The following is a 230686-nucleotide window of genomic DNA, read 5'->3' on the forward strand; positions in this document are numbered from 1 at the left end:
CAATAATGACTTCATATCCGTCCTTAATGAGTGTTTCTGCGACAGCTGCACCGTCATCCAGCCCCACTACCGTTGTGAACAGAGTTTCGGTTTCATGATTTATATTTTGTCTGACAATGCGTGAGATTTCCTCTGAATGGGAAACAAGGGCAAACCGGTATCTTTTGTGCGAATGGGGCATGGTCTCCTCGGCTTTGCTGATAATTGATCCTGCCTTGAATTAAAGACTTCTTGAACCCAAGACTCAGTAATCACTTGTCCACAAGTGATATAATATCTCAAATATATAATATTTTCTATATTTGAGGTTAATTCATTCCATATATGGAATGATTCAAAATATATAATTCTTGATATAAAATGTAAATATCGTTTGTTTTCAATGTATTATTTCTTATGCAGGAGTTACGGCATCATTCTTGCCCGTGCATATATATAGGTGCCTGGATAGAGGTTGAAATTGGCACTACAAATTTAAAAGTGAAAAGGGGAGCATGATGACATTAGGACATTTGATAGTGAATTCGGTTTTTCTAACGCTCATCCTTCGACTTTTGCATTGGTATGCCGTTCACAGAGCAAAATACCTGGTAAACTTAGAGTTGAGTTCAGTCACTCCATATTTGTCTGCCAAACCTGATTCTGTCAAACAAATTCATACCATTATCTGCCAGCCTTCTATAATGGGCCATGGCATTGGGACCACCCAAAAAGAAGCGGTGAAATCATATGGGAATCCAATTCGCCTGAGCCTTGAATCGCTTACCTCCGATTTCCTTGGACATCGCCGGTTGCCATGGGACCAGGGCATCGCATCTGCTATTGGCAAGTTTATGGGTCATACCGGAAGACCGCAGAATAGAAAAAATCCCGGAGAGAAAGGGGAACATTGACCAAAAAGCGCTACGGGCTGATATTAGATCCGCCAGAATTCAGAGGCCATTTCTGTCTGGGGCGATTCCCGTGGAAAATTGACGAGAAAACTGTCAGAGATCACCATGATAAGAATTGGAGGATAAACAGTAATGGCATCAAATTTTTATATGACTCTGGTATATTCAAGACCAAATAATAACCAGCCATTCTAAAGAACATGTGGGGAGATTCTCCCTAACACTTCAGTGAATTTCCTCTGGTTATGGCACTGCTATATTTGCAGCACCGTTTTTCGTATTGTTTCTCAAAGCCAGTGAAACACAATTGTTGATAGAGTTTAAACATAAACGGTGGTTGGACAAAGTAGTATCCCCTATCCATATAGTCGGGAAAAATATTGACCCTTGAAATCTGGGATCGTTTTTTCTTTTGATTCATTTCAACGGCTGCAACGCAGGAAAATTCTTTTTTCAAATCTACATCGCGAATCCATTTCTTTCCTGATTTGTCATGAACGTTTGAGTTCCCAACAAATTCATAGATTGAATTTGGCCAGTCCGGTAACGGGTAAAAACGGGGGTGAGCAATCGGCAACTTTACGCGGCCACATTGATTTACATAGACTGCGGGTACTTCTAGAGCAGTTGCATATCTGTGTGGGACCACTTCTGAAGCCAGATATGATTGACGCCTGAGAATTCTACTAAAACACATGGAATCCGGGTGCTTTAGCATCGGGACAACGGTACCCCACAAAGCAACGATAATCACTATTTCTACGCCACTTTGCCGAAATCCCTCAAAGGTCTCTCTTGAAAAAGAATCGAAGCAGATCGCACCTCCTACGCGCCCGAAGGGTGTCTCAAAGATACCGGGGCCTGGTTGTTTGCATCGTTTCCAGACAAGTCGCTCCTGACAGGTCGGGTTGCGTTTACGGTATATCTGCACACTTTTGTCAAACCCAACCATGACCATTGTGTTGAAAAAATACCCATCAATTTTTTCATAAATGCTTGTAATAATGTAAACCTGATGCTTCTCGGCCTGATCTTTGAGCCACGTCACCGTGTACCCATCAAGATTTTCGCCAAGATTCATAAGCTTTTCATTACAAGAAAAACCAACGTTAAACATTTCCGGGAGGACAACGATCTCTGCGCCATCCTGGGCTGTTTTTGAGATATGACGACCGGCCTTCGATAGGTTCGCTTGGAGATTGAGGGGTTCCGCAGCCATTTGTATAAGACCGATCTTAACCATTTCTTGCGCCTCCATTGTTATATTTTTATATCTATTCTTTTAATGTTTTAAAAGCAGAAGTTTTTATCATACAAGAGCATCGCCGCAAATAACCGGACGCAAAAAGCGCGCAGCGGTTATTGCGGTCCATGTTAATTTGCCTCGTTGTTCAGATTGAGGCTCGCTGCGCTCACACAATCTGATGTGGTCAAGTAAAAATGGACACTTTTTCTATGCGGCTTTTTCCTGCTGGGTGGACTTCCGGCGGCAGGCATGGCGGCTTGCACAGGATTATTTTTCCTTTACGCAGGATCGTCGGTCATCCACGCCTCTGGGGTGCGGGCGTCACCGCCTTTAATTGTCCACATCAATGATTCCAGGGCTGTCGGATTTTTTAAAGGGTCTTCCCGGACAACGATCATGTCCCCGTACTTTCCCCTCTCAATGGTACCGATTCTGTCTGATAGCCCCATCATTTCGGCAGGAATTTTTGTGGCCGATGAAATCACGTCCATGGGTGGGATACCGATTTTGCAAAGCAGTTCCATTTCCCTGATCATACTGGTGCCGTGGAAGAAATTTGGGAATACGGGCCAGCTTGAAGCATCTGTGCCGGCCACAATGGGGATGCCGGCCTTATACAGGGTGAGGATTGCCCGGGATGCGTTTTGCATGCAGGATCTGATTGATTTTTCAATGTTCACAACCTTTGGCAGGGCCCGAATGACAAAGCCGGGAAGCCATCGGGGAGATGACAGCGTAAAAAATCTGTCATAGTAATCTTCCCAGGCCCGGTCATCTCTTGCTGTTTCAAGCAGTTTTCCGGGGACCCTCAATTTTAAATACGGATTGTCCAGCCGTTCCCGCTCAAACTGCACCAGCATCTGGTCAAAGGTACATGACAAGGTGGTGGTCATGTATGTCCCAAGCTTTTTCATCCGGCTGATAAACCTGTCCGTGGGCTGCTTGAAGATAAACCCGGAATGGACAAAGCAGTGGACACCCATATCAAGCCCGATTTCCTGTTCTTTTTTTTTATATGCATGGACGTACAATGGCAGGTTTCTTTTCCCGGCCTCATCAACGATAAAATTACGGATTTCAGAAGAGAGCAACGGCCAGATATTTGCTTTGCCAAATCCACTTTCAATCATGGCTTTTACCCCGATAATATTGTCCATCCCCTCATATTCCCGGAACAGTGCTGCCACATCCGTCCGGGTCTTTGCAGGCTGCCAGTGAGGCCCCCAGAAAGGGGTGAGCATGTCATTGTCCAGGTATCCGTTGGGCGGATAAAACCCAGGGGCCAGTGCAAATATCCTGGGGCCCGTACCGCCTGACGTTAGGTGTTGGCTGAATTCGCCCAGCATCTGGGAGGAGATGGCATTGTCCAAAACAGTGGTAACCCCGCAGGCCAGGTATGACTTCAGCTGATGGTACCGGTATGTTTTAAGCTGTGCCTCATCGTCATTGCGGAACACTGATCCGGGAACACTTTGCAGATGGACATGGGCATCTATCAGGCCGGGCATAACGGTTGCGCCCTTTACATCCAGCATCGGCACATGGTCCGGACATGTACAGTTTCCAATCTCCAGGATCTGCCCCCCATGGATGTATATGGACTGAAGGTTCTCGAACACATTGCCCAGGCCGTCGATCAACCGGGCATTTTTAACCAGAAGTGTGTGCGTCTTTTTTTTCAATTTCCTGCCTCCGTATAAAAAGCGGTTAAAAATATTAAATACCGCGATTATAACTTTGGTGGATAAACCGGGAATAAATTGAAATTGATTTCACTGAATTTGAACATAAAATTTTATTTTGGGATAGAAACTAATCAGCAGCCATGCAGCTATGAAACAGGCGAACCGTTTCAGGGTCCGGGGAGCAGTCCAGGGCATCAAACACGTTCTTTTGGCATGCTTCATAGGTTTTTTTCACCAAAGACCGGTTCCCGGCCACAGCATAAAGCTGCATGAGTTTTTGATAGACGGGTTCAACGCTGTTGTCTGTTTCAAGGTATTTTTGCGCAAAAGATATCCCCTTTTCAGGCTGTGACCTGTCAAGAAAATGGCAAATCAGTTTCCACAGAACCGACAAATAGATGTCCTGTAATCTTTGCCTTTTCTCGATACACCACTGGGTATAAGCATCTTCAGCCAGGAACGGTCCCTTATAGACGGCCAGAGCGGCTTCATAATGGGGCAGGGCAGCTTCCATTTCAAAAGCCGTGTTCCCTTTTTGGACCGCGTCCCAAAATGTCAGCACATCAACTGTGCCGGCGTGTCCCAGAAAGAGCCTGAACGAAGTTCCCTGCTTTTTCAAATAACGGGATGGTGCCCCGCGCCGGATGTGGGGCTCAAAAAATTTTCGGACGGCGGTGACCACTACGTTGAACCGCTTGCGCGTTTTATTAAAATCCTGTTCCGGCCAGAGCAGCTCAATGAGTTCATCCCGGTGCTTAAATCCTTTGCGCTGGTTGAGCGCCAAATATTTGATCATCATTAACGCATTGGTATTGTTAAATGTTTCGGGCATCATATCCTGTTCGCCCAGAATCATGCGGAACCTGCCTAAAAGTGATATCCGTAAGGGCAAAACCGGTTCTTTTATGCCTTGTACCGGCAGGAGATGTACCCGGTTCATCTTCTGAAAAACTTCCCGGATAAACCCTTGTTTGATACCATTTGAATACAAGGCCGATAAAAGTGATTCTATGTGTGGCCCGGCATCTGCCACCTGGTGCCCATAGCCGTACTTTGCCGCAATCTCAATTGCCTGGTTCAGTTCCGCAAGTGCCGTGGTCCTGTCATTTAAATGCACCCGGCACCGGGCCGATATCATCAGGGTTTTAAAGGTATAAAAAGCAGACGACCTGACTTTTTCCAGAACCTGGGCCGTTTTTTCCAGCACAGCACCAACCCGCCCGGTTTCAAGCCACACACCCAGCATGCTCGTTTCAAGAATGCCCTGGGTCATACCAAGACCTGTCCGAAGCAGCAAAGTCAGCCCCTGTTCCAGGGCTTTTTCCGCACCCCGGGGATCGCCCTGCTTTAACCGGATAAAATGAATGAGATCATGAACATGGGCCTGGCCCCAATAATTAGCCTGGTGGGTAAACCGGGCCATGGCTTTTTGGGTCCGGTCAAGGGCCTGATCCAGGCGTTTCAAACCGCACAGGTGAAGTGCCGCCGCATAATTGAGCCATCCCTCCTGGTTGTCGCGAATGCCCATTTCACGGATAAGATCCAGCCCTTTTTCAGCCAGGCGGTGACCGATATTGAATTCGTTTAAAAAATAGGCCGGCAGTGCGGCATGCAGGTATGAAAAGGGCATGATGATGTCCACACCCATTTTTGAATACCAGTCTATACTCCTGCAGGCACTGGCATAAGCCGCCTTAAAATCCCCGGCAACAAAGTCCCGGTAGCAAAGTATAAACCCGATCCAGTTTTTCATCTTCAACCGCTGGGAATAAGGTAGCCGGCCAATATCTTTTTGTGTGGCCCAGGCCAACTGATCTGCCTGGCGGATATTTCCCAGGATGACGTAAATCAGTATCAGCAGGCCGGATATTTCCTGGCGTTTGCCCGGGTCTTTACATGTCAGGCATGTTTCCAGTAAATTCTTTGCTTCCGGGAGATGACCGGTATAATAGTAGTTAAGGCCCAGTTGTATCCGGCAGTCCAGGAGAAACGCCCCGGAGACTTGCGGGTCTGATTTGCCCAAAATGGTTTCATATAATGATACTGACCGGTGGGGATTTCCTGAAAAGGATTCCAACCTGGCCTGGATGTACAATAATGAAAGGCTTGAACGGATGAATTGCTTTGGAAAGGCATTTAGAACGCCCTGGACCCGAAGGAGCTGTCCGGATTCAAAAAGTATTTTTTCATGTTTCATCAGCCGGTGTGCGGCAGTATCAAAAAAACCACCGGAAATATAAGACCGGACAGCCCCAAGATCATTTCCGGATGCCTTATGAAGGTTGGCAATGTCCAGGTATAGCCTGGCAATGGTTTCCCGGGGCAGGGTTTGTTTTATCCGGGTGCGTAAAAAGGATCTGAGCAGGTGATGATAGGTATAAACCCAATTACCGATTTTCCCGGATTGCGTCCGGTATGTCAGCAAATGGCCGTTGACCAGTTGATTTAAGATCTTTTCCGACGCCGTAATCTGGAGAAGCGCGTTGCAAAATTCCGGTTCAAGGGTGTCCAGCAGCGATGTTTTCAACATGAATTCCCGGGTTTGGGGGTCCAGGGACTGGAAAACCGTTTCTTCAAAATAGTTAAAAATCAGTTTGTTTGAACCAGCCGGATCCGTGGGCAGCTTTTTCATCCGTCCTCCGGGCAGATCTTTCAGGCACAGGTATAATAAAACCAGACCTGCGACCCAGCCGTTTGATATCCGGTACACCTGGTCTGCAAGCTTTAAGGGCAAAGCCGGTTTAAAGTGCCTGGTTAAAAGATGGCGGGTCTCATCCAATGTAAACAGAAGATCGGATTCTGTTATTTCCATGGCTTGGCCGGTGAGATGCAGCCTGGACAGACCCATTTTAGGAGTGGATCTGGTCAAAAGGATGATATGAAACCATGGGGGCAGGTTCTCAACCAGAAACTTAACCGATTCCAAGATGGCCTTTTCTTTTTGCACAGTATGGAAATCATCCAGGACCAGGCAAGTTCGGGAGCCGGGAGATGTTTCCAGGGTATGGACAATCTCCGCCAGGGCCCGCCCCCTGTGAATCGCCCCAAAGGGGGCTGCGGCAATGCGTTGTTCCATCATGGGACACGGGGTTCTGGTACAGGATTTTAAACCCGCTGCAGCATACCGGATAAACCGGGAAAAATCTCGGTCCTGTTCATCGAGATGGTACCATACCGGCGTGATCTCCTTTTGCTGTAAGGCCCAGGCCGTCAATGCAGTTTTTCCATGCCCGGCACCAGCGGTTACCACTGTCAGGCGTTTATTCGTCAACTCTTTCAGGATAACGGACAACCGGGTGGGAATAAACAAATCCGGATGGATGGGGATAGACAGTTTGGAAGCCAGTATGTGTTCTTTGGTCATCACAGTTATACATCCCCGGATTCAAGCTGTTTGAGGGTATGTTTTCAGTTTATTTTTTTCCTGCAGACGGATATCATAACCATATTTTACCGAAAATAAAAATGCGGAGGAAATAAATGACTGGAATTTTTCATATCACAAGCGGGGACATTGCAGGCCAAAGCCTTTCAAAAGCAGGCCTTCCCGGGGAAGTTTTTGTCTGGCATGATATTCTTTATGACGGCCCCAGGCAGCCGGGGTGGCCGGATGAAAATGGTCTCAATGCCCGGGCATTGTTCCTGGAAGAATACACGGCAGGAGGACTGGCCAAAGACCTTATTCTGGAAACATTCCATGATCAATACCACAGACTTGCACAGGCCGCGTCTTATGACCGCATTGTTCTGTGGTTTGATGCGTGCCTGTTTGATCAGTCCATGCTTGCCCATATTCTGATGTGCTTATCCCGGAAAAAAATCCGGAACGTGGAACTTCTTTGTGTGGATTCTTTTCCCGGGATTGAACCCTTTCACGGGCTCGGGCAGTTGCAGCCTGAGCAGCTTGCCTCGCTCTATGATTGCCGGCGGTCTGTTTCAAACGAACAATTTGAGTTTGCAGCCCTGGTGGACAAGGCATTTGCAGCCCGGGACATTGCCTTGTTGTCTGAACTGTCAAAGATGGACGCACCCTCTTTGCCCTGGATTCCGGCAGCGGTGGCAAGGTGGATAGAGGAACAGCCCGATGCCATAACAGGTTTAGGCCGTCTGGAACACCTGGCCCTTGAAGCGATCCGCAGTGGTTGCCGGACACCGGACAACATATTCAGATCTGTTGCTCTGGCAGATACTCCTCCGCAATACTGGGGAGATACAACATTGTGGGCTAAAATCAATGACCTCGCAGACCGTGTTCCCCCACTGGTAAAAATTGAAGGACCTGGAGACAGGTTGCCCCAATGGGAGAGTTCGGTGCCTTTAGCAAACTTCAGCATCAGGGCCTTAGGCCCGTGGTCAGTATCTAATTCAAAAGAGACTGGACTGAACAATCGACTCCCATGTTAAGGGTATCCAACATTCAATACGAGATTGACGGTCGCCTCTAAGGCGTTGCTCATGGCGGCATCGGTCTATAATATTCTTTCCGGTGGTACTTGCCTTCAGAATATTGACCTGCCCAGAAACAATGACGCATGGCTCAATGCCCTTTACGCAAAAATCATCCCTGATTCAACAACAGATTGGTTTCTTTCAACTGTTGGTATGTTCGATTCTATGTTGAATAACCAAATTGGCCGAGGGCTGTTTATAGCAAAAGAAATAAAGGATATCCGTTCAATCCAGCTGGGTAAATCAGCGCTGATCACAGGCATTGAATGCCTTCTAAAAAAGGCTGACTTTGATAAGCCCGAAAAATAATAATTGCAGGTGCGTTTGGGTCCTATCTCGATAAACAGGACATGATAAGATTGGGAATGACACCCGGAATAGATCCTGAAAATATCGAAAAGGTTGGAAATTCAGCTGGTTCAGGTGCGGTGATGACCCTTTGTGATGAATCATATGTTAACAGAGCAATTCATATTGCCTCAAAGATCGAAGTTGTGGAACTTGCCTGTGACAGGGTATTCCAGAATAATTTTATTAAAAATTTAAATTTCCCAGTTACTTCATAATGATCGGCCGCAACAGACGGCCTGGTTATTGATTGGGGGATTGGGGATTGAAAGGAATTGGAACAATTGGGGGACGGGATTTTTGGGGAATTGGGGGACAAATACATTATTCCTTGAATAGCAACTCCAGCCGATTTTGATTATATTGACTAACAAAGTCGAACGGGTTTTGGACTCCCGTTCGGCTTTTTTAAGCTTTATTCGTAACAGAAAAATGTTATAAAAAGCGTTTTACATGACTGCCCCTCCCCCAAGAAAATACACTTCGAGTTGAGCTTCTTCTCAAAGCGACAATGAATTTGGGAAAGCGAGCCATTTGCCTATTATATCAGGGAGAGGAAAGCGAATTTTTTGTTCCAAGATTTCTTTTTCCGGTGGTCGTTTTTAGGCTGGCCTAAAGTTAAAGTTTCTTTAATTCTCTTGGGCTCAAGATTTATCAGGGATTCGTTTTGGTCACTTTAATATATGCCGACTGAAGACTATCTTAAAAATGAAATTTTCCAAATGCAGGTTATAGAAACCCACACTATTATTAACTCAACTTTCGGTGGAGTAAAATTACACCCCCAAGAATTCCTTAGGTCTATTAGAAAATCCGAAATATTTTAGAGCCTGACCCATCACCTGATCAAGCATCTCCTGTACCATACGCTCGGTAAAATCAAATAGTCGCCGAATTTTTACCAAAGCTAAGCGCATGATCCGCTCCAAAGAAACCATAAAAGACAAATTGGTCATCTCATCGTTACAGGCTCTGAAGAGATCTCCAAACGACCTCTGATCCATACATTGCCGCTGATAAAGGCTGAGAAGATTATATCTGGCAAATACAAGTGATGTGTGTGCGATCAGACCATCGTAATTCCTGATTTGTACCTCTTTTACCAGTTTCAGGTGTTCTTTGCACATCTTGAAAAAAACTTCGATATCCCACCGTTTGCCGTACAGCCGTATGATTTCTTCATTAGGGAGTGCCCAGTCTGTCGACAGTAGTGCAAGCCAGCCTCGGTTTGTATTACAGGGAACAAAAACTATTTTTGCCCGTTTACCGTTTGGAAGAGATACTACGGCATGGGCTTTGACCTTTGCTCTTCCCCTTTTTTTCTTCAATTTCCTGTAAAGGTCGGACAGCCTGAGTTTTTTGCCTTGATATTCATAATACCATTTTGGGTGATCTCTCAGCATACATATGACCTGTATGTGCTCCCGCAAACTTGCTATTGCTGAGGGCATCGAAAACCAATTGTCCATCACGACATATCTGGCCTGGACACCCATAGCAAGGGCTCTTTTTACCATCGGTACGAGGTGAGCCGTAGATTTTGTGACTGCTTCTTGACGGCGATGGTACCCGCAGGTCCTTTTATCAATCTCAGAATTGATTTCATTGTACCGATTCTTTTTTTCTGCGGATGATAAAAGGGCAAAATCAAGTCCAAGGAAGCTATTGCCGTCAGACCATCCAAGGGTCAGCATCCGAAACCCTTTAATAAACTTCATATTTGTGTGATCGAACACCCGGGATAACAGTTCCACTTTTTTTGATCGATTTCTGCTATAGGTAGAATCGTCAAAAATAAGAACCTCTTCGGAAGAATCATCAAGAAGACCTCTGATGATAAAATAAATCCGGCGGCTAAGATGAAAGGTAAACCGCCGCCAGTTGAATGTTGGTGTGTTCAGAAAATTGTAGACAGCGTCCTTATCAACCGCTATTTCTTTGTTTCTCACAATGCCCTGGTACAAATTTTTATTGCAAAAGGCCAGGTTGAAAAGGGCTGTGAAAATAGCAAGCGGAGATGCCCCCTTTGTTTTAGTGATTCCTGATTGGTTCAATAGCGTGCCTATTTTGAATTTTGCAAAGTATTCATTGAGGACGCCAAGCTGCTCCGAATTTGTGATTTGATTTAGTGGATCGTTAAAGGTAGTATTCATTTTGACGAATTCCCTTTGTTTCGATTGTTTGTTTAGTGGTAAACAAAGCATATCATGCGGAGTGGAATTCGTCAATTTTTATAATGATTTCAGTTTGTTGTATTTTCTATACGACTGGTTTTAATCACCGAAAGTTGAGTTATTAACATTCAACACTCCGATATTACTTGTTTTCACGGAATTTTGATTTGGGTACTGGGCGACACATGTGTCTATGATTGTTGAGTAGAAAAGTTAATTTTTTGCCATACGACTTCTTCTGCCAGTCATCGTTTTTTAGTTCGCCAAAGCTCAAAGTTACTTGTAAAATCATGAACTCGAATAAAACCAATTTTAACAATCAGGGATCAATCTACCGGTATGGTGCGGAGGTTGTTGGGGGCTGTGGTGGAGTCATTCGGGGGATTTCTTACAGGTTCTTATGAAGCGGAAGGGCAAAAGGATGAACTGTTTGAGCCTTGGCGAGTTTTCATCCTTTCCTGGAGTGGAATTAGAACCTGTTGAAATTCTTCCCGCTGCGGAACCGCAGTCCTCAGCAGCCGGACTCCCAAATTGCGAATACCTTCCGGTATAAATAAACAAAAAGCAGAGAAAAATATTTTACAGCCGGTTCACCGGCACATTGGCCAGCTGTTCCTCCAGAAATTCATCCATGAGGTCTTTGTATTTGTCTTGGGGATAATTTTTGCCGCAGGACCTGCAGCGCAGATAGACCTGGGTTCAGCTTCGTCTGATGGTCAGGCTTCCCCCGCAGGAGAGGCATCTTCCTTGAATTTCTTCCACTTTGCATCCTTTTTTTGGCCGGATTTTCATTCAGGCCCTTTTATTTTAACTCCAGATAAATTAAAACAACCTGAACAAAAGTCAAAATAAAAACAGAGCGAATGCATATGGATAAAAAAGAAGATAGGTATACGAGAAGTTATCCCATTTCCTGGGAGCAGCTCCACAGGGATTCCAAGGCACTATCCTGGCGGCTCCACGACCTGGACCGGAAGTGGAAGGGGATCGTGGCCGTGACCCGGGGCGGGCTGGTTCCGGCGGCCGTAATCGCCCGGGAACTGGGCATCCATCATATCGATACGGTATGCATCACCAGCTATGACTGGCAGAGCCAGGGGGAGACCACCATCCTGAAGGAAATCCGGGGAACCGGGGAGGATTTTCTGATCATTGACGATCTGGTGGATACGGGGGGGACTGCCCGGGTGGTCAGGGATATGCTGCCCAAGGCTTATTTTGCCACGGTCTATGCCAAACCGGCCGGCAAACCCCTGGTGGATGCCTATGTCACCGAGGTGAGCCAGGATACCTGGATCCTTTTTCCCTGGGATTCGGAATCCCGGTTTGTGGAGCCCATAGCCGGGAAGTAAAAGCAATTGATAATTAAGAATTGAGGATGCTTCGCGCCATTTGTGGATGCCGATGAAATGTAGCCGAACGCTTACAAATTGTGGAAATTTAGATTTATAACCGTTCAATTAAAAAAGATCAGGGCCGTCATTCCGGGGAAATGCTTCCCGAAACCACGGCCCTGATTATTTGAAAACCCCTTTAGACGTTTGCCTTTGGGGTTCTTGATCCTTATTTCCCGTTGACGATTTTCTTGTGGGCCATGAGCCGTATGGCGTTGACCTTGATAAAACCTTCTGCGTCTTCCTGGTTGTAACCCCCTTCAATATCCATGGAGGACAGGTCCTGGTTGTACAGGGAAGAAGGACTCTTCCGGGCCACAGGATAGGCATTGCCCTTGTAAAGCTTCAGGGTGACTTCCCCGTCGATGACCTCCTGGCTCTTGTCCATGGCCGCCATGAGGAATTCCATTTCCGGGCTGAACCAGAATCCGTTGTAAACCAGTTCCGCGAACTTGGCCGCCAGCATATCCCGCAGGCGCATGACCTCCCGGTCCATGGCGATTCCTTCGATATCCTTGTGGGCCTGGTGAAGGATGGTTCCCCCCGGGGTTTCATAGACTCCCCTGGATTTGATGCCCACGAACCGGTTCTCCACCATGTCCAGGCGGCCGATGCCGTTTTCCCGGCCCAGCTGGTTCAAATACTCGAAAAGCTCCAGGGGATCGGTTTTCTGGGTTCCGTCTTCCAGGTTGGCCACCTTTACGGGAAGTCCGTCCTTGAACTCCAGGGTGATCCGGGTGGCCTTGTCCGGGGCCTGTTCCGGGGCAACCGTGTGGGAGTAGATGCTCTCCTCGCACTCATAGCCCGGATCCTCAAGGACCCCGGCCTCATGGGAGATATGGAGGAGGTTGTCATCCTCGCTGTAGGGTTTGGAAGCGGTCTGCTTTGTGGGGATGCCGTGTTTTTCCGCATAGGCCAGAAGGTCGCTCCTGCCCTTGAAAGCATCCAGGAAAGCCTTGTTCTTCCAGGGAGCGATGACCTTGATGCCCGGGTTCAGGGCATAGTATGAAAGCTCGAACCTCACCTGGTCGTTGCCCTTGCCCGTGGCCCCGTGGGAAACATATTGAGCCCCGACCTTCTGGGCGATTTCAATCTGTTTTTTGGCGATCAGGGGCCTGGCAATGGCCGTGCCCAGAAGATACCGGCCCTCGTAGATGGTGTTGGCCTTGTACACGGGAAAGATATAATCCGTGACAAATTCTTTTTTCATGTCTTCGATAAACACATCGGACGCGCCGATTTTCAGGGCCTTTTCCCTGGCTGCCTGAAAATCCTCTTGCTGGCCGATGTTGGCCATGTATGCATATACTTCATAGTCCTGTTCCAGCAGCCATTTGAGGATGACAGAGGTATCCAGTCCCCCTGAATAGGCCAGAACCACTTTATTCTTTGACATTGAGTCTCCTTGTTTCTTTTATCGATAAAACATTCATTATATTCTGAATTGTCAAAAAAATGAAGAAAAAACTTGAAATAGTCAAGACTTAGAATATTGGATTCTAACAGATTTTTTCAGGCCCTGAAAAATCGGGGCTTGCGGTCATGATCTTTTGGGGTTGCCGGAAGGCGCCGTTTCTGGGCAGGCGTTTGATGGCTCGGCATTCCGGGCGTAAAAATATTGATAATTGGTAAATTTTTATCGAATTTCGATAAAAACTTATTGACAAAGACATAAGAATTTGGGAAGCTTCGCACGAAATGAACAAATAAATTGGAGGTTCCATGGAAAATACAGCAAGAATTCAGCGTATCAGCGGCAGACTCTATACCGCTTTTTTTGTGTTTGCGGTTCTTCTCCCGATCCTTACGGTGGGGTATTGGGTGTTTTTAAACCATCTGCCGGAAAGCCTGGTCACCGTATCCATGAAAATGCAGGCCGGGCTTCCCAGGCCTTCCGAGACGACCCTGGCACAGAGGATGCTGGGACTTGCGGTTTCCCTTGTCCCGTTGGCCATAAAAATGGCAGCCATGTTGACGCTTATGCGCCTGTTAAAGCTGTACCGGGCCGGCAATGTCTTTTCAGGGGCCCATGTGGCTTGCTTCAAACGGCTGGGCCGGATCCTGGTCTATTACACCTTTGCCGGAGTGGCTGAATCCACCGGGGTCGTTCTGGTCATGACCATGAACAATCCGCCCGGGCAGAAGATGCTGAGCATCGGTTTCAGCTCCAATGAGATTACCCTTCTGGTGGTGGCCTCCATTGTATTGATGATTTCCTGGATCATGGACGAAGGGCGAAAATTGGCTGAAGAGCATTCCCTGACCATTTAATCCATGACCTTAGGATCGAAAAAGGAGAGTTTATGCCCATTGTCATCAACCTGGATGTGATGCTGGCCAAACGGAAAATGAAATCCAACCAACTGGCAGAGGCCGTGGGCATTACCCAGCAGAATCTGTCCATCCTGAAAACAGGCAAGGCCAAAGCCATACGTCTGACCACCCTCGATGCCATCTGCCGGTCCCTGGACTGCCAGCCCGGGGATATCCTGGCCTATGTTTCCCCTGGACAGGGTGGGTCATGATGCCGGGGAAGGGATGAATCGGAAAAAGGAGCGACTGTGATAATCATCTGGGCGTAGACCGTGAAATCCTGGCCTCTTCAAAGGAGGCCATCTGGGTCATGATCTTGCAGGCCGCTTCGGCCGCATCCATGGCCAGGGCCGCTCCCGTGCCCTCGCCCAGCCTCATGTCGAAATCGATCACCGGCGTGAGATCCATGTGGGCCAGGGCCGCTTCCTGGGCTTTTTCCACGGATTTATGGCCGGAGATCAGATATCCCTGGATATCCGGGTGGATGAGAAGGGCGGCAAGACCGGCGGCCGTGGAGATCACTCCGTCCAGGACCACGGCGCATCCCTTTGAGGCTGCGGCCAGGGCTGCCCCTGCGATCCCGGCAATCTCAAATCCCCCGATCTTCTGCAGGATCTGGAATCCGTCCCCGGGATCGGGACAGTGGAAGTTGAGCACCTTTTCAATAACCTCGATCTTATGTTCCAGGCCCTTGTTGTCCACGCCGGTTCCCCTGCCCGCGGCCCGGGCCGGGGAGATCCCGGTGATGACCGAGATCATTGCCGAGGCCGAGGTGGTGTTTCCGATGCCCATCTCCCCCAGGCCAACGATATCGACGGGTTTGGCTGCATGGGCCTCCAGAAAGATCTTCATCCCGCTCTCCAGGGCAAGGATCAGTTCCTCCCGGGTCATGGCATCCTGGAGGGCGAAATTCCGGGTCCCTTTGGCCACCTTGGCCCTGATCAGATCCGGATGGGGGGAGAATTCCTTGATCACCCCCATGTCCACCACCTTCATGTCGATGTTATGATGGCGGCAGAGCACGTTGATGGCGGCCCCGCCGTTGAGGAAATTCTCCACCATCTGCCCGGTGACTTCCGCCGGGTAGGCCGATACCCCCTCTTCGGTGATCCCGTGGTCTCCGGCAAATACGAATATGTTTTTCTGCCGGATCTCAGGGGTCAGTCGGTTCTGGATCAGGCTCATGCGGATACCCAGATCTTCCAGTCTTCCCAGGGCGCCCAGGGGCTTGGTCTTGTTGTCCATCTTGGCAACGGCCCGGGAAACCAGGTCCCGGGACAGGGGATGGATTCCGGCCAGGGTCCGGGCCAGCAGACCGGTTTGAGGCAGCTGCTTCCTTATCCGGCCCGGCAGACTTCCTTTTCCAGTATCCTGAGCCTTTGGAGCCGGGACAGCAGGGGATGACGGCTCTGCCGACAGGGGTCGGGAAGAGCCCGTTAATTCCCCTGAAAAATCAAGGACATATTTCAGATATTTTCCGGACAGCACTTTGGGCATGAGACCGGGAGCGGATTCCGGGGGCAGAATCTCTTCCACCAGGAGGCGAAGCTCTTTTTCATGATTCCGGATAAAGGGCAGGGCCTTTTCCATGTCGCTTTTTTTCATGCCGTAGGCCCCGGAGACGACGGCCTCCTTGTAATGGACCAGGTTCAGAAGATTGGTTTCAATTTCTTCATTTTTGGAAATGCCGGAAAAAAAGGAAATATGGGATGCCTTGTCCACCTTGGTAATGGCCTGGCAGAAGGCAATGAAATCCGGGCAGGCATTGATGACAATCTGAAACCGGCTCTCATGGGTCTCTTTGACCAGGGGAATTTCCCATGCAGAGACAAAGGAAGAGACCCGGCTGATCTTGTCTTCGTGTTTTTCAATGATCAGGGGATTCAGCCCCAGGGATTTTGCATACAGGGCCGTGATCAGCCCCATGGTTCCGCCTCCGAAGATCAGGACCCTTGCCCCGGGTTCAGCCGGCAGTTTCTCAAAGGCATTGACCACACATCCCACCGGTTCGGCAAAACAGGCAGTAACGGGATCCATATTCCGGGGGAGGGGGATCAGACTTTTTTCCGGAACAAGAATTCTATGGGCAAAGGCGCCGTCATTGTGAAACCCGGTTATTTTCATGTCCTCACAGAGATTCTCACGGCCCATGAGACAGTACCGGCATTCCCCGCAGCTTTTTCCGGGCCAGACCGTACATAGACGACCCTCCCTGTCCCGGACCACCATTTCATGGCCCAATACTCTGGGAAACAGAAGGTCCCTGTGGCCCTGTTCCCACATCTTGGCATCGGTCCGGCAGACGGCGCAGGCCAGGACATCGACCCCGACCTCATCCGGCCCGGGAATCAGCTCCGACTCTTCCATATCCCGGATTTCAAGCTGCTCCAGACCTGTCAGCACCATCCGTATCATTTTAGAATGTCCTTTTTTCTCAATGGTTAATCCACATCCTTTTCCGAAAGAACCAGCTTTTTCAGCCGGACCCCGGGGAACCCCTGCTGTTTCAATTCTGTTTCATGGGCCCTGACCTGGTCCATTTTGTCCATGGGAAACACGCTGGCCTTGTCCAGGCCCACGCAATGGAATCCGTCGGGTTTCACCCGGATATACTCTTTACCGGTTTTTAAAATGAGAAGTTCCATATGAAAGCTTCAAGTCTAAAGTCAAAAGTCTTTTAAGGGTCAAATCAGCCGGTGAAGGGTGGCAAGCCCCTTTTCAGGTTCCGTGTTCTGGGCAGACACCCAGTTTTCCAGGGTTTCAAAGGCCTTTCCCTTTTCCAGGGCCCGGGCAGCCTGCTCAATCCCCTCTTCCACCCCGGATGCCTTTCCGGCGGCATAGTAGATCAGCCCGGCATTGAGAAGGGCCGCGTCTTTTCTGGCTCCCGGGTCCCGGTTGGCCATGAGGGCGGCGAACCGCCTGGCCTCAGGCCCGATCTCCGGTTCCGGCACCAGGTCTTTGCACTCCCTGACCTCAAGTCCCAGGGCTTTGGGATCCAGGGTAAACTCTTCTATTTCCTTGTTGCCGTCTATCCTGGCGCAGAAGGTGGGGCCGCAGACCGAAGCCTCGTCCATGCCCCTGTCAGAGCCGTTGATGGCTCCGTAAAGGACCAGGCCGTTCTTATATCCAATGGTTTTCATGACCTGGGCCACGGGCCGGATCATCTCCCTGGCATATACCCCTCTGACCCCGATGGAGGGCAGGGCCGGGTTGGCCAGGGAAGCGGCGATGTTCAGGGTGGATCCGAAATGGATCTGGGAGAGAATCCTTCCCAGGGCATTGGGATGAACATGGGGGCTCATGCCGTTGAACAGACCGATCCCGGCGCTTTCAATACTTTTGGCCACCAGATCAGCCGTGCATTCCACATCCACGCCTAAAGCTTCGGCCATGTCCACGGTTCCGCAGACCGAGGTGATGGCCCGGGCCCCGTGGCGGGCCATGGGAATCCCCCCGGCCGCGGCAATGAGGGAGGCGGCCGTACTGATATTATAGGTCTTAAAGGTGTCCATGCCCGTACCGCTGTTTTCAACCAGGTCCAAATCGGCCTTGATATTGACCTTGGCCGTGTCCAGGTCATAGATGGCCTCCCAGGCCCCGGCCACTTCCTCCGGGGTCTCCCCCTTGGCGGTCAGGGCCGATAAAAAAGCCCCCTGCTGCATTTCAGTGGTCTGGTTGTCTAATACGGTGATAAAGGTCTGCCGGGTCTCTTCCCGGGTCATATTTTCTTTATTGATGAGGCGGGTGATGATGGCGCCGAATGCTTTATTCCCTTGAACGGACATTTGCTCCTCCTGAATATGAGTATTCAAAAGGATTTTTGTCCCAGCAATAAATCCTCCGGCTTTTTACAAAGGCAGGCTTTCCGGCTGGCGGATCATCCTCGGCCTGCGCCTTCCCCCTTCTCCGTTAGATTCCGGATGAAAGAGTGGCGTTGTGCAGGCCTTGTCCCCGGTCACGGCAACGGCTGGCATGCAACGGAATTTCACCGTTTTTCCTATTATCCCGCCCTTTTATCCGTGGTCCCAGATTAAAAAGGCGGGCACCTCTGCAGCGTCAAAAGAGTATAAGGTGAGAAAAGGGGAAATGTCAACTCCTCGCTAAAATAGACGGTGGGTCTGGATTTAATCCGACAGGAGAACTTCGTCGGTTTCAAATTCCTGCTTTTTGATATCGCTGAACATCTGGATGAGTTTTTCCTTTGTCAGCTCTTTTTTTTCATCTCCCTGCACATCAATGATGATCCGGCCTCCGTCCATCATGATCAGGCGGTTGCCGAATTCAATGGCATGGCCCATGTTGTGGGTGACCATGAGGGTGGTCAGTTTCTGCCGGGTTACAAACCGGGTGGTCTGGTCCATGACCATGGCCGCGTTCCTCGGGTCCAGGGCTGCGGTGTGTTCATCCAGGAGGAGGATGTCCGGGTTGGAGGAGACGGTCATGAGAAGGGTCAGGGCCTGGCGCTGTCCTCCGGAAAGGGAGGAGACATTCTCCTTCATCCGGTTTTCCAGGCCCATGTTCAGGCCTTGGACCTGGTCCCTGAACCTTTTTTTCATGGATCTGTTCAGGCTGATGACCGGCCATTTGAATCCCTTTTTGGAGGTGATCATCATATTGTCCTCCAGGGTCATGTTGGAGGCGGTTCCGGCCAGGGGATCCTGGAAGATACGCCCCATATGGGCGGCCCGCCGGTACTCCGGCTCAAAGGTCACGGGTCTGCCCTTGATGAGGATCTCTCCTGAACTGGGGGCCAGGGAACCGGAAATGAGGTTGAACAGGGTGGTCTTGCCGGCCCCGTTGCTCCCGATGATGGTGAGAAAATCCCCGGGTTCCACCCTCAGGTTCAGGTTTTCTATGACAATTTTTTCCCCCGGGGTTCCCGGGTTGAAGATCTTGGAAATATTTCTTAACTCGATCAAGCTCCCCCCTTGGCCCGGAGTTTTTTGAAGTTGGCGATCCCTAGGGAGAGGATGATCAAAAGACCGGTGATGAGTTTGAGGTCATTGGGGGTCATATGGATGTAATAGCCGTAATACCGCCCCAGGTACATGATGGCCTTGAACAGGAGAGCCCCCAGGATCACCCTCAGGGTCAGGACCCATATCCTATTGGACCTGAGAAGAAATTCCCCGAGCATGACCGAGGCCAGGCCGGAGACCACGATGCCCTGGCCCAGGTTGACGTCGGCAAACCCCTGGTACTGGGCGGCAAAGGCTCCGGAAAGGGCCACAAGCCCGTTGGAGATCCCGACGCCGATGAGTTTAAGTGTGGCCGGATTAACTCCCTGGACCCGGACCATCTGCTCATTGTTCCCCAGGGCGCCGAAGACCAGGCCCATGTCGGTGAGGAAAAACAGATTCAGCAGAAGTGTAATGGCCAGAACCACCAGGATGAAAAAGATCAGGGAGGCGTACTCCGGGGTCATGATGCCCTCCGTGAGGGAGTGAACCTGGGTCAGGAGGGTCTCCTTTCTGAGCAGGGGCAGGTTGGCCCGGTTGGAGAGGATCCGGATATTGACGGAATAGAGCATGGTCATGGTCAGGATTCCGGCCAGGAGATGGGGGACCTTGAGTTTGTTGTGGATGGCCGCCGTGATAAAGCCCGCTCCCAGTCCGCCGCAAAAAGCCAGGAACAGACCGGTCAAAGGGTTTATCCCGGCGTGGAGGCCGGCGGCCATGATCACGGCTCCCATGGGAAAGGAGCCGTCAACGGTCAGATCCGGGAAATCAAGGACCCTGAAGGTGAAGAACACCCCCAGGGCCATGATCGAGTAGATCAGTCCTTCTACGAAAATACCTTCAATCATTTATCTGGATGTCATTTTGCCGTTTTGGATGACTTTATTGGCGGTTTTTACAATATCCCCGGGAAAGGTCAGTCCCAGCTTTGCCGCCACATCCAGGTTGATGAGCAGGTCCACGTCCCCGGGGTCGGTCATGTAGACCGTGGGGATCTCTTCGGGTTTTGCCCCTTTCAGGATATCGGCGGCCAAACGGCCGGTGACCCGGCCCATCTTGTAATAGTCGAATCCCCAGGCGGCCAGGACATCGTGGGTTTCGGCGGAGCTGGGATCGGCGGACATGACCGGGATCTTATGTTTCATGGCCACCTGGGTCACTGCGGCCAGGGCCGAGAAAATGGTGTTGTCGTTGGAAAGATAAATCCCGTCCACCCGGGGGGCAATGGTCTGGACGGCCTGCTTGACCTCCGAGGAGTTGGTCACCGTGGTTTCCACGAACTTGATGTTCAGTTCCTTGCAGACCTGCTTGGCAATACCGGCAAGGGTAACGGCATTGGCCTCTCCGGAGCAGTAGACATGGCCCAGGGTCTTGATGGGCTTGATCCGGTTCAGAAGCATGATCTGTTCCCGTACCGGGGTCATGTCCGAGGTGCCGGTCACCCCTTTTTCCCCCTTTTGTACCGAGGCGACCAGGCCGGCTCCCTGGGGATCGGTCACGGCGCAGAACAGGACGGGCCGGTTTTTGATGGCATTGACCAGGGCCTGGGCCGTGGGGGTGGCGATGCCCACGGCAATATCCACATCTTCGGCCTTGAACTTCTGGGCAATGGAGGCGGCCGTGGACATTTCCCCATTGGCATTCTGGAGATCGAACCGGGCCTGGGGAAAGCTCTCCCTGACTCCGTCCTGAACCCCCTGTTCCAGGGCGTCAAGGGCAGGGTGGGCCACGATTTTTGAAATACCGATGAGAAAATGGTCACCGGCATGGGCCTGGCACAGGGTCATGCCGATCATCAGGAAGACAGCTGCGGAAAGTCTAAATATTTTTTTCATGGGTGAATATGCCTCCATTGGTCTTGAAAAACAATCTTAATTTTATTGTAAATACGGTCTGTTCTGTCCTTGCAGTGTGGTTTTTGGAACCGGCAGTATTGTATACAGACGGGTGAAAATTGCAAGGTTAAATTAAATCCTCTGCATTTCAAATGGGTTATGCGGGTCTGCCCCGGCTTTTACCGGCAGACGTTTTCAATCCCGGATGCGATGATCCGGAGCTGTTTTTTCCGGGGCGGTTCCGGGCGGGCTTCCAGGGGAAAGGAATGGCCATCCTTTGGAAGATTATCCGGCCCGGGTGCTTTTCATCCTCGGATCCAGGTGGTATGGTAAGTGCCGGTAATCATAGGCTTGGAAAAGGAGTTTTTCTATGAAAGAATCAGATAAGAATCAGAAGGACCCGGGGCCCTCCAAAGAGAAAATGGAAGAGATCAAAGCCTGCCTCGCCCCCTGCGGGCTGAGCTGTGAGGCATGTTTTGCCCATGTGGACGGGGCCATCCGTGACCACAGTATAAAACTGAAGGAAAAGCTGGGCAATTTTGATATCTATGCCCGGCGGTTTGAAACCCTGGTGGGGGACCCGGTTTTTAAAAAATATCCCCAGTTCAAGGAGATGCTGGACTATTTTTCCTCGGCAAATTGTACCGGGTGCCGCAGTGAGCAGTGCAAGCTGTTTAAAGACTGCGGGGTCAGGCCCTGTCACCAGGAAAAGGGGGTGGATTTCTGTTTTCAATGCGATGCCTTTCCCTGTGACCAGACCCATTTTGACGAACATCTCCATGAAAGATGGGTGAGACTCAACGAAATTATCCGGAAGTCCGGCATTGAAGCCTTTTATGAAAAAAGCCGGACCCGGCCCCGGTATGTCTGACGGCCCGGTTCAAAAAATGACAGGGAAGAATTTCAGAGCTGTCAGCCGGAAACTGGGTTCCCTGAATGATCTGAAATTGCTTCAGATATCCTGGGTCTTTGATTTAAACTTTTCTGAAAGCATTGGGATGATCCGGGAAAAAAACACCTGGATGCCCCCTTGGACACTATGCCCCGGATTTCACCGGTGACTGAACTCAGGGAATTTATCCGGGGATACATGGCCTAAAGAGTATCCGGTGGATCTGTCCGGGAGACCATTGGATCAGCCTAAAATCGTCAGGCAGGCCCCGGTCATGGCCAGTCCGATGGCCAGGGCCCGGTTCAGGGTGATTTTTTCCTTGAGGAAGAGGGCTGCCAGGATGAAGATGAAGATGGTGGACATCTGGTTGAGGATGGCGGCCCGGGAGGCCGTGGTATATTTCATGCCGGCCACCCAGAAGACCAGGGCGATGTAATTGCCGGCGACAGAGGCCGGCAGGGCCGTGAGCCAGGCCCTGGAGAATTTCAGCTCGGCCAGGTAGCGGCCCCGCCCGGGATGGCAGAGGACAATGATCCCCAGGGACAGGACCCCGGCCCAGACCCGGACCAGGGTGGCCCAGAATACATCGGTCTGCTCCAGGACCTCTTTGACAATCACAATGCCCAGAGCCAGAAAGAGGATGGAGAGAATTCCGGCGATCAGGCCCCAGAGGGTCTCCTTTGAAAGGGAAGAGGTTTCTTCTGCGACTTTCCGCTTGGTAAGGGATCCCATGATCACGGCGGAAAACACCAGGAGACTGCCGGCAATTCCCCAGGGGCTTAAGGATTCGCCCAGGAATATAAAGGAAAATAAGAGGACGCTGGGAAGGTAAAGGCATTCCACAATGGCAAGCAGGCCTGCACCCAGACGGTCCAGGGCGATGAAGAAAAAAATATCGGCCAGGGTGATGCCCAAAAAACCGGACAGGGAAAGCATCATCCAGTATTTCAAGGGTTTGTCCGGAAAAAACGGGATATTGAACAGGAGCATGGTCACGGAAATCAGGACCAGGGCCACTATACTCTTGTAGATGTTCAGGGTGATGGGGGAGAAACTGCCCTGGCTCTTTTTGTAAAGAATGATGGCAACGGCCCAGAAAAGGGCCGCGTTGATGGCAAAAAAGGATCCCAGCATGGTTCTATACCGGCCCGACCGGTAGAATCAGGCGGCCCTTGAGGTGAGGAAGCCCCCTGTCCGCGTCCCTGAGTTCAAAATCGACATGGCTGCCGGGATCATTGCTGTTTTCCAGGGGGATCCCGGAGGCGTTTGTTCCAGTCCCGGGGCTCTCCTCTGTTTCCCCCCTGGCAGGGCCGCATTCATGGCCCAGGGAAATCCGGGCCGGCAGGAATACGGGCCGCTTGAACGCGGCCTCTATCCTGAAGGCCCCTCCCGGATGAAAGGTCTTTTCCAATTCCGCCGTGACCCGGGCCAGGCTCCACATTCCGTGGGCAATGGGGCTGGAGAATCCAAAGAGTCTGGCCGTGATTCCGTATAGGTGATGGGGGTTGTAATCTCCTGAAACAGAGGCATATCTTCGTCCCGTATCCCGGGGAACCGGGATGATTTCCCTAATTTTCAGGGGAACCTCTTCTTTCCTCTCCTTTTTTGTCCCTGTCTTTTCTCCGCTCCGGGTCAGGAATTCTGAAATGCCTTTCCATACGAGATCTTCCCGGGATCTGACCTGGAGCAAAAATTGGGTTTTTATGCCTTTGGGGGTTTGTTCCATCTCCCGGAGGCTGCAGCAAAGGTCCAGGACCTCTCCCAAAAGAACGGGGCGAAACTGCTCCATGGACTGGTGGGTATGGATCAGGCCCAGGGGAGTAAGCGGGAAAAATTTTGATGTGATATACCGGCCCAGAAGCCCCACAAACAAGGTCTGGAGGAAGGGAGCCGGAAGAATCTCCTCGGCCTCTCCTGATTCTCCACAGGAGGCAAATCCGCATACGGTCCTGTACCGGCGGATCCGTTCTTTTGAAGGAACCTGCCCTTTCAGGATGATCCCTGTCTTTTCCACCTGTCCGGGATCTGCCAGGGTCCGGGGCCTGAACATCCCCTTTGCCAGGGCTTTTATGAAGATGAATCCCATATGGGGCTGTCTTTTCAGGAAGACTTTTTTCCCCGGGTCCGGCAGATCCGGGGAATTGAGGCTGTATGGATCTTTTAAGGGTTTCATTTCCAGATGTAACAATCCCATGGGTTAAAGAGCCTGAACCTAACTTTGATTCTGAATGAAGTCAATATCAAAAGAGAATATCCCCGGGGCCGGAAGGGTTCCGTTACCAGCAAATTCTGTTTTTTTTACCTAAAATCCAGATTCCTATTGACCCTGAAATTTATAAGGTATAATAGCAGGATCTATCACCGGATAACGGGGACATTGAAGCCTGTCTGTTCAATGGAGATCAGGGGGGGATCAAAAAAGAGGATTTGTCTCTTTATCCTGAAGAGAAAGAACTCAAAAGAGGAATCAGTCCGGCAGCAGGACGACTTCAATTCAAAGGCGAATTTTAAAGAGGAGATCCCATGGACATCCAGTCTGATACCGATCTTTCATCAGGTGCTCAGATCGTAAACAAGGCCCAGAGCGTTAAATTGAACCCCAGTCTTTTGTATGAGGCGGTCATTGATATTTCTTCAGAGGGTCTGATCACTGCCAAGTGCATCAATCGGGCTGCGGGTATCCTTCTCAACGACCTGGGGCTGCCCGATTATTTTTTTGAAACCATTACCAAGGAATCCCTGAAAAATATCCTGGCCTCCATTGCCAAGGGAATCAATTTAAAAGGGGATAAGGTAGAGCTCTACTCCTGGGTGGCCGACATCGACTTTGACCTGTTCCAGGGCCGCCAGGTCCAGCGGGTCAGGATCGCCACCAAAGAAACCCGGGACAGCATGGAAAAAGTCCTGGGGGATCAGCTGGCCGGGCACAGGCGGGAGTATTACTACAATCCGGATTCGGAGTACTACACCCACGTGTTCCGGCCGGAAACAGTGAAGGATTTCCCGGATACCCGGTTCAGAACATCCCGGTTTCTCTTCAGCCTGGACCAGGATTATGCGTCCACTCCCCGGCTGACCCGGGACCGGTATGAACGCTTCCTGGAAAAAATATCCTCATCCGTGACCCCCTTGATCGAGGTGTTCAATCTTTCCGATATCGGGGAGATCCGGTTCATGTTCAACTCGGATTTCAAACGTCCCCAGCTGGCCGTGTTCCGGCGGCTTTTCGCAGACCACGGACTGACCATCACCCGGGCCTATTGGGAACCCTACCATACGAAAACCTCAGTGGTTTCGTCCGTCTGCTCCCTCTACGTGCGGGGGGAATTGTCCCGGGACCGGGAAAAGGAGCTGGTGGATGATCTGAGATCGTTTTTGAGTTTTTCCGTTTCCGACATCACCCGGCTCTATGTGGATGGTCTTCTCTCCTTCCGGGAGATGCTCTTTGCCGGTAATGCCATTGATTTCACCCACATGTTCATCTATAAGGAAAGGGGCACCCGGACGGACAGGGACATCATGGAGAACCTTGTCAAGGCGGATCACAGGGAATCCTTTTCAGAAAGGATCCATGAGTCCAACAAGTTCACCTATGTATCCAGGATGATCATGGAGACGGTGGAAAAGAATCCAGACCTGGTTCAATTCCTCTTTCAAATGTTTGAGTCCAAATTCAATCCCAAAGGTCCGGGAGCCTTGAATCCCGAAGCGATGGAAAAGAAGGAGGCGGAATTCGATAAGATCCTCTCCGTCCGTTTCATGGACTATCCCATTGGCCGGGATATCTTCACGTTCATGTTCAAATTTATCCCGGCTGTCCTGAAGACCAATTTTTACAAGGCTGAAAAAAGATCCTTTGCCTTTCGTATGGATGACCGGATCCTGGATCCCCTGGTCTTCAATCAGGCGGTTTTCGGGATTTTCTTTGTCAGCGGCCATTATGCCTGCGGCACCCATCTGCGGGCCGACGACATTGCCAGGGGTGGCCTGAGGCTGATCCGGGTGACCGAGTCCAATTATGCCATGGAACTGGACAATGCCGTGCTGCTCAACTATGCCCTGGGTCCCAAGGCCCAGCGGCTCAAGCACAAGGATATCTGCGAAAGCGGCTCCAAGGGGGTGGTGGTTCCCCACGCTCTCTATGCCCCCTGCAGCATGGATGCACTATATGACTACACCGAAGGGATCATGGATCTCATGCTGCCGGGCAGGGAGATTATTGATCACTACGGCCGGCCGGAGATGATTTTTTTCGGGCCGGACGAGGGTACGGCTCCCCTCATGGATGCCGTGGCCTTCCGGGCAAAACAGAGGGGATACCCCTATTGGCGGACCATTACAACGGGCAAAAGCTTCGGCATTCCCCACGACACCTACGGGATCCTTGAAAACGGGGATCTTTTCGGCCTGATTCCCGCCGGGGAAAAGGGAACGGAACTCCAGATCAACGGAGAAACCAAAGCCCTTACCACGGATATGGAGGAGATCTACAGCCATATCGGAGGCCGGGTGGAAACCTCCGGCATGACCACCACCAGTGTCATGGGATCTTTCCGGACCCTCATTGACCACTACGGGCAAAGGGAAGAAGACCTGAACCTGATGATGACCGGCGGGCCCGACGGGGATCTGGGAAGCAACGAGATCCAGTGTTATAAAGGGAAGATCTGTCTGATCATCGACGGGGGTTCCATTCTCTTTGACCCGGAAGGCCTGGACAAAAAAGAGCTGATGAAGATCGCCTTCATGCGCCATACCTCCCCCCGGGCCAACTCCCTTGCCTTTGACGGGACAAAACTGAGCAAAGCCGGGTTCCAGGTGCCTCTGCGGGAAAAAAACATCCAGCTTCCCGACGGGACCCTGGTGGAAGACGGTGCCGTATTCCACAGGAAATTCATCACGGATCCCGGAAACCGGAAATACATCGAACAGGCAAATATCCGTGCCTTTATCCCCTGCGGAGGTTTTAAGGACACCGTCAACCACGGGAATGTCAGGGAGTTCATTGGGCTGTTCAAGGAACTTGAGTTCATCGTGGAAGGGGCCAATGTTTTCTTTGACGACGCCTCCAGGAGGTATATTGCCGGCTCTACGGCGATCAAACAGATCAAGGACAGTACCGCCAACAAGGGCGGGGTCTTTTCTTCTGCCGTGGCCGAGGTCCTGACGGCCTTCTTGTTCGAGGATGAATACGAAAAACGGCTCCTGGAAGATGTGCCCACCCGCTGGGCCCTGATCCGGGACGTCCTGGACCTGGTCACTACCTTCGCGGGAATGGAAGCCCGGATGCTGATCCATATCCATGAAAAAAATCCGGACATCCCTTTGTTTGTCCTCTCGGAAAAGACCAGTGAGGAGATCTTTGCCTTCCAGGGAAAGGTGGCAGAGAACATGGACACGATTCTTTCGGATCCGGATCTGCTCTGGCATGTCCTGGAGGCCTATATCCCCAAGGTATTGGTGGAAAAGCTGGGCCGGGAGGCCATCCTGACCATCATGAATTCGGAAAAGATGACGGCTTACCGGAATGCGATCATCACCAAGAAACTTGCCGCCCTGGCATTTTACCATAACGGACTGGACTGGGAGGCATATCTGGAAAAAGCCGGATCGGATTTCTCCGGGACCCTGCATGCCCTGTTTGAATAGAGGGGGAAATCAGGGGTGACCGGTGCTGGCGCAGGTCTGTCTTGAACGGATAATCGCCAATCTTATGGCGAACGGACTCATTGTTTTCAGCGGCTCTGGAGAAAGAGGCGGCAAAGGTCACGATCCGGCTTGAGTGGTTTGGGTGAGCCGGTTTATCCTTATTGGCCCTTGCCCTCTATTATGGATATAAGGAGGGCGGCAGTCTGTTCCCCCGGGACTTCAAACAAACCGCAGAAACGGGACCGCCTCTTTATATTCCTCTCCATAGTCGATAATATCTTCTGAGTCTTCAGATTCACGGGTCCACTGGTAGGCCTTTATTTTGACCGTATCCGAGGTGGGCAGGGAACAGCTTTTTGATTTGGGAAAAGGGCCTTCAGATGACTGAAACCTTGTGATGACGGCCTCTTCCGGGATGTCTGATATTTCTACGATATCTTCAACGTAGATATACCCTATGTTTTGAAAGAGCGGTGCTTTCATTTCATCCTTGATAAAGAGGATCCTTTTCCGGAATTTCTGGAGGGCCAGTTCCGGAGTGCCGGCATTTACGATACATGCAAAATATCCATGGCGCTCATTATCGTTCTCCCCTGTTTCATCAAATGAAAAATGTCCTGCATACAACATATGATAACCCCTCCTTCAACTATGGTTGATTCCTGATATTGACCTGTTTGAATTCAAAATTAGGGTTTTTGTTGAAAACCCTTTTTTGGGAATTCTCAATCAAGCCGTTTCCGGCCCCTTTGCCTAAGTTTCTCTTTTCTCCGGGGCTCTTTGCGGCGGCGGGTATCCATATCTTCTATGATTTTTAACAATTCTTTTTTGCTCAGGCCGTTCCGGGTTCTTTGCTTGTCTGACATGATTTTTTTCTCCTTTCCCATGAAACCTGGATCTTGGTCCATATCTCAGGTTCATGATGGGTTTTTATGTTTCAATATTTATCGGGTCCCGGGTCGGTTGATGGGGAAAACCGTTGATTGAGCCCATATTGTTTTTATCCCGTTTAAAAGTGGGATCACTTTGAATATATTTTAAAATTAAATGTTCCGTATTTTTCAGAGTGGACAGATGAGTCCGCTCATACCCATGGGAGCCGTCAACGCCAAATCCCACCAGAGCGGTCCGGATGTCACTTCCCGCTTCAATGGCCGAGGCTGCGTCTGAACGATAAAATTCAAATAGATCTTTCTTGAAGGAGATCCCGTTTTCATGGCATATTTTTGCCAGTTTATTATTCAAATGGTAATCAAAGGGTCCTGACTGATCCATCATCACAAGGGTGGTTGAATATTCATCGGTATTTTGTCTGGGTGCGGCCATGGCGCTGTCAATGACAATCATTTCCGTTATATCGCTGTACAGCACTTCAGTTGCACCGATTCCGATTTCTTCATTGATGGTAAAAAGCAGATGACAATCCAGGGGCAGGGTGATTTTGTTCTGCATGATTGTCCTGGCAACGGATAAGAGTACGGCTGCCCCGGCTTTATCATCAAGATGGCGTGAGTTGATGAAACCGCTGTCATCCATTTCAGGACACGGATCCACGGCGATATAATTCCCCGGCTCAAATCCGCAGTTTTCCAGATCTTTTTTCCCGGAACATCTTGCCTCCACTCTGACTTCTACCTGGTCCCAGGAGACGGGCTGAGTGTCTATGCCGGGGCCGTATACATGGCCGGATGCTTTTAGGGGAAGGATGGTCCCACGGTATTTCTCTTGCTTGGTGAAAATGGTTACCCTTGCACCTTCTGCAAACCGGCTCGACCATGTTCCGATGGGCCGGACCGCAAGTCTCCCATTGGACTTGAGCCGGCTTACCATGGCCCCCAGGGTATCCAGATGAACGCAGACCGCCCGGTCAAGGGTTCCTGATTTCCCGGAAAGTGTGGCTCTTATGGCTCCCCTCCGGGTTACATTATAGGGGATTCCAAGACTCTCAAGCTCCTGGCATACATGGTGAACGATTTGATCCGTATATCCGGAGGGACTGGGGATCTGGAGCATGGAAATCAATTGATTTTTCAGATAGGATTCATCATTTTTCATAGCAGAGTTCTCTTACACGGTTTCAGGAAAAAGGAGGTCAACAAAACGTTCGGCCGTCGGTTGCGGTTCATGGTTCGCAAGACCGGGACGTTCATTGGCCTCAATAAAGGCATAGGTGTCTCCGTAGATGTCAGGCACCATAAAATCAAGACCGGTCACCGGAATATCAACCGCCTTGCTCACCTTCACAGCCGCATCTTTTAAAACATCGGAAAGGTCCTCTGTAACATCATGGATGGTGCCTCCTGTATGCAGATTGGCAGTCTTTCTCACAACAAGAGTTTTGTCTTTTTCCAGAATGGACTCATATTCATACCCTTCTTTTTTCAGGCATCTCAGGGTTTCCCGGTCATCTGGTATTCTGCTTTCACCGCCTGTGGCTGCCATTCGCCTGCGATTGTGTTTTTGGATCAGGTCTGAAATCGAGTGATTCCCGGTGCCGGTTATGGCAGGGGGCTTCCGGATGGCGGCAGCCACAATTTCATAATCAATGACGATAATTCTCAGGTCTTCCCCTTTGATGTACTCTTCCAGAAGAACATCGGAACAGATGCTTTCGGCCTTTTTTATTGCCCCTTTGAGTTCATCCGCATCGGAAATGTCCACACTGATGCCCTCCCCCTGTTCTCCCCTTGCCGGTTTCACGACCACCCGCCCCACCTTATTCATGAATTCAAGAGCGTTTTCAGGGTCGGTGTGCAAAATCTGCCGGGGAGCTTTGATTCCTGCCTTCATGACCAGTCTCCGTGTTAAGCGTTTGTCATCGCACTTTGTCATGGCAACGGCGGAGGTCATTTCAGAGAGGGCTTCTCTGCAGGTTATGGAACGGCTCCCAAGGCTCAGATTGAACAATCCGTATTCCGCATCAAGAACCTCGACGAGGATCCCCCTTTTCCGTGCTTCATCCACAATGATCTTTGCATAGGGGTTCAGCTTCTTCAAGGGTTGATCCACGGGCACATATAATTGCTCGTTGATCGGATTTTTCCGCTTTATACAGAATGCGGGAATTCTCTGAAATCCCAGCTTTTCATATAGCTTGATGGCCTGTTTGTTATCGTGCATCACGCTGACATCAATGAAGGTACGTCCCTTGGTGAAATAATGGGCGGTAAGATGCCGGACGAGATTGATCCCGATACCGGGCAGGCCTGCCTGGGGATCCACGGCCAGGGACCAGAGACTCGATCCTTTTTCCGGATCATTGAAGGCTTTGATATGATCAACACCGGTTATGGTACCGACAACCTGGTTGTCAGATCGTTTTTTTGCAATAAAATAGGTTCTTAACCGGTCCGCATGTTTATCCAGCAAAAATTCAGGGTCAGCCCCCTTCATCCGGCATTTTGAATAAATGGCGTTCACCTGATGGGCCTCCTCTTCATTTGACAGCCGGTTGATGGAAAAAACGTCATTGGCTTTTTGATTGTCGTACCGGTAATCATAGTTCCACAACCGGTAGGTGTGCGACGGATCCAGAAACAATTTATCAGGCGCCATGGAGATAATGACATGGGGGTCAATGACATAAATAGCGATATCTCTATTGTCATACCCCTGGGCACACATGGCATCAACGATTTGATCGTTTGATTCAAATGTGTGCCCAAATACCAGCCGGCCCCAGCCCATTTCAGAAAAGGAGTTGGGGCGCATCTTCCTGGTTACCGGGCTATTGATTTTTTCCCAATTTCTCAGGGACTGGCCATGGTTTTTCTCGATTCGATGCTTTAACTTGTCCATGGATATTCTCCTTATATTCCATTCTGCTGCATCCAGAATTCCAATAGCGCCGCCTGCCACAACTTTGATCCCTTGAGCGGGGTGATATGCGCCTCTGGAGATTCAAGCAGTACATCCATATACTCGTTTTGGATGACCCCCCTGGATCTGCAGGCCTCGCTTTTTAGAATTTTCTTTACAAAATCAAGGTATTTACCCTCTATGTATTTTAAGGCAGGCACAGGAAAGTAGCCCTTGGGCCGGTCGATTACTTCATTGGGAATTACGTTTCTTGCGGCTTCCTTTAATATGTGTTTCCCGCCGTTTCCAACTTTATGTTCCGGCGGGATCTTGGCCGCCAGTTCAACCAGTTCATGATCCAAAAAAGGGACCCTTGCTTCCAGACTCCAGGCCATGGTCATATTATCCACTCTTTTTACAGGATCATCGACCAGCATGATGGTTGAGTCAATCCTCAATGCCTTTTCAACCGGACTTTGGGCCCCGGGCAGTGAAAATTGTCTTTGAATGAATTCTTTTGTAAAATCCGCCCCCCGATATTTTTCATGGACAATTTCCTGGAATTCCTCATTGCTCCTGTCACAGAAAACATTGCAGTAATCCTGAACCGGATCATTGCTTTTCACCATGGGCGGGTACCAGTGATATCCGCCAAAAATCTCATCTGCACCCTGGCCGCTCTGGACCACTTTGACATGTTTTGCCACTTCTTGGCTCAATAGATAAAATCCGATGCAGTCATGGGAGACCATGGGTTCGTTCATCGCATTTACACAGGCAGTCATTGACGGCAATACCTGATCCGAATTCACTCTGATTTTATGGTGATCTGTTGCATAATGACGGGCGATGATATCCGAGTACATAAATTCGTCACCCTTTTCACCACCCACGCTCTCAAACCCGATGGAGAAGGTTTTTAAGTCTTTTTGGCCGGCCTCGGCAAGCAGCCCGACGATCAAGCTGGAATCCAGTCCGCCGGACAGAAGCACGCCAACGGGAACGTCGGCAACCAGCCTTCGCTTTACAGCGGCCATAAGTGCATGGGAAAGGTACCTTTTCCAGTCTTCAAAAGAGTATTGCTCCTCTTCCCTGTCCCGCTCAAAACTCAGGTTCCAATAGGGCCTCTGGACCATGGTCCCGTCTTTTTGAACGGTCATTGCCGTGGCCTGGGGAAGTTTTCTAATTCCCTGGATCAGTGTATGGGGCGCCGGAACCACGGCATGGAGGGACATGTAATGATGAAGGGCTTCCTTTGAGATCTTCTTTTTGATTCTACCGGTTTTCAAGATTGCCGGAAGGGAGGATGCAAAGATCAAAGAGGTTTCTGTTTTATAGAAATAGAGCGGTTTGATGCCCAATCGGTCCCTGGCCATAAAGACAATGTCTTTTTTCTGATCATAGACAACAAATGCAAACATGCCGTTGAATTTGTCGACGCAGTTTTCACCCCAGGCATGATAGGATTTAAGGATAACTTCCGTGTCCCCTTTTGAATAAAAGGTGTATCCCATTTGCTCAAGCTCGGTTCGAAGTTCCTTGTAATTGTAAATCGCACCATTAAAAATCAGTATTAGGCCCAAGACAGGATCAATGAAAGGCTGGTTTGATTCATCGCTCAGGTCTATGATTTTCAGACGGCGATGGCCCAGAACTGCCCAGAGGCCGTGATACAGGCCTTCATGATCCGGGCCCCGGTCTGCCATGGCTTTGCTCATGATGGTTACGGAATCTTCGGTTACAGGGTGATTATTAAAAAAAAGCTCACCGCAAATGCCACACATAGGTTCACCTATAAATAAAGGTTTGAGGGTTTTTGACAATTCATATTCGGTTTGATTTTTAACAGGCCGCGCTCTCTGTGGGAGCAGGAAAAATCAAAGTTGTAAAAAGAGCATCCCGGGTCGCGTCCGGCCCGTTTGATTTGAAATAAATATATAGAGCTCTATGTATTTTGTCAACCTTTCAGGCATCTTGTTATTAAAACATATTGATAATACTAATAATATTTTAATATTACGGTATGGATAAAAGTTAGATGGCTATGTTTTTAAGAGAGGGGTACCCTTGAAATGAAATTGAAAATGGCCTGGAGGCAGGCAAAGAGGAAAAGGGCTCCCAGGCCTATGGGGAAAGGATAGGGATAGGGGGGAGAGCAACACCCCCGGGTGAAGAATAGACCTGAAAGAAGCAAAAGGGGGTATCCTTTCCCTGGCAGGGGACCGGTATCTGCTAAAAATTCAAAGCACTGTCTTTTAAAACACAGGGGATTCCATATTGTTTCTAGACAAGGGCCCATTTTTCTGCAATGTGCTGAAAAGTCCTGTCTTCTTTGATTCGGCGGGCAGCCTCCCTCCATTTTTCCACAATTTCCCAGGGGGTTTGGATGGACACCATTTTATATAGACTTCCGAACATCGCCCCGCACGACACCGATTCTTTCCAGCTTTTTGGCATCCTCCAGATCCCTTATCAGGAAACCAGGGCCTTTTTTGCATACATCACCCAGGGTTTGCGTAAAAGAAGCATGACCCAATGAAATTGTTGTTCTCGTTCCGGTGTTCTGGAAAAACTGAACAAAACAATATTGGGATGTCTTGAGCCGATCTTCAGAGCACGTATCCCAGGAAAAATAGTTATGGGATCCCGGTTGTTTGTCCGCTTCTGGATTTCCCGGACAATATCGACCGAGAATTCCTCCACCTCCCCCGGTTCATTCATGGGGCTGCTTGGCGGTTCTTCAGCGGTTAAAAGGGTCAGTTCCTGTGCTGAAACCAAGGGAAATATTGTGAAATATAAATAGGATAAATTCAAATCATATGAATTTTTTCATTGCATGGTTCCTTAATATCTTTGTCCCGGGGTTTTCCCCCCGGAGTTGCGAAAGAGATTGATGGATTCGTCCCGGCCTTAAAGCCTGGGGCAGATAGCGATATGGTATCAGAAACCCAGGGGGCCGGTTGATATCCATCGTGGAAACTTGTACTTCATTATGGACTTTGTATTGTTTTCCCTGACCCTGACGGTTCATTCCTTTCCATCATAACTGCCGGAAAGCCTGAAATCAATGTGAATATGATTTTACCCGGCCTTTGGACCACACGCTCGGTTCTTATCGTCCACCGAACTTTGAGAGGCCGGCCCGGCCTCCAAGACAAATCTCGACTTTGCCGGGAAAAATGGTATATTACCGGATAAAAATAATACAGGTCCGGATGCGGAAGACAGCAACCGGCAACATCCGTCAGCAATCCTGAACAGGAGAGACTTCAATGGGTTTGAACTACGAGGAATTGGATTACCGGAAAACCCCCCTGGGGGATTTGATGTTACGGCGCAGGCGGTCTGTACAGCTTCAGGGCTCTGACATCTACGAAGTAAAACTCGGGGATCATTTTCTCATGTCGAGTCTGTTCCATGAATCGGAAGTTCAATTGTCCAGGCTGGGCCTGGGCATGTTGGAAGAACAGGATCTTGATGTTGTGGTCGGCGGTCTTGGCCTAGGATATACGGCCGTTACGGCTCTGGAGGACAAGCGCGTAACCTCCCTGGTGGTGGTGGAGTTCATGGAGGGGGTAATCCAATGGCACCAAACCGGTCTGGTCCCCCTGGGGAAAACCATAGCCACGGATCCCCGCTCCCGCCTGGTCCAGGGAGACTTTTTTGCCCTGTCCCGGGATCTGTCCAAGGGGTTTGATCCGGATCATCCGGGAAAAAAGCAGGATGCCATCCTCCTGGATATTGATCATACCCCTACCCATGTTCTGCACCAGACAAACAAGCGCTTCTATACCCAAAAAGGGCTGGGAGAAGTGGCAGAACATTTGAAACCCGGGGGCATCTTTGCCCTGTGGTCGGACAGTGAACCGGACCCGGCCTTCACCCGACACCTGGGAAAGGTGTTTGCAAGCGCAGAGGCCCGGATGGTCCGGTTTAAAAATCCCCTGACCGGCAAATCATGCGGAAATACCGTTTACCTGGCCCGGGTTGCATGAAGCCTTCGGATTTTCTTGCATCCATCAAAATCGTTCAAGGGTTAAAAAACAAAAATTGTTATTCCAAAGGCAAGGAAGAATCTTGGGCAAATATTTCCCTGGCGCTGAATCTATGGTAGAATGCCTTCTACATCCGGGTTATTCGATGGATATCCGATATCCCCCGGCGGGAAAAATTCAAATTGACAAGGGAAGGAAGCCCGGAAAAGATAAATCCAATCAATCTAACAAGAACAGGAGACGAAAAATGGGCACAATCATGGATATTGTTACGGCCAGAGATCCTTATGAAAAAGAGTTTCACCAGGCGGTCACAGAGGTTGTGGAATCTGTTAAACCGGTTCTGGACAGAAACCCCGAATATCGTCATGCCGGGATTATCGAGAGGATCGTGGAGCCCGAGCGGGTCATCCAGTTCCGGGTCCCCTGGGTGGACGACCAGGGAAAGGTCCAGGTCAACCGGGGGTTCAGGATTCAGATGAATTCGGCCATCGGCCCTTATAAGGGGGGGCTTAGGTTTCATCCTTCGGTCAACCTGTCCATCCTGAAATTCCTGGCCTTTGAACAGGTCTTTAAAAATGCCCTGACCACCCTTCCCATGGGGGGAGGCAAAGGCGGCTCCGATTTTGATCCCAAGGGGAAATCCGATAATGAAGTCATGCGGTTCTGCCAGAGTTTCATGACCGAGCTCTACCGCCACATCGGGCCGGATACGGATGTTCCGGCCGGGGATATCGGTGTGGGGGCCAGGGAGATCGGCTTTTTGTTCGGGATGTATAAGAGATTGAAAAATGAGTTTTCAGGGATTCTGACCGGGAAAAGCCTGAACTGGGGCGGAAGCCTGATCCGGCCGGAAGCCACGGGCTACGGTTCTGTGTTTTTTGCCAATGAGATGCTGGGAACAAAGAACCAGAGCCTGGCCGGCAAGATCTGCCTGGTGTCCGGATCCGGGAACGTTGCCCAGTACACCACGGAGAAGATCAATCAGCTCGGGGGCAAGGTGATGACCCTTTCCGATTCTTCCGGATACGTGTTGGATGAAAAGGGAATCGACGGGGAAAAGCTCCAATACGTCATGTACCTTAAAAATGTAAAGCGGGCCCGGATCAAAGAGTATGCCGATAAGTATCCCGAGGCCGTGTATACGGCCCTGGATCCGGCAGCAGATTCCAATCCCCTGTGGAACCACAAGGCCGACTGCGCCTTTCCCTCGGCCACCCAGAATGAGATCAATGAAAATGATGCCGCGAACCTGGTGAGAAACGGTATCTCCCTGGTCTGCGAGGGGGCCAATATGCCCACCACGCCGGATGGCATAGATATCTTTCTGGATGCCGGGATTTTCTATGCCCCGGGCAAGGCGGCCAATGCCGGAGGGGTTGCGGTCTCAGGCCTTGAAATGTCCCAGAACTCCATGCGGATCAAATGGCCCAGAGAAGAGGTGGAAGCCAAGCTCAAGGGGATCATGCAGTCCATCCACAGTGCCTGCCTGGATGCTTCGGAAGAGTACGGCACCCCGGGCAATTACATGAACGGCGCCAATATCGCCGGGTTTGTCAAGGTGGCCGATTCCATGATGGACCAGGGAGTGGTTTAGAATAATTAAGAATTAATAATGGATAATTGAGGATGGCCCCCAGGGCCGCCGTTTTTATAAATTGGCGCCCGAAGGGCCTCTCCAATTGTTAATTCTTAATTGTTCATTCTATAGGTCTTTAATATAGTCTTCGATCATGGTCATTTCAGCGGGCCGGACCGGCCGCCAGGAAACAGTGTAAAAGGTCTCATCGGTCAGTTTCCGGTCTGCATGGAATTGGGCGGCCGTGATCTTTTCGTCCAGTTCGATCCACAGGGTTTTTTCGATTTCAAGGCCGTACTCTTTGGATATGGCCTTGGCAAAATTCTCAATGCAGTTTGTCAATGAGGTGTTCATGGTGCCGGCTTTCCGGATGGGTTTGCAGACGGCGGCCACGGGGGTCAGGTAGCTGATATTCCCGGTGTCCGAACCCAGGCGGATGATCCTGACCCTGTAAGCCCCGGGCCACCAGGAGATGGGCTTTTCCCCTGTCATGGTTTTCCCGCTCCACTCGTAGGTGATATCGTGAAGGATCATGGATTCTCCTTTTGGGTGTCTAATGTTCTGCGGCAGGCATGGGCGAAATCCTCCGGATAACAGCCGCTGATCCAGCGGAGTTGGGCTTCGGAAAAGGTCCCGGGGGCGTAGGGAAGCCTGGGGATAAAAGAGTACATCAGGTGCTGGCCGGAACCCATCCTGTCCAACCGGCCCGAGAGTTCAATGGAGGTGACCATCTGGGCTCCCAGAGCCTCCAATACCTGGACGGCCGTTAAAATCCCCAGATCCAGGGATCGCCTTGTTCCGGTATCGGCCTGAAGGATGCTGTCGCACTCTTTCTGGGTGATGATCTGGAGCTCCCATTCACTGACCTGGGCCTTGGGCACGAATAAAATGATATTCTCGTCCTCAAATACGATGAGGGAGGACTCCCCGAACCGTCCGTCCGTCCTTTCATTGGTGCGGATTGCCTCAAGAAAGGCATTGAAGAAACTGATGCCGTGGGTCTTTTTAAAAGTATGGATAAAATCGGTGACCAGATCTCCAAAGGAAAAGCAGTCATAGGGGCGGCCGGAACGGTCCTCTACCTGTCCCGGGATCATGGCGTTCTGCTGGTGGATCATCTGGTGGGAGGCGTGGAGCCGGTGTCCGGACTGGGCCGATCCGAATCCGAAATTCCATCCCCACAGGGCCGCATTGAAATCCAGGGGGGTGTCCGGGGCCGATTCCAGGGCATCCAGGATCGATTTCCTCAGTTCTTCCAGCTCTTCCGGGGTCAGGTTCTTCCGAAAAGATTCCGGCCGGAGATTGAGTTGTTCGGCCGTGCGGACAAAGATCCTCTGGTAATAGAGATGGCGGATCCCTTCCATATCTTCGGAACTCAGATCCTTTGCCCTGTAGCGGACGGCGTCATTGGCCATGTTGGATGCAAAATGGCCCCAGGGGATATAGGAGTTGCGTCTCAGATATTCAAATACATGGGTCTGGCCGTTCTCGGAGACCACCTCTCCGATAATTTCGCTTTTTCCCTGGACCCCGGGCCTGAGAACCAGGACCTCTTTGTATTCATCGGGCAAAAACCGGTTGTTGACCAGGACTTCAAAGACCTCGTGATCCTTGATATCCGGGATTGTGGTTCCGTCCTTCTTTTTTTTATACCCCAGCCCCCAGGGGATCTTGGATTCAGGCTTGAACAGGATCTTACAGCAGGTCCGGGCCAGGGCCGCCAATTCCCCGGGATCGGTTGAAGACTGGGCCAGTCCCAGTCGGACAGGCCGGGGCAGGGCCTCCAGGAACCGGATTTTTTCCGGTTCGGAAAGGGGCTCATCTTCTCCCCGGTCTTTGATGAACCGGTCCATGGCCTGGACCAGGGAACAGGGGGGAGGGGGCTGAATGCCGATGATTTCCGTCCGTCCGACTTTAGGATCGGCCCAGGCAGAGTTGATGAAAGTGGCCCCCCGGAAGGGAAAGGGATTTGCAATCTCATAGATCAGATCTGCTTTAGGTTCGTGGATGTCTGTTTTTGGAAAGTTGACCCGGTTGTCCACGGGGGAGCCGTCTTCCGATTGCCCCAGGATTTCCAGGGTTTCGTTTTCCCTTAGGTTTTTTACATCAAACCGGGGTCTGTGGACTCCCACAATAAACTTGCCCCGGGGATGGACGCAGGTACGAGGGTTCATCATAACATTCATGGATTTGTTCTATGCCCTACCGTTTTAAACATCAGAAAGGTTTATATTTCAGGTGAGTTGGGAGGAACGAGGCAGATAAAGGTCAGGGGGCTGTCCCCTGTGTTTTTGATCTGGTGTTCCACGTTGGGGGGAATAAAAACTGCGGTTCCCCCGGTCATCCCATGCCATTGGCCTTCAATGAAAACCTCTCCTGAACCCTCGTGGACAAAGATCTCATGCTCCCAGTCATGGGAGTGTCTGGGGGTATGTCCCTCTCTGTCGATTTCAAACATTCTCATGCAGAAGTTGTCAGCTCCGTCGGCCTTTCCGATCAGGACCCTTCCCGCCACATTTTTTACCATGTCGTTGTTCATCACCACGGGGATGACGTCTTTTGCGTTGATTACTTTCATTTTTGAATCTCCCGGATATTTTTGTTAACAGCGAGAACAGCTTGAACAGCGAGAGCAGCTAGAACAGCCTGCCCGGGAACTATTCTCTTTTTCACTATCAGTCGGGGGCCTATGCCATGACCGCTGAATAGACAAATGTTTTTCCTGTCTGAAAAAGAATAAGGATTGTCCATGGGTTTTTAAAGGTATCTTTTATATTTTTCATGGGAGGCCCTGAACCGTTCCAGCTCCTCCGGGGTATCGGCCAGGAATGAAAAATCCTTGAAATCAAAGCCCGGGGCCACGGTACATCCCACCAGTCCGTATTCTCCCATTGGCTCGGCCGCCTGCCATGTACCCGCCGGGACAACACATACATGGGCCCCGGGTCCGATGATCTCTTCCCGGATTCCCTTTTTGTCGCAGAGGATGATTTTTATGGGGTCTCCCTGGTAAAAATTCCAGATCTCATCGTGGATCACCCGGTGAAACCGGCTGATCTCTTTTCCTTCCAGAAGAAAATAAATATGGGTCACAGCGCTTCGGTCCGATCCGGCAGGGCCGGATTCGACCGTTTGGCCGGATCTGTAGACCTCCCTGTAATATCCCCCCTCGGGATGGGGAGACAATTCATATTTTTCGATTAAGGCAAGCATGTTCCCAATAATTATCCATTCTCAATTTTCAATTGGTATTGATCCTACCACCCGGTTCCGGGGAGTACAATACAATAGTTCCGGATTTCTCCGCCGGTGCCTGTCCTGTCGCCCTCTTTGATCCGTCTTTTTGAGTGAATTTATGTCTTGACATATAGATGTCTTTATGGCTTTATGGAAATGTGGCAGGAGATTGGATGATGTTAATCCGAAAAAATATGCATGAGGGTTTCATGGGTGAAAAATCAAAGGTAAAGCAGTTGACGCTTAGAATGTCTGAAAACTTACATCGCGAGCTCAAGATCACAGCGGTTAAAGAGGGCAGAACCATGGGAGAGGTGACCATTGAACTGATAAAGGAGTATTTGAAGAAAACATCCGGTCCCCTGTGATTTTTTATAATTCATCATAGGGCCCGGGGAAAAATTATTTTCCCGGATGCCCAAAGGAGGATGTCATGGGTTTTTCAGATCTTTTCGTTCCCAAGTATCTGCACTCCAATCCCAAAGTCAGGATCAAATTTGTCAGCAAGACCACGGATCTAAAGCTTTTGGAGCAGATGGTAGAACAGGATGAGGATGACGATGTCGTCCATGCCGCCCGGGAGAGAATTCAGGCCCTGACGGTCACCCATACGGTCTGATGGAGGTCTTCATTTTGGCTGTTTGGTAAAGGGCATGAAGCCTTTATTTCACCCTGGCAGATCGTTTGAGCATCTTCCTTTTCTTTTTTGATTCAGGTCGATGCTTGAAACAACAGGGGCTGTTTTTCTTCATGCCCTTTTTATGGATTCAATCCCGGCACCCCCTAAAGGGATGCTCTCTTTATTATCCCGCCTTTTTAACCGATCCTTTCAAATATCGTATCAGATCCTCAATGGTCAGGACCGGAAAATCATTTTTCCGGGCAAAGGCCGCCACCTGGGCAAGTCTTGCCATGGTTCCGTCGGGATTGGTCAGTTCACAGAGAACCCCGCAGGGAGCCAGTCCGGCCAGCGTCATCAGGTCAATGGTGGCTTCTGTATGGCCATCCCGCTCCAGAACCCCTCCGGGTCTGGCCACCAGAGGAAAAACATGCCCCGGGCTGTTCAGATCTCCGGGCACGGCGTTTTCAGCAGCAGCGGCCCGGATGGTCCTGACCCTGTCTGCGGCGGATACCCCGGTTGTGACCCCTTTTGCCGCTTCAATGGATACGGTGAATGCCGTTCCGAACCGGCTTGAATTTCTCTCCACCATCATGGGCAGATTCAAAGTATTTGCCTTTTCCCGGGTCAGGCAGAGACAGACGATTCCGCTGCACTCCCGGATCAGCATGGCCATCTGGCTGTCCGTGAGGAACTCGGCGGCAAAGATCAGATCCCCTTCATTTTCCCGGTTTTCATCATCGGTGACCAATACCCCGCGCCCTTGCCGGAGTGCGGTCACTGCATTTTCCACCCGTTCAACACCATTTCCAAATTGAGATAACAGACTCTGATTCATGATGAATCTCCTTGTAATAAATATGGTTCATGAATCAGGGATGAAGGAATAAAAAACGGCCGGGCCCAGCCATGTCCCCGGGCACGGGAAAGTGCGCGCAGACATGGTCCTGCCCGTAAGTATTCTCTTCCATCCGGACTGTAACCGTCGGCCCTGGCCTCTCACCAGGTCTGCTTGACCTCCGCAAAGGTTGCGGAGCGCTCGCGGGCTCCCCGGAATTCCGGGATACCGCCGGTGGGGAATTTCACCCCGCCCTGAGAATAAAACTGCAAACTTGGAGGAAAATAATCCAAGTGCCGGTCTGTGTCAACAATAATCAAGGGAAAAGGTCGGGTAACCGCAAGTAAAATATTAGACCTTACCACCCCTTCAATTTATCCTTCTGTAGATTCAGCGCCGGCCATGGGCCTGCTTCACCGGCATATCCCGCTCCGGACCCAACCCATGGCCTCATGTCCTGGCGGATTTGAATGTTTTACATGTTCCAGTCTTGAGGATGATGCAAGCAAAAGTATGGTCCGCTCAATCTAAAAAAGGGTATTCGAAAGTTGGTTTTTATGTGATAATTTTACACTTGCATTTCAGGACTGAGAATGATTATCTCCAACAAAATTGTCAGTGTCCCAAAAAAACAGCAAACAAACCATTGCCCCTTCCGGTGCATAGGGGAATCGGCTGATTATTACTGGAGAAAGAAGGATAAAGTATGGATCGAATAATCAAATTTATAGCAATTGCCCTTGCAATGGCGTTTTCCTTTGGATTTATTTCTTGTTCACAGAACAACAACGACCCAATCCGTATAAATGGTTCAACCACCATTGAACCATTTATGAAAAAAGCCGCTGCATTGTTTAGGGAAAAAAACAATACGGCAATTCTAATCACAGCCCGGGGGTCAGTGAGTGGAATTGATTCCCTGATCTCAGGTTCCTGCGACATGGTCATGTCTTCGTCCGAGATTTTAGAGAGCCAGAATCTTCTTGCCGGGCAGAAAGGGCTGAACCTCAAATCCTTTTTGCTGGGATATGACATCATTGTCCCCATTGTTCATCCGGACAATCCCGTTTCAAACCTTTCATTGGTACAGTTAAAAGGGATTTTTAACGGTAAAATTAAAAACTGGTCCGCATTGGGTGGAAAAAACCTTCCCATTGACCTAATCAACCGAAACAGCACATCCGGAACCTTCAGGGTTTGGGACCGCATCATGGCTGACGGAGCCCGTGCAAAGGGTAGGGAGGTGGGTTCAAGCAGTTCGGTGCTGGCCCATATTGCAGAAAACGAAAATGCCATAGGCTATATCAGCCATAGCTTTGTCAATCCGGAGATTAAAATACTGCAGGTGGACGGTATAGACATTGAACATAGGGAAAATTGGATAAACAATCACCCTATCAAAAGGCCCCTGTTTCTCTATGTGAATGAGAATAAATTTAACGATACGATCAAAGAAATGATCATCTTTATTATCATGAATCAAGAGGTCGAAGAATTATTTAAAAAGAGCGGATTTTTCTCAACCTAAATAAAAATGCAACAAAAGAGTTTTACAAACACAAAAGGGAAGGTCATCGAACTTTTGGATATTATCAATAAGGGTCAAGGGCAGACTTGACCCTATCACTCAGCTTATCCACCTGCAGATTTAGCGCCGGCCATGGGCATGGGTCTTCCGCTGCATTCTCGCCGGCCTGTCCTGGCCGCCTTCCGACGATGCCGGCGGCAGGCTCCGTCCATGGGGCCTGCTTCACCGGCATATACCGCTCCAGACCCAACCCCATGGCCTCATGCCCTGACGGATTTGAATGTTTTCCATGTGTTAGTCTTGAGGGTGATGCAAAAAACCTTGACTGCTATATCAACCTAACAGCGACCATTGCCGAAAGAAGCCAACGCGACGAAAGAAATTCAAGAACTGAGCACAAATACCATTAGTGTGCACCTGGGAAGATGAGTATATTTCAAGAGTCTCTATAGATCGTATCTGCTCAGTCAATTTTCATGTTTTTGGTTGCATTTTTTTGTCCGGAGTGATTATTTCAGTCTAAGTGATAATACGCTCTCAATAAAGGCTCTTCATTTTCAATCGTTTATCACCTATATATTCATGATATGCGGTTATTATCTTGGAATGATATACGCCACCCGTATATCAGGCAGCTAAACGAAATCGTTCAATTACTTGTATGTTTAAAAAAGGACTAACGCTGAAGCAATCGTTAACAATAGATTCGAAGGTTATGTAAATGGATGAATTCAAGTTTGATATCAGCAAGTCTGTCCAGGAAAATATCGATTTGTTCAAAGTACTTATGGGGCTTGTAGATGAAGAGATGACAAAGCTTTTAATTGGTAACCTCGATAAGGTGACACCTTTTCCAGACCAAGGACCACAAAGAACAGCCGCAAGAGTGGCCTTCAATAAAGAAATAATGGAAGGGTTGGAAAACCTCAACAAACCAAAAGGATCTGAAGGATGAGTCGATATTTTCTTTCAAATATAAAGGTTGAGGGATTCCGTGGGATAAATAATGCCAACAGACCTCTTGAGCTTAAATTCAAGACAGATTCCGTGAATTCGGTCTTCGCAGCAAATGCCCTTGGCAAAAGCTCAATATTTGAAGCACTGACATATGCAATCAAAGGGGGCATTCCGAAACTTGATAATTTACCTGCTGCAGAGCGAGGGGCCGATTACTACTGCAATCTTTTTCACTGTAATCAAAAATCCAGTATCGAATTGACCTTCAGGCCGGATGACTCATCTGGAGATGTAGTTATCAGCGTTGAAAGAAATCCTGGCGGCTCCAAAAATGTCACCAGTCCAAGTGGGCACGCTGACCCTGATGGATTCCTAAGAGAGATCAGCAGCGAACTGGTTTTTCTCGACCACAAAACATTTCAAAAGTTTATTGAAGATTCACCTTTAGATCGAGGGCGTTCTTTCGCCACATTGCTTGGTAGCTCTCAGCTTTCCGAGTACCGTCAAATACTTAACACGTTGTCGAACTCTGGCAATATTAATACCGATTTTAAATTGAATGTTCTCGAAACCCAGCTTGATAGCCTCGCCGGAAGTAAGAAGGCAATACAAACAAGGATCTTCCAGAATTATGAACGTATAACAGGCAATCCCCCTGCAGACGCATCAGATCACCAAGCTATCATACAGGAAGTCACCAAAGTATTGTATAATGTCGAGCTGTTAAAGCCATTTCTCAAAGAGAAAGATATTACGAACTCAGATTATGTTGAAATTCGAAAAGCAATAAAAAAGGCAGAAGGAAGTGAACAACGGGAGGAATTAGGCAGGACGATAAAATCAATCGCCATACTCGATAGATTGCAGGCAACTTCCGATGAAGTGACAGAGCAGACACAACTGAAAACAGAACTTAATAAACGAGCCGACGCCTTGAGAAAGACAAAAGGGGCTCTGTTTAAGAAGATGTATGACGCAGTTCAAGAAATTCTTGAAACTGATGATTGGAGCGATCCATGCGTTTGCCCTGCATGCAATTCTAGTCTCCAATTCACGCTATCAGAGGCAATAGAGGAAAACTTAAGACAGTATGAAAATGTGAAGCAAGCTGAAAAAGATATTGAAGAAATTTGGAATGCTGCAACATGGACTACAAGGCTTCAAGGTCTGGAAAATTCACAGATATTGAAAGATAAGGATTTTGAAAAACAGTATTCAGAATTTTTTGAAAAATACAATAGCAAGAAAATAACAGTAGATGATGTTGATATTGGCGCCGCACAACTAATAAAACTCGAAGGAATAAGAACCTCCACTATAAAAGAGCTTACCACACAAAAGACAAAGATAGAAAAGAGTCTGCCAGCCTCTTTGGTCACTTTAACGCAACAAGTGGAATATGCGGACCAACTAAAAGGGGCAATAAAAGAATATGGTGATCTTCCATCGGCAACAAAACTTTCCGAGAAAATCGATATCATTAAAAGATGGAAGGGATTTATTGAGACCGCCTGCACCTTGTTTTCCAAAGCTGAATCCGAGTATGTAAAAGAAAAAACCGCATCCATTGAAAATTTTTATAGAGAATTATATTCAAAGATTACACAAAACCCTGAAATTGTCCCGAAACTGGTAAAAGCTGAAGGCACAGAGCATCTACATTTAAAACTTGAAAACTTTTACGGTTTAGACGGTTTGGCGGCAACAACGCTTTTATCTGAAAGTTATCGAAATGCGTTCGCAATATCGCTCTACCTTTGCGCTGCATTGAATGACAAGCCCAAAGCCCAGTTCATGGTGCTTGATGACATTACATCAAGCTTTGATGCCGGCCACCAGTATGCTCTGATGGAAATGCTGCGAACTGATATTGCACGCCCGTCCAATCCAGATGGTCCTCAGCTTATTATCCTTAGCCATGATGGTTTGTTAGAAAAATATTTCGATACATTATCGGGTACTCCTTCTTGGAATCATCAAAGGCTTCGTGGACTTCCACCAAAGGGTCACGTTCTAACTCAAACACAGCAATCTGACCATTTACGTGTTGAGGCCGAAGATTTCTTGAATAATGGGGACACGCAACATGCAGAGCCACTAATACGCCAATACCTTGAATTCAAAATCCTTGAAATTATCAGAAAAGTAAATATTCCAGTATCACTTGATTTCTCAATCCGTGATGACAGGAAAATGGTTAAGAACGGTTTGGATGCAATAAGAGCAGCGATAGATCTTCATAGTGCGGCCAATAGCCTTATTCTCGAACAGAACCAGGTTAATGATTTTGATGGTGTCCATGTCCCTGCCATTGTTGGGAATTGGGTTAGCCACTATGCTACTGGGGCTACATCCAGCCTATCACCTTATACATTGTTGGGTGTTCTTAATACCATTGACAAAGTATCTGATTGTTTTAGGTACGATTGCAGCTGTTCCGGTACAGTGAGACGCCGATTTTATAAGAATTTATCAAAAAAAAGTTGCAAGTGTTAATGATCAGGGAAAGAATCACATAACAAACCCCTTTCACTCGGATGGGAAACCCGCAGGGCTCCATTCCCACCGGTGAAGGGCACGTTCACGGCGGCTTCGCCGCCGTGAATGCGGTGCTGACTATGTCTATGATTGGAGACCGCCACTATCACCGAAAAAGTCATGAATAACAAAAGCAATGCTGGGCTTTGCTTGAGTTGTGAAGAATTATTCTAACCTGGATTATAGAATATATCCGAATCATCCGTACTCTCCTGGAGGCCTGGGTGGGGTGCAGGCGGAGACATCGGGTTCGATTGTGTACAGACTCTCCATGGCGTGGAGCTGAAAAGGGAATTTGTCTGAGCGGATGCGAGTTTTTCCCTTTTGCGGAGCGGCATGGTAGAGGCTGTAGGAATCGTTAACCCTGCGGAGCTGCATCCCACCCGGGCCGGATTCCCGATCTATCAGTAAATTTGAAAGACATTCCTTTACTGAAATCAAGAATTATCCTATCTTTAAAATATTGCTAAGCGACTTTATAAAACCCCTCATGTTGAAACATTTCGGGAGGCAGAGTCTTGGCTGTTGACTTACAACTTTGATTTTTAACCGATTAAATTGTGATTCTAATTTTTCAAAGGGACCCATGAACATTTCAATAGAGACAAAGGCATTGAAATCCTTTCTGTACGGGATACTGAGCTGCAAATGCCCGGTGACAGAAAAGACGGAAAAGAAGTTGTTTAATCATTTTTATGCTGTCTCAGATCAGCAAATTTCGGATTTTAATCCGGTTCTTTCCATTGCAGATGAAAATCCGGAACGGACCCCCATTCATAATCTGTTTGATCTTTGTGCCGGTTCCAGGGACAATCCCAATGAGTTTACCATTACCCTGAACGATGTACTCCGGTATCTTGGCTCTGTAACCCATTACAACATGGTGGTATCCGGTCATCCGGGGATCGAATTTTCCAACCCCGGGCTTCTGGTGAGCCACCTTCTTCTTCCGGTCATCCCGGATCAAAGGAAAGAGGGTGTTTCTGTAAAATATGAAAGGGAAGATATCCGGATCCGGTTTGACTCTGTTTTCTGGCCGGAGGGATCCGGGGCCGGGGGGGAAGATTATGCCATGCACATGGGGGTGGTTGTGTGCCGCCTGACAAAGGAACAGGCAAAGATGCTCCATATGCACCAGGCAATGATCCGGGGATTTGCCGAGGCGGCAGGCCGGATAAGCATGGTTGATTTCAGGGATCTGCCGCCCTATGGGGACCACGTTTCCCAGGTGATTGAAAGATTTCAAAGAAATATGCCGGCCGGGCCGGCCAGCCTGAGCAAATAAAGGAGGAAAGTTCCGATGAATCCAATCAAGGAAAAATTCTTTGCATTCAAGGACCGGCTGGTGAGGACCGGCGGCCAGGAGCCCTTGAGCAAGCTCTCCCTGGCGGTTATCCTGATCCTGGATATCTTTGTCCTGGTGATGATTTTTGAGGGACTTGGAGAGCATACCCGGCAGTTGACCTCCCCGGATGAGCAGGTCCCCTTTGAATGCCGGCAGGCCTTCATCGATAAAGACTGGACCCGGGCCGATTTTCTGGACAGGCTGCAGCGGCTGGTGCTCTCGGATTACAACAACAAATCCTTTCGGAGGGACAGCCTCCTGGAAAGGCGGGATACCGGGGTCATGCATGAAACCTGCCGGCAGTTTTACTCCCTGATCAAACAGGTGGCCCGGGATGAAAGGCTTGCCGCTCTGTTTGTCGACCGGCAGGATCTTCTCAAGGAGAGAAACCGCCTGGCCGCCCGGCTGAAAAAGTCAAAAGCTGCCTATGATACGGCGCTCCTGGAAGAGATTGCCCGAAAAAACGGGGAAGAGAAAAGCCTTTCAGGCCTGAAGGCCTCCATTCACTCTTCCACCCGGGGGATGGAAGAGATCTCCGGGAAACTGATCCTGACGGAACAGCAGCTTGAGGCCTCCCCCCTGATCATCCAATTAAAGGAAATGGTGGGTCCCTCCAGGGAATACCGGCAGGAGCTGAAAGATGCGTTCAAAAGATTCCAGTTCCTTTACCCTTTCAAGGAACTGGGGTGGCAGCTTGTCTTTATGCTGCCCATTTTCCTGGTCTTTTACTTCTGGAGCAGCCGCAGCGTAAAAAAGGACAACGGGATCCAGACATTGATTTCAAGCCATCTGCTGGTGGTTGCGGCCCTTCCCATTGTCCTGAAAGCCGGGGAGGTCGTCATTGACCTGATTCCCCGCCATTTTTTCAAAGATCTTTTCAAGATTCTAAAGTCCCTGCATATCATTGCCCTCTGGCATTATATCGTTATAGCCTTTTGTGTGGGAGCCGGCCTCCTGGCCGTATACATCATCCAGAAAAAGTTATTTAATAGGAAAAGGATCCAGCAGAAACGGCTCATGAAGGGAGCATGCTATTTCTGCGGAAAGACTCTGCCGGACCGGGCAGGGAGATGCCCTTTTTGCGGAACAAACCAGCTGAAGAACTGCAGCCAATGCCAGGAAGAAACCTATGTCTGCGGTGATTATTGTAAGCATTGCGGCTATAAAACCTGAGATAGAAACGAATATCCAGGTTCATTCCCATGACCCGAGCCGGGAATCCATGTCGGCAAGGGCATCTTCACATGCCTCTTTCAGATCCGGATGGTCCAGGGTGTTCAGGGTGGCTGCGAGCCATTCCAGGGTTTCTTTATCCCCGGCCTGACCCAGGGCGTAAAGGATATCCCCCTGGACCGGGATCTCCCTGCCGGGAAATTCCCGAATAAGCCGGGGGCAGATCTTTTTTGCCAGTCCGGGATGCTCTTCTCCCAGGCTCTCCACAATCACCATGGCCCCCAGCCGGACCGACCAGGTCCCATGGAGGAGAAGCTCGATAAAACCGGGAAACAGGGTGCGGGTTTCTATCATTTTATCCGTAATCCACTGGGCATTCCCCTCCTCGATGATGTTTTTCAGGGATTCTGGGCTCAGCTTTGCCGGATCTTTTTCGATCATCATGGTGATGATCTCTTCGGCGGTTACGGCTCCGGTCCACCGGAACTCATCCTCCAGGATCAGGCAGGGGGCCGACATGACCCGGTCCTTCTGGGCGGCTTCGGGAAAGAGGCTGCCGTCGATGATGGTCAGGCGGATTTTTTCACAGAAAACTGCCAGGGGAAGGAGGGTATTCACCATCCCGGGGCAGTGGGGGCATTGCAGGGCGATATAGAGGGTGAGATCACAGGGGGCCTGGATCTGTTCCAGAGCCTTGAGAATATGGCTTTCAGGTTCGGGCTTTTGGGAATGGATCAGGTCGAGCCCCTTAAGAAAGGGTTCCAACTCCTTTTCCAGGGGAAGGGCGGAATAGGTGATGTTCTTCCTTACTATCAATCCGGGCAGATCCCGCTCTTCTGAAGATGGATTCCCCTGTTCCCCGGGTTTGATCCGGAGGGAAGGGGCAAGAAAAGCAAGATCCTCACAAAATGTCTCAAAGTTTTTCAGAGCTTCGTGATCCGGGGAGGTCAGTCGGATGGTCTGGCGGCCGTCCCGGTTTTTTTCCCATTTCCGGATCCTCTGCCGGGCAGGGCCGTCAATCATGGAATCCGCTTTCAAGGGTTCTCCATTCTCAATTGTTTAATGGTGTTGTCTCCCCGGTGCCCGGCCTGCTCCAGTGCCTCCAGGGCCAGTTTGATCATGGCGGCTTTCAGGGTATCCCCGGACTCTCCCTTTTTTGAGGCGGATTCCCCGGAAGAGGCGGCGATGCCCATGTTCAGGATCAATCGGAAAGAAGGACTGTCCCCGGATTTGAATGTCTGGCCGGAGAGATGATCAAGAAGCCTTCCGGCCATGATCCCGGCTCCCTCGGGTCCCGTGCCCGGGAGAATGATCCCGAATTCATCATCGCCGAAGCGGCAGACCTGGTCGACATCCCTGACCATGGACTGGATAATGCCTGCGCAGGTGGTAAGAACCATGTCCCGGGTATCCGGGGCCTCTGCCGGGCTCTTTATGTTTTTAAACCCGATGAGGAGGACGGCCAGATCCTGGCCGTACCGGAGAGCCTTGGATGTCTCCCTGCCAAGGGCCTCATCAAAACAGCGCCGGTTGTACAGCCGGGTCAAACGGTCCCGCCGGGAGATCACCACGATTCTGTCCCGGGCATGGGTCATCTCCCTGATCATCCTGGATTGATCCAGGGCCTGGAAGATGATGGATCTGATATTTTTACTGGAGATTTCCTCTTTGATATAAAACCCCAGGGCGCCCCTGGCCAGGGATTCCGTCCCTGCATGGGCGTTGGCTTTGTCTGTGGTGTAGATCACGGGGGTGTCTATCCCCAGCCGGGTCAGGCGGGACAGGAGCTCCAGCCCGGTTCCGTCTGAAAGCAGGTGGTCCAGGAAGATGATGTCCAGATGATCTGAGGCGACCACTTCCATGGCCTCCTCCATGCCGGAGACCGGAAAGATCCGGTGATTTACCATGCGATCCAGATAATGCTGGAAGATATTGAACTCTTCTTTGGAGTTGATGGCATAGAGGATCCGGCAGGGTCTTTCCATGCCGTTGCCGTCCCGGATATCCGGAAAATCTTTTTCAATTTTCCCGGGAAATTCATTTATCTTCCGGCAGATTTTTTCAAGCTGCTTGGCGGCATGGCGGATCCGGGTGGCCCCGGATTTTACTGCCGGAGAGAGATCCTGGTTTCTCAACAGGGTGTATATGCCCGCCCGGATTTTTTTCAGGGGATGTCCCATCTGGGTGGCCGCCGCAGAGGAGAGGTTCAGTGCATTTTTCCTCAGGTTTTCCTCCTTGAGCGCCGTCCTGTGCTGGGCCATGATCCTTTCATAGATCGTATTGAGTTCATCTATGCCCTGGGACACGGCGGTCCGGTTCTGGTGGAGGGCAAGGAAAATCCTGATTTTTGCCTCCAGGGATTCAGGACCGGCATCTCTGGGGAGAAAGTCAAGGAGGAGTTCCGGGAACTGATCCAGGAGGCCGGGATCCGGTCCGCCGGCATCGGAGAGGATGAGCAGGGGGGTAGGTTGTTCCGGTTTGGAAAGGGCCTTTGCGACCTCGGGAACCTCAATGCCGGCCATGGGGGTTTCAAGGATGATAAGGGCGACTTCCCGGGTATGAATCCGGGGGCGCAGGGATTCCCAGTCTCCGGCCGGGATCACGTCCATCCCCGGAAAAGCGGAAAGGGCCTTAGTGATCCGGTTGTTTGTATCTTCTGACGCGATGACAAGCAGTTTGTCCCTTGTGATGTCCATTGCAGCTCCCCTTTCCTGTCAATTTTGTGGAATGGGTCTTTGGAGATACCCGTATTCCCTGTTTACCAGAAACCCGCTTTTAAATTAAGGGGAAATCATGTAAATAAATCAAATAAAAATAAATTCAATCAGGGCGCTGAGCAGATGAAATTCATTGCAGACCTTCATATCCATTCAAAATATTCCCGGGCCACGGCCAAGAACCTGGATTTTGAAAATCTTTATTATTCCGCCAGGATCAAGGGCCTGAGTGTCGTTGGAACCGGGGATTTTACCTTCCCGGCCTGGGTGGAGGAGATCGAAACCAAGCTGGAGCCGGCGGAACCGGGATTGTTTGCCCTGAAACCCGAAATTGCCCGGGAGATCGACCGGACCCTCCCGGAAAAGTGCAAGGGAGAAGTCAGGTTTATCCTCCAGACCGAGATCAGCAATATCTATAAAAAAGAGGGACGGGTCAGGAAAAATCACAATCTGGTATATTTCCCCGATCTTGAGTCTGTGAAGCGGTTTAATCTCCGTCTGGACAGCATCGGCAATATCAAGTCCGACGGCCGACCCATCCTGGGTCTGGACGCTGCCGATCTTCTGGAAATCATGCTGGAGATCAATGACCAGGGTTTTTTTGTGCCGGCCCATATCTGGACCCCCTGGTTTTCCATGTTCGGATCCAAGTCGGGATTTGACAGTATGGAAGAGTGCTTCGGGCCTCTGAAGAAGCATATCTTTGCCGTGGAAACCGGGCTCTCTTCGGATCCCCCCATGAACTGGCGGGTGGCCGACCTGGACCCGGTAAGGCTGATCTCCAATTCCGACGCCCACTCCCCGGGGTATCTGGGCCGGAACGCCACCCTGTTCGATACGGACCTGGATTATTTTTCCATGAAAAAGGCCCTGGAGACAAATGATCCGGAAAGGTTCCTGGGCACCTATGACATGCATCCCCACCAGGGGAAATACCATTATGACGGGCACCGCAAATGCAATATCAGCCTGAACCCGGCCCGCACCGCCGAGCTGGACAATATCTGTCCCCAATGCGGCCGGCCCCTGACCCTGGGGGTTCTTTACCGGGTCCAGGAACTGGCCAACCGGCCGGAAGGGTATGCGCCGGAAAACCGGCACGGGTATACGAGTATTATTCCCCTGAAGGATATCCTGTCCGAGGTGTTTGGGGTGGGGCCCAATACCAAAAAGGTGGCCGGGGCCTATGACAAGGCCATTGAGGCCCTGGGACCGGAGCTTGGGATTCTTACGGACCGGTCGGAAGAGGAGATTGAAAAGGCCGGGGTTCCCCTGCTGGCCGGGGCCGTCATGAAGATGCGCCGGGGGGATGTCCTCATTGACCCGGGATATGACGGTGAATACGGCCGAGTCAGGCTTTTTTCCCGGGAGGAGAGGCAGAGTCTCAAGGGGGAGAAAGACCTCTCCCTGGTTCTTCCGCCTTCCAAAAAGAGCCGGGCCGTGGCCAGGAAAGCCCGGGCTGAAAAACCGGAGAAGAAAAAAAGGTCTAAACCGGTATCGGGGAAATCCGGCTTGAACAAGGCTCAGGATCCGGGACTGATCCGGGGTCTCAATCCCGAACAGAAAAAGGCGGTGGAGTCGGAAGCCCGGGCCGTGCTCATCCAGGCCGGACCGGGAACGGGCAAGACCCGGACCCTGACGGCCAGGATCGCCTGGCTGGTTTCCGAAAAAAAGAAGGATCCGTCCTCCATCCTGGCCCTGACCTTTACCAACAAGGCCGCCGGGGAACTGGCCCGGCGCATTGAAAAGTATATGCCCGGGGGAAAGGGTGGGGTGATGTCCGCCACCTTCCATGGTTTCTGCCTGAAGTTTTTAAAGGAGCAGACCGGGTTCACGGCCGGTCTGGCAGATGACGACCTGAAAAAGGAACTGGTTAGAAAGGCAATTGAAAAGCTCGGACAGACCCTGGAAAATCCATCGGGAAAACCCCCGGGGAAAAGGGCCTTGGGAAGACTGGCCCTCCGGGCAGGTGATTTTATCGCCCGATGCAAACAGCAGCTTTTGAACCCTGACCTGGATTTTTCCCAGATCCCTGTGACCCAAGACCTGGCCGGGGAAATATCGGATGAGCCCGGCGGCTTTGAAATACTGCCCCGGATTTACAGGGTTTACCAGGCGCTTTGCCGGGAAATGAACCTGGTGGATTACGAGGAATTGATCTTTCAAAGCCATAATCGCCTGAAGGATGATCCTGAACTGCTGGGCAGAATCCGTGACCGGTTTGAATATATTTTTATCGATGAGTACCAGGACCTGAATCTGGGCCAGTATGAGCTGGTCAAACTTCTGGCCGGAAAGGGGAATCTCCTGGTCATCGGGGATCCGGATCAGTCCATTTACGGGTTCAGGGGCTCGGACCACCGGTACTTTAACCGGTTCGAGGAGGATTTTCCCGGGTGCGAAAAGTTCCGTCTGAAACAGAATTACAGGTCCACCCAGACCATTCTGGACGCCTCATGCCAGATGATCTCCAGACCCGACCCGGAGGGACAGGACCGGAAGATCTTCTCCAATCTGGACACGGGACAGAGGCTGATCATCCGGGAGGCGGCCACGGAAACGGCCGAGGCCGTGGCTGCCGGTAAAGTCATAGAATCCCTCATGGGCGGGCTTTCCTTTTTTTCCATGGATGCGAGAATCAAGGAGGGGGCAGGATCAGACCCGGGAGACGGGAAAGAGTACTCTTTTTCGGATTTCGCCGTTCTCTGCCGGACCAAGAGGCAGTTGAAAACCTTTGTCCAGGTTTTTCAAAAAGAGGGCATCCCTTTCCAGGCGGCGGATAAAGGGGAAGAATTCGGCATGGAAGGCATTCGGGAGATGATCGGTTTTTTAAAATACCTGGGGGGCCGGGCAGGGGAAAGGGAGAGGGAAGACCTTGGGGCCTGGCTGCAAAAGAATCCCGGCCTGGTTCCGGCTTCCGGGAGCAAAGGGATTGGACCGGCCCTGGAGGAAATCAAAGGCAGACTGGCCGGTCTGACCAGCTCTGCCTGCCTGGAAAATCTCAAGGAATGGATGGATCTTGGCCGGTTGCTGGGAGAAAAAGATGAGGTCAGAACCGCCTATGCCAGGCTGTCTAACCTGGCGGACATCCATGCCGATCCCGGGGATCTCCTGGACAGCCTGGCCCTGGATCAGGATCCGGACCATCTCGCAGACTCGGCGGAAAAGGTATCCCTCATGACCATCCATGCGGCCAAGGGGCTTGAATTTCCCGTGGTGTTTGTGGCAGGATGTGAACAGGGCCTGATTCCCTTTGCCAGGGACGGGAAGACCTGTGATGACCCGGAGGAGGAAAGGAGGCTGTTCTACGTGGCCATGACCCGGGCAATGGACATTCTCTATTTGACTTATGCCCGAAAAAGACGCATATATGGCACCGTTCAAAAAAGAGAGAGATCCTTGTTCCTGGACGATATTGAGCGCCGGCTGACCCGGACGGAGCAGAGCCGGATCCAGGAAAAGGCAAAACCGAAACAGATCCAGCTGGAGCTTTTTTAAGACAGGGTTCCGGCGGTTGAGAAGGGATCAGGATACAGCAGAATGAAAGAAAACATCGTTAAGACCATTGCACTTGAAAACAACCATGATCTGGTGATTCACGACCTGTCCAGAAAGATCGGGGAAGATGCCTGGGTGGTCATCATGGCGGCCAGGATGGAGATCCCCGTAAACCGGGATCTTTTTAAAACCCAGAGCCTGACACCCCGGGAAGCCGATGATATCGTGGAAACCCTGGGGGATCATATCGTTTATGAGTACAGGATTGAACGGAACATGATCATGGACAGGGACAAGGAGGAGGTCCTTGAAAATCTGGTGGAGACCTTTTTTGCCAATACCGGCCAGTATGTGGCCAAACCCCAGTTTCCCGAAAAACTGGTCTTAAAAGAGTACAGGGAAAGGATTGAGAAGAAGAGAAAAGAGCAGAGGTCCTGACCGCATAAGATTTTCAGGTCAGGGAGGATTCCGGGACAAGGTGAAAGCCCTGGTGGTCGGGGTCTGCCTTTTGCTCCTGCCTGCCGGGCCTGTCAGCGCCCATATCTATCATTACGTTGACCGGGACGGGGTTCATCATTTTACCAATACCCCCACGGATCCCAACTATATTCTCTATATGAAGGAAGAATCCCGGAAATCAGGGGCCGGGGAGAACACTATTTATGACAGCGGGACCTATGACCCCATCATCCGGAAGGCCGGGGCCAGGCACGGGCTGGAGTTTTCCCTGATCAAGGCGGTGATCCGGGTGGAATCCGGATTTAATCCCCGGGCGATCTCCAAAAAAGGGGCCAGGGGGCTGATGCAGATCATGCCTGAAAATTGTCAGGATCTGTCCGTGGCAGATCCCTTTGATCCTTCCCAGAACATCATGGCCGGTACCCTATATCTCAAGCGCCTGCTCAAAAGGTATAAGAACAAACTTTCCCTGGCCCTGGCCGCCTACAATGCCGGGCCGACAGCAGTGGATAAATATAAGCGGATTCCGCCCTATAAAGAAACCAAGGCCTATGTCCGGAAGGTCATGGCCTTTTACAGCCAATATAAAAAAGTCTAAAGCTTCCCTAAAAATCTTTTTGAATCTCTTTGATAAAGCCGATCAACCGGTCCCTGATTTCAGGCCGTTCAAGGGCAAAGGCCAGGTTGGCCATCTGAAAACCGGCCTTGTCGCCGCAGTCAAAGCGTTTCCCGGAAAATTTATATCCGAAAATGGGCTGTTCTTCCAAAAGGCTTTTCATGGCGTCGGTGAGCTGGATTTCTCCGCCGGCACCGGACTGCTTTTGGCCCAGGTATTCGAAGATCTTGGGCATGAGGATATACCGGCCGATGATGGCCAGGTTGGAGGGGGCCTCCTTTGGAGACGGTTTTTCGATCATGTCCTTGATACGGACGATATCATTTTCCACTTCTACGGCATCCAGGATTCCGTATTTGTCGGTCTGGTCATCGGGAACTTCCATTACCGCGGCCATGGATGCCCGGATCCGGTCGAATTTTTTGACCATTTCAGATAGAACGGGTTTGGGGCTCTGGATCAGATCGTCCGCCAGGAGTACGGCAAAGGGCTCATCCCCTATGATATCCCGGGCGCACCAGATGGCGTGGCCCAGCCCCAGGGGTTCGTGCTGACGGGTATAGACAATGGTCCCTGTCCGGGGCACCAGCTGCTGGATCTGCCTGAGCATATCGGTCTTGCCCTTTTTTTCCAGGGCGTGCTCAATTTCAAAGGACCGGTCAAAGTGGTCTTCCAGGGCTTTTTTCCCCCGGCCGGTAACAAAGACGATCTGTTCGATTCCGGCGTTGAACGCCTCTTCCACGGCATACTGGATAATGGGTTTGTCCACCACGGGAAGCATTTCCTTGGCCATGGCCTTGGTGGCCGGGATAAACCGGGTGCCGAGACCGGCCACCGGGAATACGGCTTTTTTTACCTTCATTATCACTCCTTTGGTTTATTCTACAGACAATATCTCTCTGTTTTTTTCTCTGAATCGGGCTTGCCCCTTCTCATAGTCGGGAATTTTTGTCCTGTCAAATAAAATCTGTTTGCCGGACATAACAGCTAAGGGGGATTTTAGATCCTATCCGCTTGACATTATTATATTTTCCCCGTATAGTCCATAGCCTTAAACCCTTTTGTTATAAAATAATGAGGATAACCAATGAGTGATGAAAATAAAAGAGCCGCTGAGATTCCCCCTGAGCAGCTCAGTCTGAAAAGCAAGTTCAAATTCAGTTGTCATAAGGGCGTCAAGTGCTTTACCGACTGCTGCAGGGGAATCGATATCATGCTCACCCCCTATGATATCCTGACCATGCGCAAAAAACTGGACCTGACCTCGGAAGAGTTTCTCTCCGTTTTTACCACGCCCCAGATGCTTGAAAAGGCCGATATGCCCGTGGTCACCCTGAAACTGCTGGACGATGAACGAAAGTCCTGTCCCTTTGTTGAAGACAAGGAAGGATGCGCCATATACCAGGATCGTCCCACCACCTGCCGCTACTATCCCCTTGGGGTGGGCTCCCTAAGTTATTCCGGGGAGCAGGGGGAAAAGGATGAGTTCTTTTTTACGGTCAAGGAGGCCCATTGCCGGGGCTTTGAAGAGGACAAGGAATGGAGCGTGGCCGAATGGCGGGAAGACCAGGGCGTGGATCTCAGGGATGAGGTCAACGAGGGCTGGCTCGATCTCATGGTCCGGAAAAAATCCCTTCCCCCTAGCATGAAGCTTTCCGAGGAAAGCAAAAAGATGTTTTTCATGGTCTGTTACAATATAGACAAATTCAAAGACTTTGTTTTTAAGAGTTCGTTTCTGGACCGGTACGAACTCCCCGAAGAAAAGATCCAAGAGATCAGAAATGATGACGTCAAACTGCTCCAGTTCGGGTTTCAATGGCTGAAGGCCATGTTTTTTCAGGCCGGACAGGAGAAGTTTACGGTCAAGGAGAGTAAGGAAAGCTAGATCAGCGAGAACAGCGAGAACAGCAGATTCCGAAAAATTAAGGGGCCATGGACGCAATTTCGTTCATGGCTCTTTTTTTTTCGTTTATTCAATCAGTTGAAATGAAATCTTGATTTTGAGAATTCTCGATTATCAGGTTTGCAATATATTAACTTTACAGTTGATTTTTCCGGACGGGGATTCTTAATCTCCAATACTCTTGATTTTTCGCCAGGCAATCAAAAGACACTGGTCCATACCACATATTGTGGTTGGGGAATTTTTTAAAAGCGTTCAAGTATAGACATAAGTAACACTTTTCAAATGTTTGGTTTCACTTGATATCTGACTGAAAATATTGACCGGGGGTTTTACCAAGCGCTTTTTTAAACATAGAGATAAAAGCACTCGGACTGTCATAACCAAGATCAATAGCAATTGTAGTAACAGGGTCATTTAGTGCTAACCGTTTTAAGGATTCTAAAATTCTGATTTGCTGCCGCCATTGCCCAAAGCCAGTGCCTAATTCTGATTGAAAAAGTCGAGTCAATGTTCGCCTTGTCGCACCGACAAGTTTCCCCCAATCTTCCAGTGTTCGATTATCACCAGGGTTTTCTGACAACTTTACAAAAATCTCTTTAAGCCGAGAATCCTTTGGAATTGTCAGGCTCAGTGGTGTTACAGCCATGTTTTGGATTTGATCTAAAATCACTGTGATGATGTGTTCTTCTGGACTATCAGGTTGATAGAGATTTGGCATTTTTATGGCATGTAAAATAAGTTCTCTCAATAAAGGAGAGACCGATATTACGCAGCAATGTTCAGGTGCTTCAGGGAAAAAGTTGGGCTCAATATATAGGGTTCTCATTGATAAATTCCCTGACACTTTAATTTGGTGTTGTGTTTGAGCCGGTATCCATACTGCACGAAATGGTGGAACAACCCAAATACCTTCTCCTGTTGTGACGGTCATCACGCCTCTTGATGCATATAAGAGTTGGGATCGAATATGCAGGTGAGACTCTATTAGGTGCCCCGAAGGGAATTCTTTTGCCATCCATGCAACAGGGCGCGGTTTTTTTATAATATTTTGTGGGTCAGAAAATCCGGGGTTTGTCTCATTGTCGCTATTTTTTGTCCTCATATCGCAAGATATATATTAATTTTCATGCTATCGTCAATAAACCAGAGAGAAAACACCGCCTGGAGTTTGTTATGAAAAGACAATCAATTTGGACATTATCCTTGGGGCATTTAATAACTGATGTTAATCAGGGGGCCTTGCCAGCAATTTTGCCATTCTTTATATCGACTTATGATCTGACCTATACAGCCGCAGCCAGCATTGTTTTTGCCGCTAATTTAGCATCAAGTGTTATTCAGCCAATTTTCGGGTATGCCGCTGATAGATTTTCAAAACCATGGCTTTTGTCAATTGGGTTGCTCCTTGCCGGATTTGGTCTTGGTTTGACAGGGCTATGTAAAAGTTATCAACTAATCATGGTCTTGACGATCATAAGTGGAATTGGAATCGCCGCTTATCATCCCGAGGCTGCACGCTTGGTTAATTTTGAAGCTGGGAATCATAAAAATACTGCCATGAGTATTTTTGGTGTTGGAGGGACAATCGGTTTTGCCATTGGACCTTTCCTGATAACAACCGCGCTCCTTCAATGGGGTTTGAAAGGTACTATCATCCTTGTTCTTCCCGTTACATTCATGGCTATATTCATGGCAACACAATTTTCTAAGTTTAAATCGATCGTTCGAGAAAACAATAAAAAGAATGACTCTACCTCGGAGCCTGAAGAGAAAGAAGATTGGTGGGCATTTCTTCGGTTGACGATGTTTATTATCGGACGATCCGTAATATTTTATGGTTTAAATACGTTTATTCCCATTTATTGGATCAACCATCTGCATCAGTCAAAAATGATGGGGTCATTTGCTCTAACAGTATTTGCAGGTTCTGGTATTGTGGGCAATCTCATTGGGGGAAAGCTGGCAGATAAATTCGGAAAGAAAAAAGTAATCATAATAGGTTTCTTGGGACTAACCTTACTTCTTCCGATTTTCATTTCAATCAATAATGTATTAATTGCTATAAGCTTAATGATCCCCATTGGGTCGATATTATATGCGACGTACGGTCCATCTATTGTAATGGGACAAAATTATTTGCCAAACAGAGTTGGGTTGTCGTCTGGCATTACCTTAGGCGTCGCTATTTCTATTGGGGGGGCCGCAACACCATTGATAGGTAAAATCGCCGACATTTACAGTGTCTGGTATGGAATAGCTACAATAGCCTGCTTACCTATATTGGTTACTGCGGTTGCCACGAGTTTACCTGAAAAATCTAAAAAGGTAGTTCAAAGCAAAGAGTAAGTTTTAGGATGATCCTCCCCACGGATTGAACACCTGAGGTTAAGCTTCATTTGCTGAAATCTTGGTCTGAGAAGGTGTTGAATAATGGTATCAGCCTTGGGTCTCAGCCAAGACGGCCAACGAGTTCAATGATAGACACATGCCTCGCTCTAATACATTATGAGTTTTTACTGTTTTTTATACGAAAATTAACGCGAATAAAATCAGACATGATCAATGATAAAACTGGCCAACCATTTCTTAAAAGTTAAACGATTTTAAAAATGAAGACAGGTAAAAACATTATGGTCAATCGTGGTTCAGAATTTAGGCGAACTCCCCTATAAAGGGGTAATCCCTCAGATTAAGGAAAAAGTTGAATGCCAATAAACCACTTGAAATCAGTTGACATAAGCCAATTGGTTGTGTACACAATCAATTATGGCATTTGATTATGATCACAATAAATCTTTGGGTTATTTAACCGGATTGGCCAACAGGATGCTAAGTAATACGCTTACAGCAAAATTCCAAGCGGATAATATCGACATGACTGCTGAACAATGGGGGGCCATTCTTGTTTTGTTGAACGATGGTGTCATCACCCAAAGGCAGCTTGGAGAAAAATTATATCTCGAAAAATCTAGCGTCAGCCGGCTGCTTGATGGACTTGAGAAACGCAATTGGATTGCACGGACCAAGGATCCAAAAGACAGCAGGCAAAAGCTGGTAAAGCCGACTTCAAAGGTCCTGGATACGGCAGAACGCTGCTCGAATATTGCCAGAACCATTTTAAAGGAAGCGCAGTGTGGCATGACTGAAGAGGAGCAATTGGCCTGCCAATCAGCCCTGCGGCACATCATATCAAACCTGGATAAAAGGAATAATTAGACAAGCCTAAAAAAACGATTTAATAGTTGTATACACAACATAAAGGAGGCGCAATGAATTTTAAATCAATCCTTGAAGAAACAAACGTATTTCTTGAGCACCTAGGGTTGGACCAAGAACCCTTTGGCGTTTATTACGATGACACCAAACCGGAAGAAGCCTATGGTCCTAAACCAGGGATTCCTATCTCACGTGAGATGGAAGACCAGGGCCAGGTGGACATGCAGGAAGTTATGAAAACGTTTTCCTGCGTGATCGGTAATATCTGGCTGGCCAGGAAAAAAAATAGTGCTGCATATATTTCAACAGAAGAGTATGGGTGCCTAGGGGGCGTGTTCTATTGTTCAATGATGAAGCCCAACCTCAGATTTATCGAACACTATGTTACTACAGGATTTGAGGGGACGCCCGTCCATGGAGAGCGATACCTGCCGTCCCCAGAAGCCATGAGAAAATTTCTTAGCAAAGTTGATCCCCGCAAACCACCAGCAAAATATTGTATTTTTAAACCACTATCTCATTTTTCAGAGGATCAAAAGCCTGAATTCGTTATCTTTTTTGCTCGGCCTGAGGTGTTGAGTGGCCTCTTCACCCAAACAACATTTACTACAGGCGATGTGGACAGTATAGCTTCTCCGTTTGGAGCCGGGTGCACGAATATCCTCGCCTGGCCGCTTTACTACAAAGAACAGGGAATGGAAAAAGCCGTACTCGGTGGTTTTGACCCTTCAGCCAGAAAATTTATGAAAACGGATGAGTTGACCTTTACGGTTCCTCTGTCTCTGTATGAGAAAATGCTGAACGCACTGCCGGAATCCATGTTCAACGTTGGAGACGCCTGGTCGATCGTGCGCAAAAAGGTCAACCGTAGCGCAAAGACATGGGGAGAGAAAAATTAGCTTACTATGATGTGGCTGCCTCTCGCAGACGATTAATGTCCCGTAAAGGCGGAGCGCCGAACAACCGGCTGTATTCACGGCTGAATTGAGAGGCGCTTTCATATCCAACTTCAAATGTTTCGCTCAGGGCATCTATGTTTTTTGTAAGCATCAGACGTCTGGCCTCGTTCAAGCGCAATCGTTTTTGAAACTGTAGCGGCGGCCTGGGATGTCAACCAAATCTTTTAAAACGCTTGGTAATAAAGAGTTTTACTCATTTTTAAATTATCGTTTAAAATAGGATAGTTTTTGACTGAAAATGAGACAAAAAATGAACGAATGAAAAGTGTACAATCATGGTATAAGCGCCATGGGCGCACTCTGATCCACATACGTGATCAATTATACCATAAGTGTTCAGAAAAAATCGTATTCTACATTTGACAGATAAACCAATAGTGAAAGGGGAAAGCATCTGCTTAATTTTGCCCCCGACAGAGTAAGGTATGTGACTGGTAATACCATCAGGCTATACAATTTTAATTTTTGCTACTGATTTTATCATACCGTAATATTAATTGATGATTGTTCTATAATCGTCGTTTGAACTGGCAGAGATAAAAGAGTATTTAAAAGATGTTCCCGATCAACCTTATTTTCGGCATCCAATTCAGGTGAACCTGTTGCGTATTTAGGCGTAGCCTGAATTTCAGCCAGCAAGTTAAAAGTCCCATTTTTATTGCGGGGAGTTGTCCAAGTTTTTGTAACATACGCGTCTGGGTGGTCCTCAAGGGCAGCACGAGCGCTAAAAACTGTCAAACTTAAAAAATCTTGAGTATTTCCTTCTTCATAAAACGATTTAGCCAAACCAAGCATATCCCCAGAAGTCATATTGGTTAAATCATACCCTGAGGTAATTTTCACTGATTTTGTTTCTACAATGACTTCAGTTTGTTGTGCATCTCCAATACTGTTTGCTCGCTGAGTTGAAACCTGGTCTTGTAACGTGAAGATAGAGTTGCGATATGTTTGTCCTGAAAAAATCGAGGTTTGCATACAATCACCTTTCAATTAGGATGGTTAATTATTTTGTTTTACTAAATTTATCGGCTATGTAACTGAAATTCCTTAAGAGCCAATGGTTGTATTAAATTGAACCATCCCTAACTTTCTCGAAACAGATAATTAAACGGGCCTGAGAGCACAGGTTTTTCTTGAGATTTATGAAGCGAGTCTCCGGGGATATTTTTATCCTACCTGAAAGACTGAATTTTGAAAAACAAGAGCGGTCTGGCCTAGTGCATATTGAAGCACATACTCCCCTGACGAGGAACTTCCGATATTGTATTGGGCCACAGCTGACTTGGGGTCCTGCGCATAGGCTTGGGCAAATTCCATATGTTTTTCTGCCGCATTTACCAGAGATTGGTTGGAACTTGCTTTAGTAAAAGCCTGCTGAAAATCGGGATGCTTATTTAATGCGGCCTCCAATCTATCGTTGTCGCTTGTTGAGAGATCGGAATTAACCCGGATCAACCCCTCTTTGTCAGTATGTATTGAAATTTTGGAATCCGACGAAATATTAAGTTGTTCAAGTGTATTCGTCAGGATATTTTCAGCTATTTGTAAATTTTTTTGACCAAAGGCCTGAATTTCATCCAGAGTGATCACTCCATCCTTTCCAGCACCATCCATGAAGTTTTCCAAGGTGCCAATTAATGATGAGTTGTTCTCTGAGACCTGGGCTTGCATCATTTTCCCTTCTTCCGAGAGGGTGACTACATCAATTTTTCCGGGTGATGAGGAAATTTTTTCCGGCTGACAAGGATAATTCAAAAATGCAGCTTGGGCTGAAATGGGGTTTATTCTCATGACTGCTCCTTGCTTTGAATAGTATTTAACATTTAAAACATTTGTGTAAAGCAATAAGCATACCTATTCCTATTTTTTATACCGAATTCGTTCTTGACATAAGTTGGAGAAAAAGCTTCAAGATACTGAAATGTAGAGCGATTAATCAGATCACAGTTGTGGCAATCGAACCGAGCCCTATGTCTATCAGTCAACCCTTTTATAAAAGTGAGCACTTCTGGCTATAGTTCTCATATTTCAAATTTCACCTCAACCACAATATCTTGAGGTTGTACTTTTTTGCTGAAGGATCAAGAAAATACATTGTTGACCGCCTTTTACCAGATCATAGCAGCAACTCACCAAAATCAGGTTTATAGAATACAAAATTGATTTCACTTGGAGGAAAATACATCAGAAACGTGGAATTTTAAGTCTTTCCGGTAGGAAAATTACTGACAATTCCAATGAAAAAGGGGAAAGGACGCCAGTCCTTCCCCCTGCTTTTCTCGCTGATCCAGCGGATCTAGCTGTTCTCGCTTTTAATAATCATACCACAGCCCAACATGATATTCCGGATTATTGATCCTCTCGTCAATATCCACATTAAAGGCCTTTTGAATGGGTTCAAAGAGTTCCGGGGTCCGGGACTGGACTTTTTTCATGGCAGCCAAGACAATATCGAGTCCTTTCCGGGTCATCCGGCCCAGGGGTTTCCGGCAGGGTCCCGATGGCATGCCCAGGATCTGCATCATGGTTTTCAGGGGCAGGGGATTTCTTGCCCGGCAGCTTACCGGGCCGAATTTGCTTTCCTCCTGGGTGGTGACCCCCACAAGATCGAGCAGAGGGGTAAGTTTTTCCTGCAGGAGTCTGGCTTCTTCGGGCTTTCCTTTATTGATCAGGGAGACCATTTCGGTCATGAAACCGGGGACGATGTTTGACATGACGGAGAAAGATCCGCAGGCCTTGACGGCAGGGTCGGTCATGATGTCATAGACCAGGCCGTCGTCCCCGGACAGGATCTTGAAGTCTTTTCCGCAGAATTCCCGGGTCAGTTTCATATTTTCCAGGCTGCCCGTGGCTTCTTTTACCGAAGTCACATTGGGGCAGGATTCAGCCAGGAGGGCCAGATCCTGGGGAAGCATCTGGGCTCCGGTCCGGCCGGGGATGATATAGGGGATGACCTCCACCCCGGGATATTCCCTGGCCACGGTTTCATAGTACTCTTTCCGGATTTCAAGGGAGCTGGGGCCGTTGTAGTAGGGGTCTGCCAGGAGAACAGCGTCCACCCCCTCTTTGACGGCGTGTCCGGTACCAGTCAGGGCTTCGGCGGTGTTGTTGGATCCGGTTCCCGCGATGCAGAGGCATTTCCCCTTGGCCTGCCTGGCAGCCAGGGCGATAACAAGGTCATGTTCTTTCCATTTGAATGTGGGGCTTTCCCCTGTGGTGCCGGTGGCCAGAATCCCGGTTATGCCGTTTTCGATCTGGAAGTCGATGAGCTGCTCAAAACCCTCCCGGTCCAGGTCGCCGGACTCGTTAAAAGGGGTGACTAATGCGGTAAAACATCCTTGATCCATAATTTAATGCTCCTGAAATTGTGTAATCTTTATAAAATGCCTTGCTACCATATGTCAGGCGCAGGTTCAATCTTTATTATTCCCCTCGGGCAGAAGGTGATTTTCTTCAAATACCTTGACACCTGGGTTGAGGGCTTTATTATAGTAGATTTCAACCAGAAAACAAGATGTTAATCGATCTTAAGGAGTTATATATGTCTGATGCTCAAACCCCGGCCGGCAAAAACCCGGTCAATCTGCCCCAGAATGCAGATGAGCAGATCGCCAAACTGAGGGATCAATTGTCCCGGAACACCGATTGCGGAACCACCCATTACAACCTTGCCGTGGCGCTCATGGGAAAGCAGGAGTACGCCGAAGCGGAAAGAGTCCTCCATGATGCCATTGACTGCAGTCCCACCCTTGCCGAGGCCTATGTGCTTCTGGGAGGACTCTGTCTGAAGAGAAACGATCTGGAGGGCTGTTACCGGTTCAATCAACGGGCGACCAAGGCCCGGGCCGGATTTGCAGAGGGCTACGGCAACATGGCCTTTGTCCTGCTGCAGCTGGTGGATGGGAAAGATCCCAAAGAGGATGAGGAAAAGCTGGACAAGGCCATTAAGCATTTGAAAAAAGCGATTATCCACAACAAGAATTTTATCCAGGCCTATACCACCCTGGGCACGGCCTATTTCATGAAGGGTCTGGTGGAGGAAAGCATCAAGGCCAATCTTGAGGCCGTAAATATCGAGTCTGAATTTCCCATTGCCCATAATAACCTGGCCGTGGGATACCTGGAATTAAAGGATTATAAAAAGGCCATCGAACATTGTGATGAAGCGGTCCGCCTCGGATTCGAAGTCAATCCCGAACTGCTGAATGAGCTTGCTCCCCATAGGGCGGCATGATTCAATCTCCTGAATGTTCTTTTTATATTTCAGGTAACAATCAAGAGATCCTTCCCGGCAGCCCCCTCTGGGCTCTTCCCCTGTCAGGGAGGATCTCCCAATATGACCCCTCCGTTCAATCCCAAAATTCGGATATCCCCGGAGATCTGACAATCGGGGATTATTTCTCAGCCTGCCGGACTTTTCTCTCGGCAGACAAGGGCCGGATTCTGTATTCTGCCCTGTCTCAGACGTCGCAAGGCAAGAAAGGGATAAAAAAGATCTCTCTCTTTCTTATCAAGCACGGGGCCTTTTATCACCCGGTAAAGATCGATGTGGATGCTGATGACGGGGGGACCGTTTCATTTGTTCTGAACGGGGCGGTTTCGGATCCAGGTCTTGCCCTTCTGAAAAGGGAGTACGGTCTTCTGGCCATGCTGGGGGAAAAAAACGCCGGAGACCTTATCCCCCGTGTATTTGGCATGGGAAGGTTCATGGAAAAAGGCCATGAATTCGGTTTTTTCCTGGGAGAGTGGTTTCAAGGATTTCGGGAATTCCATATCACCGGTTCTAAAGAGCCCCGCCGGATAGCGGTCTGGGAGGATTCCGGCAACAGCTCCTTTCTCTCCCTTGAACAGGCTTTGCCCATCTATGAGCAGGTGGCCTTTATCCTCACCTCATTCTACGACCTTGATACCTTTGAACAGATTTTCCCCTGGCACCATGCGGCCGGGGATTTTGTGGCGGACATTGAAAAACCGGATCTTCCGGTGAAGTTGATCAGTGTGAGGGGGTACGGCCCCCTGGTGGAGTTCCCTTCCGATCCCACAGGACAATATGTCCTGCCTTCCCTGCTCTTTTTCTTCTTAAATCTCTCTTTGAGAATCCGGCTGGACCGCCTGGACGGAACCGGTGAAGCGGTTTTCCTGGATGAACCGGTTTTAAGGGCCTGTGTAAAAGGATTTTTTAAGGGGCTTCAGGATCATGAAAATCAGCACCCAGATGCCCCTTCCGGGCTTGATGATCCGTCGGGAAAAAGGTCTCCCCTTGCGGAGGGTTTTGTTCAGTTTATCCGGGGGTTTGACGCCGGGACCCTGGAGGAGATCATTGGAAAGATGATGGACCAATGGCGTCCGGGGGCTTCGGAATCGGATCTGATAAACAATTGTCTTGAATCCCATTGTGCCGCTATCCATGGGATTTTTAAAAACAGCCGGGCACAGGATTTTTATTGACATGTGGAAATAGAAATTTTATATCTGCAATGTTATTTTGCTAAAGTTATTTCTTATGAAATAAATAAGCGTTTCTAAGTTTTTGTAATAACAGGCATTTAGACTATGAATGAAAAGTTTGGAAAACCTTTTCATTAATGTAATGTAATTTAACTTTTAACGGAGGTAAGTAAATGGCTAAGCATGAAACTCCTTTACTGGACCAGCTTGAAACCGGTCCATGGCCTAGCTTTGTCTCTGACCTGAAACAGCAGGCTGAAGTCAGAGCAAAGAATGAAAAGGGTGTTGAATTCCAGATTCCCCAGGATTGTGTGGACGATCTTCTGGGTGTTTTGGAGCTTTCTTTCAAGCATGGTAGAACACATTGGAAACATGGCGGTATCGTAGGCGTTTTCGGCTACGGCGGTGGCGTTATCGGCAGGTACTGCGATCAGCCCCAGGCCTTCCCCGGTGTTGAGCACTTCCATACCATGCGTGTGAATCAGCCCGCAGGGAAGTTCTACAAAACCGATTACCTGAAGAGCCTGACCGAACTGTGGGACTTCAGGGGCTCCGGTGTAACCAATATGCACGGCGCAACCGGTGACATCATCCTTCTGGGTACCACTACTCCCCAGCTGGAAGAAGTCTTCTGGACACTGACCCATGACATGAACCAGGATCTCGGCGGCTCCGGCTCCAACCTAAGAACCCCTGCCGACTGCCTTGGCCAGTCCAGATGTGAATATGCCTGTTACGACACCAATGCACTGGTTTACTTCCTGACCAATGAGTACCAGGATGAACTCCATCGTCCGGCATTCCCCTACAAGTTTAAATTCAAACTTGACGGCTGCCCCAACTGCTGCGTGGCCTCCATCGCCCGTTCCGACATGTCCTTCATCGGTACATGGAAAGACGATATCCGCATTGATCAGGATGCAGTGAATAAATATGTGGAAAACGATCCTGCATATCCGGCCAATGCCGGTGCCCATAAGGGTAAAGACTGGGGCCCCTTTGACATTGAAAAAGAAGTTACCGGTCTCTGTCCCACAAAATGCATGAAGTTTGAAAACAAAAAACTCTTCATTGACAATGCCAACTGCACCCGCTGCATGCATTGCATCAATGTAATGCCCAGAGCCCTGAAAGTCGGTAAAGAAACCGGTTGCTCCATCCTGGTCGGTGCAAAAGCCCCCATCCTTGACGGTGCCCAGATGGGTTCTCTCCTTGTTCCCTTCGTAGAGGTGAATCCTGACAATGATTACGAAGCCATCACTGAAGTAATCGAAAATGTCTGGGACTGGTGGATGGAAGAAGGTAAAAACCGTGAGCGTCTTGGTGAGCTGATCATGCGTCAGGGTTTCCAGAAACTTCTTGAAGTCACTGGTATTGATCCCATGCCTCAGCACGTTGCCTACCCGAGAACCAACCCCTACATCTTCTGGAAAGAAGATGAAGTGACAGGCGGCTGGGAACGCGACGTTGAAGAATACAGAAAACATCATCAGAGATAGGAAGGGAGATTTATAATGGCATTTATTTCTACTGGTTATAATCCAGACAAGCCGATGGAAAACAGAATCACTGACATCGGTCCGAAAGATCATAACGAATTTTATCCTCCTGTTATCGCAAAAAATAAAGGCAAATGGTCTCATCATGAAATTCTTGAGCCCGGCGTCCTTGTTCATGTTGCTGATTCAGGGGACGAAGTCTATACCGTAAGATGCGGTGGTGCCCGCTTGATGTCCACCACCCACGTCAACGAGATCTGTGAAATTGCAGACAAACATTGCGACGGGTATGTTCGTTTTACCACCCGGAACAACATCGAGTTCATGGTTGATTCCAAGGACAAGGTGGAGCCTTTGAAAAATGATCTGGCTTCCAGAAAATTTGAAGGCGGTTCCTTTAAGTTCCCCATCGGCGGTACCGGTGCCGGCGTGACCAATATCGTTCACACCCAGGGCTGGATTCATTGTCATACGCCTGCCACCGATGCCTCCGGTACGGTAAAGGCCACCATGGATGAGCTGTTCTCAGACTTCCAGCAGATGAGACTTCCGGCCCAGCTGAGAGTTTCCATGGCCTGCTGTCTGAACATGTGCGGCGCGGTTCATTGCTCTGATATCGCTATTCTCGGATATCACAGAAAACCGCCCATGCTGGATCATGAGTACCTGGACAAGGTCTGTGAAATTCCCCTGGCCGTATCTGCCTGCCCCACGGCAGCCATCAAGCCGGCCAAACAGACACTGGCCAATGGAACCGAAGTTAAATCCGTAGCCGTTAAAAATGAGAGATGCATGTACTGCGGGAACTGCTACACCATGTGTCCTTCCATGCCTCTGGCAGATGCCGAAGGTGACGGTATCGTTCTCATGGCCGGTGGTAAGGTCTCCAACCGGATCTCCGATCCCAAGTTCTCCAAGGTTGTTGTTGCCTTCCTGCCCAATGAAATGCCGAGATGGCCTTCCATGACAGATGCCATTAATAAGATGGTGAATGCCTATTCAAACGGTGCCAACAAATACGAGCGTCTGGGTGACTGGGCCGAGAGAATCGGATGGGAAAAATTCTTTGAAGTTTGTGAACTTCCGTTTACCCATCACCTGATTGACGATTTCCGTCAGCAGGCTTACATGAGTTGGCGTCAGTCCACTCAGTTCAAATTCTAATTTATTGGTTATTTGAACACTCGTTGTAAATAATGAGGGTGAACCGGAGGGCATTCGTGTTCTCCGGTTCATCCGTTTTAACGCAAAGGAGCGAAACATGAGCGAACTTCTTGAGAATACAGAGGCTGCAAAAAAAGCGGTTGTTGATTGGCTGACCAAAAAGTCCAAATCCAAAACCAAGTTTTATATCAAGGACTTTTATAAGATCTTTCCCGATGACAAACCCCGGGCCATTAAAAAAGTCGTTAATAAAATGGTTGAAACCGGAGAGCTGGAATTCTGGTCTTCCGGATCCACTACCATGTACGGTCTCAAAGGTGCGGGTATTCAGCACTCTTCTGAAGGCGAAGAATAAGATATTAGAATTAAATCCATGCAGGCCAGTAGGGAAAATGTCCCGGGAGTTATTGTTGCAGGACTCAGGGGTGGTTCGGGCAAAACAATTATATCCTTAGGGATAACTGCAGCATGGAAAGAGTCAAATCTCAGGGTATCCCCCTTTAAAAAGGGGCCTGATTATATCGACGCCGGCTGGCTCTCCAGGGCAGCCGGCCGCCCCTGTTACAATCTGGACACCTTTCTTTGTACACCGGAAACGGTGATCTCCTCTTATTTTATCAATTCCCAAGATTCAGACCTTGCCCTTATCGAGGGCAACCGGGGTCTTTATGACGGCATAGACACCGAGGGCTCCACGTCAACCAGTGAACTTGCCAAGCTTCTGAACCTGCCGGTTCTTCTGGTCCTGGACTGTACCAAAAGCACGCGGACCATGGCTGCCCTCCTCATGGGCTGCATGAATTTTGATCCCGGCATCCGCATCTGCGGAGTGGTACTCAACCGGGTGGCGGGAAAACGCCATGAGGGAAAAGTCAGGGCCAATATAGAGCGGTTCTGCAATATCCCGGTACTGGGCGCCGTTCCCAAATTAAGTCAGGGGGATTTCCCTGAACGCCACATGGGGCTGGTCACCTCCGAGGAGCACTCCTATACGGATCAGGCCATTGAATCCGCCATTAAAATCGCCCGGGAAAACATCGATCTGGACAGGCTCTATGAACTGGTGACGGCATCGGACGGCCAGACCAGGCCAGGGCTTTGCCCGCCTGCCCGGGATACCGGGAAAAAGGGCGGCCCGGATTCGGTGACCATCGGAATCATCCGGGACTCGGCCTTTCAGTTCTACTATCCGGACAATTTAAGGGCCCTTGAGGATCTCGGGGCCAGGATCGTCTTTATCAGTCCTTTGAAACAGGAGACCATCCCCCCGGTCCATGCCATCTATATGGGCGGCGGATTTCCGGAAACCCATGCCCCCCAGCTGGCCAAAAATCATTCCTTCAGGGAGAATCTGAAACGCCTTTCTCTGGAGGGACTGCCCATTTACGCCGAATGCGGGGGCCTGATTTTTCTGGGGGAGAGTATTCGCCTGGATGATGTGGAATATCCCATGTCCGGAATATTTCCCATTAAGTTCGGCCTGTCCAAAAAACCCCAGGGACACGGGTATACCAAGGTAGAAGTGGTCCATTCCAATCCCTTTTACAAAAAGGGGGAAACCCTTAGGGGACACGAGTTCAGGTACTCCAAGATCCGGTCCATAGAGTACAAGGATACTCAGATGGCCTTTCGCATGGAAAGGGGAAAGGGAATCCTGGATAAAAAAGACGGGTTCCATAGGAACAATACCTTTGGAACCTATACCCATATCCATGCCCTGGGAACCCCCTCATGGGCCCCTTCGCTTGTGGCCAAGGCCATGGATTATAAACTTCATCAACCGAGGTGAAATCGTGAAAATCATCAGCTCCATCAAAGAGATGACCGCCCATTCAGAGGAACTGCGCCGGAAGGGCCGGACTCTTGTATTTGTTCCCACCATGGGGTTCCTTCACAAGGGGCATCTGACCCTGATGGAGGAGGGTAAAAAACAGGCCGACGACCTTATTGTCAGCATATTTGTCAATCCGGCCCAGTTCGGGCCCAATGAGGATCTCGACACCTATCCCCGGGCCCTGGAACGGGACCTGGAACTCTGTGAAAAAATCGGGGCTGCAGCCGTGTTCACCCCGGATGCAGGGGAAATGTATCCGGAGGGTTTCCAGACTTACGTGGAACTCACCCGTCTGCCCCTGCACCTCTGCGGGCTGTCCAGACCGGTCTTTTTCCGGGGGGTTGCCACGGTGGTGACCAAATTGTTCAATATCGTCCGGCCCCATAAGGCGGTCTTCGGACAAAAGGATTTTCAGCAGCTGACCCTTATCCGGCAGATGGTCAGGGATCTCAGCCTCAATATAGAGATCATCGGGGTGCCCATCGTCCGGGAAGCAGACGGGCTGGCCATGAGTTCCCGGAACAAGTATCTGAACGAATCTGAAAGGTCCGATGCCCTGCTTCTGCACCAATCCCTGTTAAAGGCAAAGGAGATGGTTGCATCCGGAGAAAAAAATCCGGCCCGGATCCTTGAACAGGCCCGGCAGATTCTAAATTCCTGCCCTGGAATCAAGATTGATTATGTCTCCATCTGTGACATTGCCACCCTGGACAATCTGGGGGAGGGGGAGAGGATTGACCGGCCCGTGCTCATGGCCCTTGCCGTGATGCTGGGGAAGACCCGGCTCATCGACAATATGATTTTGTAAGCCGAAAGTCTAAAGGGGGAAACCCCAAAGCATGAGGCTTTAGACTTTTAGCGGTTTTAGCGGAATAAAAAAGGGTGTTTCCCCGGAAACGGGGAAACACCCTTAAAAATGTATATGCGTTTTTTTACCGCTTATGCCTTTTCATGGCATTTGCCGCAGGAGGTGGGAGCAGGGCCCTTCCGGCCTTTGGGGTCGCCGGCTTTGATATTGGCTTCCTTGTGGCATTCCACGCAGTTCCCATGCATGGCATTTTCATGGACCATGATGTCTTTTTTATTTTTCTTGTCTTTTTTGAATTTGTTGTGGCATTCGCCGCATTTTTTGACCTCGTCGCCCATTTTGAGATCCGCCAGGGGTTTGCCGTCTTTGTCGTGATGGCACTCGCCGCAGTTGAGTTTGTACTCTTCAATGTGTTTTTTGTGAGTAAACTCCACCAGTTTGAATTTTGGGGCCCCTTTTTTGCGTTTTTTGTAGCCGTCGGTTTCCATTTTTAAGGTATCTTCGACACTAGTACCTGCCTGGAGTCCGCCGGCGGCAAAAATCACAGCAATTCCTGCAGCCAGAAGAAGTGTGACCAGTCTTTTGTTCATAACTCGCTTTGCTCCTTTTTACAATTAACTATTTGTTTTGCCTTTATCCGATACCTGTCCATAAAAGGCATCGGGAGTTTCTTTTGCATGACCTATTTTTTACATATCTGCAGGGCCGAAGTCAATGATAAAAACAAGGGGGCAGGAGGTCCGATCACTCCTTATCGTCTTCAGGAACAACCTCTTCATCTTCTTGGGAAGAATTTTGGTCTTCCTCTTCCGGGCCATGGGTTTCCGGGTCCGGATCCTCATCAGTGTCCTCAATATCCAGGGGTTTTTTCCCGAAAACCCGGGCTCCGACGATACTGATTTCGTAAAGGATCATCAGGGGAAGGGCCATCATGATCTGGGTGATCACATCCGGGGGGGTGATCAGGGCGGCGCCGACGAAAAAGAGGAGAAGGGCGTACTTCCGGTTCTTCTTTAAAAAATCAACATTGACCAGACCCATTCTGGCCATAAAGGTAAGGACCAGGGGAAGTTCAAAGACAAACCCAAAGGCCAGGAGCATCTTGGATGCAAAGGAGAGGTACTCCTTCATGGAAGGCATGGCATGGATGGTATCCGTGGCAAATCCGAGGAAAAAAGCAAATCCGTAAGGGAAGACGATAAAGTAGCCGAATGAAGATCCCAGAATAAAGAAAAACAGGGACAGAACCACAATGGGAATCAGATATTTTTTCTCAGTTCTGTAAAGACCCGGTGAGACAAACATCCAGAATTCGTAGAACAACACCGGGGTGGCCGCGATAATACCGACCAGGAAAGAGACTTTTAAATAGGTGAAAAAGGCTTCGGGCAGGCCTGTGAAGATCATCTGGGCGTTGCCGTTTTCTCCCATGGCCTTTACCAGGGGAAAAGTCAGGATTTCAAAGAGTTTTTCCTTGAAAAAATAGGCCCCGACAAATCCGACGCCGACGGCTATGAATGATCGGACCAGCCGGTCCCGCAGCTCACCCAGATGCTCTGTAAAAGGGCTTTTGTTTTCATTGTCCATGGTTTACTCGTTCAGGTTCCCCTTGGAGTCCGGTTTCTCAGAATCTGAGGTCTCTCCCTCTTCGGAAAAATCAGAGTCTGGTTGGGCCGTTTTATCTTTGTCTTCGGCGGGCTCTTCTTCAACCTCTGTTTTGGGATCTTCTTTGGCTTCCTTGATGACCGTCTTAAGATCCTCGGACGGGGCAGGGACGTCCTGGACAGTGGATTCAAGGTCAATGCTCCGTTTGAGATCCTGGGCAGAGCGTTTGAATTCCCCCATGGCCCGGCCAAGGGTTTTGGCCAACTCCGGCAGTCTCTTCGGTCCGATGACGATGAGGGCGATTGCCAGGATCAGCAGAATTTCAGGCATTCCAAGACCAAACATCTTCTCTCCTTCTGTTAACTCGGTCAATTTTAAGTGTAAGGTTTTACACTGAGTATGGGTCGGTGTCAACCTCAAGGCCATTGGCAAATAATGTCATTCGGCTCAATCCCCGGTGTGCGGAAAAATGGTAACCCTTGAAATATTCTATATATTAACCTTCAGGTAAATAATTTCCGGATCTTGAACTTAAAACCAAATCCTAATTTTAAAAGCCCCTGGGGGACCTGTCCGGGTTCAGGTTCCTTTTTTGGGGGAGTACGGTTTTTTATAGGGTTTTTTCCCGGGAGCCCTTCTTTTCCGATACGGTTTCTTTCCGGAGCCCGGTTTGCTCTTGGGCCGGGGACTGGGCTTGGGCAGGTCCTGTTCAAGGGCATCGGAGGGGTATTCGCAGTCAATTTTATGGCCCAGAACCTCTTCGATCTGGGGGAGCTGGAAGGAACTCATCTCATCGGCAAAGGAGACGGAAGTTCCTTTGGCTCCTGCCCGGCCGGTTCTGCCGATCCTGTGGATGTAGTGTTCGGGCTCAATGGGCAGGTCATAGTTGATCACATGGCTGATCCCTTCAATGTGAAGCCCCCGGGCTGCAACGTCCGTGGCAACAAGGATGCTGATCTTTCCGTTTTTGAAGTTGTTGAGCACCTTGAAGCGTTTATCCTGGGAGACATCCCCGGAAAGAACGCTTGATTTGAGGCCGTACCGGGAAAATTTTGAGGAAAGATAGGTGGTGGTATCTTTCCGGTTCACAAAGATGATGACCCGGGTAAGCTTTTCCGAGGTGATGAGATTGTAGACATGTTTGAATTTGTCGTCCTCGGTGGTCAGGTAGACGATCTGGCGGATGGAGTCCGCAGCAGCCTGTTCCGGATCGATTTCTATCCGGACCCTGTCCTGGGTGGTCCAGGAATCGGCCAGGCGCAGAACCTCATCGGTGAGGGTGGCGGAAAAGAAAAGGGTCTGGCGTTTGTCCTTGTGGGGGGTCATATAGACCAGCCGCCGGACATCGGGGATAAATCCCATGTCCAGCATGCGGTCGGCCTCATCCAGGACGATAATTTCAACCTTTGACAGGTTGATGAGTTTTTTGCTGATGAAATCAAGGAGCCGGCCCGGTGTTGCCGCAATGACGTCCACCTTTTTTTCCGTGAGCTGGTTCTGTTGTTTCTGATATCCTGTTCCCCCGAAAACGGACACGATGTTCAGCCGTGAATATTTGGCAAGGGCGTTAAAATCTTTTTCAATCTGGTGAACCAGTTCCCGGGTGGGGGCCAGGATCAGGGCCCTGGGAAACCCTGTTTTGTTCTTGGAGGGGATTTCCTGGAACCGTTTGATCATGGTCATGATAAATGTGGCGCTTTTGCCGGTTCCGGTCTGGGCTTTTGCCGTGGCATCCAGCCCTTTCAAGGTGTGGGGGAGAAGCTGGGCCTGGATGTCGGTGCAGTACTCAAATTTGAGATCAGCAACGGCGTGCATGAGGTTCAACGGCAGATCCAGGTCGTGGAACCTTGTCTTGCCTTCCTGGGGCGCTACATCAAATTTGTCCAGGGTCCACGGCTTTTTCTTGGGGCGCGGGGGCCTTTTGGGCGAATTCGGTTTGGGGTCCGGCCCGGGGGATGGGGCCGGTCTGTTATTGGTTTTTTTCTTAAGAGGGGCTGGATTAGATGATTTTTTTTCGTCCTTCCCCTGGACCATGTTTTTCAAAAATGAGAATATTTTTTTCAATGGTGAGCTCTTTAGCGGTTAATAAAAAAGTTAATAGCCTGTTTGCATCCATGATGTAGCAGACAGGCAGGTGTTTGTGAAGTTAAAAATGGAATTGGAGGTTATCCGCCTGCCACCAAAGGCAGCAGGCGGATGGTTGAATTGTCTGGGATCGGGGTCTCCCTGAACCTGGGGCTGGAGACCAGTTTCCCGTTCAAGCGGACCACTGAACAGAAATCCGTATTTTCCAGGCTCTTTAAGAGGGATTCAACGGTCATTCCCTCTGACCAATGAATTTTTTTTCCGTCGACTTCTATGGTCCCTTTTTGAAAGATTTTATTCCACCCCGTTCTTTTTGAGGACTTCCACTACTTCGGGAAAGTCAATGCCCAGGCGGCGGACGGTTTCAAGGGTGGGGATACCGTCCCTGTTCCAGCCCCGTCTTTCATATACCGCATCCTTGAGCAGTTCATATTGTTCCTCCCGTTTCCGGCGCAGGGCTACCAATTTGGCCGGGGGGTCCAGGTCGGAGATATCCATGCCGTATTTTTCGGTCAGCTGGCTGTCGTACCTCTCTTTTCGGGAGTCATACTCTTCCAGGGTCACCGGGCCCATGGCCCGGTAGGGAAGGGTGTCGTGTTCCCGGGTGCCGTATCCCATCTTGAGGTTGAAAATGCGCTGAAAGTTATAGACTGCTTCGCTCATGGAGATGAGATCTTCGGGCCGGGTCTTTTTGCCGGTAACCGATGAAAAGAACTCGGCATACCATCCCATATGCTTGACCACCTTGGCCGGTTCGGGATTGGTGTTATTGTCTTCGGGAACGATATCGTTCCAGGGAAGTTTGCACAGGCCGCAGAGTCCGAACCATGTCCTGAACATGGGAAACCAGTGAAGGGCTTCTGCCTTGTCCTCAAAGGTGGGCATGAAATTGTGAACCATGTCCAAGAAGATCAGCCAGGCTTCGTCATGCTGGGGACCTTTCAGGGCCAGGCCGTAACCGCCCTGCTGGGCAAGGGACTCCTTGGTGATGTATTCGGAAAATTCCAGACCTTTGGACTCCATACCGATGTCCTGCAGGAAGTTTGGATCAGATCCGAAATCCCTGGCAAAGATCTCTTTCATCTGCCGGATGCCCTTTCCCACGATGGCGCCGAACCCTTCCCCCCGGGCCATCTGGTGAATCAGCTCCAGGGCGTTGAAGCGGTTGCCAAAGCTAAGGTCCATTCCCCCGGTGTGATCCAGGGTGATCTGGCCGTTTTCAAAGCATTCCATGACGAATCCGATGGAGGTGCCCACGGAAATGGTGTCCAGGCCGTAGGCATCGCAGTAGAAATTGATTTCCAGAATGGTCTGGGCGTCAAATATTCCCAGGTTGGAGCCGCAGCCGGCCACGGTTTCGTACTCAGGTCCGTCCACAAAAACCTTGGCACCTCTATAGGGTCCGGTAAAGGGGGAAAAGTCCTTTACCCCGTGGGCGCAGGCCACAGCACAGCCCCTCCAGCATCCGTCAAACCCCTTGTCAAAGATATGTTCATAGACCTCTTCACCGATGACTTTGGATTCCGGGTGGGAACCGAATTTGAAGTTATGGACCGGCAGGCAGTCATGATCGTTCATGATGGGGACCAGATGGGTGGTGCCCACCAGGGCCATGCGGTTCTGCTTGGGATCCAGTTCGTGGATCTCCCTGGCATGACTCTTGGTGACCTTTTTAAGTCCGTCCAGGTCAAAGGGATTGTTGGTCTTCATGGAGACGGCACCGAATCTGGCCACAATTGCCTTGACCCGCTTGTCTGCCAGCACCGTGCCGATGCCCCCCCGTCCGGCCTGTTTATACCGGACCCTTTTCCGTCCGGCATCCCACCAGGAGAAGTTGAGGCATCCGAAAAAGGTGTTTTCAGCGCCGGGCCCGGCCGTAACCACGGATACGTTGACCGGTTTTTCCGGATCAAAATATTGGGTCAGTTCCCGGGACATTTCATAGGAATCCGAGGGAAGACCCGAGGCCTCGAATATTTTGATCTTATTTTCAATCCCGTCGATGAGGACAATGGTCTCCCTGTCGGCTTTTCCGTCAATCTGAATCACGTCAAACCCGGAAAATTTTTTATAGGGACCGAAGTATCCCCCCACATTGGAGTCAATGGGAGCTCCGGTCAGGGGAGAAATGGCCGTGACAATGCTTTTCCCTCCCCCGGGATATCCGGGCGTCCCCCCCAGGGGGCCGGAAGAGATGCAGACTGCATTTTCAGGATCGTTCCATTGGGTATTTCCTGATACGGCATTCCACATGAACCAGAGGTCGTACCCCTTGCCGCCGATGAATTTATCCTTGATCTCTTTTTCAATTGGGCGGATGATGATGTCCGTGGTTTGAAGGTTGATCCGAAGGGACTGATTCGTATACCCCATGTCGATTTCAGCCCGTTCATAGGAGACGGATTTGGTCTCCGAAAGATTGATGTGACCCATTGTAAAACTCCTTAAAATTTATCCTTATTGTTTGATACAGGTTTGTTTTTTCTTCAGATCTGGCAAAATCCGAAGCGCGTTTGCGATTCCCCTATAAATTTGAGATGTTTCCCCTGATGCAAATATACCACAAACAAAGATTCAAGTATACACAACCCGATTTCGGGCGTGGAGGCTTGAATGGTTAAACCATTGATATGGTAAGAAAGGGGCCTTGTCAATCGGTTCTTTAATGTGATAAAGGCCTAAATAGGCAAAAAAACTTGACTTTTCGGCCGGTTTTGGGGTAAAAAAGCCAGATTGAACAGTATAATTTAAAAATGAAGGTAGATTGAATGCTTATTCTGGCAAATTTTCTTGAAGCGATTGCTGTGGTTCTTTACTATGCTTTAAACATCTATAAGTGGATCATTATTGCAGGTGCGGTCCTCTCCTGGGTCAGCCCTGATCCTTACAATCCCATTGTCCGATTCATTAACCGGGCAACCGAACCCGTGTTCTATCAGATCAGAAAGAGGCTTCCGGTCAGTTTCGGCGGAATTGACGTATCTCCGGTGATTGCCATTCTGGCCATTCTTTTTCTTGAGGTCTTTGTTGTCAAAAGCCTGCACGGGCTTGCAGGATCAATTGTTTAATATCGAAAGGGGAAAAAAATGAGCGTTACACCTTTGGTTGTCAGGCAGAAGGAGTTTTCCACCCGATTCAGGGGGTTTGATGTTCAGGAAGTGGATGTTTTCCTTGAGGATGTGGCCAAGGAGATGGATGCCCTTGGCAAGACCATTGAACAGCTCGCCGAGGAGAAACATCGCCTGGACTTGGAAAATCAGGGGTATCGAAAAAGAGAAAACTCCATGAAAAACGCCATGATCCAGTCCCAGAAGGTGATTGATCAGATGAAGGAGAACGCCAAAAAATCCTCCCAGGCCGTAATTGCCAATGCCGAGGTAGAGGCGGAAAAGATTCTAAGCCGGGCACACAACCGGCTTTCCCAGCTTCATAGTGATATTATCGAACTGAAGCGTCAGAGGATTCAGCTTGAAATGCAGATCAGCGCCGTACTGGAATCTCATTCCAAGATGCTTGAGATGACCAAGGAAGAAAATAAGGCCGCAGACGAGACCGATACCACATTAAAATTTATCAAACACGGATGATCATCCTTTGCATAAGAGGTTTTAATGGCTGAGATTGATGCTTTTTTTAAACTCATGAACGACCAGGGGGCATCCGACCTCCACCTGGCATCGGGACAGCTTCCCGCCCTGAGGCTGAACGGTGAGATCGAACGGATCAAATATGACCGGCTGACCAGTGACAAACTCAGGGGCATCCTGTACGAAATTACCCCCCAGGAAAAGATCAAGACCTTTGAAGAGACCGGGGATGTGGATTTCGGGTATGAGATCCCCGGTTTGGCCCGCTACCGGGCCAATTACTTTATGCAGAAAAACGGAATTTCCGCCGTATTCCGTGAAATCCCATCCAATATCCTCACCGCAGAGCAGCTGGGACTGCCCCCGGTGATCTCCAAGCTGGCCAATCTTCCCAGGGGACTGGTTCTGGTTACCGGACCTACGGGATCGGGCAAGTCCACCACCCTGGCCGCCATTGTGGACCAGGCCAACCGGACCCGGAAAGACCATATCATCACCGTGGAAGACCCCATTGAATTCGTACATAAGAGTCAGTCCTGCATCGTCAACCACCGGGAGGTGGGGCTTCATACCGATACCTTCTCATCGGCCCTGAGGGGGGCCCTGCGTGAGGATCCGGATATTATTCTTGTGGGGGAGCTCAGGGATCTTGAGACCATTTCCCTTGCCATAGAGGCGGCGTCCACAGGTCATCTGGTGTTCGGAACCCTCCATACCTCCAGCGCGGCCAAAACCGTGGACAGGATCATCGAGGTGTTTCCCTCGACGGAACAGGCCCAGATCCGGTCGACCTTGTCCGACGGTCTTCGGGCCGTGGTGGCCCAGGTTTTGTTTAAACGGGTGGATACAAAGGGCAGGTGTGCGGCCCTGGAGATCCTGGTGGCCACGCCTGCGGTGCGCAACCTGATCCGGGAGGCAAAAACCCACCAGATCCCCTCCATGATCCAGACCGGAAAACAATACGGCATGCAGCTTCTGGACGATGCCATCATGCAATTGTATAAAAAGGGCTGGATCAGTCCGGATGAGGCCTATACCAAGGCCAACAACAAATCAGCCTTCAGATCCTATCTTAAGAATCCGCCGGTTGATTTTACAGAAGCCTGATGACTCACCCGGGGGCTCAATGGATCATCGGGAATGAATGATTTTAGGTGCACCTGTAAAAAAACGGATTGCAGCACCTTGATATTTCTTAAATCGAACGGGTAAAGGCCTATGAAAAAACAGCAGATCGACCATATCCTGACAAAAATGCTGGACTCCCATGACAATGTGTCAGACTTGAATTTGACCCCGGGCAAACCCCTTCAGGTGGAAAGTTCGGGGCAGCTGGTTACCGTAAAGATCACACCTGATTTTCAGGTGTTGACCCCGTTCCAGACGGAAGTTTTTGCCCTGAACCTGATCAACAACGACAGAAAACTGACGGAAACCCTTTTGCGGGAGGGATCCTGCGACATGTCCTATCAATTGGGGACCAAGGCAAGGTTCAGGGTCAATATCTTTTCAAGGTCAGGCAAATACTCCATTGTCTTGAGAAAGCTGGAAACCCGGATCCCCACCATTGAAGACCTGAACCTGCCAAAGGCTTTTTTCTCCATGGCAGAGGAAAAAAACGGGATCATCTTTGTCACCGGCGCCACAGGGTCTGGTAAGTCCACCTCCCTTGCCGCCCTTCTGGATACCATCAATGAAAGCAAATCCGTCCATGTGATTACCCTGGAGGATCCCATCGAATACCAGCACACCCAGAAGAAATCCACCTTTAACCAGCGGGAACTGGGCATGGATTTCGACACCTTTGCCAGCGGACTGAGGGCTGCTCTGCGCCAGGCCCCCAAGGTCATCCTGGTGGGTGAGATGAGGGACAGGGAAACTGTTGAGATCGGATTGTCCGCAGCGGAAACCGGCCATCTGGTTCTTTCCACCCTTCACACAGTGGATGCCGGACAGACCATTAACCGTGTTCTGGGCATGTTCTCCACGGAAGAGGAAAAACAGATTCGGATCCGTCTGGCCGACACGATCCGGTGGGTGGTGGCCCAGAGACTGCTGCCCAAGACAGGCGGGGGCAGAGTGGCTGCTTTTGAAATTATGGCCTCAAACCTAAGGGTCAAAGACTCCATCCTTAACGGGGAGTCCGAAGGCAAGACATTCAACGATATTATCACGGCTGGCAAAGCCCAGCAGATGGTCTCCTTTGACGAGTTCATCATCTCCCTCTACGAAGAGGGTAAAATCGATGAAGCCACAGCCATGGCCTATGCCTCCAGAAGAGATATTGTGGGAAGGGGGCTGGACGCCATCAAAAGCGCCCGGGGAGAGGCCACCACAAATATCGATTCCCTTGAAATAGACCATGGGTATAAAGGGTGAAGACCCTTTGGATGAAGAATGAGAGGATTTAGTTAAATGAATATTACCTGCCCCCATTGTCAGACAAAATTGAATGTCCCGGATGAGAAGATCCCAAAAGACAGGGACTCTTCCTTTAAATGTCCCAAATGCAGTGAAAAGATAACTGTCCCGGCATCCAGGCCCCAGGCAGTTCCCCCGCCGGTTGACTCGGCTGGAAAACAGTCCGCGGCTTCTGCCCGGTTTTCCTCCCAGGGCCGCAGCCGGGCCATGGTCTGCCTGGGAGAGGGAACCCCAGCCGGTGCCGCCATGGCAGTCCTGGGGCAAATGTGGTTTGAGGTGGAGACCCCGACCAACGTCACCCAGGCCCTTAAGAAACTGGGGTACCACATCTATCCCTTGGTTATCATTGACGAGTCCTTTGATCAGGGGCGGGGATTGTCAGACCTGATCGCCCATGTGAACAACCTGGATATGTCCTTGAGGCGGAGGATCTGCCTGATTCTGATCAGCCGGCAGAGTCCCACTGGAGATCGAATGGCTGCCCTGCATGCCAGTGTCAATCATATTATCGGGTTCCACGACATGGCCCTCCTGCCCCAAATTCTTTCCGAAGCCCTGATCGAGCATGAGAATTTTTACATTGTCTATAATGAATCCATGAAGGCCGCAGGCAAGGCATAGTCATCCATGATCCACAACTGGTACGATCCGCCCGGGTTCTCCGAAGGGCTTAAACGGGCCTTTTCATTTTTCAATCTGGGGATTCTGATCTTCAGCTTCTTATTTGTTTTTTCCGAATTCCGGTTTGACTGGTGCGAAAAACTCCTGGGGGCCTATCTTCTCTCCAACAACGATTCAAGGCCTGAAAAAGGGGCGGTCTGGGAAGCCGGACATGATACCCTGGATGCCTTTCAATCCCTCACCGATATTATCAGCCGCCAGGAAACCGCCCGGCAGAGTGTCCGGGATGCAGAGTCCTTTGCCGGGCTTGCCTCAAGCCTGGGATCCGGGGAGTGGGTGATCATTGAAAGGGAGGAATTTCAAAGGTTCTATCGATCCCTGCCCCCGTCTGCGGCCCGGAAGATCATTGACCCGGCAAGGCTGGTCTGGCTTTTGAAAGGGGCCACAGTGGATAGGATCTTCTGTGAAGGCGGATCCAGAGGGATTCAGATTTATTTTATCGACGCCCAGAATCGAGTGGTCCAGCAGCTTGACCTGGACCGGGAGAGTCTGTCCGCTCTCCAGCAGGGCCCGGTGCCGGAAAAAGGGTATCTGGAGGATCTGGAATCCTTTTCAGGACGGATCTATCCGGCAGATGAGTTTTTCAGGGCCGCCTTTAAACTGCCTCCGGACATGATTTCGGATCTGATCCAGGAGCCTGAACTGCTTCTGGATCAGAAGGGGGTTATCCAAAGGGTGGGAATCTGGAACCAGGCTGAAAACGGAAATATCCGCCTGGGATTTGAATTTGAGGATCAGGGGGAAACCCGGGTGCTGTTTGTCCAGGCCAGGGAGTGGGCGGTATGGCAGCTGGGCCTGATCCTCAAGGGGGAGATTCAATGAGATCCGCATTGTTCTCCATGGTCCGGCTTCTCTTTTTCATTTTCCTGGGCATGGGAACCCTGGGAGCCTTGGCTGCCGCATTTCTGATTTTTCATGTATCCTCGGATCTGCCCAAACTACCCCAGGACCTGAGGCGGATCATTGAGATGCCCCAAACCCGGATATATTCATCTTCCGGCCAGGTTCTCATGAACCTGGGAGAACAGAAGTCCATTCCCATTTCCATGGTATCCAAGGATTTTATCAACGCCATCCTGGCCACTGAGGATCATCTTTTTTTCGACCACCACGGGGTGAACAAGCTTCGGACCCTTAAGGGACTTTACGTCACCCTGTTTAAACCCGGCCGGGTGGAGGGGGCCTCCACCATCACCCAGCAATTGGCCAAGAACCTTTTTTTCAGTTTTGAGCAGTCGTTTAAACGGAAATTTCAGGAAATGCTCATTGCCTTTCAGATTGAGGCGGCCCATTCCAAGGAAGAGATCCTGGAGGCCTATATCAACCAGATCCATTTCGGTGCAGGGGCCCAAGGGATAGAAAAGGCGGCCAATACCTTTTTCAATAAACCGGCCCAGGATCTGACCCTTGCCCAGGCCGCTCTTTTGGCGGGTTTGCCGAAATCACCCACGGCCTACAACCCCTTTCTCTATTATGACCGGGCGCTCAAACGGAGGAAAATTGTGCTGGACCGCATGGTCGCAGTGGGGTTTATCGACCGGGAAGAGGCTCTCAGGGCCGCAGAGGAAAAGCCTGTTCTCCATTCAGGAAAAAAGGATTCCAGATCCGGCAGTTATTTTCTGGATGCCCTGATCCAGCATTTGATCGAAATTTACGGTGAAAACCTTGTGTTCCACGGGGGGCTGAGGGTCTTTTCCACATTGGATACCCGGCTCCAGGCCTCTGCCGGGCAAGCCCTAAAACAGGGTCTTGAACGACTGGACAGCCTCATGGGTATCGGAGAGAATGAAAAAGACCGTCCCCAGGGGGCCCTGGTGGCCGTTGAAAACGGTACCGGAGCGGTCCGGGCCCTGGCCGGGGGGCGGGACTATTTTACCAGCGAGTTTAACCGGGCCGTGAACAGCCATCGCCAGCCCGGCTCAGGATTTAAGCCCTTTGTCTACTATACGGCATTCAAGAAACTGGGGCTTCATCCGGGCAGCCCCATGACGGACCGGCCCGTCCGTATCCCTGTTCCCGGAAGGCCGGACTGGGAACCCCGGAATTTTGAAAAGGTTTGTTCCGGGGATATGGTATTGAAAACAGCCCTGACCCGGTCGGTCAACACCATTGCCGCACAATTGGTTCAGATGACCGGACCCGATGCCGTAATAGAGACGGCAAGACTGTGCGGGGTGAAGAGTGAACTGCAAAAGGTCTATTCCATCGCCCTGGGGACCTCCGGGGTGACCCCCCTTGAAATGGCATCGGCTTTTTCCGTGTTTGCCAACCTGGGAACCCGGCATGATCCTTTCCTTGTCCAGCGGGTGGAAGATCCCCTGGGACGGGTGCTGTTTGAACATATTGTCCAGGACAGGCTGGTCCTTGAGCCGGCCGTTGCATACCAGGTTGTGGATATGATGAAGGCGGTTGTGGATACGGGCTCGGGCCGGTCCATCCGCCGGTCCGGATTTTTGCGGCCTGCGGCGGGGAAGACCGGCACCTCGGATAATTACAAGGACGCCTGGTTTACGGGGTTTACCCCCGGTCTCACCACTTCTGTCTGGACCGGGTTTGATAAAAAGAAGACCCTAAGGGATGCCGGCGGCAGGGGCATCACCGGAGGCCGGGGAGCGGCACCCATCTGGTCCGACTTCATGTCCCGGGCATTAAAGGGAGAACCGGAAAGGGATTTTCCCATTCCGGACCATATCCGCTTTGAGAAAATCGATGTTGCAACCGGGTGTGCCCCGGCCCCTGAAACAGACCCGGAAAATCCTGTTTCGGTATTGACCATTCCCCTGAAAACCAACCAGAACCTCTGCGGGGAGCCATGATCCGGTATCTGAGAAATATCAGTGTCTGTCTCTGGGTGTCGAGCCTGTTTTCCATTCCCTTCAGCTTCCTGGCTCTTCCCTGGATCAGACAGGTTCTCACCGGTGTCACTCCGGGGGCTGGGCTGATCGGGGTGGCAATTTTTTTCTACGGCCTGACCACAACGGGTTTTCATTTTCTGGGCCGGAAGATGATCCTGAATTTTATCCGGGAGGGAACCATCTGGGAACAGGCCGGTATAATTGAAAAGGCCCGGAAAAGGTATGGCGCGGCTGTCAGGGTTTACGACAGTTTCTTATTGTTTCCCTTGTCAGGGGAAGCAACAGGGAAGAAACTCATCCATGCATTGGCGAAATTTAGCCTGGGACCGGGAGCCGGCAACTTTGCCCATGGACGCCGGGCATCCTGTCTTTACCTGAGGGCAAACCCGGAGGACTCGGTCCTGGCAGAACTCTGGCTTCGGAGGTTTCTGGACAATCTCGGAGATAGAGGGGAGCCGGAAGACTCTGAACTTGAGCTTTTAACCTCCCTTGCTGAACTCCACCGGGCCGATGAGACTTTTCTGTCTCTTCTGGCCGGGGCTTTTCTCGCTCTGGGCAGGACAGATACCTCTGCCCGGCTGTTGTATTCAAGGGTTCTGGGCCGGCCCCGGCTCAGGAAGACCTTTGAAGATAAAATTGACCTTCTGCTGGGCCCATCCCCGCAAGGAACGCCGGATGGGGAAAGAGGCCTGGGGGATTTCATACCGATTACCGCGGACCAGGCCTATGATGAGATACCTATAAGATCCGGACCCGCAAAAAAGGAACCCGGTATTTTATTCATCAGAAAGGCTTTGATTAGGTCCTGGAATCTCTTCACTCGTGCCGGAGCCCGGGGAGTGAAATTTTTGAAAGCATCCGGCCGGGTTCTGGTATCCATTTTAAGGTCTTTTACAGCCTTTGCGCTGGCCGCTGTGGATCAGACACGGCAGAGGGAAAAGTCGGGGCCCTATATCCGGGCCGGGATACTGGGAGGAATGGCGGTTTTTCTTCTGATTTTTGTTATCAATACCATTTCCCATATGCAGCATCCGTCCGGCATGGAAAAGGGGGCCCAGGTCATTGAAGCCCAGATCCCCAAGCCATTTACCATACAGGTTGCGGCCTACCTGAAGCCCTCCCATGCCGACCGGTATTTGACCGTTTTGAACAAGAAGGATCTGGATGCCTTTGTGGAGAAGGTAAAGGGAGGCGGGAAAACCTGGTATGTCATCAGGATTTCCCGGTTCCCGGATAAGAAATCGGCGGAAGCCTATGGCAATCAACTGAAAAAACAGAAGATCATCGAAGATTTTTTTGTCTGCAACCGGTAAGAGGTCTAAAGGCTGATTGCCTTTTCGGCCAGTTGCATGGACGTTACAATGTCCAGCATATTGGTGGTGGTTCCCACCTTTTTGACTTCCATGAGTCCAAAATGGGTCAGGCAGGTGCCGCAGACCAGGATATCCACACCGGAATCCCCAAGCTCATTAAGGTCATCCATTGCAGGGGATCCTTCCACCGCCAGCTTAACACCGCTGTTGACAAAGACCAGACGCCAGAGTTCTTCTCCCATTTCCTTCAGGGTTTTGATGTAGTTGATCATGAGCTTTGTTCCCAACTCATCATCTCCGCTTCCCATCCGGTTGGAGGAGATCATGACCATGATCTTTTGAAGGGCGGGCCGGTCCTTCGGAGCCCCGGGTTCTGATCCCGGTCCCGACTCTGTTGCTCCATTTTCCTGTGCAGGGTCCCGGAATCCTTCAACGGCCGAGGTAGCGCCGTCTGAATCCACGGAAACCTGGAAATTCTGGAAACTCAGAAACCGGCTGACATTTTCCACAGCGGCCTCATTGTCAACCAGAATCCGTATCCTTGTGAGGGGGGTGTTTTCTATGGCTTCCTTGGTTTTCAATACCGGAGCCGGGCATTCCAAAGAGCGGCAGTCTATTTCTTTGATGGTCATGGTATTTTTCTCTGCTGGTAAAAGGTCCAAAGTCCAAAGTGCGGGGATAACCTCAATAACAAAGCCTTTCCAAGGGAATCGGCCTTATTTTGAATCCTATCTTAAGAAGACTCCTTCGGGAAGTCAAATAGGGATCATCAATGGAAAGTAAAATCAATATTCAAATTATGCATATAACCCGGATTGAGTATTGACACAGAAGAGGATGTGTGGCCATTATCCAGGGAGCACTCAACCCTGGAAAGGAGAAGGATTATGATCATTATTTCAAATGTTACCTATCCCCCGGAAAGCACCCGGGAGATCGCCAATCGATACCTTAAAGCCCCGGCCCTGCCGGATTATATCAAGAAAAAAGGACCTTATATCTCGGCCGGCCAGGAGTCGGGCATGCATTCCATCACCTATTATGAACTGGAAAACCACAGACTGGCAGAGGGCCTCCAGGCGATCGCCGACAGCCTGGCCGTCTACTTCGGGGTGCCCGGATACCGGTATGACATCAAACCTTATTTTGAACTGGAAGAGGGCCTGTCCATACTGGGATTGTAGTCGGCCCGGGACCGGTTCTTTGCCCAGCCGCATATTTTTTCAAATTCCGAGAACTTCCATTTAAGGGGAAAATCCCGGCATTGACCCGGTTTGACTTCATGGATGCGGCAGCCGTCATTCCCTAGAAAAATGCACTCCTTGTTTTCCTTTTCAACCAGGGACAGGGTCTGACGGTCCCGGGTCAGACGGGTATACTTCCGGGTGAAGGAGAGCAGATCCATTTCCAGGAACCGTGCAATGCGGTCGGCTTCTCCGGGCCTCAGCCTGACATATCCTTCCTGGCGGCAGCAGGCATGGCAGCGGATGCATCTGAAGTCTGTCATATCTTTCTGGTTTATTTCAGCCATTTTTATCAAAAAGATTTTTGTTGATTGTTAAGGGTTTCCAGCAGAACATGGGAGCTTTCAAAATCAGAGGAACAGGTTCATGTTCGGCCGGGCCAGGGTCTCGGGAGGGCATTGCAGCAGGCCGTCAATATTGTCCTGAATCTGATCCATGGTCTCGGCCCGGATGAGCTGTTTTAAGATGGAGTGGGCAAATTTGAAATTGGCGCAGAAATAGGGGGCGAATTTTTTGAACATCTTGACGGCAAAGCGGTCGTTGTAGTGCTCCCTGAGCAGTTCGGCCATGGATGTGGCCGTAAAGTGATACACATCCTCACCCGGTTTAAAGCCCCGGGTCCATTGGGCAAATATCCAGGGCCTTGCCACGGCCATCCTGCCGATGGATAGGCCCTGGCAGCCGGTCCGGTTTACCATTTGCATTCCGTCTTTCTCGGTAAACAGGTTGCCGTTCCCAAAAACCGGAATGGAAACGGCTTTTTCCACCTGCCCGATGATCTCCCATCTGGGGGGGCGGTTCCGCCGGTCAGGGGCCACCCTCGGGTGAAAAACCAGGGCGTCGGCCCCGGCGTCCTCAAATCGTCTGGCCATGTCTTCAGGAAAGCCGGGGTGGTTGTCCCACCCGGTCCTGAATTTTACAAATACAGGGCAGGCAACGGCCTTTTTCACCGATGCCACGATCCGGCCGGCCAGCTCCGGTTCTTTCAAGAGGGCGGCTCCGCATCCTTTTTTACAGATGGCGGCAACGGAACAGCCGAAATTAAGGTCCACACCGAAAAAGCCTTCCGACTCAATGCGCCGCGCCGCCCCGGCCATATCCTCTTCACCTGCCCCGAAGATCTGGCAGACCGTATGGGGCAGTTCCTCTTTTCTCCAGGTAAAGACATGTGAGACGGAGGGATTTTCGTGGGGAACGGCCCGGGCGCTGCACATGCCGGTAAAGAGAAGACCGAAACCACCGAACCGGGAAACCAGTTGCCTGAAGGCAATGTGTCCCAATCCTGCCATGGGGGCCAGGAAAAGGCGGTTGGATATGTTTTTTCCGCCGATGACAAGACCGGTGTTTAAAAACCGGGCAAGAGCGGCTGGGTCCGTATGTTTCATGGGCAGGGCTTTGGGTAACAAAATTAAAGTCTGACCTTATACTCGATATTCATAAATATGTCAATGATATCCAATTTTTCCAAGATCATATGAGACGGGCTCCCCGGGTGGCAACCTCCGTTCCAGTGGCTATCATCTGCCTGTGGTTAGGGAGGAAAAACTCCGAATCAAAGAACCCATTTTTCAGGGTCGGTCTTTCTTGACATCGGCCCTTACCTATAATATTCTGAGTGCTTATGTTAAACAGGGGTAAATTGAAGAATGCACACCAGGCATGAACAGGAAAAAAGACAGTTTGTCAGGCTTTTCAAAGAGCAGGGACTGGACCGGTTCGATCAGCGGTTTCAGGTGCTTGAGGCCTTTTTAAAGCTTGAGGACCACGTTACCCTCCAGGAGATCTCCCGGCAGTTGAAAGCCGACGGGATAAAGCTGGATGATGAGTTCATCTTTTCCAGCATGGAACATCTTTGCCGGTTCGGATTTGCCCTGAAGGCTGAATTTGATCAGGATAGGGATACCCTTTATGAACACCGCCATCTGGGGGTCCACCATGATCACATGATCTGCACAAAGTGCGGATCGATCCTGGAGTTCAAGGATGAAGCCCTGGAGAAACAGCAGAAAAAGGTGACCGCCGCCTACGGATTTTACATGCTCCAGCATAAGATGGAGATTTACGGCCTCTGTTCGGGATGCATGGCTTCGAGAAAAGAACTGGTGCCTTTGAACCGGGCCAGGCAGGGCGAAAAGATGATCATAAAGGAAGTGGATGCCGGTACAAAGATGCAGCTTCGCATCTCCTCCATGGGCCTGAGGATCGGAGATCCCGTTGAAATTCTGTCCAGCGGATTCGGGGGGCAGATCGTGGTGGCCTCGGGTCAGAACCGGCTGGTCATTGGAACGGGCATGGCCCAGAAGATATGGGTCAGGCATTTTGGAAAGGATGATTTGCCCGAACCGGACAAGATCCGGGACAGGGAGGGGAAAGGGAAGACCATGCCCCTGAGCCGGATGAAATCCGGTCAGGAGGCGGTGATCGTCCGGGTTTCCGGTGAAAGGCTTTTGCGCAGGCGGCTTCTGGAGATGGGGATTAACCGGGGAACAAAAATCTATGTGGAAAAATATGCGCCCTTGAAAGATCCCCTTGAACTGGTGGTCAAGGGCTACCATGTTTCCCTGCGGGTGGAAGAGGCAGCCAATATTCTGGTTGAACAGGTACACGACAGACAGATATGAGGCAGACATATACCATTGCCCTGGCCGGCAACCCCAATTGCGGCAAGACAAGTATTTTTAATCACCTTACCGGGGCCCGGCAGAAGGTGGGAAACTGGCCCGGGGTCACAGTTGAAAAAAAAGAAGGTCTTTTACGGCACCGGGATGCGGATCTCAGGATCGTAGACCTGCCCGGGACCTACAGTCTGACTCCTTTTTCCATGGAGGAAATCGCAGCCAGGGATTTTGTTATCAATGAAGCCCCGGATCTGGTGATCAATATCATCGATGCATCCAATCTTGAGCGGAGTCTTTTTCTGGCCCTTCAGATTCTGGAACTGGGCCGGCCGGCCGTTTTCGCCCTGAATATGGCAGACACGGCCCAGGCCAAGGGGATCCGTATAGACGAAAAAAAGCTGTCGGACCTTCTGGGACTGCCCGTTGTCTTTACCGTGGGCAACAGGAACAAGGGGATAGGGGACCTGGTTGACAGGGCCATTGAAGAGATCAGGGCCTTTGAAAAGGGGAAAAAAACAAGACCCATCCGCTACGGCAAAGAGGTTGAAGATTCCATCTCAAGGGTTTTAACAATCCTGGATTCAGACCCGGACCCGGAGAATATCGAAGCTCTTTCCCGGTGGAATGCCATTAAGCTTCTTGAGGATGACAGGATCGTCAAGGAAAGAATTTTAGTCCGGATGAGCGGAGCCGGGGAAGAGGCAGTTGCCGAAGCCAAGGCCTGCCGGAAGAGGATTTTTGATCAGTTCCAGGACGATTTCGAGATTGTGCTCACCGAGGATCGGTACGGGGTGATTGCCGGAATTGTAAAAGAGACTGTCACCAATCTTGCCTCCAGGCGGATCGACATGTCCAGGAATATTGACCTGGTACTTACGGACCGTTTTCTAGGCATCCCGGTATTTATCTTCTTCATCTGGGCCATGTTTCAACTGACGTTCAGCCTGGGGGCCTATCCCATGGGGTGGATCGAGTCAGGGGTGGGATTTTTGTCTGCCCGGCTGGACCTGATGCTGGAACCCTCTTTGTTCAAGTCTCTACTCCTGGACGGGATCATTGCCGGTATCGGCAGTGTGATCATCTTTCTTCCCAATATTCTGATTCTCTTTTTCTGCATTGCCCTGTTTGAGGATACCGGATACATGGCCAGGGCGGCTTTTCTGATGGATCGGGTCATGCATACTTCAGGGCTCCACGGCAAATCCTTTATCCCCATGCTCATGGGGTTCGGATGCAGTGTTCCGGCCATCATGGCCACCCGGACCCTTGAGCATGAAAAGGACAGGATTCTGACCATCCTCATGACCCCCTTTATGTCGTGTTCGGCCCGGCTGCCGGTCTATATTGTACTGGCAGGCAGTTTTTTTGCCCACAGGGCCGGCACTATTATCTTCTGCCTCTATACCGCCGGCATCCTCATCGCCATCCTGTCCGGCCGCCTGCTCCGTTCAATGTTTTTCAAGGGAGAGGATGCCCCTTTTGTCATGGAGCTTCCCCCCTATCGTACCCCCATGTTGAAAAGCCTGCTCATCCACATGTGGGACAGGAGCAAGATGTTTCTACGAAAAATGGGCGGGGTAATTCTCATCGGTTCCATCATCATCTGGGGGCTGTCAAATTTCCCCAGGAATATTTCATACTCAGTTGATTACCAGGGGCAGATCAAGCAGGTCATGGAGGCGGCTGAAACTCAAATGGCAGCGGCCGAAGAAAAAGAGCAAAAGATCCTCAAGGATCAGGTATCCCATAAAATTATGGAGATCGAGAATAAAAGGGAGCAGGAACGGGTGGCAAAATCTTATATCGGAAGGTTGGGCCATGCCCTGGAGCCTTTGTTTCAGCCCATCGGTATCGGGTGGCGGGCCGGTGTGGCTCTGGTTACCGGGTTTGTGGCCAAGGAGGTGGTGGTCAGCACCATGGGGGTGCTCTACGGGGTGGGGGAGGAAAATGGAAAGGCTCTGGAATCGGCCTTGAGAAAATCCGGCATGACCCCCTTGTCAGCCCTGTCCATGATGGTTTTTGTCCTGCTTTATGTGCCCTGTTTTGCCACGGTCATGACCATTTACAGGGAAGCATCTGCCCGGTGGGCATTGTTTAACGTGATCTACACAACTATGGTTGCATGGGCCATGTCTTTTCTGGTATATCAGACAGGATGTTTTTTACAGGGATGATATAAGGACACGGGGAGCCTGAAGTGAAAAGCGGGAAATCCGGCCTTTCTGCTGTTGTATGGCCGTTATATGGAGGAGCCGTCATGGAAAATTCTATGTTGAAATATAGGTTAAAATATTACGCTTTCCTGATTTTTTTGGGTTTGGTTCTCCCGGGAATGCTGGTCTGCCAGGCAGGCGCTGCCGAACGGGTTACGGTCAAAGCCGGAATCGCCAATTTAAGGTCCGGCCCCGGCACAAAATATGAAGTGCTTTGGCAGGTGGAGCAGTACCATCCTTTTCTGGTGGTTGAAAAAAAGGGCAATTGGTACAAGATAAAAGATTTTGAAGGGGATATGGCCTGGATTCACAAATCCCTTCTGAGCAAGATGACCGGAGTGATCACCAAAAAGACCAAATCCAATGTCCGGTCCGAGCCCAATACAAAGAGTAGGATCCTGTTTACCGTTGAGCGGGGTGTCCCCTTCAAAGTCCTCAAGAGAAAGGGGAACTGGATCAGGATAGAGCATGCAGACGGCGAAAAAGGATGGATTTATAAAACATTGGTATGGTGATCCGGCCCATGGCAGGATGGAAAAAAATCAGGACTTGAACACGGGGAAGACATCCTCTTCCCGTAGGGGACGAGTTCATTAACCTAAATCAAGGTGGAGCATGGCTGAACAGAAAATTTCGAACGAGAGAAAAAAAGAGCTGGAGCAGATGGACCCATTCCAGGTAAACCTCCTAAAGGCAATGACCTATGCAAAGGCACACAAAAATCAGCTCATGGCGGCTTTGGGCGCAGTGGTTGCCGTCATTGTCATCTTTTCGGGCATCATGGCCAGTTTTAAGCATTCGGAAGACAGGGCCTCTGAACTGACGGCCAGGGCGATTGCCAAGTATGCAAAGGCCCGGGATCCCCAAAAGGGATTTGAAGCGGTCAAGGATGATTTCGGGGCTGTTTTCCAGGACTATTCAAATACAAATGCCGGAAAAATGGCCAGGATGAAGTTTGCTAAAATATGCTTTGATGCCGGAGAGTATGACATGGCCTTTGACATGTACAGCCAGGCCTATGAAGTCTTTAAAAAGGACCCCGGTCTGAAAAATTTTCTACTGGCCGCCCTGGGGAACGTCTGCCAGGCCAAAAAAGATTTTGACCAGGCCCGTTCCTATTTTTCCCGGATAGAGAGCTCAGACTCAGCCCTGTCAAAGGACCAGGCTCTTTTTGCCCTGGCCGGCCTGCACGAGGCGCAAAATGAGTCCGATGCCAGCCGCAAATTGTACGAAAAACTGGCCAGTGATTATAAAGATTCAATTTATCACGACATTGCCGAGGCCAAATCCGCAAACTGATTATCCCCCCTTCATCCAGAACTGAAAAAGGCTGCTGACCTCTCGGTCGCAGCCTTTTTCAGAAAAGGAAAAAAAGATGAAAAAACTAACCCTTGGTTAGTGAGAATATAAAAATGCAAAGATCTTGCCAAACCGCCATGTTTTGCATATTTTTTTTCTCTTTTTTTTCTAAGCTCCTGAAACAAGGTTATTTTTCGTTAAAATATGACATTTTTTTCCCAATTGTCCCGGATGGGACAATTCTGTTTTTTAGGGGAAAGGTTCAAAATTTTGAACCCACTGAAAGTCAGATCCGAGCGTATCGAAGATAACATAATGAAATTATAGGGTTTTTATCGTAAGTTCAAGATTTTGAACCGATCACGGAGTGTATTGAATTCTCTTGTATTCCAATTGGTTATCAGACATCCAGGCCAAACTTTTTCAATTTCTGGTGTAAGCCGCTTTTTCCGATCCCGAGGATTTTGGCCGCCTTTGTCTGGACGTTTCCCGACATCTTCATGGCCCTTTGTATCATCCTTTTTTCCACGGCGGCAAGGGTTTCTGACAGGCCGGCCCCCTCGGGAATTCCATCCAGGGCAAGGGTGGGGCCGGAATTCTGCCGGACCTGGGGCGGCAGGTCCGGCAGTGAAATAATATCGCTGTCGGAAAGAATGACAGATCTTTCAATGACATTTTCGAGTTCCCTGACATTGCCGTTCCAATTGTATTCACACAGAATCTGTGTTGCTTCCCTGGAGATGCCGCTGATCACTTTGCCCGCAGATTCCGGACCACTGGTATATTTTTTGATGAAATGGTCAATGAGCAGAGGGATGTCTTCCTGCCGATCCCTTAGGGGGGGGAGAACAGCTTTTACCACATTGAGCCGGTAGTAGAGATCTTCCCTGAATCTGCCCTTTTTTACTTCATCCTCAAGGGTTTTATTGGTGGCTGCGATGAGTCGGAAATCAACGGGGATGGGCAGGGTCCCTCCCACTCTTTCCACTGTTTTTTCCTGAAGAACCCGCAGAAGTTTAACCTGCAAAGGCATGGGAAGTTCTCCGATTTCATCCAGAAACAGGGTGCCGCGGTCGGCCAGCTCAAACCGGCCTTTTTTCATGTTGGCCGCGCCGGTGAAGGCTCCTTTTTCATGACCGAACAATTCACTTTCCAGCAGAGACTCGGCAAAGGCGGAACAGTTCACGGCCACAAGAGTGTTTCTTTTTCTCATGCTGTTGCAGTGAATGGACTTGGCCACCAGTTCTTTTCCGGTTCCGCTTTCACCTTCCAGGAGGACCGACGCATTTGTCGGCGCCACCTTCTTGATGATTTCATACAATTCCTGCATGGGCTTGCTCTTACCGATGATATTGTCAAACTGATACCGGCTGTGCATGGCATCCCTGAGTATGCTGTTCTCCTGGACGATTCTATACATGGACAGGGCTTTGGCAATATGGGCGATGAGGGCTTCGTTTTCAAAGGGCTTGAGGATAAAGGTATAGGCTCCCTTGTGCATGGCCTCCACAGCCTTTTCCACACTGCCGAAGGCCGTCATGATAATAACCGGCAGGTCGGGTTTGAGGTCCTTTATCTTTTCAAGCAGGTCAATACCGGTCATCCCGGACATTTTTACATCGGTGAGGACCAGGTCAATGAGCTGGGTGTTCAGAATATCGAGGGCCTCCATGCCGCTTGAGGCCGTTAAAGAAGCATATCCCTCTTCCTCCAGGACCTCGCTTAAGATCATGGGGTAGTGTTTTTCATCATCAACGATTAATATGGTTTCCATTGTCCACTCCTAAACCGGCAGAAAAATTTCAAAAACCGCCCCTGAACCCGTAGAATTTGAAACCCTTATACTTCCTTTATGGGCTTCCATAATGTTTTTTACGATGCCCAGCCCCAATCCCGTGCCGGTGTCTTTTGTCGTATAAAAAGGGGTCCAGATCTTTTTTAGCACATCCGGATCTATCCCGTCACCATTATCGGTAAAGCAGACATGGATATGGCCCTTTTCCACGGCAATTGAAATGGCGATGACGCCTTCTTCCTTAACCGCCTGGAAAGAGTTGAGCAGGATGTTTAAAAACGCCTGGTAGAGCATGGAGGGATCCGCCATGATCTCGGGCAGGTTCGGGGTGAATGATTTTATGATTTCAATCTTTCGCTCTTTAATCTGGGGTTCCAGAAAGGTCAGATTCTTTTCAATGACCTCTTCCACGCGGCAGGGCCTCAGGTCCGGCAGTCTGGGCTTGGCAAAGTCCAGGAAGTCGGTGATGATATTGTCAAGCCGGCTGGACTCTTCCACAATAATATCGGGGATATTGCTCTTGACGGAAAGCCGTGCCATCTTTTTTTTCATGAGTTGGGCGCTGCTTTTAATTATCCCCAAAGGGTTTCTGATTTCGTGGGAGACACCGGCGGTCATCTCCCCGATGGCAGACAGGTGTTCCGCCTGGCGGAGTTTTTCTTCCAGCCGGAGTCTTTCTTCGGCCCTGCGTTCAATGATGTTTTCTCCATGCTTGACAATATACCTCAGTACAAGAAAGAGAATTCCCATTACACTGGCACAGGAGGCGACGATCAGTCCCTGGAGTCTGAATACCTGCTGGTAGTCATCGGACACGTCCCGGATGATCTCAATCACGCCGATAACCACCCGTTCCCCCTGCCTGGACAACCGGACCTCCTGCATCAACGGAGCAAAGGTAACGATTTTGGTTTCCTGGGGAAACCAGAACAGAAGTTCCAGAAAACTTCCCTTCTGGATGAGCTTGGAGGTGGATTCCTTTTGCATGGCCCTTTCATAATGGACTCCGCCGGCGTTTTTCTTTCCGATCCGGGTTTTATCAAAACTATAGCCGATGATATTGTCCGTTCCGTAGATATTGACCATTTCAACATGAAAACTGTGGAGGGTCGATTTTATAACGGCGTCCAAAAGGCGGTGCTGTTCTTTTTCCCTGAGTTTTATCTCTCCGTGCTGTAGGGCCACCGGGGCGACGAATCTGAGAAAAATTTGGTGATTGAGGTTTTCTATTAATAGGGTGTTGTACTCTTTGCTTTTTTCAAGGAGTAAATTTCTGACCCAGTGGGCATTGAGTGCGGCGATTATAATGGTTGCCGTCAGCATGACAATCAGGCTTGAAAATGTAAAGGCTTTTACCAGGATAAAGGGCCTTGCGCCCTGGGGGGGGAGTTGTTTCTGCGGGATTTTTTTCACATTTCTCCTTTATTTGGGTATTTTTGTTCATATTTTATCCGGGTTTGGTTTGCAATTGCCTTTTTTTTTTGCTATTCATGTAGCTAAACAGCGATAATGCTTGACTTTACAGCCGCATAGTATCAGAATTGCAGGAATATTGATATGATTTATTCATAGAAAAGTAAAGATATTATGTTCTACAGAAACGGCCCGAATACCAGTAATGGGGATGAAAGAATATGATATTGGGTGGAAAAAAGCATCTGATCGGTCTCGACATCGGTTCTTCCTTTGTCAAGGCGGCTGAGGTAAAGATCTCTTCAAAGGGGAACGTTCTTAAAAAGTTCGGCATGGCAAAAATCCCCTATGGCGCGATAGCGGAAGATCGTATCGTCGATATGGATGGGGTTGCCGAAGTGATCCGGACCCTCTTAAAGACCCATAAGATCAGAGAGAAAAACGTGGCCATCTCCACCGGCGGCCACTCCGTGGTGATCAAGACGATCAACACATCCAAACAGCCGGAGAACGAACTGCATAAAACCATTTACTCCGAAGCGGAGCAGTATATCCCCTACGACATTGACGACGTCAATATCGATTATCAAATCCTGGGGGGGAGTGAGTTCTCGCCGGAGCAGATGAATGTTCTTCTGGTGGCGGTGAAAAAGGATCTGGTTGCAGAATACATAGAACTCATTCAGACCGCGGGGCTCAACCCCAAAATAATAGACGTGGATACCTTTGCCCTCCAGAACATATATGAAGCCCTGCCCCACCGGGAACCCGAGGAAATCGCCATGTTGGTGGACGTGGGGGCTTCCAAAACCTCTTTGAATATCCTCAAGGGAACCAATTCCATCATGATGCGGGATAACGTATCTGGAACCAATCAGATCGTTGAGGGTCTGTCATCCAGGCTTGAGATCAGCGTTCAGGACGCCGAAAATATGCTCGCCCAGGGAAATGGTGAAGAGGGAGATCTTATCCGTGAAATCAGTGCAGATATATCAAATACCTGGTGTTCGGAGATCTGCGAGGTGATCAATGCCTTTCAGAACAACACCAATGAGGAAAAATTGGGGAAGATACTGCTCAGCGGAGGGGGAAGCCTTGTCAAGGGATTTGCCGAGAACCTTCAATCCGAAGTGGATGCAAGGGTGGCGGTCCTGGACCCCTTTGGCGGACTGGTTCTGGATTCAAAAAAATTTCCGGACTCTTTCATAACCAAGGTGGGACCCCAGGCACCGATTGCCTTGGGACTTGCTCTAAGACGGGTGGATGACAAATGATACGAGTCAATCTTTTACCTTTCAGACTGGAAAGGAAAAAGGAAAATATTCGCCGGCAGGTTTCGATATTTTTCCTTTTAATTTTATTTTCCGCCCTGGTGCTGGTCTGGTACACCCTGAGCGTGGACAGGACCATCCGAGAGACCCGGCAGCAAACCGAGGTGGTGAAAGGCCAGATTACCAAGTATAAGAAAAAGGCGGACCGGGTTACCCTGATCAAGAAACAACTTAAAATCCTGGAGAACAAACTTCAGATCGTGGAATCCCTTAAAACCCGGCGGAAGGACCAGCTGGACCTGCTTGAAATTCTGCCCGGTCAGATTGTGCCGGGAAGGATGTGGATCGAGAGCCTGAAATCCGATGCCGCCAGCGTGGTGATCACGGGAATTTCTTTTGACAACCCGACCATCGCCGATTTCATGAAGAACCTTGAAGCCTCAAGCCGGTTTTCCCAGATTAATCTGAAAAGATCCAAAATCAAGAAAATGGGCAATGATGTCATGCTCAAGTCCTTTGAACTGGTCTGCATGAAAAAGGTATCCCAGCCCCAGGGGAACGATACCAAAAAGAAAAAGGGAAAGTAATGGCAGAAGACGCAGCAGAAAACAAAAAAGACAAACTCAAGGAACAACTTGCCGGTTTGTTCACAAAAATCGGCAAATTGACCCGGCTCCAGAGGCTGTTGATCTGCGTGGGCACATTTGTATTGATCGGAGGGGCGTACTTTTATTTTATTTATCTTCCCAGGAGCGAAGAATTAGACCGGGTAAAGCAGGAGTATAAGGCCCAGTCCGAAAAATTGAAGACCTATCAGATCAAGGCCAAGGCCCTGGCAAAATGGGAAAAGAAGATGGAAGAGGTGCAAGGGGAATTCAATATCGCCACCAAAGCCCTGCCCGACAAAAGGGAACTGCCGGCCATGCTGACCGGTGTTTCCAAAGCCGGATCCAATGCAGGTCTGGAGTTTTTGCTTTTCCAGCCCGATGCCGAGCAGAACAAGGAATTTTATAAGGAAATCCCCCTGTCCATGAAGGTGGAAGGCTCTTACCACCAGATTGCGAATTTCTTTTTCCAGATGGCCCACATGAACCGGATCATCAATATCACAAACATGTCCATGAAGCAGAAGACCCAGGGGCCGGATCTCATTGAGATGAGCTGCACGGCAGTCACCTATATGTTTGTGGATTCGTCGGGAAAAGAGCAGGGTAAAAAAACAGGCAAGAAAAAGAAAAGAGGATAATCCTGACATGAGATTGAGTAAAATACTGGCTGTGACGGTTTGGGTTTTCTGTTGTGCCTTTTTGTTCTCATGTGAGAAAGGAACCCCACAGAAAAAAGCTCAGGCGCCGGCTCAGGTATCCGGGGCCATCTCAAAGACCGTGAGCAAAGCAGAACCGCCCAAGACCGGGCAAAAGGTTCCTGTAAAGAAGGCCGAGACCCAATCAATTGAAAAGATTTCCAAATCCCTTGAGGATAAGAATCAGGCCACAATCATGGAACTGGTCATGGGTCAGGACATGAAGTACAGCTCCAAGGGGAAAATAGACCCCTTCACTCCCCTGGTCCGGGAAAAAGAGGCAAGTCCTCCCCAGGCGAACGGAGCTTTACCGGAAGAAGAGCCCAAGAGGGTTTTGACCCCCCTGGAAAAAATGGAGCTCAGCCAGCTCAAGCTTGTGGCGGTGATCCTCATGGAAAATAAAAAAATTGCCATGGTGGAAGAGGCAACGGGCAAGGGGTATGAGGTCGGGATCGGAACCTATATGGGAAAGGATTCGGGTCAGGTGACCCAGATCAATCAAAGCAGCATCATTATCAAGGAAATCGTTAAAGATTATAAGGGGAACCGCAAGGAGCGTTTCCAGGAAATGAAACTTCATAAAAGAGATAGCGGGGAATAATATGCCTTTTTTTCAGTTTAATACAAGCATTTATCGGGTGATGATCGGCTGTTTGTTTCTGGCTCTATCCCTGGCTCCGGGGTGTGTTTCCCAGGAAACTGAAAATGTCGAAACCATGGAAAAACAGAGCGCTTCCATGGAAAAAGAAACTCTGGACATTGCGGACTCCCAGATCAGCGAAAACCCGCTTATCCAGTCGGTTCGCATTCAACGGACAGGCCAGGGGGTTGAGGCACTGATCCTTGGCAACCGGGAGCTTAAGGGCTACACCTCCATTAAACAGGCCTTTCCCTTTGGAATTGCCGTTTATCTGTCCGGAACCGGAATTGACAAGGACATGGGTCTTGATTTCAAAGAGGATGATCTGGTTCAGGACGTGAAGGTCGGATATGCTGACCAGGACCAGACCACCGCCAAAGTGGAAATTCTTTTAAAACAGGATATTTCCTATGAAGTCAAGGAGGAGGATGCCGCCCTGAGACTGGTTTTTTCCAAAAAACAGGGTGACAGCATAAGCCTGGCGGGCGGGAACCAGGAGCCGGCCGGGAGCATGGAAGAAGATTTCCCGTCAGCCGCCAGCCAAACCGGCTCAGAGGTTGTGGTTCCAGACACCAGGGCCCGGCTCACGGATATCCGTTTTGATACGGCCAGGAGCGGCCGGTCAGACATCCTCGTGGAAACCAGCCATCCTGTGAAGTATGAGCTTGTTCCCAAAAGCCCCGAAATCATAGACCTTAATCTCTATAATACCCTTATCCCGGATTATCACCAAAGATCCCTGAAAACCCAGTATTTTGATTCAGCTGTTGAAGAGATCATTCCCACGGCCGGGAAGGGCACGGACTCTAAAATTCAGATCCATGTCCGGGATCAGGTTCCCTACAGGGTGTTTCAGAACAAGAATTTAATATCTGTCTTATTTGAACCCTCTGATACCCAGCCACCGGTATTTGATAAAGCCGTAAAAACGGCCGGTGCGGGCCAGACCGCTCCCATACCTCCAGGCAACGCTGGGACGGCCCCGGCTCCGGCGGCAGACAACCAAGATTCCATGGGGGGCATGCTGGACGCTAGGCCAGTCTACACCGGCGAGAAAATCAAACTCGATTTCTATGAAACCGATGTAAAGAACGTTTTCCGAATTCTGAGGAGCGTCAGCGGTTTGAATTTTGCCATTGATAAGGATGTCCAGGGCAAGGTGACCATGACCCTTGAGGAGCCGGTTCCCTGGGATCAGGTCCTGGACCTGGTCCTTAAAATGAACAGCCTGGGGAAAAAAATGGAAGGGAATGTGATCCGGATTGCCACCCTGGAGACCCTGAAAACCGAAGAACTGGCCAGGCAGGATGCCATTGCCGCCATCAAGAAATCCCAGGAACAAAAAGAGAGTCTTGAGCCCCTGATTACCGAGTATATCCCCATCAACTATTCAGATGCAGCCAAAGATATCGAGCCCCATATCAAACCCATCCTGACCAAGGAACGGGGAAATCTGTCCGTTGACCAGCGGACCAATATGATCATCGTCACGGATACCCAGGCCAAGGTCGATCATATCCTGGAGATGATTTACAGGCTGGATACGGTGACTCCCCAGATCATCATTGAGGCAAAAATCGTGGAGGTGACCAAGAAATTTTCCAGGAAGCTGGGAATCGGATGGAACCTTTCCAATGCTTCGGGGGCTACCTCGGGTTTTATCGACGATTTTGACTTATCGCTCAATAGTTCCGGAATCGCCGGGGATTTTTCATTTTTCAGGCTGTTCGGCTCATCCGTCACTGCACTGAACGCTCAGCTGGAGGCATCAGAGGAACAGGGAGACGTGAAGATCGTCTCTTCTCCCCGGATTCTGACCCTGGACAATAAAAAGGCCAGGATCAAGCAAGGGGTGGAGTATGCCTATCTGGAGAGGGATGATTCCGGCGGATCCTCCGTCAAATTCAAGGACATTGACCTGCTCCTGGAGGTGACCCCCCATGTTACCCCGGATAAGAGGATCTCAATGACGGTCAAGCTGACCAAAAATGATCTCGCCGGCGAAACCACAACCGGGGTTCCGACCCTTAACACCAATGAGGCGGAAACCGAACTGCTGGTCAACAACCAGGACACCGTGGTCATCGGTGGGATTGTCAAAACAACCAAAACAGATAATAATAAAGGTCTTCCCTTTCTCACCGGAATCCCGGTTCTGGGCCACTTGTTCGGAAGCACCTCAAAGGAAGATGACAGAAACGAACTGCTCATCTTCATGACCCCGTCCATTGTCCAGCTTGAACAAAAACGGAATGTCAGGGCAACCTCGGATTAATTACGGCTCTGCCTGAGAGAATGAACCCTGATGTTGTAACCATTGGAAAGGTTTCAGTTCCAAAACAATCGGAACTGAAACCTTTCCGGTTTTTGGAGGCCGGGGTTATTTCAGTTCGGATATCTTTTCATCGGCTTTTCTGGCCAGCCCGGAATTTTTCGGCGAAAGATGTCTGACCTTTTTCCATGATCGCAGGGCCTTTGTGCGATCTCCTTTTTTTTCGTAGGCCTGGGCAAGGTCGGCGAGGAAAATGGCTGTTTTCGGAGACCGGTTAAGACAGGTGTGAAGGTAATCAAGGGCCCTGTCCGTCTGACCGGTCTGAAGATAGACCTGAGCCAGTCCGTGGGAGGCGGTGACAAATCCGGGAAAAAGATCAAGGGATTTTTTAAAATAGGTTTCCGCCCTGGAAAATTCTTTTTTTTCCAGATATGCCCAGCCGATATTTGAAAGGGGAAAATGGGGGGTGGGATATAGAAGGTTGCCCAAAAGACTTTTAAATGTCTCTATGGCCAGGTCCCATTTGTTTTGCCTCAGGTAGGCAGCCCCTAAATTGTTTACGGCATCCATGTAATCCGGTTTCAGATTCAAGGCCTTTTTAAAAGAGGCGGCTGCCAAATCATTTCTTTTTTTGCCCATATATGCCAGCCCCAGGCTGTTGTGAAGATAGGGGTCGTCGGGGATGCTCTTTTCAGCTTCGAGCAGCTTGGTCAGGGCGACGGTATAATTCCCCTGCCTGAGAAAGATCTCCCCTTCCGTTTTAATGGCCTGGCCGATATTGGTTTGGTTGGGGCGATGGGCAGACCCGGCACAGGAAATCAGAAAAAATCCTGCAAGAATTAAAAATAGAAAATTCTTCATTGCGATAATTCCCCGTATGGTTTTAATTTAATTGAATCAGGTCAATGTTTTCAGAGGTCAAAAAATCCTGGGCAGAGGAGTCAAGGGGAGTCCAGGAAATGAAAAGCTTTTTATCATTTCCCAGGGCATAGATTCCTGAAATGGTTTCCACCATTCCCTGCCGGGTAAAAGGGGGATCTTCCCAGGTGGTATAGCCCAGGTGGGCCAGCAGGGTGACGCAGATCTCCCTTGCCGTGAGGTCGGGTGAAACAAACAGGACATCATATCCCCGCTTCGTCAGAGCATCGATTGCAAGTCCAAATACTTTTCCCGCATTAATGAGAAGATCGGCCCGGTCTTTGAAAATTATCCTCCCCAACAGGGCTGACATCTCGATATTTTCCACGGAAAAGAGGACTTTTTCTTCCGGATGATAGGTAAGCCCCATGGCGGGCAGAAGACCTCCGAGCACATCATCCAGAGAGGCGGGTACACGGACACCCTGTTCCCTGGCCAGGGTTTCGGCTTCGTGAATAACCTGATTTATTCCCATGGTTTTCAACTGAGCCCAGTAAGATTTAACGCTTTGGAGCAATAAATCGTCAAAGGAGTTCTCCCGGGGCAGAATTAATATTCTGCCCTGGTCCCCGGTTTCAATGACCGGAGTTCTGGAAAGATCCAACTCCACATCGGGGAGGGGAGGTTTTCCCGGGAAATGCATGGTTCCCTGGTTGATGATGGTACCCTGAATCAGCGAGGCATAGCGTTTCAACTGCTGTATCTTATGCTCCTGGACTACGGGCAGGGCTTTTATCTGCTTTTCAAGGGCGGGGGAATTTTGTCCTGTCATGAAGGTGGTCCCCTGCTCAAGAAAGGATTCAAACCAGGACTGGGACAGAATGGCCGGATCCGGTATTTTGACCCGGGATCCCCGGTAAACGATGTCGATATCTTTTACATCGGGATTGAGGCGGGAGAAAACCTCTTTTCCCTGGGCAGATACTCCGCCCCCTTTTTTCAGGAAGGCAGAGTCCAAAAGTTCGGAAACGGTGTCTCCGGGCTGGACGGTGTGTTCGGTAATAAAGGAGGATAGAGAATTCCGGGGTTCCGGAGCCGAGGAGAATTCAACCACTGGAACCTCCACAATGCCTTGGCTGTCCTGTTCATAGGATTTTTTATTTATCCGTTTCAGGGGGATGAGGATATTGATTCCCGGCAATATGGCGTCAATATTGTTGATGTCGGGGTTGATGCTTTTAAATATCTTTAAAAAGAAGGGGAAATCCTTTTCCGAAATTTCCCCTTTCTGCCTGAAGATCTTATAGAGCCAGTCATCTTTTTTAACGATATAGGGCTCGCAAAGGAAATCCTTACCTTCAAAGGCAAAGATGGAATACTGTTTATAGGAGGTTTTTACCGTTTTGGCATCCAGGGATCCGGTTCTGCCCGGGAGGATACAAAGCAGGCTTAGGACCAAAAAGGCAAGCATGGTTCCGGACGATTTTTTAGGGTAAAATACTTTCATCATTTACTTGGGTGAAGCGCCAGTTTTTTTGCGATTTTTCCGGCAATATCCTTTACAAAGACTTTAAAGTCCCGATCGTTCAATCTTTTTTCCTGGGACGGCACCATTTGGGGATCGTCCGGTGAAATCAATTCCGGCAGATTGATAAACCCCGGATCCGGCTGGATCTGATATGCCTCCGGGATTTGCTTTTTAAAGTAGAGGTCCTGGAACTCGGAAAATTTAATGGCATGGGCCGTGGCGTCCAGAATAGCGGTCTCCTTTTGAGAGACCAGGTTCAGTTCATGGGCCCGGACCAGTCCGGCAAGACATTCTCCTCCCTGGGTGCAGGTGATATGGCCGTTTTTGTTGGCCGTCAGCTGCCAGTCCATTATAGATTGTTCCCTGACCTGGACGAAAAAAACATTCTGGCCGCCCGAAGCCCGGTTGTACTTCCTGGTGATTCCAATGACCCGGGGCATGGAAACCGGGTTGCCGATCATGGCGGCCTGGGCCACGCTGGGCCGGGTGTCAACAGGCCTGAACTTTCTTTTGTCCTCGTCGGGTTCAAGGTAGTATTGAAAAACCGGATCTGCATGTTCCGACTGAACCCCGATGATTTTCGGAAGCCGGTCTATGATCCCGGCATCCAGGAATTTCAAAAATCCGTTCATGACGGCGGAGATATTGCCGGCATTGCCGATGGGAACCACCACGACCTTGTTCTCCATGTCCCAGTCGAAATCCTGGGCGATTTCGTAAGAAAAGGATTCCTGTCCCAGGATTCGCCAGGCGTTTTTGGAATTGAGGAGCACTACGGCATACCGGGAGGAAAGGTATTCGACGATTTTCATGCAGTCATCAAACACTCCAGGAATCTCAAAGACGTTGGCCCCGCTTCCCAGGGGCTGGGAAAGCTGCTGGGTGGTGACCTTTTTATGGGGCAGAAGAACCGCAGACTTGATCAATCCTCCCAGGTAGGATGAATAAAGGGCTGCAGCCGCTGAAGTGTCGCCGGTGGAGGCGCATACGGCAATGACATCGGATACCAGGTTTTGGTCAAGAAGATACTTGATGCTGGACAGGGCGCTGGCCATGCCCCTGTCCTTAAAAGATGCACTGGGATTCTGACCGTCATTTTTATAGAAAAAATTGAGTCCGGTTTTCTCCCGGAGAAAAGGGCTGGCCTCAACCACCGGTGTATGACCTTCTCCCAGGTAGATGATGGAACTGAGGGGAATCTCAGGACCGATAAATTCATGGTATCGATAGATGCCTTTGAGGGCGGGGATCTTGAGCATTTTTCGATAATCCAGAATTCTCTGCCAGGTTTTTCCGGGGATTTTTTTCAGGTCCTTGGCATTTCTGTCATGGATAAGAAGCACCTGGCTGCATTCGCTGCAGACATAGAGAAGCCGGGTAACGGGAAACTCGGCGCCGCAGCCCAGACATTTATAGTAGAGTTCCCCCCGGGGCTCGGGGATGATATGGGGCCGGATATCCTCCGGAAAGAGATCAAGATTCATTTTGGATAACCGTCTGGCCCCCCATGTACGGAATCAGAGCTTCGGGCACCTTAACGGTTCCGTCTGCCTGTTGATAATTTTCAAGAATGGCGGCAAATGTCCTTCCCACTGCCAGGCCTGATCCGTTCAGGGTATGGCAGAACTCCGTCTTCTTGGCATTTTTTCTCTTAAACCGGATATTGGCCCTCCGGGCCTGAAAATCGAGGCAGTTGCTGCAGGATGATATTTCCCTGTACTTGTCCTGCCCCGGCATCCAGACCTCAATGTCATAGGTTTTTGTGGCTGAAAACCCCAGATCGCCGGTGCACAGGGTCACCACCCGGTAGGGCAGTTCCAGACGCTGGAGAATGGTTTCCGCATTGGATAAGAGGGATTCCAGCTCATCAAAGGAGGATTCAGGAGTGCAGACTTTGACCATCTCCACTTTATTGAACTGGTGCTGGCGGATCAATCCCTTGGTATCCCGTCCGTAGGAACCGGCCTCGGATCTGAAGCAGGGGGTATAGGCGGTAAATTTCAAAGGAAGCTGGTCCTCGGTAAGGATCTCCCGGGCATAGATATTGGTGATGGGAACCTCGGAGGTGGGAATCAGGTAGTAATCCCACCCTTCCAGCTTGAACAGATCCTCTTCAAACTTGGGTAGCTGACCGGTTCCGGTCATGGTGGTCCGGTTGACGATAAAAGGGGGGAGAGCCTCTTTGTATCCGTGTTCCAGGGTATGGATGTCCAGCATAAAGTTGATCAGGGCCCGTTCCATCCTGGCCCCGGAACCCAGGTAGAGGGGAAACCTGGATCCGGCCAATTTGGTTGCCCTTCCAAGATCCAGAATTCCTAGGTCTTCCCCTATATCTCCATGATCCTTAACGGGAAAATCAAATTCCGGGAGAATGCCCTGGGTTTTTTCCAGGCGGTTTTCGGTATCGTCCTTTCCCTTGGGCACGTCATCATGGGGCAGGTTGGGAAGTGTGATTAAAAAATTGTTAATGGTTTCCTCAACCCCGGACAGGTCTTTGTCAAGATCTTTGATCCTCTCGGAAACTTTGCGCATTTTTTCTATACTGGACTGGGCATCCTGACCCGATTTTTTCATTTGAGCGATTTCATCGGAAGCCGTATTCCTCTCGTGTCGAAGCTCTTCGATTTCCATGAGTAGGGCTTTTCTTTTTGCTTCATTTTCAAGGAATTCTGAGAAATCAATGTCTGCTCCCCTTTTTTCCATTCCTTTTTGTACAATGTTCAAGTCATTTGTTATCTGTTTTATATCTAACATTTCGATCCTTGCGTTTACCGGTTTGCGGGTTGCCAATATCATATCTGATAAGATTCTTCACAATTTTACTCTGATAGCACGGGGCCTGTAAACAGTCAATGATTATTGCAGGTTGACAAGCGGGGTCATGTGTATAATATTTCTTAAAAACTTTTTAGCCCAAGGAAAAATGAATTATGGAAGAAATGAAAAACACAAAAAACAGCGTGCTGGCTCAGGTCGATGAAAGGTTCGGCGCTCTAACGGAAGAAGAACTGGGAAAAAAGTCTGAAGCCATTGAAGAAAAGCTGTTTGAATTTGCTAACTTTATGGAATCCCAGCTGTCACTTTTATATACTCCCTTAAATAGTAAAATTATCCAGACCGAGTCCATCATTGAAAGAACTCTCCAGATTGAAAAGGGAGTTATCCTGCCCGTATTCACCGAGGCAAAAAATTCCTTTCTTCTTTATAAAATCAGTGATTTTGCCAAGGACCTTGTCATCAACTCAGATGGTATCCTGGAACCTGACCCGGGCCGGTGCAAGAAGATCTTCCTGGAAGAGGTGGACATTGCCATCATTCCCGGGCTTGCATTTGATGATAAGGGCGGCCGGGTGGGGTTTGGCAATAATTACTATACCAAACTGATCACCAAACTGCCGGAAACCTGCAGAAAGGTGGCTCTTGCCTATGAAGAGCAGATGGTGGATCAGGTCCACATGGAATCAAGGAAGTTCACCCTGGATATTATTATTACGGATGAGCGTGTAATCTATAAGATATAGAATTTCCTCTTAAGAGAGGGGAGAATCATCTTTTCCGGGATTGAGGGCAGTCTGGAAGCGCTTCAGGTCCGGGGTTTTTCCCATGACAATGACCGTGTCCTTGGGCTCGATCAGGGTTTCAAAGTGAGGATTAAAATGCATTTCCCCCGATTCTTTTTTGATGGAGATGATGATCAGGTTGAAGTCCTGGCGGATACCCGAATCTTTCAACGCCACATTGGTATACCGGGAGGATGACGGGACAAAGAGTTCTTCGATCTGGATGGCATCATGTTTCCTGGAGAGAGCGGTATCCAGAAAGCTTCTCACACTGGGCCTCAGAAGCTTCAAACCCATGGACATGGCCCCGGTATCATAGGGCGATTCCACCTTGTTGGCTCCGGCCACCAGAAGTTTTTTCCTGACATCGGGACTGGAGGCCCTGGCCATGATATAAATATCCGGATTGAGCTGCCGTGCCGTCAAGACCAGGAAGACATTTGCCGTATCCGTGGCCAGACAGGCCACAAGAAATCCGGCCCTTTCTATCCCCGCCTTTAGCAGAAGCTCTTCATCGGAGGCATCCCCGATGATATGATGGATCTTGTCTTTACTGAGCGCATCCCGGAGGGATTCTTCCTGTTCAACGACCAGAAGATTGTCGGTTTCCTCGTTGATCAGATTGCAAAGGACCCTGCCGATACGGCCGTAACCACAGACTATATAATGACCTTTGAGTTTTTGTATTTTTTTGTCCAACCGCTGCCTCCCTAGCAATGTTTTTATTTCACCCTCAATGATGGATTTGCTGATGACGCTGACCAGGTAAAGATAATACCCCCCGCCGGTGAAAATCAGGATAATGGTAAAGATCTTGCCAAAGTGATGGGTTTCATGGACCTCCATGAATCCCACAGTGCTCAGGGTGATGGCCGTCATATAAGCGGCATCCAGAAAACTCCAGTCCTCGATGAGCATATATCCTGAAATGCCGACTCCAAAAATACAGACGGCAGCCAATATGGCGATTTCAATTTTGATAAGGGGCTTCATAAGGGGTATAAATACGTTTGTTTGCGGGAAAAAGCAAGTATGTAATGGCCGGCTCCCATGGTCGCTATCTTCTTGACGGGGGACGGGCTTGCTGATATTAAGGGGTTCATGAATGACGAACCCAAAAAATTTGCCAATTGGCGCAGGGAAATGGTTGAACGGCAGATCATTGCCAGGGGTGTGACCGATCCCCTTGTGACCGATGCCATGAATAGGGTCCCCCGCCACTTGTTCGTGAGCGAGGCCCTTGTGGACAGCGCCTATGGTGACTTCCCCCTGCCCATTGGCGAGGGACAGACCATTTCCCAGCCTTATATCATTGCCGAAATGACCCAGTGCCTTGAACTGCAGGGAACGGAACGGGTGCTTGAAATCGGCACCGGGTCAGGCTACCAGGCGGCCGTTCTGTCCCGGATCGTTTACAAGGTCTATACCATTGAACGGAACAACACCCTTTTTCTCCAGACCCGGAAATTGTTTGACCGGCTCAAGTATCATAATATCGTTACCCGGTACTCCGACGGCACCCAGGGGTGGCAGGAAGAAAGCCCCTTTGACGCCATCATCGTCACTGCCGGAGGAAACCAGGTTCCCCCTCCCCTGGTGGATCAGCTTGCCGTGGGGGGATGCCTGGTCATGCCCGTGGGGGGACAGCTTACCCAGGATCTGATCAAGTTGAAAAAGACCGAGTCCGGGGTGGAAACCACCAATCTGGGCGGATGCCGCTTTGTCAAGCTCATCGGTCAGCACGGATGGAGCCAATAGGCCGGGACTATGAAAGAAAAAGGCTCACGGGCTTCCCTTGTCAAGGAACTGCTCATGGGGTTCTGCCTGGGGACTGCCAATATCATTCCCGGGGTCTCCGGAGGTACCTTTCTCCTTATCTTCAAGATCTATGAACGTGTATTTGCCGTTCTGGACCGGATCACCCGAGCAACCCTGCTTACCTTTTCAGGATTGATTTTTTCCCTGGTAAAAGAAGGCGGCTCCAGAGCCGCTTTTAAAGCGCTTGGGGATTTTTTAAGGGAGAACGATTTCCTGTTCCTTTTCAAACTCATCGCAGGCGCCGTGGCAGCCATCCTTGCCCTTTCGAGCCTGATGAAATATCTGCTGATCCACCATTTTTCCATGACCTATTCCCTGTTCTTCGGCCTGATCCTGGTATCTGTAATCATCCCGGTGAAGATGATCCGGTCCAGAAGGGCGGGATTGATTTTCTGGGCAGTCCTGGGTGCGGGACTGACCCTCATGGTGGCCTGCCAGGTCAATCCCTATGACAAGGTCAAAATAAAGTCGGATCATTATAAACTTCAGTATGAACAGACCGAAGCCAAAGATCCGGGAGCCCTCCCCGTGGAAAAAGGGCAGCCGGTATCTACCGGTAAATATACGGGAAAAGAGTATGCATATGCCGTGTTCTGCGGGGCCGTGTCCATCTCGGCCATGGTCCTGCCCGGCATCAGCGGCTCCCTGGTTCTCATCCTCATGGGGGCATACTTTGACGTTATCTCCGCCATTTCCGCACTAAAAGATCTTCATTTGGAACCCCTTTTGTTTCTGGGCTCCTTTGGTATGGGCCTGGTGTTTGGCGGCCTTTTGTTTGCCAAGCTGATCAATTACGTGCTCCGGCGGCATTACGATTCGACCATGGCCTTTCTGACGGGCCTGATGGGGGGATCCCTATATGCTTTATGGCCGTTTAAAAAAGTCATGATCATGGCAGAGCAGTACGTTAAGCAGGACGGAGGGATCGCTGTCCTGAACAATGTAAGTGTATACACCAATATCAATATCCTTCCCCAGTCAGGGGTCCAGACAGGGCTCTCCCTTCTCTTTTTTTGCGCCGGCTGTGCTGTCATGTACGGTTTTGTCCGTCTGGAATCATAAATAATTAATTGACTTTTATTTCATTCAAATTCTATTATCATAAAAATTCGTGAATCAGGAATAAGGTCCGGTTGGATTGTACCTGTCGACCTCATGATTTTCTAACCATGTAAATCCGGTTTTTCCGGATACTGGGAAAAATATGAATAAAAGAACACAGCGTGATGAGACCATTGCAAACGCCATTTCTCTGGAAATTTTAAATTCAGGCTTTAAATTCCCCCCCATGCCGGCCAATGGACCGAAGCTGATGCAGCTTGTTCGACAACCCGTTGAAAAGATCGATACGGATGAGTTGATCAAATTAATTGAGCCGGATCCGGGGATCTATTCCATGGTGCTGCAATTGGCTAATTCCATCTACTTCAAAGGGGTGGAAGATGTGGTCAGTTTGCGTTCGGCCATAGGCCGGGTGGGATTGAAAGAGGCCATCGAATCCGTTAATTTTTATTTTTTCCAGCGCATGCTTCCCGAAATTCCTGAAATCGAGGGATTTTCTGTCAAACATTATTGGGCATTTTCCTGGGCATGTGCGGTTGCGGCCAGGCGTCTGGGACACCCAAACCTGGGGCTGAACGTTCTGCCCGGAGAGTTGTATATTGCCGGACTCCTCCATGGCATCGGCAAATTGATCTTTGCCATCAATCATCCTGACCGGTTTTCAAGGTGTATTCAGATGGCCCGCCAGGAAGAACTGCCCCTCCATGTCATTGAACTGGAAGAATTCGGCACCACCGATGCCCTGGTGGCATCCAAGCTTCTGGGGGTCTGGAATATCCCCGCAGGCGTTATTGCCGGCGTCCGGCACTATCAGGATCCCGGGGCTGCGCCCAAGGACTCCAGGGACATTGCGGCCCTGATCCAGTATGCTTACAGTCTTGCCGCCGTATCCGGGATCGGCGCCAATGGGGACGGAATAATCATGCCACCCGAATCCACCTGGATTTTGAAAGAATCCAGGTCTCTGCTGACCAAAACCGAGATACGGGAACCTATCACCCGGGAGATCTTCCAGGTCCTGGAAGAAAAATCCGAAAGCGTAACCGGGGTCTCTTCCAAAGACAAACAAGACTCCCCGGCCCTTCCCGGCAAAGGCCGGCCCGGTCCAGGTCCAGCCGTGGATCCGGAGAAAAAGGGTCTCTTCTCCTGGGTGAAGTCTATTTTTACTTAATTTTTCCGGGGTGTTGCCAAGGGAGAAGTGGCCTAGGGGGTTTCGATTTTTATCCGGGCGCTGATACAGGCATGACAGGATCCGGACCTGATCCGGGCGGCATCGGAAAGGGAAATTACCCCGGTCAGGTCCTTTGTTCCTGATTCTTGGACAAAAAGCCGGTGAATGTCGGAAAAGATCATGATTCTGATGGCATCTTCCAATAACTGGTCTGATCCGCAGGTCTGAACCGGGGAAGACATGATGGCCTGTACGGGCTCTCCGGGGTCGGTCCCGCGCCGGTAGGCCAATGTCAGATCTGTTTTGGATATCACCCCGCAGGGAGTCTTGTCTTTGTCAATAATCAGGATGGCCCCGAACCGGTAAAAGGACAGCTCTTCTATGGCCCGGGAGATGGGAAGGCCCTTTATCACCGATTTGATTTCCCGGGTCATGATCTCCTTGACAAGAATCCGTTGGACTTCCTTCCGGGCTGGGCTGTTTTTTGTCCGGACATGGCCGTATTCGCAGTTGTGACAATACTGGTAAAGCAGACCGACGATATCGGGGTAGGCCAGGGAGCCGATGACCCGGTCTCCTCCCTTTTCCAGGACATAGAGCCGGTATATGCCCATGGACCGCATGGTATCCAGGGCCTTGTCAATGGCGTCCTGGTATGAACAGAAAAGGGGCGGACTGCTCATGATATCCTTTATCGGGGTGTCCAGGGGAAAACCGGCATAGTAAGCCCCCATGATATCGGTCTTGGATAAAACTCCCGAGGGTCTTTCTTCCCGGTCCGTGGCCAGAAGGCCGTTGACCTTGTATTTGGTCAGGGCATTGATTCCTCCGGCAATGGAAGCATCCTGGTCCAGCCGGATCACCTGGCGGCGCATGGCCCGGCTGACGGCGAGTCCGGTCAATGTTTTTTTTTCTGATCCCGGCATGGTTTACTCCGTAAACCGGTCAAGGAAATTGTAGAAAAGGTCAGAGATGTAGACGATCCCCAGAATCTTTTCCTCTTCCACCACGGGAAGGCGCCGGACATGTTTCTTGATCATCAGGTCCAGGACCATGAGAATATGGGTCTGGGGGGCAACGGTGATGATATCCGGGGTCATGATATCCCCCACCAGTATGGATCGGGTCTTGTCAAAGGCTTTTTCAATGATGCCGGCCATGTCTATATCCTCCATCCGGCCCCAGATATGGATATGCTTGGGCCTCATGAAAAGGAGGATGTCATACATGGAGATCATACCGGCCAATTGGCCGGAATCGTCAATAACCATCATGCCGAAGACTTTACGGCCCTCAAGTTCTGCGGCAGTCTTAAATAATTTTACGGCCTCTGCCACAGGTGTCGTGGGCGTTAGTGTATGAAATTTCGAGGTCATGATGTCCCGGGCTGTTCTTTGCATGATCTGATCCTTTCCAGTGAACGGGCAGGTTTCAAGGAGTCGCATTGAACATTACACCAATCTATATAATACGGAATCCGGGTAAAAAAAAGGGTTTTTATCAGGTTTTTAAACGGGTTGGCTTTTCAGGATTTTATTGTTCCTCGGGGGGAAATGCCACCACTTCGTCAATGGAGCCGGCGTCGCAGAAGAGCATGACCAGGCGGTCCAACCCCAGTGCGATTCCGGCGGCTTCGGGCATGGATCCAAGGTCGGAAAGGAATTTTTCAGGCAGGGGCAGACCGTCCATGCCCCTGGCACTCCGAACCCGGTTCTCCTGTTCAAACCGGCTGCGTTGGATTTTGGGGTCAATGAGTTCTGTAAATCCGTTGGCCAGTTCGATCCCGGCCATATAAAGCTCAAATCTCTGGGCCAGATTTGAATTGTCCGGCTTGAGCCGGGCCAGGGAGGCCATGGAAGCCGGGTAGTCAAGCAGGATGCAGGGCTGTTCCAGGCCCAGACAAGGTTCGATCTCAAAGCCCATGATCTCGTCGAACCTGCCCGACTCCAGGGCCTGGTCCATGGACAGGGAAGCGTATTCCCTGAAGGCCTGGGCCACGGTGAGTCTTTTGAAATCCGGGGCCAGGTCGAGGATTCTGCCCCGGCAGGCCAGCCTTGTGTCCATGTCCAGTCCCCGGGAAATGTGGCGTATCAGATCCTGGCACTGGTCCATGAGATCCTCATAGGTTTCCCGGGCCCCGTACCATTCGAGGAGGGTCAGTTCGGGCAGGTGAAACCGCCCCCTTTCATTGCTTCGGAAGCACTTGCAGATCTGGAAGATCTTTGGGATTCCCCGGGAAAGGAGCCGTTTCATATAAAGTTCCGGCGAGGCCTGGAGGTACAGGGGGGATTCTCCGGAAAAGGCCCTTGCCGGGTCGATGTGGGCCTCGGGAATAATGGCCGGTCCCATGACGGGGGTTTCCACTTCCAAATATCCGTTTTGAATAAAAAAGTCCCTTGTGAGCCGGATCACAAGGGACCTTGTCCTTAGATTTTTAATACTCCCGGTAAGGAAAAAGTCCTTCCGGACTCCCTCCTTTCTGCTCTGGCTGTTCCCGCTGATAACCGTTCTCGCTATTTTTTGATCAGGTACTGGTCCTTGGGACGGTCCTGGAGGCAGATCCGGTTGTACTTGGCCGGGTCGGCCTTGTCAAAGAACTCATATCCCTTTTCAATACAGGAGGCACAGGCATTGATGGGAATGTGCACCCCCAGAAGGTGTCTTCCCGGTGCGGCCTGTGAGTCAATTTCAAAACTTCCGCCGCAGTCCCTGCAGATCCAGATCTTTTCCTTCTGGCGTTCAAAGATGTTGTCCGTGTCATAGAAGATTTCCCGGTGGCGGACCTGGAGTTCTCCCGGGGTTCCGGCCTTTTCCCTCAGGGATTCTCTCTGGGCCCAGTAGGCGTTGATTTGGTCCGTGGTCTTTTTAATCTTGTCTGTGATGCTCACGGACTGCTTGAGTTTTTCCGGGTTGTAGTCCGGTTCCACCACGCCCGAGTAATCGATTCCGGCCATGGCCAGAATGATGCCTAAATTGACATATGGAAGGGCTCCCTCAATGGCGTATCCGCCTTCCAGAACGGCAATGTCCGGCTTTAACAGGGTGGTCAGCTGGGCATATCCCTGGGCGGAAAAATTCATATTGGTCAAAGGATCGGTGTAGTGGTTGTCCTGACCTGCTGAGTTGACCACGAGATCGGGCTTGAATTCATCCAGCACCGGCAGGACACAGTTCCGGATCACGTACAAATAGCCTTCGGTGGAGGTGCCCGGAGGCAGGGGAATGTTCAGGTTGGATCCCCTGGCGTTGGGCCCGCCCAGTTCCCCGGGAAAACCGGTGCCCGGGTACATGGTCCGGCCGTCCTGGTGAAGGGAGATGAAAAGGACATCCGGATCATGCCAGTAAATGTCGTTGGTGCCGTCTCCATGGTGGCAGTCCGTGTCAATGATGGCGATTTTTTTCAGGCCGTATTTGGACCGGATGTGCTCCACCATGATCGCCTCCATATTGATATGGCAGAATCCCCTGCCGCCGTGGGATACCCGCATGGAGTGATGGCCCGGGGGCCTGACAAGGGCGAATCCGTTTTTGACTTCCCGGGTCAGAACGGCATCGGCAATGGCTTTGGCCCCGCCTGCACTGATGAGATGGGATTCTGTGGTGATGCTCTTTTCGTCCGGGACACAGAAGTGGGTTCTCTGGATATCCTCCGGGGTGGCCAGATCGGGTTTGTATTCAATGATGCCGGGAATGTCAAAAATTCCCTCCTCGGTGACCTGGTCCTGGGTGTAGAGGAGCCGTTCCTCCCGTTCGGGATGGGTGGGATCAATGGCCCAGTCAAAGGCAGGGAAAAATACGAGTCCTGTTTTATTTGATGCTTTTAACATGATTCCCTCTCAACTTGATTGTAAAACCGTATCATAGCCTTTGATGAGACCCGGTTTGAGCTGAATTTTGGTCCTGAATATTTTCCCCTTGGGCGAAAAATTTCTGACGATATTGAACTGCTGGAACTCAACCACCTCCACTTCATCCAGGTTTTCAGCATCCGCACCTGAATTGACGGCCTTTTCCTTTAAGAGTCCATAGGCGGTCTCAATGAGATCGTCTTCTGAAAATGTCTTTGAGATCGGTTCTGCGAAATCCTCTTCATGGGCAGTGACAATACCCTGTTCCGTATCTGCATTCAGGGAAACCTCACAGGTGGTTCTGGCACAGGCCGCCCCGATGGCGTTGGCAACGGAAGATTCCGGAACCGCCAGGGTTTCAATCTGATAGAGTTCTTCAATCTTTTTTGCAAAGTACTCGGACGGGCCGCCTAAAATAAGGATTTTCTCGGGGCTGAGCTTATACCCCTCCAGAAATTCATGGACCGTGTAAACCGGTTTTGAATTGATCTGATCGATCATTTCAAAGGTCTTTTTAAGGATAATGGAACAGCAGCGTTTAAAGATCATTTCAGCCGCCTCCAGATCCGTCAGCCCCAATTGTTCCGCAATTTCATGGATGCCCTGAGCGGCTTTTTCCCGGTCCCCCTGGTCCATGAGGCCTAGGACAACCAGGGCGTCCGTCGGGGTGGGCACAGGTCCGCCAAAGGCCATGGCCGGCCCTTTCCGGTCGGGTCCGATAATTAATTGGCCATGATCCACCCGGAGGACCGAATCCCCTCCGATCCCCTTGGAATCGGTTCTCAGGGACCGGATCAGGCTCTTGTACTGTCCCCGCTGGATCCCCACCGGCTCCAGAATCGGAGCCCTGTCCACCAGAAAGGCGATATCCGTCGTGGTTCCCCCGATATCCAGGACAATGGCATCCTGGCCTTTGGGTGCATGGGGGATGGCTCCCATGATGCTGGCAGCCGGGCCGGAAAGAACGGTTTGTCCCGGGAAGTCCATGGAGGACTCCAGGGTCATGGTGCCCCCGTCGGCTTTTAGGATCTGGATGGGCACGGTCAGGCCCATTTTTTCAAGGGAGTTTTCAACCGCCTCAAAAAAGGATTTATGAAGGGAAAATACAGCGGCATTTAAATGGGTGGTGGCGATTCTCCTGGGAAAGTTGAGGTTGCCGGAAACATGGTGGCCCAGGAAAACCTTTTTAAAGTACTTGTTCAGGATCCGCTTGATCAGGATTTCATGGGAGGGATTTCTGACACAGAATTTGCTGACCACGCCCACATATTCCACCCCCGCCTTTTTGAGCTTTTTGGCTATGTCCTTGATCTGAATTTCGTTTACCGGGGCCTTTTCACGGCCCCTGTGATTGATGGATCCGGCAACGGGATAATAATGTTCTCCTGTACGAAAGAATTCGGGATCAATGCCCGGGCCGGCGGAAACAATCATGCCCACGGGCTCCATGGTCTGCTGGACAATGGCGTTGGTGGTCAAAGTGGTTGAGATCACTACCCGTTCGACCTGCTTGGGATCAATGTCGTCTATGAGCCGGGTAAATCCTGAAAGTACACTTTTGAACAAATCGTCAGGGTCTGTGGGGACTTTTATCTTTTTTTCAATGCCCGTACTGCTGATAAGAACAGCATCCGTATGTGTGCCGCCAACATCTAGACCAATAATCATGGCACCTTCCTAAATTTCTTTTGGTTTTATCAACCCTTGGTTACGCTAGTGTAACACTGCGGAGCTTGTCAGAAAAAGCAGGGGTTGTCAATGAAGTTTTCTCTGGTTTTCCAGAATATTTCCCGGCTTTTAAAGAGCCAGGATTGATGGTATAAGCCAGTCAGGAAAAGATATAAACAACCTTTAAGGAGTGGCCATGGAAGTCGTTAAGTGGACCGGGAAAGAAGGGGTTGCCGTCATTGAAATGTGCAACAAGGCAAATAAGCATAATCTTGAATTTGCAGAACAGATGAACCAATGTCTTGACCAGGTGCTGGATGACAGGGATCTTTTTTCCATTGTTCTCACCTCTTCGGATGAGAAGAATTTCTCCCAGGGCATTGATGTGGAATGGCTGGGACAAAAATTTGCTGAAAAGGATTTTGCCGCCATAAAATCCTTTATGTACGGGATGAACAATATTTTTAAAAGATTGCTTCTCATGCCCATGCCGGTGATCGCCGCCATCAATGGCCATGCCTTTGGGAACGGAGCCATTCTCTCCTGTGCCTGTGATTTCAGATTCATGAAAAAGGACAGGGGGTTTTTCTGCTTTCCCGAGGTGGATGTCAATATTCCCTTTCTTCCCGGAATGATCTCCTTTGTCAGAAAGGCCGTGCCGGAACCTCTGTTCAACGAGATGATTTTGTCGGGGAAGCGGATGACCGCGCCCCAGCTGGAACAGGGGGGTGTGATCCTGAAGGCATGTGAAAACCGGGAAGCCCTGATGGCCGATGCCCTTGAATACGCGGGGACCTATAAAAAACCCAGGCCCATATTTGGAGAGTTGAAGAAAAGGATGCACAAAGAGATCATCCGGGTCATTGTAGAGGAAGACCCAGAGTTTATAGAGCCTCTCAACCTGATGACGGGTCATTAAACAGACAAATTTAGGCTCCCCTTGTCAAGCCGGATGGAATTCAGGCTCATGACCAACCATGCGGCAGCCATTGCCTTCAGTTCCGAAATCATGGCTGGTCCATGGTGATCTCAAAATAGTGATCGAACAAGCCTTCTTGCTTCATGGTTTTGAGAATCCCGGCGACTTTCGGCACAAGGGAGGCATGCTTCTTATGCAAATACGCATAGGCTTTGACTTCCTGCATGATGCCCGCTTGATACAGGGTGGACACATCGAATTTATCGGGATTCAGCCTCTTCATCGTTTCAATGATGGTAAACTCGACATCCACATACAGATCCGTGCGCCTCGTGATAAGCTTTTTCAACCCCTGCTCCGCAGAGGTCACGTCCGATAAATGTTCTGCCGGGACGACCAGGGACAATTTGTTTTTGGACAGTTTTACTCCCCGGCGGTATTCCACGTTAAAGGTCGTATTTTTCAAGCTCTTCCATCCATTGAGCACGAGTCCTGGTTTGACGGTATATGCGACAAAGTTCGTCGAATACAATGCTTCCTCCACGCGGATCAGATTCGGATGATCTCTCTGATACTCAAAGACCCGGCTTATCTCTCCATCAACCTTGCCCGCATCGGACATTGCACTCGCGCGTGCCGCCGGGTATCCATCATATTGAAACTCATACCCAAGCCTGCGAAAGGCTTCGGTAAAGACAAGGGTTAACCATTGTCCATACATTGAGCTTTTGACACCTTTCGTTCCGACCAAAATCATCCTGCCGGCAGCTTCACTTGGTATTGAGAAGGTGGTAGCGAACAGAAAAGTGATCACACACATTCCAACCATGCGTTGAAGGTTGTTCTTGTTCATTTGATCTCCATCAAAATCGAAAGGGAAAGCCTTGAATCGAGATATTCATGCACACTCGTCACAGACTAGTTCATCCATGCGGATAGCATTAACCAACCCTCCTTCCGGTGGCTTTTTTTCATTTCTTGAGATTGATATCGCCATCTTCTGATCATGTCCGAAAAAGCAGAGGTGAGTTTCTTTTCCAGATGATACCATATTTTTTGATGATGGGCGAGTGATTTTCCGCCATCTTTCGAGTGAGGATCAATATTCGGGGATGATCAGTTTTTAAATTTCAGAAAAAGATCAGAGTTGCTGTTTCGAGCGCGCCTTAGCCAACTCAATGAATTTCTCGCATATGGGTGATCTGACCCGTTTGGCGTGGTAGGTGAGATAAAAGAAACGGTTCAGGTCAAGACCTTCGACGGAAAGTGCGGCCAGTTTTTTCTGCTGGATATAATCTTCAACGGCAATGGTCGAGAGAATGGAGATTCCCAGGTGGTTAAGGATGCCCTGGATCACGGCGATGGAGCTGCCCATGGTAATGCCCGCCTTGAGTTTTTCGGAATCATACCCGCCGTCATCCATACTCTTGAGGATGGACTGCCAGGTGCCGGACCCTTTTTCCCTGGAAATAAAGGCCTGGGTAAAGAGTTCGGAACAGGGAACAGAGGCTTTGTCCGCCCACTCATGGTCACAGGGAACAATGAGCTTCATCTCATCGGACAGCAGTTTTTCCTGAACAATGGCCGGATCCTCGGTTTTTGCCCCCACAATCCCCAGTTCAATCCTTCCCCTTTTCACCTCATGGATGATCTGGTGGGTGTCCCCTGTATTCAGGGACAGGGATACATCGGGGAAGGCCTTCATAAAAGGACCCATCACCCTTGGAAGAATATAGCCTGCCGGAATGGTGCTTCCTCCGATACATAACTCTCCCCGGGTCTGCCCCAGAAAATCAAACATGGCCACCTCGGTCTGATCCTTGATCTCCAGAAGCTGTTTTGAGTATTTGTAGAGGATACGGCCGGCCTTTGTGGGCTCGGTGGTCTTTCCCAGCCTGTCCAGAAGCCGGCATTGGAAATGGTCCTCCAGCTCTTTGATATGGGTGGATACGGTGGGTTGGGAAAGGTTGACCGTTTCGGAGGCCTTGGAGAAACTCTGAAGGTCGACCACGGCGACAAATATTTTGAGCTGCCATAAATCCATGTTATTTCTCCACAGTCTCTATGGTGGTTTTAAGCTTGGGAAATTTTTCCATGAGTTTGAACTTGACAGGCTCGGGAACCATGTCTGAAATATCCCCCCCGAATTCCGCGGCCTCTTTGATAATGGAGGAACTGGTAAATATCCAGCGCAGCCCCGTCATCAGAAAAACAGACTGAACATCCTTGTATAATTTTCTGTTCATCAATGCCATCTGGAATTCATTTTCAAAGTCGGATATGGCCCGCATACCCCTGATGATGGCAACGGCATTTTTTGTTTTTGCATAGTCCACCGTGAGGCCGTCAAAAGAATCCACCAGCAGGCAGTCATTGCCGTTAAAACTCTCCCGGATCATCCCAACCCGTTCCCCGGTGGTGAACAGGGATTTTTTGGCGGGGTTGTGCAGGATGGCTACAATCACCTTGTCGAAAATTTCAAGGGCCCGCTGGATAACGTCAACATGGCCGTTGGTTAGGGGGTCAAATGAACCTGGGTAGATGGCAATTCTCGATTTTTCCATGGGTCTCCTCAGTCAAAGGTCCGGGTCAAAAGGGAAATTCTGGTCTTTGAGTATTTTTTTTGCCGTGAAATGTCAAGCCCGTTCAGGGATTCGGGAAGGCTTTCTTTGACAGAATGCTCTGCCACAATCATCCCTCCGGGAGATAAGAGGCCTTTTAGTGATTCTTTTTCCAGGGTTTTTCTAAGATATCCCATATTATAGGGGGGATCCATGAAAATCAGATCAAAGGGAGGGGCTTTTATCCGTTCGGGAAAAGGATGTGAGATAATGTCCAGGCAGATCAATTCTGCTCTATCGGTGAAGCGGCACAGGTCGATATTCTTTTGGATGACCCGGCAGGCGCTTTGGGACCGGTCCGTGAAAACCGCATGGCCGGCACCCCGGCTCAGGGCCTCAAGCCCCAGGGCCCCGGTTCCGGCAAAGAGATCCAAAACCCTGGCCTGTTTAACCCTGGGGCCCAGGATGCTGAACAGGGCCTCCCTCACCCGGTCCGAGGTGGGCCGGATATCCTGACCCTGGATCTGGATCAACTTTCGTCCCCTGCATGTGCCGCTGATGATCCTCATCCGATCAGCCCATTCTTTTTTTGATAAACCGGGCACTGGTACCGATTTTTTTTGCCGCGATCTGGATGTCCCCCTGGCTCTGTTCCAGTTTTCTTAAGATATACTCTTTTTCAAAGTTCTTCCGGGCTTCCTCAAGGTTGTCAATGCTGAACAGCCACCTTCTTTCGGAGGTGGTTTCTCCGGGAACCTGGGGGGTGTAGGGGTGGGGGATATCCTTTACGTGGATTGTCTTGTCCTTAACCATGATGAAAAGCCGTTCCAAAAGGTTTTTCAACTCCCTGACATTGCCCTGCCAGGGATGCCGGGCCAGCAGGTCAACAGCCTCCTTGGAAATCGACTTCCGGCTTCCCGTGTTCTGCAGGGCCAGGTTGTCCAGAAAAGTATCCACCAGCAAAGGAATATCTTCCTTTCTTTCCCGTAAAGGGGGGACGTGGATGGGAATAACATTGAGCCTGAAAAACAGGTCTTCCCTGAAGGTTCCCTTTTCAATCTCCGCTTCAAGGTCCTTGTTTGTGGAGGTGATGAGCCTTACATCCATGTGAAGAGTCCGCCCCCCGCCGATCCGCTGGAAGGTCTTTGATTCAAGGGCCCTTAGGATCTTTGCCTGGGTATTGATGTTCATGTCTCCGATTTCATCCAGGAAAAGGGTCCCCCCCGAGGCCAGTTCGAATTTTCCCTTGTTTTTGGAAGTGGCCTTTTCAAAGGCCCCTTTTTCATGGCCAAAGAGTTCTGAATCAATATTTTCTTCGGGGATGGCTGCACAGTTGATGGCAATGAACGGGCCTTCGGGCCGGGTGCTGAACTGATGGATGGTCCGGGCCACCATCTCCTTGCCGGTTCCGTTTTCTCCGGTAATCAGGATGGAAGCATCCGAAGGCGAGGCGGCCATGACCTCGGAATAGAGCTTCTGGACGGCCGGGCTGGTGCCTGTGATGGAGTTCTTTTCAATGCTTTTTTTGCGCAGATAGATATTTTCCTCTTCCAGTTTTCTGAAATTCAGGGCGTTGTTGATGGTGACCATGACTTTGTCGATGGACAGGGGTTTTTCCAAAAAATCATAGGCCCCGGATTTTGTGGCGTCCACGGCGGACTCAATGGTGCCGTGGCCGGTGATCATCACCACCGGCAGGCTGGGAAAGCTTTTTTTGATCTCTTTCAGGGTTTCTATCCCGTCCATTCCCGGCATCCAGATATCGAGAAGAACGATATCCGGGGAGTCGGCCTCTATCTTCTGCAATGCCTCATACCCGTTGTAGGCATGCATGACTTCAAACCCGTCATCTGAAAGAATGCCTTCCAGAGATTCGATGATGGTGGTTTCATCGTCAACGATTAATACGGCTGGATACATATGATTTCCTTTCTGTAATCATCATGAAATTGACTTTACCTCTTATCTTAAAATTTTTCAGGCCGGAAGTTCAATGATGAATTTGGCTCCCCTGGGCTGATTGTCCTGGACCCGGACCACCCCGTTATGATCGGATATAATAGAGTTCACAATGGCCAGCCCCAGGCCCATTCCGGATTGTTTGGTGGAAAAATAAGGTTCAAAGAGTTTTGTTTTCTCCTTGTCTGAGATGCCCTTCCCATTGTCGGCGATTTCGATCCTGACGATCTTCAGAATTTGATCATAGGAGACATCAATGAAGATGGCACCATTTTTGTTGACGGCATATACGGCATTGTCAATGAGATTGATGAAGGCCTGTTTCATATGCTGGTGATCCAGCTTAAGGGTGGGGATATCCGGGCTGAATCTGGATTGGATATCCACATTTTCCAGTCCCTCCCGATATAGGGCAATGGTTTCAAGGATAACGTTTTCGATGCGGTCCTTGGAAAAATTGGTGTCCGGGAATTTGGCAAAGGCCGAGAACTGGTTGACCAGGTTCCGGATCAGGTCCACATGCTCTACAATGGTATCGGCACAATTGGTGAAGATCTCATCATTGATCTCTTTTCCGTACTTTCTCTTGAGCCTCTGGGCAGACAATTTGATGGGGGTCAGGGGATTTTTCACCTCATGGGCAATCCGCCGGGCCACCTCCCTCCAGGCCACCATCCTCTGGGCTTTTTCAAGTTCGGTGACATCGTCAAATACCAGGACCGCGCCCACGGTTTTTCCGGAATCATCTTTTAAGGTGGAATAGTGCAGGGAAAAATGCTTGGGACTTCCTGAAATCGTTGCCGAAACGGGCATCTCAATGTGCTGCTGCCCCTGGGCTGCCTGGGCAAAGATCTTATCGGCCAGTTTTAAGTATTCCTGACTCAAGACCTGCCTGAAGTTTTGTCCCAGGATGCGGCGGCTCTGAATGGCCAGCATGGACTCTGCGGCCTTGTTCATGGTGGTGATGATGCCCTTGTTGTCAACTGACACCACTCCGGTTGAAACATTTCGCAGCACAATCTCCATATACTGCCGGCTCTTTTCCAGTTCAGCATATTGATGTTCCAGCATTTTCCCGGACAGGGCGATCTGCTCCCGGCCGGCGGCCAGCTGCTTGGTCATGGAGTTAAAGGATGTGATCAATGTCCCGATTTCATCATCGGTCTGAAAGTCTATCTGGTAATCCAGGTCCCCTTCGCTGATGCGCCGGGTGCCTTCGGCAAATTTCATGATGGGAACGGTAATGGATTTGGCCAGCTGGAATCCGAACCAGATGGCACAGAACACCACCAGAAGAGCCACAATGGACAGGGCGATATAATAGGAGATCTGGGCCGGTTTTTTGGTCAGCTTCAGCTGCTGGTACTCTTCGATTCCCGTGAGAATGGCCTTGAGGTTTTCGGAAAGCTCCATGGAAACAATGGTGGTGACCACGATAAACCCTTCCGCCTTGGCCGGAGGAGAGCCAAAGGGGATGGTGGCAACGGTTCTTAAGAATTCACCCTGGTCTATGGGCTGGTATATGGTGGTGCTGGACCGGGAAGGGGGGATCTTGGTCAACTCTGTTGTGGTCAGCGGCCCGAAATGGAGGGCTTCCACCTCATTGTCCAGGGAGAGGGATCTCCGTTTGGCGTCCGGGGAGTAAACTTCAACGGCATGGCGGTTGAATGCCCTCTGGATTACCTGGGTGTACCGGGTCAGATCTTTTTGATTCTCTTTTTCAAGAAGCTTTCTGGAATCGATCTGAAAAGCCCCCCGCTTGGCAAAGAACTCATTTTTTTCCTCGATATAGTCATAAAGTTTCTGGCCCACGGCCAGAGAGGAGTTCAGGGTCTGTTCCACCGGGGCGTTGAACCAGAAAGCAATGGATGTGGACAAAAACTGGATGGAGAAAAAGAAGAGCACGGTGGTGGGAAGAAGAGCCAGAACGATGAAGGAGATGATCAGCCTTGTCTTCAGCTTTGAGCCGAAGATGTTTTTCTTCTTTTCCGTATAGAGTTTGGCGAGGTTTCTGAAAACCAGGATCAGCAGGGTCAGCAGCAGCAGCAGGTTGATGTTGATCAGAATAAACATCAATACGGTACTGGAAAAGGGGAAATCGCTTCCAAAGGGCGTGATCTTTATTTCGACAAAGGTGAGAATCCCCACGATGAAAAGGATGGCGAGGATGAGAATCCCTTCTTTTTTTCTTCTGGATGCCCCGGAGGCTGGATTTCTTATCTCTTCGGTCATGGATCAATAGGTGAAATTTACCAGGTACCAGTCCGTTTTGACATCCCAGAAAGAGACAAAGAAAAAGATATTATGAAGGGAGAGGGGCAGGGTGACCTTGTCCAGTTCAGCCTTGATTCTGATCTGGTACTTGCCTCCCTTTTTAAGGTTTTCCAGGGGAATGATCTTGAGATTGTCGATTTCCGTCATCCAGGATTTGGCCTCTTCAAAGGACTGGGTTGCCGATGGTTTTTCATTTTTCCAGGGTCTGGAGACCGTGTACTCCTTTTTCAGGGAGTTATATTTCACCGTGGACTTTGCCCGGACTTCCGCAATTTTTTTATCCAGCCAGGAATCGCTGGTCTGGTAAAGGGAGACATAAAAAGAAAAGGTTGTAGGAACCCCGTTGTGGACCGCCTGGGTGATTTTATCGGTAAAGGCGTTTCTGACCTCAAAATATGTCAGCAGATCGTCCCGGGTATTGGCCAGCTTTATGTTGGCCAGGGTCGCCGTGTTGTCAGCAAGAGTCGTCCGGGGCATCATCAGACAGATGAAAAGTACCGGGTAAATCAGAAAGGATTTCATGGTCAGGTGTTTGATTCCATTTTGGCCGGTCCGGTTTCCCATGCATCTCTATTCTCAAGGAATCTTTTAATGAATGCATGGTTCAGGGTGTGGCCTGATTTATGGGAGATAATATGCCCCTGGATGGGCATGCCCAACAGGGAGAAATCCCCGAGGCTGTCCAGAAGCTTGTGACGGACAAATTCATCCGGATAGCGAAGCCCGTCCGGATTTAATATTTTGTCCTTGTCAATGACAATGGCATTGTCAAGGCTGCCGCCTTTGCCCAGGCTGAACTTTTTTAACAATTCGATATCCTGGATAAAACCAAAGGTTCTGGCATGGCTGATTTCCTTTTCAAAGTTGTTTTTTGCCCGGTCATAGGTGAGTTCCTGCTTTCCGATCAAAGGGTGGTCAAAATCAATGGAGCAGGTGATCTTAAAACAGGGTTCCGGAATCACCTCCACAAACTTGTCCCCCTGTTCCACACGCACCGGTTTTCTGACAATCATGAAGTGTTTGGGCCGGCCCTGGACGGCGACTCCGGCAGCGGTGAAGACCTGGGTGAAATCCTTTGCGCTGCCGTCCATGATGGGCATTTCATATTCATCCATCTCCACCAGGACATTGTCAATGCCGAGACCGGCAAAACTGGCCATTAGATGTTCAATGGTTGAAACAATGGCCCCGTTGCTCCCCAGGACCGTGGCCAGACTGGTATCGACCACATGTTTGAAAAGGGCCTGCACAGGCTGGGTGCCGGGAAGGTCCACCCGCTGGAATTTAATGCCGTGGTTTTCAGGGGCCGGTTTGATGGTGATATTGTTTTTTTTGCCCGAGTGAACCCCGGTGCCTGACAGGGCCACATTCCTGGCAATGGTCTTTTGTTTAAAGTATGTATCCATATTTGTATGTCTTGTTGCATTCAATTTTTAATATCTAGGTATATATATCTAAATTTACAGAACAAAGCAAAAGAAATGAGAAAATTCTTTGGTTCCCCATAAATTTCTGATAGATAAAATCAAAGCCCGGTCTTTAACTTAAAATCCCTTGCCCGGTTTCAGAAGGTGCCCCATGATCGCAAAAGTCAACTCATGCGCCGTTAACGGCATTGATGCCATTGTGGTGGAGGTGGAGGTGGACATTTCCTTTGGCCTGCCCGTGTTCAATATGGTGGGTCTGGCCGAGGCTGCGGTCCGGGAGAGCAAGGAAAGGGTCAGGTCTGCCATAAAGAATTCAGGCTACACCTTTCCCATGGACCGGGTGACCATTAACCTGGCCCCGGCAGATGTGAAAAAAGAGGGTACCGGACTCGATCTGGCCGTGGCCGCAGGGATCCTGAGTGCCTCGGGCCTGATTCCCATGGACGCTTCAAAAAATTATCTCATGGCCGGGGAACTTTCCCTGGACGGCCGGGTCAAGCCGGTCAAAGGGGTTCTGCCCCTGGCCCTGGCTGCCCGGGAAAACCAATACAAAGGGGTGATGATTCCCGTCGAAAACGCCCAGGAGGCCGCCATGGTCAGGGAAATTGAAGTTCTGCCCGTGGGGCGGCTTTCCCAGCTTGTGGATCATTTTGCCGGGCAGAATTTGATCCCTCCCTTCTCCCTGGATCCTGGTTTCTTCAGGAACGCTGCCGGGAGAGGCTTTGAAGGGGATTTTTCCGATGTAAAGGGTCAGATTCATGTCAAAAGAGCCATGGAGGTCGCCGCGGCCGGCCAGCATCATCTTCTGATGACAGGTCCTCCCGGATCCGGGAAAAGCATGCTGGCCAGGAGGTTGACCACCATCCTTCCCATGCTCTCCTTTGAAGAGATTCTGGAGGTGACAAAGGTCTATTCGGTCATGGGCATGGCCTCCGCCCGCCATGGAGGCATCCAGGGAAGGCCCTTTCGTTCCCCCCATCACACCATTTCAGATGCCGGACTGGTGGGAGGGGGCTCAAAGCCGGTTCCCGGGGAGATCAGCCTGGCCCACAACGGCATCCTCTTTCTGGATGAACTGCCCGAGTTCCGGCGGAACGTGCTGGAGGTCCTCCGTCAGCCCCTGGAGGACGGCCGGGTCAGTATTTCCCGGGCCGGGGTCAAGGCGGTGTTTCCCTGCCGCTTCATGCTGGTGGCCGCCATGAACCCCTGCCCCTGCGGATTTCTGTCCGATCCTTCGGGAAAGTGTTCCTGTACTTCCCACCAGGTTCAAAAATACCGGTCCAAGATTTCAGGTCCTCTCCTGGACAGGATTGACATCCAGGTGGAGGTCCCCAGGGTGAAATTCCAGGATTTTATGTCAAAGGAATCCGGGGAACCTTCTTCCCGGATCCGGGCCCGGGTGGAAAAGGCCTTTGAACTTCAATCCAAAAGGTTTTTGTCCCACGGGATTTTCAGCAACAGCCAGATGGGGTCAAGGCTTAGGGAAAAATTCTGCCCCATGGATACCGGCTGCCGGCGGATTCTGGAGCAGGCCTCAAAGGGGCTGGGCCTCTCGGCCAGGGCCTGCCATTCCGCTTTAAAGGTGGCCCGGACCATTGCCGACCTGGACTATTCATCAAAAATCAAGACCCATCACCTGGCCGAGGCCATCCAGTACAGGAGTTTTGACAGGGATCCCATGTGATATCCGGGGGTTTTAAATGATATTTAACAGGGAGCTCATTTTTTTTGTGTATGACATGATTTTTTAGTATAATTTAAGGTTCGATTTCAATGACCGGAAAACAAGCATCTGATATGGTAACTCTTAGGTAATGAATTTTTAATAAAATCTGAAAGGACAGGACGTGGATTCAGCAGATAAATTTTTATCAAAGGCGCGGAAGGGGTTCAATGGGATCAAGGTTTCGGACAGTCAGAAAGAATCGGCCCTCAAGTGGCTGGAGCTCTGGCTGAAAGAGGATGCGTTCATCGATTATGTTCCCCAGATCCACTATCTCATTGACAGGGAAGAATGGGATTTTCTGATTGATTCATTCTATCAGATTATTCCCTTTGGCACCGGGGGAAGGAGAGGTCCGGTGGGGATCGGTCCCAACCGGATCAATATATGGACCGTGCAGTCATCCGCCCAGGGTCATTCCCAGTATTTGATCAAAAAATACGGGGAAGAGGCAAAAACAAGGGGAATTGTACTGGCCTATGATGTCCGCTGCTTTACCGATGTTTCGGTTTACAATGCTCAGATCCCCAATCCGGTCATGAATCTGGACGGCAAGGGGCTGGCCATGGCGGCTGCGGAGGTTTACGCTGCAAACGGGATATCGGTTTTCCTGTTTGAGGGGATCCGGAGCACCCCTGAACTTTCTTTTTCCATCCGGCATCTCAAGGCCGTTGCCGGGGCTCTTTTCAGTGCCAGCCACAACCTGCCCACGGATAACGGCAAAAAGGTCTATGATAATTTCGGTGGACAGCTCATCCCTCCGGATGACCAGATCCTGGTGGATGAGGTCACCCATAAGATAAAAGATATCTTGAGAATTGCATACGAAGATGCCCTGGATCAAGGTCTGGTAAGCCTGGTGGGTGAAGAAATCGATGCTGCCTATCAGAAAGCCGCAGCCTCTGTCTCCCTGTCCGGGGCTAGGAGTGCCCGGGTGATTTTTTCGCCCCTGCACGGAACCGGGATCACTTCCGTATACCCGGTGCTCAAAAACCTCGGATTTGAGGTGATGCTGGACCCCAAAACCGAGAACATGAGCGGCGGGTTTGAAAATGTCACTTTTAACATTCCCAATCCTGAAATTGAGGCATCCTTTGATACGGCCCTGGCCTTTGCCGGAGTCGTGGAGGCTGATATCATCCTCAACACCGACCCGGATGCGGACCGGATCGGAGTCATGGCCAGGCACAAGGGTGAGTGGAAATTCCTGAACGGAAACGAAATCGGGATCCTGCTCACCCAGTTTGCCATTTCAAAGTACAGGGAGAAACAGATCCTGGGCCGGGACAATCTGATCGTGGAAACCATTGTCACCTCGTCCCTGATCAAGAAAATCGCGGAAGAAAACGGTATCCAATGCGTCAACGACCTCCTGGTGGGGTTCAAGTACATCGGCAGCCTCATGAACGAGCTGGAGGAAAAGGGCCGGATGGATGATTTTATCCTGGGGACCGAGGAGAGTCACGGGTATATTGCCGGCAATTACTGCCGGGACAAGGATGCATCCTGTGCGGCTGTCTGGGTCTGTGAGCTGGCATCGGAACTGAAAGATGAAGGCAAAACCCTGTATGGGTACCTGGGCGAGATCTATTCTCAATACGGGTACTGCCATAATTATCTGACGGAGATCCGTCTCCTGGGCGCAAAGGGGATGGAACAGATCCAGGGAATCATGGATCATCTCAGGGAAACCCGGATCGATTCCTTTGGCAGCTTCCAGGTCCTGGACAAAAAAGATCATTGGGAGGGCGAACCCCAGCCCCATCTCTCCCTTACCAATACCATCTCCAGGAACGTTCTGGTCTATGGACTCAAGGCCCCGGAAGACGGGGTCAGCATAAAGGTAACGGTCCGGCCCTCGGGAACGGAACCCAAGATCAAGATGTACTTTGAGGTGATCTCCAGGCCGGCCGGCCCCGGAGGTCTGAACCAAACCAAAGCCAAAACCGTTGAACTCAAAGACCGGATTGAAAAAGATTTCATGAAGTACTGCTACCGGCTCCTGGGGGCGGATTTCCCGGACAGGGGATTCCTTCTGTTCTGGCAGCTGCCCTTTATTGACAAGTTAAAGTACTTTGAAATTGAAAAGGACATCGTGGGGCTAAGGGGCATTGAAAACCCGGAAGAACGGAAAAACCGCCTGTATGAACTGCTGGGTTTCCTGGGCTCCAACCCCGTCGACAAAATCGATCCGGCCTTCAAAGCCAAATTTGAAACGGGCATTTTGGAGTATCTGGGAATTCAGACAGGTTCCTGACCTTGCTTTACAATTTTTTTTACGTCCTTATAATGTCGGGGAACTGACAACATACGATTGATTAAAAAAAGAATGATTAAAAAAGATATATTCAACAGAGATGTCAAAGCCCTTTTCCAGGCCTCGGCCAGGGACAGGATCCATAGGTTTCTCATGGCCGGGGATCAGATCCGGGGGGCCGTGGTTCATACCACCCGGATGGTGAATGAGATGAGGGCCAACCATGACCTGGGGCCCCTGGAGACCCTGGTGCTGGGACAGGCCTATATCGCCTCGATCCTCATGTGCTCCGGTCTCAAGGGAAAGGAAAGGCTGGGCATAAATATCCAGTGCTCCGGGCCGGTCAAGGGCCTGGATGTCGAGGCCAATGTATTTGGGGAAGTCCGGGGCTTTTTAAAGACCGGCTCGATTGAGGTGGAAGATCCAAAACAGGTGAAGCGCCTCTCCTCCCTTTTCGGTGCGGGCTTTCTGACCGTGACAAAGTACCTGGAGGATTCTCCGGCCCCTTATTCCGGACAGGTGGCCTTGGAATACGGCAGTATTGCCGAGGATCTGGCCAATTACTTCCTGGTCTCGGAGCAGATCCCCACGGGATTTAAGCTGAGTGTTTTCTTTGATGATACAGAAGAGGTCACCGGCGCCGGCGGGGTGTTTCTCCAGGCCATGCCCGGGGTGGATCCCCATGAGGTGGCCAGAGCCGAGAAGATCATCCAGGAAATCGAGTCCCTGGGCCAGTCCTTTGCCCAGGGGACCCGGCCTCAGGATTTGATCCTGGATGAATTCGCAGATTTAAAGCCCAGGTTCCTTGACAGTTCAAGGGTTGAATTTTTCTGCCGGTGTTCAAGGGAGGGCATGGAAAAACATCTGAAGGGACTCCCGGAACAGGAAAAGAAAGATATCCTGGATCAGGAGGAATTCCCCCTTGAGGTTCGCTGCCATAACTGCAATTCGGTCTACCGGTTTACCCAGGGGAATATCCGTTCTTATCTGAACTGAGATTCAAATTTAAGGATTTCCAGACTTTTCCTTGCAAAAGGCAGTGGATCTATTATAAATAGCCATAGTGCTCAAAAGTTATGTAACAGCTATAATTAAGCTAAAAATATGAGGTTAATCCCATGTGCAATCATTGCAGCGACCACACCCATGACTCCCATCACCACCATCATCCCGAGATTGTCCAGCTCATGCCTGTTCAAAACAATCTCTATGCGGTGGTTCATTCAAATCCTTCCCCGGAATTTTCAGTACAGACCGGCAAAAATAATCTAAGCCTGGTTCCCGTTCTTTTCATGGGATTGATCCGCCACGGGGAAAAGACCATGGTAGAGGGGTTCTTCGCTTCAAGCTCCATCCAGTCGTGTGAGGATCTGGAGGGATTCAGAGGATATGCAGCCTCCCTCGAGGATGCGGAAAAATTGTATTCTTAAGGATGAACATTCCTAAATTAAGGAGGATCTATGCATAAACTTTTAAGGGATACCCCCGGAGAGAAGATCATGCTTCTGGGGAACGAAGCCATTGCCAGAGGAGCCATTGAGGCCGGAGTGGCCTTTGCCACTACCTATCCGGGAACCCCTTCATCGGAGATCTCCCTGAATCTTTTCCAGATCTCCCGGGAATCAGACCTCTACTTTGAATATTCCACCAATGAGAAGGTTGCCCTGGAGGTGGCCGCGGCTGCAGCCAATTCAGGTCTGAGAACCTTTTGCATGATGAAGCATGTGGGCCTTAACGTGGCTGCAGATCCCCTCATGACCCTGGCCTATGTGGGCGTGACCGGGGGCATGGTGATCCTGAGCGCCGATGACCCCTCCCTGTTCTCCAGTCAGAACGAGCAGGATAATCGGTACTATGCCAAGTTCGGCGGGCTTCCCATGCTGGAACCCTCTTCCGTGGCCGAAGCCAAGGAGATGATGCCGGCGGCATTTGACCTGTCCGAATCCCTGAGACAACCGGTTCTCATGAGGACCACCACCCGGATCAATCACTCCAACGCCTTTGTCACCTTTGGCGAACTCAGGCCGCGGAAAACCAAAGGAAAGTTCATCCGGGAGCCACTGAGATGCGTTACTGTGCCCGCGGTTTCCAGGGGACTTCATGCCAAGCTGCTGGAAAAGCTGGGCAGGGCAGGGAAGATGTCCGATTCCTCCGAATTTAACTTTATCCGGGGAAAAGGCAAACTGGGCATCATTGCCAACGGCGTCAGTTTCCACTATGCCGAGGACGGGGTCAGAGACCTGGGAATCGAAGACAAAACAAGCATCTTCAGGATGGGCTTTTCCAATCCCATGCCGGAAACCAAGATCAAGGATTTTTTAAAGAAATGTGAAAAAGTCCTGGTGATCGAAGAGGGCGAGCCTTTCATGGAAGAGGCGGTTAAGGCCATGGCCCAGGAAATCGGCGTCACCATCCCCATCAAGGGGAAAACTCCGGAGCTGTTTTCCCGGCTGTTCGAGTACGATCCGGCCATGGTCCGGGAGAAACTGGCTTCCTTTTTCGAGGTGGATTATACCCCGCCGGAAAAAATAGACGTTTCCAATGTCCCGGAAATCCCCAACCGGCCTCCCAATCTCTGTTCGGGCTGTTCCCACCGGGCCACATTCTATGAAGTCAAGCAGGCGGCCAAGGATATGGACGTGATCCATCCCACGGATATCGGCTGCTATACCCTGGGATTTCTCCCTCCCTTGAACATGGGGGATTTTGTCATCTGCATGGGGTCTTCCGTCAGTACCTCCTGCGGATTCTCAAAGGCAACGGATCAGAAAGTGGTCTCCTTTATCGGGGATTCCACCTTTTTTCACTCCGGCATCACCGGCCTGGTCAATGCCGTGTTCAATAACCACAATTTCACCCTGGTCATCCTTGAGAACGGGATTACGGCCATGACCGGCCACCAGCCCCATCCCGGGGTTGAAATGGAAAAATTCGGCATGCCGGATCAAGGACAGATCAACATTGAGCAGCTTGTCCGGTCCCTGGGTGTGGAACATGTCTCGGTCATCAAGCCGTTCAAGGTCAAAAAAAGTATCGAGACCATTAAAGAGGCCCTGGAATTCAAAGGTGTATCCGTCATCATCTCCCAGGAACCCTGTATCCTGTATGCCAGGAGCATGAAGATGAGATCTGCCAGGCCCTTCATGGTCACGGACAAGTGTACGGACCATAAGGACTGTATCAACAACATTGCCTGTCCGTCCTTTTTCATCCAGGACGGAAGGGTCTCCATTGACGCCGATACCTGTGTGGGCTGTGCCGTATGTGCCCAGATCTGCCCTGAAAACGCCATCCGGCCCCTGAAGAACTAAATCAATAAGGAAGAGGTATAGATAATATGGAAACAACCAGACTGATCATCGTAGCAGTGGGCGGACAGGGCAATCTTCTGGCTTCCAAGGTGCTTGGGGAGGCAGCCTTGATCTCGGGGGTTCCCGTCAGGATGAGTGAAATCCACGGCATGGCCCAGCGGGGTGGCGTCGTGGAATCCGCCATCGTCTTCGGGGATGCGGAAAGTTCCATCATCTCCGACGGTGAGGCTGATATTCTTCTGGGATTTGAACCGGCCGAGACCCTGAGGGCCCTGAACCGGTGCAGCAGCCGTACCATGGTCATCACTAATACCGCTCCCCTGCCGCCCTTTACTGTCTCCATCGGCAAGGGGGAGTATCCGGATGTGGATCTGATCAAGAATCTCATCCGTCAGAAAACCGGAGGCCTGGTGGCCTTTGATGCCATGAAGCTGGCCAGGGAAGCGGGCAGCCCCATGAGTGTAAATATCGTCCTGGTCGGCGCCCTGATCCGGTCGGAGGTTCTTCCATTTACCAAACAGGACGTCATGGAGGCCATTAAGAGGCGGGTGAAACCGGCATTTCTGGAGATGAACCTCAAGGCTTTTGAGCTGGGGTATGAAGGGGCCGGGGAAACCGTGGAAGCCTAGGTGTTTGAACGGCAACCCACCCATCTGCAGCCTTGCTGCAGAATTCTAAGATCCTCACGTACTCCGGTACGCTCCGGTCCTAGAATCCCTTGGGCCCTGCATCTGTGAAAGTTCTCGTCCAAACACGGGGTTCCGCTCAAATCATAAAACCCAAATGAACGCTATGGTTGAGAACAATCCTTTTTTTCCGGGAATAAGGTGAAACATGGCAGACCAAACCAAGGTAAATTCCCGTGTTCTTATCCTCTGTGCCACTGAGCCGGAAATGGCGCCTTTTCTGGACCGGCACGCGCCTCGGTACATGGGCAGGGTCCGGTCCGGGGGAAAACTCTTCTCCGGGAGTCTGGGGAAAATGGATTATCATCTCCTGATTTCAGGTCCGGGGGTCTTTAACACCGTCCACGCTCTGAGCATTTTCCTGGAGGAATCTGTCCCGGATTTCATCCTGGATACCGGAATCGCAGGGATTTTTCCTGAATCCGGCCTTCTGGTGGGGGATATCGGTCTGGCCGCCCGGGAGCAGTACATTCACACCGGAATCCAGAACGGTAATACCATCCCCGCCCCCCTTCCCTTTGACCTGATTCCGGACCTTGAATCCAGCCGTCAGGGCATCTATCCCGTGGATCCTGCCCTGATTGAAAAAGTTTATGAAGGCCTGAAATCCGGGCTGAACAATGTCCGGGTTTTCAAGGGACGGTTCATTACCGTGTCCGCTCTTACCGGAACAAAGTCCGAGGCAGAAAAGATCCATGCCGGTTTTTTCCCTCTGATGGAGGCCATGGAAGGGGCCGGGGCCGCCCATACGGCCGCCCTTTACCGGGTGCCCTTTCTTGAGGTCAGGGCCGGGTCCAACATCGTGGGAGAGAGGGATAAATCAAAGTGGAACATCCCCCTGGCCGCGGACCGGGTCTGCCGGATCTGTGAACAGGTCACGGCCCTGTCATGAAGTATATCGATTCCCACTGCCATCTCCACGATGAAAGAATCCAGGGGGATATCCCCGGGATCCTGGCCCGGGCCGAAGAGGCCGGGGTAAGGTATATGGTCTCCTGCGCCACCATGGAGAGCAATTTTAAGAGAACCCGAAGCCTTTCCCGGGAATACGGATCCATCCTTCCCTGCTACGGGATCCATCCCTGGTTCCTGGATTCATTGTCGGACCGGTGGGAACAGGTTCTGGGCGAACAGGCAGCCCCTGAGCCCTGCGCCATCGGTGAGACCGGCCTGGATTTCATGGACAAGGCGGCGGACCGGGATAAACAGATCCGGGTATTCCGGTTCCACCTGGAACTGGCCAATACCCTTGGCCGGCCCGTCAACATCCATATCCGAAAGGCCTGGGATGCCCTGATTCAGATTCTCAAGAAATCAGGACCCCTGAAAACCCCGGGACTGATCCATTCCTATTCAGGGTCTGCAGATCTGATCCCGGTGCTGGAAAAATTTAACCTCTATATCTCCTTTTCAGGCTCCGTGACCCGGCCCAATGCCAAAAAGGTGGTCAAGGCCGTCCGGGCTGTATCCAAGGACCGGATCCTTCTGGAAACCGATGCGCCGGATATCTATCCCAGCCTGGATGAGCCTGCCGGAAGCACTCCCCGTCTCAACGAGCCGGCCAACCTGGTTCCCATTGCCGGGGCTGCGGCCCGGATCCGGGGGATGAACGTTGAAGAACTGGCAGAAACTGCCTATGATAACAGCCTGAAAATATTCAGTCCCGTGTTGCCCTGAGGAATGCCTGTGGATCAGTTCGCCCGCATAGAACAGCTTTTAGGCCCCAAAGCCCTGGAAAAGATCAAAACGGCCCGGGTGGCGGTTTTCGGTCTGGGAGCCGTGGGCTCCTTTGCCCTGGAAGCCCTGGCCCGGTCCGGTGTCGGTTATCTGCGCCTGGTGGATTTTGACCGGGTGGATGCCTCCAATATCAACCGCCAGCTCCTGGCCCTGCACTCCACCCTGGGCCGGGAAAAGGCGATCCTTGCCCGGGACCGGGTGCTGGACATCAATCCGGACTGCCGGGTGGAGATTTTTTCCGCATTTGTCAATGCAGAGAGTCTCACAGAATTGCTCACCAAGGATCTGGACGTGGTCGTGGATGCCATTGACGGACTCAACTCAAAGGTCAATCTGATCTTCGGAGCCCGGGAAATGGGACTTGAGGTGGTGTCCAGCATGGGAGCCGCCGGAAGAACGGAAATTTCCATGATCCGGACAGGGGATATCCAGGACACCAGCGTCTGCCCCCTGGCCCGGGTGGTCCGCCGCCGCCTCCACCGGAGGGGCCTTTATCAGGGGGTGACCTGTGTGTATTCCATTGAAAAGCCTTTGAACAAACAGCCCTTTAAGGAGGACGACTTCTCAGAGGCCCTGCCCGACCATGGCCGGTCCCGCCCGCCCCTGGGCAGTGTTTCCTGGGTGCCCGGGGTCTTCGGCCTCACCCTGGCCGGAGAGGTCGTCAAAAAGATTTTGAAATGAAGCCTGACCGGCAGACCAAAGGGGTCAGGCTTTTTCAGTTTTCATAAAGAGGATGCCCAGGCCAAAGGAAATAAAAACCGTTCCTGAAATCCGGTTGAACCACGGGATTCTGCGACCGTCCGTCAGCCAGGCTTTGAGGGAATGGGCGCTTTTGGCGTAAACGGCCAGGGCCAGAAATGACAGGACCATGAACGTGGATGTCAGGATGGCAAACTGCAGGGGAACCGGCCTGGACAGGTCAAGGAACTGGGGGAACAGGGCGGTGAAAAAGAGGATCGCCTTTGGATTGGAAAGGGCCACAAAGAGTCCCTGAAGAAAGGTTTTCCGCCTTTCCTGAACAGGGGGATGATCAGGGTCTTCCAGGTTCGGCCAATCTGCATTTGAGAACCATTGCCGGATTCCCAGATAGATCAGATAAAATGCCCCCAATGTCTTTAAGAGGGCAAACAACAGGGCCGAGGTTTTCAGGACCGCTCCCAGTCCCAGGACAGCTGAGCCCGATACGATCAAAAGCCCCGTGATATTTCCAAGAGATGAGTAAAGCGATGTCTTAAATCCGTACCGGATGCCGTTTGTCACCGCCAGCAGAACGGCCGGCCCGGGGCTGATCACCCCCACAAGGGCCAGTCCGAAAAAGATAAACCAGGTGGAACCTTCCATTTGCAGAACCCTCCTTTGGGGACCCTTTGAAATCGGATGAAAAACCTCCCATGCCCCTTTGATTCGGTACAGGAAAATTCATTTCTCTTTTCCCCATTCCTTGTATGGATCATTGTTCGCTTTCTTTTCAACCCAATAAAATAATTTTTCCGGTCATTGTCAAGGGACTCCTGGGAAAAGGTCAGGGCAATCACATGCAGATCCGCCGGCCATTGGCATGGATCTTCCACTGCATTCTCGCCGGCCTGTCCTGGGCGGCTCAGAGGATGCCGGTGTCCGGCCCCGTCCCTGGGGGCTCCTTCGCACTTGCGTATTTGCATGCGCTTACCCAGGGGAAAAGACAATTCCCCTTGCCGGGGATGTACCGCTGTATTTTTTAGGATGGTATTGAAAACCGGATAAACTTCATGGTATGGATATTTCGGACGAATTGTTTTTTACTTTTTATCAACAACGCCAAAAGGATTTTCCATGTCATCTGACAGAGCGTTTTTTTCTACATCCCCGCCTCCTCCCTCTTTCTAAGATAAAGGCCTTTACCGGCCGTTTTACTTATCTTCCAAAGACAAAAGACCGGAGATTTCATCAGGCCTGAGATTTTGAAATCATCTGCCTGACAGGCTGCGGCCTGTCATCCGGTTCCATGCAAGCTCAAAAAAACTGCGTGCAGGATCCTCATCTTTACATCCGGTCTTGTCTTTAATCCCATACAATTCAGGGTGCCCCTGGGAACCGGAATTCGGGTTCCGGTGCAGGACAGAGAAAAATTCCAACCCCGGATCTGATCCAACCGTCTGCTTGGATTCGGGGACCCAATTTTTTTGGATGTCCACACCGGACCCAGCCGGGTGATCAGAGGCAGCCCTTAAACGGAGAATCATGATGCTGAAATATAAAATCCTTCCCTGTCTGGCGGGATCTGTCTTTTTGATGATGGTTGGTGTGGGGATGATCGTGGCCGAGCTTCCCCGGAAAATAATCGAATTAACCGGTTCAGGAGATCTGGTCGGTTTCCTGGCCTCCTCCTTTGCCGTATCATATGTTCTGTTCCAGGTTCCACTGGGCAGCCTGGCCGATAGAATCGGTTTCAAACCCCTCCTGTTCGGGGGATATCTTATATGTGTCTGTACCGGGGTGCTCTACTATTCATCCCAGTCTCTTCTTTTAATTTTTACGGCCCGGTTTTTCCAGGGGCTGGGGGAGATCCCGGTCTGGGCCCTGGCTCCCGCTCTGCTCTCCATTGGGTATCCCCTGGCAAAGGGCCGGGCCATGGGGATATACAATGCCGCTTTACATCTTGGACTGACCCTTGGGCCGGTTCTGGGCATCCTCCTGGGCAGCCTTATCCCCCGGGATCTGAAATTCCTGGTTTATGCGGGTTTATGCTTCCTGGGTGCCTGGGGGATCCAGGCCGGAATCCCCAACCTTACACCGGGAAGGGGGTTTCAAAAAACCTGCCTCTCCCCAAAAGAGATGATCCCGATCCTATCCCAAAGCATGCCCCTGATCACCCTTTCCGGGGTCTCATTATACGGGGCCGGATATGGTATCTTTATCACCGTGCTTCCGGTGTTCCTGATTTCAGAAAAAGGATTTTCCCCCTTTGATGTCAATCTGTTTTTCTCTGCCTTTTACGTGGGCCTCAGCTTTTCCCAGGTGATAACCGGACGCATGTCCGATATCTTCGGCAGAAAAGGGTTTATGATTTTCGGACTGACCCTGGCCTCTGTTTCCCTTTCCGGAGCCCTGTTTTTAGAGCCCTGTATTGTCCTGCTGGGGATTTCCAGCCTGGGATTCGGTGCTTTTTCCCTTTCCTCCCTTGCCTTTCTTTCGGAAATGGTGGAAGATTCTCTGCGGGGAACCGTCTCGGGCGCATATTTTCTGTTCTGGGGCCTTGGATATTTTTCCGGCCCCTTGATCATCAATGGTCTGGATTGTTTTATGGAGATCCGTCATGCTTTTCTTGTCTTTTCATTTTCATTGCTCATCCCTGTTTTCCTATGGTTTATTTTCATGGGCGCCGGCAGATTCAGAAACCGGGTCAAAAAGGAGGGGGTATGACGCCTTTTTCCAAGGATATTGAAAAGCCCCGGGGCCTCAAGGCATTGGTCGAACAGATCCAGGATCTTGTTTTTTCCGGCCGGAAGGGGGACCGGCTCCCCTCGGAACGGGAACTTGCCGGGATTTTTCATACCGGCCGTCCGGTTGTCCGGGAGGCCCTGAGGATACTGGAAGTCAAGGGCTTGATCCGGATAAGGCCGGGCAGGGCAGGAGGGATCTTTATCGCATTGGGCATGGACCAAATGGTGACCGATCATCTAAAGCTTTTGATGCAATCCAGGAGAATCTCTTTGAACCATCTTGTGGAGTTCAGAAGAGAACTTGAGGGTCAGGCGGCTCTCAATGCAGCAATAAAAGCGGATGACAAGGACATTCTCCAATTGAAATCGGGGATTGAGAAGATAAGAGAGTGTGCCGCCGGCCCCGGAAAGGATGTTCCGGGGTTCATACGGGCGGATACGGATTTTCATCTAAAATTGTCCATGATCGACGGGAACCCCTGTAATACGCATATATTGCAGGCCATATATAATTTGAATGAGTATTTCGGCAGATTCGTCCGGATCGGTAAATATGAAATTGAAAAAAACCTGGAGGATCTGTCCAATCTTCTGGAGGCGGTTTTAACCCATAAAGGAGAGGCGGCAAAGTCCCTGGCAGTCAAGCACATCAACAGGTTCAAAAGCTATCCGGATTTAGGTTATCTCTAATAATTAGAATTTTGGTTTGAGTTCAAGGCGCAGGAAAATTTTAACCGTAGGAATATATTGAATATTTCGAGGATTAAAATTTTCCTCTAACGCAGAAATCGGGTCAAAAGGCAATTAATAGAGGTGGCCTTTGGCATTCAGGCCAGCTCCAATTCCCACAACTCCTCGGTCAGTTCCTGACCCCAGATCTGATGGGTCTGGGTTTCCGAGGGCCTGAATCCGAACCGACGATAAAGCTGCCGGGCCACTTCCAGGTTGCTGATGGTCCAGAGGATGATCTTTTCATAGTTTTTCCGCCGGGAGAATTCAACGGCTTCGCCAAGGAGTTTTTTTCCGAGGCCCTTTCCCCTGGATTCAGGTTCGATCAGGAACCACCTGAGTTGTGCCGCGTTTTCACCGGTATCCACAATGGCAATGGAGCCAATGGTCTCCATATCCTGTTCCGCCACCCAGAGATGCTCTTTTTCAGGGTTGTACCGGGTCACAAACTCTGACAGCCCTTCGGCCACATAGGCATCAAAGGTCGCGTCAAATCCATAGGCCCGGGAGTAAAAAAGAGCATGCCGATAGGTGATATACCCAAGATCCCCGGGCCGGTGGGATCTGAGGGTAAACATGGGTGCCTCCGGGGATTCTCCTGTAAAGATCTGCTGGATGGTGTCCATGGCACGGATAAGCCGGTCATGGTCCTCCCGGGTGGTGTGGGTAAGGGAGGAATTGATCTGAAGGTTGGACATCTCCTGGAGCCGGTAAAGTTCGGATCTGCCCGAAGAGGTGAGATGGAGCACCTGTTTCCGGGTATCTTGGGGAGATTTCTTTTTGAGGAGAAGGCCTTTTTTCTGGAACCGCGTCAAGATCCGGCTCAGGTATGCCGGATCCATGCGGAGTTGTCTGGCCAGATCGCTGGATACGAGATCCTTGCCCTGGGCCAGTTCAAAGAGGATTCTTGCCTCGGCCAGGGAAAACTCACTTTTAAGAAGTTTATGATCCAGCAGACCGAGAACCTGGGTATAAAACCGGTTGAAACCGCGGATCTTTTCAATATGGTTTAGATGCATGATTTGCTCCCGAAATCAGGTTTAACCGTTGGTTTGCATTGCATAATCTCTATTTTAATTGACTTTGTCAAGTATTCTGTGGATAAAATCAAACAAAAAAGGGTGTCTGCTCCAGACACTCTTCTCGCCTGCAAAAATGAAAATTCTCTTTCCAGAAATTCCGGATTTGCCGGATATACTTTCGTCCCGGATGAAAAGATCTTGCAAATCGTAGATATTCTCTGGAATAATGACTGATCCGGAAAGAAGAAAACCAAAGTGCTCATCCGGTTCTTTGATTTTTTGCGCTCTATATTCCGGTCAACCATGGGAGGAAAAGGGAATGGAACCAAAAACAAGGGGGAGAGAGGTCATTCCAAAATTTCATTATGCCTGGGTGATCGCCCTGACAGGCATGGCCGTACTCTTCTCCTGCCTGGGCCTGGGCCGGTTTGCCTTAGGGATGCTTCTGCCCTCCATGGGAACCTCCCTGAACCTGAACTATTCCCAGATGGGGCTTATCGGGACGGGTAATTTTGTGGGGTATATGATTTCCGTGGTTCTGGCAGGGATGATTGCCCGGTCCATGGGCGCCAGGAAGACCATTTTCCTGGGGCTGATCCTGGTGGGCGGTTCCATGGTATGGATCAGCCGGGCCACGGGATACATGGAAATCCTGGTGCTTTACCTGGCCACGGGAATCGGATCCGGCCTGGCCAATGTCCCCCTCATGGGGCTGGTCTCCCATTGGTTCCTGAAAAGCAACCGGGGCCGGGCCGCCGGAACCATGCTGTCCGGAAATGGAATCGCCATTGTATTTACAGGGATCTTCATCCCTTGGATAAATGCCTTAATGGGAAAGGAGGGCTGGCGGACCGGCTGGCTGATCTTCGGGATCATCTCCATTTTTATCGCCGCAATGGCAGGGCTGTTTCTACGGAATGATCCCCGGGAAAAGGGACTTGCCCCTTTGGGAGAAACCGGGAGAGATCCTCTGCCGCTGAATCCGGATTCCGGGAAGGAAAAAGAACGTCATCGATGGACCATGGTTCATCTGGGATGTATCTATTCCCTGTTCGGGGCCACCTATGTGGTCTATGCCACATTCATCGTCACAGCCATGGTCAAAGAAATGGGATTTGGTGAGAATACGGCAGGCAATTTCTGGGCCGTGGTGGGTGCGCTTTCCATCTTTTCAGGCCCGCTGTTCGGAGGGCTCTCCGACAAGTTGGGAAGAAGGGCGGGCATCATGATCGTGTACGGCCTGTTTACCCTCTCTTATATCCTTGTGGCTGCGGATCTGCCCCAGGGGTTTTTGTATGCATCCATCGGTATCTTCGGTCTGGCCGTCTGGAGCATCCCGACGATCATGTCTGCAGCCGTGGGGGATTATGCCGGACCGGAGCAGGCGGTAAAGGCTTTCGGTTTCATCACCTTGTTTTTCGGAGCCGGACAGATTACCGGTCCTGCCGTTGCCGGGATTCTTGCAGATCTCACCGGAACATTTTCCACGGCCTTCTGGCTGTGTGCCGTATTAACCGGATCTGCCCTGGTGATGGCCTATTTTCTCCGGCCGCCTTCTGATTCCAATACCTGAAATCCGGCAGATCTTTATCTTTACCCGGAATTGTCTGTAAAAGATTTTGACTTCCCCGAACAGGTAAGTTAGTATCACTCACCAAAGATGAACCATAACCAGAGGCTGGCCATGAAGCATAAAGGCAAGACAAATCCGCCGGGGAGGATCAGGATCATGAAGGCCCTTTCCGGATTGATGATGGAAAAGGACTTCAATTCCATTACCACCGCTGAAATCGCCAATACGGCAGAGGTGACGGAAGCCCTGATCTACAAGTACTTCAGGGATAAGAAAGATCTTCTTTACCAGGTGCTGGATGGCCTCTTTTCCGAATTCAATTCAGGCCTGGAACGGGAAATAAAAAGAGAAAAAGGCGCCATCGAAAAAATCAGGGTGATAATTTTAAAAAGCCTTGAAGAGTATTCCGCCAACCGGGTATTTGCAAAGATGCTCTTTCTCGAGGTCCGCAGTTCCCCCCGGTTTTTCAAATCCAAGGCATATCAAAATATTAAAATCTATGCCGGGGGACTTTTAACTATCATCGAAAAAGGTATAGAAGAGGGGGAATTAAAGGCCTCCATCAATCCCTTTACCATGAGAAAGATCATTCTCGGGGCCATTGAGCATGCCTGTCTCGGAGAGATCATATTCAACCGTGACCTGGATATCCAGACCATTACCGATGAAATTTCCAATATTCTATTTGAAGGGGCCGGAGCATGATGAGAAAAGATCAGATTCAACCCTATTTTAATGAAAAATTGTCCTCGGGTTCCCATGCCGTGACAGAGGAAACGGCCAAGGAAATCTTTCAGGTATTCGGGATTCCAGTGGTGGAGGAAATTCAGGTTTCAACTCCGGAAAAAGCCGGACAGGCCGCAGCATCCATGGAAACGCCCCTGGTGCTCAAGGGCATTGTCCCGGGGTTCCTCCATAAGACAGAATCCGATCTCGTCAGTCTGGGGCTTCAGAATCAGGAACAGGTCGTCAAGGCCGCTGAAAAGATGAGCGCCCGGATTGGGAACAAAATCGAGGCCTTTTTACTCCAGCCCCAGATCCAGGGGAAAAGGGAGTTTGTGGCCGGCATGTTCAAGGATCCACAGTTCGGTCCGGTGATCATGTTCGGCCTGGGCGGGATTTTCACGGAAGCAATCCAGGATATCGTCTTTAAAATCGCCCCCCTTTCCGATGCAGACATGGAGGACATGTTCGCCCGGATCACTTCCCGCCGCCTGCTCGGGGAGTTCCGGGGAGAAAAAGCCGTGGATACCCGGGCGCTAAAATCCGTTCTCAAGGGGATTTCAGATCTGATCACGGCCCATCCTGAAATCAAGGAGATCGATATCAATCCTTTGATCATCACTCCCAGCGGGATTCCCATTGCCGTGGACGGTCTGATCATCCTGGACTCTGCCCCTCAATCATCCCCTTCAGAGACCCGGGCCGACCTAAAAGCCCTGGGGGCCAGTTTTTACCCCAGGTCCATCGCCTTTGTGGGGGCCTCGGCGACTCCGGGAAAGTGGGGACATATCCTTCCCTCCAATGCCCTTTCCCGGGAGTATCAGGGGAAGATCTTTCTGGTGAATCCCAAAGGAGGGGAAATCATGGGTCAAAAAGTCTATCCCTCCCTGGACGAGATCCCCGGACCTGTGGACCTTGCCGTGGTGACCATCCCGGCAAAAAGGGTCATGGACCTGATTCCCGCCCTTGAAAAAAAAGAGGTCAGGGGGATGCTCCTGATCACTTCGGGATTCAGGGAAGTAGGGGAAAAGGGGGCTGAGTTGGAACAGGCCCTTGTGGAAAAAGCCAGGCAAGCCGGGATCATGATCATGGGCCCCAATACCATGGGAATGTGCAATCCCCATGTGGATCTCTATTGCACGGCAGCCCATGCCTACCCCATCGCCGGCTCCACGGCCCTGGTCTGTCAGTCCGGCAATATGGGGACCCAGCTTCTCGCCTTTGCCGAACAGCAGGGCATCGGTATCAGAGCCTTTTCCGGCTCCGGGAATGAGGCCATGGTCACCATAGAAGATTATATGGAGGTCTTTGAAGTCGATGATCTCACAAGAATCGTGGTCCTGTACATCGAAAGCGTCAAGGACGGGAAACGCTTCTTTGAAAGTGCCAAAAGGGTTTCCCGGAAAAAACCGGTTGTGGTGCTCAAGGGCGGAAGAACCCGGATGGGAGGCAGGGCCGCTGCCAGCCATACCGGGGCCATGGCTTCCGATGCCAAAGTCTTTCAGGCGGCCTGCGGCCAGGCCGGGCTGATCCAGGTGGAACAGCCCATGGAACTGCTGGATCTGTCCGCTGTTTTTTCATCCCTTCCCCTGCCAAAGGGAAACCGGGTGGCCATCATGACCCTGGGCGGAGGCTGGGGAGTCATCGCCACGGACCTCTGCACAGAGTACGGCCTGGAGGTTCCGGCCCTGACCCCCGATATTGTGGAACGGCTGAGCAATATCCTGCCGGATTATTGGAGCCACGGCAACCCCGTGGATATCGTAGGTGAGACTGACCTGGAAAAGGCCAAATCCTGCATGGAGGAGCTGCTCAGATGGGAGGGATGCGATGCCGTCATCCACCTGGGAATTCACGGACAGCGAATCCTGGTGAAAAATTTCGTGGCCTCCATCAAAAAGGTGGATCCGGATTTTACCGAAGATCAGGGCCTTGCCTTTAACCAGGCAATGGTCGGATCCGAAGAAAAATATATCCGGCATATGGTGGATCTGACCGAGAAATATCAAAAGCCTGTTCTGGGGGTCAGCCTCCTTACGGACGAACTGAGCCGGACCCTCTACCGCTTTGACAATAAGGAGTATAAAGGAGTCTTCTTCCCCTCCCCGGAAAGGGCGGTCAAGGCCCTGGCCGGCATGTGCCGGTATCGTGGATGGCGGCGGTCCCAGGGGTAAACGGCTTGTCTGGGGTTGGGAAAAGAAAACATGTTTTACGTCTTTTCAACGATTAGTTCAGCAGGTAACAGGGATAATGAATGGATACGAGATGATTGGCGAATATCAAGGAGCAAGGACAGCTTGACTTGACCCGTTTGTCTATCACCAGATTGAAAGAAGGGGATATTTATTGATTCTGAATACGGGGTGCTACTTTCTGGCGCCCAACCAAGTCAAAAAAGAAAAAGGCTTGCGCTGATCTGGGCATCTATGATTTAGATCTTTATGGCGGTACTCGATATTCGACTACTACTGTCATCGTAAAAGAACTCGGAAAGGATAGGGTTCGCAAATCTTCTGGCCACCATACGGATAAAGCTTTTGATCGGTATTGTCAGATTATAGACGAAGATACTTTTGATTCAGCCCAGATAATGGCTAAGATTCGAGGAAGAATTATAACTTTTGATGTTGAAAAAGGAAAGGTTCCTGAAAAGTAAAAAATATTTGAAATTGTAAAAATTAACTATCTCTATTTTTTAAATTAACTTGACAATTTTGCTATGATTCGAGACTCTTAAATTAATAGCCTCGAATCATCTTATAAGAGAATGAGAAATGAATATTTGGGAACCTGACAAGATACTTTTATTTCTTGTGTTTTTTATTCCCGGATTTGTATCTATTAAAGTCTATGAACTCATCGTCGCATCTAAGTCTCGTAATTTTTCAACTTCTATCCCTGAGGCTGTTGGTTATAGTGTTTTAAATTTTGCTGTATTTTTTTGGTTAATATTTTTGATAACTGTACCAGATTTTAAAATAAATCATCCGATCCTTTATTTTTTATGTATCATCCTAATATTTTTTGTGGCTCCCACGATATGGCCAGTTTGCTTTATTTGGATCTTTAAATTTAAAGTTATTAGAAAATTTATTCTAAATCCGATAAAGATGCCTTGGGACGATGTCTTTAATCGTAGAAAAGCTTATTGGGTTATAATACATTTAAAAGATGGACGTAAAATTGGGGGGAAGTATGGTTTACAATCGAGAGCCTCTTCATTCCCAAATCAACGACAGATCTATTTACAAGAATTATGGAAATTAGATAGTAATAATGGATTTCAAAAAAAAATATCAAGAAGTGGGGGCGCACTTTTTTTTGAAGATGAAATATTAATAATTGAATTTTTTAATTGATCAGGGGGTGTCATGGAAGGAAAAAAGGAAGAAAAAGATATAACTATTCTTGAAGACGATTGGTGCTATAAGGATTCATATCAACCTACAGAAGATACTACAGACAGTAGTGATCCTCCTAGTGGGGGTAGTGGAGTGCCAGAAAAAAGTGATGAATAAAGATGATCTTCCTTTAGGCCGCACCATTTCTGCACCACCTAAAAAACAATTATTTTTAATTATTTCAAGATGTTGTTGGCACGCCCGGAGGGATTCGAACCCCCGACCTATGGATTCGAAGTCCAGCGCTCTATCCAGCTGAGCTACGGGCGCACAGGTGTTTGAAGTCGAATTTTAATACCATAAAACGAGGAAATCTGCAATTGAATCTCCGGTTTCGCAGGTCAAACTATAATAAAAGTAAACTTCCAGAAAATCCATCAACTCAAAAAAAAAAGCCCCGGACAGCTGACTGTCCGGGGCCTTTTTCAAATTCCGTACGGTGACTTTATGTAAAAACGGATAAAACGGTTTACTAAAGCACGGTTACGTTTGTCGCGGAAGGCCCCTTGGGGCCCTCTTCAATGTCGAAAGAAACACGGTCTCCTTCATTAAGGGACTTGAATCCTGTGGAATTGATGCCTGTGTGGTGGACGAATACATCTTTTCCGCCGTCTTCCTGCTCGATAAATCCAAAACCTTTTGCGTCGTTAAACCATTTTACAATACCATTCGCCATGCTGGCACTCTCCTGTAATAAATAATAATAAAATAATCGCTTCTAACTTTGGGAGTAAACCACATTTGTATCCTGGGATATACGCCTTAAAGAGGAAACATCTGCGCTTCCTTTGCGCAGTGACGACACAATACTATAAAAATGAGAGATGTCAAGTGGTAATATAAATTTATTTTGTTGCAATTTATTTTTAATGGTGTATGATGCAGCCTTGTATTCAAGTAAGAGCACATTCCCTGGTGGAATATTTTTTCCAGGTTGTCCTCGCCGACCTCGTTGTTTCCCTTACAATGTCCGTTGCCGTCGAAGTTTATGCTGATTACTTATAAGGTGAGAACAGTATGAAAATTTTGTCGGGAACATACCCTGTTTTAAAAATACCCCTCTACCGGTCACCCATCGGTTATCCATACCATTTTCACTAAAAAATTATTCTCGGGTTCCAAAGAATCCAGAGGTTGTGACGCCGGAAAAAGCCGGCTGCTCACGATAATAAAAAGGAGTTTTAATGAGTTTTACTGAATTTGATTTTCATCCCCAGATAAGCGCCGGCATTGCCGCCTGCGGTTATACAATCCCCACCCCGATCCAGAAAGAGGCGATTTCCCCTATTCTGGCGGGACATGATATCTTCGGCCTGGCCCAGACAGGCACCGGCAAAACCGCTGCCTTTGTCCTGCCCATTCTCCAGAGGCTGCTCAAGGGATCCCGGAAAAAGACAAGGGCCCTGATCGTTGCACCAACCCGGGAGCTGGCCGAGCAGATCCATGGAAATATTGAGAAAATGGCCGGCAGAACCGGCATTAAGAGCGTTCCCATATACGGGGGCGTGGGCAAATCTCCCCAGATCCGGGCGGTCCGTGCCGGCACAGAGATTATCGTTGCCTGTCCCGGACGTCTCCTTGACCTTGTCAATGACGAGGCCATCAGCCTCCGCGACATCGAGGTGCTGGTTCTGGACGAGGCAGACCACATGTTTGATCAGGGATTTCTCCCGGACATCAAGAGGATCATCAAACTTCTGCCCCAAAAGAGACAATCCCTTGTTTTTTCAGCCACCATGCCCGCTGAGATCAAGGTCCTGGCCCAAAAGATTCTTCACCGGCCCCAAACCGTCCGGATCAATGATTCCCTTCCGGCACCCACCATTGCCCACGGGCTTTTCCAGGTCAAAAAAGAAGAGCGGACCGCCCTGTTGAAGAATCTTCTTCAAAAAGAGGAAATCAAGACGGCCCTGATCTTCACCCGGACCAAGCACAAGGCAAAGAGTCTGGGCATGCAATTGCAGAGAGCCGGGTTTAAGGCAACCTCCCTCCAGGGAAATCTTACCCAGAACAATAGGAAAAAAGCCCTGGACGGATTCCGGGACGGGGTTTTCAACATCATGGTGGCGACAGATATCGCGGCCCGGGGCATTGATGTCACGGGAATTTCCCATGTCATCAACTATGACCTGCCCGACACCGTAGAAACCTATACTCACAGGACCGGCCGGACCGGCCGGGCCGACAGGACCGGCAAAGCCTATACCTTTGCAGGACCGGAAGACCGGAAGATGATCACTTCCATTGAAAGGAATCTGGGCAAAAAAATGGCCCAAGAATCTTTGCCAGCCCTGAATTCAGGTGCAAAACCCTCCCGGCAGGCAAAGCCCTCCCGGCAGGAGAGCCGGCAAAAGGCAATGCCGGCCGTTAGAGGCAGCCGCGGATGCTCCTGGTCGGAATCCCTGGTATTGGCCTAGTCGAAAACCTTCATAAAAATTGAGAAAGGGGCTGCAATGGCCATCCGGAAAAATTATTCTTTTGAAAAGCGCCAGAAGGAATTGGCCAAGAAAAAGAAAAAAGAAGAGAAACGCCAGCGCAAACTGGAAAAACAAAACAAAGATTCCGGGGAAGAAGAAACTTCCCCGGAACCGGAACCGGACAATTAAACGGGACATGCCATGCCTCCATTGAGGATCCGATATCAGACCCTGGAGATCGGCCATGTGGATATCCATATCCGGACCCTGTGGGATCATCTCCAGTATGAGGATGCAGAAGGGGTGGCTGAAAATTTAGGGATATCTTCCGCGGCATGGCCGTTCTTCGGCGTTGTCTGGCCTTCGGGAGAAGTCCTGGCCCATTGCATGCTGGACTACGAAATCGAAGGGAAGCGGATCCTGGAGGTGGGCTGCGGCATCGGGCTGGCCAGTCTGGTCCTGAACCACAGACTGGCTGACATCACCGCCACCGACTACCATCCCGAAGTCGGGGGGTTTCTGGAAAAGAACGTAATTCTCAACAAGGGGGAAAAAATTCCCTTTGTCCGTGCGGGATGGGATGACGGCGAAAATGAACTGGGGATCTTTGATCTCATTATCGGCAGTGACCTGCTCTATGAAAGCGGTCATGTCGATATTTTATCCGGATTTATCGATCTCCATGCCCGGCAGCAGTGTGACGTGGTCATCGTGGATCCGGGGCGGGGCCTTCATGCCCGGTTCAGCAAAAAAATGAAGGGCCTGGGATATTCCCACAGCCGGAGTAAACCCCCTGCCACGGAATATCTGGAAAAGCCCTTTAAGGGCTGGGTTTTAAGTTATTCCCGCTAAAGGCATCTTTCCAAGTACAGGTCCATATATTCCATCGGACCGGAACCGGTCACATCTTCAGGATCATGAACACAAAATCCCCGTCGTTGAAATCGACGATGAGATTGGCACCCCTGGATTCTGCATATCGGATCCAGAAGGGTCTGTCCGTCACTCCGCACTCGTAGTTCGGGTAAAATTCCCCGGTTTTCCCGTTTTTCCAGGACAGGATCATGGGATGGTCACATCGTTCAAAGGCCTTGTCCTTGGCCATCTGCTTGGCAGCCAAAAAATCAAACTCCGGATCATCGATATTTAAATTCAGGGTTTCTTCTGCCTGGTTTTCGCTGGTTTCTAATATCTGTCCCATTTGGGGTTCTCCTTTTGACAGGGGGGTTAAATTTCATTCTTAAATATAGGTATCCGATGAAAGTTGGCAATGGCTTATTTTGTGAGTAAGCTCAAAAAAGAGAAAATGGTCGCAAAAGAAAAAGATGAACATAAAAAGAAAATATGGGTTTAAAGAGAGGGATTTTAATGGTATGTTTTTTTACCCGGGATCTTTGCCTGGCGTCAGGGGAGGGGATAGAGGCAGAAAAACCCGCAAATCAAACCATGATAAGGCATAGGTGATAAAATAGATGCAGTTCTCCAGAAAAGCCATCAACAACAGGCATAAGAGCATTATCTCCCTGATCAGCAAGAACGGATTCGCCACGGTGGAGGAAATGGCAAAACGGTACAATGTCACCCCCCAGACCATCCGGCGGGATATCAATTTCCTGGATAAGGAAGGGCATATCTCCCGGTACCACGGCGGGGCTGCTCCGGCCTCTTCCACGGAAAACGTGGCCTACCGCCACAGAAAAGAACTGCTTTTGGCGGAAAAACGAAAAATTGCCCAGAAGGTGGCATCCATTATCCCGGATAAAACCTCCCTGTGCATCAATATCGGAACCACAACCGAACATGTGGCCAATGCCCTGTACGACCATAGGAAACTGAGGATCATCACCAACAACCTGAACGTTGCCGCCATCATGAGCAAGAAAGAGGATTTCCAGGTGATTGTGGCCGGCGGAATCGTTAGGAGCCGGGACGGGGGCATCACCGGAGAATCTGCCGTTAAATTTATCCAGCAGTTCAAAATGGATATCGGCATCATTGGAATTTCCGGTATTGACCTGGACGGAACCCTGCTTGATTTCGATTTCAAGGAGGTCCATGTGGCCCGGACCATCATCGACAACTCCAGAAAGGTATTCCTGGTCACGGACCATTCCAAATTCGGCAGAAATGCCATGGTCAAGCTGGGCTCCATCCGGGAAATCGATACGCTTGTTACGGACAAGCAGCCCCCGGCCGAGCTGATGGATGTGATTCAGAAGCACGATGTCAAGCTGATGATTGCCTAAAGAAGCAAAAAGACAGACAAAGAAAGTCAAGAGCAAAGGATGAAGTCGGGCTTACGACTTTAGATTCTTGGAAAAGCCCTTTGGCACTGCAATGTGCCAAAGGGCTTTTTTGATTTTATGCTTTGGACGAAAATCTGTCCGGATGCAGGGCGCAAAGGAGTTTGGAACCGGAGCGTACTTGTCGTAGGTGAGGCCCGATTATATAATATGGCAAACTCCTGAAGCAACGCTGCAGTCGGGTGAATTTTCGTTCAAACGACTATTTTACCTTTCCTTCTTTCCAGGCCTGTAACAGTTTGTCATAGTTGAGGGTTTCCCCCTGGGGTTTCTCATTGGCCAGTTTGGCCTTGGGCGACCCCGGTTTGTTCAGCCAAAAAGACTCGTCCTTTTTGGGATTGAGTTTGGGTCCCATGTCTCCCTGGATGCCCGAACGTTCGATTCTGGCAAGGATCTTGTCCTGTTCCTTGGCCAGATTGTCCATGGCCGTGGAAACGGTAACTTCGCCGGCTACGGCTTCACCGATGTTCTGCCACCAGAGCTGGGCCAGTTTGGGATAATCCGGAACATTGGTTCCGGTGGGGGTCCAGGCCACCCGGGCAGGGCTTCTGTAGAACTCAACCAGTCCGCCCAGTTTGGGGGCCCGGTCTGTAAAGGACTGATGCCGGATATCCGAATCCCGGATGGGGGTCAGGCCCACATGGGTCTTTTTCAGGGAAACCGTCTTGGAAACGCAGAACTGGGCAAAGAGCCAGGCTGCCTTTCTTCTGTCCACCGGGGTGGACTTGAGCAGGGTCCAGGAACCGCAGTCCTGGTATCCCAGCTTCTGGCCTTCTTCCCAATAGGGTCCGTGGGGAGAGGGAGCCATACGCCATTTGGGGGTACCGTCCGCATTGACAACCGGGGTACCTTTTTTGACCATGTCCGCGGTAAAGGCCGTGTACCAGAATATCTGCTGGGCCACATTGCCCTTGGCCAGACTGGGCAGGGACTGGTAAAAGTCCATTCCCAGGGCGCCCGGAGGGGCATATTTTCTCAGCCACTCCATGTACTTTCTCAGGGCGTATTTGGCTGCCGGTCCGTTGGCGGCCCCGCCCCGGGAAACCGAAGAACCCACGGGCCGGTTGTTTTCATCCACTCGGATGCCCCATTCGTCAACAGGCTTGCCGTTGGGAATGCCCTTGTCTCCGGCACCGGCCATGGAGAGCCATGCATCGGTAAAACGCCAGCCAAGGTCCGGGGCTTTTTTGCCGTAGTCCATGTGACCGTATATGGCCTTGCCGTCGATTTCCCTTACATGTTCGGAAAAGAACTCGGCAATGTCTTCATAGGCCGACCAGTTGGCCGGGACACCCAGTTCGTAGCCGTAGATTTTTTTAAATTCTTTTTTAAAATCGTCCCGGTTGAACCAGTCGTACCGGAACCAGTAGAGGTTGGCGAACTGCTGGTCCGGAAGCTGGTAAAGCTTGCCGTCCGGGCCGGTGGTAAAGGATTTCCCCATGAAATCATCCACATCCAGGGTGGGCAGGGTTACGTCCTTGCCTTCTCCGGCCATCCAGTCCGTGAGGTTGACCACGTGGCCGTACCGGGAATGGGTGCCGATGAGATCGGAATCGTTGACATAGGCGTCAAATACGTTTTTCCCCGATTGCATCTGAACCTGGAGCTTTTCAATCACGTCCCCTTCCTGGATCAGGTCATGGGTGACCTTTATGCCGGTAATTTCGTAAAAGGCCTTGGCAAGAACTCTTGACTCGTACTCATGGGTGGGGATGGTTTCGGAAACCACTTTGATATCCATCCCTTTGAACGGCTCGGCCGCCTTGATGAACCATTCCATCTCCTTGAGCTGTTCCTTTTGGGACAGGGTAGAAGGCTGGAATTCATCGCTGATCCATTTTTTTGCAGCCGAGATGTCTGCGCCCGCAGGAACTGCCGAGAGCAGGAACAATAGAGCGAGAATCCAGGCCAAGCCCGGGATTCCGAGAACAGATTTTTCACTTTTTTTTCCCATATCATTCCCTCCGTTTCTTTCATCTGCCTTCATGAAAAGAATCTAATATTGCAGACGTGAAGGCCGTTTGCGCCTGCAATATGTTTTACGACACTTTCGGTCATCTCCGGTCATTGCCTTTGGGTCCGGTTTCAGCCCTGAACCCAGATCAAAATTCCAACGATTGGAGATGCCCTTTATTCAATCCTTTTTTTGCAAAGGATTTACTCTATTTCAACGCTCCGTCCGGGAAGATGCTTGCCCATCTGCAAGGCCCAAAGAATTTCAAGACCGGAGCGCTCCTGTTCATGAGGATCTTGAGATTCGAAAGCAAGGCCGCAGGTGGGTGAGTTTTCGTCCTCCCATAATCTATCCCCAGCGCATGATCACCACCATCCATACCAGGGCAATGGCAAACCCGCCCCAGAGAGTGATGTCGGTGAGGCCGATCCAGGCCAGGTGGATATAGGCGCTTCCCAGCAGCCCGATAAAGAGCCGGTCCCCCCGGGTGGTGGAAAGGGGCAGGAATCCCCGCCTTTCCACGGTGGGAGAGACGATCTGCCATATTGTCATGGAGATGAGGATACAGACAATGGTGATGAAAAATATGGCTGTGGGAAGGGTCCATGCCATCCATTCTAAGTTCATGAGGTCTCCTTTCTATACCCTGCCCATGGCAAATCCCTTTGCCAGGTTATCCCGGACAAACCAGATCACCAGGGCCCCGGGGACAATGGTCAGAATGCCGGCAGCGGCCAGAAGCCCCCAGTCCAGACCCGATGCACTCACGGTCCGGGTCATGGTGGCGGCAATGGGTTTGGCTGCGGTGGTGGTCAACGTCCTTGCCAGCAGCAGTTCCACCCAGGAAAACATGAAGCAGAAAAAGGCCGTGACTCCGATACCGGATCTGATCTGGGGGATGAAAATGGTCAAAAAGAACCTGGGGAATTTATATCCGTCAATGAACGCGGTTTCATCGATCTCCTTGGGAACCCCGGACATGAAGCCTTCCAGGATCCAGACGGCCAGGGGAACGTTGAACAGGCAATGGGCCAGGGCAACGGCAATATGGGTGTCAATGAGTCCGAAGGTGGAGTAGAGCTGGAAAAAAGGAAGAAGGAATACAGCGGCCGGGGCCATCCGGTTGGTGAGCAGCCAGAAGAACATATGCTTGTCCCCCAGGAAGCTGTACCGGGAAAAGGCATAGGCGGCCGGCAGTGCCGTGACCAGGGAGATGGCCATGTTCATGGTCACGTAGATGATGGAGTTGATATAGCCGGAATACCAGGATGAGTCCGTAAAGATCTTGATGTAATTTTCAAAGGTGATGTGTCTGGGATAAAAGGAAAAGGAGCTCAAGATATCCGCATTGGTCCTCAGACTCATGTTGAGCATCCAGTATATGGGCAGCATGAGAACAATGAGATAAAGAATAAAAAACAGGGTTCGTTTTTGAATTTTCATGATTTTTCTCCTCTGCCGACATTTTGCAGAACCTGGTAGAACAGCCAGCTGAACAGCAGGATGATCAGAAAGTAAACCAGGGAAAAGGCAGCGGCCGGTCCCAGGTCAAACTGGCCCACGGCGACCTTGACCAGGTAGATGGATAAAAAGGTGGTGGTGTTGCCGGGTCCCCCCCCGGTAAGGACAAAGGGCTCCGCATAGATGAGAAAGGAGTCCATAAACCGGAGCAAAAGGGCAATGGTGAGCACCCCCCTCATCTTGGGCAGCTGGATGTACCGGAAAATGGCCCAGGCAGAGGCCCCGTCGATCTTGGCGGCCTGGAAATAGGCCTCGGGGATGGCCCGAAGGCCGGCGTAGGCCAGGAGAGCCACAAGGGGCGTCCAATGCCAGACTTCCATGAGCATCACCGTGATCCAGGCCTGGATGGGGCTGGCCGTGTGGTCAAAGGGGATGCCCATGCCGTTGATGGCCGCACCGAACAGACCGATATCCGGCCGGGTAAAGATGATCCAGATGGTTCCGATGACATTCCAGGGAATGAGCAGGGGAAGGGCAATGGTGACCAGGCTGGCTGCAGCAGCCCATCCCTTTTTGGGCATGATCAGGGCAATGAGAATGCCCAGGGGCATCTCAATGAGGAGTACCAGGCCGGAAAAAGCCAGCTGGCGCCACAGGGCCTCATGGAGCCGGGTGTCGGCCAGGACTTCCTCAAACCACTCAATCCCGACAAATACCCGCTGTCCCGGGCCGAAGATATCCTGGAGGGAATAGTTGACCACGGTCATCAGGGGAATAATGGCCGAGAAAGCCACCAGGATGAACACCGGCAAAACCAGGAACCAGGCCTTATTGTCTTTCCATTTGTCCATATCGTTTGCGCTCCAAGCGTATCAGGTTAAAAGGATCTCGTCGGAAAAGAGCCGGATCCAATCCTTGGGAAACCGTATCCATGCCTTTTCCGTGGGCGAGGGCTTTCCTTCGGGCAGCCTGGCCCTCAGGGTGTGGCTGCTGCCCAGGATCACGGTGACGATCTTGTAATTTCCCTGGTCTTCCACGGTTTTGACCCGGGTCAGGATTCCGCCTTCCACCTCCTGGGCGTTGACATCCAGGTAGAGGGGGCGGATGCCCAGTTCAAGCTTGCCGGAAGCCTGTTTTCCCAGGGCCGCCGTTTCAGGATCCAGTTCAATGGCGACCTCGTCCACCATGGCCCTGTCCCCGTTAAGGGTGCAGGGCAGGAAGTTCATGCCCGGGCTGCCGATAAAGTATCCCACGAATTTATGCCTGGGATTTTCAAAGAGTTCCTGGGGGCTGCCGATCTGGACAATCCTGCCCTCAACCATGACAATGACCTTGTCGGCAAAGGTAAGGGCCTCCACCTGGTCGTGGGTGACGTAGATCAGGGTGAGTTTGAGCTGCTCGTGGACCTGTTTGAGCTTGCACCGGAGCTGCCATTTGAGATGGGGATCGATAACGGTGAGGGGTTCGTCAAATAGGATGGCAGCCACATCGCTTCTTACCAGGCCCCGGCCCAGGGATATTTTCTGCTTGGCATCTGCGCTCAGGTTGGCGGCCTTTTTATTGAGGCTGTCCGTTAGATCCAGGATCCCGGCCACTTCCCTGACCCGGGTGTCAATGTCTGTTTCATTGAATCCCCGGTTTTTTAAAGGAAAGGCCAGGTTGTCGTAAACGCTCATGGTATCGTAGAGCACGGGAAACTGGAAAACCTGGGCGATATTCCGCTTTTCCGGGGGAAGGCCGGTGACGTCTTTTCCGTCAAACAACACCCTTCCCTTGCTGGGGGTGAGCAGGCCTGAAATGATGTTGAGCAGGGTGGTTTTCCCGCACCCGGAAGGTCCCAGGAGGGCATAGGCCCCGCCGTCCTTCCAGGTGTTGTCGATCATCTTCAGGGCATAGTCCTGATCTCCGCCGGGATTGGCCATATAGCTGTGAGCGATTTTATCTAGGGTTAATTCTGCCATTTAGCTCTCCTGTGCAGTTTCAGCCAGGGTATTTTTCGGAGACAGGATCAGTTCCCCTGTCTTTGAAAATACAAATAGGTTTTCCGGATCCAGAAAGATTTTGAGGCCGGATCCGATTTTCCTTGAGTAGACCCCCACCTCCTGGACCACCAGGTTGGTGCCTGCGTAATTTACGTGGAAAAAGGTTTCGGATCCGTTGATCTCCGACAAGTTGATGACCGTGTCCATGGAGATGTCCGCTCCGGCCTGGGCCTTGAGATAAAGGTGGTTGGAGCGGATGCCGGCCATATACTCCCCCGGGGCCAGGGATGAGAGGTTCCCGGAAAGGGAAAGGCTGACGTCACTGCCCAGGTGAAACGTGGAATTTTCCACCCGGCAGTCAATGAGATTGATGGGCGGATCACTGAAGACTTCGGCCACTTTGACGCTGGACGGCCGGTGATAGACCTGGGAGGTGATGCCGGTCTGGAGGACCCGGCCCTGGTCCAGGACCACGATTCTTCCCCCCAGTTTCAGGGCTTCCCCCGGTTCCGTGGTGGTGTAGACCACGATGGCATCTCTTTGCCTGAAGATCTCCTGGAGGTCAATCTGGAGTTCTTCCCTGAGCTTGTAATCCAGGTTGACCAAAGGTTCGTCCAGGAGGAGAAGGTTGACGTCCTTGACCAGGGCCCTGGCAATGGCGCATCGCTGCTGCTGACCGCCGGAGAGTTCAATGGGCATCCTCTCCAGCATCTCTTCCAGGTGGAGCATCTCGGCCACTTCCCTGACCCGGCTGTCAATCCGGGATCTGTCCATCCCCGCCACCTTCAGTGGGGAGGCAATATTATCGTACACCGTGAAGGAAGGATAATTGATGAACTGCTGATAGACCATGGAGATGTTTCGTTTTCGGACCGATACGCCGGTGACGTCCTTGCCGTCCACCCGGATCTTCCCGCTGGAGGGCCGGTCCAGTCCGGCCAGAATCCTCAACAATGAAGTTTTTCCGGCCAGGGTTCTGCCCAGAAATATATTTGTAGACCCGGAATCAAACTCAAGGGAAATGTCTTTTAAATATATCTCATCGCCAACCTTCAGATTGATATTTTCAAGTGAAATACTCATTTTGAGCTCCGAAAAAAAGGGGTCAAAATTAAAAATATGTTCGAAAATGCAAATACCATGGTTTCGTTCGTTCAGCAAGTGAAAAAAACGAAAATTTAACAACAACCGAACAGAAGATCAACAGGACTCAGGTGTGAAAGGGGTCTGTAAAAACGTAAAATTATTCCCTTGTTTAGTTTACTGATATCGGACTTGATTTAACCAGATCCGGAATGGGTTTTCAATGATTATTCCTTGGGGATCAGGGTTTTGAGAATATCTTCCTTGCCGATAACGCCCAGCAGCTTTTTGCCGTCCACCACGGGCAGGGTGTGGAAATGCTTCTCGACCATGAGACTGGCGATTTCCGAGACAGGGGTGTGGGCTTCAACGGTCACCGGATCTGAGACCATGGCCTGCTCCACTTTGGTGGCGGATAGTTTTTTGAATTCTTCGTCGATTTTTTTTGAAGAAAACAGAGGAAAGATACTGTCCAGGATGGTGAAAATAGGGGGGACCGGCATTTCCTTCTGCTGGAAAATCAGGTCGCTCTGGCAGAGGAGGCCCACCAGCTCTTCCCTTTCATTGACCACCGGGACTCCGTTGATATGGTTGTTCAAAAGCAGTTCAACGGCCCGGGGAATTTCCGTATCCGGATTGACGCAGATAATATTGGTTTCCATGATATCCTTGGCTGTGATCATGAGGCCTCCTTTTTGATATGGCTGGGATAAGGGGGATACCCTTTATAATCTATAATGAATGGGCCCGGAATGCAATGCAAACCCAATCTTATTTGGAAAATGAAGGGGCAAATGTTTTAAGGGGGCTTTTAAAAAAAGGAATGCCGCCTGTCTGTCAGGGTCGGAACAAACAGGCGGCTGGATAATGTTGCCAAGGAGATGGGGTTTTGTTTAGGGGTAAACAAGATCCTTTCATTATCCATGATCGGTTATATCGGACCTTTGGAAAACTTCTTCGGCCCGGCACATCCCTACTTTGTTCAGGATATTCTATCCAATCAATTATGGTACATATTTAAAAGGAACCGTCGGTATTTGTCAATAATATTTTTATAAAAAATGTAAAAAAAGAAAATTTTAACCAAAAATAACCAAAACCAACTAATTTTTAAAAATTATGGAGTCTCTGAAGCCCTGGAGTGTTTTGGATTCCCATGGATAGATTTTATGGAGTTATTTGGGACTTGGACTTGCTCCGGGGAGGGATTCCGGGGTATAAATCCAGGGCAGAGAAAAAAATGAAAAAGGAGTTTTTATGCTGAATCCCCTGTTTATCAAAGCAACAAGTCTCTCAGATGCCTGGTTCCAGACCCTTTACAAATGTGTGGAAACCGGCCGGTCCTTTACCATCAGCCGGGGCTCTTTTGAGGGGCAGAAAAGGCTTGAGTTTGATTATATATCCATCCATATCACCCATCCGGAAAGCCTGCCCCTGCTGCCCAAGGTCAACCCGGTTCTGGGATTTCCCGATCCGGTCGACGAGGATTATTTGGATGATTACCTGCCCTATCTCATGACCGGGGAGGAGAAGGAGGGGGAGTCCTATACCTATGGCCAGCGGATCTGCAAGTGTGATGTCGAGTGGCTGCCGGAAGAGGTTCAGGATCTGACCGAAATTCTGATCCAGGAAAAAGAGGTGTGGGAAGACCGGAACATCCTGATTCAGGAAAACGGAAAAACCTATCTGAATCAGATGGAACTCATGATCTGGACCTATAAGAACAAGGGGCCCAGGAACAACCAGATGATTCTCCAGGTCGGCCAGCCTTCGGACATGCTCCTGGTGGATCCTCCCTGTCTGCGCCACATTGATACGCGGATCCAGGACGGGAAACTTCACTTTTTCCCCTATTTCAGGTCCTGGGATCTTTTCGGGGGATTCCCGGCCAACCTGGCCGCCATTGAGATGATGAAACAATACTGCGCCGCCCAGATCGGTGTTGAGAACGGGGAGATCATCGCCAGCTCCAAGGGCCTGCACATCTACGACTATGTTTTTGAGATTGCCGAAGCCATCCGGGGCCGGACCATGGATGAGTTCAGGACCGCAATTGATAATTGAGAACGGATAAGCAAGAATTATGGATGCTTTGCGCCATTTGGATGTATTTTTGGAGCGGGGCATCCATTTTTTTGGATCTCACGGGGAAAGAACAAAGAGCTGGCCGTATTCCGGCCGGATCTTGAACAGACCTTCCGGGTAAAATCCGAAAATACGGGAAAGCAGAACCCGGATCACCCCGGCATGGGTGACCACCAGGGTCCTGCCCGGGGTTTTGATCCCAAGGTCCATGAAAAAGGGGAAAACCCGGTTAAAGACATCGTCAAAGCTTTCCCCGCCCCTGGGCCGGAATCGATCCATGGCCCTGCCCCGGCGGTCATACTCCCGGGGATGATCTTTTTGAATCTCTTCAAAGGATCTGCCTTCCCACTCCCCCATGTGGATCTCATTGAGTCGGGAATCGATGAAGATCTGTTCCAAAGGGCAGATCAGGGATGCCGTTTCCCGGCATCGCTTAAGCCGGCTGGCATGGATCCCGCTGAACAGGATATCCTGGAACGTTCTTTTCCACCAGAGGGCCTGGTCTCTGCCCAGGTCATCCAGATCCAAGTCGGTACTGCCGATGAAGCGCCGGGCTTCATGGCCGCCCCGGATCCGGCCGTGGCGCAGCAGAAAGATCAGGTCATTCCTGTCCGAGTATGGACCGGACAGATCTGCCGCAAATCGTTTCGATCCGGGTCTGTATGTCCCGAGTAAGTTCATGGCGTTTTACTATCCTTTCCTCTGCCCAGGGGAATCGGGCAATTTTTTTTTTGAACCGGGGGCTGTAATCCAGATCCAGTCCCCCGGGTCCGCAGATTTTGTCGGCAAAATAAACCACCTGGGTCTCGGTGAGCCAGTCCGGAAGAGGGTGCTCAAGATCTGTATGCTGTCCCACGATTTCAGCTGTTTCCGGAAATCCCAGGGACAGAAGCAGTCTTTTTCCGGCCCGGGCATGGTCTTTTTCTTTCTTTTTGATGTCATGGAGCAGGGCGCCTGCCCGGATTAAATTCAGATCCAGACCCGGATCCGGGTTCCCATCCGGGCCGGCTTCTGCCCTTTCAGCCCCGGACGGATTTTCCATGACAGCCAGGGCAATTTTTACGGCGGTTTCAGCCACCAGGATGAGGTGGGGGATTATGCCCCCCCCGGACTCATTTTCGGGCCGGGTTCCGAATTCGGAAAGAATCAAGGACATGCACTCTTCCCGGTCCGGAATGTTCAGCCGTTGGAACCTTTTCCTGACAAGATTATAGGCTTCCGGGGTGTCGGCATCCATGAGGATTCCCCGGTCATGGACCCTTGTCTTTTTTTGCCGGCTTCCAAGGGCGGACAAAAGCCGCCCCAAATTGGATCCAGGATCCAGGGAGAGGATTTTTGGGATGACCCAGCCGGGGATCAGGGGCGGATGGCCCGGTTTTGAATCAAATTCAGGGATGATGATCCTGTCCGGGTTTTGGGAAAAGGATTCAATAAGCTTTCGGACGGTAGGGGGCCGGATGGACGGGATATCCACGGGCAGGAGAAAAAAACCGGTGCAGGGATCCGGCAGGGCCCTGACCCCTGCCTGGATAGAGCTGAGCATTCCGCCGGCTTTATAATCCGGGTTAAACACCGGTCTGGCACCGGTTCCCAGTATGAGGGGCTCAATTTTTTCCCGGTTGTGGCCCGTGACCACGATGATGTCCTTGATTTTGGATTGCTGAAAAAGGGTGATCACCTGTTTTGCCATGGTGGAGTCACCCAGTTTCAACAGGGGCTTGTATCGATGCATCCGGGAGGAGAGGCCGGCTGCCGGGATCACAGCGGACAGGTTTTCCGGGAAAAGACCCGGGTTCATTTCATGCCCCTCTCCCGGATGATCTGGGCCATGATGCTCACGGCGATTTCCCCGGGGGTTTCCGAATGGATGTCCAGTCCGATGGGGGAGAAGACCCTGTCCAGGGATTCCTGGGAAACCCCCTGGTTTTTCAGGTTGGTATAGATCTTGTCCCGTTTGGGCCGGCTTCCGATCATTCCGATATAGGCGGCCTTGGTTTCCAGGGCCTGGGCAAGAACGGTCTGGTCATGGAGATGGCCCCGGGTGGTGATGACGATGAAGCTGTTTTCATCCACCTCAAGGTTCTCAAAGGCCCGGCTGAAATCATCAATGACCTCCACTAACCTTGCATGGGGAAAGCGGGAAGGATTGGCAAATTCCTTCCGGTCATCCACGACCACGGACTGAAAATCGGCAATCCGGGCGGTCCGGGCCAGCTGAAATCCCACGTGGCCGGCCCCGAAGATAAAAAGGGTGTCCCGGGGCAGCACCGGTTCCACAATGAACTCTTCCAGGCCGATGCTGATGAGAGAGGGAAATGAGCCGGTGAATTGATTGTCAGAGATCTCATCCAAAAGAGCCTTCGGCACCAGGGGCGCTCCCATGGGGGTACCGTCTCTTTTGACCAGGCATTTTCGGGTGGAAAATTCCTTTTGGCTGAACCCCGTAATTCTGGAGATGAGAAAGGCTTTTTCCCCTTTTGCCTCCAGGTCGGCCAGGGCCCGGAACAGGGAGATCAGTTCCGGGTCATGGCCGTTTGACAAGGGGAGAAAGGGTTCGATCAAAACCGTGAGATGGCCTCCACAGACCATGTCCAGCCCTGTTTTTAATTCATTGTCCAGGTTGAATTCCCGGATCAGGGCAGATTTGTTTTCCAGGCTGGCCAGGCAGGTTTCAATGGTCCGGGCTTCCACCAGGCCCCCTCCGATGGTGCCGAAAAGGGTCCGGTCCCTCAATACGATCATTTTGGATCCCGAGGTCCTGGGGGTGGACCCTTTGTGGGTCATGATGGTGGCCAGGGAAAAGGCTGTGCCATGGGTCAGGCACTCCAGGATTTTTTTGTTCAGAGCTTCCATATTCCGCTTCCGTCTCTTCCAGGGAAGGCATGCCCCTGATCTAACGGTTCGGGCCTTCCCGTAAATTTCATGAATATTCCGGTTTCAGCCCCGGGTTTCTCAGCCCGGGCCGGAACTGACGAACCTGATCCCATCATTTCCCGGATCAACGCATACTCCCAGTGGGAATATACCCGGACGGATGTAAAGGAAATCTCCCTTCGGGAACAGAGCGACCAGGTTTCCTAGAAATGAGCTATCAGAGGAAGATCGATAAATCAACCCAAACCATCCGGCAAAAAAACAATCCTTCCGGGTTCATTTTACAATGGGATACTGCTTCTGAGCCCAGGCGGCAATCCCCCGCTTGAGGTTCAGGATGTCTGAAAATCCTTTATCAATGAGGATCTTTGATGCCACGGTACTCCTGTTCCCGGTGGCGCAATAGATCAGGACCGGTTTTCCTTTATGGTCCTCCAGTTCCCGGATCCTCTTCTGCAGGCTCTGGACGGGGATGAGCAGGGCGTCTTTCAAATGCCCCCTTTTGTACTCTCCCGGGGTCCTGACATCCAGGACAAGGGGCCCATGGGAGCGGATAAATTCATGGGCCTGTTCCGCCGTCAATTCCCTGTAGTTTGCCTGGATATATTCGATGACCCGGATCTCGCCCTTTATGCTTCCAATGGTAAAAGGGTGAACCCCCGGGGTCTTCATTTTAAAATAGGAGGTCTTTTCAAGATCCGGATCCAGGGGCTTGGCCCGGTTGGAAAGGGAGAACCTTGCCACAGGGTCCCGGAGGTCCCGGGGCAGCTTGAATTTGATATAATCTCCCCGGTATACGGTGAAGGTTTGAACCCCGCTGTCGGGCCGGATCTCCAGTATGCGGAATCCGTTCTGGAGGGTGCCGGAGACTTTCTGGTCCGAGCCTGCCGGTCCGCAGAAGGAAAGAAAAAAGCCCGCAACCAGGAGGATAAGATAGACAAAAAATTTGGGTTTCATGGCTGAAATCCTTTGGATTCTGGTTCATATATACACATCATTATAAGACAGCAGAATCATCTGTCATGTTTTTTATGCGGGTCCGGCTTCGGTCTTGTGCCGGGAACACCAACAGGGTATGATCCTCTTCCGGAACGACAGAAAGGACAAAAACGTGGACCGCCTCGTTTGGAAGATTCAAAAATTTAAAGATCTGGGCATTGACGAACTTTATGACCTGCTCAAGCTCAGGGCCGATGTGTTTGTGGTCGAGCAGAACAGTGCCTATCCTGATCTGGACGGCAAAGACAGGCACCGGGATACCGTCCATCTCACGGCCCGGACAGAAGGAAAGCGTCTGGCCGCCTATCTGAGAATCCTGGCTCCGGGAATCAGCTATCCTGATCCCAGTTTCGGCCGGGTGGTGGTGGCTCCTGAATTCCGGAACCAGGGGATCAGTCACACCCTGGTCAAAAAGGCCCTTTCCCTGATCCGGGTCCAATGGCCGGGCCGGGCCGTCACCATCGGTGCCCAGGTCTATCTTGAAAACTTTTACGGACTTCACGGATTTGTGCCCCTGTCCAAGGCGTATGTTGAAGACGGAATCCCCCACATTGATATGAAACGGCTCCCACAAAAGGGGGAGGATCCTGGAGCCGGAATCCCAGATTCTCCTTGAGGTCTCCCGGATTCTGGGCTAATCTGTCCCAATGAAATGAAGAATATAACCTTTCAAGCCCATCTTAAGGAGAGGAAGTATGGACACAGAAAAATACAAAGACGTTATCTCCATGGCCATTCAGAATGAAATCGCTGCCCGGGAATTCTATGAAAATGTGTCGGCCCGGATCAAGGATGATTATCTCAAGGAGCTCTTTGCAGATTTTGCAAAGGAAGAAAAAAAACATGAAACCATTCTGACCGGAATCCTGAACCAGGAAAAGGTGGATGCCCAGTACTTTGATTTTGACAAGGATTTCCAGGTGGCGGAAACCATTGACATGCCCGAGGTCAGTGCAGACATGGATCTGAAAAGCGCCATCGGCCTTGCCATGAAAAATGAGGAAATCGCCATGAAGCAGTACACGGCCCTTGCCGCCAACTGTAGCGATCCGGAACTGGAAGCGGTTTTCCTGGACCTGGCCTCCATGGAAAGGGGACACAAGCACATGATGGAGGAAAAATTCGTGGACGTGGCATTTCCAGAGGTCTGGTAGTCCCCCTGGTCCGGGAAACTTAAATAAAATCTTAGCAGTGCCGTAACACCATAGAAACATTTGTCCTTTACAATCCGTCAACTTTTAGAGGATGGATTAGGGACAATGACGGCATTAAAATACGGGCCGGCCAGCGGTCTGAGACTGGTGAAGGGGCAGACGGATAGGGTTGACCCTTCCCGGGAAGTTCTGAGAAATATCCTGGGCATTGAAACCGGTTCCGGGGACCGTTTCATCCGGTCTCTGCCCTTTTGTGCCGGGGACGCCACGGCCGGAGCTGAAAATGAATTCCAGGCCGTGGTCGAAGGCCGGCGGGAAGACCTGGACCTGCCCCTCACCCTTTTATCTTCCAACTACTATAAAAACATCGTCAAAAGGGCCAAATCCGGTGACACCAGCGGCAGGTCCATCGCAGCCCTTGAAAAATTCCTCTCCGACATCAATGCCCGTGTCTGGGAAAACTCATGGGTGAGATTTCCCAGGAGGGCCCTCAACTCCTTTGCCAACCAGGTCTTTAATTCGGATTTAAAGGCGGATAAATCAGATCCCTCTTCCGGATATCGCAAAGATGCAAACGCCTTTGTCTTTGAAAACCAGGGAGAGGCCCAGATCAGGATCCCGGTGAGCTATCTGCTGAAACTTGCCCTGGCCGACGCAGTGGGGGACGATCCTGATCTTTCTTCCCATGTCCGGGACTGGGGCGAAAAGATGATGGACCATTTCTCCAATGACAATTCATCCCCGGAACTCTTTTCCTTTCATCCGGTAAAATCCGACCAGACCACGGCAGGACTGGGAGAGAAACTGGCTTCAGAGACCCTGCTCCGTTTTCTTCTGACCCAGGTCCTGGTGGCCTATGCCCATGAAAAATTTTTTCTCAGGGAGACCGGACAGAAGGTCAGGGTATTTTTTTCCTCAACCCCGCCCATGCGGCAGAAGCAGCTCAACAACTGCATTTCCGATTCCTTTTACCGGGAGCTGTTCATGAGTCCCTGCCTGTCCGGCTGGGACAGGGGGGAGGAAAAAAAAGATTATATGAATGTCTGCCACCGGGTATTGTCCCGGAGCCAGCTTAACGGGGTGGCCAAACTCAAGGAGGCCGGGATCATCACCTCAAACCTGGTGGTCCTGCCCAATACCTCCAATATCAGCCTGGCCAACAACGGGACCCATATCAGCCTGGGCAGCCTGAAACTTTCCGGGCTCATGGCCGACCCGAAATCCGGTTTCAAAAACCCCATGGAAAAGTATATGGGGGACCTGGTCATCAAGGTTTGTGAACATTTTCTGCCCCTTTTTCCGGGGATCTACAGCGCTTCCCCCTTTCGTCTGGAATTCAAGGATTTTCATCCGGAACAGGTATTGGGATTTTTGCCCCATGAGCTGGACTACACCCATCTGCGGATGCTCTGGCGCAAGTGGAAGAAAAAGGCGTCCATCAAAGTCATGGGAAGCCCCCTGACCCCTTTCGGACCGGTTCTGCTGGATACCATGATCAGCCGGGTTTTCAACCTGAAGGGGGATTTTGTCCCGGATTTCAGGCTTGTTGACTATTTTGCCTCCATCATGAGCACCTTTGAAAGCCCGGCCCTGGACGGCAGGCTGGAGAGCGAGGCCCGGCTCAAGAAAGATCTGACGGAGATGGGGATCTTTGATGAGAGAATGCCCCTGTATCAGCTCATCCGGCTCAGAAAATACGGGCAGATGGGATATTCCGGGTTTGAGCACCGGTATTTTTCCATTTTTGAAAATGTTCTCCAGGATATGGGAAACGGGGCCAATCTCCAGCTTCTCATTACCAGTCTGGCCCATAAGTATATCCTGTCCGGGGAGATCAGCCATGCCATGATTCCCGATGTCCCGGAAGTGGAGAGTGAGCGGCGCCAGATATTCTATTGTACGGCCATCAATCTCCCCTCATTCTATATCCGGACCCAAACAAAAAATAGCTTTCTGGCAAAGATCCTCAAGATTGCGGGTAAGACAAAGAAAAGCCGGCGCTACCCCGGATTCACCCAGGTCCGGGTCAGGGAGTACCAGAAAGGACTGATCCATCTGCTGAAAACCGACGGGGCCTCCCTGATGGAGGCCTTTAAAATGGAACAGGCGATCCAGGACCTGGAAAGAAGGATTGTAAATCCCGAAAGATACTCTGCCTGGGGAAAGCTGTGCTCCGGCATCCTCGACAGGGAGGGGAGCAGGGCAGATCCCATGACCCTGACCGGCCAATCCTTTAACCGCCGGGCCGAGACCTTTTATACGGACAAACTCAGAAAGATCCATATCGCCCAGGGATTTGAACTGCTCGGCCAGGTTCTCCAAAAGATGGACCTCTGGGCCACATACCGGGAAAAGGCCTATGGGGACTCGGTCCGAAGTATCCTGGGCAACGAGGACCTCCTGGAATTTCTGCGAAGGGCCCGGTCAAAATTTGAGGATGAAACCATGGATCCCGGGGAATTGAAAAAATTGATTTACCTGATCATCCTTGTGGTGGGTCTGGAAAAAAGCAAGTATGAAGCATCAGTACATTGACCGGGAAACCGGCCTCCCGATTACCGAAAATCTGGTCCACGACCGGGTGATCGCCGCCATATACTCGGGAATCCGGGAGAATGCAAGATTTCTTTTTGACCTCCTGGTTTCCCCCCGGGCCTCTGCCCTGGTTGGATTTTTAAATTACGATTTCAGATTTAAAAAACCCCCTCTGGATCCGGACCGGTTTTTTCGGACCCACGGCATTGATCTTAGGGAAATAGAGGGGCGGCTTGAAGACCTGACCTCCCTTCGCAAAGTGTTTGAACGCAGGATCCGGTTCAGGGAAGTGCGCCCCATGCCCGAAACACCGGGGAGTGTGGTATCCCCTGCAGATTCAAAGATGCTGGCCGGTTCTTTTTCCCGGGAAAAATCCCTCTGGGTCAAGGAAAAGTTCTTTAACTTTATGGAACTTCTGGGTGGGGATAAGCCGGAGTGGCTCAAAGCCTTTGACAAGGGAGACTGGGCCGTGTTCAGGCTCACCCCTGAAAAATATCACTACAACCATGTGCCGGCAGCGGGCCGGGTCATTGATTTCTACGGGATCGACGGCTGCTTTCACTCCTGTAACCCCGGGGCCGTGGTCAGGGAGGTCACTCCCTATTCCAAGAACCGAAGGGTGGTGACCCTCATTGATACGGATGTGGACGGAGGAGAGGGAATCGGTCTGGTGGCCATGGTGGAGGTGGGGGCATTGATGATCGGCCAAATTGTCCAGTGCTACTCGGGCCGGGGGTATGAAGATCCGGTTGGGGTCAGTCCCGGGCTTTTCCTGAAAAAGGGTCAGCCCAAGAGCCTTTTCCGGCCGGGCAGTTCCACCACCATCCTCATCTTTCAAAGGGACCGGATCAAGTTTTCCAGGGATATCCTGGGCAACCTGCACAGAAAGGACGTCCAGAGCCGGTTTACATCCGGATTCGGCCGGCCCCTGGTGGAGACGGACGTCAGGGTCAGGTCGATCATCGGCCAAAGGTTAAAAAACAATGGAGATAATGGAGAAGTATGATGGAGTCTGTTTTTTTTGTTCTGGGATTGGGCCTTTTTCTGGGTCTGGTCTTATGCTGGGGATTCAGGAACCTGCCTGAAGAAAGATGGCAGATGGTGGCCGCCCTTCCCCGGAAAAAAAGGGAGCACGGTTCATGGCAGGGGTTGAACCTGACCTGGTACGGACTGCTCTCGGCCAACGCCTACGCCTTCAGTGTGGTGATTCTTCTGGTTCTGGCCGTTTCCGCCGGGATCCCCCTGGCCGCCCTGGTCATCCTCACGGCCCTGTTCCTGGCCGTGACCGTGCCTTCGTCCCGGATCGTGGCAGGGATGGTGGAGAAAAAAAAGGCCACCCTTACCGTGGGCGGTGCCGTTTTTGTGGGAACCGTGATCGCCCCCTGGCTGATTCTTTTGATCAACCAGACCCTGGGCCGGTACATGGACTTTTCCATTTCCGTTCCCGTGCTCCTGGCCGCCATCTCCATCGCCTACACCTTTGGAGAGTCCCTGGGGAGACTGGCCTGCCTCAGCTTCGGCTGTTGTTACGGTAAACCGTTAAAAGAGTGCTCCGGCCTGACCCGGCGTCTCTTTTCCCGGTTCTATATCGTGTTTACGGGCAAGACCAAGAAGATCTCCTATGCCTCGGGCCTGGACGGGGAAAGGATGATTCCCATCCAGATGATCACCTCCGTGATCTACGGGGTGTCGGCCCTGGCAGGCACCTGGCTTTTCCTGGAGGGATTTCCCCGGGCCGCCCTCATGGAAACCCTTTTCGTCACCCAGATCTGGCGGGTGGGTTCGGAATTCTTCCGGGCCGATTTCAGGGGGGAACTCAAGTTCTCCATCTACCAGATCATGGCCCTGGCCACCATTGCCTATGGATCAATGGTGGTCTGGATATTTCCCCAGTCCCCTCTGTCAACGGACCTGGGCCTGGGCCTCAAGGCCCTGTGGAACCCGGGTATCCTGCTCTTTGTCCAGACGGTCTGGGGAATCGGGTTCTTCCATTCCGGCCGCAGTTCCGTAACAGATTCAAAAATTTTCTTTAACGTGGTACGGGATAAAATCTAATGGGATTTACCATCACCCGAAACCTTCAGGTAAAGGCCATGCTCTTCCTCTGGGTCTATGATCTGATCAAGTTCTGGCTCTTTTCAGACCTGGCCCGGGTCCACGGCATCAATCCCTGGATTTTTCTTTTCCTGGATATGGTCACCGTTGTCCCCTATGCCATGGGCCTGGCCCGGTTTATCAACTCCCTTACCGGCCAGGCCCAGAAACTCCATGAGGTCCTGGTCTGGGGAATTGTCCTGATTTTCAGCACGATTCTTCCCTATGCCTATGCCGCCTGGGCCGGAAAAGAAGAGTTCACCTTCCGGTCCTGGACTGTTTTCGGCCTGGTTCTGTTTTTTATCCTGGTCAATCTGATCCGGGCCGTCCAGGCGAAACTGGATAAAAAAAAAGATAGCTGCGCAGCAGCGGTTCAGGTGAAAGGCTGAAGCGGGATGGACTGAAGGCTGAAGTGTTTGATGTCAGGGAACAAATTAATTAACAATCAACCTAAATCCCTTTACCCCTTTTCAAGCCCTTCTCCCGATATCCTCGTGAAGCCATGAATCAACAGACCCATTGACCTTCCTGTACTTTTTTATCAAGACAGCCTCCCGCCTGGTAACCCTATGATATTGGGAGGCGGGTCCAAGACTTTCAGTACCTGAAGCATGGAGTTCGTTTTGTATGAAAATACAGATATTCCCCCATTTACACTCGTCCCCCGGCAAAATAAGATATCTGTTATCAGGAATTCGAACGAAAACGAAGTTGATCCCAAAACAAAAGGAGAATATCCATGTCTCTAAAAGACCAATTGATAAAGAAGCTGGAATCCCGGGTCAATGCCTTGGAAAAAGAGGCTGAGGCTGAAAAGGCGGAAGCGGCAAAAAAGCAGGCTGAGGCGGAAACCGAGGAGGCCGGTGCGGAAATTAAATCAGAATTCACAGAAAAAATCAGATCGATCCAGTCGGATATCACAACGGTTAAAACCAGACTTGATGAAATCAAAATCGCCGGAGAAGAACGCATGGAAGAGTTCAAACGCCAGATCGGGGACTGGATCGGTTAAGGGGTGGAAGAAGAGGAGAATATTCACGGCGACGAATATAAAATAAGGAGAAAGAGACCATGAATCGTAAAATACTGATTCCGTTTAACGAATCTGAGTGTGCCAAAAACACCGTCACCTTTGTCGCAGAACACCTGGACAAAGACCATGAGATCACGCTGTTCCATGTCGTGCCGGATACAGCGGCCGCATGCGGGCTCGACAGCCCCAGCCTCACACCCTATTTTGAAAAAGAGCGGAATGCCTTTTGCCGCATGGAGGAGCGGCGCCAGGATATGATGCTGGTAACGCTTGAAACAGCAAAAATGGCTTTACTGAATGCCGGGTTTTCCGACGCCAAGATCCACGTAAAAACGCAGGCCCAGAACAAAGGCATTGCCGCCGATATTGTGCAGGAGGTAAAAAAGGGGAACTACGGCATGGTTGCCATGGGACGGCGGTCGGTCTCAGGCATAAAAGATTTTTTTATGGGCAGCAATGTTCTGCGGGTAATGAACGCCCTGGGTGGCATTCCCATGGTCATCGTGGACTAAAAACCAAGGCCAACCCTAATTGTCTTTTGGCCTGATTTCTCCGTTGCGCGAAAATTTTAATCTCCAGAATGTGAAATAGTCTTCCGGTTAAAATTTTTTTGCACCAGAATCCTAACTTATCAGACATACCCATGAATTGAGGACGGTGTTCCGGTTTTGACAGGGGCAGGGGGCAGGTTTTGAAATATAAGAAAAGGATAATTCAAGACCTGCCCCCTATTTCCTACCCACAAGCCGGAAAATGAAGAATACCCCTTAGAAAGTTCATTTTGGGGTCAAGATGAGGCCGTTAAGAGTAGTTTGTGAGGGGGTTAAGGAATTCTATCTTTTGAAAACAAATGGTTATGTAAATTTCCTTGGTCCGACCCTATTCTCTTTCTCTATAACCAGAGACGAAAGCATTCGGCCAAGGGTTGGAAAACGCCTGCTCACAGTGAGCAGGTATGGTACAACCTAAAAAATGTGGCTTAACCCACGCTCCCGTTTTTTGGGAAGGTGCAGTTTTGTATTTGATGATGCCGGGGGGGCATTAGATTTTGACTTTTATACAAAATTCGGTTAGAAAGGCTCAGTTTTCCAACCGGATCAGGATGCTTCCATGCTTGCCCTAAAACAGATTAAAGCGCTCAACATCGAAATGTCTTCCAGCTGCAACGGGAAGTGCCCGTTCTGCAGCCGGGACCAGAAGATCCGGCGGTACGGCAATTTCAGGATCTTACTGGAAGATTTTAAAAAACTGCCGGAAACGCTTGTCCGGCAGTTGAAATGGATCAGCTTTGCCGGCAATTTCGGGGATCTCTCCTCCAATCCGGACATGGTGAAGATTGCAGCCTATATCAAGGGATTGAACCGAGATGTTGTTCTTGGGGGGGATACCAACGGGTCCATGCAGAGCGCGGACTGGTGGGCCTCCCTGGGAAAATTCTTCAGGGACGGAACCATGGAGTTTGCCGTTGACGGTCTTGCCGATACCCATGCTGTTCACAGGCGGGGAACCGATTACAACAAGATCGTCCGGAATATCAAAGCCTTTGCCGGTGCTGGCGGGGTGGCTCACTGGAAATTCATCGTGTTCCGGCACAATGAGCACCAGATTGCAGAGGCTGAAAAAGAGGCGGAAAGAATCGGATGCAAGCGCTTTTTTGTTATCCCGTCCAGGGACTACGGCGGGGAGTTGCAAAAACCTGAGAAGATCGAATTCCAGATTAAACGGGATATTTTCAAGACCTATGATGAAAAGCTGTCAGATTCCGATACCCGGGCCACGTGCAAGCCGATTAGCAACGGATCGCTTTATCTCGCAGCGGACGGCACGGTCCATCCCTGCTGCTTTGCCCATTGTATGTATATTACTGAACACAATTCTCTGTTTGATTTTCTGCCGCCCCTGGCCGCAATGTATTATGATCAGATCAATTTCAAGACAACACCCCTTTCAGATATTCTGAAAGGCCCTTATTTCAGTGAGATTCTGTCCCTGTCAAAGACAAATTCCTATTGCCGGATGAAATGCAATCCGTTCCGCAAAACCGTTAAAAAAGAACTGGTGCTCATAGATAAACGATTTTGAGGAGACGGCCTGTCAAAAAGATGCCGCCGCCCCTGAACAAAAGGGCTGGGGTCAATAGGGGCAGGTCTTGAAATATAAGAAAAGGATAATTCAAACCCCTATTTCCTACCCACAAGCCTCAAAATGATGAAGCCCCCTTAGAAAGTTCATTTTGAAAATGAGGCGGTTACGAGCAGTTTATGAGGGATTTAAGGAATTTTGTCTTTTGAAAACAAATGGTTGTATAAATTTCCTTGGTCCGACTCTATTTTGAAAATTTATTCAAATTTTCTATATCGCTCTTTTTGGCCCCGAAAAGTGGAATATAGACCCAAAATCGAGGTGTATTTTGAGGTTATTTCTCTTTATTTCAATTGGTTACTACGGCCCGACCCCATTGGCATTGGTTCATTGGTTGGTTGATTAATGATGATTTTGACAAAGCCACATAACTTGAGTCCAGCAGCGGCGATATGCAGTCCGGTGTAAACATTCGTTATCCACCTTCTAAAAGGTACTTGTTTACAGTTGCTTTTGCCAGGGACTCTGTGGAATCTATAAAAACAATGTTAGTCTTTGAAAAGGGAAGAACAGCGTTTAGATCAGTACATGCGATAACTGCTTGCTCTACTTGAGAATTATTGAGATCACTCAGTAGCTCATTCCAATGTATACAAGCCTCCTCTTTCACCTTTCCCGACTTAATTAAAGATATAATTTGGTTGATCTTCTTTTGCCAGTTACTGTGGAAAATAAATTCTAGATTAATATTCTTGAAGCCCATTTGATATAATCCGGAATCAAAGGTTCCTTGGGTTCCTATAAGAGTCACAGGACCAGAACTGCCTAAAAAAGGGAGTGTCTCTGTGATAATGTTAAGCAATGAGATATTGATTGAGGAAGCCAAGTCGCTGTAATAAGCATGCGCTGAGTTGCATGGCATTGCTATGAAATTTACGCCTGTCGACTCAAGTTGTTTAAGTCCACTATCTATCGTTTTTTTCATTAAGCTATGATCAATGGGGCGGTCGACATAGAATGGGGTAGGAAGGGACAGTATCATCATCTTTGGAAAATCTTCATCTAATGAAGCTCCATAGAGTTTTTGACACTGATCGACAACAGCATCTATGAATGATGCTGTCGATCTTGGTCCCATTCCGCCTAAAATTCCGATCATACATTTTGACATGAAATCACTTCCTTTTGCTGGATAACGCATTGCTCACCAGAGAGGGCCGCTTTTTGGCCCGAATCTGGTGGAGCAAAATGTTATAAATTACTCGATTATATTATATTTCTTACGTGCTTTATCCTTCGCCATTCCGTTGAAATGCCACCATTCATAGCTTAGAGGAAAAAAACCAACCTTTTTCATTATATTCGATAACAGTTTCCGGTTTCTTTTCTGTCCTTCGCCGAGATCAAACATCTTGAGTTTTGCATACCCCCAATATATTGACAGATTGCTCTTGTAAAAAGGAGTGAATCCCATATCAATTTCTTTATCATTATCCGTCCACTATGGTCACATCAACAGCTATGCCGTAATTATGCATTGATCCTCTATTGGGATTTGCAACAAATTTCTCGAACTTGGTTCCCTTCATTTTCTCATACATAAGTTTAGATACACTTCTTGGCCGAGCAGCATCTATAATCAAAATTGAATGGTCCGGAAATGTTGATTTTAAATACTTTTGAGCCAATGACAATTTTTGGGCGACTTCTCTACGCAGGTAAGCTTTTTTAAGCCCATCATAGAAATTTTCTCGGAAATAGTTTTTCTCGGGATCAGAATTCACAAGATCAACTTTAATCGATTCATCAATCGTATGAATGTCTACAAGCCCTGCTTCAATGAATTTCTTTTCAACTTCATTAGCATGACAAATGGAACCAGCAAGAAATAAAATAACAATGCTTAAATACAAAATATATGGTTTGGGAATATTCATATCCATTTGCTTTGCTTGGTTTGCTTGGTTTGCTTGGGGTCGGGCCACACTAACTATTCGAATTTTCAGTCAATATGTTCGATTTATAACCATTTTTAAGGCCTATATCGCTGTTTTTAGTATCAAAATCAGCGATATAGGGCATTTTACGCTGGCTAAAATTTAAGTACATATTCTCTATATTGCTCTTTTTGCCCCCGAAAAGTACAATATAGCCTCAAAATCGGGGTGTTTTTCGAGGTGATTTGTCATTATTTTAATTGGTTATCGTGGCCCGACCCCCTTAGCCTTAACCCCCTTAGCCTTAGACCTGAGATGAAATTAGAGTTCTAATTTTGGCCCCACCCAAGCCCTTTACATTCAAAACAATTGCTTGACCACCTTCAGTCATTTCAATCATCAATTATACCTTTAAACTCTCATTACATTTTTTTATTATTGTCGTTGAATTTTTCCAAATAACCGGTTCACCAGGTTCATTTGGCTTATTGAATTTTTCGCACAAGGGTCAAAAAGAACTTCCCCCGATTACCCAGTGAAACGCTAATAATGTACCTGTTTGATATGACGTGTTATTTCAGAAAATAAATTAGTCCAATTTTTAGATAAAGAATTACAAGAATCGAAAATAATCCTGGCCCCGGCTTGTTCTAATTCCGAATCGTCTAGGATGCCTGTATTCAAAGCAATACAGAAAGATCCAAAGCTTTCTGCTGACTTTATTCCTAGAGGTGCGTTCTCTATTACTATACTTTCTTCAGCGCAGCAATTCGATTTGATAGATGCTATTTGAAAAGGGAAGGGATATGGTTTACCTTTTTTATAATCATTTCCGGTAATAACCTGATCCATTTCAATCAATCCTTCAAAGTCTTTATAAATTTTCTCCTTTATTCCTGTTCTGCTGGATCCTGTGACAACATACATTGGTAAATTAGAATCACTTATTTTTTTAACCATTTCAATTGCACCTTCTTGAATAGGTGGGCTTCCTAACTCATTCAAGGCATCATCTTTGCGTTTTAATACTTCTGCAATATTTCCATGACTAACTCCTTTAGCACCTATTCTATCAAGATAATCTTCAACGGTTGCTTTACTAGGCTTTCCTTCTTGTCGATATACTTCAATCTCAGGAAACAATAAATCAATCGCTTTAAAACCCTCCTGCCAAGCAGAAACATAATGCGGTAATGAATTATACAGAACACCATCCATATCCAAAAATACAACTTTTGGATTCAAACAAGGTTTCCTTGTAATATTTCTCCAACCATTAAGTTTCTGAATAGCTTTTCGCTCTTCTTTCCAAGACCTACTTATTTTTTCTAATGTGAAAATTGATTGTTTTACTTCATCTATCAAATGAGACCCAAGTATGGAGTTCCTATTCACCCATAAACTTTTTGAACTATTCATTCCTCTATAGAGACTTCCACCATTCTCAGAATGATCTTTTTTGTTCTCGTAGGATGCGATTATTGCCTCATTATTATCAAATAAATATGCTCTTTTTGATGGAGGCGCATCATAAAAATATTGTTCAATTTTGACACTCGCAGTATGTTCGAATTCTTCTTCGAGTAACCTCGATGCGTTATATGAAATTTTAAACTTATCCCATGGCCTTATGGATAGCTTATTCTTGACATTATTAATGTTAGATATTTGTTGTTCACTTAAATCAGCTAAAATCGATCTCTTAAAAATTTTTATGTTTTTATCTCCCTGTAACCTGTGATGGCTAATATTACCAGACTCCACTTCGTTTGTATAAGTAAGGATAGATATCTCTTTAACATTCGGATCGCTAAGTTTATTTTGAAATATTTGAGATGCCTTTAATTTATCAACTAATCTTATTTCTATTTGCGATAATATTTCATTCTCATCAATTTGCTTGTCTGTATTTATGTCTATAAATAGACTTGAGATTTCATCAATAAACTCCATCGTTTGTGACTGAATAATATTTTGATTAGGTTCTGGAACGACTTCTGCTAGTATTTGACAGAAAAATTTTGACAAATCATTCGCATTATCCCCTGAATATATTACATATGCTGATAGAGGAGACGGTAACTGACTTTTAGACAATCCAATTGTTATCGGGATTACATTATTTTTTTTCAATCCAGCTACATAACCGCTTTCGTACAAGACCCAAGGTCTTGTAAAACTGTTAGGGGTTAACAAAGCAATAATTTTATCTGATGAATTCAAATTTTGGTGTACTTCATCCCATAGTACATCGCCAGGTTTAAGGCCATCTAATGAAGAGGAAAGCCATGGTTTTATGAGACCAAGAGATATAGACGATATAGTTTTTTTAAAGCTCTCAGCTAAGTCCTTGTCTATTAATGCGTGGCTTATGAATACTTTCATCAAATTTCACCTTTAATAATGTGATTCATATTTCGGGCCCAAATTTTTCTGTAATGCGGTGCTGACCGGCACAGCCGCCGTGAACAAGTGATTGAGCGGTTGTCCGTTTATCCGTTTAATATCTGACAGCTAACCGCATATCCTGAAAATTTTAATGATAACCAACCAAGTGAAGAGAGCTTGGGCTGAAACCGAAAATCAACTGGTACCTTAATTGGAGATTAACCATCCCCAACCAGAAAACGCAAGTGTAAAGTTTATCCCTTTAAAAATCAGATGCATGCGTCCTGCAATTGATACCATCAGCCTAAACCCTTTTATCCCTTTTCCACCCTGACATCCAGAACCAGATCAAAGCCAGAACCTGGCAGAAGAGCAGGGCGGAAAAGCCGGCCCGGTATCCTGCCGGATCATAGGTGTTGGCTGCACTGATCTCCCACAGGTTGATGACGGCGCCGATGGCCCATTGGATGGTGAAGGCCGCCACAAAAACTAGAAGATTGATTCCCGTGGTGACCCTTCCGGAAAGGGTGGGCGGGAAATCCAGGGTCAGGGAGGTATAGGAGAGGATCCCCGAGGTACCGAAAAAACCGAACAGCACCATGAGAAGGCCTGGCGGCAGGGGCAGGGCAAAGGCAATAAGGGACTGGATCAAAAGGAAAACAGTCATGCCGGAAACCGCCGTGGTCCGGACGGAAATTCCTTTTTTAAAGAGGCGATCCGCCAGAAACCCCAATGTGATGAATCCCGTGATCATGGCCATGGCCGACCAGGAGAGCAATGCGGCCACATCTTCCCGGGGCAGACCGGCCACATCCCTGAGCCAGGGACCGGCCCAGAGGCCCTGGAGGGAGATGTACCCGGCCTGGGACAGGGTGGTCAGGGGAGCGATCCGCCAGAAGACGGGGCTCTTGAAGACCTGGACGATTCCCCGGATCTGGATGCGGATCTCTTCGGGCTCGGTCTGTGCCGGGGATTCCGGAACCACCAGGAACAGGGTCAGTGCACTGGCCAGGGAGAGAACGGCCAGGGCCCAGAACAGCCCCCGCCAGTCTGTAAATCCCAGGGCCCATTCCACCGGGGTGGTGGCGGCCAGGGCGCCCAGGCCGCCGGCGGCCATCTGGAATCCGTTGATCCGGGACAGGGCCCGGCCCGGGAACCAGATCACATAGGATTTAAAGGCCGCCATGAGGCAGGCCGACACCCCGAATCCGATCAGGGCCCGTCCCAGGATCACCCCGGCAAGGCTGTCTGAAAAGGCAAACAGGGCAGCTCCGGAAGCGGCAAAGAGCAGGAGAAAAGACTCCACGATCCTGGGGCCGTAGCGGTCCAGGAGGATCCCCAGGGGCAGCTGGGCCGAGGCAAAGGCGATAAAATAGGTGGAGGTTAAAAGCCCCAGATCCGAGGGGCCGATGTTAAGATCCTGGGCAAGGTCCGGGGCAATCACGGCATTGACCACCCGGAAGACATAGGAGAGAAAATATCCAAAGGCAAAGGGCAAAAATATCTTCAGGCGGGTTCCCTTTCCAATGGCGGACGGCGGTTTTGAATCCACAGGCTGTTTTCCCCTATTCAAGTTGAAGTTCAGGTTTCATACCATAAACCACCCCCATCACAAAACCATAAAGATTCAAATCCTGTGGATCTCCGATAAAGAATCCGGTGCAAAATGGATTTTTAATCGCGCCGATGTGCCGGCCGGCAGGAAGATGGACTCCCTGCCGGCCCTGGCACTCGGTTTCACTTATTCGTCAAAGAGCGGAAAGTCCCGGTACACAAAATTATCAAAGACCGGGGTCATGCTCCGGAAATGATCGTCAAAGACGGGGAACCCGGATGAATCCAGGAGGATATTTCCCGACTCTCCCAGGGGGAACATGCTCTGGATCCGCACCGGGCCTTCAGACCCGTACTCCAGGCAGTGGGCATAGGTGGACCTGGAGGCAAAGGGATGGCTGTGGACCTGTCCCAGAATGGGATGGGTATACACAATCTCTCCCCTTAGATTTATTCCCCAGGGGTTTTCCCCCAGGCGGTCCAGGACATTATCAAGGGCCGTGACGATGATCTCTTCCGGGGTCTGGGGGGCGCTTGGATCTGCATTCTGGAACCAGTCATAGGAGTTGACAATTCCCGAATCCTCCCCGGCCAGGCCGTGGAGGAGTACGTCAAACAAAACCCTCCTGGGCTGTCCGTCGCCCAGTTCATCTTCAAAGGTGAGTTTCAAAACTTCCCGGATCCAGGCGTCCATGAGGACCCAGGCATCTGCCCGGTCCGGGCCGGCAGTCCACATGTCCGGTCCTCCCTCAACAAAGTGGCCGTCCCAGTTTTCAAGAAGGGCCAGGGCCTCAAGTCTTTCCTCCGGGGGATCGGCCTCATCAGCCCCAAGAACCGCTGAAGTGAATTCCCCCTCCACAAACTGCCAGGGGTTTCCCCCGTTTCCGAATGAATCTGTGGTTGCAATATCCAGGGCCAGATCCCGGATCTCCTCAAAGGAGAGTGTTTTGTTTTCCGCAATGGCCTTGTCAAAATAATCGTAAATTACATGGGAGCGGTGAAAGACACCGTAAATGTCACTGGTGCTGTTAAAGGCATTGTCGTAATCCGGTCGGGTCTTGTTGTTCCAGCCGCCGTAGTATCCCCGTGCCGGGTTCCTGTCCGTGGACCGGTCCATGAGAATCGCGCTGTCCCATTCCAGGGCCGGACCTGCCGCGCCCTGGGGCAGTCTCCATTCCCCGGCCGGCCGGACCGGATTTCGTCCGGACATCCAATAGGCGATATTGCCGTCCCGGTCTGCATAGCAGAAATGCTGGCTCACCCCGATCTTTTCGATGCCTTTACCGAACTCGTCCATGTTTCGGGCCCGGGCCAGGTCCAGGAAAGCCTCGATGGAATTAAATTCATATCCCCAGTGGGCGTATTTCCAGGAGATTATGGGGCTTGGGTCCGCTGCCGACGGATCATAGGGCATGGGATGGATCACAGGGCCGTGGACTGTCCTGAACACGGGGATCACGACATCTTCGGCTCCGAGCACCTTGATGGTTTCCATGCGGTGGAGTTCCACGTCTTCGGGATTTTCAAAGTAATAATCCGTTGTATGGGCGTGGCCCACCTGCATGGACCAGGCATGGTGGGGGGTTCTCCCGATGATGATGCCCGGGATTCCCGGAACCGTCATCCCGGAGATATCGAGTCCTCCGGCCCGGATGGAGCCCTCGGTGACGATGGAGGGGACGGAAAATCCCATCTGGGGGCCGGAGTAGATCATGGGGTTTCCGGTATCGGTATGCTCGCCGGATACTGCCCAGGCATAGCTTCCCATCTTGATAAAGGCATTGATCTCCTTGAGTTTTTCAACCACCTTTTTCCGGCGTTGCTTGATTTTGTCGGCGGCTCCGGCGATCACGGCAGCGTCATATTCGGTCCGGGAAAGCCCGGGCCCTGTCCTTTCCAGTGTCTTTTCCAGGGCCCGGCCCCGGCCCGGAACCGAAGCCGGACCATCCACGATATAGGTCTGGGATTCCGGATCATTGGTCCATCTTAAGTCATTGAACATTCCCGCCCCTTTGGCAGGGCCATAGGTCTGGATCAGGGTCTGAAACAGGGCGGCATTGTCGATCTGGGCCGTGTCCAGGGCCTCGGGGTCAAAGTTTCGCTGCATCAGGGCGGTCCATGCAAGGATATCTTTGCAGGTCCACTTTTCCGGCGGTAAGCCGGTTGTATAATGAAATTCCACGGGCAGAAGAGAGGGGTCGGCTTTGATCTCCTCTATTCTTTTGTTGATGCCCGCCACATAGCCCTTGATGACTTTGGAGGTCTCTTTGTCCAGGTTTTCAACGCCCCGGGCCAGTTCCTCCTCAGAATAGGCAATGGTCCGAAGGTAGATATCCGTTCCCAGTTGACCGGGGCCGAAGATCTCCGCCAGCCTTCCCATGGACTGACGCCGGTACAGCTCCATCTGCCAGAGCCGGTCCGTTGCCACGGCATATCCCATGGCCTTGAAAACCGTATGGGAGCTTACCTTGTCGGAACCGGTGATAAACCAGACCCCCCTGTCGTCCCGCCGGGTTTCCACGGTTCCGGTTCTCAGGAAAAATATCCGGTGGTCCACATCCCATCTCCGGTTCTTTTTTTTCGCCCTGGCAGCAGTAACCAGAAAATTCATGCCCCGGGAATGCAGGGAGCCGCGCTCATCCTCTTCAAAGGAGCGCAGTCCGTCGGCCAGGGTCACCCGGGCCTTTAATCCGTTCTCCACGGGGGTAAAAAGGTGGCTGATATCCCTGGAGTTCAACCAGGCCCTGAATGAACCCTTTTTGGGCTCCTGCTTGAATTCAATGAATATGTCCACCGGTTCATAGTCCAGAACATCAAACTTCTCCGGGGCCTGGATCGCCGTTATATCACGGCTGAATCCCATGCCCGGGGCCGGCGTCAAAAGAAAAACAAGAAAAACGAAGGCAAGACGGACTGCAGATTTCTCGATCATTTTTTCGCTCCTTTGATTTGATATTCAGAGTTTTAGGAACAACCCCAAATGGTTGAAGATAATTATCTATATCTGAGATGGGTTTGAATATTCAATGTTTTTTTGCGAAATTGTATGGATGCTGAAACGACCCGTAACCATAAATCTCTATCCGGAAAGGGCACGGGTATGATATGGTGCCCCGGCATTGGAAATATAAAGACAAACAGGCCCATTTATGTTCATACAGACAATAACGACGGTATCCGGCGCAATCTTTCAATTGTTTCTCATTTCATTTGCCGCAGGTCTCCTGGTCAGGAGGCGTATCGTATCAAATTCACAGGTCAAAGCCCTGTCCGAGGCAACGGTCAATATTTTTCTGCCCTGCCTGATCATGGCAAAGACCTTGATCCGGTTCCGGCCCGAAGAGTTCGGCAATTGGTGGCTGCTGCCGGTTGCCGGATTGATTATCCTGATCCTGGGGCTTTTGTTCAGCGCGGTCCTGTTCCGCTTGAACCCGGAGAAACGGCCCTTCATGACCCTGGCCAGCATGCAGAATGCCATTTATATCCCGCTTCCCATCGGCCAGATCCTTTTTCCGGACCAGTTTGATCTTTTTGCCCTGTATTGTTTTCTCGTTGCCCTGGGGCTCAATCCCTTCATGTGGAGTGTCGGAAAGGTCATGCTCTCAGGGGGAAAAAAGACCCGGATTCAACTCAGGGACTTTATTACACCGCCCCTTGCGGCCATTTTCATTTCCATTGCCCTTGTCTTTTCAGGCCTTTCCTCCCATATCCCCGGAACCCTCATCGCATCCATGGATCTGCTGGGCCAGGCCACGGTTCCCCTGGCGGTGTTTGTCCTCGGTGCCACCATCGGAGCCATTTCATTCAGGGATATGCCGCTGGGAAAGGATATTTTCATTGTCTCCGGGGTGAAATTCGTCCTGATCCCCCTGGCGGTTTTTGTCCTTCTCTATTTTACAAAATTTCATTCTGCCATGCCCCTGTTCTGCAGCCTGATGATGATCCAGGCCTGTTCCCCTCCGGCAACCAATCTGATCCTCATCGTGAAAACCTATGGAGGAGATGTCCAGGCCGTCTCCGGCATGATGCTCATCCAATACCTGCTCTCTATCCTGGCCATGCCCCTGTGGATCGCCCTCTGGCAGTCTGTCCAATAAAGGAGGGGGAGAAAACCATGAAAGTTCCCTTGCCGGCCAATCCTTTCTATGTTTGGCCCTGGGGTCCGGAAACATCGGGTTCACGGGTTAAATTGATGCTCAGGGGCCTGTCAAAATGGATATCCCGCTGGGGAAATGCAATGACGATATTTTCCTGTTTGAAAAGGGCGTCAATTTCAAATCTCACCCGGCTTTCAATCATCTTTTTCTCCAATACCATCCGGATCATTACCCAGAAATAGACCTCGAAAACCAGTGAATTGTCCCCGAAATCGGAAAAAATGACAAAGGGTTCAGGAAACTTTAAGACCTTTGCATTGGATTCCACCGATTTGAGCAGGGTTTTCTCCACCTTATCCACGGGAGAACCATAGGCCACGCCGACTGCGATCTTTGTCCGGATTCGATTGTCCGACAGGGTCCAGTTGGTGATATTCTTTTCCAGGAAGCTTGAGTTGGGAATGAGTTTGTGTATGTTTTCTCCGGTCCTGACCCGTGTGCACCGGGCGCCGATTTCCTCCACCTTTCCCAGGACCCCTTCGACTTCAATGAGATCCCCGATTTGAATGGGTCTCTCGCCCAGGATGATGAACCCGGAAATAAAATTATTGATGAGGTTCTGTGCGCCGAACCCAAGACCGATGGCCACTGCACCCCCCAGGAAGGCAAAGGCGGTGAGAGGGATATTCACGATCCTCAACGCAAATAGGAAGACCAGCAGATATGCAAAATAGGAGAGCCCCTTGTGCAGGGCAGATACGGTTGTCTCTTTGAACTGGGAGGTTTTCAGGAGCCGGGTATGGATCCGGCCCATGAGAAAACGGGCAAAGATACTTCCCATGATCAGGATCAGGATGGCAACCAGGATCTTTCCCAGGGAAACGGAATGCTGATCCACTACCCAGACTTCAAGGTTCCACATTTTGGTAGCGATCTGGAGAAACCGGATCATCTGCTGCCGAATGGATATGTCGTCCAGCCCGGTTTTGATCTGGGCAAGTAAATTCTGCTCCAGCTGATCCGTTGAAATAACCAGGGATTGATATTCAAGACGTCGTTCAAACCGCCTCTTTAAGGCATCCCGGACCACGTTGAGATATTTTTTTTCAGCAAGGGTCTGCCCCTGTTCCTGGATCAGGTTCTCGATGGAGGATATCTGATTCTGAAGGTTGCTCAAGTAACTTTGCTGGATCTGCAGGGTCTGGCTCAGGTTTTTGATTCTTTTTTCCGCTTCAAGCCGGATCTCTTTCTGCTGCTGAAAGTTCAGGTCGCCTTTTACGATGGCGTACCTGTTCTTCCATACAAGCTGCTGCCGGTCTAACAGGGCAAGGGAATCCCGCTTCATTTCAAGCACGATATTGTAGGTCTGTCTCCACTCATCCCGGGCCTTAAGATAGGCCTGGGCAAGGTTTCTTTCGGCCTCATCCCGGGCCAGGGCCAGTTTGTGCTGGGCTTTTCCCCATTCCACCTCGACAAGCTTCTGATCCGACCTTAGCCTCTCTATTTCACCGGCGGTCACTTTTTTTTTGGCTGCCAATATGTCCAATTGATGATCCAGGTCTGTTTTATCGTAGTGGATGTTTGATTTGACGTATTGTTCCTGTTCAAAAAGGAGCCTGGACTGGATGTCAAGATTGGTGATATCGAGTTCATACCTCTGTTTTTCAATTTCAAGGGCCTCTAGAAAAGTCTTCAGGTAAAGGACGGCGGTCTCCAGGATTTCAGCCCTGACAACGGCTTCCCCTGTTTTCCTGTCGCCTTCTGCCTTGACCCGCTTTTCATTGAACTGCCGGAGCTCGGATTCTTTTTGGGAGAGCTGCCCCTTATGATCTTCAATATCTTTTTGCTGCATTTCTATCGTAAATTCAAGGCTTTGCCTGATCTTGTCCGTGGTTGAAATTTCAACTTTGATTGAATCGTAAAAAGCAAGGGAATAGGGCGGCTTTGCCGTCATTCCCTTGCTGCGGAAATCTTCATAGATCTTTTTTGAGGTCTGATTTTCTTCTTTTGCCTTTTTCAGGTCCTGGACAGCGTTTTTTAATTTCAGGTAGGCTGAATTCAGCTTTGTCAGCATCTCTGCTTTTTGCTGAATCTGGTCCCGGGTGACATTCAATTCATCGGCCAGTTGACCGGTCTGGGTCTTTAAAAGAGGATCCAGTTTCCGGTCCAGGATATTTATTTTTTCTTCAATCTCTTCAATGCGGGGCAGGTCCCGGCCATTCATTTTACTCTCTTTTTCATCCGCCTGGATCAGGAGGGGGGACAGAAGAAAAAAGAGAATGCCGACCATCATAAGGCAGGTGCGCAACAGGGCAGGAATGGCGTGGCAGGACCGGTATTGACTCGGTTTCATTTTTCTCTCCTCAGATCTTGAATGGTAATTCTTAAAATATAAGCATCTCACAAAATCCGGCAATAAACCATGGGGAAAAAGCTTTGTTTCTTTTCACAATGCGGGATTTCAACGGCCTGTGCCCGTTTTTCTCCCCTGCTTTTTAATTGACAGGAACGGGCCTTGCGGCCTAAGATACTTTTTTCGGGAATTTTATTACACAGGGGCGAAAACAATCCCGCTTATTTCCGGGGATCCGTACAGGACCTCCCGTGGAAGGATCTGTCTTTTTTGAAACAGAATGGAAAGTCCAAATTGGATTCATATCCAGTCATCGGATGGAAAGAGTGGCTCTTTTTTCCGGAACTGGGGATTCCGGCAATCAAAGCAAAAATAGATACCGGTGCCAGGACATCGGCATTGCATACCTTCAGCCTGGAGACCTTTGAACAGGAAAAAAAACTCATGGTCCGGTTCGGCATTCACCCGGTTCAGAAAAAACGGGACATTGAGATCTACTGTGTGGCTCCTGTCATTGATTACCGCAGGATAAAGGACTCGGGAGGCCATATCGAAAAGCGGTATGTGATCGAAACATCAGCGGTGATGGGAGGCGTCCAATGGCCCGTTCAGATTACACTGACAAACCGGGACAAGATGATGTTCCGCATGCTCCTGGGCCGCAGGGCATTGGAGAACCGGTTTATTGTCAATCCGTGGAGATCTTATCTGACCGGTAAAAAGCTCTCCAAATCATATTCAGGCATGGAGAAAAACAGGAGAATATTATGAAGATAGGTATTTTATCCAGAAAAGCAGAACTTTACTCCACAAGGCGCCTGGTCGAGGCTTCAAAGAAAAGGGGCCACTCGGTGTCCGTTATCAATCCCTTGAGATGTTATATGAACATTACCTCCCATAACCCGACCATTCACTATAAAGGGGAAAAACTGGAGGGATTTGATGCGATTATTCCGAGAATCGGTGCGTCCATCACTTTCTACGGCACAGCCGTGGTCCGCCAGTTCGAGATGATGGGAGTTTATTGTGTGAACGAGTCCATGGCGATCAGCCGGTCAAGGGATAAATTAAGGAGCCTTCAGTTGCTGGCCCGGAAGGGCATCGGAATGCCGGTTACCGGATTTGCCCATAGTACGGAGTTTACCGATGATCTGATATCCATGGTCGGGGGGGCTCCCCTGGTCGTGAAGATGATTGAGGGGACCCAGGGGGTGGGTGTGGTCCTGGCGGAAACCCAGAAAGCGGCCCAGAGCGTTATTCAGGCCTTTCGAAGCCTGAAGGCCAATATACTGGTCCAGGAATTTATCCGGGAATCCAAGGGGGCGGATATCCGCTGCTGGGTCATCGGTTCCAAGGTGGTTGCGGCCATGCTTCGCCAGGGGCCCGAGGGAGAATTCAGATCCAATCTCCACCGGGGAGGGTATGCCGTAAAATTAAAAATTACCCCGGAAGAACGGTCCACGGCAATGCGTGCCGCAAAAATCATGGGCCTGAGTATTGCCGGTGTGGACCTTCTGAGGTCCAATCACGGACCCGTGGTCATGGAGGTCAACTCTTCGCCGGGCCTTGAGGGGATCGAGAAGACCACCGGTGTGGATGTGGCCGATCTGGTGATTGAATACATTGAAAAAAATGCCGGACAGCCCAAGAAAACGCGGGTCAACAAAGGATAAGATGCAATCTCCTGTTTTTATCGCAAAGACAAGGGTTGATCCGGGCACCCGGGCAATTCTTCATCTTCCCGTGGCCGGCCTCTATACCCATACGGAAACCTCCATGCCCGTCCATGTGATCCATGGCCGTCAAAAAGGGCCCAGGCTCTTTGTCTGCGGTGCGGTTCACGGGGATGAGATCATGGGAATCGAGATCATACGAAGGCTGCTGAAATTAAAAAAAATCATAAATCTCAAGGGCACGCTCATCGCCGTTCCCGTGGTCAATGTCTATGCCTTTGTCCATCATTCCCGGTACTCGCCGGACAGGAGAGACCTGAACCGGTTTTTCCCGGGATCTGAAAACGGATCTCTGACCTCCCGCCTGGCCCATTCCTTCATGGAGGAAATTGTCCGGGGCAGTGATTTCGGGATCGACTTGCACGCCGGTTCAAACCACCGGGACAACCTGCCCCAGATCCGCGTGAACTTTGAAGATCTAAAATCCCTGGAAATCGCCCAGGCCTTTAAGGTGCCCGTGGTGATCAATTCCGCCACCCGGGACGGGTCTTTGCGGAAGGCGGCGGCCAAGGAAAATGTCAGTACGGTTCTGTATGAGGCCGGAGAGGCCCTGCGGTTCGACGAAGTGGGAATCCGGGCCGGAATTCATGGGATCCTTTCCGTGATGGCCGGTATCGGAATGATCAGATCTTTTTCCAAGCGGAAACCAAAGGGGGAAACCCTGCTGGCCGATTCCACATCATGGGTGCGCGCCCCGGTTTCCGGCATCCTGAGAATGGAAAAACCCCTTGGGGCAAGAGTGACAAAGGGCAGCCGTATCGGGTTCATCTCCGATCCCTTTGGTTCCGGGGAGGTGGATATCCCCTCGCCGGTTTCAGGCATGGTCATCGGCCGTTTAAACCTGCCCCTGGTTCACCAGGGGGATGCCATTATCCATATCGCCCATATTGACCGCTTAAAAAGCATTGAACCCGCCATCGAGGATTTCAGGGAAGAGTTCATCGACTGACCCGGAAAGCCCTTTTTGGACCGGTATCCCCTTCATATTTCTATTCCCTGGAACAGATTAAATTTACGGAGTCCCTTTTTTCCCATCCCGGGAAATAATTTCCTCTCCCCAAAAAGGTGATATTTTTAAGTAATTGAAAGTTTGGGATATTTTTATTTAAAGGGGCTGGCTTGATTTTTGCGAATACTTTTATCGATACCTTGGGAAACCGATTGATGTGAACGACCAGGAGAAATAAATGATTAAAAAGATAATCCCCATTGCCGCTGTTTTCATCCTCTTGTGTGTGTTGGCAGCTCTTTCCCAGGTGCCTTCAATTGTCCTTCATTTGAAGGGCAATCTGATCGTCCTGGCCGGAACCTTTGCCTGCTGCCTTTTTTCCTACTCCCCGGGAAGGCTCACCAATCTTGTAAAGCAGATCCGGGAAGCCTTTTCCGGAAAGACAAAGGATTTTAAGGGGCTGATTCGTGAGATCGAGTCCCTTTCGGCCATTCAGAGAACCGAGGGAATCATTCCCCTGGACCGGCAGTCGGTCCGGATCGAAAACCGGTTCCTTAAAGCCGGGATCGAAATGGTGGTGGACGGGTATGACCGGTATACGATCTTTAAAACCCTTGAACAGGTCCATGACAATTTCCTGGATGCCCGGCGTTCCGAGGCGGATTTGATTCATACCATTATCCGGCTTCTGCCTATTTTCGGCTTTGTGGGGACCCTGGTCGGCCTGGTCAATGTACTCAACCACATGGGATCACCGGAAATGATCGGGAAGGGCGTGGCCACGGCTCTGCTCACAACCTTTTACGGGTTGATCTATGCCAACCTGATTTTTCTTCCCATGGGCAAAAAACTGGCGGAGAAGACCCGGCAGGATTCAATGGAACTGGTCCTGATCATTGAAGGTGTCTTGGACATTGCCGACGGGGTCAATCCCAGGGCGGTCGGCTATCGGCTCAAGTATTGTATGGAAGATTTTTACATGGACGATGCCGGTACGGGCAGAACAAAGAATCCGGAGTCTCAAAAATTTCTTCCCAGGCCATCCATCCGCTTCAAACAGCAGGATGTGGTCTGATGCCGGCCATGGGAAAAGCAAGTGACCGTCTTTCTTCCGAACTGGAGATGTCGGAGCGGCGCCGGCTCCAGCTCAAAAGAAGCCGGGCCCTTTTGGACCTTGATTCCGGTGAGATGAGTCAGTGGGTCATGGTGGACCTCATGACACTTGTCCTGGCCTTTTTTATCATGCTGTATGCATCCAGGCCGGAACTGCCTTCCTTTGCGCAGATGCCCCGGAAATCCGAAGCTGCAGCCGTAAAAGAAAAGACCCGGACCTTCCCCGATAATAGAAAGATCCTTCATGCTGAGAACGGACTTAAAGAGGCCGGGACCCGGCTGAGGCAGGTCTGGACCGGAATGGACAGTCAGGGGAACTCCGTCCAGGTCAGGGCCGACAGGATCGTGCTGGTGATCGGTGAGGAAATCAGTTTTGAGCCGGGCCGGGCCGATCTTCTGGAGCCCATAAAAATCCCCCTTGAAAAGGTGGCGCAATTCATTGACAGGGAGTATGTTTACCGGGTCATCGTCTCGGGCCATACCGATGATACGCCCATCCACACCCGGCAATTTCCTTCCAACTGGGAGCTTTCCCTGGCCAGGGCCTTTGGGGTGGCAAAGTTTTTACTCGACCGGGGGGTAGATCCTTACCGGATGTCGGTGGAGGGATTCGGAGCCTTTGATCCTGTTGCGGACAACGGAACTCCATCCGGCCGGCAGGCCAATCGCAGGGTTGAAATCACTTTGTTGAAAGGACTGAACAAAAGAGGGTGAAAAAGGGCTGAACCGGTTCTAACACGGCCTTTTTTCAGATACTCTGTCTGCTGGGCCGGCATCAAACCGGTTCATGGATCTGAGCCGGAGGATAAATTTATCCGGGGGCCAGATTCCGGTAATACCGGCGCTCGTACCAGGTGCGGGTATTTTCGTCAAACACGGCCTCTGATTCGTGAATCAGCCTGGCGCAGTCATCGGTCCAGGCCCCGCAGGCAAAAACCACGCTGTCTCCCAGGTTGAATTTCCGGTTACAGGCTTCACACCCTTTTTCGTTATGGGTGTTGAGGATGTTCAGGTCGACAATATACTTATTTTCCGTTTTAGATTCCATATACTCTCCTTTTCCGGTGAAAGTTCCTGTCCGTTCCCGGAGGGTTCATTCCGTTCTCCGGCAACGGGAAATTCATTGCTTCCCCTGAACCCAAGGGGGGATATTCATAAGATAAGAATAGAAAGCCAGGGTTTCAAGTTGTTTGTTAGGCAAGGCTTACATTCTATAAAAAAAACAGGCCCGAGCTTTGGAGCAGGGGCCTGTTTTTTATAAGATCCTTCAAGGGTACGGCCTTGTTTCTATGGCACCCGTGACAGGTTTAGTGAATGGGTACATTGTAGGCATCTTTCCATGGATCCTTCAAAGGGATGTTGATTAGAAGAAGCCCGTTCTCATAGCTGGCCTCGGTCTTTTTGATCTCAACGGGGCAGCAGAAGCTTCCGCTGGAAACATATTCAATATCGTTTTTATCGGCTTTGAGGTTAAAGCTGTCCTCATTCAGTTTCAGATTGATGTCCTTTTTGTGGACACCGGGTATGGTAAATTCAAGATGGAGGGTGGAGGTTTTATCATCAACACAGGAACATAGCTCTGCAGCCGTGCGTTTTTTTTCGTGACTTGATTTTTCCATTATATTCATCTCCTTACGGGTTAAGGATGGATTTTTGTTATATTTTTTAACAATGAAAGCGGAGGCGGTTTTTCTCCTCCTGAACACCGGATAATATAATACCGATTATCGGAAAAACAACCTGGAAAATGATTGTTTCCGGCGCTTTGCCCGGCGATATCCTTCCCTCGCCGGGATTCACTTACCGGCTAAGGCCCGGCCATACGGGTTGAGGTGAACTGTGCGGAAGGATAGGGATTGGGAATTATGCAGTCAGGTTGTCAGAACGGACGGGCAAGGTCCGGCGTTTGGGTTTGAAAGATGAAATCAAGGGCCGGAAATGGTTTGCCCGACGCCGGGATCAGATGAGCATCTGGGTTTGTCTGGCAATCTCAAGCTCCTCATTGGTGGAGATGACCATAACTTTTACCCGGCTTGAGGAGGTGGAGATTATAGAGCAGGTATCTGACAGATCTCGGTTTCGCTCCGGGTCCACTTCAATGCCGAAGGTTTCCAGGTTCCGGCAGACCCGCTCCCGGATAACGGAATCGTTCTCTCCGATCCCGGCGGTAAAAACAAGGCAGTCCACCCTTCCCAGAACAGCAAAGTATGCCCCGATATACTTACGATAGCTGTAAATGAGCATATCCAGGGCCAGTTCGGCCTGTTCATTGCCGGCTGCCGCGGCCCTGTGGATGTCCCTGAGATCGTTGTACCCGCAGAGGCCCTTTAAGCCGCTTTCCTGGGTAAGAAGGGTCATGATCTCTTCAAGGCTCATCCCGGTGTTGTCGGCGAGGTAGGAGATGATCGCCGGGTCAATGGAACCGGAGCGGGTTCCCATGATCACCCCTTCCAGGGGAGTCATGCCCATGGATGTATCCACGCTTTTACCCCCGGATACGGCGGTGATGGAGGAGCCGTTCCCAAGGTGGAGGGAGATGAGGTTGATCTTATCCGGGGGAATTTCCAGATAGTCTGCCGCCTCCCGGGTAATATACCTGTGGGAGGTGCCGTGAAATCCGAACCGGCGGACGCCTGCTTCGGTGTATAAACGGTCGGGTAGGGCATATCGATAGGCTTTGGCGGGAATGGTCTGATGAAAAGCGGTATCAAACACGGCCACCTGTCCGGCTTCCGGAAACATATCCAGGGCGGTAATGATTCCGGAAAGGGCCCCGGGGTTGTGGAGGGGAGCCAGGGGGATATTGGCCCGGATGCTCTCTGTTACTGCGTCGTCAATAAGAGCAGGAGCCTTGAATTTTTCGCCTCCCTGGACCACCCGGTGGCCAATGGCCGATATGGATGTTCTGTTCTCAATCACTCCCGACTCAGCATCCGTCAAGAGGGATAGAATCCATTCCATTCCGTGGCTGTGATCTGAGATAGGGGCTTCTATTTTCTTTGTTAACGCCCGGGAAGTGCCGGGATGGGAATGATAAAGAATTTTTCCCTTGGCTTCTCCGATGCGCTCAAGAACCCCCTCGCCCAGGGAAGCCTCCGTATCCATGTCTATCAATTTGTACTTGATGGAGGAACTGCCCGAGTTGATGACCAGTATTTTCATTTTTATTTTTTGAGTTCCATCATGACCTGACGGACAATATCCCCCACCAGACTCTGAACTTCAGATCCGTTCACCGGAGCGGAATACTGGGATTGAAGCCCCAGAAGTTTGGCGGCATTGTCATGCATGATTTTTTGGCGGACCTCCGGTTTGAAATCCAGGCTTTCATAGGTTTTCAGGGCCTGTTTAAAATCCACAAACGGGTGGGCGCTGGCATAGAGGATCTTGTCCGGAATCATGGTGTTGGCAGCCTGGATATAGGCTTCGGACATGGGGGAGAATTCGTATTCGGACAAATCGATGTAGACGTTCCGGTTCCGCTCCGCCACAATAATGGCCTCGTTCACCCAGGGGTAACCGCCGTGGCTGATAATCAATTTCAGCTCGGGAAAATCCCGGGCAACCACGTCAATATATCTTGGGGCCACATGGTCGATGATGGCGTTGGGCACCAAAGTTGCCGGTCCTGTGGTAAAAACAATGGGCACATCCAGTTCACAGCATTTGGAATAAATGGGATAGTACTTGGCATCATTGGCATAAATCTGGGCCAGATAGGGATCAACCGCTCCCCCCCGCAGACCGAGATCGTTTACCGACACCTTAAGCTCCTCAATGGCTTTCATGCCCTTGTGGGGATCCAGCCCCACAAAGCCGATGAATTTTTCCGGGTATTTGGAAACAAATTCTATGACGCTGTCATTGTTGGATTTGGCTCCGTAGGTGGTCTCGCAGTCCCGACCGGTAATGACGGCCTTGCGGACATTAAATCGGTCCAGATCCGCAACCACCTCATCCAGAGTCTGTGGTTTCATCTTTGAAAAATCAATGCTCTCGCAGAGCCCTTTGAACATCTTGCTGTTCTGGATACCGTTGATGGTTTCCGGGGTGTTGGGTCTGAATCGAAAATCAATAATGTCCATTCTTTTTTGCTCCTGTATCATCCGGCGATTGCTTAATCGCAGAACCGCCGGGGTCTTATAAAGTCAAATCCGGTTCCTGCCTGGCCCTATTCATTCAATGCAGGACCCATTCTTTTCTCAGCAAAGGCCTTGAGTTCGGCAAACTTTTTCCGTGGCAGGTCCTTTGTTTCCTTCAGGGGATAGGATCTGCCAAGATAGGTGTACTTCGGGGTTCCCATGCGGTGGTAGGCCAGCAATTCATGGGTGACGCCGGGCATGTCTTTGATAAAATCCACAATGGCCCCGATTTCTTCTTCATTGTCGTTGATCCCCGGAATCACCGGGGTTCTTACCGTTACGGGCAATTGGGGGTATTTGGCATTTAGACGGACCAGATTTTCCGTTATCAGAGAGTTGTCAAATCCGGTCGCGGCTTTGTGTTTTTCCCTGTCCATGACCTTGATGTCGTAATATATGGAGTTCAGATATTGGGATGCCTGGTCAAGGACGTTCCAGGATACATTGCCGCAGGTTTCGATATTCGTATTGATCCGCCGTTTTCTGGCTTCTCTCAAAAGGGCGACGGCAAATTGGCCCTGGTAGAGAGGTTCACCTCCGCTCAGGGTCAGACCCCCGCCGGACCGCATGTAAAAGACCGCATCCTCCTCCACACGGGCAATGGCATCGGCTACGGTAATCTCATACCCATAGATATTGAGTGCGTTTGCAGGACAGGCCTCGGCACAGGCCAGGCAATTGATGCAGGCCTTATGATCCACCAGGATTTTATTGTCTTCTCCAACGGACAAGGCTTTCTCCGGGCAGATATCCCGGCACCGGGAACATTCGTCACGGGTCAGACATTTGGCCGGGTTATATCCCAACTCGGGAAGAAGCTGCTGGGATTCAGGATTGGAACACCAGGCACAAACCAGGCTGCATCCCTTCAAAAAAATAATGGTCCGGATCCCTTCTCCGTCATGGAGGGAGTATTTCTGAATATTAAAGACAATCCCTTTTTGTTGCCGGTCGGGAAGGGTGGTCATGGCTGTCTGCCTTTTGGTTGTATGATCCATGGTTCGTTTTGGGTAAATGCCGGGGAGGGGGATTCCCCCTCCCCGGCGGGAAATAAAATCCGTTTAGATTGTCTCGTGGCTTGTCCTGGCGATGAGGTCATCCTGAAGATCCTTTGACAGATCACAGAAGTAGGCACTGTAACCGGCAATCCGGACAATCAGGTTTCTGTACTTTTCAGGATTTTTCTGGGCGGCCAGCAGGGTATCTTTATTAACGATGTTAAACTGGATATGCCAGAGTTTCAGGTCGATCAGGGTTTTGATAAAGTCAACCAGCTTTTTGGTGCCTTCCTCGCCGTCTACGCAGTTGGGCGTGAGCTTGACGTTCAGGAGACGGGCAGCTCTTTCCCTGTACCCATAGTTTTTGGAGGCGTAGTTTGACATGAGGACCGCAGTGGGGCCGTTGATATCCGCACCATGGGACGCGGAGGACCCATCGGACAGGGGAGTATATTCCAGGCGCCCGTTGGGGGTGGCGGAAACCACCTTGCCAAAAGGAACGTGGGAGGTAAAGGGCACCAGTCTCAGATCCAGATGGACTCCGAGTTCCTGGGAATATTTCTTTGTAAATTCCTGGGCGGAACGGTCCAGAAGCTGGGCAATGGAGTCGGCATAGGGATCGTTGTTCCCGTAGCAGGGGGTGCTTTTCAGCATGGCCTGTATGTCTTTTTTGCCTTCAAAATTGCTGTGGATTGCATCAATAACTTCTTTCAGGGTCAGTTTCTTATCTTCGAAAACCAGTTTTTTAATGGCTGCCAGGGAGTCGACAACAGTGGCATAGCCGATGAATTCAAAATAACCCAGATTGATGCCGCCTTCAATCACCGGGGTGTGAAGATCCGTACAATTTTCCATACACAGATCATGCATGGCAGAGCCAAAGGGAGTGGCAAAGTGTTTGTTCCGCAGGTTGATAATGGTATGCTGCTGGATAAACGCATGCTTGATATGGTTGGTCTGCTGCTGCAGGTATGCGGACAGGAATTGTTCCCATTCGGTAAACTGGGAGGGATCACCGGTTTCAAGGCCGATTACCTCATCTCCGGTCAGCTTGGTCTTTCCGTTGTAGAGAACCATTTCCAGGGCAGTGGCAAAGTTAATGTAGGCATTGCCGCTGGTGTAGGTGTCCCGGTTGGGCATCCGGATTTCAGCACATCCGGATACGGCATAGTCGTAAATTTCCTCAAAGGAGGCCCCTTTGGCCAGATGAAGGGGAATGATCTCTTCATCGTTGATGAGTTTGGGGAAACCAGAGCCTTCCTTGATGGTTTCGGCCACTTCCCAGAGATACCGTTCCGGCGCGCGGGCGTGGAGCCGGGCCGCCAGGTCCGGGTAGTGAAGCGGGAACTCCCGTTTTGACTGGAGAATCAGATAGGTCAGCTCATTGGTTGCGTCCCTTCCGTCCGGGGTCTGGCCTCCGACGGTAACGGCTTCCCAGTGGGCATACCCTTCGTTGAATGCTCCGCCGGTGGGGGAAAGGTAGAGGTCAATGAACTGGGCCATATTCACCCACATGCATTCGAACAGCTCAATGGCCTGGTCATCGGTAAGAACGCCTTCTTCAAGGTCTTTCTGATAGAACGGATAGAGGTACTGATCCATCCGGCCGTTGGAGATAATGGTACCGGTTTTCTGTTCCAGTCTGGAAAACATCTGGGTGAACCACTGGGACTGCATGGCTTCACGGAAGTTTCGTGCCGGATTCTCAGGAACATGGGTACATATCTCGGCGATCATTTCAAGTTCGGCTTTGCGCTGGGGATCACTCTCTTCACCGGCCATTTTGCCGGCCAGTTCAGCGTACCGCTTGGCCCAGAGGACCACGGCGTCGCAGATCAGGGTGATGGCGGTCAGAAAGGGTTTTTTCTCGCAGTTGTCCACCGGGGAAAAAGGATCCAGGCTTTCCAGTTTATCCAGGGCAATCTGTTTAATGCCTTTGAAGCCGATTTTAAGAACCTTTTCATAATCATGGACCCATTGCAGGGAAGACCTGAAGGATGCGGTCTCGTTCACAATGTAACGGGAAAGCTGGTCATCATTAGGGTCATAGGTCATTTTCAGGGTTTCTTCGGGCAGGGTCTTGGCCAGCATCTCGTGGAAGGTTTTTCCCTTCCAGAACGGAGCAATCTCGTTGATGATCACATCGGCATCGTCGGGCTCTATAATAAAAGGAGATACGTCTCTGGTTTCAAGCTGCTTGACTGCCAGGTCCAGGAAGTCGCCGTCCAGTTCCGGGTGAAGGATTCCGTAGCGGCCATGTCCGCCGCCCCGGCCTACCAGAAGCTCATCCTCATCGATAAAAATATCAATGTTTTTGGCCACATGCATCATCGCCTTTGCCCAGCGGAGGACCAGGGGCTGACCTTCGGTTTGCTTCATGATTTCGGTAAAAAGCCTGCCTCTCTGGACATCCACTTTCGGGGTCAGGTTCTGGACCCGGTCCAGAATTTTAAACGCCCTTTCATGGGCAGGCATGGAACGTAACGGGTTTTCCTTGCCTTCTGCAATATTGGTAAGCAATTTCTCATGTGGGGATAAGCAACATTCCATGATAATCTCTCCTTATACGGTTATCTTTTTTATTTTTTGTCTGAATGCTTTTGGTAACGATCTTTTAAACTGCAAATCACATACCATAAATTTTTGAAAAGGGATTTTTTTAATAGATAGGAAGAGTTGTATTAAAAAATTCCTTGAATTCAATTGGTTATGTTTTATTACCCGGCGGCAATTGTTGGGCGCATTTTTAAAGAGAATATAAAAAAACAAGATGTTTCCCGGTATGATGCAGGCCTGCACCCGGCCCTTCAAGGCCATGCTGCAGCTTTGCAAAATTCATTGGAATTGAGCCGGATTTTGCAAAAAGATGATGCAGGCCTGAAACATTGTCCCATTTCTAAAATGGCCTCTTCAATAAAATGAAAAGCCCTGCCCAGGAACAAAGGTCCTGAAAACAGGGCTTATAAGGGTTTATGCCCGGAGTTTTAACCCCAAGGCCTTTAGCCGTTTACAAGGCTGGGCAGCCAGTTGACCAGGATGGGGAACATCATGATCAGGAGAATGGCTATGGCCTGGCAGAAAATAAACTGGATCATACCCCTGTATATATCTGACAATTTCCAGTGGGGTATACATCCTTTGATAAAATAACAGGACAGCGCCACCGGCGGTGACAGCCAGGATGTCTGGAGGGTCATGGCATAGACAATGGCAAACCAGAGGGGGTCGATCCCAAGGGCTTTAATGGTCGGCATGAGGATGGGCAGCACAATGAGAACAATGGGTACCCATTCCATGGCCCATCCCAGGAGAAACACCATGACCATGATCATTCCCACCATAATCATGGGGGGCAGGTTCATGCTGACCAGGACGCTGGAGAGCCAGGCAGCCCCTCCCAGGCGGGAAAATACCGAGCCGTAAAAATTGGAGGCGGCAATCATGATCAGAATCATGGCCGACAGTTTCACCGTGGAATAAAGGGCCTCTTTGAATGGGTCGAATTCAAACTTCCCATAGGCGATGACCAGTATCAGGGCACCCAGGGCGCCGCAGGCGGATGCTTCGGTCGGGGTTGCCAGTCCGGCAAGGATACTGCCCAGTGTGGCACCGATGAGAACCACCAGGGGCACTACCCCTTTGAGGATTTCCAAGAGAAGGACAGATATGGATTCCGCCCTTAATTCTTTGGGAAGCGGGGGACCCAGTTCGGGTTTGAAAAAACAGCGGAGAAGGGAATACCCGCAGTAAAGACCGGACATCAAAAGACCCGGAATCACGGCGCCGGCAAACAGGTCGGTTACCGGTACGCCCATTAAGGGGCCCATGACCACGAGCATGATGCTCGGCGGTATTAATATCCCCAGGGTCCCGCCGGCGGCTATGGCCCCGGCCCCCATCCGGATATCATAGTTACTTTTCCTCAGGGCCGGTTCAGCCATGACACAGAGCAGGGTGATGGATGAGCCGACAATGCCGGTGGCTGCGGCAAAAATGGTTGCGGTCAGGATAACGGCTACATATAGAGAGCCTGGAATCGGGGCCATTAATTTCTGGATGGATAAAAACAATCCCTCCATCAGCCCTGCACTTTCCAATAGATACCCCATCAAAAGGAAAAAGGGAATCGCACCGAGAATGGGGTCACTCATGACCTGATAAAATTGAAGGTTGAGCAGATAAAAGACCAGTTTCCCAATACCCAGATAACCGAACAGGATGCCGATGAACATCATGGTAAAGGAAATGGGAAAACCGGAACAGAATGCGAGCAGAAGCCCGAAAAGCGACAGAATCGCCAGAAGTTGAGTAAATTCCATGAGTATTGTCTCCCTAATCTATAAGTGAAGAGCCGTCACAGGCGTTGGCCGGCTCATCAGCGGAATGATGTCCTCCGCCGTCGTCCCAATAAAATTGTCCGTGACGCCAGGCATAGTAACTTTTGGTAGACTCGGAAATCCCCTGGAGAATCATCAGAAAAACACTCAGGGGGATCGCCAGTTTCATGGGCCAGATAATGGGCATCCAGGGGCTGGATATGATCACCTCGTTTTGCAGAAATGATTTAAAAAAATATTTCCAGCCCACCTGGAGAAAAATAAAATGGGTGGGGAAATACAAAAACAGGTAGGTAAAGAAATCAACTCTTCCCCTGGCTTTGACCGACCATCTACTGTAGAGGAAATCCGTTCTGATATGCATCCCGGTTTTCAGACAATAGGGAGAAGCAATCATGAAAAAGATACCGTAGAGAATCAAGGCAACGTCCCCGGCCCAGATGGTGGGGGCATTAAAAAAATATCTTGCAACAACCTCATGTACAAGAGCGTACATCATCGGCAGCACAAGAATTGCAACGGCTTTACCAAAAAACGAACTGATGGAATCCAGGACCTTGACCATTTTGTCTGCAAACGGTGCCGGCCCGGTTCCCGGAGATGCACTCTCAGAATTATTAGACATTACACAACCTCATTTAAAAGCAAAGAAAAGGCTGCAGAAACGAGTTCTGCAGCCGGTTTACATATCCTATCCGGTTTTATTTATAGTCATGCATGGTTCCGGAATCCATTGCGGTTTTGCCCATCTTATAGTAAAGGCCGTTCACTTTTACCTGGTAGGGAACTGTCAGCTCTGCCCAGGCATTGAGAGAATCCAATACTTCTTTGAAGAAAGGTTTTTTTGCGGAGTATTTTTTCATGATTTCAGGAACAACTTCCATGTAGGCTTTGAAGTATTCTTCCGGCGTATCATAGAGGGTAACCCCTTCATTGATCACAAGGTCTTTCAAGGCCTGGCTGTTGATGCTGACATTCATGGAAATCTGATCTGCAACCATGGCTTTCATGGATACTTCAATGACTTCCTGGAGGTTGGGCGGCAGTTTGTCATACCAGTCTTTGTTGATGTAAACGTCGCCGATGGACAGGGCCTGGTGAAGCCCCTGGAGGTAATAGGCCTTCCACACATCGGACAGGCCGAGAAGCTTGTCGTCTCCCGGGCTGATCCATTCTGCCGCATCAATAACCCCTCTCTGGGCGGAAGGAACGATTTCGGAACCGGGCATGGATACAACCGGCATACCGATGGCCTTAAAACTTTCAGAGGGGATTCCCGGAGGGGACCTGAATTTCATTTTTTTCAGTTCATCCAGAGAATCGAATTTTTTGGGAAACCATCCAAAGGGCTCGGGACCCATGGGCATGGACAGCCAGGCCTTGATATTATAGTGAAGCTCTTCCTGATAGAATTGGTTCAGCAGTTTCTGGCCGTCTCCTTCCCAGGCCCAGGCCAGAAGACCTGTCTGGTCAAGACCGACACCAAGACCGGCTGTGGGGGCTGCAAACAAAAGGCCGGCAGGATGTTTGCCGGACCAGTAATGGGTCCAGGCCTGTCCGCCGGTAACAATACCGTCACTGACGGCATCCAGAATTTCAAAAGCCTTTACAATAGCACCGGAGGCATAAACCTCGACTTTGATCTCGCCATTGGACAGTTTTTCAATCCTCTTGCCCAATCTTTCCATGGTCTCAAAATACATACTTGAGCTTGGAACTGCGGTCTGTATTTTCAATTCATACTTTGCCGCCCAAACCTGGGATGTGGCGATCATTGTCAGTGCCACAAGAACCAACCCAATTTTTTTCAGCATAACACTCTCTCCTCTTCATTAAATATTAAATTGATTAACCGGTTACGTCCTTAGCCGAATCATTCCACATCACGTATTCAAGAAAGATACCATTGCATTTTTTTATTTATCAAAGATTAAAACCGTAACCATTATTTTTATCAATATGCTGGAATTACAAAAAATTTTTTAATTACCCCCCAGTGGAAAAATATTTATTCACGCCATTATTTTAACCGAAAACCGCAGCCGTGGGATTCTGGTGGCGGCAATTCTCACAAACGCGCATCTTACCTTAAATGTTGCATTTGTGAAACATTTTAAATTATAGGAGGGTGCAAAAATGCATCATGGATAGAGGATTGCCTTCGCTGGCCAAGGTGCAGACGTGCATCATTGATAAAGCGGACAGGTTTGAGCCGGATGAAGGGGCAGGAGATAAGTTTTCAAGACTTTATGATTTCTGGTCCCTGGTTTTTCTGAATATGGTGCTCCGGTTGATCTGGAGGACTTCGGCTGCCTTTCCTATGGAACCGTACACGGAAATGGCATCGTTGATAATATTTTTTTCAATATCCTGCAGCATGGATTTCAGAGATTTTTTTCCAAGTTCGCTGGAGTTCATGGCAGGATTCCCGCTGTCGTCACAGGCAAAACTTGCGGCAAATTCCTTTGGCAGGTCAACCGCCTTGATCAGGCTTTTATTGGCCATGATCACAATGCTGTGGATGGTGTTTTTCAGCTCCCGGACATTGCCGGGCCACTCATAGTTGATCAATTTCTGCTCGGCACAATTGGAGAAAAATACGTTTTTCCCGTATCGGGTATTTTTCTGTTTTAAAAAGACCTTGATCAATGGAAGAATATCATCTTTCCTTTCTTTCAGGCTTCTGATGTTTAATACGGCCACCTTCAGACGATAGTAAAGGTCACTTCTGAATGCCCCTTCATTTACCGCGTCCTGGAGGTCTCGATTGGTTGCGGCAATAATCCTGACATCAATGGGAATCGGCTGGGTGGAGCCCACCCGGATGATCTCCTGGTCCTGGATGGCTCTGAGCAGGCGAGTCTGCATCGGCAGGGGCAGTTCGCCGATTTCATCCAGAAACAGGGTTCCGCCGGAAGCCTGCTCAAAATACCCTTTTTTCCCTTTGATACTGGCTCCGGAAAAAGCCCCGGGCGCATACCCGAATAATTCCGATTCGATCAGGGTTTCGGCAATGGCCGAGCAATCCACCTTTAAATACTCTTTGTTTTTTCTCTGGCTGTGGCGGTGGATTCTCTGGGCCACCACATCTTTGCCCACACCGGTTTCCCCGAGGATGAGGACGGCCGCATCCGAGGGGGCAATGGTTTCGATCTTCTTTAAAAGACTTAAGGAGTGCTTTCCCACCGCGACCATGCCGTCGTCCTGAAAAGCAACTTCCGGATCAAAACTGGCCACCTGTTTCTGATAGGAAGAAATCAGGTCTTTTTGGGTGGCGATTTCTTTTTTTAAATGATTAAATGCCGTAATATCCCTGACAAAGGTAACCACCATTTCCACTTCATTGTTTTCACCAAAGACCGGGTTTCCATTGATGACCACATTTCTGCCGTTGAGTTCCTGAACCGTCATGGCCACCTCACCTGTGGACACAACCGTGGGATTGATAATCTGTTTGAAGACCCCCTTTTTGACTAAGTCTTCCACATTTTCGTCAAGAACTTTTTCAGCGGGAAAACCGGACAAGTCTTCCCAGCGATGGTTGACAAATAAGGTCTTTCCATCCCTTGAGCTGATGTAGACTGCATCCGGAATCAGATTTAAAATACTTTTACAATGCCGAGTGATAATGAGATGTTTGTCATCTGAAAAAGTGTCCATTTTTTTCCTTTCCGCCGGTTCTCCTGGGTCATCAACAATACAATAAATACGTATAAGCCTCAATTCAAGCCCATAGCAAAACCCGGATGCCGTTCAAAATACCGTTTGGCCAAACCCGCCGGGCTTGAATCGTTTTTTGTCACCCGGCCGTACTGGCAAAAGTAGCAGTCCTGTGAAAATAAGTCTATATTTGCCGGCAGACATCGGGCAGACTAATCGTCACTGGGTGTCGGCATGCAAGAATTTGACCGAAATTTAAAAGTCGTCGGGATTTGCAGAAAGGAAAAGAGAATAAAACTAGGAGAACCCCAGGGCGGCAATCGCCAGAGGGGTAAGCAGGATGGGGTGTTTGGGGATCAGGATTTTTCTGCCCAGTTCTTTTTCAAAGAGGCGGCTAAGACCCGGCAGGCTGCAGGTTCCGCCGGAGAAGATAAATTGGTCAATCTCCTGGTTTTGAATGTGGCAGGATACGATATGGCAGATTCGTTGAAAAGTAGGCGTGGCCAGAGCCAGGATTCCGTATTCCTCACTTTTCCGTTTTCGTTTTTCCGCCTCTTCAACGGAAATGCCGAAATGGCCGGCAATCACAAGGGAGATATGGGTGCCGCCGGTGGCCTCATCATCGGAGAAAACAACATTTCCCTTCTGAACCACGGCCGTGCCGGTGGTACCGCCCCCCACATCCACCACTGCGGTTTTATCCAGGTGGAGGAGCCGGGCCACACAACTGGGCTCGTCCGATGCATGGAGGACTTCAATGAGCTGATTTTCAAGGATATTGGTGGATAACCTGGGATCAGTTCCCGGAGGAAAGGAAGTGGACGCACCGGTAATGGAGATATTCAGCTTTTTTTCGGCCTTTTCCTTGAGCCGGAAGACAATATCATTTGCTCCCAGAAAATCGACTACCACACCGTCCCGGACCACCTCAGCCCATTCCAGGAAGACGGCAACAGGTTCTCCTGAGCCGTCAAGGACCATGAGCACCACATCCGAGGTGCCCAGGTCAATGCCCACATGGAAAGGGCCCTCAAAGGCCATGGGGGTTTCATCGTTTAATATCCCCATGGCCTTTTCAAGGCGGGCTTCTACTATATTCCAGGAAACCGGCAGGATCATGCGATTCTGAAACTTCCGACCAAAGTACATCGCCTGAGACGGACAAAGGTTCTGGCGTTGGATACGCCTTCACCCGTGGGCGTGGAAATGGTCATGGAGGTCCAGCCTTCTCCACCGGCGCCCAGGCCGGCAATATGGGGGCCGTTCTTGACAAAGAGACTGGTATTGACTGCTTTTGCCATGGTATCCATATTATCGATGTTTTTGGAATGCAGGCCTGCCGAATGACGGCAGTCGTTTTCCAGAAGCAGAGCCCACTCAAGGGCCTGATTAAAATCCCGGGCTCTTAAGATGGGGATCAGGGGCATCATCTGCTCCATTTTGGCAAACGTATATCCAGTGTCGGTGCCGGCGTCAACAATGAGAAGACGGCAGGTTTCCGGCACTGAAATTCCGGCGGCAGAGGCCAGTACGGCAGCATCCCTTCCCACCCACTTGGGATTGGGCCGGGGGTTGGAGCCTGGATAATCCAGAAGGACCTTCCGGGCAATGGCATCGGCCTGGTCCAGGGAGATTTCAACGGCGCCGCAGTTTTTCAGTTCATCTTTCAGCTTGTCGGCAACGGTGTCCAGGGCAATGATCTCTTTTTCATCACAGCAGACAATGTTGTTGTCAAAGGAAGCCCCGTCATAGATACTTTGGGCGGCCCGGGCAAGATCGGCCGTGTCGTCCACCACCACAGGCGGGTTGCCGGCACCGGCTGCAATCAGCCGCTTGTCGGTGATCTTTTTGGCGGCATCCACCACGGCTTCCCCTCCGGTGACCACCAGAAGGTTGATACCCGGATAGGTAAACAGCTTCTGGGCGGTTTCTATGGAAGGCTCTTTCACACAGGTGATGATGTTGTTTATCCCCAGTTCTTCGTAAACGGCCTTGTTCACCACTTTAACGGTTTCAAGGGTGGTTCTCTTGGCACCGGGATGGACGGCATAGACCACGGTATTTCCGCCTGAAACCATGCTGATGGTGTTGTTGAAAATGGTGGCTGCCGGGTTGGTGGAAGGGGTGACCGAGGCGATGACCCCCCAGGGAGCGTTTTCAAACAGGGTGAGTCCTGCATCACCCGTGGCTGCGGCAGGACTTAAAATCTCAGGTCCCGGGGTCCGGTTGGCCACCAGAAGGTTCTTTTTGACCTTGTCTTCCACCCGGCCCATACCGGTTTCATCAACGGCCATTTCAGCCAGCCGCCGGGCATTGGCCCGGGCTGCCCTGCGGACCATCCTGACCACCTGCTCACGGACGGCAATGGTCGGAATCCTTTTCTGGGCGGCGGAAGCGGCGGCCACCGCCTGATCCAGACCGGGAAAAACACCCCAGTCTCCGTCGCTGTCCAGCAGGGTCTCCTGAGGGGATGACCCGTTTGGGGAAGAAGTGGGAAGGGTCATTTTCTTCAGCACTTCGGTTACAATTGCTTCTATATCTTTTTCTAAAACGTCAGCCATACGGCCTCCAATTTAAGGCTAGTGATTCTTATTTCGTGTACAATGATTCCCTGCCCGAGGTAATCTGGTCAACAATTCCGACAATACTCAAGTCAACTGGAACCTCGGTATCATGGGCCATCCGGGCGGAACTTCCCCGGATGAGCAGGACCCATTCTCCAAGGCCTGCTCCGATACTGTCCACAGCCACCTGGTGGGGGGCCAGGACATTTCCGTCCACATCAATAATGTCCACCAGCAAAAAGGTCATCTGGGGCAGCTTGCTATGGCGTGCCGTGGAGACGACCTGTCCCACTATCTTACCGATTTCCATATCCAATCTCCTTTGCCGGTCCTGCCCGGGCCGCAATCCGTTTCCGGATCAGGGAATCGATGGGCAGGCCATATTTATCTTAATTTTCCCGTTTCAGGGTGCGGGAAATTTTCCAAATTACTTCAACCCGATGGGGAACAAGGTCTCCAGATCATCGTGGGGACGGGGAATTACGTGAACGGCAATCACTTCGCCTACCTTGGCCGCAGCCGCTGCACCGGCATCTGTTGCCGCTTTGCAGGCGGCAACATCACCGCGGACCATAACGCAGAGGATACCTGCGCCGATTTTCTCGTATCCCACCAGCTGAATCCTGGCGGATTTGGCCATTACATCACTTGCTTCGATCAGGGCTGTCATACCTTTGGTTTCAATCATTCCTAATGCGTCCATGTTCTACTCCTTTTACCTTAATATGGTTTTAAAATTTGCCTTAAAGGCGGTTTTACTTTTTACTTGTTTTGGTTTTCTTTATTGGTTTGGGCGGTCTGATCATATTTCCGACATGATCTTTGATCAGGACATCAACATCACTGCTGGGCCTGGGAATCTGGTTTGAATTAAAGCAGGTGCCTGTAACGGATATAGCGGCCTTTGCCGAATCCACGGCTGCTGTGCAGGAGGCCAGATCCCCCTTGCAGATCACGGTGATCAGACCGGCATCCGCATTGGCAACGGTTTCAACCTTGACATTGGCCGATTTGACCATGACGTCGGCTGCCTGGATGGCCGTAGCGATCCCGACGGTTTCAATAAATCCCATAGACTCATTCTGACTCATAATGTCCTACCTTTGTTTTCGGGAAAGACTCCCCTGTTAAAAGTTCTGAAGTTCAAGTGGTTTCACCCTTCAAAATCAGAGCACAAACTGCCTTACCTGGGAGTCCATCGCCGGAATGACGACGTTCCGAACCAGGAGGCCGCTCTCCTTTGCGCTTGCCGATCCGGCATCAACGGCCGCCTGCACGGCGGCCACGTCCCCGGACAACAGGCAAAAGGCTTTGCCTCCAAGTCCCATGGCAATCCTTACTTCGGAAATGAACACATCCGCGGCCTTGCTTGCATAATCCGCCGCCAGCACGGCCGAAGGGACGGAAAAGGTCTCTATCACGCCCACGGCCGGGCCGTGTATCCCCGAGCTGGTTCCGCTGATGGCCTTCACCACCTCGGGATTGATGTTGGGGATCACAAAATGATCCACCACGGTCTCCCCGCAACAGGCTTTCCCTGCATCAATGGAAGAATTTACCGAGGCGATTTCCCCATGGACGGCGGCAAGAAATTTGCCCGGGCAGATGGTCTTTAAAAACATGGGTTCCACCCGCGCCGCCTTGGCCATGTAGTCTGCCGCCTCAATTCCGGCTGCGATACTGTTAAACTCAATCATGCCCAGTGCCTGAAGTTCGGCTTGCATATCTATATCCCTTTTATGGTTATTGAACGATCAACGGCAATGACTTCCCCGGCAATGGAAGCGTGGATCCTGGCCCCAAGCGCTCCTTTGGGAATGTCGGCAATGCATTGCCCCCGGCTTACCCGGTCCCCCGGAATTACATTGGGAGCCGAAGGCGCCCCGATGTGCTGGGACAGAGGAATGCTGACCTTTGCGGGTTGATATTCTCCGATAAATTCCGGATGGAGATCCAGATATTTGGAGATCCCGATTTTCTCGGCCAGCCGGGGGGTGGGCACCCTTCTGAATTCCCGGAAACGGCTCTGACCGGGAGCCACCTTTCTGGGCCCCTCGTACTCAACCTTTTCCTGCCGGAATTTATTCTTTAAAAAGGCATTCACCCGCCGGGGGGAAATCCCCATGGGGCAGGCAAACAATTCACATACCCCGCACTCACAGCACATCATGGCCTGGGCCGCATCAATTTCAAATCCTGTGTTTCCCGCAAAGGCCCTCATGACCCTGTGGGTTTCAAACACATGACCGACCAGAAATCTCGGACACATTTCCGAACAGAGCCGGCACTGGATACAGGCGGTTGCCGCCCGTTTCTGCATCACTTCCGGCAAAAGGGTGGCGGCCTGGTGAAGGTAATGGCCCCTGGGAAGAACGATGAGTCCGCCGCAGGTTTTGGTCACCACCTCTTTTTCAATATCGGCGGGGTCATCCAGGAAGCGTCCCATCATGGGGCCGCCCACCACCACCACGGGATCGGGGACACAAAATCCTCCGCATTGGTCAATGCACTCTTTGATACCCGTTCCCAGGGGCACCTGGATCACAGAAGGTCTGTTTACCTCTCCTGTCACCGTCACCACCTTCCGGGTCATGGGGATTTGGTTCATGGCGTTATCCACGGAATAAAGGGATCCCACATTGGCCACAACAATGCCCTGATCTTTGGGAAGCCCCAGGGGAGGAACGGTCTTTCCCGTAATCTCGTGGATCAGGATCTGCTCGTCTCCGGCCGGATAAAAATTGTCCAGCCTGGCCAGTTCAATTCCGGTTCCTGCAATTGCCGCCTCAAACTTGAGGCCGATGCCGGTATATTTTCCCTTTATTCCGATCACCCCCCGGGATGCACCGGCTGAGGTCATTACCGCTTCCATGGCCCTGACGATCTGTTCCGGAAAGGTGTCCATGATATATTGGTCTGAATAGAGCAGGGGCTCACACTCGCATCCGTTGGCAATGACGGTGTCCACCCGGGTGTCGTATTTGACATGGGCCGGGAATCCTGCCCCGCCTTCGCCCACAACACCTGCATCCCGTACCCGGGAAATCAGGTCATGATTGGTTTTAGTCTGCCGGCTCATCTGGTAAAATTCATTCCTTTTTTAATGTTACTTGGGACTTTCCCCGACCGGGCGGACCACATCCCCCCTCTGCATGCAAAGCCCCAGTACGGCGACATTGAAAAGATCATCTGCACTGCATCCCCGGGATAAATCGTGCCATCCTCCCTCGAACCCCTGGAGAAAAGGCCCCAGGGCCGTAAAGCCGGCCATGCGCTGGAGCATCTTGTATCCGATATTGCCTGCTTCCAGGGAGGGGAAGACCAATACGTTGGCATTCCCGCAGATGGGACTGGCCGGCGCTTTTAAGGAGGCCACCTGGGGGACGATGGCCGCGTCCAGCTGGAGTTCTCCGTCCACCATCATCTCCGGTGTCTGTTTCCTGACCCGTTCAACGGCTTCCCGGATAACTTCTGCCCTGGGGTGCTTTGAGCTTCCTTTGGTGGAAAAGGAAAGCATGGCCACCCGGGGCTCTTCTTTGAGCAGATTTTTTGCTTTTTCCGCCGATGCAATGGCAATATCGGCCAGAACATCAGGAGAAGGTTCAGGCACCACGGCACAATCGGCCAGGATATACTGATTTTTCCCGTCCGGGGCGATCATGAGAAAAAAACTGGAAATGGTCTTCTGCTTTCTGGGCAGGATGCTGATCCCGGCCCGGAGCACATCGGCCGTGGACGAGAGGTTTCCGGCAATTCCCACTTCCACATCACCGTTACGGACCATCATGGCCGAGGCGGCCAGGCTGCATCTCATGGCCTGCTCCGCCTGCTCTTGGGTAATGGCCTTTCCCTTTTCATTCTGGATCCGGGTGAAGGCTTCCATATTCTTGTCCAGTACATCTTTACTGGTGTGATCGATTATGGTAAATCCGGAAAGCCGTTCTTTGGCCGATAGAATTTTGGATCGGACCATGAAGGGGGACTGGACCAGCAGGGGAACGGCCACCTTTTCCTCTTTCAGCCGGGTGGCGGCGGTCAGGACCCTGGAATCCAGGCAGTCCGGGAAGACCACGGTGCCGGGGGCCGCCTTGCAGGCGTCTATACAATCTTCTAGTATACCCACTCTTTTCCCCTTTATGAACTCACGCAGGCCAGCTTGACCATGGACGGGGTATTGTATTCGACCTTTGCGCCCTGGGCCATATAGAGGATGTCTCCTGCCTTGGCTTTCATGGAGCGGCCGTCCGCTTTGATTTCCACTTCTCCCTCGACAACGATGCTGATTTCAGGGGCGTCCACGGTTCTTGAAAAAAGACTTTTTTCCCACTTCATATAGGTGGCGGTCAGGTGGGTGTCCTCATGGAACCGGATGGCATCCGAGATCTGAACCTTGCCGGGAACGGCAGGGCCGGATTCCTTGTCCAGAAGCAGATCCCCGTCGATGAGGGAGACATCGCCCACCACTTTTACCGCTGGATTTTTGGAATTGCCGCTTGGGGCAGGGGCGCTTGAAAGTTTTGATTCCACCACCTTTCTCACAATGGCGGACAGCTCAACGGAATTTGTTCCGGGCAGCTTTTCTTTGAGAAGGGTGCAGACCCGGTCGGTAATCGATTGGAGATCGGATGTTTCGGAAATTGACCTGTTGCCGGCCGAAGTGTCGGGTGCCGGTTCCGGCGGGATGCTGCAGCTTGGTGAAGAACATGCATCTTCGGCAAAGCCTATGCCCAACTCTTCTATCTTGTCCCAGGCACCGGGGGTAACGATACAGTCTTTTTGTTTTACATCCAGTGTCCGGCTCCCGCCTGCAGCTGCCTTTCGAATGTCATCTGCCGTAATGACCTGTTTTCCCATTGATAATCTCCTAATCTCAAGCATGCGTAATTACTATCCTGGTCCACCGATTGCAAAGGATGTACCGGGCTTTGAGGTAATGATTTAAGTATCTGAAATAAAGAGAAAAATTATATTGGGATTCATTGTTTTACACAAAAACACTTCAGGCCTTTGCTTATGGGCTGCGGCGTCTGCACAAAACCGGAGGGCTCAGGGTGCAATTCTGCATCATGGGTCGGTTTTGATATTGCATCCCTGCAAAACGACCTTGGATTCGGTAAATTCAGATGGCAGTGCGATGCAGTTCTGCCACATGGAACTAAAAAGAAGATTCATCCGGGCCGTTCGATCCTTATTTTTTTTCTTCCGATTGATTATTTTCACAAATTTGAATACCATGCCTGGATTTTTATTCCCGCCCAAGGGGGGAGAATCCCAAAGAGGAGATAATGGTGGATCTGATTTGCATTTCTGCAGCATGGTTTGCCGGCGGTTTTATCAACGGCGTGGCCGGGTTTGGTGCCGCCATGGTTGCCATGCCCCTGGCAGCCCCCTTTATGGAGATTTCTCTTGCCGTACCGGCCTGCACCCTTATTGTATTGACTCTCAATTGCCAGGTCGGCTGGACCTTCCGCAAGGATATCCGCTGGAAATATGTAAAAAAAATTTTTATCGGGGCGATTCCCGGGGTGATTCTCAGCAGCTTTGCTCTCAGCTATCTGTCGGAAACCCATCTAAAGGCGGGAATGGGAATCTTTATCGCGGGATATGCCCTGGTCAGCCTGGTTTCCGGCAAAGGAGAGGTCCGTGTCATCCATCCGGCCTGGGGATATCTGTCCGGCCTGCTGTCCTCGGCCCTGGGCATGGCCTTTGGGTTTAACGGCCCGCCCCTGGCCGCATATATAGCCTATTGCGGCTGCCCGGCCCGGGCCATTAAGGGTATCCTCGGAGCGGGATTTATCATCACCGGTGTATTGATTGTCTCGGCCAAGGCCCTGACCGGCCAGATCAATCAGATGGTGATCTTTACCTTTGTTTTGTCCACCCCGGCCGTGATTCTGGGAAGCAGGCTGGGAATCCAATTGTCTTCACGCTTGAATGAAAAGACCTATCAAAAATTATTGTTTCTTTCCCTGGCGGCCATGGGGTTCAGGATTGCTTGGTCGGCCCTGATGTAAAGAGAGTTCCCGGTTTCCCCCAATTTATTCCTTAATTTAATTGCCTGCCTGCCGGATTCCCCCGGCCTTGGGCAGCATGGTCCCAAAGGTCTGAAAATTCCGGTAAAGGTCAAAGCAGGATTCCAGATCGTGGCAGATATGGCCGCAGACGCTCCTGTCCAGATAGTCCCTTAAATAGGCCCGGTAATCCGGATGGGCACAGGTGGAGATGATCTTCTCCGCCCGTTCCAGGGGGCCCAGGCCCCGAAGGTCTGCAAGGCCCTGCTCGGTCACCAGGATCTGGACCGAGTGCTCGCAGTTGTCCAGATGGGGAACCATGGGCACTACGGTTGAGATCTTCCCTCCCTTGGCAACAGAGGGGGTCATGAAAATGGACAGATGGCTGTTCCGGGTGAACTCGCCGCTCCCGCCCACGCCGTTCATGATATGGGTCCCCATGATATGGGAGGAGTTTACATTTCCGTAGATATCCATTTCCAATGCCGTGTTCAGGGCGATTACCCCCAGTCTGCGGATAATGCCGGGGTGGTTGGAGATCTCCTGGGGCCGGAGCACGATTCTCTGGTTATAGAAGTCCATGTTCTCTTCCAGTTTTTTCAGTTTTTCCGGCACAATGGTCAGGGAGGTGGCAGAGGCGCCCAGAAGCTTGCCTTTATCAATCAGGTCGAGCATGGAGTCCTGAAACACCTCGGAGTACATATAAAAGGGAGGGATATCCGGATGGCTGCCAAGGCCGGCCAACACAGCATTGGCGGTATTGCCCACCCCGGCCTGGAGGGGGAAGAACTCCCCCGGGATCCTGCCGGCTGCCTTTTCATTGAGCAGAAACTCAATGACATGGCCGGCGATTCTCTGGCTTACTTCATCTGCCTGGCTAAAGGCGGCCACCTGATCCGGTTCGTCATTCTCCACAATGCCCACCACCTTCCGGGGATTCACCTGGGCATAGGGCCAGCCGATTTTGGTCAGGGGCATCTGTACATTGATGGGATTTCGCCTGGGCGGCGGCGGCATGATGAAAATATCGTGGAGTTCCCTCAGACGCGGGGAATGCTGCCGGTTGATCTCGATGATGACTTTTTGTGCACAGGCCAGCCAGGTCGGCGAAGCTCCGACGGAGGCGGTCAGATAAACCCTGCCGTCCGGCGTGATCTCCGTGGCCTCCACAACGGCCAGATTCACTTTTCCGAAAAAACCGGCACTCACGGTCTGGGCCACGTGGGAGAGGTGCATGTCCACATATTCCACCTCCTGCCGGTTGATCTGGTCCCGCAGGACCTTTCCCGACTGGTAAGGAGCCCGCCAGGCAATGGCATTGGCCTCGGCCATGTCATTGTCAACATACTTTCCGCAGGAGGCCCCGGACAGCACCCTGAGCCTGAATTTCCGTCCCCGGGCCTGTTCTTCCCTGGCATGTTCGGCCAACATGGCCGGGACCGCCTTAACCGCCCCGGCTGCTGCAAATCCTGAAAATGCAAGGGTGTCCCCGTCCTTTACCAGGGAAACCATTTCTTCTTTTGTCAGTACTGGATATTTTTTCATGGGTCTTGCCTATGGTTTGGTCGTAAATTCATTAAATAATCCGGTTGGATAGAAAATAAAGGGATAGCTTCTATACCTTTTTAGACCGATTCTCAAGCTTTTTTTTGCCCGGGCAGGGAAGCAAAAGGCCGGACGCCTCATCCCTGAGTTCAAAAGCAGGAGCTGATGCATTGTCCGGCAAAATCAGGAAAACATCTCCTTGATAGAAAAAACCATGTTCTTTTTCGCTTTCTGGATTCTTTGGCACAAATGGGAATAAAGGTAAGGTCTTGTTATCCCATAAAATCTGGATTGGCGCTCATCCATCCGGAATACCGGAAAAAATTATAAAATTCCCATTGCCATAAAAATGAAACAGGAGTACAACATCTGTTTTTTATGGGAATCCTCCGGACTTTTCCAGGAGAAAACCCGGAAGGTAAGGAGCCAATTGTGAGTCAGTTTGGTTATATGGGAGTTTTTATCGGTGCTTTTGCTTTTTTCTGCCTGCTTATCCTGGGCCGGCAGAAAAGGGTCAGGACCGGATCGGATTTTTCCGTTGCCGGCAGGTCTTTGACCGCCACCCAGGTTTCCTGGGTCATTATCGGAACCCTGGTGGGAGGGGTCTCCACCATCGGAACGGTCCAGACCGCCTATAACCACGGGATCGTTGCATGGGTTTTCACCCTTGGAAGCGGAATTTCCTGTTTTATCCTGGGCTGTTTTTTCGCCGCCGTCCTGAGAAGAGAGGAGGTGGTCACGGTATCGGAACTTCTGGGCCGGTATTTCGGCCAGGGCTTTCAGTACTACTCCTCCCTGTTCAACTCCTGCGGCATGTTCATTCATATCATTGCCCAGTACCTGGCGGCCATGGCCATTCTGAGCTCGGTGTTTCATTTTTCCCAGCCCGTGTCCGTTCTGGTCACCCTGCTGCTCATGGGCATCTTTGTGGTATCCGGCGGCATCTCCGGTGCCGGCATGGTGGGTAAGCTTAAATTCTTCATGCTCTATGGCATCATGATTCTCTCTGCCGGACTTGCCCTGTACCGGGGAGGGGGCGTGGGCAATATCCTCTCTTCTCTTCCCGGGGAGATCGATTTTTTGAATTTTTTCCCCCATGGTGTGGGCCCCACCCTTGTGGATCTGATCTCCATGATCACCGGGGTTCTCTCCACCCAGATTTACCTCCAGGCTGTATTCTCCGCCAAAACCATCCGCCAGGCCAGAAACGGGGCCTTTCTCTCCGCCCTGGTCATCCCCCCCATTGGAATTCTGGGAATTGTCGTGGGCCTCTACCTCCGGGCCCATTATCCGGAGCTTGAGGGAAACAGTGCCCAGGCCCTGCCCTATTTTTTCAAGATCGCCCTTCCGCCGGCAATTGCCGCTTTCTGCTCTGCCGTGCTTCTGCTGGCAATTCTGGGCACCGGTGCCGGTCTGGTCCTGGGGGTCACCACCAACCTTTACATGGACGGGATCAAAAAGCTTTTTAAAGCCAGGGAAGAGAATGCTCTGACCATGGTGAGGCTCTGCACACTGGCCGTGCTGCTTCTTTCCGGAGGGATCGTTCTGGCCGGATTCGATACAGCCATCCTCCAATGGAGCTATCTTTCCATGGGATTTCGCGGAGCCTCCGTCTTTGCCGGGCTGTGCATCGTCGTCTTCATGGGCAGGCGTAAATTCTCGGGCCTGGTCCGGACCGGTCTTTACCTGCTCCCCCTGTTTTACCTGACCTGGGAAATCATGGGATAGGCGCGGGATGAATGCGCTCCATAATTATCCTTATGTCCCAGGGTTTTATGGCCGGATAAATCCGGAATCGGAAAATCCATCTCAACGGGGTTAATAAAGAGGGGTGCAGGGCCAATCTGTTTAAAGGGCCTGCAAATCTCGTCAAAAATCTGAAATAAGGGCGTATCCCTGGCGTTGATATCCAATGGATGATATCCATCCGTTGCCAACCTGTTCAATTCCCGGAAGGATTGAATCCGGTGAAACCCCATAGGATTGGGCGGCAAACATGCAGACCTGCAGTTTGATTCCGTTTTCAAAAAAATCGGGAATCATTGCCGCAATGGCATCCAGATGGATTTTGTCTTCCGGGGAATACCCCTCTGTATTCTTTGAGATGAATTTCACGGCCGGACCCATAAAGATAACCACAAAATCAGGTTTCCCCTGAATAGAGGTGACTTCCGGATCTTCAAAGGTATCATTGATAAGGTCAAGGTGGATGGCCAACGCCCGGGGGTTTTTTACCCGAAGATCAAAAACCGCTTTGACGGAATCCACGCCTTTTAATGCCTTGTAGGGCTCTGAAAAAGCCTTGTCTGTTTTAAAGGGGGTGAAAAAACAGACCGCAATAATAAAAGTTAAAACAGGATGCCTTCGCATATTCATTTTTTTCTCCCAATTGTGGAGTTGCTTTTTATTTTACTCTTCCGGATGGATCGATTTTTTCGTGTCTTACATCCATAAGATAGGCTTTTATTGAAGATGAACAAGTAGAGGAACAAAAATATAGGAAACCGGGGACCGGAGAGGATAAGATCATCACGATAAGATCCGCATCGGTCCCGGCATTGATTTGATTTTTGACGGGCAGAACTTTACAGATACCTGAACCATACTTTATTCTGATTTTAATCGATATTGAAATCCCTTGATTAAATTGGTATTTCTTTTGAAAAAGAATCCCTTGGCGGTTTTTTTTGGGAATTTCGGATAATTGTGTGTCAGACCTTTTGGGGAAAAGACAGATGATCAGAAAAGCAAATGAATCCGATTGCATGAATATCGCCGCCCTCTCCCTGGCGGTATGGTTTCAGACATACTGCATGGACGGCATCAGGACTGAAAATTCAGAATTCGCCATATCTTCTTTTACCGAGGATTATTTTAAAAAGATTTTGCTTGATCCCAGGTATGGATTGCTGGTGTTTGTTGAGGGAATCTATCTGAGGGGGTATGTCCTCGTGAATCTGGAATCCCGGTTTCAAAGTGAAAAAACTGGTTTTGAAATTGAAAGGCTTTATGTGCAGGGGCCTTTTCAGGGCCGGGGGATCGGTAAAAAATTATTATCTGAAATTATCTCAAGGCATGGGAACCGGTGCTGGCTGTATACCTGGGTGAAAAACCGATCCATTGCATTTTATGAAAAATTCGGGTTTATAGATATAGGGCAATATGATTTTAAAATAGGAAAAGAGACAATCAAAAATCGTGTATTGGCATACGGATCTGCCTAAAATGGTTTCCTTCGCAGGATGCGGGTATTTACTTTCATGACTCCAACCTTAAAAACAGCGCGGCTGAGATTAAGACCTCTGACCATTGCCGATCAGAATGCAATGGTCGACACAATCATGTCGGACCCTGATGTCATGACCTGGCTGCCGTATTCAGCCGGGACCTCAACCCCGGAGGGGCAAAAGGAAATTGCTTTGGGATATCTCACGGATTTCATCAATCCCTGGAAAGAGATTGGGCTGGGTGTCTGGGCCGTTTGTATCGGAGACAAGGAATTGGGAAAGCCCGGGGAATTTATCGGGTACTGCGGATTTATTCCCGAACAGATCAGGGGTGGGGGGCCGGAAATCGCCTATGCCCTTGGAAGATCCATGTGGGGAAAAGGAATCATAACCGAAGCACTGACAGCCTGCCTGGACTGGCTCTTTGGCCGGGAGGAAATCATCCGGGCCTACGCCGTAACCGATCATTCAAATACCGCATCCCGCAGGGTCCTGGAGAAAATCGGCATGGAACATGAAAAAGATGTGGATCTTTATGATTCCAAAGCCAAAGGATCAGGCCTGCTGCCTTTCTATTCCATTGAACGGGAGGTCTATTTTAGAAAAAGCCAAAAAGAATTTTCTCCATAGGTTCAGGGCGGACACAGACCCTTGGGCCGGGGTGCAAAAAAATATCTGCACCTTGTTCGCCGTTTCCCACTCCTCTCAACTCGCCGCCGGCTTCCTCTGAGGTTCAACACTGCATGGGTGGACTCAAAAAAGGTAAAAAAAGCAGCATCTTAAACCATAAATTATCCACTTATTTTTAAAGGAGAGTTGATTATGGCAAGAACCGTAGACAACCTGACGAAAATGTTTTTGAGCAATGCTGAATCCAATATTCGATACCTGGCCTTTGCCGAAGCAGCGGATCAAGAGGGTCGTCAAGGTGTGGCAAAGGCTTTCAGGGCGCTTGCCATGTCCAAAATGGTCCATGCCATTTCTCACTTCAAGGCGACGGGTCTTGTGGATACCACGGCCGAAAACCTGAAACAGGCCTCGGAAGAGGAAAAATATGATTACAAGAGCGCCTACCCTGCCATGGTCCAGGACGCTGTAAAGGAAGATGCCATCCAGGGGCGGCACAGCCTGGAATATGGATTGTCCATTGCTCCCGTCATCATAAAACTGATCGCCAAAGCCATGAACAACCCTGATATGGAATCCGAGGGATCCTATTATATCTGCCCGGTGTGCGGGAATATTGAATTCAAGACGCCTTCGGAAAAATGCCCATTCTGCGGGGTGGATGTAAGTCAGTTTACCGAAATTTCCTGAAGACCGGTCATCCTTTTTTTGCCGGGCTGAGAATTTTCTCGGGCTGGATCTGTATAAACTTTATTATTGCATTTATAGGCTGGGAATGATTATCGAATCCATTCGATTGATTTTTATATCTTTTTCACTTTTATGGCTTTAATATCCAAATAAGTGGAAAATCACGAAATAAATTTTCCACTTATTAACACTGTTGGGCTTGTGGGCTGATGCATGATGCTAACTTTGATGTTAGTATAAAGATACTGTCAAAATTTTTAAATTATTAAAATCGATGAAGTGGATAAAGATGATGAAATCTGCAAACCAAGTTGTTTTTATATTGGTTGTTTTTATTTGTTTTTTAGGATTGATTCATAGTTCTTTTGCAAATGAAACTCTTAGACTACATGTATGGGACGGGTATGCCCCTGAGGGAAAGGTGGGGAAATTTGAAAACTATATTCAACAAAAATACAATAGAGTAGTTAAGCTTGAAATTTCTTATATCTCTGACCCCAATGACTTCTTTGAACAAATAAGAGGAAAAAAGGCGGATATCATTAGCCCAGGTCATAATCTTTTGAAAGATGCGCGTTTTAATTTTATTAAAAACAAGATATTGCTTCCATTGGATTTAAATAATATTCCCAATTATAAAAATCTTATTTCTAACCTTCAAAATGCGGAGTATTCTTACCAAGATGGTAAGGTATATGCAGTTCCTTTTGCACATGGCCCTTATGGACTGGCATACAATACTGCCCATCTCAATGCCCCTGACTCGTGGGGTGTTTTCTGGGATTCCAAATATAAAGACAAGTACACTATTTCTTTAGACTATTAAAGGGTGTTGAAATCGATGACGCAATTTTAACGTTATCCGACAAATTTTCAGTATGTTAGTAATTGAAAAAGCCTCTGTTTAGTTGTATCTTTCAAGCGCCTAAACAAAAAGGAAACAACACCACAGAGGCTTTATGCATACAAAAAATATCAGGCGAATCATCACAAAGCAATTGAAAAAGAGTTTTCCGAACTGGAAAAAGATGACAAGGAAGTCCAAAAAAGAGCTGACAAAGCAAATCATGATGGAAGTTTTGGATAATTATGATTATTCTCAAACCTTGGACATCCCCATCGAAGAACTCATAGGAGTTGAAGATCAGGCCCCCTCAGCAGAGATTCGTAGCCTTCCTGAGATGGCGTCCTACATTGAAAATTTTCATTCCGACAACCTGTTTCATTTTGACACCCTGAAAAAGCCATACCCTGAAATTGTAGACCCGGAATTGCAGTTTGTTGACCAACTTATAGACAACCAGATTATCAACAGCTTGATTGCGCCTGACGGATATTCCGCTGTGCACAGGGATATTCAACCCTACCAGTTATTTCGGATGGAGCTTTTAAAAATAATCAAATACCCTGAAATCAGTTACAGGAAATTTTGCAGCGATGAATATTTTGGCAGGGAACGAAAGCAAAACAGGCGTTTTGTGAGACTGCCTTTAAATACCAAACACCAGGCAGATCATACTGAATTGTGTCACTTCCGGCGTGGCCTGAATTTCAAACAATTGATGAATGTCCTGGTATATTTCCTCCATCATTTTTATAAATCAGGCTGTCTGGAGAGTGCCGTTATCCATGGTGTTGATTCCAGTGAACTGCCGTCTGAAATCAATTACCCCCTTTGCACAATTCAGGTCAAAGGCAAAAAAATACGAATGTATTCCGATCCGGACTGTGATTGTGGAAAACGCCGGAATAAAAGGGATAAATCGTATTACGTCATTGGCTACCGGCTTCACACCCTAACAGCCATCAACCCATCGACAGGCCATAGTTTTCCATTGGTATCCCTAATCGGGGCGGCAAATCATCATGACAGCCTGTTTTTAAAACCGTTGATCAAGCTTGCTCAAACATTGGGTATTGATATCAAATTGATAACCGCCGACCAGGCTTATCACGATAGTGATGGTTCGGTTCTCAACGAAACCGGTGTCTATGTCGTCACCCCTGCATCGGAGAAAGCCAAACTTCCTGACAACGTTTTGGAATCGCCATTAAGGGTTGCCTGTAATGATTCTTGTGAGATTCCAATGCAGTTTTTGGGATCGACACCGGAAGGCCACGAATTTGGATGTGATGCCGTTCCGGGTGAGTGTGCGTTTGAATCAAATTGTTCAAAATCAAGGATCGTTGATTTTGACAGCGGCTATTTTCAACCAATGCCGATTTTTCATAGCGGATCTCAAGACGCAATCGAGATCCGGAAAAACTGTGAAAGGCCCTTTAATCTGATGAAAAAAAGAGAAGGCCTCGAACAAACACGGGTAAGAAGCCAGCATGGTGTGATTGTCCGATCAACTCTGACGACTATCGTAACATTGTTGATTGAAATGGCCGGAACAAGGCATAAACCAATGAAAAAAGAAGATGGGCAAAAGGAGTTGTTTGCTGCCACAGGATGAATTGAACGTTCAATGCGGGATTTTTTCTGAGCCGATTGATCGGTCGCTATTGGTATATCTGAATACAACAAAGGCCGCCGTCTGAAATAGATTTTATGCGGTAAAAAACAAAACCAGATATTGCTACGGTAAAAGCCGGACAATCTGACATTGGAAAAAAGAATTACAAACGCGTGGGGCACCTATAACGAAACAGAAATTTGAACGGTTTCAACACCCTTTATTATGAGGCGAATATCTATATTACTGCCTTGGCTATGGGATATAGTGTAAATGAGTTAGCGACTGCTGAGAATTTAAATAACCCGAAATTTAAAAAGAAATTAAGAGAATTAGCTCAAAATTCTTCTGTCATGTGGGAAGGAATTGATACGGCAGACATTCTTCAAAACAATTCTATTGCCGCAGTGTGGGGCTTTTCACTCCCAGAGCTTGCTAAAAGAGGGCAAGTTTGGAAAATTGCGGAACCCAAAGAAGGTACCATGGGGTGGGTAGATAATTTTGCCATTGGTTGGTCTTTAAAAAATAAACCTTTTCTTCGAAAAGTTGCAGAAGAGTGGTTAAATTTTGTAATTTCTCCAGACTTTCAGGTTGAAGTAACAGTTAGGTCTTTAGGTAGTGCTCCGACCAACACTCATATTCAAGACAGATTAACACTAGAAGAAATTGCTATGTTCCATATTAATGACCCTGATTACTTCCAAAACAATAGGATTTTATGGCCTACATTAAAACGAACCAGGGATCGAAATTTTATGAAACATTTATGGGAAAAAGCATTAATTAAAAAATAAGGAGTCCAACATTTCGGTAGAGCTGACCGCGAGAACGGGAGGCAATTTCCGCGAAGGCTGTCGGCGCGGCAGCTCACCTCGGCGTTACGGAGAGGAACAACATGGATAAAGAGAATACACTTTCTGCGGCCGATTGGTTTAATAACGGGTTAGACTGTTTCAATAAACCAGACGGAATGGGTGCCATTAAGGCATTTGAGGCCGTTATCAGGATAGACCCCGGCTATCGCCACTCAGATGGGGACAACCCTTATTTTTATCTGGGCAAGATTTCTGAAATCGAAGGAAGGATTGACGACGCGATTCAGTATTATTCGAGCGCTTTGGCATTGGATCCGTACGACGAGGAGAGCCTTATCGGCCGGGGAAGCTGTTATACCGTTAAAAAGAATCACAAAGGGGCTACCGTTGATTTTAAAAAGGTGCTGGACATCCCGTCTGAACTCAGGAATGCCCCGCTGCAGCATGTGCTGTATGCGATTGCGGAAAACTTTCGCCAGCAAAAGGATTTCCCAAATGCACTTCACTGGGGGGAAAAGGCACTTCTGGAAGAGCCTGAAAATTTGCGACACCAGGAATTGGTGGCCGACGTCAAAAAACAGATGCGGGACGCACCATAATTTTTGAAATGGTTTTTATATGGACCATAAGATCCATATAAAAACCATTCTATCCTGGCAACTCCATTCAAAGTACGGCAACGAATGTCAGCAAAAGATATTTTCCCGGTTTGTCAGGATTCAAAAACCGCTATAATTTCAAGGATTCAATAATTGTCTTGCCAAATAAAACCGAGGCTTCCGGTCCGTTGGCGGTTATGATCTTCCCGTCAACCGTTACTCGATCCGCGGTATAGATGCACGCCCCGTTTTGAAACCGTTTTTTCTCATTGGGATTCACAGTCGCCATTTTCCCGTCAATCACATGGGCATTGGCAAGGGTCACCGGCGCCCAGCAGATCGCCGCCAGAACCTTATCGTTTTTAACCGCATCCTGTGCGATTTTATGGGCTTTGGGGTCATTGTGATAAATTCCCGAACCACTGCCGCCCACAAAAACAATGGCATCGAAATCCGGGACACTGACATCATCAAGCACATAGCTCACATCGGTAACCTGGCCGTACATGCCGTATGCCTTGCCCTTTGCGACAGAAAATACCGTTGTGATTCCGCCTGCCTTTTCTATCATTTTTTTGGGCACACTGAATTCACTGTCCTCATACCCTCTGTTCCCGATAATCAGGGCCACTTTTTTCCCTTTGATATCCGGCAGGGTCATATCCGGGATATCAATCTTGGGGCCGGCCAGTTTTTTGTCGGTGAAGATGCCGGCCGATGCAATGATGTTGGCTTTCTCACTCTTGAGAACATAGGTGATTTTTTCCCTTGCCCGGCCATGGGGATCTGCATAAACATAATCGACCCAGCCTTTTCCTTCTGAATTTGCCTTTTCCAGAAATTCCCTGAAGAATTCCTTGCCGTTGATATCCTTTCTTTCCATATAACGGATGCCGTGCATCCGCTTCGGAAGATACGGGTGGGCCAGCAGTCTGGCCTCTTTTGTGTCCAGGAGAAAGACATATGCGTCCTTCCACACAAACGGCCCTTTTTTATCATTCAGCTTTGGGATAACCGCATCGAGCCCCTCTTTCTCGATCATTTGGACCACTTTATTCGTCATGTCGATGCATTCTGCCTTTGTGGCCTTTTCCCCGGCAAAAGCGGACACGGTGTAAAAAATGAGGGATAAAACAATGAAAATTTTTAACAAGACAAAATCAAATTTTCTGTTCATCTTAAGCTTCTCCTTTGTTTGTTGTTGGTAATGGCACCATACTCCCGCAGATTTTCAACACTCTAATCCGGCCCACTTAAGCAGGACTTAAATAGGGGATACAAAAAAGAGGGTTAAGATGATTTTTTCCGGGTCAGCAGCCGTTGAGCCAGTTCTTCGGTTTCCGGTTCAACCGGGCAGTCAAGTTCGGTCCGAAGCGTTTCCCGGCAGCGCTTAAGAGTGGATGCCGCCTGGACCAGATTTCCTGTTCCGGCATAAAGCCGCATCAGCTTCCGGACCATTTTTTCAGCGGTTTTATCAACGCTCAGGTAGGTTTCAGCTAAGCGGATGCACTTTTCATAATCTTTTCGGGTTTCATAAAAGGCAATCATGGTTTCCAGGGCAGAAAGATATTTATTCTGAAGATCCTGCCGGGTGGTGCTGCACCAATCGCAGAACGGGGCTTCGGCCAGCAGCTCTCCTGAATAGGCTAAGACCGCCTCCCGGCAGTGGCTAAATGCCTTGAAAGCGTCTTTTTCCCGGTGAGCCCGTGCCATCTCGTCCGTAAAAACCGTCATGTCAACCCAGCCTTCCTGACCCAGGCAAAGGCGGTAGGTGTCTGCCTGCCTTGATATGTAGGATGAGGGCGCACCGTCCGGGAGATCCGGTTCCAGAACGCGGCGCAGTGAAGTCATGGTGACGTGGAAGCGGTTGACGGTTTTGCCGGGATCCTGGTCCGGCCACAGCATTTCAATGAGGATGTCCCGGTTGACATACCCCTGGTGCCGGGAGAAGGCCAGATATTGAAAAAGGGATCTGACCTTCTGATTTCCCCATTTGCCGGGGCTGATTTCCCGGTCTCCCACAAGGACCCGGAAGCGTCCCAGAAGGTGAATCTTCAACCCGGGCGGATCAGGTCTGGGCAGGTTTGACAAAAGATGAGAGGCGGCTTTTTTTACGGACGGGCCACGGGATTCCCGCAGAATCTGTTTGAGATCAAGAATGGCATCGCTGCCGATTTTTTTTAATGTGTCGAAAATATAATCCCGCAGATGTCCCTCGGCATAGAGATCGACCAGGAAAGGAACAATCCAGTGCCGTTCCTCAACAAAGCCGTACTTCTTTCTTTCGGTATGAAGGCTCAGAACAGACAAAAATTTTTCCCGGCCCTTGTCTTTATCCTGGTGCCAGTGGTACATGGCAAGCCACAGATCCGCCCAGTGGGACAGCCCGAACGGCGCAAAGGCTTTCCGGGTGGATCGGATCAGGGGCAGGGCCTCTTCGTGGCGGTCCGTCATCATCAGGACAACGGCAAGGTTCCCCTTTAACGTTCCTTCTGTCATGGGCAGGTCAAGCCCGTTGAGCAGGTCCAGACCGGACAGGGCACTCTGTTCCGACAGAACCATATCCCCTTTGCGGGCATAGGCCGTGCACAGCGTATTCAGCCCCAGGGCCTGACCCCATCTGGCCCCCATGGACCGAAAAAGGTCGACGCTCTGTTCAGCATAAGCGATGCTTTCTTTGCATCTTCCCAGTCCGAATGCGCTTTTTGCCGCCTGGAGCAGCAAAAAGGGAAGCGTCGTATCCTGCCGGCCCCTGTCCCGGATACCCCTGGGCGTTAATCCGGCCGGCTGCCAGACCGGAATGGAAGAAATCGTTTTTGAATTTTTCCGTGTGAGACCTTCAAGGCCGTTGCGGGCATATGCGAGCCCCTCCTCAAACCGGTGCAGAGAATTGCAGGCACTGGCCAGCAGGGTATAGTGCCCGGAAAAATCCTGCAGATCCGACTGCTGCCGGACTCGCCACTCAACAGATCTGCCGATTTGAAGGGATTTTTCGTGGTCACCGGAGGCAAGGCATGTGTATCCCCGATAAACATCCAGCCATACCCTTTGCTGATCGGTGAGTGTTATACTCTTGAGGTGCGCCATTGCAGCCCGGCCGGTTTCATAATAAAGCTTCCATGACTCCCGGTGTCGCAGATAAGCCGTAATGAAAATAAGATACCCCAGGGCTTCGATGCGCAGCTCATCCGAGATGGCGGTCTGGTTCAGCAAGGTTTCGAGAACCCGGGCAGCCCTGGAAAACTCTCCGGCCATGAAGTAATTGAGTGCGATCTCAATCCGGCAGAGATTCATTCCGTCCGTATTGCTCTGGCCTTCAAATTTCACCAGAGCGCGGCCCCAGGAGGAAGCCGCATCTGTGTGACGGGCGAAAACCCCCTGGAGTTTGCCGTACAGGCACAGGACCCAGGGAAAGTCATCCATATATGGATGGGGGATGGCAGAAAGGCAGGTTCTCAGGATTTCATATCTGCCTTCCTGGAACAGGCGCCGGCCGCGGGTGTTCAACAACCGGACCACCTCCTTGAAATCAGGCGCAGACAGAAAGTGGTGCAGGGCGGTTTCAATTCTGCCTTTTTCTTCACAAAGGCGTGCGGCTTTCAGGTGCAGGTCTGAAACCGCCTCTTTTGAATAAAGGGCGGCAAGCTTTTTTTGAAGAAAAGCCTTAAACAGCTTGTGGTAAACATATCCGCCCCTGTCCGGCTCCTTTTGAATAAAAATATGAGAGTCTGCCAGATCCTCAAGCATTTGCTGTGACTCGCCAACGCATAAGAATTCATCGCAGAACCATGTCTTAAGGCGTGCCAGGATTGAGGTTTGGACAAGAAAGTCCCGGATTTCAGTTGCAAGGGTTGAAAAGACTTCCTCCTCCAGATAGTCGGCAACCGGGGCAGGCAAGGGATGCGGCTGATCCAGAAAGTTTCGGACGTCCGCCATGGTCAGATCCTGAAGCGCATAATAAAAGAGCATAAGACCTGAAACCCACCCTTCAGTCAACTCGCATATCCGGTCAGAAATATCCCGGTCCCAGTCGATCTCAAAATATTCCTTGAAAAGAAGAGCGGTTTCCTCGCCGGAAAAAACCAGATCAGCAGCACTTATTTCAATGACCTGTTGCTGCGCTTTCAGGCGGGAAAGGGACAGAGGGATGGAGGCTCTTGAGATGAGCACCATGTGGAGAAAGGAAGACGAGTGCCGCAGCAAAAAATTCAGCACCGCATTAACTGCCTCACTCTCCTTTACCCAGTGAACGTCGTCCAGCACCAGGATGAGATCGGTTTCAAGACACGCCTCCAGATCTGCCAGAAGCTGTCGGATACGCATTTCGTCTGCTGCACTGCCGGGTGGTTTGTCCTGGCAATCCACTATGGAAGATGCGTTGAATTCAGGGAAAATATTTTGAATCCCACGGATCAGGCCGCTTAAGAAAAATGTCAGATCCTTGTCCGTACTGTCCAGCCGTAACCGGATAATGCGGGCATTCACACCCTCCAGGGCCTGAACCGCCAGGGTTGTCTTCCCGTAGCCTGCGCCTGCAACAATTGTGGTGAGACGGTTTTCAAGTATTGCTTTCCCTGAGAGTCTGCTGATCAAGCGTCTCATGTTTTTGGTTATGTCAGGAAAGCACAGCTTTGATTTCAGTATGGGCGGTTCATGAATCAAAATATCAGGTCTCCAATTTAACATCGGCTTAACGACCCGGCACGGATTTAATGAAAGAAAAACAAACGCTTAAAAGGCTATACCACCATTTCGGGCAGGGTGTAAACCTAAGGGAAAAAAGAGGTCCCGTTTGGCCGCCGTTGCCGGTGTCAGGGGGCCATACCCTGCACGCAGCCGGCTGATCTTTTTGAACAATATTCTAAACGCAGTTTGGCTGGACAGCGAAAACCCGGAGCTCTCCGGGCTCTCAGGCAGTTCGCTGTTCCTGTCGCCCGCTGCGTTAAGACATTGATAACAACAAATCAGCAAATGACGCGTTGCAGGCCAGGCACCCCCACTCTGGCACCTGCCCCGGTTAACGTCACGATAGAAAAATTGCGCCGAATAAATATTTTTTTTTACTGGATATCTGTTTGAAATGCGCTGAGAAAGGTGTTATGGGTCAACTGTCTTGATTCAAAAGCAATCTCACCGGATATATTCATATATCTCAGGATATCCGGTCAGATATTAACTTTTGTAATGATATGCGGTTAACCGGATATTTCGGCTATACGGACCCGCACATTTACTTGTTCATCATACTAACGGGAGTAAAAAATATGGCACTTTCACTTGATATCAGCGCCATTGCGAATCAAATACAGTCCGCACAGGACGAGGTTCGACAGATTGAACCGATCACGTCACAACTGAAAGATTTTGATATTTCTTCTGCCTATGCAGTAGCGCACTTGATCCATGAAGCACGGATTGACAAAGGCGCCGTTCCTGTGGGAAGAAAGATCGGTTTTACTAATCCTGACATGTGGTCCCTGTACGGAGTAAACGAGCCTATATGGGGCTATCTCTATGACACCACTGTGGTTTACCTGTCTGGCCAGCACGGAACGTGCAACATCGAGCGGTTTGCAGAACCGAAGGTCGAACCCGAGATCGTCTTCCATTTTTGTTCAACGCCTCCGGTGGATGGAAATCTTTTAGACATTCTTGAGTGCATTGACTGGGTCGCGCATGCATTTGAAATCGTGCAGTCTCACTATCCCAGGTGGCGGTTTGAGGCCGCAGATACCATTGCAGACTCGTCCCTGCATGGAAGGCTTCTGGTTGGCGTACCCCTGGCAGTTAATCAGGCAGGAACAGATATTATAGATGCACTTGAGCACTTTTCAATCACGATTTTGCGTGATGGCAAGCCGTGCGAGGAGGGTAAAGGGTCCAATGTGCTTGGGAGCCCGCTGACAGCCATTGCTCACCTGATTGATGTACTCAGGACGCAGCCGGACTACATGCCTGTTCAGGCCAACGAAATAGTGACCACTGGGACAATTACAACGGCGCTCCCGATCCAGATTGGTGAAACGTGGCAAACTCAATTGGATGGAATCGCACTTCCCGGCCTCTCTGTGGAATTTGTTGGAGCCTGAAGGAAGATGGGTCAAGCCTTGATTGTTGCATTAGAGATCACAAAATCCAAATGAAGCGGAGAAACCGCTTATTTGGGGGTTGAAGTTGTAGAAAAAGGTCTGGTTCATCAAATTTTGAAGACCGTTTAGCGCGGAGAATGACTCAGATAATTTTTTTTAATAATAAGTTCAGAAGCATTTAACCTCAGAGGTCCTTTTAAATGGAGTTTTAAGCAAAATTATAACAAAAATTCGAGCAGGGAGTTTTCCTAAAAGCTCGTTATTTAAGGCGGTTAAAATGGATTTTCAAGCGGTTGGAACTTTCACACTAATGGTCCTGCTATTGACCATAATGCCTGGCCCCAATGGGGCTCTTCTACTAAAAACCGTTCCACAAAATGGACTTCGTGCGGGGATATTAAATTTAGCTGGAATTGTCTCTGCTTTTTATATTCATGGTTCATCCGATTAATGCGTACTTCTTGTTGTGAAGATCCAGAAGTTTTAGTTTAAAAAATTCAAAATCACGATATCCATATGCTTTACGTTTCATGGTTTTGATCTTGTTATTGGTTCCCTCCAAAGGCCCTGTTGAAATTGCATAATCATAAAAGGAGAGTATCCTGTTTCTGTGTAGACCCAGCGTCTTTGCAAATTTCTTCAGCATCTGAATATCTGATACATTGGCCAGGTTAATCCAGTTCTCCAGAACCTTCCCACCGGTATTTTTATCTGATTGGTTCCAAATTTGCCTGAGCTCTTCCTTCATATAATATACGGTTGATAACGGTTGATTGACTTCCAGTGCCTTTTGCAGATGTTCTGCTTCCCCCTTGTTCTTTTGAAGGTTTTCTGGATTCTTCAACAAAAGCCAGCGGGTTCCTTTTATCAGTTTTTGTTCCCCGCTATTCGACAGGTGTTTGTAAAGGTCCCTTCTGAATTCAGATAGTTTCTCATTGAACAGTTTTACCACGTGAAATCTATCGAAGACTATGGCAGTTCCAGGCATATTTTCAATAACAGCACTCAAATATGCCGGAGACATATCAATGCTGATAGCTTCTATTCCGGCCTTTGAAATTTTTATTTTTTGCCAGAAGAACTTCAATGCATCGCCTCCTTTTCCATCACCCACATGCAGAATTCTGCCGGATTCCAAGTCCATTACTATGGTTAGATATTGATGTCCTTTGCCTATGGAGATCTCATCTATGGCAATCCGCTTGACCTTTTTGAGGGGTATGCTCCGGTAACGTCTTGTAAGATGAGCTTTTTGTATCTGTTTGATGGTATCCCAGCTGATACGCAGGTGGCTGGCAATATCTTTGATTGTCATGAACTGGGA

212 protein-coding genes, 1 tRNA gene, 2 pseudogenes and 2 riboswitches (2 of these 217 running past the window's edge) are annotated in these 230686 nt (G+C 50.1%); of the genes and pseudogenes, 107 read left to right on the plus strand and 108 right to left on the minus strand.

Features of this window, described 5'->3' with window-relative positions:
• Positions 1-181 carry the 5' end (the start) of a sigma 54-interacting transcriptional regulator gene (locus F608_RS32555; RefSeq protein WP_022667152.1) on the minus strand. Its footprint begins 1790 nt before the window's first position, so 181 of the gene's 1971 nt are visible here — the first part of the coding sequence; its start codon is at positions 179-181; its stop codon lies off the left edge, out of view.
• A 313-nt stretch (positions 182-494) separates the two neighbouring features.
• On the opposite strand from F608_RS32555, the gene F608_RS0118535 reads away from it, so the two are divergent.
• Positions 495-893: a hypothetical protein gene (locus F608_RS0118535; RefSeq protein ID WP_153307542.1), complete on the plus strand. Its 399-nt coding sequence runs from the start codon at positions 495-497 to the stop codon at positions 891-893.
• A 217-nt stretch (positions 894-1110) separates the two neighbouring features.
• Here the strand turns inward: F608_RS0118535 and F608_RS0118545 are convergent, their stop codons facing one another.
• The 3 genes from F608_RS0118545 to F608_RS0118555 form a co-directional block, all read right to left on the minus strand.
• Positions 1111-2136 (minus strand): carbon-nitrogen hydrolase family protein, encoded by a 1026-nt coding sequence (locus tag F608_RS0118545; RefSeq protein WP_022667155.1) that lies wholly within the window; start codon positions 2134-2136, stop codon positions 1111-1113.
• 281 nt (positions 2137-2417) lie between these two features.
• Entirely contained in the window at positions 2418-3821 is a 1404-nt protein-coding gene (locus tag F608_RS0118550; RefSeq protein ID WP_022667156.1) for an amidohydrolase family protein, read from the minus strand.
• A 130-nt stretch (positions 3822-3951) separates the two neighbouring features.
• Positions 3952-7188 (minus strand): AfsR/SARP family transcriptional regulator, encoded by a 3237-nt coding sequence (locus F608_RS0118555; RefSeq protein ID WP_022667157.1) that lies wholly within the window; start codon positions 7186-7188, stop codon positions 3952-3954.
• Between the two features lie 116 nt (positions 7189-7304).
• Between F608_RS0118555 and F608_RS32560 the strand changes: the two genes are divergently transcribed.
• The 3 genes and pseudogenes from F608_RS32560 (at position 7305) to F608_RS35870 (ending at position 8839) form a co-directional block, all read left to right on the plus strand.
• On the plus strand, positions 7305-8228 hold the full coding sequence (locus tag F608_RS32560) for a DUF1835 domain-containing protein (RefSeq protein ID WP_022667158.1): 924 nt from the start codon (positions 7305-7307) through the stop codon (positions 8226-8228).
• Positions 8192-8402, plus strand: a pseudogene (locus F608_RS37405) (IS1380 family transposase); the annotation flags it as partial. The gene F608_RS32560 and the pseudogene F608_RS37405, both read left to right, overlap by 37 nt.
• A 230-nt stretch (positions 8403-8632) precedes the next feature.
• Positions 8633-8839, plus strand: a complete 207-nt coding sequence (locus F608_RS35870; protein ID WP_244154307.1) for an ASKHA domain-containing protein — start codon at positions 8633-8635, stop codon at positions 8837-8839.
• A 558-nt stretch (positions 8840-9397) separates the two neighbouring features.
• Here the strand turns inward: F608_RS35870 and F608_RS0118570 are convergent.
• Entirely contained in the window at positions 9398-10774 is a 1377-nt protein-coding gene (locus F608_RS0118570) for an IS4 family transposase (protein ID WP_022667160.1), read from the minus strand.
• A gap of 552 nt (positions 10775-11326) precedes the next feature.
• Here F608_RS0118570 and F608_RS0118575 point away from each other — a divergent pair.
• Positions 11327-11647: a hypothetical protein gene (locus F608_RS0118575; RefSeq protein WP_022667161.1), complete on the plus strand. Its 321-nt coding sequence runs from the start codon at positions 11327-11329 to the stop codon at positions 11645-11647.
• Between the two features lie 17 nt (positions 11648-11664).
• A complete protein-coding gene (gene gpt, locus F608_RS0118580) occupies positions 11665-12147 on the plus strand; it encodes a xanthine phosphoribosyltransferase (RefSeq protein ID WP_022667162.1) in 483 nt (160 codons plus the stop codon).
• Positions 12148-12358: 211 nt separating this feature from the next.
• On the opposite strand, the gene F608_RS0118585 is transcribed toward gpt, so the two are convergent.
• Positions 12359-13585 carry an argininosuccinate synthase gene (locus F608_RS0118585; protein ID WP_022667163.1) on the minus strand — a complete coding sequence of 409 codons (1227 nt, stop codon included), beginning with the start codon at positions 13583-13585 and terminating at the stop codon, positions 12359-12361.
• A gap of 326 nt (positions 13586-13911) precedes the next feature.
• Here F608_RS0118585 and F608_RS0118590 point away from each other — a divergent pair, with 326 nt between their 5' ends.
• A complete protein-coding gene (locus F608_RS0118590) occupies positions 13912-14460 on the plus strand; it encodes a DUF2975 domain-containing protein (protein WP_022667164.1) in 549 nt (182 codons plus the stop codon).
• Positions 14461-14492: 32 nt separating this feature from the next.
• On the plus strand, positions 14493-14714 hold the full coding sequence (locus F608_RS0118595; RefSeq protein WP_022667165.1) for a helix-turn-helix domain-containing protein: 222 nt from the start codon (positions 14493-14495) through the stop codon (positions 14712-14714).
• A gap of 43 nt (positions 14715-14757) precedes the next feature.
• On the opposite strand, the gene cobT is transcribed toward F608_RS0118595, so the two are convergent.
• From cobT to F608_RS0118625, 6 genes are all read right to left on the minus strand, one after another.
• Positions 14758-16917: a nicotinate-nucleotide--dimethylbenzimidazole phosphoribosyltransferase gene (gene cobT, locus F608_RS35055; RefSeq protein ID WP_022667166.1), complete on the minus strand. Its 2160-nt coding sequence runs from the start codon at positions 16915-16917 to the stop codon at positions 14758-14760.
• Positions 16918-16943: 26 nt separating this feature from the next.
• Positions 16944-17147, minus strand: coding sequence for a hypothetical protein (locus tag F608_RS0118605; protein ID WP_022667167.1), 204 nt, complete (start codon positions 17145-17147; stop codon positions 16944-16946).
• Positions 17148-17186: 39 nt separating this feature from the next.
• A complete protein-coding gene (gene trpD / locus F608_RS0118610; protein WP_022667168.1) occupies positions 17187-18287 on the minus strand; it encodes an anthranilate phosphoribosyltransferase in 1101 nt (366 codons plus the stop codon).
• 53 nt (positions 18288-18340) lie between these two features.
• A riboswitch (cobalamin riboswitch) is annotated at positions 18341-18567 on the minus strand.
• A 59-nt stretch (positions 18568-18626) separates the two neighbouring features.
• Positions 18627-19421 (minus strand): ABC transporter ATP-binding protein, encoded by a 795-nt coding sequence (locus F608_RS0118615; RefSeq protein WP_022667169.1) that lies wholly within the window; start codon positions 19419-19421, stop codon positions 18627-18629.
• Positions 19418-20308, minus strand: a complete 891-nt coding sequence (locus F608_RS0118620) for an ABC transporter permease (RefSeq protein WP_022667170.1) — start codon at positions 20306-20308, stop codon at positions 19418-19420. Before F608_RS0118620 ends, F608_RS0118615 begins: the two co-directional genes overlap by 4 nt.
• Positions 20309-21295, minus strand: a complete 987-nt coding sequence (locus tag F608_RS0118625; protein ID WP_022667171.1) for an ABC transporter substrate-binding protein — start codon at positions 21293-21295, stop codon at positions 20309-20311.
• Between the two features lie 370 nt (positions 21296-21665).
• Between F608_RS0118625 and F608_RS0118635 the strand changes: the two genes are divergently transcribed.
• Positions 21666-22166, plus strand: a complete 501-nt coding sequence (locus F608_RS0118635) for a DUF3795 domain-containing protein (RefSeq protein ID WP_022667173.1) — start codon at positions 21666-21668, stop codon at positions 22164-22166.
• A gap of 264 nt (positions 22167-22430) precedes the next feature.
• On the opposite strand, the gene F608_RS0118645 is transcribed toward F608_RS0118635, so the two are convergent.
• Positions 22431-23321, minus strand: coding sequence for a DMT family transporter (locus tag F608_RS0118645; RefSeq protein WP_022667175.1), 891 nt, complete (start codon positions 23319-23321; stop codon positions 22431-22433).
• Positions 23322-23325: 4 nt separating this feature from the next.
• Positions 23326-24381 carry a MaoC family dehydratase gene (locus tag F608_RS35060; protein ID WP_022667176.1) on the minus strand — a complete coding sequence of 352 codons (1056 nt, stop codon included), beginning with the start codon at positions 24379-24381 and terminating at the stop codon, positions 23326-23328.
• 329 nt (positions 24382-24710) lie between these two features.
• On the opposite strand from F608_RS35060, the gene F608_RS0118660 reads away from it, so the two are divergent.
• Entirely contained in the window at positions 24711-27836 is a 3126-nt protein-coding gene (locus tag F608_RS0118660) for an NAD-glutamate dehydrogenase domain-containing protein (protein WP_022667178.1), read from the plus strand.
• Between the two features lie 219 nt (positions 27837-28055).
• Here the strand turns inward: F608_RS0118660 and F608_RS0118665 are convergent, their stop codons facing one another.
• The 5 genes from F608_RS0118665 to F608_RS0118690 all read right to left on the minus strand — a co-directional run bounded on the left by F608_RS0118665 (position 28056) and on the right by F608_RS0118690 (position 33418).
• Positions 28056-28466, minus strand: coding sequence for a hypothetical protein (locus F608_RS0118665; protein WP_022667179.1), 411 nt, complete (start codon positions 28464-28466; stop codon positions 28056-28058).
• Between the two features lie 95 nt (positions 28467-28561).
• Complete coding sequence (locus F608_RS0118675; RefSeq protein WP_153307543.1) at positions 28562-28702, minus strand: hypothetical protein; 141 nt, start codon at positions 28700-28702, stop codon at positions 28562-28564.
• A gap of 64 nt (positions 28703-28766) precedes the next feature.
• Entirely contained in the window at positions 28767-29891 is a 1125-nt protein-coding gene (locus tag F608_RS0118680) for an osmoprotectant NAGGN system M42 family peptidase (protein WP_022667181.1), read from the minus strand.
• Positions 29892-29903: 12 nt separating this feature from the next.
• Complete coding sequence (ngg, locus tag F608_RS0118685; RefSeq protein ID WP_022667182.1) at positions 29904-31634, minus strand: N-acetylglutaminylglutamine synthetase; 1731 nt, start codon at positions 31632-31634, stop codon at positions 29904-29906.
• An 11-nt stretch (positions 31635-31645) separates the two neighbouring features.
• Positions 31646-33418, minus strand: a complete 1773-nt coding sequence (locus F608_RS0118690) for an N-acetylglutaminylglutamine amidotransferase (protein WP_022667183.1) — start codon at positions 33416-33418, stop codon at positions 31646-31648.
• Between the two features lie 602 nt (positions 33419-34020).
• Here F608_RS0118690 and F608_RS36700 point away from each other — a divergent pair.
• From F608_RS36700 to gdhA, 4 genes are all read left to right on the plus strand, one after another.
• Positions 34021-34173, plus strand: a complete 153-nt coding sequence (locus tag F608_RS36700; RefSeq protein ID WP_153307544.1) for a hypothetical protein — start codon at positions 34021-34023, stop codon at positions 34171-34173.
• A 99-nt stretch (positions 34174-34272) separates the two neighbouring features.
• Positions 34273-34437 (plus strand): hypothetical protein, encoded by a 165-nt coding sequence (locus tag F608_RS36705; RefSeq protein ID WP_153307545.1) that lies wholly within the window; start codon positions 34273-34275, stop codon positions 34435-34437.
• A 469-nt stretch (positions 34438-34906) separates the two neighbouring features.
• Positions 34907-35629, plus strand: a complete 723-nt coding sequence (locus F608_RS0118715) for a polyamine aminopropyltransferase (protein WP_022667189.1) — start codon at positions 34907-34909, stop codon at positions 35627-35629.
• A gap of 247 nt (positions 35630-35876) precedes the next feature.
• Positions 35877-37226 carry an NADP-specific glutamate dehydrogenase gene (gdhA, locus tag F608_RS0118725; protein ID WP_027362896.1) on the plus strand — a complete coding sequence of 450 codons (1350 nt, stop codon included), beginning with the start codon at positions 35877-35879 and terminating at the stop codon, positions 37224-37226.
• Between the two features lie 108 nt (positions 37227-37334).
• On the opposite strand, the gene F608_RS0118730 is transcribed toward gdhA, so the two are convergent.
• The 4 genes from F608_RS0118730 to F608_RS0118750 form a co-directional block, all read right to left on the minus strand.
• Positions 37335-37742, minus strand: a complete 408-nt coding sequence (locus F608_RS0118730) for a hypothetical protein (RefSeq protein ID WP_022667192.1) — start codon at positions 37740-37742, stop codon at positions 37335-37337.
• Positions 37739-39382, minus strand: a complete 1644-nt coding sequence (locus tag F608_RS0118735; RefSeq protein WP_022667193.1) for a hypothetical protein — start codon at positions 39380-39382, stop codon at positions 37739-37741. The genes F608_RS0118730 and F608_RS0118735 overlap by 4 nt, the downstream gene beginning before the upstream one ends.
• Positions 39383-39435: 53 nt before the next feature.
• Entirely contained in the window at positions 39436-39786 is a 351-nt protein-coding gene (locus tag F608_RS0118740) for a cupin domain-containing protein (RefSeq protein ID WP_022667194.1), read from the minus strand.
• Positions 39787-39965: 179 nt separating this feature from the next.
• Positions 39966-40421: a cupin domain-containing protein gene (locus F608_RS0118750; protein WP_022667196.1), complete on the minus strand. Its 456-nt coding sequence runs from the start codon at positions 40419-40421 to the stop codon at positions 39966-39968.
• Positions 40422-40654: 233 nt separating this feature from the next.
• Here F608_RS0118750 and F608_RS0118755 point away from each other — a divergent pair, with 233 nt between their 5' ends.
• Positions 40655-40813 (plus strand): hypothetical protein, encoded by a 159-nt coding sequence (locus tag F608_RS0118755; RefSeq protein WP_153307546.1) that lies wholly within the window; start codon positions 40655-40657, stop codon positions 40811-40813.
• Between the two features lie 65 nt (positions 40814-40878).
• The gene (locus F608_RS0118760; RefSeq protein ID WP_022667199.1) at positions 40879-41064 is read left to right on the plus strand and encodes a hypothetical protein; all 186 of its coding nucleotides are present in this window, start codon (positions 40879-40881) and stop codon (positions 41062-41064) included.
• A 184-nt stretch (positions 41065-41248) separates the two neighbouring features.
• On the opposite strand, the gene ribB is transcribed toward F608_RS0118760, so the two are convergent.
• The gene (gene ribB, locus F608_RS0118765; RefSeq protein ID WP_022667200.1) at positions 41249-41902 is read right to left on the minus strand and encodes a 3,4-dihydroxy-2-butanone-4-phosphate synthase; all 654 of its coding nucleotides are present in this window, start codon (positions 41900-41902) and stop codon (positions 41249-41251) included.
• 117 nt (positions 41903-42019) lie between these two features.
• Positions 42020-42168, minus strand: a riboswitch (FMN riboswitch).
• Between the two features lie 479 nt (positions 42169-42647).
• On the opposite strand from ribB, the gene F608_RS0118775 reads away from it, so the two are divergent.
• From F608_RS0118775 to F608_RS0118800, 5 genes are all read left to right on the plus strand, one after another.
• Positions 42648-43430, plus strand: coding sequence for a phosphate ABC transporter substrate-binding protein (locus tag F608_RS0118775; protein WP_279615099.1), 783 nt, complete (start codon positions 42648-42650; stop codon positions 43428-43430).
• A 721-nt stretch (positions 43431-44151) separates the two neighbouring features.
• The gene (locus F608_RS0118785) at positions 44152-44385 is read left to right on the plus strand and encodes a hypothetical protein (RefSeq protein WP_022667203.1); all 234 of its coding nucleotides are present in this window, start codon (positions 44152-44154) and stop codon (positions 44383-44385) included.
• Positions 44382-46883: an AAA family ATPase gene (locus F608_RS0118790; protein WP_022667205.1), complete on the plus strand. Its 2502-nt coding sequence runs from the start codon at positions 44382-44384 to the stop codon at positions 46881-46883. Before F608_RS0118785 ends, F608_RS0118790 begins: the two co-directional genes overlap by 4 nt.
• A gap of 628 nt (positions 46884-47511) precedes the next feature.
• A complete protein-coding gene (locus tag F608_RS0118795) occupies positions 47512-48210 on the plus strand; it encodes a hypothetical protein (RefSeq protein WP_022667206.1) in 699 nt (232 codons plus the stop codon).
• Positions 48211-48225: 15 nt separating this feature from the next.
• Entirely contained in the window at positions 48226-49443 is a 1218-nt protein-coding gene (locus F608_RS0118800) for a zinc ribbon domain-containing protein (RefSeq protein WP_022667207.1), read from the plus strand.
• Between the two features lie 21 nt (positions 49444-49464).
• On the opposite strand, the gene F608_RS0118805 is transcribed toward F608_RS0118800, so the two are convergent.
• Entirely contained in the window at positions 49465-50481 is a 1017-nt protein-coding gene (locus F608_RS0118805; RefSeq protein WP_022667208.1) for a thioredoxin family protein, read from the minus strand.
• A complete protein-coding gene (locus F608_RS0118810; RefSeq protein WP_022667209.1) occupies positions 50478-52139 on the minus strand; it encodes a GGDEF domain-containing protein in 1662 nt (553 codons plus the stop codon). The genes F608_RS0118805 and F608_RS0118810 overlap by 4 nt, the downstream gene beginning before the upstream one ends.
• Positions 52140-52283: 144 nt before the next feature.
• Here F608_RS0118810 and F608_RS0118815 point away from each other — a divergent pair, with 144 nt between their 5' ends.
• The 3 genes from F608_RS0118815 to F608_RS0118825 are packed head-to-tail and all read left to right on the plus strand — an operon-like array spanning position 52284 to position 56715.
• Positions 52284-55658, plus strand: a complete 3375-nt coding sequence (locus F608_RS0118815; protein WP_027362901.1) for a UvrD-helicase domain-containing protein — start codon at positions 52284-52286, stop codon at positions 55656-55658.
• A 42-nt stretch (positions 55659-55700) separates the two neighbouring features.
• Positions 55701-56096 carry a hypothetical protein gene (locus tag F608_RS0118820; RefSeq protein WP_022667212.1) on the plus strand — a complete coding sequence of 132 codons (396 nt, stop codon included), beginning with the start codon at positions 55701-55703 and terminating at the stop codon, positions 56094-56096.
• Positions 56065-56715, plus strand: a complete 651-nt coding sequence (locus F608_RS0118825) for a lytic transglycosylase domain-containing protein (protein ID WP_022667213.1) — start codon at positions 56065-56067, stop codon at positions 56713-56715. Before F608_RS0118820 ends, F608_RS0118825 begins: the two co-directional genes overlap by 32 nt.
• 7 nt (positions 56716-56722) lie before the next feature.
• Here the strand turns inward: F608_RS0118825 and galU are convergent, their stop codons facing one another.
• On the minus strand, positions 56723-57595 hold the full coding sequence (galU, locus tag F608_RS0118830; protein WP_022667214.1) for a UTP--glucose-1-phosphate uridylyltransferase GalU: 873 nt from the start codon (positions 57593-57595) through the stop codon (positions 56723-56725).
• A gap of 225 nt (positions 57596-57820) precedes the next feature.
• On the opposite strand from galU, the gene F608_RS0118840 reads away from it, so the two are divergent.
• Positions 57821-58618, plus strand: a complete 798-nt coding sequence (locus F608_RS0118840) for a YkgJ family cysteine cluster protein (RefSeq protein ID WP_022667216.1) — start codon at positions 57821-57823, stop codon at positions 58616-58618.
• Between the two features lie 313 nt (positions 58619-58931).
• On the opposite strand, the gene F608_RS0118845 is transcribed toward F608_RS0118840, so the two are convergent.
• Positions 58932-59741, minus strand: coding sequence for a helix-turn-helix domain-containing protein (locus tag F608_RS0118845; RefSeq protein ID WP_022667217.1), 810 nt, complete (start codon positions 59739-59741; stop codon positions 58932-58934).
• Between the two features lie 71 nt (positions 59742-59812).
• Between F608_RS0118845 and F608_RS0118850 the strand changes: the two genes are divergently transcribed.
• The 3 genes from F608_RS0118850 (at position 59813) to F608_RS0118860 (ending at position 62754) form a co-directional block, all read left to right on the plus strand.
• A complete protein-coding gene (locus F608_RS0118850; protein ID WP_022667219.1) occupies positions 59813-60985 on the plus strand; it encodes an MFS transporter in 1173 nt (390 codons plus the stop codon).
• Between the two features lie 420 nt (positions 60986-61405).
• Complete coding sequence (locus tag F608_RS0118855) at positions 61406-61855, plus strand: MarR family winged helix-turn-helix transcriptional regulator (protein ID WP_022667220.1); 450 nt, start codon at positions 61406-61408, stop codon at positions 61853-61855.
• 53 nt (positions 61856-61908) lie between these two features.
• Positions 61909-62754 carry a DUF169 domain-containing protein gene (locus tag F608_RS0118860; protein WP_022667221.1) on the plus strand — a complete coding sequence of 282 codons (846 nt, stop codon included), beginning with the start codon at positions 61909-61911 and terminating at the stop codon, positions 62752-62754.
• Positions 62755-62758: 4 nt separating this feature from the next.
• On the opposite strand, the pseudogene F608_RS37410 reads toward F608_RS0118860, so the two are convergent.
• From F608_RS37410 to dapA, 4 genes and pseudogenes are all read right to left on the minus strand, one after another.
• Positions 62759-62944 (minus strand): annotated as a pseudogene (locus tag F608_RS37410) (helix-turn-helix domain-containing protein); the annotation flags it as partial.
• 350 nt (positions 62945-63294) lie between these two features.
• Positions 63295-63789 carry a hypothetical protein gene (locus tag F608_RS0118865; RefSeq protein WP_022667222.1) on the minus strand — a complete coding sequence of 165 codons (495 nt, stop codon included), beginning with the start codon at positions 63787-63789 and terminating at the stop codon, positions 63295-63297.
• 192 nt (positions 63790-63981) lie between these two features.
• The gene (locus F608_RS0118870; protein ID WP_022667224.1) at positions 63982-64605 is read right to left on the minus strand and encodes a hypothetical protein; all 624 of its coding nucleotides are present in this window, start codon (positions 64603-64605) and stop codon (positions 63982-63984) included.
• Positions 64606-65126: 521 nt separating this feature from the next.
• Positions 65127-66161 carry a 4-hydroxy-tetrahydrodipicolinate synthase gene (dapA, locus tag F608_RS0118875; protein WP_022667225.1) on the minus strand — a complete coding sequence of 345 codons (1035 nt, stop codon included), beginning with the start codon at positions 66159-66161 and terminating at the stop codon, positions 65127-65129.
• Positions 66162-66355: 194 nt separating this feature from the next.
• Here dapA and F608_RS0118880 point away from each other — a divergent pair, with 194 nt between their 5' ends.
• From F608_RS0118880 to panC, 7 genes are all read left to right on the plus strand, one after another.
• On the plus strand, positions 66356-67048 hold the full coding sequence (locus tag F608_RS0118880; RefSeq protein ID WP_022667227.1) for a tetratricopeptide repeat protein: 693 nt from the start codon (positions 66356-66358) through the stop codon (positions 67046-67048).
• Entirely contained in the window at positions 67045-68262 is a 1218-nt protein-coding gene (locus F608_RS0118885; protein WP_022667228.1) for a hypothetical protein, read from the plus strand. Before F608_RS0118880 ends, F608_RS0118885 begins: the two co-directional genes overlap by 4 nt.
• Before the next feature lie 173 nt (positions 68263-68435).
• Complete coding sequence (gene dsrA, locus F608_RS0118890; RefSeq protein ID WP_022667229.1) at positions 68436-69761, plus strand: dissimilatory-type sulfite reductase subunit alpha; 1326 nt, start codon at positions 68436-68438, stop codon at positions 69759-69761.
• Between the two features lie 15 nt (positions 69762-69776).
• Complete coding sequence (dsrB, locus tag F608_RS0118895; protein ID WP_022667230.1) at positions 69777-70925, plus strand: dissimilatory-type sulfite reductase subunit beta; 1149 nt, start codon at positions 69777-69779, stop codon at positions 70923-70925.
• 97 nt (positions 70926-71022) lie between these two features.
• Positions 71023-71280 (plus strand): dissimilatory sulfite reductase D family protein, encoded by a 258-nt coding sequence (locus F608_RS32570; RefSeq protein ID WP_022667231.1) that lies wholly within the window; start codon positions 71023-71025, stop codon positions 71278-71280.
• Positions 71281-71298: 18 nt separating this feature from the next.
• On the plus strand, positions 71299-72714 hold the full coding sequence (locus F608_RS0118905; RefSeq protein ID WP_022667232.1) for a cobyrinic acid a,c-diamide synthase CobB: 1416 nt from the start codon (positions 71299-71301) through the stop codon (positions 72712-72714).
• 4 nt (positions 72715-72718) lie between these two features.
• Positions 72719-73567 (plus strand): pantoate--beta-alanine ligase, encoded by an 849-nt coding sequence (gene panC / locus F608_RS0118910; RefSeq protein WP_022667233.1) that lies wholly within the window; start codon positions 72719-72721, stop codon positions 73565-73567.
• A gap of 131 nt (positions 73568-73698) precedes the next feature.
• Here the strand turns inward: panC and F608_RS0118915 are convergent, their stop codons facing one another.
• The 6 genes from F608_RS0118915 to F608_RS0118940 form a co-directional block, all read right to left on the minus strand.
• Positions 73699-74157 (minus strand): cytochrome c3 family protein, encoded by a 459-nt coding sequence (locus F608_RS0118915; RefSeq protein WP_022667234.1) that lies wholly within the window; start codon positions 74155-74157, stop codon positions 73699-73701.
• A 154-nt stretch (positions 74158-74311) separates the two neighbouring features.
• Positions 74312-75154: a twin-arginine translocase subunit TatC gene (tatC, locus tag F608_RS0118920; protein ID WP_022667235.1), complete on the minus strand. Its 843-nt coding sequence runs from the start codon at positions 75152-75154 to the stop codon at positions 74312-74314.
• A 3-nt stretch (positions 75155-75157) separates the two neighbouring features.
• Positions 75158-75517, minus strand: a complete 360-nt coding sequence (locus tag F608_RS0118925; protein ID WP_022667236.1) for a twin-arginine translocase TatA/TatE family subunit — start codon at positions 75515-75517, stop codon at positions 75158-75160.
• A gap of 234 nt (positions 75518-75751) precedes the next feature.
• Positions 75752-77236 (minus strand): DEAD/DEAH box helicase, encoded by a 1485-nt coding sequence (locus F608_RS32575; RefSeq protein ID WP_022667237.1) that lies wholly within the window; start codon positions 77234-77236, stop codon positions 75752-75754.
• A gap of 101 nt (positions 77237-77337) precedes the next feature.
• A complete protein-coding gene (gene thiS / locus F608_RS0118935) occupies positions 77338-77550 on the minus strand; it encodes a MoaD/ThiS family protein (protein WP_027362903.1) in 213 nt (70 codons plus the stop codon).
• 1 nt (position 77551) lies between these two features.
• Complete coding sequence (locus tag F608_RS0118940; protein ID WP_022667240.1) at positions 77552-79690, minus strand: aldehyde ferredoxin oxidoreductase family protein; 2139 nt, start codon at positions 79688-79690, stop codon at positions 77552-77554.
• A 335-nt stretch (positions 79691-80025) separates the two neighbouring features.
• Here F608_RS0118940 and F608_RS0118945 point away from each other — a divergent pair, with 335 nt between their 5' ends.
• The 8 genes from F608_RS0118945 (at position 80026) to F608_RS0118980 (ending at position 88114) form a co-directional block, all read left to right on the plus strand.
• Entirely contained in the window at positions 80026-80325 is a 300-nt protein-coding gene (locus F608_RS0118945) for a YggT family protein (RefSeq protein ID WP_022667241.1), read from the plus strand.
• An 18-nt stretch (positions 80326-80343) separates the two neighbouring features.
• On the plus strand, positions 80344-80844 hold the full coding sequence (locus tag F608_RS0118950; protein ID WP_022667242.1) for a DivIVA domain-containing protein: 501 nt from the start codon (positions 80344-80346) through the stop codon (positions 80842-80844).
• A 24-nt stretch (positions 80845-80868) separates the two neighbouring features.
• On the plus strand, positions 80869-81951 hold the full coding sequence (locus F608_RS0118955) for a type IV pilus twitching motility protein PilT (RefSeq protein WP_022667244.1): 1083 nt from the start codon (positions 80869-80871) through the stop codon (positions 81949-81951).
• Positions 81952-82062: 111 nt separating this feature from the next.
• Entirely contained in the window at positions 82063-83223 is a 1161-nt protein-coding gene (locus F608_RS0118960) for a type IV pilus twitching motility protein PilT (protein ID WP_022667245.1), read from the plus strand.
• Between the two features lie 36 nt (positions 83224-83259).
• Positions 83260-83886 carry a zinc-ribbon domain-containing protein gene (locus tag F608_RS0118965; RefSeq protein ID WP_022667246.1) on the plus strand — a complete coding sequence of 209 codons (627 nt, stop codon included), beginning with the start codon at positions 83260-83262 and terminating at the stop codon, positions 83884-83886.
• Between the two features lie 6 nt (positions 83887-83892).
• Positions 83893-84768, plus strand: a complete 876-nt coding sequence (locus F608_RS0118970; RefSeq protein ID WP_022667247.1) for a hypothetical protein — start codon at positions 83893-83895, stop codon at positions 84766-84768.
• Positions 84765-86762 (plus strand): transglycosylase domain-containing protein, encoded by a 1998-nt coding sequence (locus F608_RS0118975; protein ID WP_022667248.1) that lies wholly within the window; start codon positions 84765-84767, stop codon positions 86760-86762. Before F608_RS0118970 ends, F608_RS0118975 begins: the two co-directional genes overlap by 4 nt.
• Positions 86759-88114, plus strand: a complete 1356-nt coding sequence (locus F608_RS0118980; RefSeq protein WP_022667249.1) for an SPOR domain-containing protein — start codon at positions 86759-86761, stop codon at positions 88112-88114. Before F608_RS0118975 ends, F608_RS0118980 begins: the two co-directional genes overlap by 4 nt.
• A 5-nt stretch (positions 88115-88119) precedes the next feature.
• Here F608_RS0118980 and yedF read toward each other — a convergent pair whose 3' ends face one another.
• Positions 88120-88746 carry a sulfurtransferase-like selenium metabolism protein YedF gene (gene yedF / locus F608_RS0118985; RefSeq protein ID WP_027362905.1) on the minus strand — a complete coding sequence of 209 codons (627 nt, stop codon included), beginning with the start codon at positions 88744-88746 and terminating at the stop codon, positions 88120-88122.
• 255 nt (positions 88747-89001) lie between these two features.
• Here yedF and F608_RS0118990 point away from each other — a divergent pair, with 255 nt between their 5' ends.
• On the plus strand, positions 89002-89298 hold the full coding sequence (locus F608_RS0118990) for a hypothetical protein (protein WP_022667251.1): 297 nt from the start codon (positions 89002-89004) through the stop codon (positions 89296-89298).
• On the opposite strand, the gene F608_RS32580 is transcribed toward F608_RS0118990, so the two are convergent.
• The gene (locus F608_RS32580) at positions 89256-89621 is read right to left on the minus strand and encodes a YkgJ family cysteine cluster protein (RefSeq protein WP_033398845.1); all 366 of its coding nucleotides are present in this window, start codon (positions 89619-89621) and stop codon (positions 89256-89258) included. The genes F608_RS0118990 and F608_RS32580 overlap by 43 nt on opposite strands.
• A gap of 87 nt (positions 89622-89708) precedes the next feature.
• Positions 89709-90764 carry a tRNA-dihydrouridine synthase gene (locus F608_RS0119000; protein WP_022667253.1) on the minus strand — a complete coding sequence of 352 codons (1056 nt, stop codon included), beginning with the start codon at positions 90762-90764 and terminating at the stop codon, positions 89709-89711.
• A 240-nt stretch (positions 90765-91004) separates the two neighbouring features.
• On the opposite strand from F608_RS0119000, the gene F608_RS0119005 reads away from it, so the two are divergent.
• From F608_RS0119005 to F608_RS0119020, 4 genes are all read left to right on the plus strand, one after another.
• Positions 91005-91979, plus strand: a complete 975-nt coding sequence (locus F608_RS0119005) for a FeoA domain-containing protein (protein ID WP_022667254.1) — start codon at positions 91005-91007, stop codon at positions 91977-91979.
• Entirely contained in the window at positions 91976-94150 is a 2175-nt protein-coding gene (gene feoB / locus F608_RS0119010; protein WP_022667255.1) for a ferrous iron transport protein B, read from the plus strand. Before F608_RS0119005 ends, feoB begins: the two co-directional genes overlap by 4 nt.
• An 83-nt stretch (positions 94151-94233) precedes the next feature.
• Positions 94234-94704: an SH3 domain-containing protein gene (locus F608_RS0119015; protein WP_022667256.1), complete on the plus strand. Its 471-nt coding sequence runs from the start codon at positions 94234-94236 to the stop codon at positions 94702-94704.
• Between the two features lie 100 nt (positions 94705-94804).
• The gene (locus tag F608_RS0119020; RefSeq protein WP_022667257.1) at positions 94805-95488 is read left to right on the plus strand and encodes a tetratricopeptide repeat protein; all 684 of its coding nucleotides are present in this window, start codon (positions 94805-94807) and stop codon (positions 95486-95488) included.
• Between the two features lie 400 nt (positions 95489-95888).
• Here the strand turns inward: F608_RS0119020 and F608_RS0119025 are convergent, their stop codons facing one another.
• On the minus strand, positions 95889-97262 hold the full coding sequence (locus tag F608_RS0119025; RefSeq protein WP_022667259.1) for a sigma-54-dependent transcriptional regulator: 1374 nt from the start codon (positions 97260-97262) through the stop codon (positions 95889-95891).
• Between the two features lie 9 nt (positions 97263-97271).
• A complete protein-coding gene (locus tag F608_RS0119030; RefSeq protein ID WP_022667260.1) occupies positions 97272-98696 on the minus strand; it encodes a sensor histidine kinase in 1425 nt (474 codons plus the stop codon).
• A 221-nt stretch (positions 98697-98917) separates the two neighbouring features.
• Here F608_RS0119030 and pilM point away from each other — a divergent pair, with 221 nt between their 5' ends.
• The 5 genes from pilM to F608_RS0119055 all read left to right on the plus strand — a co-directional run bounded on the left by pilM (position 98918) and on the right by F608_RS0119055 (position 104185).
• Complete coding sequence (gene pilM / locus F608_RS0119035; RefSeq protein WP_022667261.1) at positions 98918-99970, plus strand: type IV pilus assembly protein PilM; 1053 nt, start codon at positions 98918-98920, stop codon at positions 99968-99970.
• Positions 99967-100554 carry a PilN domain-containing protein gene (locus F608_RS0119040; RefSeq protein ID WP_022667262.1) on the plus strand — a complete coding sequence of 196 codons (588 nt, stop codon included), beginning with the start codon at positions 99967-99969 and terminating at the stop codon, positions 100552-100554. Before pilM ends, F608_RS0119040 begins: the two co-directional genes overlap by 4 nt.
• Positions 100554-101213: a type IV pilus inner membrane component PilO gene (locus tag F608_RS0119045; RefSeq protein ID WP_022667263.1), complete on the plus strand. Its 660-nt coding sequence runs from the start codon at positions 100554-100556 to the stop codon at positions 101211-101213. Before F608_RS0119040 ends, F608_RS0119045 begins: the two co-directional genes overlap by 1 nt.
• 139 nt (positions 101214-101352) lie before the next feature.
• A complete protein-coding gene (locus F608_RS35065) occupies positions 101353-101871 on the plus strand; it encodes a pilus assembly protein PilP (protein WP_161626875.1) in 519 nt (172 codons plus the stop codon).
• 1 nt (position 101872) lies between these two features.
• Complete coding sequence (locus tag F608_RS0119055) at positions 101873-104185, plus strand: type IV pilus secretin PilQ (RefSeq protein WP_022667266.1); 2313 nt, start codon at positions 101873-101875, stop codon at positions 104183-104185.
• A 105-nt stretch (positions 104186-104290) separates the two neighbouring features.
• Here F608_RS0119055 and F608_RS0119060 read toward each other — a convergent pair whose 3' ends face one another.
• From F608_RS0119060 to serS, 4 genes are read right to left on the minus strand one after another with little or no spacing between them, the layout of a single operon-like run.
• Positions 104291-105043, minus strand: a complete 753-nt coding sequence (locus F608_RS0119060; RefSeq protein WP_022667269.1) for a tetratricopeptide repeat protein — start codon at positions 105041-105043, stop codon at positions 104291-104293.
• A 22-nt stretch (positions 105044-105065) separates the two neighbouring features.
• The gene (locus F608_RS32590; protein WP_022667270.1) at positions 105066-106550 is read right to left on the minus strand and encodes a hypothetical protein; all 1485 of its coding nucleotides are present in this window, start codon (positions 106548-106550) and stop codon (positions 105066-105068) included.
• Complete coding sequence (gene thrC, locus F608_RS0119070; protein WP_022667271.1) at positions 106547-108052, minus strand: threonine synthase; 1506 nt, start codon at positions 108050-108052, stop codon at positions 106547-106549. The genes F608_RS32590 and thrC overlap by 4 nt, the downstream gene beginning before the upstream one ends.
• Entirely contained in the window at positions 108042-109322 is a 1281-nt protein-coding gene (gene serS, locus F608_RS0119075) for a serine--tRNA ligase (RefSeq protein WP_022667272.1), read from the minus strand. Before serS ends, thrC begins: the two co-directional genes overlap by 11 nt.
• Positions 109323-109498: 176 nt before the next feature.
• Between serS and F608_RS0119080 the strand changes: the two genes are divergently transcribed.
• Positions 109499-110089, plus strand: coding sequence for a 5-formyltetrahydrofolate cyclo-ligase (locus tag F608_RS0119080; RefSeq protein ID WP_022667273.1), 591 nt, complete (start codon positions 109499-109501; stop codon positions 110087-110089).
• A 9-nt stretch (positions 110090-110098) separates the two neighbouring features.
• Here F608_RS0119080 and F608_RS0119085 read toward each other — a convergent pair whose 3' ends face one another.
• Positions 110099-111121 carry a potassium channel family protein gene (locus F608_RS0119085; RefSeq protein ID WP_022667274.1) on the minus strand — a complete coding sequence of 341 codons (1023 nt, stop codon included), beginning with the start codon at positions 111119-111121 and terminating at the stop codon, positions 110099-110101.
• Between the two features lie 108 nt (positions 111122-111229).
• Here F608_RS0119085 and F608_RS0119090 point away from each other — a divergent pair, with 108 nt between their 5' ends.
• From F608_RS0119090 to F608_RS0119100, 3 genes are all read left to right on the plus strand, one after another.
• Complete coding sequence (locus F608_RS0119090; protein ID WP_022667275.1) at positions 111230-111886, plus strand: protein-L-isoaspartate(D-aspartate) O-methyltransferase; 657 nt, start codon at positions 111230-111232, stop codon at positions 111884-111886.
• A 9-nt stretch (positions 111887-111895) separates the two neighbouring features.
• On the plus strand, positions 111896-113008 hold the full coding sequence (locus F608_RS0119095) for a DUF368 domain-containing protein (protein ID WP_022667276.1): 1113 nt from the start codon (positions 111896-111898) through the stop codon (positions 113006-113008).
• A 142-nt stretch (positions 113009-113150) separates the two neighbouring features.
• The gene (locus F608_RS0119100) at positions 113151-114179 is read left to right on the plus strand and encodes an HDOD domain-containing protein (RefSeq protein ID WP_022667278.1); all 1029 of its coding nucleotides are present in this window, start codon (positions 113151-113153) and stop codon (positions 114177-114179) included.
• A gap of 32 nt (positions 114180-114211) precedes the next feature.
• On the opposite strand, the gene F608_RS35070 is transcribed toward F608_RS0119100, so the two are convergent.
• The 5 genes from F608_RS35070 to F608_RS0119125 form a co-directional block, all read right to left on the minus strand.
• Positions 114212-115105 carry a CBS domain-containing protein gene (locus F608_RS35070; protein ID WP_022667279.1) on the minus strand — a complete coding sequence of 298 codons (894 nt, stop codon included), beginning with the start codon at positions 115103-115105 and terminating at the stop codon, positions 114212-114214.
• A 3-nt stretch (positions 115106-115108) separates the two neighbouring features.
• Positions 115109-115579 carry a CBS domain-containing protein gene (locus F608_RS0119110; RefSeq protein ID WP_022667280.1) on the minus strand — a complete coding sequence of 157 codons (471 nt, stop codon included), beginning with the start codon at positions 115577-115579 and terminating at the stop codon, positions 115109-115111.
• A 133-nt stretch (positions 115580-115712) separates the two neighbouring features.
• Entirely contained in the window at positions 115713-116618 is a 906-nt protein-coding gene (gene epmA, locus F608_RS0119115) for an EF-P lysine aminoacylase EpmA (protein WP_027362910.1), read from the minus strand.
• A gap of 74 nt (positions 116619-116692) precedes the next feature.
• Entirely contained in the window at positions 116693-118006 is a 1314-nt protein-coding gene (locus F608_RS0119120; RefSeq protein ID WP_022667282.1) for a histone deacetylase family protein, read from the minus strand.
• A gap of 9 nt (positions 118007-118015) precedes the next feature.
• The gene (locus F608_RS0119125) at positions 118016-119695 is read right to left on the minus strand and encodes a hydantoinase/oxoprolinase family protein (protein WP_022667284.1); all 1680 of its coding nucleotides are present in this window, start codon (positions 119693-119695) and stop codon (positions 118016-118018) included.
• Positions 119696-119891: 196 nt separating this feature from the next.
• Here F608_RS0119125 and F608_RS0119130 point away from each other — a divergent pair, with 196 nt between their 5' ends.
• Positions 119892-120614: an enoyl-CoA hydratase/isomerase family protein gene (locus tag F608_RS0119130; protein ID WP_022667285.1), complete on the plus strand. Its 723-nt coding sequence runs from the start codon at positions 119892-119894 to the stop codon at positions 120612-120614.
• Positions 120615-120702: 88 nt separating this feature from the next.
• On the opposite strand, the gene F608_RS32600 is transcribed toward F608_RS0119130, so the two are convergent.
• From F608_RS32600 to lpxC, 8 genes are all read right to left on the minus strand, one after another.
• On the minus strand, positions 120703-121467 hold the full coding sequence (locus F608_RS32600) for a type 2 periplasmic-binding domain-containing protein (RefSeq protein WP_022667287.1): 765 nt from the start codon (positions 121465-121467) through the stop codon (positions 120703-120705).
• A gap of 288 nt (positions 121468-121755) precedes the next feature.
• Entirely contained in the window at positions 121756-122658 is a 903-nt protein-coding gene (locus F608_RS0119145; RefSeq protein WP_022667288.1) for a selenium metabolism-associated LysR family transcriptional regulator, read from the minus strand.
• Position 122659: 1 nt separating this feature from the next.
• A complete protein-coding gene (gene coaD / locus F608_RS0119150; protein ID WP_022667289.1) occupies positions 122660-123178 on the minus strand; it encodes a pantetheine-phosphate adenylyltransferase in 519 nt (172 codons plus the stop codon).
• A gap of 8 nt (positions 123179-123186) precedes the next feature.
• Positions 123187-123708 (minus strand): 16S rRNA (guanine(966)-N(2))-methyltransferase RsmD, encoded by a 522-nt coding sequence (rsmD, locus tag F608_RS0119155; protein WP_244154308.1) that lies wholly within the window; start codon positions 123706-123708, stop codon positions 123187-123189.
• 40 nt (positions 123709-123748) lie between these two features.
• Positions 123749-125095: a sigma-54-dependent transcriptional regulator gene (locus F608_RS0119160; protein WP_022667292.1), complete on the minus strand. Its 1347-nt coding sequence runs from the start codon at positions 125093-125095 to the stop codon at positions 123749-123751.
• 57 nt (positions 125096-125152) lie between these two features.
• The gene (locus F608_RS0119165; RefSeq protein WP_022667293.1) at positions 125153-127366 is read right to left on the minus strand and encodes an ATP-binding protein; all 2214 of its coding nucleotides are present in this window, start codon (positions 127364-127366) and stop codon (positions 125153-125155) included.
• A gap of 3 nt (positions 127367-127369) precedes the next feature.
• A complete protein-coding gene (locus tag F608_RS0119170) occupies positions 127370-127930 on the minus strand; it encodes a DUF4390 domain-containing protein (RefSeq protein ID WP_153307548.1) in 561 nt (186 codons plus the stop codon).
• Between the two features lie 2 nt (positions 127931-127932).
• Entirely contained in the window at positions 127933-128814 is an 882-nt protein-coding gene (gene lpxC / locus F608_RS0119175) for a UDP-3-O-acyl-N-acetylglucosamine deacetylase (RefSeq protein ID WP_022667295.1), read from the minus strand.
• Positions 128815-128986: 172 nt separating this feature from the next.
• On the opposite strand from lpxC, the gene F608_RS0119180 reads away from it, so the two are divergent.
• The 9 genes from F608_RS0119180 (at position 128987) to F608_RS0119220 (ending at position 139230) form a co-directional block, all read left to right on the plus strand.
• A complete protein-coding gene (locus tag F608_RS0119180; protein ID WP_022667296.1) occupies positions 128987-130519 on the plus strand; it encodes a YifB family Mg chelatase-like AAA ATPase in 1533 nt (510 codons plus the stop codon).
• A gap of 163 nt (positions 130520-130682) precedes the next feature.
• Positions 130683-132815, plus strand: a complete 2133-nt coding sequence (locus F608_RS32605; protein WP_022667297.1) for a phospho-sugar mutase — start codon at positions 130683-130685, stop codon at positions 132813-132815.
• Between the two features lie 72 nt (positions 132816-132887).
• On the plus strand, positions 132888-133811 hold the full coding sequence (locus F608_RS0119190) for an Hsp33 family molecular chaperone HslO (protein WP_022667298.1): 924 nt from the start codon (positions 132888-132890) through the stop codon (positions 133809-133811).
• A 122-nt stretch (positions 133812-133933) separates the two neighbouring features.
• On the plus strand, positions 133934-134245 hold the full coding sequence (locus F608_RS0119195) for a hypothetical protein (protein ID WP_022667299.1): 312 nt from the start codon (positions 133934-133936) through the stop codon (positions 134243-134245).
• Between the two features lie 30 nt (positions 134246-134275).
• Positions 134276-136126 (plus strand): indolepyruvate ferredoxin oxidoreductase subunit alpha, encoded by a 1851-nt coding sequence (iorA, locus tag F608_RS0119200; protein ID WP_022667300.1) that lies wholly within the window; start codon positions 134276-134278, stop codon positions 136124-136126.
• A gap of 26 nt (positions 136127-136152) precedes the next feature.
• On the plus strand, positions 136153-136755 hold the full coding sequence (locus F608_RS0119205; RefSeq protein ID WP_022667301.1) for an indolepyruvate oxidoreductase subunit beta: 603 nt from the start codon (positions 136153-136155) through the stop codon (positions 136753-136755).
• 205 nt (positions 136756-136960) lie between these two features.
• Positions 136961-137704, plus strand: a complete 744-nt coding sequence (gene mqnB, locus F608_RS0119210) for a futalosine hydrolase (protein ID WP_022667302.1) — start codon at positions 136961-136963, stop codon at positions 137702-137704.
• On the plus strand, positions 137701-138489 hold the full coding sequence (locus F608_RS0119215) for a TatD family hydrolase (protein WP_022667303.1): 789 nt from the start codon (positions 137701-137703) through the stop codon (positions 138487-138489). Before mqnB ends, F608_RS0119215 begins: the two co-directional genes overlap by 4 nt.
• A 9-nt stretch (positions 138490-138498) precedes the next feature.
• Complete coding sequence (locus F608_RS0119220; protein WP_022667304.1) at positions 138499-139230, plus strand: tRNA threonylcarbamoyladenosine dehydratase; 732 nt, start codon at positions 138499-138501, stop codon at positions 139228-139230.
• Between the two features lie 24 nt (positions 139231-139254).
• Here F608_RS0119220 and F608_RS0119225 read toward each other — a convergent pair whose 3' ends face one another.
• Positions 139255-139890, minus strand: coding sequence for a LysE family translocator (locus tag F608_RS0119225; protein WP_022667305.1), 636 nt, complete (start codon positions 139888-139890; stop codon positions 139255-139257).
• Positions 139891-140772: 882 nt separating this feature from the next.
• Here F608_RS0119225 and F608_RS32610 point away from each other — a divergent pair.
• Positions 140773-141951, plus strand: coding sequence for an MFS transporter (locus tag F608_RS32610; protein WP_051148603.1), 1179 nt, complete (start codon positions 140773-140775; stop codon positions 141949-141951).
• Positions 141948-142661, plus strand: coding sequence for a FadR/GntR family transcriptional regulator (locus tag F608_RS0119245; RefSeq protein WP_022667309.1), 714 nt, complete (start codon positions 141948-141950; stop codon positions 142659-142661). The genes F608_RS32610 and F608_RS0119245 overlap by 4 nt, the downstream gene beginning before the upstream one ends.
• A 137-nt stretch (positions 142662-142798) precedes the next feature.
• Here F608_RS0119245 and F608_RS0119250 read toward each other — a convergent pair whose 3' ends face one another.
• Positions 142799-143719, minus strand: coding sequence for a bifunctional helix-turn-helix transcriptional regulator/GNAT family N-acetyltransferase (locus F608_RS0119250; protein ID WP_022667310.1), 921 nt, complete (start codon positions 143717-143719; stop codon positions 142799-142801).
• Positions 143720-144041: 322 nt separating this feature from the next.
• Between F608_RS0119250 and F608_RS0119260 the strand changes: the two genes are divergently transcribed.
• The 5 genes from F608_RS0119260 (at position 144042) to F608_RS36265 (ending at position 149536) form a co-directional block, all read left to right on the plus strand.
• Positions 144042-145295, plus strand: coding sequence for an MFS transporter (locus F608_RS0119260; protein ID WP_022667312.1), 1254 nt, complete (start codon positions 144042-144044; stop codon positions 145293-145295).
• A 111-nt stretch (positions 145296-145406) separates the two neighbouring features.
• A complete protein-coding gene (locus F608_RS0119265) occupies positions 145407-146000 on the plus strand; it encodes a TetR/AcrR family transcriptional regulator (RefSeq protein WP_027362916.1) in 594 nt (197 codons plus the stop codon).
• Complete coding sequence (locus tag F608_RS0119270; RefSeq protein ID WP_022667315.1) at positions 145997-148192, plus strand: acetate--CoA ligase family protein; 2196 nt, start codon at positions 145997-145999, stop codon at positions 148190-148192. Before F608_RS0119265 ends, F608_RS0119270 begins: the two co-directional genes overlap by 4 nt.
• A gap of 600 nt (positions 148193-148792) precedes the next feature.
• Positions 148793-149377 carry a DUF6338 family protein gene (locus F608_RS0119275; RefSeq protein ID WP_022667316.1) on the plus strand — a complete coding sequence of 195 codons (585 nt, stop codon included), beginning with the start codon at positions 148793-148795 and terminating at the stop codon, positions 149375-149377.
• A 12-nt stretch (positions 149378-149389) separates the two neighbouring features.
• Complete coding sequence (locus F608_RS36265; RefSeq protein ID WP_022667317.1) at positions 149390-149536, plus strand: hypothetical protein; 147 nt, start codon at positions 149390-149392, stop codon at positions 149534-149536.
• Between the two features lie 76 nt (positions 149537-149612).
• Here F608_RS36265 and F608_RS0119285 read toward each other — a convergent pair.
• A tRNA-Arg gene (locus tag F608_RS0119285) sits at positions 149613-149689 on the minus strand.
• 202 nt (positions 149690-149891) lie between these two features.
• Positions 149892-150095 carry a cold-shock protein gene (locus tag F608_RS0119295; protein WP_022667319.1) on the minus strand — a complete coding sequence of 68 codons (204 nt, stop codon included), beginning with the start codon at positions 150093-150095 and terminating at the stop codon, positions 149892-149894.
• 508 nt (positions 150096-150603) lie between these two features.
• Between F608_RS0119295 and F608_RS32615 the strand changes: the two genes are divergently transcribed.
• From F608_RS32615 to F608_RS0119310, 3 genes are read left to right on the plus strand one after another with little or no spacing between them, the layout of a single operon-like run.
• Positions 150604-151836, plus strand: a complete 1233-nt coding sequence (locus tag F608_RS32615; protein WP_022667321.1) for a DEAD/DEAH box helicase — start codon at positions 150604-150606, stop codon at positions 151834-151836.
• Between the two features lie 36 nt (positions 151837-151872).
• Entirely contained in the window at positions 151873-152025 is a 153-nt protein-coding gene (locus F608_RS36585; RefSeq protein WP_022667322.1) for a hypothetical protein, read from the plus strand.
• 12 nt (positions 152026-152037) lie between these two features.
• A complete protein-coding gene (locus F608_RS0119310) occupies positions 152038-152688 on the plus strand; it encodes a class I SAM-dependent methyltransferase (protein WP_027362917.1) in 651 nt (216 codons plus the stop codon).
• Between the two features lie 49 nt (positions 152689-152737).
• On the opposite strand, the gene F608_RS0119315 is transcribed toward F608_RS0119310, so the two are convergent.
• A complete protein-coding gene (locus F608_RS0119315) occupies positions 152738-153037 on the minus strand; it encodes an AF1514 family protein (protein WP_022667324.1) in 300 nt (99 codons plus the stop codon).
• 271 nt (positions 153038-153308) lie between these two features.
• On the opposite strand from F608_RS0119315, the gene F608_RS0119330 reads away from it, so the two are divergent.
• On the plus strand, positions 153309-154082 hold the full coding sequence (locus F608_RS0119330; protein ID WP_022667327.1) for a DeoR/GlpR family transcriptional regulator: 774 nt from the start codon (positions 153309-153311) through the stop codon (positions 154080-154082).
• 259 nt (positions 154083-154341) lie between these two features.
• Here the strand turns inward: F608_RS0119330 and F608_RS0119335 are convergent, their stop codons facing one another.
• From F608_RS0119335 to F608_RS0119370, 7 genes are all read right to left on the minus strand, one after another.
• Entirely contained in the window at positions 154342-156093 is a 1752-nt protein-coding gene (locus F608_RS0119335; protein ID WP_022667328.1) for an ABC transporter substrate-binding protein, read from the minus strand.
• A gap of 348 nt (positions 156094-156441) precedes the next feature.
• A complete protein-coding gene (locus tag F608_RS0119345; protein WP_022667330.1) occupies positions 156442-156720 on the minus strand; it encodes a DUF2160 domain-containing protein in 279 nt (92 codons plus the stop codon).
• A 12-nt stretch (positions 156721-156732) separates the two neighbouring features.
• Positions 156733-157536: a carbohydrate ABC transporter permease gene (locus tag F608_RS0119350; RefSeq protein ID WP_022667331.1), complete on the minus strand. Its 804-nt coding sequence runs from the start codon at positions 157534-157536 to the stop codon at positions 156733-156735.
• A complete protein-coding gene (locus F608_RS0119355) occupies positions 157533-158405 on the minus strand; it encodes a carbohydrate ABC transporter permease (RefSeq protein WP_022667332.1) in 873 nt (290 codons plus the stop codon). The genes F608_RS0119350 and F608_RS0119355 overlap by 4 nt, the downstream gene beginning before the upstream one ends.
• A 21-nt stretch (positions 158406-158426) precedes the next feature.
• A complete protein-coding gene (locus F608_RS0119360) occupies positions 158427-159515 on the minus strand; it encodes an ABC transporter ATP-binding protein (RefSeq protein ID WP_022667333.1) in 1089 nt (362 codons plus the stop codon).
• Positions 159516-160619 (minus strand): ABC transporter ATP-binding protein, encoded by a 1104-nt coding sequence (locus F608_RS0119365; RefSeq protein WP_022667334.1) that lies wholly within the window; start codon positions 160617-160619, stop codon positions 159516-159518.
• Between the two features lie 227 nt (positions 160620-160846).
• Positions 160847-161302, minus strand: a complete 456-nt coding sequence (locus F608_RS0119370; protein WP_022667335.1) for a CBS domain-containing protein — start codon at positions 161300-161302, stop codon at positions 160847-160849.
• Positions 161303-161876: 574 nt separating this feature from the next.
• Between F608_RS0119370 and F608_RS0119380 the strand changes: the two genes are divergently transcribed.
• Positions 161877-162683: a thymidylate synthase gene (locus tag F608_RS0119380; protein ID WP_022667338.1), complete on the plus strand. Its 807-nt coding sequence runs from the start codon at positions 161877-161879 to the stop codon at positions 162681-162683.
• 78 nt (positions 162684-162761) lie between these two features.
• Here F608_RS0119380 and F608_RS0119385 read toward each other — a convergent pair whose 3' ends face one another.
• The 3 genes from F608_RS0119385 to F608_RS0119395 are packed head-to-tail and all read right to left on the minus strand — an operon-like array spanning position 162762 to position 165557.
• The gene (locus F608_RS0119385; protein ID WP_022667339.1) at positions 162762-163385 is read right to left on the minus strand and encodes a histidine phosphatase family protein; all 624 of its coding nucleotides are present in this window, start codon (positions 163383-163385) and stop codon (positions 162762-162764) included.
• Positions 163306-164502 carry a DVU_1551 family NTP transferase gene (locus tag F608_RS0119390; RefSeq protein WP_022667340.1) on the minus strand — a complete coding sequence of 399 codons (1197 nt, stop codon included), beginning with the start codon at positions 164500-164502 and terminating at the stop codon, positions 163306-163308. Before F608_RS0119390 ends, F608_RS0119385 begins: the two co-directional genes overlap by 80 nt.
• On the minus strand, positions 164499-165557 hold the full coding sequence (locus tag F608_RS0119395) for an XdhC family aldehyde oxidoreductase maturation factor (RefSeq protein WP_022667341.1): 1059 nt from the start codon (positions 165555-165557) through the stop codon (positions 164499-164501). The genes F608_RS0119390 and F608_RS0119395 overlap by 4 nt, the downstream gene beginning before the upstream one ends.
• A 69-nt stretch (positions 165558-165626) precedes the next feature.
• On the opposite strand from F608_RS0119395, the gene F608_RS36270 reads away from it, so the two are divergent.
• Positions 165627-165785, plus strand: a complete 159-nt coding sequence (locus F608_RS36270; RefSeq protein ID WP_022667342.1) for a hypothetical protein — start codon at positions 165627-165629, stop codon at positions 165783-165785.
• Between the two features lie 69 nt (positions 165786-165854).
• Here the strand turns inward: F608_RS36270 and F608_RS35075 are convergent, their stop codons facing one another.
• Positions 165855-166535, minus strand: a complete 681-nt coding sequence (locus tag F608_RS35075; RefSeq protein WP_022667343.1) for a rhodanese-like domain-containing protein — start codon at positions 166533-166535, stop codon at positions 165855-165857.
• A 154-nt stretch (positions 166536-166689) separates the two neighbouring features.
• Between F608_RS35075 and F608_RS32620 the strand changes: the two genes are divergently transcribed.
• The 9 genes from F608_RS32620 to F608_RS0119450 all read left to right on the plus strand — a co-directional run bounded on the left by F608_RS32620 (position 166690) and on the right by F608_RS0119450 (position 175475).
• Positions 166690-167193 (plus strand): GNAT family N-acetyltransferase, encoded by a 504-nt coding sequence (locus F608_RS32620; RefSeq protein WP_244154309.1) that lies wholly within the window; start codon positions 166690-166692, stop codon positions 167191-167193.
• 79 nt (positions 167194-167272) lie between these two features.
• A complete protein-coding gene (locus tag F608_RS0119415) occupies positions 167273-167731 on the plus strand; it encodes a ferritin-like domain-containing protein (RefSeq protein ID WP_022667346.1) in 459 nt (152 codons plus the stop codon).
• A gap of 105 nt (positions 167732-167836) precedes the next feature.
• Complete coding sequence (locus tag F608_RS32625) at positions 167837-170266, plus strand: hypothetical protein (RefSeq protein WP_022667347.1); 2430 nt, start codon at positions 167837-167839, stop codon at positions 170264-170266.
• The gene (locus tag F608_RS0119425; RefSeq protein WP_022667348.1) at positions 170247-171272 is read left to right on the plus strand and encodes a phosphatidylserine decarboxylase; all 1026 of its coding nucleotides are present in this window, start codon (positions 170247-170249) and stop codon (positions 171270-171272) included. Before F608_RS32625 ends, F608_RS0119425 begins: the two co-directional genes overlap by 20 nt.
• Complete coding sequence (locus tag F608_RS0119430; RefSeq protein WP_341833812.1) at positions 171269-172321, plus strand: prolipoprotein diacylglyceryl transferase family protein; 1053 nt, start codon at positions 171269-171271, stop codon at positions 172319-172321. The genes F608_RS0119425 and F608_RS0119430 overlap by 4 nt, the downstream gene beginning before the upstream one ends.
• On the plus strand, positions 172321-172749 hold the full coding sequence (locus tag F608_RS32630; protein WP_022667350.1) for a hypothetical protein: 429 nt from the start codon (positions 172321-172323) through the stop codon (positions 172747-172749). Before F608_RS0119430 ends, F608_RS32630 begins: the two co-directional genes overlap by 1 nt.
• A gap of 350 nt (positions 172750-173099) precedes the next feature.
• Positions 173100-173372 carry a hypothetical protein gene (locus F608_RS0119440; RefSeq protein WP_022667351.1) on the plus strand — a complete coding sequence of 91 codons (273 nt, stop codon included), beginning with the start codon at positions 173100-173102 and terminating at the stop codon, positions 173370-173372.
• A gap of 59 nt (positions 173373-173431) precedes the next feature.
• Positions 173432-173905, plus strand: a complete 474-nt coding sequence (locus tag F608_RS0119445; protein WP_022667352.1) for a universal stress protein — start codon at positions 173432-173434, stop codon at positions 173903-173905.
• A 598-nt stretch (positions 173906-174503) separates the two neighbouring features.
• On the plus strand, positions 174504-175475 hold the full coding sequence (locus F608_RS0119450) for a radical SAM protein (protein WP_022667354.1): 972 nt from the start codon (positions 174504-174506) through the stop codon (positions 175473-175475).
• 475 nt (positions 175476-175950) lie between these two features.
• Here F608_RS0119450 and F608_RS0119455 read toward each other — a convergent pair whose 3' ends face one another.
• The 6 genes from F608_RS0119455 to F608_RS0119480 all read right to left on the minus strand — a co-directional run bounded on the left by F608_RS0119455 (position 175951) and on the right by F608_RS0119480 (position 184286).
• Entirely contained in the window at positions 175951-176646 is a 696-nt protein-coding gene (locus F608_RS0119455) for an aspartate/glutamate racemase family protein (RefSeq protein ID WP_022667355.1), read from the minus strand.
• An 87-nt stretch (positions 176647-176733) separates the two neighbouring features.
• Positions 176734-176949 (minus strand): M15 family metallopeptidase, encoded by a 216-nt coding sequence (locus tag F608_RS37415; protein ID WP_051148604.1) that lies wholly within the window; start codon positions 176947-176949, stop codon positions 176734-176736.
• 16 nt (positions 176950-176965) lie between these two features.
• Positions 176966-177412: a M15 family metallopeptidase domain-containing protein gene (locus F608_RS34190; RefSeq protein ID WP_153307549.1), complete on the minus strand. Its 447-nt coding sequence runs from the start codon at positions 177410-177412 to the stop codon at positions 176966-176968.
• A gap of 543 nt (positions 177413-177955) precedes the next feature.
• The gene (locus F608_RS0119465; protein ID WP_022667356.1) at positions 177956-179797 is read right to left on the minus strand and encodes an HAD hydrolase-like protein; all 1842 of its coding nucleotides are present in this window, start codon (positions 179795-179797) and stop codon (positions 177956-177958) included.
• A gap of 307 nt (positions 179798-180104) precedes the next feature.
• Positions 180105-181352: an MFS transporter gene (locus tag F608_RS32640; protein ID WP_161626876.1), complete on the minus strand. Its 1248-nt coding sequence runs from the start codon at positions 181350-181352 to the stop codon at positions 180105-180107.
• 189 nt (positions 181353-181541) lie between these two features.
• The gene (locus tag F608_RS0119480) at positions 181542-184286 is read right to left on the minus strand and encodes a penicillin acylase family protein (protein ID WP_022667359.1); all 2745 of its coding nucleotides are present in this window, start codon (positions 184284-184286) and stop codon (positions 181542-181544) included.
• 217 nt (positions 184287-184503) lie between these two features.
• Between F608_RS0119480 and F608_RS0119485 the strand changes: the two genes are divergently transcribed.
• Positions 184504-185451: an AEC family transporter gene (locus F608_RS0119485; protein ID WP_022667360.1), complete on the plus strand. Its 948-nt coding sequence runs from the start codon at positions 184504-184506 to the stop codon at positions 185449-185451.
• A 46-nt stretch (positions 185452-185497) separates the two neighbouring features.
• Here the strand turns inward: F608_RS0119485 and F608_RS35085 are convergent, their stop codons facing one another.
• Positions 185498-187804, minus strand: coding sequence for a mechanosensitive ion channel domain-containing protein (locus tag F608_RS35085; protein WP_022667361.1), 2307 nt, complete (start codon positions 187802-187804; stop codon positions 185498-185500).
• Between the two features lie 294 nt (positions 187805-188098).
• Here F608_RS35085 and F608_RS0119495 point away from each other — a divergent pair, with 294 nt between their 5' ends.
• From F608_RS0119495 to F608_RS0119515, 5 genes are all read left to right on the plus strand, one after another.
• Complete coding sequence (locus F608_RS0119495; RefSeq protein ID WP_033398868.1) at positions 188099-188575, plus strand: ATP-dependent zinc protease family protein; 477 nt, start codon at positions 188099-188101, stop codon at positions 188573-188575.
• Positions 188572-189477, plus strand: a complete 906-nt coding sequence (rimK, locus tag F608_RS0119500) for a 30S ribosomal protein S6--L-glutamate ligase (RefSeq protein ID WP_022667363.1) — start codon at positions 188572-188574, stop codon at positions 189475-189477. Before F608_RS0119495 ends, rimK begins: the two co-directional genes overlap by 4 nt.
• A gap of 1 nt (position 189478) precedes the next feature.
• Positions 189479-190486, plus strand: coding sequence for a succinylglutamate desuccinylase/aspartoacylase family protein (locus F608_RS0119505; RefSeq protein WP_022667364.1), 1008 nt, complete (start codon positions 189479-189481; stop codon positions 190484-190486).
• Between the two features lie 238 nt (positions 190487-190724).
• Entirely contained in the window at positions 190725-191561 is an 837-nt protein-coding gene (locus tag F608_RS0119510) for a motility protein A (RefSeq protein WP_022667365.1), read from the plus strand.
• Complete coding sequence (locus tag F608_RS0119515) at positions 191561-192313, plus strand: OmpA family protein (protein ID WP_022667366.1); 753 nt, start codon at positions 191561-191563, stop codon at positions 192311-192313. Before F608_RS0119510 ends, F608_RS0119515 begins: the two co-directional genes overlap by 1 nt.
• A 97-nt stretch (positions 192314-192410) precedes the next feature.
• On the opposite strand, the gene F608_RS0119520 is transcribed toward F608_RS0119515, so the two are convergent.
• From F608_RS0119520 to hpsG, 6 genes are all read right to left on the minus strand, one after another.
• Positions 192411-192647 carry a hypothetical protein gene (locus F608_RS0119520; RefSeq protein WP_022667367.1) on the minus strand — a complete coding sequence of 79 codons (237 nt, stop codon included), beginning with the start codon at positions 192645-192647 and terminating at the stop codon, positions 192411-192413.
• A 259-nt stretch (positions 192648-192906) separates the two neighbouring features.
• Positions 192907-193218: an Hsp20/alpha crystallin family protein gene (locus tag F608_RS32650; RefSeq protein ID WP_022667369.1), complete on the minus strand. Its 312-nt coding sequence runs from the start codon at positions 193216-193218 to the stop codon at positions 192907-192909.
• Between the two features lie 340 nt (positions 193219-193558).
• Positions 193559-194761, minus strand: a complete 1203-nt coding sequence (locus F608_RS0119530) for an acetate/propionate family kinase (protein WP_022667371.1) — start codon at positions 194759-194761, stop codon at positions 193559-193561.
• A gap of 2 nt (positions 194762-194763) precedes the next feature.
• The gene (locus F608_RS0119535) at positions 194764-195684 is read right to left on the minus strand and encodes an amidohydrolase family protein (RefSeq protein WP_022667372.1); all 921 of its coding nucleotides are present in this window, start codon (positions 195682-195684) and stop codon (positions 194764-194766) included.
• An 86-nt stretch (positions 195685-195770) separates the two neighbouring features.
• Positions 195771-196709: a (2S)-3-sulfopropanediol dehydratase activating enzyme gene (gene hpsH / locus F608_RS0119540; RefSeq protein ID WP_022667374.1), complete on the minus strand. Its 939-nt coding sequence runs from the start codon at positions 196707-196709 to the stop codon at positions 195771-195773.
• Positions 196710-196802: 93 nt separating this feature from the next.
• Positions 196803-199289: a (2S)-3-sulfopropanediol dehydratase gene (gene hpsG, locus F608_RS0119545; RefSeq protein ID WP_033398525.1), complete on the minus strand. Its 2487-nt coding sequence runs from the start codon at positions 199287-199289 to the stop codon at positions 196803-196805.
• A 159-nt stretch (positions 199290-199448) separates the two neighbouring features.
• Here hpsG and F608_RS0119550 point away from each other — a divergent pair, with 159 nt between their 5' ends.
• Positions 199449-199661 (plus strand): hypothetical protein, encoded by a 213-nt coding sequence (locus F608_RS0119550; protein ID WP_022667376.1) that lies wholly within the window; start codon positions 199449-199451, stop codon positions 199659-199661.
• A gap of 77 nt (positions 199662-199738) precedes the next feature.
• Here F608_RS0119550 and F608_RS0119555 read toward each other — a convergent pair whose 3' ends face one another.
• The 13 genes from F608_RS0119555 to F608_RS0119615 all read right to left on the minus strand — a co-directional run bounded on the left by F608_RS0119555 (position 199739) and on the right by F608_RS0119615 (position 212154).
• The gene (locus F608_RS0119555) at positions 199739-201058 is read right to left on the minus strand and encodes a TRAP transporter large permease (RefSeq protein ID WP_022667377.1); all 1320 of its coding nucleotides are present in this window, start codon (positions 201056-201058) and stop codon (positions 199739-199741) included.
• A gap of 13 nt (positions 201059-201071) precedes the next feature.
• Positions 201072-201701 (minus strand): TRAP transporter small permease subunit, encoded by a 630-nt coding sequence (locus F608_RS32655; RefSeq protein ID WP_022667378.1) that lies wholly within the window; start codon positions 201699-201701, stop codon positions 201072-201074.
• A gap of 76 nt (positions 201702-201777) precedes the next feature.
• Complete coding sequence (locus F608_RS32660) at positions 201778-202890, minus strand: TRAP transporter substrate-binding protein (protein ID WP_022667379.1); 1113 nt, start codon at positions 202888-202890, stop codon at positions 201778-201780.
• Between the two features lie 433 nt (positions 202891-203323).
• Positions 203324-204736: a sigma-54 interaction domain-containing protein gene (locus tag F608_RS0119570; RefSeq protein WP_022667380.1), complete on the minus strand. Its 1413-nt coding sequence runs from the start codon at positions 204734-204736 to the stop codon at positions 203324-203326.
• A gap of 297 nt (positions 204737-205033) precedes the next feature.
• Positions 205034-205855 carry an ethanolamine utilization protein EutJ gene (gene eutJ / locus F608_RS0119575; RefSeq protein WP_022667382.1) on the minus strand — a complete coding sequence of 274 codons (822 nt, stop codon included), beginning with the start codon at positions 205853-205855 and terminating at the stop codon, positions 205034-205036.
• Positions 205852-207297 (minus strand): aldehyde dehydrogenase family protein, encoded by a 1446-nt coding sequence (locus tag F608_RS0119580; protein ID WP_022667383.1) that lies wholly within the window; start codon positions 207295-207297, stop codon positions 205852-205854. Before F608_RS0119580 ends, eutJ begins: the two co-directional genes overlap by 4 nt.
• A gap of 28 nt (positions 207298-207325) precedes the next feature.
• Entirely contained in the window at positions 207326-207610 is a 285-nt protein-coding gene (locus F608_RS0119585) for a EutN/CcmL family microcompartment protein (protein ID WP_027362930.1), read from the minus strand.
• A gap of 117 nt (positions 207611-207727) precedes the next feature.
• Positions 207728-208003, minus strand: coding sequence for an ethanolamine utilization microcompartment protein EutM (gene eutM / locus F608_RS0119590; protein WP_027362931.1), 276 nt, complete (start codon positions 208001-208003; stop codon positions 207728-207730).
• Between the two features lie 52 nt (positions 208004-208055).
• Positions 208056-208391, minus strand: a complete 336-nt coding sequence (locus tag F608_RS32665; RefSeq protein ID WP_022667384.1) for a BMC domain-containing protein — start codon at positions 208389-208391, stop codon at positions 208056-208058.
• Between the two features lie 75 nt (positions 208392-208466).
• Positions 208467-209024, minus strand: a complete 558-nt coding sequence (locus F608_RS0119600; protein WP_022667386.1) for a BMC domain-containing protein — start codon at positions 209022-209024, stop codon at positions 208467-208469.
• 2 nt (positions 209025-209026) lie between these two features.
• Positions 209027-210379 (minus strand): SLBB domain-containing protein, encoded by a 1353-nt coding sequence (locus F608_RS0119605; protein ID WP_022667387.1) that lies wholly within the window; start codon positions 210377-210379, stop codon positions 209027-209029.
• Positions 210380-210406: 27 nt separating this feature from the next.
• Complete coding sequence (locus tag F608_RS0119610; protein ID WP_022667388.1) at positions 210407-211423, minus strand: phosphotransacetylase; 1017 nt, start codon at positions 211421-211423, stop codon at positions 210407-210409.
• Positions 211424-211434: 11 nt separating this feature from the next.
• Positions 211435-212154 (minus strand): cupin domain-containing protein, encoded by a 720-nt coding sequence (locus tag F608_RS0119615; protein ID WP_022667390.1) that lies wholly within the window; start codon positions 212152-212154, stop codon positions 211435-211437.
• 431 nt (positions 212155-212585) lie between these two features.
• Between F608_RS0119615 and F608_RS0119625 the strand changes: the two genes are divergently transcribed.
• The gene (locus F608_RS0119625; RefSeq protein WP_022667392.1) at positions 212586-213314 is read left to right on the plus strand and encodes a sulfite exporter TauE/SafE family protein; all 729 of its coding nucleotides are present in this window, start codon (positions 212586-212588) and stop codon (positions 213312-213314) included.
• Positions 213315-213350: 36 nt separating this feature from the next.
• Here F608_RS0119625 and F608_RS0119630 read toward each other — a convergent pair whose 3' ends face one another.
• On the minus strand, positions 213351-214856 hold the full coding sequence (locus F608_RS0119630; RefSeq protein ID WP_022667393.1) for a succinate CoA transferase: 1506 nt from the start codon (positions 214854-214856) through the stop codon (positions 213351-213353).
• 432 nt (positions 214857-215288) lie between these two features.
• Here F608_RS0119630 and F608_RS32675 point away from each other — a divergent pair, with 432 nt between their 5' ends.
• Positions 215289-216584: a sodium:solute symporter family protein gene (locus F608_RS32675; protein ID WP_022667395.1), complete on the plus strand. Its 1296-nt coding sequence runs from the start codon at positions 215289-215291 to the stop codon at positions 216582-216584.
• Positions 216585-216725: 141 nt separating this feature from the next.
• On the opposite strand, the gene F608_RS32680 is transcribed toward F608_RS32675, so the two are convergent.
• Entirely contained in the window at positions 216726-217232 is a 507-nt protein-coding gene (locus tag F608_RS32680; protein ID WP_022667396.1) for a DsrE family protein, read from the minus strand.
• Positions 217233-217591: 359 nt separating this feature from the next.
• Here F608_RS32680 and F608_RS0119655 point away from each other — a divergent pair, with 359 nt between their 5' ends.
• From F608_RS0119655 to F608_RS0119685, 7 genes are all read left to right on the plus strand, one after another.
• Positions 217592-218080 (plus strand): GNAT family N-acetyltransferase, encoded by a 489-nt coding sequence (locus tag F608_RS0119655; RefSeq protein ID WP_022667398.1) that lies wholly within the window; start codon positions 217592-217594, stop codon positions 218078-218080.
• Positions 218081-218116: 36 nt separating this feature from the next.
• A complete protein-coding gene (locus F608_RS35090) occupies positions 218117-218713 on the plus strand; it encodes a GNAT family N-acetyltransferase (protein WP_051148607.1) in 597 nt (198 codons plus the stop codon).
• Positions 218714-218905: 192 nt separating this feature from the next.
• Entirely contained in the window at positions 218906-219400 is a 495-nt protein-coding gene (locus F608_RS0119665; protein WP_022667400.1) for a rubrerythrin family protein, read from the plus strand.
• Between the two features lie 292 nt (positions 219401-219692).
• Positions 219693-220226, plus strand: coding sequence for an extracellular solute-binding protein (locus F608_RS0119670; RefSeq protein WP_027362934.1), 534 nt, complete (start codon positions 219693-219695; stop codon positions 220224-220226).
• Between the two features lie 133 nt (positions 220227-220359).
• Positions 220360-221859, plus strand: coding sequence for a hypothetical protein (locus F608_RS0119675; protein ID WP_022663626.1), 1500 nt, complete (start codon positions 220360-220362; stop codon positions 221857-221859).
• A 200-nt stretch (positions 221860-222059) separates the two neighbouring features.
• Positions 222060-222653, plus strand: a complete 594-nt coding sequence (locus F608_RS0119680; protein WP_022667402.1) for an extracellular solute-binding protein — start codon at positions 222060-222062, stop codon at positions 222651-222653.
• A gap of 101 nt (positions 222654-222754) precedes the next feature.
• Positions 222755-223273, plus strand: a complete 519-nt coding sequence (locus tag F608_RS0119685; RefSeq protein WP_022667403.1) for a tetratricopeptide repeat protein — start codon at positions 222755-222757, stop codon at positions 223271-223273.
• A gap of 130 nt (positions 223274-223403) precedes the next feature.
• Here the strand turns inward: F608_RS0119685 and F608_RS35095 are convergent, their stop codons facing one another.
• Together F608_RS35095 and F608_RS0119695 are read right to left on the minus strand one after the other, a co-directional pair.
• A complete protein-coding gene (locus F608_RS35095) occupies positions 223404-224450 on the minus strand; it encodes a DJ-1/PfpI family protein (RefSeq protein ID WP_051148608.1) in 1047 nt (348 codons plus the stop codon).
• A 113-nt stretch (positions 224451-224563) separates the two neighbouring features.
• Entirely contained in the window at positions 224564-227866 is a 3303-nt protein-coding gene (locus tag F608_RS0119695) for an AfsR/SARP family transcriptional regulator (RefSeq protein ID WP_161626878.1), read from the minus strand.
• Between the two features lie 671 nt (positions 227867-228537).
• Between F608_RS0119695 and F608_RS0119700 the strand changes: the two genes are divergently transcribed.
• Positions 228538-229362 carry a 2-keto-4-pentenoate hydratase gene (locus F608_RS0119700; protein ID WP_027362936.1) on the plus strand — a complete coding sequence of 275 codons (825 nt, stop codon included), beginning with the start codon at positions 228538-228540 and terminating at the stop codon, positions 229360-229362.
• Positions 229363-229639: 277 nt separating this feature from the next.
• Positions 229640-229813 carry a hypothetical protein gene (locus tag F608_RS36275; protein WP_022667406.1) on the plus strand — a complete coding sequence of 58 codons (174 nt, stop codon included), beginning with the start codon at positions 229640-229642 and terminating at the stop codon, positions 229811-229813.
• On the opposite strand, the gene F608_RS0119705 is transcribed toward F608_RS36275, so the two are convergent.
• On the minus strand, positions 229802-230686 hold the 3' portion of the coding sequence (locus F608_RS0119705) for an ISL3 family transposase (protein ID WP_027362664.1). The gene runs 330 nt beyond the window's last position; only the last 885 of its 1215 coding nucleotides appear in the window; its start codon lies off the right edge, out of view; it ends in the stop codon at positions 229802-229804. The two genes, F608_RS36275 and F608_RS0119705, sit on opposite strands and share 12 nt — an antisense overlap.

It is taken from the genome of Desulfospira joergensenii DSM 10085 (assembly GCF_000420085.1).
GTDB classification, from domain to species: domain Bacteria; phylum Desulfobacterota; class Desulfobacteria; order Desulfobacterales; family Desulfobacteraceae; genus Desulfospira; species Desulfospira joergensenii.

Excerpts from the sequence above, each read along its gene's own strand:
- F608_RS0118760 (WP_022667199.1), top strand. The coding sequence starts at position 40,879 with ATGGGTTTTTCAGATCTTTTCGTTCCCAAGTATCTGCACTCCAATCCC.
- F608_RS0118960 (WP_022667245.1), top strand. The coding sequence starts at position 82,063 with ATGAAAAAACAGCAGATCGACCATATCCTGACAAAAATGCTGGACTCC.
- F608_RS0119365 (WP_022667334.1), bottom strand. The coding sequence starts at position 160,619 with ATGAGTATTTCACTTGAAAATATCAATCTGAAGGTTGGCGATGAGATA.
- F608_RS0119580 (WP_022667383.1), bottom strand. The coding sequence starts at position 207,297 with ATGGCTGACGTTTTAGAAAAAGATATAGAAGCAATTGTAACCGAAGTG.
- F608_RS0119345 (WP_022667330.1), bottom strand. The coding sequence starts at position 156,720 with ATGAACTTAGAATGGATGGCATGGACCCTTCCCACAGCCATATTTTTC.
- F608_RS0118905 (WP_022667232.1), top strand. The coding sequence starts at position 71,299 with ATGCAGGCCAGTAGGGAAAATGTCCCGGGAGTTATTGTTGCAGGACTC.
- gpt (WP_022667162.1), top strand. The coding sequence starts at position 11,665 with ATGGATAAAAAAGAAGATAGGTATACGAGAAGTTATCCCATTTCCTGG.
- F608_RS0118590 (WP_022667164.1), top strand. The coding sequence starts at position 13,912 with ATGGAAAATACAGCAAGAATTCAGCGTATCAGCGGCAGACTCTATACC.
- F608_RS0118680 (WP_022667181.1), bottom strand. The coding sequence starts at position 29,891 with ATGAAAAATGATGAATCCTATCTGAAAAATCAATTGATTTCCATGCTC.
- F608_RS0119295 (WP_022667319.1), bottom strand. The coding sequence starts at position 150,095 with ATGGCGAATGGTATTGTAAAATGGTTTAACGACGCAAAAGGTTTTGGA.
- F608_RS0118755 (WP_153307546.1), top strand. The coding sequence starts at position 40,655 with ATGGGTGAAAAATCAAAGGTAAAGCAGTTGACGCTTAGAATGTCTGAA.
- F608_RS0118990 (WP_022667251.1), top strand. The coding sequence starts at position 89,002 with ATGATCATTATTTCAAATGTTACCTATCCCCCGGAAAGCACCCGGGAG.
- galU (WP_022667214.1), bottom strand. The coding sequence starts at position 57,595 with ATGAAGGTAAAAAAAGCCGTATTCCCGGTGGCCGGTCTCGGCACCCGG.
- F608_RS0118660 (WP_022667178.1), top strand. The coding sequence starts at position 24,711 with ATGGACATCCAGTCTGATACCGATCTTTCATCAGGTGCTCAGATCGTA.
- F608_RS0118955 (WP_022667244.1), top strand. The coding sequence starts at position 80,869 with ATGGCTGAGATTGATGCTTTTTTTAAACTCATGAACGACCAGGGGGCA.
- F608_RS0119145 (WP_022667288.1), bottom strand. The coding sequence starts at position 122,658 with ATGGATTTATGGCAGCTCAAAATATTTGTCGCCGTGGTCGACCTTCAG.
- F608_RS35095 (WP_051148608.1), bottom strand. The coding sequence starts at position 224,450 with ATGAACAGAAAATTTGATTTTGTCTTGTTAAAAATTTTCATTGTTTTA.
- F608_RS0119225 (WP_022667305.1), bottom strand. The coding sequence starts at position 139,890 with ATGGAAGGTTCCACCTGGTTTATCTTTTTCGGACTGGCCCTTGTGGGG.
- F608_RS0119215 (WP_022667303.1), top strand. The coding sequence starts at position 137,701 with ATGAAGTATATCGATTCCCACTGCCATCTCCACGATGAAAGAATCCAG.
- F608_RS0119670 (WP_027362934.1), top strand. The coding sequence starts at position 219,693 with ATGAAATCTGCAAACCAAGTTGTTTTTATATTGGTTGTTTTTATTTGT.
- F608_RS36700 (WP_153307544.1), top strand. The coding sequence starts at position 34,021 with ATGGACACCATTTTATATAGACTTCCGAACATCGCCCCGCACGACACC.
- F608_RS0119195 (WP_022667299.1), top strand. The coding sequence starts at position 133,934 with ATGTGCAATCATTGCAGCGACCACACCCATGACTCCCATCACCACCAT.
- F608_RS0118925 (WP_022667236.1), bottom strand. The coding sequence starts at position 75,517 with ATGTTTGGTCTTGGAATGCCTGAAATTCTGCTGATCCTGGCAATCGCC.
- F608_RS0119480 (WP_022667359.1), bottom strand. The coding sequence starts at position 184,286 with ATGATCGAGAAATCTGCAGTCCGTCTTGCCTTCGTTTTTCTTGTTTTT.
- F608_RS0119205 (WP_022667301.1), top strand. The coding sequence starts at position 136,153 with ATGGAAACAACCAGACTGATCATCGTAGCAGTGGGCGGACAGGGCAAT.
- F608_RS0119360 (WP_022667333.1), bottom strand. The coding sequence starts at position 159,515 with ATGGCAGAATTAACCCTAGATAAAATCGCTCACAGCTATATGGCCAAT.
- F608_RS37415 (WP_051148604.1), bottom strand. The coding sequence starts at position 176,949 with ATGGGATTCACTCCTTTTTACAAGAGCAATCTGTCAATATATTGGGGG.
- F608_RS0119310 (WP_027362917.1), top strand. The coding sequence starts at position 152,038 with ATGCCTCCATTGAGGATCCGATATCAGACCCTGGAGATCGGCCATGTG.
- F608_RS0118740 (WP_022667194.1), bottom strand. The coding sequence starts at position 39,786 with ATGAAAGTAATCAACGCAAAAGACGTCATCCCCGTGGTGATGAACAAC.
- F608_RS32655 (WP_022667378.1), bottom strand. The coding sequence starts at position 201,701 with ATGTCTAATAATTCTGAGAGTGCATCTCCGGGAACCGGGCCGGCACCG.
- F608_RS0119440 (WP_022667351.1), top strand. The coding sequence starts at position 173,100 with ATGTCTCTAAAAGACCAATTGATAAAGAAGCTGGAATCCCGGGTCAAT.
- F608_RS0119275 (WP_022667316.1), top strand. The coding sequence starts at position 148,793 with ATGAATATTTGGGAACCTGACAAGATACTTTTATTTCTTGTGTTTTTT.
- F608_RS0119390 (WP_022667340.1), bottom strand. The coding sequence starts at position 164,502 with ATGAACCCGGGTCTTTTCCCGGAAAACCTGTCCGCTGTGATCCCGGCA.
- F608_RS0118820 (WP_022667212.1), top strand. The coding sequence starts at position 55,701 with ATGAAAGAAAACATCGTTAAGACCATTGCACTTGAAAACAACCATGAT.
- F608_RS0119465 (WP_022667356.1), bottom strand. The coding sequence starts at position 179,797 with ATGAAAGTATTCATAAGCCACGCATTAATAGACAAGGACTTAGCTGAG.
- F608_RS0119455 (WP_022667355.1), bottom strand. The coding sequence starts at position 176,646 with ATGTCAAAATGTATGATCGGAATTTTAGGCGGAATGGGACCAAGATCG.
- F608_RS35090 (WP_051148607.1), top strand. The coding sequence starts at position 218,117 with ATGACTCCAACCTTAAAAACAGCGCGGCTGAGATTAAGACCTCTGACC.
- mqnB (WP_022667302.1), top strand. The coding sequence starts at position 136,961 with ATGGCAGACCAAACCAAGGTAAATTCCCGTGTTCTTATCCTCTGTGCC.
- F608_RS0119260 (WP_022667312.1), top strand. The coding sequence starts at position 144,042 with ATGGAACCAAAAACAAGGGGGAGAGAGGTCATTCCAAAATTTCATTAT.
- F608_RS0119685 (WP_022667403.1), top strand. The coding sequence starts at position 222,755 with ATGGATAAAGAGAATACACTTTCTGCGGCCGATTGGTTTAATAACGGG.
- tatC (WP_022667235.1), bottom strand. The coding sequence starts at position 75,154 with ATGGACAATGAAAACAAAAGCCCTTTTACAGAGCATCTGGGTGAGCTG.
- F608_RS0118885 (WP_022667228.1), top strand. The coding sequence starts at position 67,045 with ATGATTCAATCTCCTGAATGTTCTTTTTATATTTCAGGTAACAATCAA.
- F608_RS0118545 (WP_022667155.1), bottom strand. The coding sequence starts at position 2,136 with ATGGTTAAGATCGGTCTTATACAAATGGCTGCGGAACCCCTCAATCTC.
- F608_RS0118845 (WP_022667217.1), bottom strand. The coding sequence starts at position 59,741 with ATGAGGACAAAAAATAGCGACAATGAGACAAACCCCGGATTTTCTGAC.
- F608_RS35060 (WP_022667176.1), bottom strand. The coding sequence starts at position 24,381 with ATGGGATTGTTACATCTGGAAATGAAACCCTTAAAAGATCCATACAGC.
- F608_RS0119245 (WP_022667309.1), top strand. The coding sequence starts at position 141,948 with ATGACGCCTTTTTCCAAGGATATTGAAAAGCCCCGGGGCCTCAAGGCA.
- F608_RS32680 (WP_022667396.1), bottom strand. The coding sequence starts at position 217,232 with ATGAATATGCGAAGGCATCCTGTTTTAACTTTTATTATTGCGGTCTGT.
- F608_RS0118970 (WP_022667247.1), top strand. The coding sequence starts at position 83,893 with ATGATCCACAACTGGTACGATCCGCCCGGGTTCTCCGAAGGGCTTAAA.
- cobT (WP_022667166.1), bottom strand. The coding sequence starts at position 16,917 with ATGATACGGATGGTGCTGACAGGTCTGGAGCAGCTTGAAATCCGGGAT.
- F608_RS0118975 (WP_022667248.1), top strand. The coding sequence starts at position 84,765 with ATGAGATCCGCATTGTTCTCCATGGTCCGGCTTCTCTTTTTCATTTTC.
- F608_RS0119085 (WP_022667274.1), bottom strand. The coding sequence starts at position 111,121 with ATGAAGCCCCTTATCAAAATTGAAATCGCCATATTGGCTGCCGTCTGT.
- F608_RS35070 (WP_022667279.1), bottom strand. The coding sequence starts at position 115,105 with ATGCCGGGATCAGAAAAAAAAACATTGACCGGACTCGCCGTCAGCCGG.
- F608_RS0119550 (WP_022667376.1), top strand. The coding sequence starts at position 199,449 with ATGTTTTATTACCCGGCGGCAATTGTTGGGCGCATTTTTAAAGAGAAT.
- F608_RS0118625 (WP_022667171.1), bottom strand. The coding sequence starts at position 21,295 with ATGAAAAAAATATTTAGACTTTCCGCAGCTGTCTTCCTGATGATCGGC.
- F608_RS0119335 (WP_022667328.1), bottom strand. The coding sequence starts at position 156,093 with ATGGGAAAAAAAAGTGAAAAATCTGTTCTCGGAATCCCGGGCTTGGCC.
- F608_RS0119385 (WP_022667339.1), bottom strand. The coding sequence starts at position 163,385 with ATGAACTTACTCGGGACATACAGACCCGGATCGAAACGATTTGCGGCA.
- F608_RS0119350 (WP_022667331.1), bottom strand. The coding sequence starts at position 157,536 with ATGAAAATTCAAAAACGAACCCTGTTTTTTATTCTTTATCTCATTGTT.
- F608_RS0118880 (WP_022667227.1), top strand. The coding sequence starts at position 66,356 with ATGTCTGATGCTCAAACCCCGGCCGGCAAAAACCCGGTCAATCTGCCC.
- F608_RS0119160 (WP_022667292.1), bottom strand. The coding sequence starts at position 125,095 with ATGTATCCAGCCGTATTAATCGTTGACGATGAAACCACCATCATCGAA.
- F608_RS0118840 (WP_022667216.1), top strand. The coding sequence starts at position 57,821 with ATGAGTGATGAAAATAAAAGAGCCGCTGAGATTCCCCCTGAGCAGCTC.
- F608_RS0119315 (WP_022667324.1), bottom strand. The coding sequence starts at position 153,037 with ATGGGACAGATATTAGAAACCAGCGAAAACCAGGCAGAAGAAACCCTG.
- eutJ (WP_022667382.1), bottom strand. The coding sequence starts at position 205,855 with ATGATCCTGCCGGTTTCCTGGAATATAGTAGAAGCCCGCCTTGAAAAG.
- F608_RS0119265 (WP_027362916.1), top strand. The coding sequence starts at position 145,407 with ATGAAGCATAAAGGCAAGACAAATCCGCCGGGGAGGATCAGGATCATG.
- F608_RS0118535 (WP_153307542.1), top strand. The coding sequence starts at position 495 with ATGATGACATTAGGACATTTGATAGTGAATTCGGTTTTTCTAACGCTC.
- F608_RS0119585 (WP_027362930.1), bottom strand. The coding sequence starts at position 207,610 with ATGGAAATCGGTAAGATAGTGGGACAGGTCGTCTCCACGGCACGCCAT.
- thrC (WP_022667271.1), bottom strand. The coding sequence starts at position 108,052 with ATGAATCTTGATCTCTTTCCGGAGGATATCCGGCCCCATATCATCCCC.
- F608_RS0119675 (WP_022663626.1), top strand. The coding sequence starts at position 220,360 with ATGCATACAAAAAATATCAGGCGAATCATCACAAAGCAATTGAAAAAG.
- F608_RS36275 (WP_022667406.1), top strand. The coding sequence starts at position 229,640 with ATGGATTTTCAAGCGGTTGGAACTTTCACACTAATGGTCCTGCTATTG.
- F608_RS0118915 (WP_022667234.1), bottom strand. The coding sequence starts at position 74,157 with ATGAACAAAAGACTGGTCACACTTCTTCTGGCTGCAGGAATTGCTGTG.
- F608_RS0118810 (WP_022667209.1), bottom strand. The coding sequence starts at position 52,139 with ATGGACATCACAAGGGACAAACTGCTTGTCATCGCGTCAGAAGATACA.
- F608_RS0119005 (WP_022667254.1), top strand. The coding sequence starts at position 91,005 with ATGCACACCAGGCATGAACAGGAAAAAAGACAGTTTGTCAGGCTTTTC.
- F608_RS0118635 (WP_022667173.1), top strand. The coding sequence starts at position 21,666 with ATGAAAGAATCAGATAAGAATCAGAAGGACCCGGGGCCCTCCAAAGAG.
- F608_RS0119380 (WP_022667338.1), top strand. The coding sequence starts at position 161,877 with ATGCTGAATCCCCTGTTTATCAAAGCAACAAGTCTCTCAGATGCCTGG.
- F608_RS0118730 (WP_022667192.1), bottom strand. The coding sequence starts at position 37,742 with ATGATCCTTCACGATATCACCTACGAGTGGAGCGGGAAAACCATGACA.
- F608_RS36585 (WP_022667322.1), top strand. The coding sequence starts at position 151,873 with ATGGCCATCCGGAAAAATTATTCTTTTGAAAAGCGCCAGAAGGAATTG.
- F608_RS32665 (WP_022667384.1), bottom strand. The coding sequence starts at position 208,391 with ATGAGTCAGAATGAGTCTATGGGATTTATTGAAACCGTCGGGATCGCT.
- hpsH (WP_022667374.1), bottom strand. The coding sequence starts at position 196,709 with ATGACCACCCTTCCCGACCGGCAACAAAAAGGGATTGTCTTTAATATT.
- F608_RS0119180 (WP_022667296.1), top strand. The coding sequence starts at position 128,987 with ATGATCGCAAAAGTCAACTCATGCGCCGTTAACGGCATTGATGCCATT.
- F608_RS0118800 (WP_022667207.1), top strand. The coding sequence starts at position 48,226 with ATGAATCCAATCAAGGAAAAATTCTTTGCATTCAAGGACCGGCTGGTG.
- F608_RS0118605 (WP_022667167.1), bottom strand. The coding sequence starts at position 17,147 with ATGGAACTTCTCATTTTAAAAACCGGTAAAGAGTATATCCGGGTGAAA.
- F608_RS0118750 (WP_022667196.1), bottom strand. The coding sequence starts at position 40,421 with ATGCTTGCCTTAATCGAAAAATATGAATTGTCTCCCCATCCCGAGGGG.
- F608_RS0119190 (WP_022667298.1), top strand. The coding sequence starts at position 132,888 with ATGATTAAAAAAGATATATTCAACAGAGATGTCAAAGCCCTTTTCCAG.
- lpxC (WP_022667295.1), bottom strand. The coding sequence starts at position 128,814 with ATGGATACATACTTTAAACAAAAGACCATTGCCAGGAATGTGGCCCTG.
- F608_RS0119415 (WP_022667346.1), top strand. The coding sequence starts at position 167,273 with ATGGACACAGAAAAATACAAAGACGTTATCTCCATGGCCATTCAGAAT.
- F608_RS0118980 (WP_022667249.1), top strand. The coding sequence starts at position 86,759 with ATGATCCGGTATCTGAGAAATATCAGTGTCTGTCTCTGGGTGTCGAGC.
- F608_RS0118690 (WP_022667183.1), bottom strand. The coding sequence starts at position 33,418 with ATGTGTGGCATTTGCGGTGAGCTTTTTTTTAATAATCACCCTGTAACC.
- F608_RS0119125 (WP_022667284.1), bottom strand. The coding sequence starts at position 119,695 with ATGATTATTGGTCTAGATGTTGGCGGCACACATACGGATGCTGTTCTT.
- F608_RS32610 (WP_051148603.1), top strand. The coding sequence starts at position 140,773 with ATGCTGAAATATAAAATCCTTCCCTGTCTGGCGGGATCTGTCTTTTTG.
- pilM (WP_022667261.1), top strand. The coding sequence starts at position 98,918 with ATGATATTGGGTGGAAAAAAGCATCTGATCGGTCTCGACATCGGTTCT.
- F608_RS0119430 (WP_341833812.1), top strand. The coding sequence starts at position 171,269 with ATGATGGAGTCTGTTTTTTTTGTTCTGGGATTGGGCCTTTTTCTGGGT.
- ribB (WP_022667200.1), bottom strand. The coding sequence starts at position 41,902 with ATGAATCAGAGTCTGTTATCTCAATTTGGAAATGGTGTTGAACGGGTG.
- ngg (WP_022667182.1), bottom strand. The coding sequence starts at position 31,634 with ATGGACAAGTTAAAGCATCGAATCGAGAAAAACCATGGCCAGTCCCTG.
- F608_RS0118645 (WP_022667175.1), bottom strand. The coding sequence starts at position 23,321 with ATGCTGGGATCCTTTTTTGCCATCAACGCGGCCCTTTTCTGGGCCGTT.
- F608_RS0119625 (WP_022667392.1), top strand. The coding sequence starts at position 212,586 with ATGGTGGATCTGATTTGCATTTCTGCAGCATGGTTTGCCGGCGGTTTT.
- F608_RS0119080 (WP_022667273.1), top strand. The coding sequence starts at position 109,499 with ATGGAAGAAATGAAAAACACAAAAAACAGCGTGCTGGCTCAGGTCGAT.
- F608_RS0119535 (WP_022667372.1), bottom strand. The coding sequence starts at position 195,684 with ATGGACATTATTGATTTTCGATTCAGACCCAACACCCCGGAAACCATC.
- F608_RS0119510 (WP_022667365.1), top strand. The coding sequence starts at position 190,725 with ATGATTAAAAAGATAATCCCCATTGCCGCTGTTTTCATCCTCTTGTGT.
- F608_RS0118715 (WP_022667189.1), top strand. The coding sequence starts at position 34,907 with ATGGGTTTGAACTACGAGGAATTGGATTACCGGAAAACCCCCCTGGGG.
- F608_RS32625 (WP_022667347.1), top strand. The coding sequence starts at position 167,837 with ATGACGGCATTAAAATACGGGCCGGCCAGCGGTCTGAGACTGGTGAAG.
- F608_RS0118950 (WP_022667242.1), top strand. The coding sequence starts at position 80,344 with ATGAGCGTTACACCTTTGGTTGTCAGGCAGAAGGAGTTTTCCACCCGA.
- F608_RS0118815 (WP_027362901.1), top strand. The coding sequence starts at position 52,284 with ATGAAATTCATTGCAGACCTTCATATCCATTCAAAATATTCCCGGGCC.
- F608_RS0119520 (WP_022667367.1), bottom strand. The coding sequence starts at position 192,647 with ATGGAATCTAAAACGGAAAATAAGTATATTGTCGACCTGAACATCCTC.
- F608_RS0119060 (WP_022667269.1), bottom strand. The coding sequence starts at position 105,043 with ATGAAGAATTTTCTATTTTTAATTCTTGCAGGATTTTTTCTGATTTCC.
- F608_RS0118965 (WP_022667246.1), top strand. The coding sequence starts at position 83,260 with ATGAATATTACCTGCCCCCATTGTCAGACAAAATTGAATGTCCCGGAT.
- F608_RS0118675 (WP_153307543.1), bottom strand. The coding sequence starts at position 28,702 with ATGTCAGACAAGCAAAGAACCCGGAACGGCCTGAGCAAAAAAGAATTG.
- F608_RS32600 (WP_022667287.1), bottom strand. The coding sequence starts at position 121,467 with ATGAACAAGAACAACCTTCAACGCATGGTTGGAATGTGTGTGATCACT.
- F608_RS32660 (WP_022667379.1), bottom strand. The coding sequence starts at position 202,890 with ATGCTGAAAAAAATTGGGTTGGTTCTTGTGGCACTGACAATGATCGCC.
- F608_RS0118785 (WP_022667203.1), top strand. The coding sequence starts at position 44,152 with ATGGATGAATTCAAGTTTGATATCAGCAAGTCTGTCCAGGAAAATATC.
- F608_RS0119045 (WP_022667263.1), top strand. The coding sequence starts at position 100,554 with ATGGCAGAAGACGCAGCAGAAAACAAAAAAGACAAACTCAAGGAACAA.
- F608_RS0118595 (WP_022667165.1), top strand. The coding sequence starts at position 14,493 with ATGCCCATTGTCATCAACCTGGATGTGATGCTGGCCAAACGGAAAATG.
- F608_RS0118940 (WP_022667240.1), bottom strand. The coding sequence starts at position 79,690 with ATGGGTCACATCAATCTTTCGGAGACCAAATCCGTCTCCTATGAACGG.
- F608_RS0119025 (WP_022667259.1), bottom strand. The coding sequence starts at position 97,262 with ATGGAAACCATATTAATCGTTGATGATGAAAAACACTACCCCATGATC.
- F608_RS0119485 (WP_022667360.1), top strand. The coding sequence starts at position 184,504 with ATGTTCATACAGACAATAACGACGGTATCCGGCGCAATCTTTCAATTG.
- F608_RS32580 (WP_033398845.1), bottom strand. The coding sequence starts at position 89,621 with ATGACAGACTTCAGATGCATCCGCTGCCATGCCTGCTGCCGCCAGGAA.
- F608_RS36265 (WP_022667317.1), top strand. The coding sequence starts at position 149,390 with ATGGAAGGAAAAAAGGAAGAAAAAGATATAACTATTCTTGAAGACGAT.
- F608_RS0118855 (WP_022667220.1), top strand. The coding sequence starts at position 61,406 with ATGGCATTTGATTATGATCACAATAAATCTTTGGGTTATTTAACCGGA.
- F608_RS0118585 (WP_022667163.1), bottom strand. The coding sequence starts at position 13,585 with ATGTCAAAGAATAAAGTGGTTCTGGCCTATTCAGGGGGACTGGATACC.
- F608_RS0119605 (WP_022667387.1), bottom strand. The coding sequence starts at position 210,379 with ATGAGCCGGCAGACTAAAACCAATCATGACCTGATTTCCCGGGTACGG.
- F608_RS0119130 (WP_022667285.1), top strand. The coding sequence starts at position 119,892 with ATGGAAGTCGTTAAGTGGACCGGGAAAGAAGGGGTTGCCGTCATTGAA.
- F608_RS0119015 (WP_022667256.1), top strand. The coding sequence starts at position 94,234 with ATGGAAAATTCTATGTTGAAATATAGGTTAAAATATTACGCTTTCCTG.
- F608_RS0119165 (WP_022667293.1), bottom strand. The coding sequence starts at position 127,366 with ATGACCGAAGAGATAAGAAATCCAGCCTCCGGGGCATCCAGAAGAAAA.
- F608_RS0119530 (WP_022667371.1), bottom strand. The coding sequence starts at position 194,761 with ATGAAAATACTGGTCATCAACTCGGGCAGTTCCTCCATCAAGTACAAA.
- F608_RS0119170 (WP_153307548.1), bottom strand. The coding sequence starts at position 127,930 with ATGAAATCCTTTCTGATTTACCCGGTACTTTTCATCTGTCTGATGATG.
- iorA (WP_022667300.1), top strand. The coding sequence starts at position 134,276 with ATGCATAAACTTTTAAGGGATACCCCCGGAGAGAAGATCATGCTTCTG.
- feoB (WP_022667255.1), top strand. The coding sequence starts at position 91,976 with ATGAGGCAGACATATACCATTGCCCTGGCCGGCAACCCCAATTGCGGC.
- F608_RS32590 (WP_022667270.1), bottom strand. The coding sequence starts at position 106,550 with ATGATGAAAGTATTTTACCCTAAAAAATCGTCCGGAACCATGCTTGCC.
- F608_RS0119370 (WP_022667335.1), bottom strand. The coding sequence starts at position 161,302 with ATGATCACAGCCAAGGATATCATGGAAACCAATATTATCTGCGTCAAT.
- F608_RS0119040 (WP_022667262.1), top strand. The coding sequence starts at position 99,967 with ATGATACGAGTCAATCTTTTACCTTTCAGACTGGAAAGGAAAAAGGAA.
- F608_RS0119665 (WP_022667400.1), top strand. The coding sequence starts at position 218,906 with ATGGCAAGAACCGTAGACAACCTGACGAAAATGTTTTTGAGCAATGCT.
- F608_RS0119450 (WP_022667354.1), top strand. The coding sequence starts at position 174,504 with ATGCTTGCCCTAAAACAGATTAAAGCGCTCAACATCGAAATGTCTTCC.
- F608_RS0118795 (WP_022667206.1), top strand. The coding sequence starts at position 47,512 with ATGAACATTTCAATAGAGACAAAGGCATTGAAATCCTTTCTGTACGGG.
- F608_RS0118665 (WP_022667179.1), bottom strand. The coding sequence starts at position 28,466 with ATGTTGTATGCAGGACATTTTTCATTTGATGAAACAGGGGAGAACGAT.
- F608_RS0119020 (WP_022667257.1), top strand. The coding sequence starts at position 94,805 with ATGGCTGAACAGAAAATTTCGAACGAGAGAAAAAAAGAGCTGGAGCAG.
- F608_RS0119555 (WP_022667377.1), bottom strand. The coding sequence starts at position 201,058 with ATGGAATTTACTCAACTTCTGGCGATTCTGTCGCTTTTCGGGCTTCTG.
- F608_RS0119655 (WP_022667398.1), top strand. The coding sequence starts at position 217,592 with ATGATCAGAAAAGCAAATGAATCCGATTGCATGAATATCGCCGCCCTC.
- F608_RS0118555 (WP_022667157.1), bottom strand. The coding sequence starts at position 7,188 with ATGACCAAAGAACACATACTGGCTTCCAAACTGTCTATCCCCATCCAT.
- F608_RS35075 (WP_022667343.1), bottom strand. The coding sequence starts at position 166,535 with ATGAAACCCAAATTTTTTGTCTATCTTATCCTCCTGGTTGCGGGCTTT.
- dsrA (WP_022667229.1), top strand. The coding sequence starts at position 68,436 with ATGGCTAAGCATGAAACTCCTTTACTGGACCAGCTTGAAACCGGTCCA.
- F608_RS0119355 (WP_022667332.1), bottom strand. The coding sequence starts at position 158,405 with ATGGACAAATGGAAAGACAATAAGGCCTGGTTCCTGGTTTTGCCGGTG.
- dsrB (WP_022667230.1), top strand. The coding sequence starts at position 69,777 with ATGGCATTTATTTCTACTGGTTATAATCCAGACAAGCCGATGGAAAAC.
- F608_RS0119445 (WP_022667352.1), top strand. The coding sequence starts at position 173,432 with ATGAATCGTAAAATACTGATTCCGTTTAACGAATCTGAGTGTGCCAAA.
- F608_RS0118775 (WP_279615099.1), top strand. The coding sequence starts at position 42,648 with ATGGCGTTTTCCTTTGGATTTATTTCTTGTTCACAGAACAACAACGAC.
- F608_RS0119505 (WP_022667364.1), top strand. The coding sequence starts at position 189,479 with ATGCAATCTCCTGTTTTTATCGCAAAGACAAGGGTTGATCCGGGCACC.
- F608_RS0119600 (WP_022667386.1), bottom strand. The coding sequence starts at position 209,024 with ATGCAAGCCGAACTTCAGGCACTGGGCATGATTGAGTTTAACAGTATC.
- F608_RS0119095 (WP_022667276.1), top strand. The coding sequence starts at position 111,896 with ATGAAAGAAAAAGGCTCACGGGCTTCCCTTGTCAAGGAACTGCTCATG.
- coaD (WP_022667289.1), bottom strand. The coding sequence starts at position 123,178 with ATGGAAAAATCGAGAATTGCCATCTACCCAGGTTCATTTGACCCCCTA.
- F608_RS36705 (WP_153307545.1), top strand. The coding sequence starts at position 34,273 with ATGGGATCCCGGTTGTTTGTCCGCTTCTGGATTTCCCGGACAATATCG.
- F608_RS0119395 (WP_022667341.1), bottom strand. The coding sequence starts at position 165,557 with ATGGAAGCTCTGAACAAAAAAATCCTGGAGTGCCTGACCCATGGCACA.
- F608_RS0119700 (WP_027362936.1), top strand. The coding sequence starts at position 228,538 with ATGGCACTTTCACTTGATATCAGCGCCATTGCGAATCAAATACAGTCC.
- dapA (WP_022667225.1), bottom strand. The coding sequence starts at position 66,161 with ATGGATCAAGGATGTTTTACCGCATTAGTCACCCCTTTTAACGAGTCC.
- F608_RS0118870 (WP_022667224.1), bottom strand. The coding sequence starts at position 64,605 with ATGAGAATAAACCCCATTTCAGCCCAAGCTGCATTTTTGAATTATCCT.
- serS (WP_022667272.1), bottom strand. The coding sequence starts at position 109,322 with ATGTTAGATATAAAACAGATAACAAATGACTTGAACATTGTACAAAAA.
- F608_RS0119330 (WP_022667327.1), top strand. The coding sequence starts at position 153,309 with ATGCAGTTCTCCAGAAAAGCCATCAACAACAGGCATAAGAGCATTATC.
- F608_RS0118945 (WP_022667241.1), top strand. The coding sequence starts at position 80,026 with ATGCTTATTCTGGCAAATTTTCTTGAAGCGATTGCTGTGGTTCTTTAC.
- F608_RS0119120 (WP_022667282.1), bottom strand. The coding sequence starts at position 118,006 with ATGTTAAAAGCATCAAATAAAACAGGACTCGTATTTTTCCCTGCCTTT.
- F608_RS0119425 (WP_022667348.1), top strand. The coding sequence starts at position 170,247 with ATGAAGCATCAGTACATTGACCGGGAAACCGGCCTCCCGATTACCGAA.
- F608_RS0119570 (WP_022667380.1), bottom strand. The coding sequence starts at position 204,736 with ATGGACACTTTTTCAGATGACAAACATCTCATTATCACTCGGCATTGT.
- F608_RS0119630 (WP_022667393.1), bottom strand. The coding sequence starts at position 214,856 with ATGAAAAAATATCCAGTACTGACAAAAGAAGAAATGGTTTCCCTGGTA.
- F608_RS36270 (WP_022667342.1), top strand. The coding sequence starts at position 165,627 with ATGAATATTCCGGTTTCAGCCCCGGGTTTCTCAGCCCGGGCCGGAACT.
- F608_RS0118620 (WP_022667170.1), bottom strand. The coding sequence starts at position 20,308 with ATGATTGAAGGTATTTTCGTAGAAGGACTGATCTACTCGATCATGGCC.
- trpD (WP_022667168.1), bottom strand. The coding sequence starts at position 18,287 with ATGTCCGTTCAAGGGAATAAAGCATTCGGCGCCATCATCACCCGCCTC.
- F608_RS32560 (WP_022667158.1), top strand. The coding sequence starts at position 7,305 with ATGACTGGAATTTTTCATATCACAAGCGGGGACATTGCAGGCCAAAGC.
- gdhA (WP_027362896.1), top strand. The coding sequence starts at position 35,877 with ATGGGCACAATCATGGATATTGTTACGGCCAGAGATCCTTATGAAAAA.
- F608_RS0119515 (WP_022667366.1), top strand. The coding sequence starts at position 191,561 with ATGCCGGCCATGGGAAAAGCAAGTGACCGTCTTTCTTCCGAACTGGAG.
- F608_RS32650 (WP_022667369.1), bottom strand. The coding sequence starts at position 193,218 with ATGGAAAAATCAAGTCACGAAAAAAAACGCACGGCTGCAGAGCTATGT.
- F608_RS0119110 (WP_022667280.1), bottom strand. The coding sequence starts at position 115,579 with ATGCAAAGAACAGCCCGGGACATCATGACCTCGAAATTTCATACACTA.
- eutM (WP_027362931.1), bottom strand. The coding sequence starts at position 208,003 with ATGGACGCATTAGGAATGATTGAAACCAAAGGTATGACAGCCCTGATC.
- F608_RS0119100 (WP_022667278.1), top strand. The coding sequence starts at position 113,151 with ATGAATAAAAGAACACAGCGTGATGAGACCATTGCAAACGCCATTTCT.
- F608_RS0118850 (WP_022667219.1), top strand. The coding sequence starts at position 59,813 with ATGAAAAGACAATCAATTTGGACATTATCCTTGGGGCATTTAATAACT.
- F608_RS0118570 (WP_022667160.1), bottom strand. The coding sequence starts at position 10,774 with ATGAATACTACCTTTAACGATCCACTAAATCAAATCACAAATTCGGAG.
- hpsG (WP_033398525.1), bottom strand. The coding sequence starts at position 199,289 with ATGGAATGTTGCTTATCCCCACATGAGAAATTGCTTACCAATATTGCA.
- F608_RS0119270 (WP_022667315.1), top strand. The coding sequence starts at position 145,997 with ATGATGAGAAAAGATCAGATTCAACCCTATTTTAATGAAAAATTGTCC.
- F608_RS34190 (WP_153307549.1), bottom strand. The coding sequence starts at position 177,412 with ATGAATATTCCCAAACCATATATTTTGTATTTAAGCATTGTTATTTTA.
- F608_RS32570 (WP_022667231.1), top strand. The coding sequence starts at position 71,023 with ATGAGCGAACTTCTTGAGAATACAGAGGCTGCAAAAAAAGCGGTTGTT.
- F608_RS0118790 (WP_022667205.1), top strand. The coding sequence starts at position 44,382 with ATGAGTCGATATTTTCTTTCAAATATAAAGGTTGAGGGATTCCGTGGG.
- yedF (WP_027362905.1), bottom strand. The coding sequence starts at position 88,746 with ATGACCATCAAAGAAATAGACTGCCGCTCTTTGGAATGCCCGGCTCCG.
- F608_RS0119090 (WP_022667275.1), top strand. The coding sequence starts at position 111,230 with ATGAATGACGAACCCAAAAAATTTGCCAATTGGCGCAGGGAAATGGTT.
- F608_RS0119055 (WP_022667266.1), top strand. The coding sequence starts at position 101,873 with ATGCCTTTTTTTCAGTTTAATACAAGCATTTATCGGGTGATGATCGGC.
- F608_RS0119615 (WP_022667390.1), bottom strand. The coding sequence starts at position 212,154 with ATGGGAAAACAGGTCATTACGGCAGATGACATTCGAAAGGCAGCTGCA.
- rimK (WP_022667363.1), top strand. The coding sequence starts at position 188,572 with ATGAAGATAGGTATTTTATCCAGAAAAGCAGAACTTTACTCCACAAGG.
- F608_RS35085 (WP_022667361.1), bottom strand. The coding sequence starts at position 187,804 with ATGAAACCGAGTCAATACCGGTCCTGCCACGCCATTCCTGCCCTGTTG.
- F608_RS0119250 (WP_022667310.1), bottom strand. The coding sequence starts at position 143,719 with ATGCATCTAAACCATATTGAAAAGATCCGCGGTTTCAACCGGTTTTAT.
- F608_RS32630 (WP_022667350.1), top strand. The coding sequence starts at position 172,321 with ATGGGATTTACCATCACCCGAAACCTTCAGGTAAAGGCCATGCTCTTC.
- F608_RS0118735 (WP_022667193.1), bottom strand. The coding sequence starts at position 39,382 with ATGAACCCTCGTACCTGCGTCCATCCCCGGGGCAAGTTTATTGTGGGA.
- F608_RS0118860 (WP_022667221.1), top strand. The coding sequence starts at position 61,909 with ATGAATTTTAAATCAATCCTTGAAGAAACAAACGTATTTCTTGAGCAC.
- F608_RS32615 (WP_022667321.1), top strand. The coding sequence starts at position 150,604 with ATGAGTTTTACTGAATTTGATTTTCATCCCCAGATAAGCGCCGGCATT.
- F608_RS0118865 (WP_022667222.1), bottom strand. The coding sequence starts at position 63,789 with ATGCAAACCTCGATTTTTTCAGGACAAACATATCGCAACTCTATCTTC.